Source organism: Chitinophaga sp. 22308, from assembly GCF_052045305.1.
Classification (GTDB): domain Bacteria; phylum Bacteroidota; class Bacteroidia; order Chitinophagales; family Chitinophagaceae; genus Chitinophaga; species Chitinophaga varians_A.
The window spans coordinates 1-230,686 of sequence record NZ_JBQEOP010000006.1 but is presented as its reverse complement, the minus strand read 5'-3'; the positions used below and the strand labels follow the sequence as shown (position 1 = coordinate 230,686).

At 50.4% G+C, this 230,686-nt stretch carries 186 protein-coding genes and 1 tRNA gene (1 of these 187 cut by a window edge); 108 read left to right on the top strand and 79 right to left on the bottom strand.

Annotated features, from left to right (window positions below):
- The 3 genes from ACTJJS_RS24725 to ACTJJS_RS24715 all read left to right on the top strand — a co-directional run.
- Nucleotides 1-3,037: the 3' portion of a hybrid sensor histidine kinase/response regulator transcription factor gene (locus ACTJJS_RS24725; protein WP_440665824.1), read on the top strand. The gene continues 1,085 nt to the left of window position 1, outside the view; only the last 3,037 of its 4,122 coding nucleotides appear in the window; its start codon lies beyond the left edge, outside the window; it ends in the stop codon at nt 3,035-3,037.
- Between the two features lie 216 nt (nt 3,038-3,253).
- Nucleotides 3,254-5,095: a glycoside hydrolase family 97 catalytic domain-containing protein gene (locus ACTJJS_RS24720; protein WP_440665822.1), complete on the top strand. Its 1,842-nt coding sequence runs from the start codon at nt 3,254-3,256 to the stop codon at nt 5,093-5,095.
- 22 nt (nt 5,096-5,117) lie between these two features.
- Complete coding sequence (locus ACTJJS_RS24715; protein ID WP_440666255.1) at nt 5,118-7,094, top strand: alginate lyase family protein; 1,977 nt, start codon at nt 5,118-5,120, stop codon at nt 7,092-7,094.
- A 54-nt stretch (nt 7,095-7,148) separates the two neighbouring features.
- Here the strand turns inward: ACTJJS_RS24715 and ACTJJS_RS24710 are convergent, their stop codons facing one another.
- The 5 genes from ACTJJS_RS24710 to ACTJJS_RS24690 all read right to left on the bottom strand — a co-directional run bounded on the left by ACTJJS_RS24710 (nt 7,149) and on the right by ACTJJS_RS24690 (nt 17,285).
- A complete protein-coding gene (locus tag ACTJJS_RS24710) occupies nt 7,149-9,941 on the bottom strand; it encodes a T9SS type A sorting domain-containing protein (RefSeq protein ID WP_440665820.1) in 2,793 nt (930 codons plus the stop codon).
- Between the two features lie 378 nt (nt 9,942-10,319).
- Entirely contained in the window at nt 10,320-12,104 is a 1,785-nt protein-coding gene (locus tag ACTJJS_RS24705) for a RagB/SusD family nutrient uptake outer membrane protein (protein ID WP_440665818.1), read from the bottom strand.
- Between the two features lie 25 nt (nt 12,105-12,129).
- The gene (locus ACTJJS_RS24700) at nt 12,130-15,537 is read right to left on the bottom strand and encodes a TonB-dependent receptor (protein WP_440665816.1); all 3,408 of its coding nucleotides are present in this window, start codon (nt 15,535-15,537) and stop codon (nt 12,130-12,132) included.
- 94 nt (nt 15,538-15,631) lie between these two features.
- Nucleotides 15,632-16,618: a FecR family protein gene (locus ACTJJS_RS24695; RefSeq protein WP_440665814.1), complete on the bottom strand. Its 987-nt coding sequence runs from the start codon at nt 16,616-16,618 to the stop codon at nt 15,632-15,634.
- Between the two features lie 100 nt (nt 16,619-16,718).
- Entirely contained in the window at nt 16,719-17,285 is a 567-nt protein-coding gene (locus ACTJJS_RS24690; protein WP_440665812.1) for an RNA polymerase sigma-70 factor, read from the bottom strand.
- 339 nt (nt 17,286-17,624) lie between these two features.
- On the opposite strand from ACTJJS_RS24690, the gene ACTJJS_RS24685 reads away from it, so the two are divergent.
- Together ACTJJS_RS24685 and ACTJJS_RS24680 are read left to right on the top strand one after the other, a co-directional pair.
- Nucleotides 17,625-18,791 carry a hypothetical protein gene (locus ACTJJS_RS24685; protein ID WP_440665810.1) on the top strand — a complete coding sequence of 389 codons (1,167 nt, stop codon included), beginning with the start codon at nt 17,625-17,627 and terminating at the stop codon, nt 18,789-18,791.
- A gap of 176 nt (nt 18,792-18,967) precedes the next feature.
- The gene (locus tag ACTJJS_RS24680; RefSeq protein WP_440665808.1) at nt 18,968-20,476 is read left to right on the top strand and encodes a serine hydrolase domain-containing protein; all 1,509 of its coding nucleotides are present in this window, start codon (nt 18,968-18,970) and stop codon (nt 20,474-20,476) included.
- A 9-nt stretch (nt 20,477-20,485) separates the two neighbouring features.
- Here ACTJJS_RS24680 and ACTJJS_RS24675 read toward each other — a convergent pair whose 3' ends face one another.
- From ACTJJS_RS24675 to ACTJJS_RS24665, 3 genes are all read right to left on the bottom strand, one after another.
- Entirely contained in the window at nt 20,486-21,076 is a 591-nt protein-coding gene (locus ACTJJS_RS24675; RefSeq protein ID WP_440665806.1) for a TetR/AcrR family transcriptional regulator, read from the bottom strand.
- Between the two features lie 7 nt (nt 21,077-21,083).
- Entirely contained in the window at nt 21,084-22,652 is a 1,569-nt protein-coding gene (locus ACTJJS_RS24670) for an ABC-F family ATP-binding cassette domain-containing protein (RefSeq protein WP_440665804.1), read from the bottom strand.
- A 124-nt stretch (nt 22,653-22,776) separates the two neighbouring features.
- Complete coding sequence (locus tag ACTJJS_RS24665) at nt 22,777-23,670, bottom strand: AraC family transcriptional regulator (RefSeq protein WP_440665802.1); 894 nt, start codon at nt 23,668-23,670, stop codon at nt 22,777-22,779.
- 188 nt (nt 23,671-23,858) lie between these two features.
- Between ACTJJS_RS24665 and ACTJJS_RS24660 the strand changes: the two genes are divergently transcribed.
- Nucleotides 23,859-25,334, top strand: coding sequence for a xylulokinase (locus ACTJJS_RS24660; protein WP_440665800.1), 1,476 nt, complete (start codon nt 23,859-23,861; stop codon nt 25,332-25,334).
- A gap of 43 nt (nt 25,335-25,377) precedes the next feature.
- Nucleotides 25,378-26,709 (top strand): xylose isomerase, encoded by a 1,332-nt coding sequence (gene xylA / locus ACTJJS_RS24655; RefSeq protein ID WP_440665798.1) that lies wholly within the window; start codon nt 25,378-25,380, stop codon nt 26,707-26,709.
- An 81-nt stretch (nt 26,710-26,790) separates the two neighbouring features.
- On the opposite strand, the gene ACTJJS_RS24650 is transcribed toward xylA, so the two are convergent.
- Nucleotides 26,791-27,675, bottom strand: coding sequence for a helix-turn-helix domain-containing protein (locus ACTJJS_RS24650; protein ID WP_440665796.1), 885 nt, complete (start codon nt 27,673-27,675; stop codon nt 26,791-26,793).
- 212 nt (nt 27,676-27,887) lie between these two features.
- On the opposite strand from ACTJJS_RS24650, the gene ACTJJS_RS24645 reads away from it, so the two are divergent.
- From ACTJJS_RS24645 to ACTJJS_RS24595, 11 genes are all read left to right on the top strand, one after another.
- A complete protein-coding gene (locus ACTJJS_RS24645) occupies nt 27,888-28,898 on the top strand; it encodes a zinc-binding alcohol dehydrogenase family protein (RefSeq protein WP_440665794.1) in 1,011 nt (336 codons plus the stop codon).
- A gap of 10 nt (nt 28,899-28,908) precedes the next feature.
- Nucleotides 28,909-29,925: an aldo/keto reductase gene (locus tag ACTJJS_RS24640; protein WP_440665792.1), complete on the top strand. Its 1,017-nt coding sequence runs from the start codon at nt 28,909-28,911 to the stop codon at nt 29,923-29,925.
- A 132-nt stretch (nt 29,926-30,057) separates the two neighbouring features.
- Nucleotides 30,058-30,288, top strand: a complete 231-nt coding sequence (locus ACTJJS_RS24635) for a hypothetical protein (RefSeq protein ID WP_440665790.1) — start codon at nt 30,058-30,060, stop codon at nt 30,286-30,288.
- A 137-nt stretch (nt 30,289-30,425) separates the two neighbouring features.
- Nucleotides 30,426-33,551 carry a SusC/RagA family TonB-linked outer membrane protein gene (locus tag ACTJJS_RS24630; RefSeq protein ID WP_440665788.1) on the top strand — a complete coding sequence of 1,042 codons (3,126 nt, stop codon included), beginning with the start codon at nt 30,426-30,428 and terminating at the stop codon, nt 33,549-33,551.
- A 27-nt stretch (nt 33,552-33,578) separates the two neighbouring features.
- Nucleotides 33,579-35,150: a RagB/SusD family nutrient uptake outer membrane protein gene (locus ACTJJS_RS24625; protein WP_440665786.1), complete on the top strand. Its 1,572-nt coding sequence runs from the start codon at nt 33,579-33,581 to the stop codon at nt 35,148-35,150.
- Between the two features lie 18 nt (nt 35,151-35,168).
- Nucleotides 35,169-36,380 (top strand): glycan-binding surface protein, encoded by a 1,212-nt coding sequence (locus ACTJJS_RS24620; protein WP_440665784.1) that lies wholly within the window; start codon nt 35,169-35,171, stop codon nt 36,378-36,380.
- 24 nt (nt 36,381-36,404) lie between these two features.
- The gene (locus ACTJJS_RS24615) at nt 36,405-38,489 is read left to right on the top strand and encodes a beta-galactosidase (RefSeq protein ID WP_440665782.1); all 2,085 of its coding nucleotides are present in this window, start codon (nt 36,405-36,407) and stop codon (nt 38,487-38,489) included.
- A 22-nt stretch (nt 38,490-38,511) separates the two neighbouring features.
- Nucleotides 38,512-40,089 carry a GH39 family glycosyl hydrolase gene (locus ACTJJS_RS24610; RefSeq protein ID WP_440665780.1) on the top strand — a complete coding sequence of 526 codons (1,578 nt, stop codon included), beginning with the start codon at nt 38,512-38,514 and terminating at the stop codon, nt 40,087-40,089.
- Nucleotides 40,090-40,099: 10 nt separating this feature from the next.
- Nucleotides 40,100-41,947: a cellulase family glycosylhydrolase gene (locus ACTJJS_RS24605; RefSeq protein WP_440665778.1), complete on the top strand. Its 1,848-nt coding sequence runs from the start codon at nt 40,100-40,102 to the stop codon at nt 41,945-41,947.
- A gap of 33 nt (nt 41,948-41,980) precedes the next feature.
- Nucleotides 41,981-43,627: an alpha-L-fucosidase gene (locus tag ACTJJS_RS24600; RefSeq protein WP_440665776.1), complete on the top strand. Its 1,647-nt coding sequence runs from the start codon at nt 41,981-41,983 to the stop codon at nt 43,625-43,627.
- 194 nt (nt 43,628-43,821) lie between these two features.
- Nucleotides 43,822-44,349, top strand: coding sequence for a hypothetical protein (locus ACTJJS_RS24595; RefSeq protein ID WP_440665774.1), 528 nt, complete (start codon nt 43,822-43,824; stop codon nt 44,347-44,349).
- A gap of 77 nt (nt 44,350-44,426) precedes the next feature.
- Here the strand turns inward: ACTJJS_RS24595 and ACTJJS_RS24590 are convergent, their stop codons facing one another.
- Genes ACTJJS_RS24590 through ACTJJS_RS24580 form a run of 3 tightly spaced genes read right to left on the bottom strand, consistent with a single transcriptional unit; the run spans nt 44,427 to nt 46,662 of the window.
- On the bottom strand, nt 44,427-45,290 hold the full coding sequence (locus ACTJJS_RS24590; protein WP_440665772.1) for an NmrA/HSCARG family protein: 864 nt from the start codon (nt 45,288-45,290) through the stop codon (nt 44,427-44,429).
- 55 nt (nt 45,291-45,345) lie between these two features.
- Nucleotides 45,346-46,137, bottom strand: coding sequence for a helix-turn-helix domain-containing protein (locus ACTJJS_RS24585; protein WP_343746337.1), 792 nt, complete (start codon nt 46,135-46,137; stop codon nt 45,346-45,348).
- Between the two features lie 33 nt (nt 46,138-46,170).
- Nucleotides 46,171-46,662 carry a hypothetical protein gene (locus ACTJJS_RS24580; RefSeq protein ID WP_440665770.1) on the bottom strand — a complete coding sequence of 164 codons (492 nt, stop codon included), beginning with the start codon at nt 46,660-46,662 and terminating at the stop codon, nt 46,171-46,173.
- A gap of 221 nt (nt 46,663-46,883) precedes the next feature.
- Here ACTJJS_RS24580 and ACTJJS_RS24575 point away from each other — a divergent pair, with 221 nt between their 5' ends.
- The 8 genes from ACTJJS_RS24575 (at nt 46,884) to ACTJJS_RS24540 (ending at nt 52,271) form a co-directional block, all read left to right on the top strand.
- Nucleotides 46,884-47,516, top strand: a complete 633-nt coding sequence (locus ACTJJS_RS24575; RefSeq protein ID WP_343746339.1) for an SCO family protein — start codon at nt 46,884-46,886, stop codon at nt 47,514-47,516.
- The gene (locus tag ACTJJS_RS24570; protein WP_440665768.1) at nt 47,513-47,878 is read left to right on the top strand and encodes a hypothetical protein; all 366 of its coding nucleotides are present in this window, start codon (nt 47,513-47,515) and stop codon (nt 47,876-47,878) included. The genes ACTJJS_RS24575 and ACTJJS_RS24570 overlap by 4 nt, the downstream gene beginning before the upstream one ends.
- Before the next feature lie 48 nt (nt 47,879-47,926).
- Nucleotides 47,927-48,787, top strand: a complete 861-nt coding sequence (locus tag ACTJJS_RS24565) for a helix-turn-helix domain-containing protein (RefSeq protein ID WP_440665766.1) — start codon at nt 47,927-47,929, stop codon at nt 48,785-48,787.
- A gap of 16 nt (nt 48,788-48,803) precedes the next feature.
- Entirely contained in the window at nt 48,804-48,956 is a 153-nt protein-coding gene (locus ACTJJS_RS24560; protein ID WP_440665764.1) for a hypothetical protein, read from the top strand.
- Between the two features lie 14 nt (nt 48,957-48,970).
- Nucleotides 48,971-49,105 carry a hypothetical protein gene (locus ACTJJS_RS24555; RefSeq protein ID WP_262888829.1) on the top strand — a complete coding sequence of 45 codons (135 nt, stop codon included), beginning with the start codon at nt 48,971-48,973 and terminating at the stop codon, nt 49,103-49,105.
- A 187-nt stretch (nt 49,106-49,292) separates the two neighbouring features.
- Nucleotides 49,293-50,750 carry a c-type cytochrome gene (locus ACTJJS_RS24550; protein WP_440665762.1) on the top strand — a complete coding sequence of 486 codons (1,458 nt, stop codon included), beginning with the start codon at nt 49,293-49,295 and terminating at the stop codon, nt 50,748-50,750.
- A 27-nt stretch (nt 50,751-50,777) separates the two neighbouring features.
- On the top strand, nt 50,778-52,121 hold the full coding sequence (locus ACTJJS_RS24545) for a c-type cytochrome (protein ID WP_440665760.1): 1,344 nt from the start codon (nt 50,778-50,780) through the stop codon (nt 52,119-52,121).
- Between the two features lie 6 nt (nt 52,122-52,127).
- Nucleotides 52,128-52,271: a hypothetical protein gene (locus tag ACTJJS_RS24540; protein ID WP_168874806.1), complete on the top strand. Its 144-nt coding sequence runs from the start codon at nt 52,128-52,130 to the stop codon at nt 52,269-52,271.
- Nucleotides 52,272-52,335: 64 nt separating this feature from the next.
- Here ACTJJS_RS24540 and ACTJJS_RS24535 read toward each other — a convergent pair whose 3' ends face one another.
- The 3 genes from ACTJJS_RS24535 to ACTJJS_RS24525 form a co-directional block, all read right to left on the bottom strand.
- A complete protein-coding gene (locus ACTJJS_RS24535; protein WP_440665758.1) occupies nt 52,336-54,120 on the bottom strand; it encodes a DUF885 domain-containing protein in 1,785 nt (594 codons plus the stop codon).
- Complete coding sequence (locus ACTJJS_RS24530; RefSeq protein WP_440665756.1) at nt 54,117-54,611, bottom strand: GNAT family N-acetyltransferase; 495 nt, start codon at nt 54,609-54,611, stop codon at nt 54,117-54,119. Before ACTJJS_RS24530 ends, ACTJJS_RS24535 begins: the two co-directional genes overlap by 4 nt.
- Before the next feature lie 63 nt (nt 54,612-54,674).
- The gene (locus tag ACTJJS_RS24525; protein WP_440665754.1) at nt 54,675-55,481 is read right to left on the bottom strand and encodes a helix-turn-helix domain-containing protein; all 807 of its coding nucleotides are present in this window, start codon (nt 55,479-55,481) and stop codon (nt 54,675-54,677) included.
- A gap of 155 nt (nt 55,482-55,636) precedes the next feature.
- Between ACTJJS_RS24525 and ACTJJS_RS24520 the strand changes: the two genes are divergently transcribed.
- From ACTJJS_RS24520 to ACTJJS_RS24510, 3 genes are all read left to right on the top strand, one after another.
- The gene (locus ACTJJS_RS24520; RefSeq protein ID WP_440665752.1) at nt 55,637-56,860 is read left to right on the top strand and encodes a family 16 glycosylhydrolase; all 1,224 of its coding nucleotides are present in this window, start codon (nt 55,637-55,639) and stop codon (nt 56,858-56,860) included.
- A gap of 213 nt (nt 56,861-57,073) precedes the next feature.
- Complete coding sequence (locus tag ACTJJS_RS24515) at nt 57,074-57,475, top strand: nuclease A inhibitor family protein (RefSeq protein WP_440665750.1); 402 nt, start codon at nt 57,074-57,076, stop codon at nt 57,473-57,475.
- Between the two features lie 46 nt (nt 57,476-57,521).
- Nucleotides 57,522-58,877, top strand: a complete 1,356-nt coding sequence (locus ACTJJS_RS24510; RefSeq protein ID WP_440665749.1) for a DNA/RNA non-specific endonuclease — start codon at nt 57,522-57,524, stop codon at nt 58,875-58,877.
- A 71-nt stretch (nt 58,878-58,948) separates the two neighbouring features.
- Here ACTJJS_RS24510 and ACTJJS_RS24505 read toward each other — a convergent pair whose 3' ends face one another.
- The 10 genes from ACTJJS_RS24505 to ACTJJS_RS24460 all read right to left on the bottom strand — a co-directional run bounded on the left by ACTJJS_RS24505 (nt 58,949) and on the right by ACTJJS_RS24460 (nt 71,931).
- Nucleotides 58,949-59,818 (bottom strand): DMT family transporter, encoded by an 870-nt coding sequence (locus tag ACTJJS_RS24505; protein ID WP_440665747.1) that lies wholly within the window; start codon nt 59,816-59,818, stop codon nt 58,949-58,951.
- Nucleotides 59,819-59,934: 116 nt separating this feature from the next.
- A complete protein-coding gene (locus tag ACTJJS_RS24500; protein WP_440665745.1) occupies nt 59,935-60,495 on the bottom strand; it encodes a hypothetical protein in 561 nt (186 codons plus the stop codon).
- A gap of 187 nt (nt 60,496-60,682) precedes the next feature.
- On the bottom strand, nt 60,683-61,693 hold the full coding sequence (locus ACTJJS_RS24495; RefSeq protein WP_440665744.1) for a hypothetical protein: 1,011 nt from the start codon (nt 61,691-61,693) through the stop codon (nt 60,683-60,685).
- 177 nt (nt 61,694-61,870) lie between these two features.
- The gene (gene chrA / locus ACTJJS_RS24490; protein WP_440665742.1) at nt 61,871-63,010 is read right to left on the bottom strand and encodes a chromate efflux transporter; all 1,140 of its coding nucleotides are present in this window, start codon (nt 63,008-63,010) and stop codon (nt 61,871-61,873) included.
- A gap of 77 nt (nt 63,011-63,087) precedes the next feature.
- Entirely contained in the window at nt 63,088-64,197 is a 1,110-nt protein-coding gene (locus ACTJJS_RS24485) for an efflux RND transporter periplasmic adaptor subunit (protein WP_440665740.1), read from the bottom strand.
- The gene (locus tag ACTJJS_RS24480) at nt 64,178-67,327 is read right to left on the bottom strand and encodes an efflux RND transporter permease subunit (RefSeq protein ID WP_440665738.1); all 3,150 of its coding nucleotides are present in this window, start codon (nt 67,325-67,327) and stop codon (nt 64,178-64,180) included. Before ACTJJS_RS24480 ends, ACTJJS_RS24485 begins: the two co-directional genes overlap by 20 nt.
- A 17-nt stretch (nt 67,328-67,344) precedes the next feature.
- Nucleotides 67,345-68,724 carry a TolC family protein gene (locus ACTJJS_RS24475; protein ID WP_440665736.1) on the bottom strand — a complete coding sequence of 460 codons (1,380 nt, stop codon included), beginning with the start codon at nt 68,722-68,724 and terminating at the stop codon, nt 67,345-67,347.
- A gap of 36 nt (nt 68,725-68,760) precedes the next feature.
- Complete coding sequence (locus ACTJJS_RS24470) at nt 68,761-69,933, bottom strand: chromate transporter (RefSeq protein WP_440665734.1); 1,173 nt, start codon at nt 69,931-69,933, stop codon at nt 68,761-68,763.
- A gap of 100 nt (nt 69,934-70,033) precedes the next feature.
- A complete protein-coding gene (locus tag ACTJJS_RS24465) occupies nt 70,034-70,996 on the bottom strand; it encodes a DUF1259 domain-containing protein (RefSeq protein ID WP_440665732.1) in 963 nt (320 codons plus the stop codon).
- A 92-nt stretch (nt 70,997-71,088) separates the two neighbouring features.
- Nucleotides 71,089-71,931 (bottom strand): chromate resistance protein ChrB domain-containing protein, encoded by an 843-nt coding sequence (locus tag ACTJJS_RS24460; RefSeq protein WP_440665730.1) that lies wholly within the window; start codon nt 71,929-71,931, stop codon nt 71,089-71,091.
- 216 nt (nt 71,932-72,147) lie between these two features.
- Between ACTJJS_RS24460 and ACTJJS_RS24455 the strand changes: the two genes are divergently transcribed.
- The 5 genes from ACTJJS_RS24455 (at nt 72,148) to ACTJJS_RS24435 (ending at nt 76,723) form a co-directional block, all read left to right on the top strand.
- Nucleotides 72,148-72,870 carry an SDR family oxidoreductase gene (locus tag ACTJJS_RS24455; protein WP_440665728.1) on the top strand — a complete coding sequence of 241 codons (723 nt, stop codon included), beginning with the start codon at nt 72,148-72,150 and terminating at the stop codon, nt 72,868-72,870.
- 20 nt (nt 72,871-72,890) lie between these two features.
- A complete protein-coding gene (locus ACTJJS_RS24450) occupies nt 72,891-73,802 on the top strand; it encodes a helix-turn-helix domain-containing protein (RefSeq protein ID WP_168874823.1) in 912 nt (303 codons plus the stop codon).
- Nucleotides 73,803-73,890: 88 nt separating this feature from the next.
- A complete protein-coding gene (locus tag ACTJJS_RS24445) occupies nt 73,891-74,922 on the top strand; it encodes a S41 family peptidase (RefSeq protein WP_440665725.1) in 1,032 nt (343 codons plus the stop codon).
- A 9-nt stretch (nt 74,923-74,931) separates the two neighbouring features.
- A complete protein-coding gene (locus tag ACTJJS_RS24440) occupies nt 74,932-76,038 on the top strand; it encodes a sensor histidine kinase (RefSeq protein WP_440665723.1) in 1,107 nt (368 codons plus the stop codon).
- The gene (locus ACTJJS_RS24435; RefSeq protein WP_440665721.1) at nt 76,028-76,723 is read left to right on the top strand and encodes a LytR/AlgR family response regulator transcription factor; all 696 of its coding nucleotides are present in this window, start codon (nt 76,028-76,030) and stop codon (nt 76,721-76,723) included. The genes ACTJJS_RS24440 and ACTJJS_RS24435 overlap by 11 nt, the downstream gene beginning before the upstream one ends.
- 38 nt (nt 76,724-76,761) lie before the next feature.
- On the opposite strand, the gene ACTJJS_RS24430 is transcribed toward ACTJJS_RS24435, so the two are convergent.
- Nucleotides 76,762-77,796: a S66 family peptidase gene (locus ACTJJS_RS24430; protein WP_440665719.1), complete on the bottom strand. Its 1,035-nt coding sequence runs from the start codon at nt 77,794-77,796 to the stop codon at nt 76,762-76,764.
- Between the two features lie 119 nt (nt 77,797-77,915).
- Between ACTJJS_RS24430 and ACTJJS_RS24425 the strand changes: the two genes are divergently transcribed.
- From ACTJJS_RS24425 to ACTJJS_RS24410, 4 genes are all read left to right on the top strand, one after another.
- Nucleotides 77,916-78,713 carry an AraC family transcriptional regulator gene (locus tag ACTJJS_RS24425; protein ID WP_440665717.1) on the top strand — a complete coding sequence of 266 codons (798 nt, stop codon included), beginning with the start codon at nt 77,916-77,918 and terminating at the stop codon, nt 78,711-78,713.
- Between the two features lie 51 nt (nt 78,714-78,764).
- Nucleotides 78,765-80,738 (top strand): M1 family aminopeptidase, encoded by a 1,974-nt coding sequence (locus ACTJJS_RS24420; RefSeq protein ID WP_440665715.1) that lies wholly within the window; start codon nt 78,765-78,767, stop codon nt 80,736-80,738.
- A 120-nt stretch (nt 80,739-80,858) separates the two neighbouring features.
- The gene (locus ACTJJS_RS24415; protein WP_440665713.1) at nt 80,859-82,292 is read left to right on the top strand and encodes a S41 family peptidase; all 1,434 of its coding nucleotides are present in this window, start codon (nt 80,859-80,861) and stop codon (nt 82,290-82,292) included.
- A gap of 151 nt (nt 82,293-82,443) precedes the next feature.
- Complete coding sequence (locus ACTJJS_RS24410) at nt 82,444-84,894, top strand: ABC transporter permease (RefSeq protein WP_440665712.1); 2,451 nt, start codon at nt 82,444-82,446, stop codon at nt 84,892-84,894.
- Between the two features lie 2 nt (nt 84,895-84,896).
- Here the strand turns inward: ACTJJS_RS24410 and ACTJJS_RS24405 are convergent, their stop codons facing one another.
- Nucleotides 84,897-85,676, bottom strand: a complete 780-nt coding sequence (locus tag ACTJJS_RS24405; protein WP_440665710.1) for a class I SAM-dependent methyltransferase — start codon at nt 85,674-85,676, stop codon at nt 84,897-84,899.
- A 198-nt stretch (nt 85,677-85,874) separates the two neighbouring features.
- Between ACTJJS_RS24405 and ACTJJS_RS24400 the strand changes: the two genes are divergently transcribed.
- Entirely contained in the window at nt 85,875-86,852 is a 978-nt protein-coding gene (locus ACTJJS_RS24400) for a hypothetical protein (protein WP_440665708.1), read from the top strand.
- A 27-nt stretch (nt 86,853-86,879) separates the two neighbouring features.
- Here ACTJJS_RS24400 and ACTJJS_RS24395 read toward each other — a convergent pair whose 3' ends face one another.
- Nucleotides 86,880-87,425, bottom strand: a complete 546-nt coding sequence (locus ACTJJS_RS24395) for a DUF4269 domain-containing protein (RefSeq protein WP_440665706.1) — start codon at nt 87,423-87,425, stop codon at nt 86,880-86,882.
- Nucleotides 87,426-87,562: 137 nt separating this feature from the next.
- Between ACTJJS_RS24395 and ACTJJS_RS24390 the strand changes: the two genes are divergently transcribed.
- From ACTJJS_RS24390 to ACTJJS_RS24380, 3 genes are all read left to right on the top strand, one after another.
- Nucleotides 87,563-88,606, top strand: coding sequence for a bifunctional transcriptional activator/DNA repair enzyme AdaA (locus ACTJJS_RS24390; protein ID WP_440665704.1), 1,044 nt, complete (start codon nt 87,563-87,565; stop codon nt 88,604-88,606).
- Nucleotides 88,607-88,623: 17 nt separating this feature from the next.
- Entirely contained in the window at nt 88,624-90,024 is a 1,401-nt protein-coding gene (locus tag ACTJJS_RS24385; RefSeq protein WP_440665703.1) for an MFS transporter, read from the top strand.
- 280 nt (nt 90,025-90,304) lie between these two features.
- The gene (locus tag ACTJJS_RS24380) at nt 90,305-91,630 is read left to right on the top strand and encodes a DUF3472 domain-containing protein (RefSeq protein ID WP_440665701.1); all 1,326 of its coding nucleotides are present in this window, start codon (nt 90,305-90,307) and stop codon (nt 91,628-91,630) included.
- A 52-nt stretch (nt 91,631-91,682) separates the two neighbouring features.
- Here the strand turns inward: ACTJJS_RS24380 and ACTJJS_RS24375 are convergent, their stop codons facing one another.
- The 3 genes from ACTJJS_RS24375 to ACTJJS_RS24365 form a co-directional block, all read right to left on the bottom strand.
- On the bottom strand, nt 91,683-92,138 hold the full coding sequence (locus ACTJJS_RS24375) for a GNAT family N-acetyltransferase (protein ID WP_440665700.1): 456 nt from the start codon (nt 92,136-92,138) through the stop codon (nt 91,683-91,685).
- Between the two features lie 51 nt (nt 92,139-92,189).
- The gene (locus tag ACTJJS_RS24370) at nt 92,190-92,762 is read right to left on the bottom strand and encodes a methyltransferase family protein (RefSeq protein ID WP_440665698.1); all 573 of its coding nucleotides are present in this window, start codon (nt 92,760-92,762) and stop codon (nt 92,190-92,192) included.
- Between the two features lie 156 nt (nt 92,763-92,918).
- On the bottom strand, nt 92,919-94,811 hold the full coding sequence (locus ACTJJS_RS24365) for a hypothetical protein (RefSeq protein WP_440665696.1): 1,893 nt from the start codon (nt 94,809-94,811) through the stop codon (nt 92,919-92,921).
- A gap of 153 nt (nt 94,812-94,964) precedes the next feature.
- On the opposite strand from ACTJJS_RS24365, the gene ACTJJS_RS24360 reads away from it, so the two are divergent.
- The 4 genes from ACTJJS_RS24360 to ACTJJS_RS24345 all read left to right on the top strand — a co-directional run bounded on the left by ACTJJS_RS24360 (nt 94,965) and on the right by ACTJJS_RS24345 (nt 97,188).
- On the top strand, nt 94,965-95,618 hold the full coding sequence (locus tag ACTJJS_RS24360; protein ID WP_440665694.1) for a hypothetical protein: 654 nt from the start codon (nt 94,965-94,967) through the stop codon (nt 95,616-95,618).
- 17 nt (nt 95,619-95,635) lie between these two features.
- On the top strand, nt 95,636-96,016 hold the full coding sequence (locus tag ACTJJS_RS24355) for a VOC family protein (RefSeq protein WP_440665692.1): 381 nt from the start codon (nt 95,636-95,638) through the stop codon (nt 96,014-96,016).
- 25 nt (nt 96,017-96,041) lie between these two features.
- Nucleotides 96,042-96,428: a VOC family protein gene (locus ACTJJS_RS24350; RefSeq protein ID WP_440665690.1), complete on the top strand. Its 387-nt coding sequence runs from the start codon at nt 96,042-96,044 to the stop codon at nt 96,426-96,428.
- A gap of 214 nt (nt 96,429-96,642) precedes the next feature.
- Complete coding sequence (locus ACTJJS_RS24345) at nt 96,643-97,188, top strand: hypothetical protein (protein ID WP_168874843.1); 546 nt, start codon at nt 96,643-96,645, stop codon at nt 97,186-97,188.
- Here ACTJJS_RS24345 and ACTJJS_RS24340 read toward each other — a convergent pair.
- A complete protein-coding gene (locus ACTJJS_RS24340) occupies nt 97,185-97,649 on the bottom strand; it encodes a GNAT family N-acetyltransferase (protein ID WP_440665688.1) in 465 nt (154 codons plus the stop codon). The genes ACTJJS_RS24345 and ACTJJS_RS24340 overlap by 4 nt on opposite strands.
- Before the next feature lie 18 nt (nt 97,650-97,667).
- On the bottom strand, nt 97,668-98,186 hold the full coding sequence (locus ACTJJS_RS24335) for a hypothetical protein (protein ID WP_440665686.1): 519 nt from the start codon (nt 98,184-98,186) through the stop codon (nt 97,668-97,670).
- A 314-nt stretch (nt 98,187-98,500) separates the two neighbouring features.
- Between ACTJJS_RS24335 and ACTJJS_RS24330 the strand changes: the two genes are divergently transcribed.
- From ACTJJS_RS24330 to ACTJJS_RS24310, 5 genes are all read left to right on the top strand, one after another.
- A complete protein-coding gene (locus tag ACTJJS_RS24330) occupies nt 98,501-99,472 on the top strand; it encodes a helix-turn-helix transcriptional regulator (RefSeq protein ID WP_440665684.1) in 972 nt (323 codons plus the stop codon).
- 387 nt (nt 99,473-99,859) lie between these two features.
- A complete protein-coding gene (locus tag ACTJJS_RS24325) occupies nt 99,860-101,242 on the top strand; it encodes a serine/threonine protein kinase (RefSeq protein WP_440665682.1) in 1,383 nt (460 codons plus the stop codon).
- A gap of 13 nt (nt 101,243-101,255) precedes the next feature.
- Nucleotides 101,256-101,684 carry a MauE/DoxX family redox-associated membrane protein gene (locus ACTJJS_RS24320; protein ID WP_440665681.1) on the top strand — a complete coding sequence of 143 codons (429 nt, stop codon included), beginning with the start codon at nt 101,256-101,258 and terminating at the stop codon, nt 101,682-101,684.
- 82 nt (nt 101,685-101,766) lie between these two features.
- Nucleotides 101,767-102,042, top strand: a complete 276-nt coding sequence (locus ACTJJS_RS24315; RefSeq protein WP_440665680.1) for a hypothetical protein — start codon at nt 101,767-101,769, stop codon at nt 102,040-102,042.
- Nucleotides 102,043-102,141: 99 nt separating this feature from the next.
- Nucleotides 102,142-102,393: a hypothetical protein gene (locus tag ACTJJS_RS24310; protein WP_440665679.1), complete on the top strand. Its 252-nt coding sequence runs from the start codon at nt 102,142-102,144 to the stop codon at nt 102,391-102,393.
- Between the two features lie 461 nt (nt 102,394-102,854).
- Here the strand turns inward: ACTJJS_RS24310 and ACTJJS_RS24305 are convergent, their stop codons facing one another.
- Genes ACTJJS_RS24305 through ACTJJS_RS24295 form a run of 3 tightly spaced genes read right to left on the bottom strand, consistent with a single transcriptional unit; the run spans nt 102,855 to nt 108,990 of the window.
- On the bottom strand, nt 102,855-104,162 hold the full coding sequence (locus ACTJJS_RS24305) for a TlpA family protein disulfide reductase (protein ID WP_440665677.1): 1,308 nt from the start codon (nt 104,160-104,162) through the stop codon (nt 102,855-102,857).
- A 46-nt stretch (nt 104,163-104,208) separates the two neighbouring features.
- Complete coding sequence (locus ACTJJS_RS24300) at nt 104,209-105,660, bottom strand: RagB/SusD family nutrient uptake outer membrane protein (RefSeq protein WP_440665675.1); 1,452 nt, start codon at nt 105,658-105,660, stop codon at nt 104,209-104,211.
- 33 nt (nt 105,661-105,693) lie between these two features.
- Nucleotides 105,694-108,990, bottom strand: a complete 3,297-nt coding sequence (locus ACTJJS_RS24295; protein WP_440665673.1) for a SusC/RagA family TonB-linked outer membrane protein — start codon at nt 108,988-108,990, stop codon at nt 105,694-105,696.
- A 469-nt stretch (nt 108,991-109,459) separates the two neighbouring features.
- Between ACTJJS_RS24295 and ACTJJS_RS24290 the strand changes: the two genes are divergently transcribed.
- Nucleotides 109,460-110,011, top strand: a complete 552-nt coding sequence (locus ACTJJS_RS24290) for an RNA polymerase sigma factor (protein ID WP_440665671.1) — start codon at nt 109,460-109,462, stop codon at nt 110,009-110,011.
- A gap of 41 nt (nt 110,012-110,052) precedes the next feature.
- Nucleotides 110,053-111,276: a FecR family protein gene (locus tag ACTJJS_RS24285; protein WP_440665669.1), complete on the top strand. Its 1,224-nt coding sequence runs from the start codon at nt 110,053-110,055 to the stop codon at nt 111,274-111,276.
- A 3-nt stretch (nt 111,277-111,279) separates the two neighbouring features.
- Here ACTJJS_RS24285 and ACTJJS_RS24280 read toward each other — a convergent pair whose 3' ends face one another.
- The 6 genes from ACTJJS_RS24280 to ACTJJS_RS24255 all read right to left on the bottom strand — a co-directional run bounded on the left by ACTJJS_RS24280 (nt 111,280) and on the right by ACTJJS_RS24255 (nt 120,210).
- Nucleotides 111,280-112,038 (bottom strand): LytR/AlgR family response regulator transcription factor, encoded by a 759-nt coding sequence (locus ACTJJS_RS24280; protein ID WP_440665667.1) that lies wholly within the window; start codon nt 112,036-112,038, stop codon nt 111,280-111,282.
- Between the two features lie 10 nt (nt 112,039-112,048).
- Nucleotides 112,049-113,152, bottom strand: coding sequence for a sensor histidine kinase (locus ACTJJS_RS24275; protein ID WP_440665665.1), 1,104 nt, complete (start codon nt 113,150-113,152; stop codon nt 112,049-112,051).
- 53 nt (nt 113,153-113,205) lie between these two features.
- Nucleotides 113,206-114,624, bottom strand: a complete 1,419-nt coding sequence (locus ACTJJS_RS24270) for an efflux transporter outer membrane subunit (RefSeq protein ID WP_440665664.1) — start codon at nt 114,622-114,624, stop codon at nt 113,206-113,208.
- Between the two features lie 24 nt (nt 114,625-114,648).
- Nucleotides 114,649-117,819, bottom strand: coding sequence for an efflux RND transporter permease subunit (locus tag ACTJJS_RS24265; protein WP_440665662.1), 3,171 nt, complete (start codon nt 117,817-117,819; stop codon nt 114,649-114,651).
- 19 nt (nt 117,820-117,838) lie between these two features.
- Nucleotides 117,839-119,026, bottom strand: coding sequence for an efflux RND transporter periplasmic adaptor subunit (locus tag ACTJJS_RS24260; RefSeq protein WP_247655102.1), 1,188 nt, complete (start codon nt 119,024-119,026; stop codon nt 117,839-117,841).
- Nucleotides 119,027-119,235: 209 nt separating this feature from the next.
- Complete coding sequence (locus ACTJJS_RS24255; protein WP_440665660.1) at nt 119,236-120,210, bottom strand: helix-turn-helix transcriptional regulator; 975 nt, start codon at nt 120,208-120,210, stop codon at nt 119,236-119,238.
- 108 nt (nt 120,211-120,318) lie between these two features.
- On the opposite strand from ACTJJS_RS24255, the gene ACTJJS_RS24250 reads away from it, so the two are divergent.
- Entirely contained in the window at nt 120,319-120,789 is a 471-nt protein-coding gene (locus ACTJJS_RS24250; protein WP_440665659.1) for a hypothetical protein, read from the top strand.
- Here the strand turns inward: ACTJJS_RS24250 and ACTJJS_RS24245 are convergent.
- From ACTJJS_RS24245 to ACTJJS_RS24205, 9 genes are all read right to left on the bottom strand, one after another.
- Nucleotides 120,782-121,252, bottom strand: a complete 471-nt coding sequence (locus ACTJJS_RS24245; protein WP_440665657.1) for a heme-binding domain-containing protein — start codon at nt 121,250-121,252, stop codon at nt 120,782-120,784. The two genes, ACTJJS_RS24250 and ACTJJS_RS24245, sit on opposite strands and share 8 nt — an antisense overlap.
- Nucleotides 121,253-121,315: 63 nt before the next feature.
- Nucleotides 121,316-121,954: a DUF3347 domain-containing protein gene (locus ACTJJS_RS24240; RefSeq protein WP_440665656.1), complete on the bottom strand. Its 639-nt coding sequence runs from the start codon at nt 121,952-121,954 to the stop codon at nt 121,316-121,318.
- A 23-nt stretch (nt 121,955-121,977) separates the two neighbouring features.
- Entirely contained in the window at nt 121,978-122,526 is a 549-nt protein-coding gene (locus tag ACTJJS_RS24235; RefSeq protein ID WP_440665654.1) for a DUF3347 domain-containing protein, read from the bottom strand.
- 31 nt (nt 122,527-122,557) lie between these two features.
- Nucleotides 122,558-123,781 carry an efflux RND transporter periplasmic adaptor subunit gene (locus ACTJJS_RS24230; protein ID WP_440665652.1) on the bottom strand — a complete coding sequence of 408 codons (1,224 nt, stop codon included), beginning with the start codon at nt 123,779-123,781 and terminating at the stop codon, nt 122,558-122,560.
- 16 nt (nt 123,782-123,797) lie between these two features.
- A complete protein-coding gene (locus ACTJJS_RS24225; protein WP_440665651.1) occupies nt 123,798-124,997 on the bottom strand; it encodes an efflux RND transporter periplasmic adaptor subunit in 1,200 nt (399 codons plus the stop codon).
- Nucleotides 124,975-126,285 (bottom strand): TolC family protein, encoded by a 1,311-nt coding sequence (locus tag ACTJJS_RS24220; RefSeq protein WP_440665650.1) that lies wholly within the window; start codon nt 126,283-126,285, stop codon nt 124,975-124,977. The genes ACTJJS_RS24225 and ACTJJS_RS24220 overlap by 23 nt, the downstream gene beginning before the upstream one ends.
- On the bottom strand, nt 126,269-128,266 hold the full coding sequence (locus ACTJJS_RS24215; RefSeq protein ID WP_247655103.1) for an efflux RND transporter permease subunit: 1,998 nt from the start codon (nt 128,264-128,266) through the stop codon (nt 126,269-126,271). Before ACTJJS_RS24215 ends, ACTJJS_RS24220 begins: the two co-directional genes overlap by 17 nt.
- Nucleotides 128,205-129,494: an efflux RND transporter permease subunit gene (locus ACTJJS_RS24210; RefSeq protein ID WP_343746392.1), complete on the bottom strand. Its 1,290-nt coding sequence runs from the start codon at nt 129,492-129,494 to the stop codon at nt 128,205-128,207. Before ACTJJS_RS24210 ends, ACTJJS_RS24215 begins: the two co-directional genes overlap by 62 nt.
- A 200-nt stretch (nt 129,495-129,694) precedes the next feature.
- The gene (locus tag ACTJJS_RS24205; RefSeq protein ID WP_440665648.1) at nt 129,695-130,093 is read right to left on the bottom strand and encodes an HYC_CC_PP family protein; all 399 of its coding nucleotides are present in this window, start codon (nt 130,091-130,093) and stop codon (nt 129,695-129,697) included.
- 136 nt (nt 130,094-130,229) lie between these two features.
- On the opposite strand from ACTJJS_RS24205, the gene ACTJJS_RS24200 reads away from it, so the two are divergent.
- From ACTJJS_RS24200 to ACTJJS_RS24175, 6 genes are all read left to right on the top strand, one after another.
- Nucleotides 130,230-130,877 (top strand): Crp/Fnr family transcriptional regulator, encoded by a 648-nt coding sequence (locus ACTJJS_RS24200; protein ID WP_440665647.1) that lies wholly within the window; start codon nt 130,230-130,232, stop codon nt 130,875-130,877.
- A 68-nt stretch (nt 130,878-130,945) separates the two neighbouring features.
- A complete protein-coding gene (locus ACTJJS_RS24195) occupies nt 130,946-131,743 on the top strand; it encodes a sulfite exporter TauE/SafE family protein (protein ID WP_440665645.1) in 798 nt (265 codons plus the stop codon).
- A gap of 75 nt (nt 131,744-131,818) precedes the next feature.
- A complete protein-coding gene (locus ACTJJS_RS24190; RefSeq protein ID WP_211092804.1) occupies nt 131,819-132,388 on the top strand; it encodes a YeeE/YedE family protein in 570 nt (189 codons plus the stop codon).
- Nucleotides 132,389-132,401: 13 nt separating this feature from the next.
- Nucleotides 132,402-132,824: a DUF6691 family protein gene (locus ACTJJS_RS24185; RefSeq protein ID WP_168874873.1), complete on the top strand. Its 423-nt coding sequence runs from the start codon at nt 132,402-132,404 to the stop codon at nt 132,822-132,824.
- A gap of 12 nt (nt 132,825-132,836) precedes the next feature.
- Nucleotides 132,837-134,171 carry an MBL fold metallo-hydrolase gene (locus ACTJJS_RS24180; RefSeq protein WP_440665644.1) on the top strand — a complete coding sequence of 445 codons (1,335 nt, stop codon included), beginning with the start codon at nt 132,837-132,839 and terminating at the stop codon, nt 134,169-134,171.
- Nucleotides 134,172-134,316: 145 nt separating this feature from the next.
- On the top strand, nt 134,317-135,249 hold the full coding sequence (locus tag ACTJJS_RS24175; protein WP_440665642.1) for an NADP-dependent oxidoreductase: 933 nt from the start codon (nt 134,317-134,319) through the stop codon (nt 135,247-135,249).
- 1 nt (nt 135,250) lies between these two features.
- On the opposite strand, the gene ACTJJS_RS24170 is transcribed toward ACTJJS_RS24175, so the two are convergent.
- A complete protein-coding gene (locus tag ACTJJS_RS24170) occupies nt 135,251-135,967 on the bottom strand; it encodes an SDR family oxidoreductase (protein WP_440665640.1) in 717 nt (238 codons plus the stop codon).
- A 121-nt stretch (nt 135,968-136,088) separates the two neighbouring features.
- Here ACTJJS_RS24170 and ACTJJS_RS24165 point away from each other — a divergent pair, with 121 nt between their 5' ends.
- The gene (locus ACTJJS_RS24165; protein ID WP_211092805.1) at nt 136,089-136,442 is read left to right on the top strand and encodes an iron chaperone; all 354 of its coding nucleotides are present in this window, start codon (nt 136,089-136,091) and stop codon (nt 136,440-136,442) included.
- Nucleotides 136,443-136,532: 90 nt separating this feature from the next.
- On the opposite strand, the gene ACTJJS_RS24160 is transcribed toward ACTJJS_RS24165, so the two are convergent.
- Nucleotides 136,533-137,552 carry a LacI family DNA-binding transcriptional regulator gene (locus tag ACTJJS_RS24160; protein WP_440665638.1) on the bottom strand — a complete coding sequence of 340 codons (1,020 nt, stop codon included), beginning with the start codon at nt 137,550-137,552 and terminating at the stop codon, nt 136,533-136,535.
- A gap of 213 nt (nt 137,553-137,765) precedes the next feature.
- Between ACTJJS_RS24160 and ACTJJS_RS24155 the strand changes: the two genes are divergently transcribed.
- Genes ACTJJS_RS24155 through ACTJJS_RS24135 form a run of 5 tightly spaced genes read left to right on the top strand, consistent with a single transcriptional unit; the run spans nt 137,766 to nt 146,703 of the window.
- Nucleotides 137,766-140,795: a SusC/RagA family TonB-linked outer membrane protein gene (locus tag ACTJJS_RS24155; protein WP_440665636.1), complete on the top strand. Its 3,030-nt coding sequence runs from the start codon at nt 137,766-137,768 to the stop codon at nt 140,793-140,795.
- 18 nt (nt 140,796-140,813) lie between these two features.
- Nucleotides 140,814-142,364: a SusD/RagB family nutrient-binding outer membrane lipoprotein gene (locus ACTJJS_RS24150; RefSeq protein ID WP_440665635.1), complete on the top strand. Its 1,551-nt coding sequence runs from the start codon at nt 140,814-140,816 to the stop codon at nt 142,362-142,364.
- Nucleotides 142,365-142,388: 24 nt separating this feature from the next.
- A complete protein-coding gene (locus ACTJJS_RS24145; RefSeq protein WP_440665633.1) occupies nt 142,389-144,446 on the top strand; it encodes an alpha/beta hydrolase family protein in 2,058 nt (685 codons plus the stop codon).
- Nucleotides 144,447-144,453: 7 nt separating this feature from the next.
- The gene (locus ACTJJS_RS24140; RefSeq protein WP_440665632.1) at nt 144,454-145,914 is read left to right on the top strand and encodes a Gfo/Idh/MocA family oxidoreductase; all 1,461 of its coding nucleotides are present in this window, start codon (nt 144,454-144,456) and stop codon (nt 145,912-145,914) included.
- 57 nt (nt 145,915-145,971) lie between these two features.
- On the top strand, nt 145,972-146,703 hold the full coding sequence (locus ACTJJS_RS24135) for a glucosamine-6-phosphate deaminase (RefSeq protein WP_440665631.1): 732 nt from the start codon (nt 145,972-145,974) through the stop codon (nt 146,701-146,703).
- Nucleotides 146,704-146,741: 38 nt separating this feature from the next.
- On the opposite strand, the gene ACTJJS_RS24130 is transcribed toward ACTJJS_RS24135, so the two are convergent.
- A complete protein-coding gene (locus ACTJJS_RS24130) occupies nt 146,742-147,764 on the bottom strand; it encodes a serine hydrolase domain-containing protein (protein WP_440665629.1) in 1,023 nt (340 codons plus the stop codon).
- 97 nt (nt 147,765-147,861) lie between these two features.
- Between ACTJJS_RS24130 and ACTJJS_RS24125 the strand changes: the two genes are divergently transcribed.
- A complete protein-coding gene (locus ACTJJS_RS24125) occupies nt 147,862-148,239 on the top strand; it encodes a VOC family protein (protein WP_440665628.1) in 378 nt (125 codons plus the stop codon).
- Nucleotides 148,240-148,328: 89 nt separating this feature from the next.
- Here ACTJJS_RS24125 and ACTJJS_RS24120 read toward each other — a convergent pair whose 3' ends face one another.
- The 3 genes from ACTJJS_RS24120 to ACTJJS_RS24110 form a co-directional block, all read right to left on the bottom strand.
- Nucleotides 148,329-148,898, bottom strand: coding sequence for a hypothetical protein (locus tag ACTJJS_RS24120; RefSeq protein ID WP_440665626.1), 570 nt, complete (start codon nt 148,896-148,898; stop codon nt 148,329-148,331).
- Nucleotides 148,899-149,025: 127 nt separating this feature from the next.
- Nucleotides 149,026-150,147, bottom strand: a complete 1,122-nt coding sequence (locus tag ACTJJS_RS24115; RefSeq protein WP_440665624.1) for a metallophosphoesterase — start codon at nt 150,145-150,147, stop codon at nt 149,026-149,028.
- Nucleotides 150,148-150,401: 254 nt separating this feature from the next.
- The gene (locus tag ACTJJS_RS24110; protein ID WP_440665622.1) at nt 150,402-151,310 is read right to left on the bottom strand and encodes an alpha/beta fold hydrolase; all 909 of its coding nucleotides are present in this window, start codon (nt 151,308-151,310) and stop codon (nt 150,402-150,404) included.
- 90 nt (nt 151,311-151,400) lie between these two features.
- On the opposite strand from ACTJJS_RS24110, the gene ACTJJS_RS24105 reads away from it, so the two are divergent.
- Nucleotides 151,401-152,396, top strand: a complete 996-nt coding sequence (locus ACTJJS_RS24105; RefSeq protein ID WP_440665620.1) for a sterol desaturase family protein — start codon at nt 151,401-151,403, stop codon at nt 152,394-152,396.
- 72 nt (nt 152,397-152,468) lie between these two features.
- Here the strand turns inward: ACTJJS_RS24105 and ACTJJS_RS24100 are convergent, their stop codons facing one another.
- Nucleotides 152,469-152,828 carry a SnoaL-like domain-containing protein gene (locus ACTJJS_RS24100; protein ID WP_440665619.1) on the bottom strand — a complete coding sequence of 120 codons (360 nt, stop codon included), beginning with the start codon at nt 152,826-152,828 and terminating at the stop codon, nt 152,469-152,471.
- A 286-nt stretch (nt 152,829-153,114) separates the two neighbouring features.
- On the opposite strand from ACTJJS_RS24100, the gene ACTJJS_RS24095 reads away from it, so the two are divergent.
- The 3 genes from ACTJJS_RS24095 to ACTJJS_RS24085 all read left to right on the top strand — a co-directional run bounded on the left by ACTJJS_RS24095 (nt 153,115) and on the right by ACTJJS_RS24085 (nt 155,862).
- Nucleotides 153,115-154,194: a 3-oxoacyl-ACP synthase III family protein gene (locus tag ACTJJS_RS24095; protein ID WP_440665617.1), complete on the top strand. Its 1,080-nt coding sequence runs from the start codon at nt 153,115-153,117 to the stop codon at nt 154,192-154,194.
- Nucleotides 154,195-154,287: 93 nt separating this feature from the next.
- Nucleotides 154,288-155,085 carry a PhzF family phenazine biosynthesis protein gene (locus ACTJJS_RS24090; RefSeq protein ID WP_440665615.1) on the top strand — a complete coding sequence of 266 codons (798 nt, stop codon included), beginning with the start codon at nt 154,288-154,290 and terminating at the stop codon, nt 155,083-155,085.
- A 9-nt stretch (nt 155,086-155,094) separates the two neighbouring features.
- A complete protein-coding gene (locus tag ACTJJS_RS24085; protein ID WP_440665614.1) occupies nt 155,095-155,862 on the top strand; it encodes an isocitrate lyase/PEP mutase family protein in 768 nt (255 codons plus the stop codon).
- Nucleotides 155,863-155,960: 98 nt separating this feature from the next.
- Here the strand turns inward: ACTJJS_RS24085 and ACTJJS_RS24080 are convergent, their stop codons facing one another.
- Nucleotides 155,961-158,333, bottom strand: a complete 2,373-nt coding sequence (locus ACTJJS_RS24080; protein WP_440665612.1) for an alpha-L-rhamnosidase-related protein — start codon at nt 158,331-158,333, stop codon at nt 155,961-155,963.
- 156 nt (nt 158,334-158,489) lie between these two features.
- On the opposite strand from ACTJJS_RS24080, the gene ACTJJS_RS24075 reads away from it, so the two are divergent.
- Both ACTJJS_RS24075 and ACTJJS_RS24070 read left to right on the top strand, forming a co-directional pair.
- Nucleotides 158,490-160,376, top strand: coding sequence for a TonB-dependent receptor plug domain-containing protein (locus ACTJJS_RS24075; RefSeq protein ID WP_440665611.1), 1,887 nt, complete (start codon nt 158,490-158,492; stop codon nt 160,374-160,376).
- Nucleotides 160,377-160,455: 79 nt separating this feature from the next.
- Nucleotides 160,456-161,028 (top strand): ester cyclase, encoded by a 573-nt coding sequence (locus ACTJJS_RS24070; RefSeq protein ID WP_440665610.1) that lies wholly within the window; start codon nt 160,456-160,458, stop codon nt 161,026-161,028.
- Nucleotides 161,029-161,034: 6 nt separating this feature from the next.
- Here the strand turns inward: ACTJJS_RS24070 and ACTJJS_RS24065 are convergent, their stop codons facing one another.
- The 5 genes from ACTJJS_RS24065 to ACTJJS_RS24045 all read right to left on the bottom strand — a co-directional run bounded on the left by ACTJJS_RS24065 (nt 161,035) and on the right by ACTJJS_RS24045 (nt 167,574).
- On the bottom strand, nt 161,035-161,802 hold the full coding sequence (locus tag ACTJJS_RS24065) for a DUF4397 domain-containing protein (RefSeq protein WP_440665608.1): 768 nt from the start codon (nt 161,800-161,802) through the stop codon (nt 161,035-161,037).
- A gap of 23 nt (nt 161,803-161,825) precedes the next feature.
- Nucleotides 161,826-164,375 carry a TonB-dependent receptor plug domain-containing protein gene (locus tag ACTJJS_RS24060; protein ID WP_440665607.1) on the bottom strand — a complete coding sequence of 850 codons (2,550 nt, stop codon included), beginning with the start codon at nt 164,373-164,375 and terminating at the stop codon, nt 161,826-161,828.
- A 17-nt stretch (nt 164,376-164,392) separates the two neighbouring features.
- The gene (locus ACTJJS_RS24055) at nt 164,393-165,340 is read right to left on the bottom strand and encodes a cytochrome-c peroxidase (protein WP_440665605.1); all 948 of its coding nucleotides are present in this window, start codon (nt 165,338-165,340) and stop codon (nt 164,393-164,395) included.
- Nucleotides 165,341-165,597: 257 nt separating this feature from the next.
- Nucleotides 165,598-166,242, bottom strand: coding sequence for a YceI family protein (locus tag ACTJJS_RS24050; RefSeq protein WP_343746413.1), 645 nt, complete (start codon nt 166,240-166,242; stop codon nt 165,598-165,600).
- A 78-nt stretch (nt 166,243-166,320) separates the two neighbouring features.
- Entirely contained in the window at nt 166,321-167,574 is a 1,254-nt protein-coding gene (locus tag ACTJJS_RS24045; RefSeq protein WP_168874897.1) for a peroxiredoxin family protein, read from the bottom strand.
- A gap of 608 nt (nt 167,575-168,182) precedes the next feature.
- Here ACTJJS_RS24045 and ACTJJS_RS24040 point away from each other — a divergent pair.
- From ACTJJS_RS24040 to ACTJJS_RS24030, 3 genes are all read left to right on the top strand, one after another.
- Nucleotides 168,183-170,384 carry a B12-binding domain-containing radical SAM protein gene (locus ACTJJS_RS24040; protein ID WP_168874898.1) on the top strand — a complete coding sequence of 734 codons (2,202 nt, stop codon included), beginning with the start codon at nt 168,183-168,185 and terminating at the stop codon, nt 170,382-170,384.
- Between the two features lie 70 nt (nt 170,385-170,454).
- Complete coding sequence (locus ACTJJS_RS24035) at nt 170,455-172,707, top strand: hypothetical protein (RefSeq protein WP_440665602.1); 2,253 nt, start codon at nt 170,455-170,457, stop codon at nt 172,705-172,707.
- A 102-nt stretch (nt 172,708-172,809) separates the two neighbouring features.
- Complete coding sequence (locus ACTJJS_RS24030; RefSeq protein WP_168874900.1) at nt 172,810-173,832, top strand: LLM class flavin-dependent oxidoreductase; 1,023 nt, start codon at nt 172,810-172,812, stop codon at nt 173,830-173,832.
- A gap of 4 nt (nt 173,833-173,836) precedes the next feature.
- Here the strand turns inward: ACTJJS_RS24030 and ACTJJS_RS24025 are convergent, their stop codons facing one another.
- The gene (locus ACTJJS_RS24025) at nt 173,837-174,451 is read right to left on the bottom strand and encodes a DUF1801 domain-containing protein (RefSeq protein ID WP_440665600.1); all 615 of its coding nucleotides are present in this window, start codon (nt 174,449-174,451) and stop codon (nt 173,837-173,839) included.
- Nucleotides 174,452-174,622: 171 nt separating this feature from the next.
- Here ACTJJS_RS24025 and ACTJJS_RS24020 point away from each other — a divergent pair, with 171 nt between their 5' ends.
- From ACTJJS_RS24020 to ACTJJS_RS23995, 6 genes are all read left to right on the top strand, one after another.
- Nucleotides 174,623-175,171: a hypothetical protein gene (locus ACTJJS_RS24020; RefSeq protein ID WP_440665599.1), complete on the top strand. Its 549-nt coding sequence runs from the start codon at nt 174,623-174,625 to the stop codon at nt 175,169-175,171.
- An 18-nt stretch (nt 175,172-175,189) separates the two neighbouring features.
- Nucleotides 175,190-175,828 carry a hypothetical protein gene (locus tag ACTJJS_RS24015; protein ID WP_168874903.1) on the top strand — a complete coding sequence of 213 codons (639 nt, stop codon included), beginning with the start codon at nt 175,190-175,192 and terminating at the stop codon, nt 175,826-175,828.
- Nucleotides 175,798-176,589, top strand: a complete 792-nt coding sequence (locus ACTJJS_RS24010; protein WP_168874904.1) for a sensor histidine kinase — start codon at nt 175,798-175,800, stop codon at nt 176,587-176,589. The genes ACTJJS_RS24015 and ACTJJS_RS24010 overlap by 31 nt, the downstream gene beginning before the upstream one ends.
- Entirely contained in the window at nt 176,586-177,221 is a 636-nt protein-coding gene (locus tag ACTJJS_RS24005) for a response regulator transcription factor (RefSeq protein WP_168874905.1), read from the top strand. The genes ACTJJS_RS24010 and ACTJJS_RS24005 overlap by 4 nt, the downstream gene beginning before the upstream one ends.
- Nucleotides 177,222-177,350: 129 nt before the next feature.
- Nucleotides 177,351-178,130 carry an ABC transporter ATP-binding protein gene (locus tag ACTJJS_RS24000; protein ID WP_343746417.1) on the top strand — a complete coding sequence of 260 codons (780 nt, stop codon included), beginning with the start codon at nt 177,351-177,353 and terminating at the stop codon, nt 178,128-178,130.
- 15 nt (nt 178,131-178,145) lie between these two features.
- Nucleotides 178,146-178,889, top strand: coding sequence for an ABC transporter permease (locus ACTJJS_RS23995; protein WP_343746418.1), 744 nt, complete (start codon nt 178,146-178,148; stop codon nt 178,887-178,889).
- On the opposite strand, the gene ACTJJS_RS23990 is transcribed toward ACTJJS_RS23995, so the two are convergent.
- Entirely contained in the window at nt 178,876-180,147 is a 1,272-nt protein-coding gene (locus ACTJJS_RS23990; RefSeq protein ID WP_440665595.1) for a hemolysin family protein, read from the bottom strand. The two genes, ACTJJS_RS23995 and ACTJJS_RS23990, sit on opposite strands and share 14 nt — an antisense overlap.
- A 160-nt stretch (nt 180,148-180,307) precedes the next feature.
- Between ACTJJS_RS23990 and ACTJJS_RS23985 the strand changes: the two genes are divergently transcribed.
- A tRNA-Leu gene (locus tag ACTJJS_RS23985) sits at nt 180,308-180,391 on the top strand.
- A 355-nt stretch (nt 180,392-180,746) separates the two neighbouring features.
- On the opposite strand, the gene ACTJJS_RS23980 is transcribed toward ACTJJS_RS23985, so the two are convergent.
- Entirely contained in the window at nt 180,747-181,094 is a 348-nt protein-coding gene (locus ACTJJS_RS23980) for a 4Fe-4S binding protein (RefSeq protein ID WP_440665594.1), read from the bottom strand.
- 273 nt (nt 181,095-181,367) lie between these two features.
- Here ACTJJS_RS23980 and ACTJJS_RS23975 point away from each other — a divergent pair, with 273 nt between their 5' ends.
- The 4 genes from ACTJJS_RS23975 to ACTJJS_RS23960 all read left to right on the top strand — a co-directional run bounded on the left by ACTJJS_RS23975 (nt 181,368) and on the right by ACTJJS_RS23960 (nt 184,402).
- On the top strand, nt 181,368-181,955 hold the full coding sequence (locus tag ACTJJS_RS23975) for a Crp/Fnr family transcriptional regulator (protein ID WP_440665593.1): 588 nt from the start codon (nt 181,368-181,370) through the stop codon (nt 181,953-181,955).
- Between the two features lie 70 nt (nt 181,956-182,025).
- Entirely contained in the window at nt 182,026-182,568 is a 543-nt protein-coding gene (locus ACTJJS_RS23970; protein ID WP_440665591.1) for a YceI family protein, read from the top strand.
- Nucleotides 182,569-182,572: 4 nt separating this feature from the next.
- Nucleotides 182,573-183,310: a nuclear transport factor 2 family protein gene (locus ACTJJS_RS23965; RefSeq protein ID WP_440665589.1), complete on the top strand. Its 738-nt coding sequence runs from the start codon at nt 182,573-182,575 to the stop codon at nt 183,308-183,310.
- Between the two features lie 18 nt (nt 183,311-183,328).
- Nucleotides 183,329-184,402, top strand: a complete 1,074-nt coding sequence (locus tag ACTJJS_RS23960) for an NAD(P)H-dependent flavin oxidoreductase (RefSeq protein ID WP_440665587.1) — start codon at nt 183,329-183,331, stop codon at nt 184,400-184,402.
- A 136-nt stretch (nt 184,403-184,538) separates the two neighbouring features.
- Here ACTJJS_RS23960 and ACTJJS_RS23955 read toward each other — a convergent pair whose 3' ends face one another.
- The gene (locus ACTJJS_RS23955) at nt 184,539-185,522 is read right to left on the bottom strand and encodes an aldo/keto reductase (protein ID WP_440665585.1); all 984 of its coding nucleotides are present in this window, start codon (nt 185,520-185,522) and stop codon (nt 184,539-184,541) included.
- A 155-nt stretch (nt 185,523-185,677) separates the two neighbouring features.
- Between ACTJJS_RS23955 and ACTJJS_RS23950 the strand changes: the two genes are divergently transcribed.
- Complete coding sequence (locus tag ACTJJS_RS23950) at nt 185,678-186,574, top strand: helix-turn-helix domain-containing protein (protein WP_440665583.1); 897 nt, start codon at nt 185,678-185,680, stop codon at nt 186,572-186,574.
- Here ACTJJS_RS23950 and ACTJJS_RS23945 read toward each other — a convergent pair.
- A complete protein-coding gene (locus tag ACTJJS_RS23945; RefSeq protein WP_440665582.1) occupies nt 186,543-187,832 on the bottom strand; it encodes an FAD-dependent oxidoreductase in 1,290 nt (429 codons plus the stop codon). The two genes, ACTJJS_RS23950 and ACTJJS_RS23945, sit on opposite strands and share 32 nt — an antisense overlap.
- A 439-nt stretch (nt 187,833-188,271) precedes the next feature.
- Between ACTJJS_RS23945 and ACTJJS_RS23940 the strand changes: the two genes are divergently transcribed.
- The gene (locus ACTJJS_RS23940; protein ID WP_168874916.1) at nt 188,272-188,589 is read left to right on the top strand and encodes a hypothetical protein; all 318 of its coding nucleotides are present in this window, start codon (nt 188,272-188,274) and stop codon (nt 188,587-188,589) included.
- 47 nt (nt 188,590-188,636) lie between these two features.
- On the opposite strand, the gene ACTJJS_RS23935 is transcribed toward ACTJJS_RS23940, so the two are convergent.
- Nucleotides 188,637-189,056 carry a hypothetical protein gene (locus tag ACTJJS_RS23935; RefSeq protein WP_343746433.1) on the bottom strand — a complete coding sequence of 140 codons (420 nt, stop codon included), beginning with the start codon at nt 189,054-189,056 and terminating at the stop codon, nt 188,637-188,639.
- A gap of 248 nt (nt 189,057-189,304) precedes the next feature.
- Between ACTJJS_RS23935 and ACTJJS_RS23930 the strand changes: the two genes are divergently transcribed.
- From ACTJJS_RS23930 to ACTJJS_RS23895, 8 genes are all read left to right on the top strand, one after another.
- Nucleotides 189,305-190,261: a hypothetical protein gene (locus ACTJJS_RS23930; protein ID WP_343746434.1), complete on the top strand. Its 957-nt coding sequence runs from the start codon at nt 189,305-189,307 to the stop codon at nt 190,259-190,261.
- A 174-nt stretch (nt 190,262-190,435) separates the two neighbouring features.
- A complete protein-coding gene (locus ACTJJS_RS23925; protein ID WP_440665579.1) occupies nt 190,436-191,047 on the top strand; it encodes an RNA polymerase sigma factor in 612 nt (203 codons plus the stop codon).
- 101 nt (nt 191,048-191,148) lie between these two features.
- Nucleotides 191,149-192,333: a FecR family protein gene (locus ACTJJS_RS23920; RefSeq protein ID WP_440665577.1), complete on the top strand. Its 1,185-nt coding sequence runs from the start codon at nt 191,149-191,151 to the stop codon at nt 192,331-192,333.
- A gap of 250 nt (nt 192,334-192,583) precedes the next feature.
- Nucleotides 192,584-195,922, top strand: a complete 3,339-nt coding sequence (locus tag ACTJJS_RS23915) for a TonB-dependent receptor (RefSeq protein ID WP_440665575.1) — start codon at nt 192,584-192,586, stop codon at nt 195,920-195,922.
- A 25-nt stretch (nt 195,923-195,947) separates the two neighbouring features.
- On the top strand, nt 195,948-197,324 hold the full coding sequence (locus tag ACTJJS_RS23910) for a RagB/SusD family nutrient uptake outer membrane protein (RefSeq protein WP_440665574.1): 1,377 nt from the start codon (nt 195,948-195,950) through the stop codon (nt 197,322-197,324).
- 265 nt (nt 197,325-197,589) lie between these two features.
- Nucleotides 197,590-199,287, top strand: a complete 1,698-nt coding sequence (locus ACTJJS_RS23905; RefSeq protein ID WP_440665572.1) for an FAD-dependent oxidoreductase — start codon at nt 197,590-197,592, stop codon at nt 199,285-199,287.
- A gap of 2 nt (nt 199,288-199,289) precedes the next feature.
- Entirely contained in the window at nt 199,290-201,233 is a 1,944-nt protein-coding gene (locus tag ACTJJS_RS23900) for a hypothetical protein (protein WP_440665570.1), read from the top strand.
- Nucleotides 201,234-201,573: 340 nt separating this feature from the next.
- On the top strand, nt 201,574-203,619 hold the full coding sequence (locus ACTJJS_RS23895; protein ID WP_440665569.1) for a hypothetical protein: 2,046 nt from the start codon (nt 201,574-201,576) through the stop codon (nt 203,617-203,619).
- Between the two features lie 28 nt (nt 203,620-203,647).
- Here ACTJJS_RS23895 and ACTJJS_RS23890 read toward each other — a convergent pair whose 3' ends face one another.
- Complete coding sequence (locus ACTJJS_RS23890) at nt 203,648-204,724, bottom strand: heparin lyase I family protein (RefSeq protein ID WP_440665567.1); 1,077 nt, start codon at nt 204,722-204,724, stop codon at nt 203,648-203,650.
- 195 nt (nt 204,725-204,919) lie between these two features.
- A complete protein-coding gene (locus ACTJJS_RS23885) occupies nt 204,920-205,318 on the bottom strand; it encodes a Fur family transcriptional regulator (protein ID WP_440665565.1) in 399 nt (132 codons plus the stop codon).
- 66 nt (nt 205,319-205,384) lie between these two features.
- Here ACTJJS_RS23885 and ACTJJS_RS23880 point away from each other — a divergent pair, with 66 nt between their 5' ends.
- Complete coding sequence (locus tag ACTJJS_RS23880; RefSeq protein WP_440665563.1) at nt 205,385-205,891, top strand: RidA family protein; 507 nt, start codon at nt 205,385-205,387, stop codon at nt 205,889-205,891.
- A 6-nt stretch (nt 205,892-205,897) separates the two neighbouring features.
- Nucleotides 205,898-206,344: a DinB family protein gene (locus ACTJJS_RS23875; protein ID WP_440665562.1), complete on the top strand. Its 447-nt coding sequence runs from the start codon at nt 205,898-205,900 to the stop codon at nt 206,342-206,344.
- On the opposite strand, the gene ACTJJS_RS23870 is transcribed toward ACTJJS_RS23875, so the two are convergent.
- On the bottom strand, nt 206,345-207,250 hold the full coding sequence (locus ACTJJS_RS23870; protein ID WP_440665560.1) for an AraC family transcriptional regulator: 906 nt from the start codon (nt 207,248-207,250) through the stop codon (nt 206,345-206,347).
- 247 nt (nt 207,251-207,497) lie between these two features.
- Between ACTJJS_RS23870 and ACTJJS_RS23865 the strand changes: the two genes are divergently transcribed.
- From ACTJJS_RS23865 to ACTJJS_RS23830, 8 genes are all read left to right on the top strand, one after another.
- Nucleotides 207,498-208,382: a sugar phosphate isomerase/epimerase family protein gene (locus ACTJJS_RS23865; protein ID WP_440665558.1), complete on the top strand. Its 885-nt coding sequence runs from the start codon at nt 207,498-207,500 to the stop codon at nt 208,380-208,382.
- A 7-nt stretch (nt 208,383-208,389) separates the two neighbouring features.
- On the top strand, nt 208,390-209,556 hold the full coding sequence (locus ACTJJS_RS23860; RefSeq protein ID WP_440665556.1) for a mandelate racemase/muconate lactonizing enzyme family protein: 1,167 nt from the start codon (nt 208,390-208,392) through the stop codon (nt 209,554-209,556).
- A 15-nt stretch (nt 209,557-209,571) separates the two neighbouring features.
- The gene (locus tag ACTJJS_RS23855) at nt 209,572-210,060 is read left to right on the top strand and encodes a VOC family protein (RefSeq protein WP_168874934.1); all 489 of its coding nucleotides are present in this window, start codon (nt 209,572-209,574) and stop codon (nt 210,058-210,060) included.
- Nucleotides 210,057-211,007: a 2-hydroxyacid dehydrogenase gene (locus ACTJJS_RS23850; RefSeq protein ID WP_440665554.1), complete on the top strand. Its 951-nt coding sequence runs from the start codon at nt 210,057-210,059 to the stop codon at nt 211,005-211,007. The genes ACTJJS_RS23855 and ACTJJS_RS23850 overlap by 4 nt, the downstream gene beginning before the upstream one ends.
- Nucleotides 211,008-211,117: 110 nt before the next feature.
- Nucleotides 211,118-211,978 (top strand): ThuA domain-containing protein, encoded by an 861-nt coding sequence (locus tag ACTJJS_RS23845; protein ID WP_440665553.1) that lies wholly within the window; start codon nt 211,118-211,120, stop codon nt 211,976-211,978.
- 40 nt (nt 211,979-212,018) lie between these two features.
- Nucleotides 212,019-215,207, top strand: coding sequence for a PVC-type heme-binding CxxCH protein (locus ACTJJS_RS23840; protein ID WP_440665551.1), 3,189 nt, complete (start codon nt 212,019-212,021; stop codon nt 215,205-215,207).
- 308 nt (nt 215,208-215,515) lie between these two features.
- Nucleotides 215,516-218,629, top strand: a complete 3,114-nt coding sequence (locus ACTJJS_RS23835) for a SusC/RagA family TonB-linked outer membrane protein (RefSeq protein ID WP_440665549.1) — start codon at nt 215,516-215,518, stop codon at nt 218,627-218,629.
- A gap of 27 nt (nt 218,630-218,656) precedes the next feature.
- The gene (locus tag ACTJJS_RS23830; protein ID WP_440665548.1) at nt 218,657-220,159 is read left to right on the top strand and encodes a RagB/SusD family nutrient uptake outer membrane protein; all 1,503 of its coding nucleotides are present in this window, start codon (nt 218,657-218,659) and stop codon (nt 220,157-220,159) included.
- A gap of 94 nt (nt 220,160-220,253) precedes the next feature.
- On the opposite strand, the gene ACTJJS_RS23825 is transcribed toward ACTJJS_RS23830, so the two are convergent.
- The 4 genes from ACTJJS_RS23825 to ACTJJS_RS23810 are packed head-to-tail and all read right to left on the bottom strand — an operon-like array spanning nt 220,254 to nt 224,131.
- On the bottom strand, nt 220,254-221,138 hold the full coding sequence (locus ACTJJS_RS23825) for an MBL fold metallo-hydrolase (protein WP_440665546.1): 885 nt from the start codon (nt 221,136-221,138) through the stop codon (nt 220,254-220,256).
- A gap of 22 nt (nt 221,139-221,160) precedes the next feature.
- On the bottom strand, nt 221,161-222,141 hold the full coding sequence (locus ACTJJS_RS23820; RefSeq protein WP_440665545.1) for a beta-ketoacyl-ACP synthase 3: 981 nt from the start codon (nt 222,139-222,141) through the stop codon (nt 221,161-221,163).
- Between the two features lies 1 nt (nt 222,142).
- Nucleotides 222,143-223,654, bottom strand: coding sequence for an AMP-binding protein (locus tag ACTJJS_RS23815; RefSeq protein ID WP_440665543.1), 1,512 nt, complete (start codon nt 223,652-223,654; stop codon nt 222,143-222,145).
- A 39-nt stretch (nt 223,655-223,693) separates the two neighbouring features.
- Complete coding sequence (locus tag ACTJJS_RS23810) at nt 223,694-224,131, bottom strand: lipocalin-like domain-containing protein (protein WP_168874943.1); 438 nt, start codon at nt 224,129-224,131, stop codon at nt 223,694-223,696.
- 355 nt (nt 224,132-224,486) lie between these two features.
- Here ACTJJS_RS23810 and ACTJJS_RS23805 point away from each other — a divergent pair, with 355 nt between their 5' ends.
- Entirely contained in the window at nt 224,487-225,890 is a 1,404-nt protein-coding gene (locus tag ACTJJS_RS23805; protein ID WP_440665540.1) for a right-handed parallel beta-helix repeat-containing protein, read from the top strand.
- A 647-nt stretch (nt 225,891-226,537) separates the two neighbouring features.
- Here the strand turns inward: ACTJJS_RS23805 and ACTJJS_RS23800 are convergent.
- A protein-coding gene (locus ACTJJS_RS23800) for an IS3 family transposase (protein WP_440665539.1) occupies nt 226,538-227,727 on the bottom strand; the annotation gives its coding sequence in 2 pieces (ribosomal slippage) (nt 226,538-227,475 and nt 227,475-227,727; 1,191 coding nt in all).
- Between the two features lie 590 nt (nt 227,728-228,317).
- Nucleotides 228,318-230,686: RHS repeat-associated core domain-containing protein (locus tag ACTJJS_RS23795; RefSeq protein WP_440665537.1), on the bottom strand; the 2,369-nt coding region annotated here is incomplete at its 5' end.

Sequence of the window (230,686 nt, the reverse complement as noted above, 5' to 3'; positions counted from 1 at the left end):
TGAAGAAAACGATAGTACCATCTGGGTAGGAACAGATGGCGGCGGTCTAAGCCGGTGGCAAAGGAAAACCGGACAGTTTACCAATTTTAGTCACCGCCCGGGAGTGCCTGCATCTCTCAGCGATAACTTTGTAACGAACGTGCAATGCGATCATGAACAGAACATCTGGGTCTCCACGTTCTGGGGCGGTATCAACAGGTTCGACCGGAAAACAAATTCCTTCCGGCATTACAGGCTGGCTTACCCAAATAACCGGAACGAGAGTAAAACCGTGTACCTGCTTTATAAAGACAGCCACAATTCCTTATGGGCCGGAACATTCGGCAGAGGCGCGTTGTACAGGGGAGCACTGTACCAGTATGACCGGCAGCAGGATACGTTTAAGCTCACAGACGACAAGCTGACAGATCTCTTCACCATGAAAGAAGACCGCTCCGGACAGCTGTGGGCAGGTGATCTTCGCAGCCTGATAAAAATTGACCCGCAGCACCATAACAATATCAGCTACATGCTCGGTAATCCGGTAAGGGCCATTCACGAAGACCGCAAAGGCCGTTTCTGGGTGGGCACGGAAGGCGGTGGGTTGCTGCTGTTTGACCGCGCACAGGGAACATTGCTAAAGCGCTATACGGCGGCAGAGGGACTGTGTAACAATGCCGTGCTGAATATCCTGGAAGACGAAACAGGGGATCTCTGGATCAGTACTTTTTACGGAATCTCCAGGTTTAACCCCGACCGGGAAATTTTCACCAATTTTTACCAGGGAGACGGGCTGTCCAGTAATCAATTCAGCTACAATGCAGCCCTGAGGCTTCAATCCGGAGAACTGATGTTCGGTGGGATCAAAGGAGTGGACCTGTTCCGGCCTTCCAATATCCTGGCATCCGGTGAAAAACTTAAAATGTTGTTCACGGATATTCATGTCAACAATATGCCCATCGGAAAAAAAGCCGGTTATATTGAAGAACAACAGGGCGATAACATTCGTAAAATCAAAGTACCATTCCGCGAGGCCGTTTTTACCTTCGACTTCGCCGCGCTGGATTATTCCACCGCTGATAAAATATCCTATGCCTATTATATGGACGGCTGGGACAAAGACTGGAACCAGAGCGGCAACAGCAGAACAGCCACTTACACGCATCTCGCCGCCGGGCATTACACGTTCCGGGTAAAAAGCACCAATGCGGAAGGACAATGGATAAACAACGAAATCAGCCTGGAGATAACGGTGTTGCCTCCCTGGTATGCCTCTTGGTGGGCCTTCTTCTTATACCTGCTGATAGTCATAGCTCTGGCGATAGTGTACATCACCTATAAAACAAAACAACGAAGGCTCAGGTACCAGGTGGCCATGGCCAATATGAATGCCGAAAAGGAAAGAGAACTCAATGAAAAGAAAATCGCTTTCTTTACCAACGTATCGCATGAATTTCGTACACCTCTCACGCTGATCATCAACCCGGTGAAAGACCTGATGCAGGAACAAGGCCCTGATGGAAAACATCAGCGGGAGTTTACTACAATATATCGCAATGCACGGCGCTTGCTGCGTTTGCTGGACCAGTTGCTGCTGTTCAGAAGGGCAGACAGTGACATAGATAAAATGAAACCGGCCCGCGTTAACCTCACTGAACTCTGCAGGGATGTGTTTCAGTCGTTTGAACAACAGGCGCAATCGGCCAGCCAGGCATATTCCTTTGATGGTGGCGGGGAAGAATTGTGGATCATCGGAGACAGAGAGAAACTGGAAACAGCACTTTTTAATCTGTTATCGAATGCTTTTAAATATACACCTGCCGGTGGCAGTGTGGCAATGAAGCTGTATCATGCCGACGATCAGGTGGAGATAACCATCGCAGATACAGGATATGGCATTCCGGCGGAGAGCGGCCATCATGTATTTGAGAAATTCTACCGCTCGGAAGGGTGTGCATCAGCCGGAAAATCAGGATTCGGCATAGGGCTGTACCTGGTAAAAAAATTCGTTGAACTGCACCAGGGAACAGTGAGTTTTGAAAGTGAAGAAGGTAAGGGCACCCTCTTCACAGTTGTTTTACCTTGCAGCACCGATCAGCCGGACCATGAACAGGACAATGCCGCTCCTGCGGACAAAACCGGTTTCCTGGAAGCTATGGCGGAAGAGAAACTGGAAGTTGTTTCGCCGGAAGAGCCGGACAGAGAGGAAATCAGCACGCTGATCACATCTAAGCAGACGATGCTGATCGTAGATGACGATATACAGATAAGACAGTATATTTCCGGCATGTTCCGGTCAACTTTTCATATTGAGGAAGCCCGCGATGGAAAGGAAGGACTGGAAAAAGCCATGACCACGCTGCCTGATGTGGTCATCAGTGATATCCGGATGGAAACCATGTCGGGGCTGGAGCTTTGTAAAGAAATCAAACAGAATACGCTGCTGAACCATATCCCGGTCATCCTGCTCACGGGCTCTTCTGCGGAAGAAGGAAAGCTGGCAAGCGCTGAAGTAGGCAGCGACTATTATATCACGAAACCGTTTGAAAGGGAACTGTTGGCAGCAACAGTACACAGCATACTGCAAACGAGAGACAACCTGCGTAACTATTTTCTGAATGAAGTGACCCTCCGTAAAAATGATTTAAGGGTTTCAGGCGAGTACAAACAGTTCGTGGAAAAATGCATGGCTATTGTGGAAGCCAATCTTGATAACGAAGATTTTACGATTAAGGTGCTGGCCAGGGAAATAGGGATGAGTTATTCTTCGGTATATAAAAAGATACGGCAGGTGTCGGGAGAATCACTGCGGGGGTTTGTCCGCTTCATCCGCCTGAGAAAAGCGGCTGAACTGATGATCAATACAAGCCTCAACATTAATGAAATAGGTTTCCAGGTGGGCATCAATGATGTTAAATACTTCCGGGAGCAGTTCAACAAGCTGTTTGGTATGAACCCCTCCGAGTATATCCGGCGTTACCGGAAGGTATTTGAAGATAAATATAAACTGGAAAAAATAGAGGCGCGTAAAAAAGGGGCGCACCGGAAGAAGGTCTGATATCGGTTGCTGCGAATCCACTGGCAAAAGGGGCGTATACTTTCCGGAATTCATGTTTCACCCCCCTTTTTATGCGAGTACTCCCCTTATAATTGGAGGCTGCGGGTATTTATTTTGTACCCCGGCAGGCAGCCTTTGTCCAGGTGAAGGTCCGTTTGCCGCCGGAGCCGGGCTTCTCCCGGACAGACCGAAATTATTGACCGATAAAATTTGGAAATGAGTAAAATGTTTTTTGGGTTAAAGTCAGGTATTACGCCGGCGCTCATGTGCCTGTTGCTGTGCGGACAGCTTTCAGCACAAAGAAGTTATTCCATCGTATCTCCCGGCCGCACGACGGTTTTAACAACAGGTGTTCCTGATGGGAAGCCGGGTTATCAGCTATCTTTCAAAGGAAAAAAAATCACTGGCTGGTCAGCACTCGATATCGCTGTTGATGGTGTTTCACTGCGCAACGCTAAAATTACCCGCTACGATAAGCCGGTATTGCACCGGGAATCTTTTGCCAGTCCGCTGGGAGAGCAGGATTCCCTGCATAGTGTTTACCAGCAGGCGAGGTTATACCTTCAAACCACTGCCGGTCTTTCTGTGACCATTGATTTCCGCGTGATGGACAGCAGCGTGGCATTCCGTTACGCTGTCACTGCTGCGGATGCTGCGCCACATGCACTCCGTGAGTTCACCACGTTCGCCTTTCCTGCTTCCCCGCTCATCTACCAATACAACCAGGAGTCCGTTTTCACCCCAACAAGCGTGGACACCTTCAGTACTACAACGGACCTGCCGGTGACCATGGAATCGGATGGAACGTATTGCCAGGTAGGGGAAGCGGTGAACTTTAACTATACGAAAGCCGAATTGGCCCGTGGCGCAGATGGAAATACGCTGGCTGTAAAATTTCCGCAAGACACCGCCGTGCTGTTTCACCAGCATCTTGAAACACCCTGGAGGACCCTGAGCGTGGCCGGTTCAGCCATCGCGCTTGCGCACTGCCGCAACCTGGACCTAAAACTGGCGGGGGCGCCTGCGCCGGGAGACTGGTCATGGACCAGGCCCGGAAAACTTATCCGCGCCCAGCTAAATACACAGAGCGGCCTGGATTGCATCGATTTTGCCGTGAAGCATCATTTTCAGTATATCATGTTTGACGCAGGGTGGTATGGCGCGGAGTTCCGCTCTTCATCGGATCCCACGCAGGTAATCCCGGCAATTGATTTGCCGAAAGTGATTGCATATGGTAAGCAGCACAATATCGGCGTTATCCTGTACGTAAACTATATTGGGCTGAAAGCCAGGCTGGACGAAATTCTTCCGCTTTATAAGCAGTGGGGGGTGGCGGGTCTTAAATTTGGCTTTGTGGACGGGCTTACGCAATCAGGCCTTACCTGGCTGTTGCAGGCAGTGCAAAAGGTGCAGCAATACGGCTTTGTGCTGAACATCCACGATAATTATAAACCGACGGGCCTCAGCAGGACCTACCCCGTACTGTTGACACAGGAAGGCATCAGGGGCAATGAAAACAGTCCTGACGCATTTCATAACACCACGCTTCCCTTCACCCGTTATCTTGCAGGCGCCGCAGATTTTACCTATTGTTTTCCTAATCCGAAAAACAGCTTTTCAAAGCATATCAAAGTTTCAAAAGGACAGCAGCTGGCGCTGAGCGTAGTTTACTACAGCCCGCTGCAGGCGATATTCTGGTATGGTCAGCCCAATGATTACACCAATGAGGAGGAGATAGAATTCTATGATTATGTGCCAACCACCTGGAGTGAATCGCATTACCTGGCGGGAGATATCGGTAAGGGCATAGCGGTGGCCAGAAGGAAGGCAGATACCTGGTATGTGGGCTGTGCTGCTGGTTTACAGGACTGGCAATCCACGCTTGACCTGTCTTTTCTACGTCCCGGTATTTCCTACACGGTGACTGTTTATGAAGATGACGGTCTCCAATCCATCAGGAAGAGAACACTGCGGCTCACCAACGTTGATAAGCTGCCGGTAAAAATTGCTGCCAAAGGCGGACAGGCATTCATTTTCAGACCGGCAGGCCATGAGTAAGGCGTATATTTTATGGCTGTTGATGATAATTTTTTCCGGTGTGACCACGAGTGCATTGGCGCAGGCGCCTGGATTTGCGCACCCCGGCTTGCTGCACAGCAATGCTGACCTGCAACGAATGAAGACAGCCGTTGCGGGGAAACGGTCACCCATATACGAAGGTTACACGGTTTTTGAGAAAAGCCCTTTTTCTCACGCTGATTATCAAATGAAAGGACCGCTGGCCTCAGTAGGAAGAAATCCTACGGCAGGCCAGGCTGATTACGACAGCGATGCCAATGCCGCCTATCAGAACGCGATCATGTGGGCCGTCACAGGAGATAAGCGATATGCGCAAACAGCCATTCGCATTATTGATGCCTGGAGTAATACACTACTGTCGGTAACCGGGAGGGATGCCGTGCTGATGGCGGGCCTTGGTCCCTTTAAAATGGTGAATGCCGCAGAGATCATCCGGTACAGCGATGCGGGATGGCCTGATGTGGCCGTAAAGCGTGCGGAACAACATTTTCTCCGGGTGATCTATCCCGTTCTTGCGGAGTTTGCACCTTTTGCAAATGGCAACTGGGACGATGCAGCACTTAAAACAGTGATGGCCATCGGTATTTTCTGTAATGACCGGGAAATTTTTGAGAGCGCTGTTCGCTACTACGTAAATGGCTGGGGCAATGGCAGCCTTACCCATTATATTATCAATGATACCGGCCAGGTGCAGGAAACAGGGCGTGACCAGGCGCATACGCAGCTCGGTATCGGCATGCTGGCAGAATGCTGTGAAATGGCCTGGCACCAGGGATTAAATCTCTATGCCTACGCCAACAACCGCCTGCTGAAAGGATTTGAATATACCGCGAAATATAACCTGGGCCATAACGATATCCCCTATACGCCGATGCTTGACCGTACCGGTAAATACCACCATACACATCCTTCGGAAATAGCGCGTGGCAATCTGCGCGCGGTGTACGAGCAGGTATATAACCACTATGTGCATAGGGTAGGCCTTCCGGCACCATTTACAAAAGCGGCCGCAGACAGGCTGCGGCCGGAAGGACCGGGGATGCCTGGCGCGGACCACCCCGGCTATGGCACCCTGTTTTATACAGTCAGCCCGGCAACTGACAGGGCGGATACCCTTCCTCTCTCCGTGGAAATGCCTGCCGGACTGGTTTTGACAGCAAATCGTGATACGGGCATACTGACATGGGCAACACTTCGTGGTGTTTCGTCCTATCTCATCAAACGCGCCAAAAACAAAGAAGGCCCATATAGGAAAATCGGCATTGCTGCCGGAAATTCTTTCCGTGACAGCAGTATGAAAAGAGGCGTTATATCTTACTATACAGTCACCGGGGTACGGGATGGAAGAGAATCGGAAGCGTCTTTGCCGGTATCGCTGGCTGGTGGCGGACTGCCTGCAGGGTGGCGCAACAGCGATATTGGAAATACCGGGACGCCCGGCTATGCGCTGTACGATGGAGACCTGATGAGGATAGAAGCTGGTGGCGTGTTCGCGGATACGTTGCCGGAGGCTGTAAATTACACCTATAGGGAACTGATGAGGGATACAGCGATGACGATCCAGGTATGCCCGCAACCCAGTTCCCAGTTTACGGCAGTTGGCCTGATGATCAGGTCTGGTCTGCAGCCAGGCAGTCCGTTCGTTGCACTGATGCTTTACCCGGCTAAAACAAAGGAAATAGAAGCTCCCCGATGGGCGATGCAGCTGATACAACGGGGAAATCAGGGAGCAACCGTATCTGTTTTAGCACAGCAACCATTGGAGCAGCCTGCGGTAACATACGGCCGTTTAACAGGGCCTTGCTGGTTGAAAGTGGCCCGGTCGGGCGATACCATAACAGGTTTCGGGTCTTACGACGGGATTATATGGGAACCGCTGGGGACGGTCCGCTGGCCTGCCGGAAAAAGGGCGCTGACAGGTATCGCTGCCGCTTCAAATATTGCTGCTACCACCACCGTCCGGGTGCGGTTGCAGTAAAGAAAATCGGGAATGCTTCCTGCGAAGCATTCCCGATAACTGATGAAGTGTTTATCAATGAATGATCACCTTTTTGGTGACACTGAATGTTTTTGAATTGATCCTCACCAGGTAGAATCCTGCCTTCAGCCCTGAGTCGACCTCTATCTTTTTCCCGCCGTAAGCTTTCTTTTCGTAGAGTATTCTACCCTGGTCATCGGAAATGTTTACGATCACATTGTCCGGAATTTCAGGAAGGGTAATGGTAAACCTGCCTGCATTGGCCGGATTGGGATACACGCTGATGGCATCTTCAGTGATATTGGCCGTGGATGATATTTTGGCAGAACTGTTCACGGTGATAGTAAAGGTCTGTGTGCTTGGGCATCCTCCGCTATTGGTATAGGTGGCCACATAATTTCCCGCCTGGCTGGCCTGGATGTTTGAAATGTATATTTCGCGTATGCCTGCACTGAAATTATTCGGTCCGCTCCAGCTCCATGATCCTCCCTGTACAGGCTGAGGGCCAAACTGCACGGTGCCGCCTGCGGATAAAGATGCAGTGGCTGTCTGCTGCCAGGTGCCGCCATTTACTTGTGTGTATGGTGTGATGGCAGTAGGCGTGCAGGTCGTGGAGGGATCTCCATAAACAATACCTCTGCCTGCTGTGCTCATGTATACTCTTCCGAAGACATTCATGTCGCCCTGCACAAATTGCCCGTTGCCCGGACCACCATATTCATGCGCATCATCATTTACACGGACCCATGACGCGCCCTGGTCTGTTGAGCGATATACCCCTCTGACATTGTTGATGGTGCCCCAAATGTAGATCGCCGGATAGTTTGTTCCGGGAGCAGCCACTCCAAAACCAACGGCCCCGCAGTTGCTGACGCCGCTGATGGTTGAAAACGATTGGGCTGAGTTGGTTGAACGGACCAGCCCTCCATTATTCAAGGCTATCCAGACATGCCCTTCCATGCCTGGTGCCAGCCGGATGATTTTGGAGCCGCCGCCCGCAACGGAACCGGCCTGAGAAAAGGAAGATCCGCCGTTGGTACTTACCATGACGGCTCCGTTTCCTGGGTTATATGCATAGAATTTATTGGAGTTGACAGGATCGCCTACCGGCCGTGCTTCATTAAAACTTAAACCACTTACCGCTGCCCAGGAAGCGCCGTTATTGGTGGACCGGTAAGTAGCAGACGACTCCTTCGGGGAATGCAAAACAGTATTGCCATTGGCTGATAGTGCCACCTGCCCATGGGAGCCATTCATGCTGTTTTGGGTCCAGGTCACTCCCATATCATTGGAGTAATACATTGCATTGCCTACCCGCACGATTTTGTTTGTATTTTGGGCAGCTACTGCCAATCCGCTGGTGGTGCCCATTTGCGGATTGTGAATAGGGGCGTACTGACTTAGATTAGTAGAGTGCCTGAACCCATCATAGTCACCGATAACAGATAAAACGGGGCCGTTGGGAATACTTTCCAGGCCGAGCGGCACTGTTTCTTCCAGCCCTTTTACGGCGAACCGCCAGGTACCGCTGCTGCTGATGTTATCGTTTCTGAAAATACCATTGCCCGAAGTGACCCACACTCTTTCTGTGTTGAAAGGATCAAACTCTATTGAACCCGCCCAATGGATGGCATGCCCGCTCACCCAGGTGATACCGTCGGGGTCCAGGGTGAATCCGCGGTCTACCACGTCCACCCAACTTGCACCTCCGTTGGTGCTCAGGAACATCCTGTCGCCCCAGGCGCCGTTTTGGTTCATATAGGTGTTGATCGTGGAAGCCACGATCCTGTTAGGATTACCAGGATCAACGCTGATGCCGCCGAACGCCTTGTTGAATCCGGAAGGTGTGATGTTTGTCCATGTGCCTGTGGAAATATTATACTTCCAGATCTGTCCGTTGTCCATAGGCTCCGGTAGCGACCAGTGCCCGCTCGGTCCTGCACCGTTGCCATAAGTGAGATAGAGGTTTCCGTTACCGGACAGAACTGCCCGATGCGGCATAAAGCTGGTGGTAGCGCCGGAAATGGCAGCAAAAGACTGTCCGCCATTATCACTCCGGTACAGGTTTGTACTGCCGCTGCGTGAAACGCCGACAATGATCCTTTGGGTGGCGCCGCTTGCGGCGCTGCTGCCGTCCAGGACCACAAAGCTTATCCCGTTTTCATTGGGAGTGGTGGTTACGTCCAGTGAGCTTAGCCTGCTCCAGGTGGCGCCGGCGTCGGTACTTCTGAATAATCCGTTCCACCGGGTGCCGCAATACAGGATGTTGCTGTTGTTGGGATCTACTACCAGCTTTTCACCTGCTTGCCGTCCCATACCGTTGCCATGTGCCTTGAATTGTGAGGAGACATCGGTCTGGGTAAAAGTGTTGCCATAATCGTCAGACCGGAGAATGGCCGTTCTGCCGTTGTTGAAATAGGAAATGCCTACCAGCATGTAGACCCTGTTGGGTTTTTGCGGGTCTATCGCCAACGACTCTACGCCGAGGAAACCGACTTCATTGTCCGATACCCAGTCCAACAAGGGGACCCAGCTCGAAGTGGAGGCGTTCCAGCGGTAGGCGCCTCCGACGTCTGTACGGGCATACACCAGGTTTTGTTCGGTCTTACTGGGAATGATGGCGGAAACAAAGCCGCCGCCACCGATAGCTACGCTCTTCCAGGTGTAGCCGGCCGCGTTTTGCGCTTTTGTTTCATAGTGCTGTAATGCAATACATAAGGACAGTAAACAGAAGAAGGCAGACGTCTTTTGCCTGAGCCGGGAAAGGGCTTTAAAGGACATACATTGTCTGAAAACAAAAAGCATTGTAAACTTTTGTTCAAATGGTGTGGGTAAATTGGTTTTCATAAAGGTTAAGTGGTTTAGGTAAATCCGGCCTGGTATCAACGGTCCATTGATCTTGCGCCGTATAATTACGCCTGTACCGGCGCCGCCTCATCGGCTGCTACAACAGTATTCATATTTTGATGGTAGTGACAAGGCTCCTGAAGCCGGGACCAGCAGACGTTTTTTCATAACGGGAATTCTTTCTCTTGACAAGATGTGGTAAAACTAATGAGATGTTCCTGAAAACAGGGTACTCAAATGTTGCAGATTACGACAGGAAATGTTGCAGGTGCTGGTTTTCAGAAAGTTTTGACGGGGCCGGGCGTTGTATCTTGTCTCTATGGGTTACAAAAAAGTTGCAGGGCATCCCTGCAACTTTTTTGTGGCTGTAATGCTTTCTCAGTAGCCCGGGTTTTGAACCATCTTCGGATTTCGGTCTATTACATCCTGTGGCACTGGGTTCAGGTACATTTTCCGGGTGAACACATGCGGGTGGTTCAGCGGCACAATTTCGTATTTCCACACACCGGAGTTGTTATCAGGTAAGGTATTGCTGATTTTCATCGCGTGTTTGTCCACGTTCATCACGGTATTGGCTGTTTTCCAGCGAATGATATCATAAAAACGTTTGTTTTCAAAGCAGAGCTCCACTCTTCTTTCCTGATAGATGGCCGCCCGCATGTCCGCCTGTGACAGTCCCGGGGAAAGGTCGGGCAGGCCGGCTCTTTTACGGATTTGATTAATAGCGGCATATACAGAGGCGTCGGGGCCTGTGGCTTCGTTTTGTGCTTCTGCGTATCCCAGCAGCACTTCCGCATAGCGGTAGTAGATGAAGTTGGCGCCGCTTACTGCGCCGCCGCCGGGCCGTACCAGTGGGTTAAGCCGCTTTTTGAAGTAGTAGCCGGTATTGGTCACATCGTCTGTTCCAAAATCGATCTGGTTTTTGGAGGGATGTACTTTGTCGATGCGGGTGTATATAGTGTCGCCTTTGTCCATCCAGGTCATTTTATAGGGGGCGCCATCGTAAACGATCCAGTCGTAAAAGCGCTTCTCCCGGCCAACGTAGGGGTGTTGCGGATCATAGCCGGAAGCGGGATCGGTGATGGGTTTTCCGTTGGCCATAAAAAACTGGTCCACCAGCTCCTGGGTGGGGCAGTAGTTGCCCCAGGTGTAGTAGGCGCCATTGATCCATACGGGGCCGCCGTATTGTTCAAAAGACGATCCCATTGTGTTGGCCACTACCTGCCGGTCCCATACCACTTCTGAATGATATTCGTTGGCTTCGTACCAGATGGCGGAGGGGTCGGGAAACAGTTCGTAAGCCTTGCCATTGCCATAGTCGTCGATGAACTGTTTAAAGGTGGCGGCGGCTTTTGCCCAGCGCTGGAGGTCATAGTTATTGTAGCCGGCTACTTTATATGGGTCGTTGCCTGCGGCGGGTTGCGCGTCATTGAAGGCGGGGCTGGCAGCATACAGCTCCACCCATCCTTTCAGTGCAAGCGCGGCGCCCAGCGTTGCCCTGCCGGCGTTTGCATCGCCCTTGTTGTATTTGGGCGGGAGGTGACCGTCTTTAACGACGGAATCCAGTTGCGATGTGATAAAATCCACTGTCTCCGCAAAGCTGCTCCTCGGCGTATAGATAGCGGCGCTGTCCATCGTTCGTCTTTCTGCGGGCGCCGTAATGATGGGCAGCCCGCCAATATGCATCCACAATTCACTGTAGAAAAAAGCGCGGATAAACCGGGCTTCATCGAGCCGTTTGTTCAGCCACTCCGGGGAGAAGTTTTTGGCGTTTTTACGCACAGCGGCAATGAACGTGTTGCATTTACGGATATTGGTAAAGATGGCCGGCCAGTTGGTAAGATCGCCGGAGCCGGTGATACCGCCCCATATCGTATAGTCGTTGGAGGAGGCTTCTACGATGCCCTGCTTCCAGTTATAGGAAGTATAGTAGAAGCCGGCGTCGTTGTCGTCGGTAAAATTGTCCAGGTTTTCCGGCTGGTTCCAATAGTTGGGCAATGCGCTGTAGATATCGTTAAGGAAAAGGTCCGCATTGCCTTCGTTGCTCCACTGGATGTCGTCCGTGAGCTTGGTCTTATCTGTATTTTCCAGGAAATCCTTTTTGCACGACAGGACACTGAGCAACAATAGCACTATGGGCAAAAGAATGATATATCGCTTCATAATCGTTTTGTTTGACAGGATGAATCTAAAAAGTGGCGTTGAGCCCAAATACAAATACCTTCTGGTTAGGATAGGCTGTTTCCAGGTCGGTGTAACCTACTTCCGGGTCCATGAATTTCATCTTGCTGATGGTGAGAAGGTTTTGCCCGGAGAAATAACAGCGGAGGCGCTGCATCTTCATCGCTTTGGAAATGCCGGCCGGAAGCGTATATCCGAGTACGGCTGTTTTTAAACGGAGATATCCTGTTTTCATCATCCAGAAATCAGAGTTCTGGGTGTTGTTGGCGTAGGGCGACTGGTTGGCGCGAGGGTATTTACCATCGGGTGTTTGAGGTGTCCAGTGGTTGTTATAATATTCATACGCGGAATTACTGTTGTTGTTGTTGAAGGGGACCGTCTGAAACCCCCGGATATTCAGGCTGGCCAGTGCAGATCCCTGGAAGAACAGGCTAAGGTCAAACCCTTTCCAGGAGGCGCTGGGTGTAAAACCGTAGGTGATGAAAGGATATACCGGATTACCGGTCACTACTTCATCGTAGGAATCTATTTTCCCGTCAGGTTTGCCATTGGGGCCGCTGATATCAGCATAGCGGATGTCGCCGGGATGAAGCACGCCAAACTGGGTAACGTTGTAGCCGTCTTCGGCGTTGATAATGCCATCGTTGTTTTTATCATCTGCAGCGGTGAACAGTCCCAGCGCGTGATAGCCGAACTGTGTGCCGGTAGGCCTGCCTGTTCTGCTGCGATTGGGATTGTCGCGCGTAGCGGCGGTTTCAAACACCTGGACCATTTTATTTTTGGCGTAGCTGAAATTACCGTTCAGGTTTACCTGCAGGCCGTTGGAAAAGCGGCGGCTGGTGCCAACGGAAACTTCGATGCCCCTGTTTTCCATAATGCCTGCGTTTTCATCAGAGAGGTTCAGGCCATATTCCACGGGTACGGTCACGGCCGGAGGCAGCAGCATGCCCGTTCTTCGTTCGTGAAAATAATCAGCTTCTATGGTGAGCAGCCCATGCCAGAAGGTGGCGTCCAGGCCGATATCAGTTTTGGTGGATATCTCCCAGGTGATATTGGGATTAGGTTCCCGGGTGATGTTGGAGCCTTGTACCATACTGCCGTTGCCGAAAGCATAGGCGTTGCCGTACAGGTTATAGCCGTTCAGGTACTGATATGCAGCGCCGGCGAGATTACCTGATTTGCCCCAGGAGGCCCTGAGTTTGAGGTAGCTCAGGGTAGAGCCAAGGCCTGCCATGAAGTTTTCTTCCGAGATGATCCACCCGGCGGAGAAGGCCGGGAAATAGCCCCAGCGTTTACCGGGGGCGAAATAGTAATGTCCGTCGTACCGGCCGGCTGCTTCAAAAAGATATTTATGGTCGTAGACATAACCGAGGCGGTACACAAATCCAAGCTGACTGCCGGTGACCGTAGAGCCATTGTTGTCGAAATCATTTTTGTTGGAGCTGCCCATGCCCAGCTCGTCGATGTTTACCGCAAAATTATTCCGCCGTGCGGAGAAGCCGGTAGAATCGTTCCTGCGGGCTTCTGCCACCACAAGGCCGGTGATGTCGTGTTTCCCGAAGTTATTGTGATAGTTGAGATATCCCTGGTAGGTGAAGTACCGGTTTTTGGAATACTCCTGGTTTAGCCAGGTATATGGTGCGGCGCTTCCTTCGGAGGTGGATATCTGTTTCGTATAGCTGTAAGGGGTAGTGGCGGTATTCTGCGAGTAAAAATAAAACGGCGTATGCCATCCTTTAACGGTAAAGTCATTCGGGTCATAGCTGAAAGTTCCTTTAATGCTCAGCCCTTTGATGAACGGCAGTTGTTGTTCCACGGCAAGCGTGGTGAGGAGGGACGTTGCATCGCGGCGGGAGTATCCCGCATTGAGAATACCTACCGGCGAGTTGCCGGCAAACTCGCCCCAGAGGCCGTTGCTATAGTAAAGGTTGGTGATGGGTATCAGCTTGTAGGCGCTGCGGAACAACTGCCCCGGTGTAGTGGCCGCGTCCACGCTGTTGGTCTGCTGGATGGCCCCTATCAGTGACAGTGATACGGTGATGGTAGGAGTGGCGCTGACTTCCATGTTGACGTTATAATCATAACGCCTGTAATTTATCGGGTCAAACATCCCGTCCTGTTTAAGGAAGCCGATGCCCGCATAGTACCGTACTACTTTGGTGCCGCCGCTTAACTGCAGGTTGTAGTTTTGAATGGGCGCATGCATCCGTACCAGGTCTTTGGTGTTGCTGATAGGATATTTGTCCGGGTCTTTGGCGTTCAGGTCTGCATATGAGTTGATGAAATCGTCGGCAAAAGGTTGCTGTGTGCCGCCGGGGTTTTCATTCCGGTAGGCTTCATTACGCAGGCGCATATAGTCCTGTGCGTTCAGCATTTTAGGGTAGTAAGTGGGTGTTTGCCAGCCGTAATAAGCGTTGAGTGACAATGACGGCATACCTGTCTGCCCGCGTTTAGTGGTGATCAGTATTACGCCATTGGCGCCGCCTAACCCATATGGCGCTACTGCGGCGGCATCTTTTAACACGGTAACAGAAGCGATGGAGCTGGGAGAAATTTCGTTGATGTTGTTACGGATGATACCGTCCACTACGATCAGCGGCGAGTTGTTGCCGGTGGTGGCAATACCCCTGATATGTATATCGGGGTTGTCTCTTCCCGGCTGGCCTCCGTTGGGGCGCATGCTGATGCCGGAAACATTTCCGGCCAGTGAATTGGAGATATTGGTGACGGGCGCCTTGGCCAGTTCTTTTCCCTGCACTGCTGCCACGGAGGCGGTAGAGGAGGTTTTTTTCTGTGTGCCGTAGCCTACTACCACAACTTCGTTCAGGCCGCTGGCGCTTTCTTTCAGGATGACAGTGATCGGATCGGCGGTACTGATGATTTCTGTTTGTTCGTAGCCAACGTAACTGAATACCAGCGTGACGCCGGTGCCGGCCTGTAGTTCAAAGTGGCCGTTTTCGTTGGTCATGGTACCGGTAGTGGTGCCTTTTACTTTTACGGACACGCCGATGAGCGGTTCACCGCGTTCGTTTTTAACGGTGCCGCTTATTTTGGCAGCGGTGGTCCCGGATGCTATCACGATAGCATCGTTGTCCATCACGGTGTAGTGCAGTGTGGTGCCTGCGAAAGTCTGGGACAGCAGTTGTTCCACGGAGGCATTTTCCGCATGGATAGATACCGGAGGTTTTTCCGGCAGAATGTCGTCGTTGTAGATAAGCCGGTACCGGCTTTTTTGTTGAATGGTTTTCAGTACTGTTTTAATGCTGACTTTCTCCAGGGATATGCTGATCTTTTCCTGGCTGGCAGAGGTGGCAGATACGGGTATGCTGGCGATGAACAGCAAAGTCACAGCAAATATGGCCCGCAGCCCGCCATGGAGGCTTTTATTGAAAGCCCATAGGAACATTAGTTTCATAACATGGAATGTAAAGGGTGAAGGAAAGTAAAGCGGGTGAATGTGTAACGTTTTTTAGGTCATAAAAAATTATTTTTTGAAGATGAAGAATGGATTAATTACTGATATGCACCGCTTTCCCGTCAATCCGGTAGTGAAAGGGGCGTGACAACTGAAGCATTTTCAGCGCTTCGTCCGCCGATTCTGTATCGATGATGCCGGAAAACCGCAGCTGTTGGAGGCCGGGCGAGTCAAAATAAAAAGTGATGCCGTACCACCGGCTCATTTTATCGGTCAGTTCAGCAAATGTGTTGTTGTCGAATGTCAGTTTATGGTTTAACCAGGATATTTCAGCAGGTAGGCCGCTGCTGTCTTTTTCCAGGTGTTTGGGCTGGAGAGTGGCAGGCCGACGGAATACTGGTACTGTCAGCTTTTCATCGGGGCGCAGTACTACGGTTTTATCCTGGAACGATACGGCAATTTTACCGCGTACCAATGTAGCAGACACGGCGCTGTCGCTGCTATAGGCTTTTACGTTAAAGGCGGTGCCGAGCACACGGATATTTACTTTGCCGGCGTGAATAATAAAAGGAATGCCCTCGTTTTGGGCAATATCAAAGAAGGCTTCTCCGGTAAGGGTGATTTCGCGGTGTTGTTTGCCGAAGCCGTTTTTTTCATAGTGAAGTTGTGTGTTGCTGTTGAGCCATACGATGGAGCCATCGGGAAGCGGCACCCTGGATTTGCCGCCGGGAGAGGAACTGATTTGTTGTAATGCGGGGCCGGGTGGACGTAAAAAATGCCAGGTGGCCCAGGTGGCTGTCAACACCGCTGCTGCTGCGGCTGTGGCCAGCAGCTTGCGTACGGGACGATGCTGGCGGGGCTGTTGTAGTTGTGGCGCTACTGCGCCCCAGATGCGTTTGTAGCTGTCATGGCGGTCTGCCACTTCCTGAATAGGTGTTTGCCAGACAGCCGCGGAAACATCCCGGAAAGCAGTTCCCTCCGGATGGTCGGCCACCAGCGCGTCCAGCTCTGTCAGTTCAGAAGGGGAGATGTCGCCGCTCAGCTGTTTGCCGAGTAATGTCCATATGCGATCGTTGTCCATAACCGAATGAAAATGATGGAATGATGAGTGTCTGGTGTTATAAGACACCATAAAACAGGAAATGCCCCCAAAGGGTACCGGAATTTTTTTTAGGGCAGGACTACTGATGATTGATGGTGGGAGGAGATACAAGAAGAAATGCTCTCACTTTCGCGAGTTTTTTAAGGGCGATGCCCACCTGGTTTTCCACTGTTTTTATGGAGATATTGAGCAGGTCGGCCACCTCCCTGTATTTAAGGCCGTCTTCTTTTACCAGTTTAAAAATGAGGCGGCACTGCGGCGGCAGCGCATTGATGGCCACGTTGATGTGCTGCATCATTTCATTGCTAATGAGCTGGGCTTCCGGGTTTATTTCATATTCCGGCAAACTGGCCTCATCGAGATGCCAGGTTTTGTGATGGGCATATTTGCGGAGATGGTTGAGCGCGATATTACGGGTGGCCGCATAGAGGTACCATTTCAAATTAGTGATCTCACGGAGATCTTTCCTATGCCGCCATACGGCAATAAATACATCGGCTACTATTTCCTCGGCCATTTCCCTGTGGCGGGCTATGGCCAGGGCCACCTGCAGCAATGGCGCACAGTAGCAATCGTATAATTCTTTAAATGCCTTTGTATCACCGTTGTATATTCTGTTTTGCAATTCGGGGATATCGTCGCGCATGAAAATAAGAATAGCAGATTATGCAAAAATCCAATGGCGTAAATATAAATTGTCTTTTTGACAAATATACTATTTATATGCACGTGTGCGCCGCCCGCCAATACTGCTTATCTTGAACATTAATTCTGCATGCAGGTTAGAAAAATACGAGTTTTAATATTATTTTTATCTGTAATGGTTTAATGTCCCTTAATTGTTTTAATCTTTGGCCCGCTTCAAAACTGTTTGCACCAATAAAAATATTATCATGTTGTTGACTTAGTACTGTTGGCGTTTAGTCGCACTGAAATAACTGTCTGTAGCGTTTTTCCCGGTAAACTTTTAAAATAACACTTATCTATGAAATCAGTTTTTCGTCTATGCAGAAAAATTACGACCTGCCTGTTGCTTGTTACCATGGCCCACGTCGCCTATGTCAAAGGGGCCGTCCCTGTAGATACAGGCTGGGTGACAATGGGGCCTACCCAGACAGGAGCCAGTCCCTACGACCAGTATTATTACAAGCTGGTGCAGGTGAATGGCAGTACGGCACGTTATGGAACTACTATTGAGCTGGCAGTAAATGCTGATGAGAATTATTTTGATCAGCAGGCGACTTACCAGGTCCGGGTAGATAAGTATGAGGGAACGGCAAACAGGTTTGATGGACTGGAGGTCCGCTGTATATCAGGAAATCCGGCTGCCGCCACTTTTTATGTTTTTAATGATGCATTGTGGCTGAGGTCTAACTACAAATGGGGGCTTATCAGTTACCGCACTGTTGCGCAGTTTCACGGATCGCCTCTTGTGGCTGCCCCTTTTGCTCAAACCACTACTGCGCCGGTCGGGTTCCTGGCCACTACCGATACCTATGGTTTAAAATGTGATTTTGACAATAATAAATTCTATCAGCTTCCGTACCAGGATACAAAAGGCAACCTGGCTGTTGCCGGTAATATAGGCGCAGGAGTGGTACCCAACTATGCGCTTCATACTGTATCGCCTGGTAATACCAACAGGGCGGCAGCCTATCTCTGGGGCGAAAATTATGGCACCGCCATCGGAACCCTTAACGCCACGGCCGCTAATTATGCATTTGCTGTCCTGAATAATGCGAATCCTGATGGTTCCAGCGCACCCGGCGGCGGTAAGCCCCTGCTGTTTGTAAGGGGAGACGGCAATGTCGGAATTGGCACCTCGGTGCCTCAGGCTAAACTGGCTGTAAAAGGGGACGTCTTTGCCTTAAAGATAAAAGTCACCCCGACCGGATGGGCGGATTTTGTATTTCATCCGGACTATAAACTGCCGGCATTGCAGGAGGTAGAGCAATTCGTTAAGGAGCACAGGCATTTGCCCGAGATCCCATCGCAAAAGGACGTCGAAAGAGATGGACTGGACATTGGAGAGATAAATAAAAAATTGTTGCAGAAAGTAGAAGAACTGACGCTGTATCTGATTGAAATGAAAAAAGAGAACGACGACCTGAAAAAGAGAATGGAAGCGGTGGAAAAAAAACAGGAAAGATAAATTGCGATGCGGCCATTCAGATGTTGGCATATCACTATCATTAAACAGCGGGCCGCCTCATCATAGTGAGGCGGCTTTTTCTTCCTGAACAGAACACAACAGTCACCTCCCGACATCTGAAATAAAATCTACTGTCCGGGAAAATTCTTTATCTTGGTTCCTATACAAATTCCACTATGTACGGCTTCCATTTTAAAAGGATTATTTTATTGCTGCTGTTACTGGTTAAAACAGTGCTTGTTTTTTCCCAGACAACCAGGCACCCCGACGAAGTATTTGCGTCCGTAGCACCGGAAGACGAAGGGTTTTCCTCCAAAGGCCTCAGTGATATATTTACTTATGTAAAAGAAAACAACATCAATACTCACAGCCTTTTAATTGTACGTAATAAGAAGATCATATTTGACGCATCTTTTTATCCTTTTCGGCCGGGCTTACGACATGACATCGCTTCCTGCACCAAATCGGTAACATCCCTGCTGATTGGCATCGCTATCGACAAAGGTTTTATAAAGAATGAAGACCAGCTGGTGGCCTCCTTCTTCCCGGAAATCAGACCCACAGGGAAAGCCTTTGAGACATTATCCATCAAAGACCTGCTCACTATGAAATCGGGTTTTGCGTGTGGATTTTCCAATGAAGACAGCCTGTTTCATGCATTATTCCCTTCAAACAACTGGGCTAAGTTCATTTTTGAAATTCCTTTTGAGGCACCTCCCGGTCAGCAGTTCTCTTATTGCAGCTGTAATTATTACCTGCTGGGTGAAATTATTTACCGCGCCACTAAACTGTCTCCTGAAGACTTTGCTAAAAAGTATCTCTTTCATGATTTAGGTATAACGTCCGTTTATTGGTCTAAAAATAATCATGGTATTAATTACGGTTGGGGTGATCTGGCCCTGCAACCACGCGATCTCGCTAAAATCGGCCAGCTGTTGTTAGATGGTGGCCAATGGGACCATCGGTCCGTTATCTCCGCAGAATGGGTCAGGAAAGCCAAATCAATGTATACGGTATTTTCAAACGGAAACGGCTACGGTTACGGCTTTTGGATTGACAAGGACGGTAGCTGGAATATGGAAGGCAGGGGCAGGCAAAGGGTGCATATCGATTCCATACACCAGGCTATTGTTGTCGAAACAGGAGGAGGACTGACTGAAGAGCAGAAAGAGCGGATAGGCAGTATGATTGGTAAATCACTGCTTTCTGATAAAAAAATAAAAAGTGATCCGGTAGCTTATAACAATCTGAAAAGGATGACGCTTCAGACGGCAAAGCCGGTAACCGGTCCTCCGGGCCGCATTCCCATTACTGCCGGTAGCGGAAAGCTGTTTAACAGGACGCTCGTTTTCCCGGAAAATAGTTTAGCTATTGAGAATGCCAAAATTATCCGGAAAGAAGGGCGTTTGTCTCTTTGGTTAAAACAGGCCGGCCAACAAACGGTTATTTATCCGTTGGGATTTGGCAATGCCTATCAGTTCTATCAGGATGCCGGTTCGGGGCATCTGTATGCGCTAAGAGCGTATTGGAAGAGCGTCGATGAATTTGAAATCGAATTTAACTGGTTATCAAAGATTAATAAATTCCTGATCGATTTTAAAATAATGGACAACAGGCCTGAAGTGTCGATTAAAGAAGGGACACATGGTATCAATGAAACGTTCCCGGTGTCAATAAAAGATTAAAAAAGGCTCTTATTTTTTAAATAACAAACTGATAATGATTTTTCCGCGTTCGTTGATCAACTCCTTAAAACCTTTGTCAGACACCTGGAACAGCTTTTTATAGAGAGGGGCCATGATTAAGGGATAGGACAACAATGAAAATAAGTTCATCAGAAAATGGGCCGGCTGCATTTTGTCAATGTTGCCTTTCTTCATTTCAATAGCGGCTTCGTCCAGGTAGTGTTTGACCGGTCCGGACTGGATATCGGAGATAAGCTGCTTGCCTAATGTGTTGATCTCTGTAACCAGGAATGTTTCCTGGTAAGGAAAGGCGATCATGTCCCGCAGGAAAACAGCAATGATATTTTCTGTCTTGGCTTTAAACGGCTGGTCAGCCGTCATGCACTCGTTGAGCCGCTGGCTGAGGTCCTGCATGGCATCCTGGAATATGGCGGCAATCAGCAGGTCCCTGGAGCGGAAGTAATAATGTAGCGCAGTTCTGTTGACGCCGGCGGCATCTGCTATTTCCTGCGTGGTGGCATGGAGTTTCCCTTCTGCAAAAAGCAACCGTTTGGCCGTGTCTTTGATAAGCTGTTCCGTTCCTGTATTTTTTAAAGGCATATGTTTTTTAAATTAAACTGATACGATAGTCAATGCCGATTTCATTGATAAAATGGTCGTCATGCGAAATCACCAACAGCGTGCCCCCGAAGTTTTTTACTGCCAATGTCAGCACTTCCAGGCTCAGTATGTCGAGGTTGTTGGTCGGTTCGTCCAGGATCAGTACATCCGGCGCCTGATGATTGACCAACAGACAACTCAGTGATAGCTTCATTCGTTCACCACCGCTTAATGCTGCACATTTTTTGTCAAAAGCCGCAGGATTGAACTGCGCGTAAACTAATAATTCTTTTAATTCATCTTCTTCCAGCCTGCGGTTATTATACTCCTGTATCTGATCGTAAACGCTTAACTTCGGATTGAGCATGGAGTAGTTTTGATCAAGATAAAAGAAAGAGAAGGCTGAACTCTTATAGCTGCCTTCGACAGGTTGCAGTTCCCTGGTAATAATTTTCAGCAGGGTGGTTTTACCGCTTCCGTTCTCGCCTTCGATTTGTACCCGTTCGCCGGATTTGATCTGAAAGCTAAGATTATTCCACAACAACCGTTCGCCGTACTTAAAGTTAATAGCCGCCATATCGATCAGTGGCTCTCCCGGATTGATTTCCGGCGACCCGATATCGATTTTAAGCGTTTCGTACTCCTGGATTTGGGCTTTGGTTGCTTCTATGTCCAGCAGCAGGTTGCTTATCTTTTCTTCATGGGCATTTAGCATTCTCGCGGTGCTGCGCTCTGCTTTGTTTTTTAAGCCACCGGCAATAATGCGGGGTATGGAATTGCTCAATCCTGCCGAGCGGCCTTTGAGCTCCAGTTGCGCCCTTTGGCCGGCCATGTCGGTGGCTTTTTTTCCGTATTCTTTCAGCGCTTTGGACTGCTCGTTCAGCCGCGCACGTAGGGCGCTTACTTTTTCCTGTTTCTTCTGCTGGTAAAAATCAAAATTTCCGCCAAATACTTCTATGCCTTTTTCGCTGAGTTCCAGGGTTTTGTTCATGAGGTTCAACAGCGTCCTGTCGTGGCTCACGATCAGCATGGTAGCTTTGCTCTGCAGCACCATGGCGTAGAGCTTTGCCCTGGTTTTGACGTCCAGATGGTTGGAGGGCTCGTCCAGCAGAACGAGATGGGGGCTGTTCATATCCATGGCTGCCAGGAAAAGCCGGGTCTTCTGGCCACCGCTCAGGCTTCCCAGCAACCGGTTTTCATGGATATTGCCGAGGTCCCATTTTTCAAGGGCCCGTGCCACTTTATTTTCGATGTCCCAGTCGTCCTCCAGCGCTGCGAAGTGCCGGGTGTCAGTGTCTCCCTGTAAGATAGCGTGCAGTGCGTCCAGTTTTTTGTCCGCCCCTAGTGCCTGGGCAACGGTCCAGGTGTCAAATTCTCCCAGGTGTTGTGGTACGTACCAGGGTTTTTCCGAATGGATAATTTCTCCCGATGTTACGTCCAGTTTGCCCGAAACAATGCGTAGCAGTGTTGATTTGCCGGCGCCGTTTATTCCCACCAGTGCTGCCTTTTCTCCATCGTTTAAAATGAGGTCCAGGTCGTGGAACAGTTCCTCATTGTCCGGGTGGACATATTGCAATGATCTTATAATTAAGCCCACGGTATTTTTTATTTTAAATAATAATACTTCCTGCCAGGAGACAAAGATGGCATTAAATATTCATTTTTGTTAGACAAAAATGTTAAAATAAAAAACAAAATCGCTACTTTTCAGACAATATTCTGTAATCGTAGTCTACCGCAAAATGGGTAGACGGGTGTTTTACCTTCTTTCTGAATGCGGAGGGGGTGATCGACTTATATTTCAGGAACTGTTTATTAAAATTGGCCAGTGTATTGAAGCCGCTTTCGAAGCATATTTCAATCACGCTGCTGTTGGTATCTTTCAATAGTTTACAGGCATAGCCAATTCTCATTTCGTTGAGATAATCGACGTAGGTCTTTTTAGTGCTTCTCCGGAAGTATTTACAGAAGGCGGCCACGCTCATATTGACTACTGCTGATACTTCCCTGAGACTGATTTTATTCCGGAAGTTCCGGTTGGTATATTGAAGGATTAAATCAATCTCCGCTTGTTTTATGCGGTAGTTGGCATCCGGTGTTTGTGAAGAGAGGATGATGTAATCTCCTGACTCCGCCATCATGTTCAGGCACTGAAAGAGGCTGATGATACGGCCAAAACGCTGCTGGTTTTCCAGTTCCCGGATAATGTCCGCCATTTTCTCCCGGTAGCTTTCTGGTATTTTTAAGCCCTGTGCTGCCGCCAGCAGGAGGTTTTTCATATACACCCCTTCCGGTAAATTAAGCAGCTCGTTTCCCCAAAGGCTGTCGAGGAACTGAACGACTACCGCGCTGGTGATCATGTCTCCGGACTTCTGAAAGGTATGGGGCAGGTTGGAGCCAAGGAAAAAGATGTCTCCCGGTTTGAAATCCCCGATATAGTCACCGACAAAAGCGGTCCCTCCGCCTTCCAGGATCAGAATAAGCTCATATTCATGGTGTTGATGCCAGGGCACCTCAAAGTGCGGGGTACGGTAGGTCCTCGCTACAAAGGATGTGTTCTCTGATAAAGTAAGTTTCTCTATGAGCGGCTTCATGGCAAAACAGATTTTCGGCGGTTGCTAAGATATGAATTCTCAGCAAGTTGCGGCCATTTGCTTCGGGGCGAATTCATAATCGCGTGTAAAATAGTTTAGGTTTTTAAGATAATAGGAGTGGTGGCGGGAAATGCCGCGTCTTACCTTTATTGCGTCGGGTTTCTGCCGGATAAATATAATTGACAGGTATGTATTTTATTGGTTACGATATTGGTTCCTCTTCTATAAAAGCTGCTTTACTGGACGCAGACAGCGGCAGATGCGTGGCATCTGCTATCAGTCCGTCCCGGGAGATGCCCATGCAGGTTCCCAACAAAGGATGGGCAGAGCAGGACCCGGAGCGCTGGTGGCAGGAAGTCGTCACCGCTACAGGCCTGTTAAGGCAGCAGGTGCAAATAGACCCTTCCACTATCGGCGGTATCGGCATCGCTTATCAGATGCATGGCCTGGTATGTGTGGACAGGCAGCAGGAGGTGTTGCGCCCGGCTATTATCTGGTGCGACAGCCGTGCGGTGCACGTCGGTAACAAGGCTTTCAATGCGCTGGGAAAGGAATATTGCCTGGACCATTTGCTGAATTCCCCCGGAAACTTTACCGCTTCTAAATTGCGATGGGTATATGAAAACGAACCGGCCATTTACGAACGTATTGACAAGATTTTGTTGCCCGGGGATTTTATTGCCATGAAGCTGACAGGGGAGGCGCGTACCACTGTTTCCGGTCTTTCGGAAGGCGTCTTCTGGGATTTCAAGGCCAATGCGGTCAGCAGCAAACTATTGGATTACTATAATATTGATGAAAGCCTGTTACCTGCCATAGTGCCCACTTTCGGCCAGCAGGGAATGCTTACTGCCGCAGCTGCGGAAACATTACAGCTGCGCCCCGGCATCCCGGTCACTTACCGGGCGGGAGATCAACCCAATAATGCCTTGTCGCTCAACGTGCTGCGGCCGGGAGAAGCGGCAACTACCGCCGGCACGTCCGGCGTAGTGTATGCGGTGCATGACCAGCATGCGTCTGACCAGCAAAGCCGTGTCAACACGTTCGTACATGTCAGCAACAGCCCGGAACAGCCGCGTAACGGCGTACTGATGTGCCTTAACGGTACCGGTATCGCCAACAGCTGGCTGAAAAATATGCTGGGCGATATCGACTATACCGCCATGAACAGCGAAGCTGCGTTATGCGCTCCCGGCGCAGACGGACTGATGGTATTTCCTTTTGGCAACGGTGCGGAAAGGATACTGGGCAACAGGCATACAGGTGCTTCCATCAGGTACCTCGATTTTAACCGGCATGGCCGCAGGCATATGCTGCGGGCAGTGCAGGAGGGAATCGTGTTTGGTCTCAACTATGGTATGGACATCATGTCCGGCATGGGACTCAAAATTAACAAGGTAAGGGCTGGCAATGCCAATATGTTTCTCAGCCCGCTCTTCCGTGAAATATTCGCGGACACTGCGGATGCTGTCATTGAATTATACAATACCGATGGCGCACAGGGTGCGGCGCGCGGCGCCGCTATCGGGGCCGGATATGTGAATATGGAAGAGGCATTCCGCGGAATGGAGCGCCTGATGGTGATTGAACCGGAGCCAGTCCGCCAGGCACAGTACCGGGATGCCTACAGCAAATGGCTCACGGAGTTACGTTCGAAACTATAGTACGCATATATAGACAATATTTTCATTTTAAAATTCCACTTTTATGAGCATTACACTAGGAGACCACGAGTATTTTAAAGGCATAGGGAAGATCAGCTACGAAGGCCCGCAGTCTGATAATCCCCTTGCCTACAAGTGGTATGACGAGAACCGGATCATTGCAGGTAAATCCATGAAAGAGCTTTTCCGCTTTGCTGTCAGCTACTGGCATACCTTCTGTGGCACCGGCGGCGATCCTTTCGGGCCAGGCACGAAAAGCTTTCCCTGGCTTGCCTCCACGGATGCGGAGCAAAGCGCTAAAGACAAGATGGACGCGGCGTTTGAGTTCATCACCAAACTGGGGTTGCCTTACTACTGTTTCCATGACGTGGACCTGATAGATGAAGGAACGGACCTGGCCACGTATGAAAAACGGATGCAGCTGATCGTGGACTATGCGCGTCAGAAACAAGCCGCCAGCGGCGTAAAACTGCTGTGGGGCACTGCCAACGTGTTCAGTCACCCCAGATATATGAACGGGGCGGCCACCAATCCTGATTTTACCGTGGTGACCTATGCCGGCACACAGGTGAAAAATTCACTGGACGCCACCCTGGCGCTGGGAGGGGAGAATTACGTTTTCTGGGGAGGCCGTGAAGGCTACATGACCCTGCTGAACACAGATATGAAGCGGGAACAGGAACACCTGGCGCGTTTCCTGGGCATGGCCCGCGATTATGCGAGGAAGCAGGGCTTTAAAGGCACGTTCTTTATTGAGCCCAAACCCTGTGAGCCTACCAAACACCAGTACGATTTCGACAGCGCCACGGTGATTGGCTTCCTGCACCGCTACGGGCTGGAAAAAGACTTTAAGCTGAACATTGAGGTAAACCACGCCACCCTGGCGGGACATACCTTTCAGCATGAACTGCAGGTAGCTGCCGATGCCGGTATGCTGGGCAGCATCGATGCTAACCGCGGAGATGCGCAGAATGGCTGGGACACTGACCAGTTCCCTACCAACCTGAATGAGCTGGTGGAAAGTATGCTCATTATCCTCGAAGCGGGCGGGTTCTCCGGCGGCGGCGTGAATTTCGACGCCAAAACCCGGCGCAACTCCACCGACCTGGAAGATATATTCCATGCGCATATCGGCGGCATTGATACTTTTGCGCGGGCTGCCGTGATCGCGGAAAAAGTATTGACACAAACGCCGTATAAAAAATTCCGTCAGGACCGCTACAGCTCCTTCGATACTGGAAAAGGCCGGGAATTTGAAGAAGGGAAGTTGTCACTGGAAGACCTCCGCCAACTGGCCATAGCAGGCAATGCTCCTGCGCTGATCAGCGGAAAACAGGAATGGCTGGAGAACCTGATTAATAACAGTATCGCTTAAGTGCAATAAACACACACTTCATAATATAGGTCAATTAGTGAAACACAGCAGTTCTCTGCTGTGTTTTTCTTTGGTGCAGGGTCATTGCGGAATATTATCCGCTGCCAGCAGCCGGACCCTCTTTTTATAATTTCCGGGATTTTCCCCTGTCTGTTTTTTGAAGAAACGGTTGAAATACGCGTCGTTCTCGAATCCGAGGGTGTAAGCCAGGTCTTTGATGGCGATGTCTCGGCTCATCATGATCCGCTGCGCCTTTTCCAGTTTTTGCGCGTTGATATATTTGCCTGGTGTACAGCCCATATCTTTTTTGAACAGCCGGATAAAGTGGTCTTTGGTGAGGAAGCTGTTCTCTGCCAGCATGTCCACGCTGATGGGCTTGTGCAGGTGGGTGCGGATATAATGCAACGATTGCAGTATACGTTTGTCGATATGCAGGTTTTTATCGGTGGCATGTACCAGGAACCTGGATATGATCTGCCTGATGATGCCCTGCGCTTCCATTTCATAACCGAGGGGAGCCGCATGCTGGCGGGCAATGTTACGGGCCAGCGTAGGAAGGTTGTCATAAGACCAGGGATCGAAATGTGGCAGCTTTCGCTCAGGATGCACGCGGGCAAGGCGTTTGATCAGCTGGATGGTCAACGTGTCGGCTTTCATCTCCACCGGCACGTCCAGCAGATCGAAGAGGCTGCTGTGGTGGCCCTGCTCCTCATAAATGTGGAGGTAATACAAAGACAAATGTCCTTCGCATTTGTACCCGTGCGTGGTATAGGCTGGAGTGAGATACAGGTGGTTTTTTTTCAGGTCATATGTTTTGTCCTCGCGGATAAGCCTGGCAGTGCCGCTTTCCACAAAGTGTACCCTGATGAAAGGACTGCTTACTTTCTGCCAGTTCCAGTCGGCGTTATGTATGGCGTGGCCGATGTTCAGCAATATAAAATTGGGCTGTGTTTGTTCTCTGCTCATATCCGGTAAACCTGAAAGTTCAAAATATCGATAAAGTACAATTTTTTATCGATATAAGTAAAGTCCCGGAATAATAGGATAGGTATTTTTGGGAGAAGTATAAACGCTGTTTTCCGGTAAGGGACTGACCTGTAGGTCTTGGTCTGATGTCTTTAGTCATCTATGCCGACAACTACCGTCCCGGAACAATGTCGCTTTTTAAACAGAGGTCCATGCGGATAATTTCTTGTATTAAGCCGGGGAAGTTGGAATACCGTGAGGTTCCGGAGCCGGTATGTTTACCCGGTTATTCCATTATAAAAATCCGGCGTATCGGTGTGTGCGGCACCGATATCCATGCTTTTGGCGGCACGCAGCCCTATTTCAGCTATCCCCGTGTGCTGGGGCATGAGCTGGCTGCCGAGTTTGTGGAGGGCGATGCGCCACGGTTGCGCAATGGCGATATCGTCACTGTTATTCCCTACCAGCATTGCGGTAAATGTATTGCCTGCCGCAGCGGCCACACGAATTGTTGCCAGCATATGCAGGTGATAGGCGTGCATTGCGATGGTGGCATGGCGGAACGGCTCATGGTGCCTTCGCACCTGCTGCTGCCGGCCACAGGACTGGAGCCAGACCGCCTAGCGCTGGTGGAGCCTTTTGCCATTGCTGCGCATGGTGTGCGCCGTGCGGCCATATCGCATGGTGAAAACGTACTGGTGGTAGGAGCGGGGCCTATCGGCCTGGCCACCATGGAAATGGCCGCCATCGCCGGGGCCAATGTGCTGGCCATCGACGTAAGCGCCTACCGGCTTTCCTGGGCCAAAAAAATCACCGGCGTAAAAGCTGCCTTCCATGCAACGGAAGAATACCTGGCAGAGCAGCTGAAAGAGGCCACACAGGGCGATATGCCCACGGTGGTCATCGATGCGACGGGCAACCTGAACGCTATCAACAACGCGTTCCGCTATATGTCGCATGCCGGAAGATATGTGCTGATAGGACTGCAGAAAGGCGACATCACTTTCAGTCACCCCGAGTTCCATAAACGGGAAGGCACGCTGATGAGCAGCCGTAATGCAACAAAGCAGGATTTTGACTGGGTACTGGAAAATATCCGTATCGGAAAAATCACACCGGAAAAATACATCACCCACCACAGTCACTTTAATGATATAGTGGAAGAATTTCCTTCGCTGATTAGCGACGGAAATATTGTAAAGGCTGTTATCAGCCTCGATTAAAAGATAATTCATGCGCTCACCACTGCTAATAAACGGGCGGCAGTTACCGGAACTGGTTTTCGGTACCAGCGGCCTGGGGAATCTTTTTGTCAGTATCAGCCGACAGGAGAAAATCAATATTGTAAACGAATGCATCCGCCATTCCCGGGACATCACGGTATTCGACTCCGCCGGAAAATACGGCGCAGGACTGGCTTTGGAGATGCTGGGCGTTGCGTTGAAAGAGACAGCGGCAGACCTGTCTGCGGTAGTCATCAGTAACAAACTGGGATGGTACCGCACTGAACTGAAAACACCGGAGCCCACCTTCGAACCGGGCGTGTGGAAAGACCTGCAACATGATGCGGTGCAACGCATCAGTTACAACGGCATCATCGAATGTTTTGAACAGGGCAACGAGTTATTGGGAGGTATTATACCGCAAATGGTTTCGGTGCATGATCCGGATGAATACCTCGCCAAAGCAAAAGACGGCCGGCATCGTGTACGGCTATACGATGATGTCCTGCAGGCTTACCAGGCGCTTTTCGACCTGAAGGAAAAGGGACTGGTGGCCGCGGTGGGCGTGGGCGCCAAAGACTGGCGCGTGCTGCAACAAATAGCGCAGGACATCCCGCTGGACTGGATGATGGTGGCCAACAGCCTGACGGTGTTCACGCATCCGCCGGAGCTGATATCCTTTATAGCAGAACAGGACAGCAAAGGAGTACACGTTATCAATTCAGCGGTGTATCATTCCGGGTTTCTGCTCGGCAGTGATTACTTTGACTACCGGAAGCTGGACAGCAGTGACCCGGAAGATGCGTCCTACTTTGAATGGCGCGATTGTTTTAACCGGATATGTGCAGAACATCAAATTACGCCGGCGGAGGCCTGTCTAAATTTTGGCCTGCATGTACCGGGGGTAAGGAGCGTGGCGGTCAATACAACGAAGGCTGCCCGGGTCAGTGAAAATTTCAAGATGACAGACAAAATTATCCCGCCTGCGTTCTGGCAACAAATGCAGGCCGCCGGATTAACGATATAATGAAGACATGGAAACGGACGCAGCAAGGCCATAAAAACAGGTGTTTGTAACAAATCAGCCCTCTGATTGAAACAATAGGGTACCATCAATACGGACACAGCATCCTATTTTTACAACACTTAATCCACGTATATGAAATTTCAACTGTTACAGGGCCGCAACGGCCTGCGAAAACTTATTGCTCTATGGAAAGCATTTACTGTCCCTTTGCCTGTACCGGATATTCTATTTATCCCGTTCTTGTTTTCTAAAGATATCGCCGGATGGTGTTTCGTTCCTGGTGAAGATGCGGTTCACCGGGAACAATCGACACGCCGCCGGCGATGCTCATTTAATGACCCTCACATGCTGCACAATCAGTAATACCCCTTTATGTATTCAACACTATGCAATCGGATTTCCATCCGATTGCTTTGGGGCCCCTGCAGGTGAATAACAGGAATTTTCGCCATCTAAAAGAAAACATTATGTACTCAACCAAAATAAATCGCTTTCGGGCAATGCTGTCTGCATGGCTGCTATGGGGCATACTCTTCAGCTTCCATGGCTTCGCCCAAACTTCCAGAATAAACGGGATTGTCACTAATCCAAAAAACGCGACCCCGGTGCCGGGTGCGTCTGTCATTGTGAAAAATACCAGCCGTCATGCTGTCACCGATGCTGCCGGAAGGTTTGTCATCGAAGCATCGGCAGGCAATGTATTGGTCGTCTCCATGATGGGCTTCCAAAAGAAAGAAATAACGCTCACCAACGCTGCCACCGTCAAAGTGGAACTGGCGGAAAATATTTCCCAGCTGGAAGATGTGGTGGTGATCGGATATGGTAAAACAAAACGAAAGGATGTTACCGGCGCCATCTCCTCTATTACGGGAGATGAAATCCGGAAAACGCAGCCGGTCACTTTCGACCAGGCTTTGCAGGGAAAGGTGCCGGGACTGGTGGCACAACAGATCTCCGGTCAGCCTGGTGGTGCCGTATCTGTGCAGATCCGCGGTATCTCTTCGTTCGGGGCTTCTGCTCCCATGTACGTCATCGATGGGGTGATCATCGGTGGCACGGCCTCACCGGGCGCCGGCACCAACCCGCTCGCCGGCATCAATCCTTCCGAAATTGAATCCATCGATGTCCTGAAAGACGCCTCGGCCACTGCCATCTACGGCTCTCAGGCCACCAATGGCGTGATCGTCATCACTACCAGGAGAGGGCTGATCGCTCCGCCTGCTATCATGTATGATATGTACACCGGCTTTCAGCAGCTGCCTAAAAGGCTGCCGCTGATGGACCTGCGGGAATATGCCACTTTCATCAACGAGCGCAACAAAGGCCTGGGATGGGGATTTGATACCCGTGAGGAGTTCGCCAATCCGCAATACCTTGGCAAAGGTACCGACTGGCAGAAGGAGCTTTTCAGAAACGCCCCCATGTACAACCATTCGCTGACGGTGAACGGCGGCGATGCCAGAACACAATATCTCTTGTCCGGCTCCTATTTTAAACAGGAAGGTATCGCCCTCGGGTCCGACTTCAAACGGCTGTCGGTAAGACTGAACCTCGACAATAAAACGACCGACTGGCTGAAAATAGGCACCAGCCTGCAATTGATCAATATCAAGGAAAAGGTGAACTCCACCAGCTCCAATGTGATCAATACGGCGTTGAGCCAAACGCCGGACATCGCCGTGAAAAATACAGATGGCAGCTGGGGAGGCGCCTATAATCCCAACGGCTGGGTCAACAGTACCGTGAATCCCTATGCCATCGCGCTGATCAATAAAGACGAGGTAAACAGGAACCAGGTCTTCGGGAACCTGTACGCGGAGATCTCTTTCCTGAAAGACTTTGTGCTCAGGAACGAAGCCACCATGAACTTCTCCATGGCCACGGAAGACCGCTTTAATCCGACCTATGTCTTTGGACTGGTAAAAAATACGAATAACAGCGGCGCCTATATCTACAATCAGAACCAGTTCACTACGGTCAGGAATTTTCTCACCTATTCACACCTGTTTGAAAAGAAATACAATGTGAATTTGTTGCTGGGCCATGAGGCGCAGTTAAGTACCAACGAAGCGACCAGCGCTACCCGCTCCAATTTTCCCTCTAATAACGTACAGGTCATCAGCAGCGGCGACCCTACCACGGCGGCCAACACCGGCATTAAAGGGCAGAACGCGCAGGAGTCCTATTTCGGCCGGCTCAATGTGGGGGTCAATGACAAATACCTGTTCACCGCCAACGTCCGTGCTGACGGGTCTTCCAAGTTCGCGCCGGAGAACCGTTGGGTAACTACCTGGTCAGGCGCGTTTGCATGGAAACTGAAAAACGAGGCGTTTTTACAGTCTGCCAAACAGCTCAACGACCTGAAATTGAGACTGGGATATGGCCTGACCAACAACCAGAACATCAGGGACTATGCCTACACTTCCACACTCACTACCGTGGCAACGGGCCTCACCGGGGTGGCGCAGCTCACTGTCAACGTAGGCAATCCTTACGTACAGTGGGAGAAAACCAAGTACACGAACATAGGGCTGGATGGAACATTGTTTAACTGGCGGCTGAATTTCGCGGTTGATTTTTACAACCGCAGAACAGACGGCCTGGTGATGCAGATCCCACTGCCGCTGTATTCCGGAACGGCCATCGGCTGGGCCCCCGGCTCCCTGGACGCTCCCTTTGTGAACATCGGAACAGTCAATAACAAAGGTTTCGATTTCAGGATCAGCTCCACCAACATCCAGCGTAAAAACTTCACCTGGAAAACGGACGTCACGGTGTCGCGCAATATCAATGAGGTGATCAAACTGAATACCGACGGTGCGTCCCTGGACAGGCCATACAGCAAAACGGTGGTAGGCCGCTCCATTGGAGAGTTCTACGGATACGTCATTGATGGCGGTGTATTTGCCAGCCCGAAAGATTTTGAAACCCATGCGTTGCCGGTGAAGAACGGCGTGCGCCTGCCGGTGGGCGCGGCCGGCGGCAGCATCTGGTACGGCGATTTGAAGTTCAAAGATATTAATGGCGATGGCATCATCAATGAGTATGACCAGACCTTTCTGGGGTCGCCCATTCCCAAATATCAGATCGGACTCAATAACACCTTCTCCTATAAAAATTTCGATCTCAATATTTTCTTCAATGCCAACATCGGCAGCAAGGTGTTTAACCAGCTACGGATAAACGGTGATTACCCCGGCACCAGCTTCGGTTATCTCCGTTCGCTCATGGACTATGCGCAGCTGGGACTGATAGATCCGGCCGGTTCTTCAACGGATATTAAGAACGTGTATGTTAAAAATCCGGACACCAGGACCGTTGGCCTCAGAAATGATAACACCAACGATAACAACCGCAACTCCGACAAGTTTGTGGAAAGCGGCACGTTCCTGCGGTGCAAGAACATCTCGCTGGGTTATGCTGTGCCGGAGAAGCTGCTCAGTAAAATCCGTGTTCACTACCTGCGGCTCTATGTCAATGTTTCCAATGCGTTTATCATAACCAATTACTCTGGTATGGACCCTGAAATCGGCTCCTGGGACCCGTTGAGCGCTGGTATTGACAATGGGTTTTACCCGCAGCCAAGGGTATTTACCATAGGCGCCAATGTAAAGCTGACCAAATAATGTAATTCACTTTAACAGGAGATTATCATGAAGTCTATCATAAAAATATTGTTCTGCCAGATAATGGTGACAGTGCTGGCAGGATGTTCAAAAGGTTTTCTGGACCGTCCGCCATTGTCACAGATCAGCGCGGACAATTTCTACCAGTCCACGAACGACCTGCGGCTGGCCACGGCCGCATTGTATGCCGGTTCACCCTGGGGCGACTGGAACTACACCTGTTACCTGCCGGTAGGCGATGTGCTGAGCGGCAACCTGGCCGTTGGTTACTGGGGAGATGCAGTGCAGCTGAATACGTTTTCCGTTACCGGGTTGAACGGCATAATGGTGTCCAACTGGAAGGCAATGTATAACATCATTGCGCACTGCAATATTACCATCAATGCCATCAAACAGAAAGCGCCGGACAGTATTGCAGCTGCGAACAAAAATGCGGCGATAGCAGAGGCCCGCTTCATACGCGGTTTCGCGTACTACAACCTGGCGGTGCACTGGGGCGCAGTGCCGGTGATCGAAGACAACAGTAAACTGGTCATCTCTCCGCTGGTCAACCGGATCAAGACGGAGGATGTATTCCGTTTTGTGATCAACGACCTGACCTTTGCGGCGCAAAACCTGCCATCAGCCGATGTGGCGGGGCGGCTCACCACCTGGTCGGCGCAGGGCATGTTAGGCAAGGTATACCTGACGGCGGCAGGCCTTAACCACTCAGGTAACCGCGACCAGGCGCTGCTGGACAGTGCGAAAAAATATGCGGGCAATGTGTGTAAAAACAGCGGTTTATCACTGTTGCGCAACTATGCGGACCTTTTTAAAACGCAGTTCAATGACAACCCCGAATCTTTGTTCGCCCTGCAATGGGCGCCCGGCGGCGCATGGCTGGAAGGGAATATGCTGCAGATCTATTCTCCGGGAGGAGCAGAAATATCGGCCAACGGACAGCCGGGATGGTTTAGTATCCGTCCTACGGTAGACCTGTTTAAAAGTTATGTCACGCAGGATTCCGTGAGGCGTAAGGCTACTTTCATGCTGAAAGGGGACTATTATGCAGAGCTAAATGCAGCTGGTGGCGGTTATCATTTTACCGGTGACTGCGGGCTGAAGAAGCATATCATCGGGACCAACAAGGACAACAATGCCCCCACGATGACACTGTCGTCTTCTACGGAACATAACGCCTTACTAAGGCTGGCAGACGTGTACCTCATCTATGCAGAGGCCGTGCTGGGCAACAATGCGTCCACCAGCGATGCGGATGCGCTCTTGTATTTTAATAAGGTACGCGAAAGGGCAGGCGTGAGCCCTGCTCCCTCCATAGATGCCGACAGCGTGCTGATAGAACGCAGGATCGAACTGGCGGCAGAAGGGCAGTACTGGACGGACCTGGTGCGGTTGTCGTATTACAATCCCACAAAAGCCATCAGCAAATTAAACGGAGAGGCGCGCGTGACTTTCACCTACACCGACAATGTGGTGACGCCTGCCAGCCCTTACGGAGTGATCACTCCAGCGACCATTCACAGCTTTTCGTTCCCGGTACCTTCTTCCGAAGTGACTGCCAATCCGAAACTGCTGGAGCCTCCGGTATCCTATTACTAAGCATTAAAACGTATTCCAGTGAATAAATTCATCTCACATACATGCAGCAGGTTACTGTTATGGTTGCTCCCGGGAATAATGGCGATGGTGCAAACCGGCTGTAAAAAAGACAGGGACGGAAGCGGACCTGTTATCACACACGTTAGAAATTATGCGGCTTCGCCGGATGATACCTTGCTAACCGCAGCACTGCCCGGCCAATGGGTGGTGCTGTCCGGCCGCGGCCTGCAGGATGCCCTGCAGGTAACGTTTAACGGGGTGCCCGCCAGCATCAAGAGCGTGATGTTTTCCGATACCAGCGCCGTGATGCAGATACCGGCGGTGATACCTTTCCCGGATGTTACGGCAGACAATTTGAACGTTATCCGTTGCATCACGCCGCACGGCACGGCCACTTTTACCTTCAACATCGTAGCGCCGCCGCCGGCCATCACCGGTATCTCCAATGAAAACGCCCTCGCCGGCGATTCTGTGTACCTGTACGGCACCAATTTCTTTTTTACCCAACACGTAACGTTTGCCGGCACAGAGATCAAAGACTTCACTGCGGCCAGTGACGGAACGTCCATCGGCTTTGTGCTGCCGCAGCTGGGCCATAGCGGTAAAGCAGCAGTGGTGACAAAGTCCGGCGCAGATTCCACAAAATACAATGTCAATGACCTGACCACCGGCATGCTCTGCAACTTTGATGACATCAACCCGTTCAGCTGGGGCACCAACCTGGAAAGTACAGGAACTGACTTCCCGGGCAACAGAGGCACCTACGCCGTGCTGAAGAACGGCGTGCTCACCGGCGGCGATGGCGTCTGGTGGGGCAGCCAGCGCAGTATTAATACCAACGAAGTTCAGTGGGTGCCTAAGGACAGCTTACAGGCTTCGCCGGACACGTATGCCTTTAAATTTGAAATCAACGTGCCCACCGCCTGGAATGGCACCACCATCTATGTGATCCGGGATTCCCGGGATTTCATGGCGCGTTACGAACCGTGGCTGACCGCCACCGGCACTACTGCCAGCTATGTGACCAAAGGCTGGCGCACAGTGACCATTCCATTCAGCAGCTTCCGGTCCAATGACGGCAAAGGCACCAGTGCCACCGATCTGACGGCGCTGTTGACTAACACCGGCGCCGGCCCGGTAAATATCCAAACGGCCAATTTCTCCGCTGGTCCTACGGCCACCGGGCTGTACGCGGCCATCGACAATATCAGGGTCGTCAAAATAAAATGATCGTTTAATTATAAAATCTGGTAAATGAAGCAATGCATTTTGTTGTGGCTATTGGTGGTACTCACGGTGTCACAGGCTTTCTCCCAACAGGACCATCCCTTTTTTCCTGCTAAGCGCCTGATCACGACAGGTATTTATTATTATCCCGAACACTGGGACCCGAATCTCTGGGAACGGGATATCAAAAGAATTTCGGAGATGGGTTTTGAATTTGTACACCTCGCGGAATTCGCATGGAGCAGAATGGAACCGGAAGAGGGGAAGTTTGACTTCGTTTGGTTGGATAAAGTGATGGGCCTTTGTGCAAAGTATCACCTGAAAGTGGTGATGTGTACGCCTTCAGCCACACCGCCGGCATGGCTTCGTTACCAGTACCCTGAAACGTTCCAGATGAACAGCCGCTATATCCGCGGTGAGCATGGCACCCGCGGCCTTGGCTCTGTGGTGAGCCCCGTGTACCATCGCCTGGTGGAAACCATCGTCACTAAAATGGCGCAACGTTACGGCAACAATGAAAACGTGATCGGCTGGCAGCTGGACAATGAACCTGATGCAAAGCCCGATTTCAGTCCCGCTTCGCAGGATGCTTTCCGGCAATGGCTGAAAAATAAATATCATTCCATCGATACGCTGAATGCCGTGTGGGGTACTGCTTTCTGGAGCCAGTGGTACAACAGTTTTGACCAGGTCATTATTCCCAATGTGGACCTGGTGGGCTGGTGGGGCAGTAACCCGCATGCCGTGCTCGATTTTAAACGTTATATGGCAGATGCGCAGGCGGAATACCTCGATTTCCAGGCGCGCACGTTACGCAACAATATTTCGCAACATCAGTTTATTACTACCAACTATACCGCCGTATCGCCTGGTGCAGATCCGCGGCGTACAAAGCTGCTGGACTTCGCCACGTATACTGCTTATCCCAACGGTGGTACGCACAATATCGGGAAGCAGGGTTTCCGGTTGGGCAACAGCAATGTGATCCTTTTTGCTGCGGAGTACTATAAATCTGTGGGCGGTGTTACCGGCGCCATGGAGATACAACCCGGAACGGTTAACTGGGGCAACTTCACGCCGCTGCCGTTGCCCGGTACGGTGCGTATGTGGCTGTACCACATTTTTGCTGCCGGTGGAAAGCTCGCCTGTTCCTATCGTTTCCGCCAGATCAACTATGGCGCGGAACAATATCATTCCGGAATTATGGAAACGGACGGTGTGACGCCATCACCCGGTGGCCACGACTATATGCAGTTCATGAAGGAGATGGATATCCTGCGGAAGGAAGCCGATACCAAAGCGGCGTTGCCGGAGAAACTGGCGAAGCGTTCCACTGCCGTGCTCTGGAACCTGGAAAACTACTGGTCTTTCGATCAGCAGCGCCAAACCAGGCAATGGGACACCTGGAATTACCCGGTCAAATTTTTACAGATAGCGAAATCCTTCGGCGCACAGGCAGATGTGGTGCCGGAAACAGCTGATTTATCTAAATACAAGGTGGTGATCGTACCGGCCTATGAACTGGTAGACAGTGGCCTGATCAAAAAATGGCAGGCCTATGCGGCCAATGGCGGGCAGCTGATCATTACCTGCCGTACGGCGACCAAAACCCGCGCAGGCAATCTCTGGGAAGCCGGTTGGGCCGCGCCGCTGTCGGGCCTGATAGGCGCCCGCATCAGTTCCTTCGATATGCTGCCCGACCAGTATTACGGGGACATACAAACGAAGTCCGGCCATTACAACTGGAACAACTGGGGCGACCTGCTTCAGCCGGATAAAAACACTGAGGCGCTGGCTATCTACAACGATCAGTTTTACAAAGGCGCAGCCGCTGTGGTAAAACGCAGACTGGGCAAAGGCACTGTTACCTACATCGGGGTAGACACCGACGATGCAAAGCTGGAAAAAGACGTGCTGCGGGATATTTATACCGCTACCGGAGCCACCACAGAGGATTACCCGCCCGGGGTGTTTGTTTATTGGAGAGATGGTTTTTATGTGGCGGTGAACTATTCTTCTGATGATTATAACATGAATACGGGCGCATCTGCCAAAATACTGATCGGCGAAAAAAACATAAAGCCAGGCGGGGTGCTTGTCTGGAAAGAATAAACTGTTGAACAAAAATAAAAACATGAAGAAACACTGGTATGTGATGATGGCAGCGTTTCTGCTAATTGCGGAAACGGCTACTGCACAAAAAGACCATAATCAGGATCGAGCAATAAATGTTGACCTCAGAAAAACAGCCGGACCGCTGCCCGCCATGCTCAATGCATGTGTGGGCGCAGGCCGCGCTGCAGAAGGGCTTCGTGCCGACTGGCAGCAGCAGCTGGCTTATGTCAGGAAAGAATGCGGCTTCCGCTATATCCGGATGCATGGCCTGTTGGGCGATGAAATGGCCGTTTACACCCAGGACGAAAAAGGCAACCCGCAATACAACTATATGTACATAGACGTGCTGTTTGATTTTCTGCACAGCATCGGTATGAAACCTTTTGTGGAGCTGGGCTTTATGCCTTCCGCACTGGCCAGCGGGCCTAAGACCATTTTCTGGTGGCGCGGCAACGTAACGCCGCCCCGTGACTATGAGAAATGGGAGAAGCTGATTCAAAACCTGGTGGCGCATTTTACAGAGCGGTATGGAGCAGAGGAAGTGAAGAGCTGGTACTTTGAAGTGTGGAATGAACCTAACCTGGATGGTTTCTGGGCGGGCAGCCAGGCGGATTATTTTAAACTGTACACACATGCCGCAAGAGGCATAAAAAATGTGAACCCCGCTTATCGTGTAGGCGGTCCCGGTACGGCAGGAGCAGCCTGGGAGCCTGAGATGATCGACTATTGTTATCAACATAAAGTGCCGCTGGATTTTATCAGCACGCATGCCTACGGCGTAAAACAGGGATACCTTGATGAATTTGGCCGTTCCGGTACGGTGCTCGATAAAAATCCCGCAAGCGTCAGTGGCGATGTGTTGCAATCGCGCGCGGAAATTGCTGCGTCGAAAATGCCGGGACTGGAACTGCACTACACCGAATGGAGCGCTTCCTATACACCTGCAGATCCTATCCATGACAGTTACCATGAAGCGGCGTATGTGCTGCAAAAACTGAAGCAGGTGGGCAATGCCGCCAACTCCATGTCCTATTGGGTGTTCACGGATATTTTCGAAGAACCCGGACCACGGTTTACGCCCTTCCATGGCGGTTTTGGAATGCTTACCATTCAGGGTATCAACAAACCGGTGTTTTATGCCTACCAGTTTTTGCACCGGCTGGGCAGCACGGAACTGGCCAACAAGGATGCTTCGTCCTGGGTATGCCGCGACAGTTCGGGCAACGTACAGGCGTTGGTGTGGGATTTTACCAATACCCATCCGGGTGACTCCGTACATAACCAGCGATACTATATCCGTGATCTTCCTTCAAAAGCAAAAGGAAAACTACAGCTGAATATTGCCGGCATGGCGGCCGGGCAATATGCGGTGGAACTGTATAAAGTGGGATACAACAGCAACGACGCTTATACCACCTACCTGTCGATGGGCAGCCCTGCGCAGCTCAACAGGCAGCAGGTGGAGCTGATAAAGCAGCAGAATAACGGCGCGCCGGTATCGCGCGCCATTATATCGGTGAAGGAAAATGAGGCATTTACAAAAACAATTGACATCCGTGAAAACGATGTCTTTCTAATCAATATCCTCAAACTATAACCGTTTTATTATGCCACGTTCAAATGTTAAACACTACATTAAGAGTTGCATGCGCATAGCGATGCAACTGCTGCTACTTCTTTTTGCGGGCCTGCAACTGTCGGCCCAATTGCCCACGGCACAGTCTATTGCCAGTAAAATGAAAATGGGCTGGAACCTGGGGAACACGCTGGAAGCCATTTGTGGGGAAAACGCATGGGGCGGCGCTGTCACACAAGCCACTATCGATGCCGTGAAAGCGTCCGGGTTTAATACCGTCCGGCTGCCCGTTTCCTGGGACTGCCACAGCACCAACGGTGTGATAGATCCGGCCTGGATGGCCCGCGTAAAAGAGGTGGTGGACTACTGCATGCGCGACAGCCTGTATGTCATCGTCAACATCCATTGGGACAACGGCTGGCTGGAAAATAACGTCACCCCGGCGGCACAGCAACAGGTAAATGCCAAACAGCAGAACTATTGGACGCAGATCGCCAACGCTTTTAAAAACTATAATGAACATCTGTTGTTTGCCAGTGCCAATGAGCCGGCTGTCAACGATGCCACAGGCATGTCTGTATTGTTGTCTTACCATCAGACATTTGTCAACGCCGTACGGGCCACCGGCGGCAACAACAGTTCCCGTACACTGATCGTTCAGGGGCCCAGCACCAACATCGACAAGACGAACACGCTGATGAACACCCTGCCTACTGACCCCATCGCCAACCGGCTGATGATGGAGATACACTACTACGATCCTTCCCAATTTGCGATCATCACACAGGATGAATCCTGGGGCAAAATGTTCTACTACTGGGGTGCCAACTACCATTCCTCTACGGACACCTACCGGAACGCCACCTGGGGAGAGGAGAGTTATATGGACTCGGAGCTGAGCCTCATGAAAACGAAATTCATTGATAAAGGGATACCCGTGATCATCGGGGAGTTTGCCGCCGTGAAAAGAACGCTCAGCCCACCGTCCGACCAGTTGCTGCACGAGGCTTCCCGGCAGCATTTCTACGATTACCTCGTACGTTCCGCAAGAGCCAAAGGGCTTATTCCTATCTACTGGGACATCAACAAACAGTTGTACGACCGGGCCACCGGTGTGATACTGGACCAGGAAACCATTTCCACGCTCATGCAGGCCGCCGGCAATACGCCCGGTTATGTGAGGCTGGCAAACCGCGCTACCGGCCTGCTGGCAGACGGCATCTACAGAAACACCAACGGCGCCAATGCAGGGCAATGGGCCAACAGCGGCAGCGATGCGCAGCAGTGGACCGTAGAGGCGGCCGATGGCTACGTACGCCTGAAAAACCGTGCTACCGGCCTGTACCTCGATGGGATGGGCAGAACGGCTGACGGATCTGTGGCGGGGCAGTGGGCCTTCAGCAGCAGTTACAACCAGCAGTGGAAGCTGGAATCGACAGGCAGTTACATCAAACTGAAAAACCGCGCTACAGGGCTGTACCTTGACGGCCTGGGACAAACGGCCAACGGGGCTGACCTGGCGCAGTGGTCCGGCAGTAGCAGCAACAACCAGCAATGGACCATGACGGCAGTCGCATTGCCCGCAGCAGCGATGGCCGCAACAACTACATCCGCCGGTATTGCGCCTTCACAGGCAAATGACCTGAACGTATATCCGAACCCGTTTACCGCCACTTTCAGCGTGAAGGCGGACAAACAGGATAAAATAGAGAGTATCACTATTATCGATGCTTCCGGAAAAATAGTGGAAGCAAAAGCCCATCCGTCGGCTTCGGACCTTTTGTCTATGGGCGCCACGCTAAAAACAGGCAGCTACATTGTAGTGGCAAAAGGACGGGGATGGACCAAAAAAAGTAAGGTGGTCAAAATCATCAAATAACGGAAACTTTTTAACAGAGAAAACTTTGTCATCATGAATAGGAGAGATCTTATCAAATACCTGGGAATGACTGTCCCGGCTTATTTGTTATCTAAACAGGCAGGCGCATCAATGATCGGACAGCCGGCCCCGTATGCAGCCCCCGGGCCTTTTACCGCCAGCTGGGATTCGCTGCAGCAGTACACTGTGCCGGAATGGTACCGCAATGCCAAGTTCGGCATATGGGCCCACTGGGGCCCGCAATGCGAGCCGGAGTATGGCGACTGGTACGCACGTAACATGTATATGGAAGGAAGCGACCAGTACAAATACCACCTCCAAAAGTATGGGCATCCTTCCAAATTTGGTTTTAAGGATGTGATCCATCAGTGGAAAGCCGAACAGTGGGACCCGGAACATTTGGTGTCATTATACAAAAGGGCAGGGGCAAAATACTTTTTTGCCATGGCCAACCACCACGATAACCTCGATCTCTGGAACTCCCGTCACCATGCATGGAACGCGGTGAACGTAGGACCTAAAAAAGATCTTATCGGCGGCTGGGCGAAAGCCGCGCGCAATAACGGCCTGCCTTTCGGTGTGAGCATACATGCGGCCCATGCCTGGACATGGCTCGAAGTGTCGCGGAGGGCAGATAAAAACGGTCCGCTTGCCGGAGTGCCATATGATGGCAAACTAACGAAGGCGGACGGCAAAGGCGCCTGGTGGGAAGGACTGGACCCGCAGTTACTCTATGCACAGGACCATCCGCTGGGCAAAGACAGCGAAGATAATAACGCCATCTTCCGCCAGTGGGACTGGAGCAATGGAGCCGCAGCGCCTTCAAAGGCATACTGCGACCAGTTCCTGAAAAGGACCATCGACCTGATAGACCGCTACGAACCGGAGCTGGTTTATTTTGATGATACCATACTGCCGCTGTACCCGGTCAGCGACGTAGGACTGCAAATAGCCGCCTATCATTACAACAAAAGCATCAAACGTAATAAAGGTAAACTGCATGCGGTACTCAACGGGAAAGTATTGAACGAAATGCAGCGTAAATGCATGGTATGGGACATCGAGCGAGGACAGAGCAATGTCATTGAACCTTTCACCTGGCAAACAGATACGTGTATCGGCGGATGGCATTATGACAAGCGGTTTTATGAAGGCAAATGGTATAAGTCCGGCAAAACCGTTATCCAGACGCTGGCAGACATAGTAAGCAAAAACGGGAACCTCCTGCTCAATATCCCGGTGAAAGGCAACGGCACCATCGATGACCAGGAGAAAGCCATCCTGGAAGAAATAGCTGCCTGGATGGCCGTCAATGCGGAATGTATATTTGATACCAGGCCGTGGAAGGTACTGGGAGAAGGCCCTGCACTGGAAAATGTAGCACCTATTGCGGCCCAGGGTTTCAACGAAGGCAAAGGTAAACCGTATGCCGCCGGGGACATTCGCTTCACCGCCAAAGGCGATGTGCTGTACGCCATTTTGCTGGGCTGGCCTGACGATGGTAAGATGAAAATAAAAAGCCTCGCGGCCGGAAGCTCATTAAGGCCTGAAAAAATCAACCGCATTGATTTGCTGGGCGGCGGTGAGTTGAGTTTTCAGCAACAGGCAGATGCTTTGGAGGTCGTATTGCCGGAAAACAAGTCTGCTTTTCCTTATGCAGCAGTTTTGAAGATCAGGTAATAGCTGTTGAAATAAAAAACAAAAACCGCGCCTCCACAGAGCGCGGTTTTTGTTTTTTCAGTTATAGCCAGGCCCTGGCTGTAAATAACCGTATGAACTAATACGACATTTGTAGATAAAGAGAAGAGGTTTGTAACGAAGTAGGTTCTATGGCCTATCTTTGGCATCCGAATGCTAAAACCATCAGTAGAAACATGAAATTATTCGTTCTTTGCACCACCATGCTGGTCGCCTTGTTTGCTTTCCATCCTTTGTCCGCGCAGCAAAGCGGCCCTTCTTTAACCGTAAAAAAACTGTTTACCTTGCTGGACAACCCCAAAAGCCTGATCAATAAGGAAGACGAATGTTTCAAGGAGGTGGACGGCATGGATATCCTGAAGTTGAATAAACCGTATATCAGGGTGTATTTAAACAATCTTAAAAATACCGGGCTGTTTTCATCCGCTTATCTGTCGGAAAAGGAAAAATACTACCAGCAAATGGAAAAGGACATTGCAAAGGATGGATATGCCACTGGAAGGGATTGTGACGAATATACCGCCAGCCAGGACCCGCCGGAGTATAAGGAAATACTGGCCGCCTTGCAAAAAACAGCACCGGTGGTGACCGGCAATACAGCCACTATTACGCTGCGTTTTAAAAGCATTCCTGGTTACAAGCTGGTCTACAAACTGGTCAAAGTCAATAACGACTGGCTCATTGATAGTTTCAATTCAAAATAAGCCTGCCTGAAAGGAATATAAATAAAGCACAGCGCCCGGTACTATACCGGGCGCTGTGCTTTATAGTTTAATGCTGTTTACTGGCTGATTTTTCTCGCGCCGGTCTTTTTCAGCCATGCTTCAAACGTGAGCAGGGCGGGATGTATGCGCCGCAGGCTTTCCTCGTCCGCTCTGGTGGCCTTGCCGGAGTTGAGGAACTCATAGCCCCGGGCAAACCGTGGATTGAGTTGCCGCAGCGTTTCCATGGGAAGCAGTTGGTATGTGATGTTCAGGCCGGTGGCCGAGCTCATGGCGGCTGCTATTTGTACGGGCGTTAAGGTGTCACCGGACAATTCAAGGATGTTGTGATTGAAGGTTTCGGGTTGCCTGAAGGCCATGGCCGCCAATTGGCCGATATCTTCCAGCGCAATCAGCTGCATTTGTGTGGTAGGCAGCGCTGCGGTGGTAAAGGTCGTGCCTTGCAGCCCGAATCGTGGGTCCAGGAAATTTTCCATGAAGGAGGCGGGCCGCAGTATGGTATAAGACAAGCCGAGCTCCCGGATATACTTTTCCACGATGGCCTTTTCCGTTTGCATGCCGGTTAGCGCCGCCTGGTCTGTCCCGATGGCGGAGCTATAGACCAGGTGCGCCACCTGGTGCGCTTTTGCTGCATCGGCGATATTTTTTCCGGCCTGTACTTCGTCCTGGTCCATGGCTAACGGCCCCGGATGTACGTTAAATACGCCGTAAACATCTTCCATGGCCTGGTCCACAGATACCCGGTCGGCCAGATCGCCTTTTTTCATTTCCACGCCCAGCGCCGTCAGTTCCTGTGCGGCGGCGCTGGCGGTATCGCGGGTAAAGCCACGTACCAGCCATCCTTCGGCCAGTAGTACACGGGCTACGGCGCCGCCCTGCTGGCCTGTGGCGCCGACTACCAAAATACGTTTCCTGTTTTGCATACAAACAATCTAGTTTATTGGCAAAACTATCGCGGGCGCAGGGTTTGGAATTGTATCATACCGACATCTTCTGCTGCGGGGAACAGCACAGCCGGAAGTTTTTGGGACTGACGCCGGTAAGCCGTTTAAAGTCGGAAATAAAATGGGACTGGTCAAAATAACCCGCGAGAAGCGCGATGTCTGTCAGCCGCCGGGAGGGATGGGCGGCAATAAGTGTTTTGGCCCTTTCAAAACGGGACACGCGCAGAAAACGGCTGATGCTGATGCCGATGTACCGCTTGAAATTCCGTTCTATCTGCCGTTCGCTCAGCGGAAGAGCTTTCAGCTGTCGGAACGGAGACCCGTCCACCTCATTTCTGATACTGTCGGCCAGATCAAAAATAAGCTGATGCGATGCATGTGGGGCGGTGAACCGCTGCAGTAAAAACGTTTCAAACATATTCACCCGCGCGGCAAAAGGCAAAGGCTGTAACTGTTCATATAAGTGGTGTAGGCTGCTTCCGAAAATATCTTCCCCTGCCACGGGGCCGCTGCTCAGCTCCTGCATGGACTGCCGGGTAAACACACTTAAGCCGTATGGGGTGAAGCTGACGAAAAATTTATCTGCGGAAGCGGAGTGACTGGCAACAGGACTGAAGCGGACCATCTTGTCTTTTACGCCCAGCAATCCCGTTTTCAAAGGCTGCCCGTCGTAAAAGGTGGCCTGATCAAAATCCATCAGGAAAGAAGTGCTTAACCGGGAATAGATGGATTTAAACAATACGCCGGTACCATCCAGTTGAGCGAAGTACTCAACATAAGGCGCTAACAGCGGATGATGCGGTTTTGCAAACTGGTAGTTATACATGGCCGGCTTGTTTTATGGATGACGCTCTACAGCTTATCGCATGGGGGCATACATCGGCGAATAAAAGGGTGAATAGCCGGGATAGCTGCCTCTGCCTACGCCAATGCTGCCTGAGATAGAAAACGTCCTGTCATTGTTGATATACATGACGCCTATTTTCGCATCTGAATATGCACCAAAGTGATTCGTCTGCATGAAGCCACTGTTCTTGTTGATGGCTGGTTGATACGGAACATTGTTATACCGGAAAACAGCAGGCGTCACCGATACGCCGCCAAAGGCAAACAGGTTATTGGTCAGCTGACGGTTGAGCTGTAAGCCCAGCGGCACCGACATAAAAGAACTGCTGCCGCCGTTAAAGGCGATAAAGCCGGTAGAGATGCTGGCATATTTTGTGGTGAACCATTTCTTATGGATGTTGCTGGTGTCGGTTGCGCGTTGAGGATACCCGAAAGCCGGAGCTGTCTGCGCTTTGGCAGCCATGCCCGACATTAAAACAGCCGCTAATAAGATTGTCCGTAACATATCGATAAAGGTAAGCATCCTTTTTTAATTAAAATGCTAACAACATCTTAATATGCGGGGTGTTAACCGGGTTGTTATATTATACTTTATCTGTAATTGTTTAACAGTCACCTTATTCTAAATTATTGTCCGCTCTATTTGCAATACTTTTATGGCTTAGCATATAACTTTGCAGCACCGGTGATATATCACCGGGCAAAGCGTAAAAATATGTTGAGCGTATGAGAGTTGTTATGTCGTTGCTGTTGTGCATGCTGCTGATCAGCGCCTGCCGGCAGACAGAAAAAAGACTGCCTTACCTGGGCACGCCCATCGTGACCGAACATTTCGTGAACGGCCATACCGTTTACGACTCCGCCTATCCGGTCATACCGGCTTTTTCGCTGACAGACCAGGACAGCCTGACCGTAACACAGCAGACATTCAACGGGAAAATATATGTGGCGGACTTTATCTTCCTGTCATGCCCTACTATCTGCCCCACCATGAACGACAACATGCTGCAGGTGTATCATCATTTTAAAAACGAAGACCGGGTAAATTTCCTCTCGCATAGCATTGATCCGAAGAACGATACCATCCCCCGGCTGAAAGCCTATGCGAAAAGCCTGCATATCACAGACAACAAATGGCGGTTCGTGACCGGCAACCAGGACACTGTTTTCCGGCTGGCGGAAAAAGGCTATTATGCCGCCGCGGCCAAAGACAGTACCGCGCCGGGCAACTACATCCATAGCGGAGGTTTCTTCCTGATCGATAAACAACGGCATATCCGGGGCATGTACAACGGCACTGACAAGGAAGCGATGCAACACTTGGTCCGTGACATTGAAACCCTGTTAAAAGAAGGTTGAAGAAGATACTGACCATATGGCTGCTGGGGATCATACTGGTCCAAAGTACAGGCAACTGCTGGATCATCGCGGCATTTTACCTGAACAGGAACCGCATTGCCCGGGACCTGTGCATCAACAGGTTTGAACAGATACCGGTTTGCCGCGGCATTTGTTACCTGCAACAGAAACTAACGGAAAATGAACATCAGCCGGAACAGGCGCCTGAATTTAAACACAAGGAAGTACTGCTGTTTTTTGAACCGGTGGCCACGCCGGTCATCGGGATGTCAGCTGACCACCAGCGGCCATCCTGTAGGTATATATCTCCCTATTTCCCCACCGTCCACCTGCACGAGGTCTTTAAACCCCCCGTCTGTTAACGTCACGACTAAACGCCCGATTAACATTATCCATCTTTTTATGTGCTTATGAAAACAGAAGAAATAGCTGTTTTGTCCGTGAGCATGTTTCAGGGAGGTAGTGAATATTGCTGGGTGGGCGATCTCGAACATCTGCTGGAAAAATTTCCCCTGCTGGAATTTCCCAACAAACGACGTTTTTATGTATTGATGATCATAGAAAGCGCCCAGGGCACTGCTGTTATTGATGGCAACAGCCTGCGGCTCGACCACCCAAAGATTATCTGTATCAACCCCGGAAGCATATTCAGCCTGGAAATAAACCGTAAGGCAAAAGGGACGATGCTGTGTTTTACAGAAGACTTTTTCTCCATCAGGTATAACAATAACGCCCTGTCCAATTTCACCTTCCTGGAAAGGGAATATGGCAGTTACGTGAGACTGACGGAAGAAAAAGCCCGGGAGTGGGAACAGCTGTCCGCCTTTATGAAAGGCGAATATACCGGGCAGCAGAAAGGGGCAGACAGTGTGCTCAGGTCTTTTCTGAATATTATGTTGTGTAAGCTGGACCGTGAGTTTTCACACGTAGTGCCGCTGATGAAGAAAAACACTTACGAAGAAAAGATCAAACAGTTCAGATCATTGCTGGACGAACATTTTGTAGCACACAAAACACCTGCTTTTTACGCTTCCAGGTTAAATATCACGACCAACTACCTGAACAAGCTATGCGGAAAATACCATGGCGTGTCCACTGGTGAACTGATAAGAAAACGGATCACGATTGAAGCCCAGCGGCTCTTGCATTATACGGTACTGCCTATTGCAGATATCGCCAAGCAGCTGGAATTTGAAAGTGTGTCTTACTTTATTACTTTTTTTAAAAGAAGCGTGGGCACCACGCCGGAAAATTTTCGAAAGAACCATTAACTAAAAAACTTCATGTATGCTGAAAGATACCAATGAGGTGCTGAAAAGTAACGAACGGAAATTCAACCTCAGCAGAAGGATGCTGAAGGCGGTGTTATTATTGTTGATTTTGCTGATCGTCATATTGCAGTTTGACCATCTCGCTGCTTTGCTGAAAAATATTTTTTAAATGCTTTTTGTGCTATGAAACTTACACATTTTTTATCGAGATATATTGACCCTGAGAACAGGAATGTGATCGATGCGGTGATATGGACCAACAGGATAGCGCTGGTGCTGCTGTTTTGTTGCCTGGTACTGCTGCTGGTCCGCATATAGCCGTTCCCGATAGTGCCGGAAATTGATATTGTTGTCATTAAAATCCGTATCGGCACTATCTTTTTTCTAATCTTTTATTTATTAAATCAGCAAAAGCCGGCTTGTTTCCTGAAACTTCCGGCTTTTCTGTTTCTTTGCTTTTATCCGCCACCAGTCTAGCTTTGCAGTGTATTAAAAGTATTGCTGCATGGATTTTCCAATGTTTCATCTGGACTGGCTCAATGACCGGTTTCTGATAGCGATGATCGCTATTGTGCACGTATTTATCAATCATGGATTGGCTGTCGGGTTTATTCCGTATATCACCTGGCTGGAGCAGAAAGGGGTGAAGATGGCGGGCCCGTCTGCCATTACCGATGCGGAATGGGACCACCTGGTGTACCGTAAAATGAAAGTCGCCTTTATTATCACCACCACTTTAGGGGCTATGACAGGCGTAGGCATCTGGTTCTCCGCCGGTTTGATCAGTCCTTCGTCCATCGGCAGTCTTATCCGGGTGTTTTATTTTGCCTGGTTTGTGGAGTGGCTGACGTTTGTGACGGAGGTGGTATTGATCATGATATATTTTCTTACCTGGAAACAGAGCAATCAATCGTTGAAAGCCAAAATCAGGCATATCCGTTTCGGTTGGTTCCTGTCCATTTTCTCCTGGATCACGATGTGTATCATCGTTTCCATACTTGGGTTTATGATGGACCCGGGCAACTGGAATACCGACCATTCGCTGATCAGCGGTTTCACCAATCCTATTTACCTGCCGCAGCTGTTTTTCCGTACGCCCACGGCCATGGTGCTGGGCGGTGTGTTCGGTATGTTGCTCACCACCATTTTTGCAAACCGGAATGCCACCTGGCGAAGCACGGCGTTGAAGTATGGCGCACGGTGGGTATTGTGCTGGGCGCCGGTTTCACTGGTGGCCGCCATTATCTATTACAAAGCAATGCCTGCTGCCATGCGCGAGAATATGAGTACGGCCGTAGGCACTATGGAGTTCGCGCAATATTATGACCTGCTGCGGTACATCATTCCGGGAGCGGTGTCGCTGGTGGTGATACTGGGCATATGGACGTTGTTCCGTCCGCGTTCTGTCCGCATGTGGATGGTACTGGTGCCCTGCGTGGCAGCTTTTGGTTTTCTGGGGATTTTTGAGCGGGTACGGGAGTTTATTCGTAAGCCTTATGTCATCGGGGGGTACATGTATTCCAATCTGTTAAGGGAAGAGGATTATCCCCTGTTTAAACGCGACGGGCTGCTGAAATACGCCACCTACGCCGCAGCAGGCAGGGTGACGCCGGAAAACAGGCTGAGTGCCGGGAGGGACGTATTTATGCTGTCCTGCAGCCGCTGCCATACCACCAACGGCATCAATTCCATCGTGTATGTTTTTGAAAGGCTTTATGGCGCCGGTAAACCGCTGGATGAAAACTCTATGGCGGCATATATTCCCAATATGCATAACGGCCGGACCTATATGCCTCCCTTTCCGGGGAATAAAGAAGAACTCGGCGCGCTGGTAGCCTATATTAAACATCTTCAGCTGACAGGCGAAGCCCTGGAAGGCGCCCAGGCAGCGGGAGTCAGCATTAACCCTGAAAACACTACCGACCGCATTGAGCAAACAGCTGATTCGGCACAATCGAAATAATAATCACTGATGTCTTACAATTATTCCATGAATCGCATGTTAACGTTATTGCAGTCCGCAACCCCTGTTCCAAGGGATATTCCATTGCCGCTTCCATTGCCGGAATGGCTGCTGGTGATATTGCTGGTTGTTTCATTTCTGGCCCATATCCTTTTTGTGAACCTGATGCTGGGAGGTTCTTTACTCACTTTATGGGCCCAGGTGAAGGGATTGAAAGAGAAAGAGTATGATACGCTGGCCTATGAAATCGCCAAAACCATTACCGTCAATAAAAGTTTGGCGGTAGTGCTGGGCGTGGCCCCGCTGCTGAGCATCAACGTGCTTTACACCGTTTATTTTTATTCCGCCAATGCTTTGACCGGCCTGATGTGGATCGCGATCATACCGTTGGTAACTGCCGCTTTTCTGCTCACGTACCTGCATAAATACGCCTGGCACAAGCTGGAGAACAGTAAAGGGCTGCATATTTCTATTCTTGCTTTGGCGGTGGTGATCTTCCTTTTTATTCCGCTGATTTTCCTGACGAATATCAACCTCATGTTGTTCCCGGAGAAATGGGGCACCGTCAAGGGGTTTATGAGCGCGCTGACGCTGCCGAACGTATTTCCGCGGTACTTACATTTTTTGGGCGCCTCGCTGGCCATCACGGGCTTGTTCCTGTTCTGGTACCTGGGGAGAAAACGCTATGCTTTTGAAACACGTTTCAGTGCCATTACCCGGTATGATATCCTGAAACGCATGTACAGCCTGACGTTGGGTGTTTCCGTGTTCCAGTTTGTGCTGGGGCCACTGGTGTTAATGACATTGCCGGCCAAGGGAGTGCAATGGAACCTGATCATTGTTATTTTGTGCGGGGCCACGGCCGCTTTGCCTGCCATGTACTGGATGTGGAAAGGGATCACCGGCAAACCGGAAGAGATAAGCGCCAATTTTGGAAAGGTGGTGACAGCTATGACGCTGACCGTATTGCTGATGGCCAGTGGTAGGCATGTGTACCGGTCTAACGCGCTGGCGCCCCATAAAAAACTGATGGCCGAAAAGACGAAAGCGTTTGAGCGGTTGTCTGCGGAGGCGAGGGCACATCCGGAGGAGGAGGGCGCATCCGCAGCTGCAACAGCAGGTGGGCCCATACCTCCCGGTGCGGCCGTTTTCCAGGCTAATTGCGCTTCCTGCCATAAAAAAGAAGGACGGCTGGTAGGTCCGCCGGTAACGGAAATGGTCAGCATTTACCAGGGCGACCAGCCGGGGCTGAAAAAATGGATACGCCAACCGGGAAAGAAGCGGGAAGGATATCCGCAGATGCCGGGCTTTCCACAACTCTCTGAACAGGAACTGACGATATTGACCGACTATATTTTATCTGTTAAATAATCACCCATGTTATCTGCGTTCTTTATTATATCGATTGTATTGTTGCTGTTCTGGATACTAAGGCAACTGATACTGGTTTCTACCAATATTCTGTATTTATCAAAAGATGATGAACTGGCGAAAGCGGGTGATGCAAGGGACACAGCATAAAAACAGGAAAGGCGGGAAGATAGCTTCCCACCTTGTTATCAACTTTGCTTGATTATTGCTAAAACTATCTTTGGTAATGCGCCGCCCAGTTGTCCATATATTTTTCCAGCACCTGCAGTGGCATATCGCCATAGGCCAACAGGGCGTCGTGGAAGTCGCGCAGATTGAATCTTGCGCCCAGTCGCGCTGCCAGTTTATCCCGTAATGCTTTTAACCTTATTTCGCCCGTTTTATAAGACAATGCCTGTCCGGGCATGGCCATATAACGTTCTACTTCTGCGGTGGCGATGGCCTTGCTGACGGATTCATTGGCCATCATATAGTCGATGGCTTCTTCGCGGGTCATTTTACCGGTATGGATGGCCACGTCCAGCACCAGCCGGATAGCGCGATGGACCTCGTTGTTGAGCGCCCCCATTTTCTGATAGGCGTCAGTGTAGCAGCCCAGTTGCTCTCCCAATGATTCCACGTACAACGCCCAGCCTTCAAAGTAGGCGCTGAAAGTTGGCTGTCGCCGGAAGGCCGGTATAGCTTTATTTTCCTGTTGCAGGGCTATCTGAAAGTGATGTCCTGGTATGCCTTCATGGATAAAGGTTGCTTCCATGCCATAAAAGGTCACGTTCACCTTACGGGCGTCTGGCACCGGCACATACAGGATGGCCGCCCGTTTTTCAGCGATATTTCCCTTGATATAGAATGGGCCCCCGCTGGCGGCTTCGCGGTATGCTTCCACTCTGCGTACGTCCATGGGCGTTTGTGGCTGGTGGCCAAATAACTGCGGTATGTGTGGCAGTACTTTCTGGTAGATGGCCCGGTAGGCTTCCAGCACTTCTTCCGGCGTTTTGAAAGGCATCAGGCGGGGATTGGTTTTCAGATAGTCAAAGAACCCGGACAAGCTGCCGGTAAAGCCCGTCTGCGTCTTTATTTTTTCCATCTCTGCCCGTATCCTGGCCACTTCAGATAGCCCTGTCCGGTATACTTTCTCCGGTGTGAGGTCCGGCGTGGTGGTAAACGTGTGTACGTAATAGTTATAGATGCGGTCGCCGCCTTTGATGGCGAATAACCCTGCCTTGTCCTGCGCTACGGGCAGGTATTTTTCTTTCAGGTAGCTAGCCAGTTTGGCATAGGCAGGGCGCATTTTTTCTGCGATGACATGGTGGTATAACGTTGTTATCCGTTGTTTGTCGGCGGAAGTAAAGGACGCCGGGAATTTTGACAACGGTTTGTAGAAGATATTTTTAGCGGTGTCTTTTTCCGCCAGGGCTTCCATCTGGGGAATCATCAGTGTCACCAGCGCTTTGGGCAACACTACGCCTGCCTGTATGCCTTTGTTGAAATTGGCGATGCAGGTGTCTGCCCAGTCCATAAAGGCGGTCATGCGTTTGGCCCAGTTCTCATAGTCTTTCACGGTGTTAAACGGCTGGTCGCCGTCGCCGGAGCCAAAAGAGGCCAGTTCCAGCGGCGTGGAGACAAACTGGTTCATCGGCAGGTATTCCAAATGGAGGGACATGCCTTCCAGGGCGGATTGCAACGTGTATGAGAGAATGTCGCAGGAGATCCGGTCACCGGTGTTCAATGCGGCGTTGTCATATTTTTTCAGTTCCCGAAGGTATTTCCGGTAAAATGTTTCTGTGGCGGCGAGGTAAGGCGCAGCGCCTTCGATGGCCAGCCGGTCATCGTACTGGTGAAAACCGGCGGCGGTGGCTTCGGAAGGAAACAGTTGCATCCGTTCTGCGTAGTAGTCATCAAATAACTGCTGCAGCTGTTGGTTGTTTTGTTGTGCCCGGATAGTGGTCGTACATAACAGGGCGGCGATTACCAGCAGGCTGGTCGTTAGTTTCTTCTTCATAATGCGAGTGCTTTTATCATCCATATGCTGCAGCCAAAATGAACGGCGTTGCCCAGAGGCGCAGGCAGATAGGTAAATCCCATTTTTTCATAGAGGGGGATGGCCTGTTCCAGTTCGGGCAGTGTTTCCAGGTATACGTGGGTATATCCGAAAGACCTGGCGGATTGCAGGCATTGCGCGATCAGCTGTTTGCCCAGGCCGAGGCCCCTGGCTTCGGGCAACAGGTACAGTTTCACCAGCTCGCAATGTGCGGGCGGTAGTCCGGGTACGGGGAAGATACCGGCGCCGCCAGCCACGCTGCCGTCTACTTCTACAATCCAGTAAGCGGCATTGGGGATGGCGAAAGCGCTGTATAGTTCATAAAGGTTATTGTCGAAATAGGCGGTGCCGGGTTTGTTGGCATGGAATTCCTCCAGCACCTGTCGTATAATAGTGCCCAGCTGCTGGTTGTCGTCCGGCTGCAGTGGCCTGATTTTACTGATCGCTGTCATGCCGCAAAGCTACCCAGCTGGTGGCAGCTAAAATTGTACGGGATTAACCTTTTGATGTTGTCGTCAGATTTTTCTGTACTGGTTGGGCAGCATGCCGGTGATGCGCCGGAAGGTCTTTGTGAAGTGGGCCTGATCGGTAAACCCGCATTCATAGGCTATATCAGTGAGGGTTACCTGTTCTTTTTTGATGAGGGAGATAGCGCGCTCCACTTTTATTTTCCGGAGATATTCACCTGCGGAGCATCCGAAATAACGGGAGAAATAGCGGGAGATGGTCACCGGGTGAAGGTCCAGCTGTGCTGCCAGAAATGGCAATGACAGCGGGGTGTCCCAGTGGTCGTACATGATATCCCTGATTTTCTCAGTCCATTCCGGATAACAGCGGAAATCTTCCTGGCAGGGCGCGATAAGGTCTACGCACAGCTGGTCCATCGCCATGGCAGACGCTGCATCGTTGAGGTAATGTTCCTTCATGATCCTGACAAGGCCGCTGGTGTTGAGCTGGCACTTGTCGCCGAACATCAGCGACGGTGGAGGATGAGACAGCCCGAAGGTCTCAAAGAAATTACCAGTCAGCTCTATATTAAAAATACGGGTGCCGGGGAGATAGTCAATATTCTGGTGCGCCACGCCGGGATAGTAATAGAGACCGGTGCCGGCATATTGCCTGTCACTTCCGCCTTTTCTTACTTCCTTGCTTCCACCTTCCAGGATATGGGAGAAGTGGGGGTTGGAATGAAAGTGCCAATCGGACGCCATATTGGGCACAAAGGAGGTTTCGCTGGTGATGACAGCGCCAAAAAAACGCTCTTTCACCTTCGTGCCAACGTAAGTGCCTGTTGCAAGCTGAACCGGAATAGAACCTGACATATCCTCTGATTGATCGTTAAAAGTAAAAAAATTATGAGAGCGCACAAAATAGGGGAATGCATTAGCAGCGCATTTGAAATAGTTAAATTGTTATAGCAAGCAACCCGGTCCCGGAAGATTTTGAGCAAATATGTAACCCACAGCATCACCCTGTATTGTTCATCATAATTGTAAATTCCATGAAAACAAAACGTTTATTATTCCACGTTAGCGCGCTCTTGCTGGCCGCTTTAACCTCCTGTAAAAAAGACATGAAAGACAATGGCGCCCAGCCGCCATCGAACAGCAAAACAGCTGTTACAGAGGCTTACCAGCTGGTGTGGTCCGATGAATTCAACGGCAGCAGTGTAGACGGCAATAAATGGCAGTTTGAAACAGGACCCAATACCAGCAACAACGAAAAACAATATTACCAGGCCGCCAACGCAACGGTCAGCAACGGCAACCTGGTGATCACAGCGCGGAAGCAGTCTGTCAACGGATGGCCTTATACGTCTGCCAGGCTCAATACCGCCGGCCGCTTTACCACCAAATACGGGCGCATAGAAGCACGTATCAAGCTGGCTTCCGGGCAGGGACTGTGGCCTGCCTTCTGGATGCTGGGCAATAACATTGGTTCCGTAGGCTGGCCCCAATGCGGTGAAATTGATATTATGGAACAGGTCAATACCAGCAACACCATCTACGGAACCATGCACTGGTTCTCCGGTGGTCATGCCTCTTATGGCGGCACTACCACCACCTCCTTTACGGACTATCACGTATATGCGGTAGAGTGGGATGCAGGCGCCATCCGCTGGTACGTGGACGGTGTCAAGTACCACGAGGGCAATATCCTCAATAACATCAACAATACCGGTGCGTTCCACAATCCTTTCTTTATCATCCTTAATCTGGCGGTGGGCGGCGATTTCCCCGGACAGACCATCGACGAAAGCAAGTTGCCCGCCAGCATGTACGTTGACTATGTGCGGGTATACGCTATGACCAATAACAGCGGCAGTGCGCCTATTGGCTCCACCATTTCCATGAAAGGGTTTAACAACGCTTATGTCAGCGGTGAAAACGGTACACAGGCCATGACCTGCAACCGTCCTGACGCACAGGCATGGGAACAGTTCACCGTGGAAGATGCCGGCGGCGGAAAGATAGCCCTGAAAAGCATGGGAAAGTATGTGTCCTCTGAAAACGGGACACAACCTATTACGTGTAACCGTACCAGTGCCAGCGACTGGGAGAAGTTTGACTGGATAGCAAACGCTGATGGCACTTTCTCGCTACGCGGCAATAATGGGCTGTATGTTTCCAGTGAAAACGGAACGCAGCCGATGACCTGTAACAGGGCCACCATATCGGGATGGGAAGCATTCCGTCTTTAATTCAAAAACAGGGGTGATGATATGCCTGTTGAACGGATAATTATCTCTTCGCGGCATGTAAGGAAAAGACCGGATTTTTCCGGCCTTTTCCTTATTTTTATACTTGTTAAATCCTGTTGCCACACCGCAGTGTTTGTCGCAGCCGCACATTAAAGTATTGTTACCATTCTTATCCAGTTGAAAAAGTTTACCCGGAATCGCTAATTTCATCTTATGAGCCAAAATACTTTATTAGAGAACCTAACCACCAAGACCACCGGCATTTTATATTACAGTGAATCGGAGAACCCATTGACCATCGAGTCATGGGGGCATGTTCCGGCAGCTGAAATAACCGGTAAGGTCGCCACCCGGCATCAGGTTGCGCCCAACGTAGTAAAAACCATCAGTTCAGCAGATTTTTTCAACGAAGTAGAGAGAGCACCAGACCCGAACGACGCCCCCATCGTAGAAAACGCACAAAGATTCAAAGCCCTGCATCAATTCCTGAAAGAACATTTTACCGGCATACAGGTAGTCCGGGTGGAAGACGGCACCAGTATTCCGGTGTACATCGTTTGCCATCAGCCGGATGACACCTGCGTAGCGCTGGTGACCACAGCGATAGAGTCGTAAGCCTAATCTCCACATATTACAGAAACCCTTAAAAAAAACCTGAATTATGAGACAATTCATCAGGCATTGTATGATCATTTGCCTGGGCGGTTTATTGTTTTCTGCCTGTAAAAAAGAGGCGGACATCCAGCCCCGGGAAATGGAACAATCACGTTCCACCATTACAGAATCGGTAGTGGTCCTTAATGAAGACTTTGAATCGGGCAGTAAAACAGCTTATGCCATCGGCAATGTAACCCTGAGCAGCGGCTCCTGGACCCTGGACGACGCTTTGATCGGCAATCTGGCTGCCGACCTGAAAAACGGAACTAAATCCGTTCGTATCAGGAACACCGGTAGCATCACCACCAATTTCAGCAGCAGCAGTGCAGCCGGCACCGTTACCGTAACCGTTAAACACGGCACCTACGGCACCGATGCCAACAGCAGCTGGCAACTCTGGACATCCGCCGATAACGGCGCCACCTGGACGCAGCAAGGCAATACCATCACCACTTCCAACAGCCTGCAAACAGCTACTTTCAGCTTCCAGTCAACTGGCAACCTGCGCATCTCTATCCGTAAAACATCCGGCAGCACCAACAGGATCAACATCGACGATGTGAACATCACAGCCGGCAGCACCGGCGGTGGCGGCGGTGGCACCAATCCCGGCGATGACAACAACCTGTTGCTGGGCAACCCCAGCAATGCGCTGGCCGACGTGGCTTCGGAGAACAACTACCTGATGGTGAAACCTTACTATACTTTATCATATAGCCGTGGCCGTGCTACCCCTAACTGGGTGAGCTGGCATATCCAGTCATCTGATCTCGGCAGCATCTCCAGGACCAACGACTTCCGCGCCGACACCGATCTGCCCGCAGGCTGGTACCAGGTGCAGAACAGCAGCTATTCCGGTTCCGGGTTTGACCGCGGCCACAACTGCCCGTCAGCCGACAGAACAGCTACTGCAGATGCCAACTCCGCCACCTTCCTGATGACCAACATGATGCCACAGGCGCCTAACAATAACCAGAAAACCTGGGCCAACCTGGAAAACTATACCCGCGACCTCGTGAAGGCCGGAAACGAAGTATTCGTTATCTGCGGTTCCTACGGCCAGGGCGGTACCGGCTCACTGGGCGGTGTCACCACCACCATCGACAACGGCCATGTGACCGTTCCTTCCAATATATGGAAAGTAGTGGTAGTAATACCTGATGGCAGCAATGACCTAAACAGGATCAATGGTAACACCCGCGTAATTGCCATCAATACGCCCAACAGTAATGATATCAATACCGACTGGACCCAGTATAAAACAACTGTTCGCGACATCGAAAGCGCAACGGGTTATAATTTGCTGTCCAACCTGCGCCCGTCGCTGCAGGACAGCCTGGAAACAAGGATTGATCCGTGAGGACATCTCCAATAGACAAACGAAAAGGCTTGTAAGTAACACTTACAAGCCTTTTCGTTATAGCGTTATCTTTACTTTGCAAACTTCCTTGTTCCCGCCACGCAAAGGATCACGCCCACTGTAACACCCAACATGCCGATGCTCACTTTTTCATGCAGGAAGGACGCGGCCAGCGCCAGTCCGAAAAACGGCTGTAACAATTGCAGCTGTCCTACTGTAGCAGTACCGCCTTGCGCCAGTCCACGGTACCAGAAAATAAAGCCGACGAACATACTGATGAAGGACACATAGGCGAGGCTTATCCAGGTATCAGCATGAATACCTTCGAAAGACGGCGGCATATAGATAAACGCCAGCGGCAGCATGACCGGCAAAGCCAGTACAAGCGCCCAGGAAATCACCTGCCAGCCGCCCAGCACCTTGGTCAGTTTGGCTCCTTCCGCATAACCCAGTCCACAGACGATGATCGCTGCTATCATGAGCAAATCACCTATAGGCGAGGCCGTTAGTCCCTGGGCTACCGCGTAACCTGTTACCAGCAGGCTGCCGGCAACAGAGAATACCCAGAATACAGGCCGGGGCCTTTCTCCGCCACGAATGATGCCGAAGATGGCTGTCGAAAGAGGCAGCAGCCCTAAAAAAACGATAGAATGCGCCGAGGTAATGTATTGTAGTGCCATGGCCGTTAACAACGGAAATCCCACCACCACGCCAAGCGCAACCATCACCAATGGAAAAAGCTGTTCCCGGGCCGGCCTTTTTTGCCTGAAAACCAGCAATGCAACAGCGGCCAGTATGCCCGCATTGGAGGCGCGGGCCGCCGTCAGGAAAACAGGATTCAACTCCAGGACGGCCACCCTGGTAGCAGGCAACGACCCGCTGAACAATACCACGCCGATAAAACCATTGAGCCAGCCTCCACTATTACTTCCTTTTGACATACTGATATTCATTTAAATTCAGATCACAAAATTAGTGACCCTGTACAGATGATCACGGTATCAGTTTTGCGTTTTTGTATGAACACAGTTGGAGCCGCTATTTAGGTGATTATTGGCTACTCCTGTTTGGCGCTTCCTGTGACGATACCCAACAACAAAGGAATGAGCATCAGCCCCTGGAAAACATTAAACATCATGAGCCGGGGATGAATGCCAAACGGCAAATCCGTGGCATCCTTGTATTGATTGAACAGGAAATAAGCCAGCAGTAGTGCCACAAAGGTCAAACCGATAGTGAAATACCGGAACCGCACACCGTAACATTTGTCAAATACAAGTGTCATCGTAACAGCCACAAAACATGAATTCAGCACGGCATACAGGATGGTTGCGTTTGAGATGAGGGCTGTCAGTGGGAAGATAATAAAAGACGCCACCACGAATATAACAATCGTTGCAATCAGGCTCGTTATCAATGCCTGTAGTTTTTTTCTGCCGATGCCTGCATAAACGGACACCGGAAAAAGCACCAGGAATCCGAGGCCGGTCAGAAAGATCGGGCCGGAGCCGAAAGGATCGCTTATGAAATGGCAGATGACCGTCCAGAGAACGGTCAGTATCAAAAAGAAGATAATGGCTTTTAAAAAAGCGGCTGTGTGGAAGGTTATCTTGTTCATAGGTGCAGGTGGAAAAATATGTCCGAAGATATATATCTTTCTTATCAATTCTCGTTGAAAAATATGCCGGTAAATTGTTTAGACTCAGAATAAATACGTCCGCTGTCTTCCTCCTGGTAAGGAAAGTGACAACGGACGTTGGTTTTCAGTCTGTTTATGCAAATAAATCCGGGTGAAGTGTTTTGGGTTATAGGTCTTTCTTGCGTACCGCGTTAAATATCCATTCGGGATATCGGATTTCCCCTGCGTCTATTACCACTGCTTTCCCGTCAGGGGCTAAATGCGCCGTAATATCAACAAAATATTTTTTGGTCATTTTACCATAAATAGAGGATTTAAACATAATCCCGGTTGCATGCCAGGTATTACCTGATTTAGGTACCTTCACTTCGTCAACACCACCATCATTTTTTGTGGCCTGAACGTATAACTCCGGTTGGCCTTGTTCGTTAAGTTTAGGATATACTAAAATGCTTTTTGCAAGACCGGATTCGAAAAATTCATTTGATGACTTGGGAGTTATTCTGTTGGATGGTACATTCATCGCTATGGTAGTGCTTTTTAACTGATTGGGGATGTCCAGGAACGCATTGCCGGCATATACCACTTTAATGTTTCCAACGATCATTGCATAGTAAACCGAAGGATTTCTGACAACAATGTTAATAGTCTTGTTCCTTTCATAGTTGGCGCTGTCAAGAAGCGTAACGGCATTCACTGCGCTGGTCTCTGTAACAGGAACATACTTTTTGATCTTGTCCAGGAGCTCCCGCATTGACAACTTGTAGGTGCTTTTTTTGGTCATCGTAACAGTTACGGAATCAGCCTTAAACCCGTTCATTACCATTTTGGTGCCTAACGGAAGTGAATCAACGGAGTTCATCACGCTGGTGATCCTGACGTTGGTTGCATCAACTGTGATCTCATTTACATTTGAGGCATTGAGTATTGTCGACAATCCCAGTGCGAAGTTTTCTTTAAATACTTTTACATCCTCTGAAGAGGATGGTTCATCTGCAACAACGACGTTGGGGATTTTTGTGCCAAACAATGCCTGCCCATTGCTGAAGGTGGAAAGGGACTTGCCCACAATGCCACCTTGTACATTTTCAAAACCGATGATGATGTCTTTTCTCTTTTGTGCTAACAGAGACAGTGAACTACAGAGAAGGAAAAACAGGGGTGTAAATTTGTTCATTTTAGTGCTTTTAGTAGATGTTTTTGAAAATCCAGATTTTGAATTTGACTAAACAGACGTAGACCTGAAATAGACCTATAATGGATATTTTGTTGTTAATACGATTAAAACGGGGCAAATAAGCTTCGACAGGCTATTTACGATAAGGGATTGCTGGGATGCCCATGCCGGCTGCTTTTATAAATGTAACAATAAAAATCCACCCAGGCTGCCGATCAATATCACATACACCGTGCTCAGTTTTTTCCATACCAGCGTGATTCCCAGGCAGACGGCCAGTATCACGGCGCTGCGCCACTCCGCGGCAGAGGCGAGCAGCAGGTGCAGACCCACTACTGCTATAACAGACACTGAAGCAGCGCTAAGCCCGTCCAGGAATACCCGGAGCCGGTCGCTTTTGCGGGCGGACGACAGCAACCTATGCAGAAAGAAAGAGATAAAAAAGGAAGGCAGGAATATGCCAATGGTAGCCAGCACTCCACCGGAAAGGCCATGGATCAGATAACCGGCAAAGGTGGCACTGGAGAGGATAGGGCCGGGCGTTATCTGTCCAACGGCAATGGCGTCCATCAGCTGTTGCCGGGTAAGCCAGTGGTTTTTCCTGACCAGCGATTCATCCATGTAAGCAAACAGTACGTACCCGCTGCCGTATAATACCGCTCCGATTTTCAGGAAGATGGAAAACAGTTTTAAGCTGGAGAAAGCGCCGGCACTGCCCTGTGTTGCCGGTACCAGCAACCACCCGCTCCAGGACGCCATTTTATTTTTCATCCTGTGAGCGAAATAGTTCAATGCCCCTGCGCCTAATATCAGTAATACTTCATTGAGCCCAAACCAGGAGCCTGCAAAGACCAGTACACACAAAACTATCAGCGTGGTGTTCCGTTTGAGGGTGGTAGCAGACAAGCGGAACACAGTGGCGATGACCAGTGCCGTGGTGGCCGGGCGCAGGCCGTAAATAAAGCCCTGCACGTCCGGCAGCGCACTGTATTTTTGATAGAAGTATCCAAACAACAGGCAGATCACCATAGCGGGAAAGATGTAACATACACCGGCCACGATGAGCCCCAGCCGACCGGCCCGCTCTTTGCCGCAATGCATGATCACCTCTACGGCGTTAGGGCCGGGTATGATGTAAGAGGTGCTGAGCACATCCATAAAATGCTGATGGTCTATCCACTTTCGCTTCACCACCATTTCATTTTCGATGGTGGCCACCATCCCGGCGATACCGCCAAAACCAATACAGCCCAGCTTGAACGTGGAAAAAGCCACTTCTTTCAGTCGTTGGGTTGTTGAGTCTTCATGGTGTTCCATACACAATCAGTTTGACCGGAGGTAGCTGTAAATATAACTATTGAACGCCTGTCATCAAACTGGTATAGGCAACGAAGTTATCTTTTTATCGTCCACAGGCCGGTGCTGCCTGGCTTCCTTTCGTCAGTGGCCTTACTCAGCAAAGTGTCCCCTGCGGCGATATTGCCAAATATCTCCACACCTGCATCTACCGTCATGCCCGGGCGGACGTCCACCCATTCGGCTTTTCCTTCTTTCACACGGATGACGAATTTCTTTTCCTGCGTGGTGGCCACTGCTGCAAAGGGCACCACGAAGGATGGCGCGTTTCTTTCCAGCGGAACTTTTACATAACAAAAAGCGCCTGCTTTCAGCCGGTGATCGCTGTTGTCTACTTTAAACTCCCATAATTCGGTACGGGTATTGGGGTCGATGGTTTCTGACTTGCGGGTGAGGACTGCCTTAAAACGTTCAGTCGGATAGGCATCTACACGGAAGTCGATATGTTGAAGCTTGTCCGCAGTGGCCACATATATCTCAGGTACGGCGGCGCGTAAACGCAGCACGTTGTTGTTCTGTACGGTGAGCAGCATGGCGTTGGTGCCAACCAGCGAACCCGGATCGGCTTTACGGGCGGTAACAACGCCGTCAAAGGGCGCTATGATATATAAATACCCTGATACCGCTTTGTAGGATTGTGCCTGTCTGCCGGCGGCTACGAAGGTGGCGCTGTCGGCCTGCATCTGGTTGCGGCTGCGCTCCAGGTCCACCGGCGCCACGATGCCGGGCGTATTGGCCTGTGATGCACGGTATAACCGCTCGTACTGGTCTTTGCTGGATGTCCATTTAGCTTTGGCTGCCTGCACAGCGGCTTCTGATTCTGCCAGCCGGCTGTTCACCTCCGGCGCTTCAATCACGGCTAATACCTGTCCTTTCTTAACACGGTCGCCCATATCCACTTTCATCTCCTTTACAAAGCCCTGTACTTTGGCAAAGAGTTCCGCATTTTCATAAGGCACCAGTTCTGCGGGAAATTCTGCTGTTTTCTTCAGGGTGTCCTGTTTCAGGATAAATACGGGCACGGTGTCCGAAGCCGGCGTATCGGCACCGGCGGCCGGTGCCGGTGAATGATGGCCACAGGCTGAGAGAATGAGCAGTGAAGAGATGGAGGCGATTATCCGCATATTGTTATTGCATGTTTTTGTCATAGTAAATACTTTTTTCATCGTCAGGGTCAAGGGATACGTGTTTGTACGGGGTTCTTCCCACCGTCCACTGATAGAGGGAAGGGAGGAAAAACAGTACGCTGATGGAGGAAAACAACAGGCCGCCGATCACGGCGATGCCCAGCGGCGCCGTCTGATCGCCGCCTTCAGACAACCCCAGCGCCATAGGGAGCATCCCGGCGATCATGGCAGCGCTGGTCATCAGGATGGGACGGAGGCGGTGCTCAGCTGCCAGCAACTGCGGATGGTCAATATTGTTTTTCCGGTAATGTTCTGCGTTGGTGATAAACAACACTGCGTTGGCAATGGCTACGCCCACCGCCATAATAGTGCCCATATATGATTGTATGTTCAGGGTGTTGCCTGTCAGGTATAAAAACAACAGGGAACCTGCTACCACAGCTGGTATGACCGCTAACGTGGTGATGGCCACCCGGAATGATTGAAAGTATACGGCCATCACCAGGAAGATCACCAGTATGGCGATCAATAAGCCAAACTGAAGACTGGACAAGGTGTCCTGCAGCAGGGAAGGCTGGCCACGCAGAATGATTTTAGCACCGTTGGGCAACTGGCCCATGCTGCTGATGGCATGTTTGACTTGTTTGAAAACCGTTCCCGGGTCCTGCTGGTGGATATTTGCGGTGATGGTGATGTAACGCTGCTGATTGAGCCGGTCGTATTCGCCGGGCATGGAAGTACGTTTCCACGAGGCTGCTTCACTGAGATAATGGGTGGTGCCATTACCGCCGGAAACGGGTATGGCTTCCAGTTGGCTGGTGCTGTTCATCCTGAACTCGGGATACTGTACCTGCACCTGGTAAGCCGTACCGGTGGCTTTGTCCAGCCAATAGTTGGGCGTGGTGAAACGACTCGAGGAAGTGGCGGCAACAACAGAACGGGTGATCTGTTCGCTGGTAAGCCCCAGCTGACCCGCTTTTACACGGTCCAGCTCCAGCCGGATAACGGGATAGTCGAGCGGTGTGGCTATCTGAAGATCGCGGAGAGCGGAGATGGATGACAGCTTTTTGATTAGCTGCGTGGCTGTCTTTTTACCTTCCGCCAGGTTTTTGTTGACAACGGCAATCTCTATCGGGTTGCTGCTGCCGAGGTTCAATACCTGTTCCACGATGTCTCCCGGCTCAAAAGACAATTTAGCGCCGGGAATGGCGGTAGCAGCTGCTGCCCGCAACTTTTCCCGGAAGGAGGCAATCGGTATCACGCCCCGTTTAAGTTTTATTTTCACCACGGCTTCCTGTGGACCGCTGGTCCACAGATGGATATAGTTCACCGGGTAACTCGAAGGTTGTGTGCCGATAAAAGCAGAGGTGATTTCCACGTTTTGTTTTCCGGCGATGCTGTCTGTCAGCGACAATAATTTCCTGGTGGCATCTTCCGTCCGCTCAAAGCGGGTGCCTACGGGCAACCGTAACCGTACCTGGGCCTGACCGCTGTCTGTTTGCGGGAAAAGTTCGGTGCCGGTAAAGATAAAGAGCAGTACCACCAGGGCTGAGGAAACAAGGAGAAACAACAAGGAGCTGCCCCTGAAGGCCGTTTTCCGGCGTTCTCCGGCGGCAACATAACGGTGCTTCAACGTTTCAAAGAATCCACGTTCCTTTTTTTCCTTTTCCTGCAGCGTTGTTTTGAACAACCAGTTAGCTGCTACCGGAACAAATGTCTGCGACAGGATAAAGGAGGCGATCATAGCAAAGCCCACTGCCAGCGACAGTGGCATGAACATCGCTCTGGGCACGCCGTTCATAAACATCGACGGAACAAATACGGCCAGAATGCTCAGCAGGATCAGCAGCTTGGGGCCGGCAATTTCCATACTGGCGTCTGCAATGGCGCGGGCTTTGGTTTTCCCGGTTTCCATATGCCGGTGGATGTTCTCTATCGTAACAGTGGCTTCGTCCACCAATATGCCAACAGACAACGCTAAACCGCCCAATGTCATAATATTGATCGTTTGTCCTGTCAGGTATAAGAGGATGGCAGACGACAGTAAGGCCAGCGGAATAGTCATGATCACAATCAGCGCGCTGCGCCTGTCACCGAGGAAAAGCAGTACCATCAGACCAGTAAGGACCGCGCCCAGTCCACCTTCAAACAACAGGCTCTTTAATGAATTAATGACATAGCCGGACTGGTCAAACGCGTAGGTGACTTTTATATCGGAAGGTATGGCGGCCTGCATGTCGGGCAGGGCTGCTTTCACGCGCTGCACCACGTCCCACGTGGAGGCGTCCGCCCTTTTGGTGACGGGGATATATACGGAACGTTTGCCGTTGACCAGCGCATAGCTGGTAGTAACGTCAGCGCCTAAACTGACATTGGCGATGTCCCTGATGTATACCGTTGCACCTGCGCCGGGCTGCAGTGGCGTGTTCTGAAGGTCCTGCAAAGATTCGATCACACTGTTCTGCGGGGTGATGTAAGTCGAATCCCCGATGCGCACGTTACCGGCAGGGGAGATGGTGTTGGATTTTGCGATGGCCTGTACTACCTGGTCGGGTGAGAGGTTATAGCTGCGCAGTTTGTCCGGGTCCACCGTGATCAGCACTGTTTTCTGGTTACCGCCGAACGGCGGGGGCGCAGACACGCCGGGCAATGTCGAGAACATAGGGCGCACGCGGAACAGGGCAAGGTCGGATATCTCGCTCAGGGACCGGCTGTCTGAACTGAACACCAGCTGTCCTACTGGCACACTGCCGGCGTCAAAACGGGTAATGAAAGGAGGAACGGTGCCAGGCGGCATAAATGCCCGGGCGCGGTTCACGTATCCCACCACTTCCGCCATGGCCTGGCTCATATCGGTGCCCTCATTAAATTCGATTTTAATAATGGCCGCCCCCTGGATATTCCTGGAGTCGACTGATTTTACACCCGTGATGTATAGGAAGTGATATTCGTAGTAAGAGGTGACGAAACCTTCCATTTGTTCCGGTGACAAGCCCCCATAGGGCTGCGCCACGTAAACCACCGGTAGGCCGAGACGGGGGAAAATATCCACCTTGGTTTGCCGGATGGAGAGGTACGCGAAAAACACAATAGCCAGAACTGCCACCACGATGGTAACAGGATGCCGCAATGCCGAACGGATTAGCTTCATAGTACTTGCTTATAGCTTTATTTCAGATTGTCTGTAAAGGTTGTCAGCTGGCCGTTTGCTACGGCGATGTCCAACAGGGAACGCCATGCCTGCAGGAAGGCGGCGGCTTCTCCGGTTTCCGCCTTCAGCAGGTCGTACTGACCTTGTATCAGCCGCGTGAAGTCGATCAGACCGCTGTTGTAACTGAGTTGCAGGCCGTCAAAAGCAAAACGGGCCGCCTGCGACTGCACTACTGCCTGTTTCGTGATCAGCATGTTCTGACTATAGTTGTACCGGGCCGTTTCTTTCTGCTTTTGCAGGTTTAACGCCACCTGGTCCAGCTGCGCCTCGTCGGCTTTAACCATAGCCTGGTATTGTTTCTTTTTCAGGTGGACTTCAGAAAACTGAAGGATAGGGAAACTGAGCTGAATGCCTGCGCCGTAGTTCTTATGGGAAAGCGACCAGCCGTCCGCTTTATCGATGGTGCCGTCGGCTTTTACGCCGGAGCCTCTTGCATAGGCATTGGCCCACAGGTCCAGCTTAGGCCGCCATATACGTTCCACTTCTTTCAGAGCGGATGTTGTTACTTCCTTTCTCATCTGGTAATACTGGTAAACAGGATTTCCTGCCGGACCAGCAGTGGGGTCGGCTATCAGCGGCAGTTGGTTGAGCAGGGAGGTGTCTGCCAGCAATATGTTTGTTGGCGCGTCGGGCAGTCCCGTCAGCCGGGTGAGTTCTGTGATCTGCGCATAGTATTGGCGCTGCACGATCAGCAGGTCCGTGGTGGCCTGCGCCAGGGCTGCCTGGAACTGTGTGGTGTCTATTCCCGGGCGTAGTCCCTGCCGCGTAAACACCAGTGATTGTTCCAGTCCGGCTTTGGTCCTGTCGATATTAGCCTGGTAGGTTTGTATGAGTTTTTGCAGGTACACGGCGTCCAGGTAGGTGGCTACCGCTGCATACTGCTGACGGAACAGCGCATCGTTATAGGTACTGTTGGCCAGCTTGTACTGGGCGCTGGCTTTTTCGATGGCCGCACTGCGTTGACCGAAAGTGAGCGGGTTCCACTTCAGTATCGCGCCCGCGGCGGTACCTGGCACAGGATCATAGATATTGCCGGCAACAGGAGGCCCGCTGATAGGGAGTATCAATCCCGGATAACTCATCCCGGTGACATTGTTGTAGGTGGCATATCCTGCCTGATAGCCGATGTTGATGTCCGGCAGCAGGGTGTTCTTCGCAAGACCAACGCCATACTGACTGCTCTGCGCCTGTGCCGCATATGCCTTCATCTGCGGCTGTGCGGACTGTAGCAGGGAAAGCATGTCCTTTATATGCAGCGGTTTGGGTTGCGCATAGGCATGAAGGGTGAATAACACGATACTGCTCAGGGAGACGATCTTTCTATAGGAAGCATTCATTCATCAAATATATTTATATAACGATCTGTATTTATATTAAGAAATCGTTTTCACCAGCAAACCGATACCGGCAGCCGCAAGGATGATGACTGGTTCCGGTATTTTTTTGGACCGCCACAGGATAAATGCTGTTAGTACAGCAATGGCTATCGTATAGCCGTCTATGAGCGATCGTTTCGCCAACACAATGACGGCGCCCGCAATAGCGCCGATAGCGGCAGCCGTCACACCGTCCACAAAAGCCCTGATCCCTGGGTGTTTGCCATACTTCCTGAAATAGGGGGCTGGCAGCACGGTGAAAAGGTAACAAGGGAAAAAAGTCCCGAAGGCGGCCACGCCCGCACCCGAAAGGCCGGCGGTAAGATACCCGATAAACCCTACGGTGATCACCACCGGGCCGGGCGTAATCATCGCCACTGCTACGGCATCTACGAACTGCTGCTCATTCAGCCAGCCATATTCCTTTACAACGCCGCCATAGAGGAAAGGCACAATAGCGAGCCCGCTGCCAAACACAAAAGCCCCCGCCTTGGTAAAATACAAAAGTATTTGCCAAAGTGTTTTCCCGGAAGTGCTATTAGTGATATTCAGTAAGGCGGCGGGGGCCAGTAATTTAGTCATCACTGTTCCTTTCCGGGGGAAGGTTAACCGGGTGGGAGGCGCTTTTAACAGCCAGTAGAGCACTCCGGAACCGAGGAACAACCAGATGTTTTCGTTTTCCTGCCATACCGTGTAAGCTGCTGCCGTGATGTAGATAACAATCAATAACTTGTTACCTCCCACAGATTTACGGGTCAGTTTCCATGCGCTCATACCAATGATGCCGATAACGGCAGCGCCTACACCATAAAAAACGGCCTGCATCCAGGGGATGCCCTGCCAGTGGACATAGATGAACCCAAGGACCACTACCATCAGGAAGGAAGGGAGCACAAATGCCAGGCCGGCCAGCGTGGCGCCCAGCAACCGGTAATGAACATATCCCATGTATATACCCAGCTGGGCGGCCAACGGGCCGGGAGCCAATTGGGCCAGTGTCAGTCCTTCTTTGTAGTCCTCTTCACTGATCCATTGTTTGTTTTCAACGAGGTCACGGTGCATGTACCCCGCCAGCGCTACCGGGCCGCCGAAGCCCCAGGTGCCCAGTTTTAAAAAATAAATGACGAGGTCCCGCAGGCTGTATGGTATGGTTGATTTGCTATTGTCCATTTTTTGGAGATGTTGGTTTACACCTGCAAGTTCATACTATGGATATCCAAAAAATAGAACGAATAAGAAGGTTTGGCCTGTTTTTTACTTTTGGGAGGAATTATCGATGCTTTCTCCCTGTCTGGTCCAGTGCGGCTTTGAAGCCTTGGGCCAGTTTTGCTGCCGGTCCCACGCCCCAATAGTGCAGGAAAAAGATGCGGGGTTGCTCATGCACCATGTGGTTATGTACGGCCACCACTTCAATGCCGTTTTCAATCAGTGCTTTGATGACCGGTTCCACTTCATTTTCAAGCATGGTGAAATCGCCTGCTACGGCTGCTTTTTCATTGGTGCCTTGCCAGGCGGCCCAGGTGTTGAATCCCATGAAGGTGCTTACAGGAATGCCGTGCTCTTGCAGGGCGACATCAGGGCGGCCAATGGTATATTTATAAACACCTCTGCTCATTTCCCCGTGTTGTCCGATGATACGATCGAGGAGCGCTGTATCAATGGTGTTCTGAACGCTGTCTGCGCTGCCTGCCTTAGGGTCTTTGCCTCTTACTGCTGCCACTTTGTCGAAGATGGCTTTGACGGCGGAAGCGACCTTCTCTGTTGGGCCTTTGCCGTCAATATGCATGTACATCACATTGGGATGGTTCCGGACAAAGTGGTTATGAATAGCCGTGATGGTAAAGCCCTGGCGTATCACTTCCTGTTGCACCGGTGCGAGATCTGTTTCGGTAACAATAATGTCACCCATGACCATAACGTTGCCGGCGCAGGGCGTAAAGGCCGCCCAGCTGCCCAGTCCCATAGGTGGAATGATCCTGAACCCGTCTACTACTATGCTCAGGTCGTTTTGGGGAACGGTGATCTTATATTCCCCGTTTTTTGACACTCCTTTCATGCCCGTAACAGCTTCAATCTTTTGCACGTCCAGCTTGCTGCTGCCGGGAGGGCACAAGATATTATTGCGTTTGGTGGTGTCTGCATGCGCTGCCGGAAAAGTAGGGTTGTTGCACGCAGCCGTGTATAACAACATAAAAGCTGCTGAAGATAACAGCGGTAAGATAGTGCGTTTCATAAGAGATGTATTACAGGGTAAGATGTTATAACTGCAATTTCCAGCTCCCGGATATCAAAAAATAGAACGAATAATAAGCTTTGGCCTGTTTTTTACTTTTTTGTCAGCCCCTTTTTATAGACAGATGGGCTTTTACCGGTAAATTTCCTGAAGACCCGGGTAAAATGGCTCTGGTCTGAAAACCCGGTGAGATAGGCTATTTCAGTCAGGGAATGGCTGGTAGTGCTCAACAATTGGACTGCCTTATCGATCCGCAGTTTACGGATATAGTCACCAAATGACAGATCATCAAAATACTTGGAAAACTCCCGCGATAAGTATGCCGGATGTACCTGGAGTGTTTCTGACAAGCCTTTCAGGCTGAGGTTCAGGTTGGTGTCTATCTGGTCCTGGATGATGTCTTTTAGTTCTTTGGCCCACCCTGGCACCTTCCTGCTGTCTTTTTCCTGCTGGAGATATTTGTTGAAAATATCCATCAGTTGTTGCTCAAACGGCTGCTGGGTGTGCTTAACGTGTTGGAGGTATTTGGCCCAGCTGTAAAGGGCGTCATACAGCATCATCCCTTTTTCGAGCAAAGCCTGATCATCAGATTCGTTGTAGGCCAGCCCGGCAGATATGGCCCACAGGCCGGAAGCCTGGGCGGCAAAATCGTGACGGTCGGTGTCCGCGCCACGGACAATAGGCGCCATGATCAGCACTGCAGGATCATCGATGCCATGTTTTTTGATAATGTAATCAAATGTACACTGGTCTTCGTAATGCGTATACTCAACACCCACTACGTCAAAAGGGATGGCGCCTTCCGCTTCCGCCAAAGGAATTACCTGGTCAAAGGGCACATACATAAACTCCGCCGTAGCGTCCACAAATCGCTTTATGAGCCATGGACTGGCAATCCGGTCAATCTTAGGGCGCTCACGGGTAATCCACTTCATACATGCTGATGATTTACACAGGCCTGTAATTTAATGCGGTTTCGGTAAATCCTGCCGAAAATATCGGGGAATACGTAACATCCAGGCGGACAGTAGTTAAACTGTCCCGGTATTTGACTACAAACTAACAGGATTAGGCTACATGCCTGCCTACAGGCCTTCGGATATTTGCAAAAGGAAATAGTTCCATCGGATTTTTTAATTTTATAGTGTAATATGAAGACCGTTTTGATTACCGGCGCCAACAAGGGCATCGGACTGGAAACAGCCAGGCAGCTGGCACAACAGGGGTGTTTTGTATATATCGGCAGCAGGGACCTGGAAAATGGACAAAAAGCTGTTGAAGCACTGACAGCCGCCGGCTTGTCCAATGTGGCAGCTGTTCAGCTGGACGTGACGGACGCGGATTCCATCAGCCAGGCAAAGGATGCCATCAGCCGGCAGACCGGCTCATTGGACGTGCTGATCAACAACGCCGGCATCGCAGGAGCGCAGCCCCAGCAGCTGGCCGGCGACAGTATGCAGAACCTGCGGGACCTGTTTGAGACGAATTTCTTTGGCATGGTACAGACCACCCAGATCATGTTACCCTTGTTGAAGCAGTCTGCTGCACCATCCATCATCAATGTATCCAGCGAGGTTGGGTCTTTGACGATGAATACCACTTCCGACAGACGCGCTAACTGGACGCTCTATTCCGCATACGGCGCTACCAAAACAGCCGTAAACGCTTTTACGGTGATGCTGGCCAACGAACTGCGGGACGAGCGCTTTACGGTCAACAGCGTTACGCCCGGCTACACCGCTACCGACCTGAACGGATTCCAGGGCTTTAAAACGGCGGCAGAAGGGGCGAAGCCCATCGTGGAGCTGGCAATGTCCGCAGACAGAACAGCGACCGGCAAATTCTTTAACGACGGCGGAGAAGTGTCCTGGTGACCGCCGCTAAAATTTGGTTCATGACAAACAACAATATTCAACGGTTAAGGTCTGTCAGCGATTATCATCGCACCCGTGGCTTACCGCCCCCGGAACATCCGCTGGTAAGCCTGGTGGATTATAATGATGTCAAACTTCCCCCGGGGATCAACGATATCAGCTGGGTATACGACTTCTACTTTATAGCGCTGAAAAGAGGGTTTGACGCCAAATTTAACTACGGGCAACTGCAATATGATTTTGATGAGGGCACCATGTTTTTCATAGCGCCGGGACAGGTGTTCAGGATAGAAATAAAACAGGACGCGCCAGGGAAATCCGGATGGATGCTGCTCATCCACCCGGATTTTTTCAGAAACCTGCCACTGGCACAAAACATTAAAAAATACAAATACTTTAGTTATTCTGTCCGGGAGGCACTGTTTCTTTCCGAGAAGGAAGAAGCCGTGATGACCGGCATTGTACAGAATATCCAGCGGGAGTATCAGACCAGCATCGATAAATTCAGCCAGCAGATCATTACCTCCCAGATAGAGGTGCTGCTCAGTTATGCGGAACGTTTCTATCAACGGCAGTTCATTACGCGGGAGGTGGCCAACCACCAGGTGCTGGAAAAGCTGGAAACCCTGCTGGAGGACTATTTTGAAAATACGCACAAAGAAGGCCTGCCTACCGTCAACTACCTGGCCGCGCAGCTGAACCTGTCTGCCGACTATCTCAGTTCGCTGTTAAAAGTCACCACCGGATTAAACACCCAACAACATATCCATGAAAAACTCATTGAAAAAGCAAAAGAGAAGCTGATCGGAACAACGTTGACCGTCAGTGAAATTGCCTATGAACTTGGCTTTGAGCACTCTCAGTCTTTCAGTAAACTTTTTAAGGCGAAGACCAACCTTTCTCCACTGGCATTCAGGCAATCGCTGGGGTAAGCTTTTGGTACCGCGAATCCTTCATTTGGTGTAAATAAATTGCCGGAAGGCACGGTGCTGAATAGTTTAGCGCCTAAAAAAACACCGGATGAGAAAATTGTTTTTTTGTGTACTGTTATTCATGAGCGCTACCTCCCTGTACGCGCAGAAAACCTTGTTTGATACTGTTTTTACCCTGGTGAAAACGAAGTCCGTCTATGCGCAGCAGGTTAACTGGGATTCTTTAACGCCTCTTGTCTATCAAAAAATGGACATCACAAAAGCAGACAGCGTGGCGGCGGTGCTGGAGGCTTTCGGTCCGCTGATGCAGGCCCTGAAAGATATGCACAGCAGCATGTCCTGGAAAGACAAGGTAAATGGCAACCCCGATGCCTGGGCGTTCGTGGACAGTAAAATCACCCCTGAAATGCGGGATGCCGCCAACAAAGGATATAGCCGTTTACGTACGGTCATGCTGCCTGGCGGGTATGGTTACATCGCCATCCCGGCTGCCGGTATAAAACCAACGGAGGACATGCAGGAGGCGATTGAAAAAATGTCGGCCATTGCGCAAGACATATCAGATTCCCTGTGTGTGCTGCAACCAAACCACCTTAAAGGTCTCATCATAGACCTGCGGCTGAATGGCGGCGGCAGTTCACCGGCGCTCATTGGCGGTTTGTCTGCTGTATTGGATAACGGCCTTTGTTTCGCCTTTGCCAAAAAAAATAACGACCGGGAAGAGATGCGTTTAAAAGATGGCAACCTGTTTTATGACACCCTGGAGATCATAAAACTGAAAAAGACCTGCCCGTTGAAAAAAGCTGTGAAAGTAGCGGTGCTGATCAGCGGTTATACCACCAGCGCCGGTGAGCATGCGGCCATTGCACTGAAGGGCAGCAACCGTGCCCGCTTCTTTGGAAGCCCCACCAGGGGACAGATTTCCGGAAATGAAACCATTTTTATAAGAAAAGATGTTACTTTAAGCCTGTCAACCGCCTGGGCCGAAGACAAGGCCGGCCGGAAGTACATGGTGGACGTGGCTCCTGATGTAGTGGTTGCTGACGGGGCCGATTTTGAGCATCTGGACAACGATAAAAGTGTGCAGGCCGCCATCAGGTGGTTCACGACAGGTAAATAGAAAACGAGTATGCCAGGGATAGCCGTTGCCCGACTTTTAAAAGAGATCATCAAACACCCCAGAATTCCGTACTGGAAAATTGCCGGCTGGCTGGCGGTAGTGCTGATCGTGATTAATGCCAAAACCTATTATGTCAATAGTCATCTGAAAGACCCGGTGTTAAGAGCCGGGTTTCTCAGTTGGATATCCAGCTGGACATACCTGTTGCAGCAATTGCTTTCCTGTGTGCTGGTGTCATCGCTCTGTTTTTTGGTCTTCAACCTGTTTTATGACCTGTCGGCCCGCAAAGCCCGGCTGCCCGTGTTCCTGGTTGCCGGTGGGTTGTTGTTTGCACTGTACCTGATGATAGACCAGGGGATCAATTATTTTTTTTACCCGGATACCTTCAAGGTTTTTATCACTGACCCGCTGGCGCTTACATCGGACGTGTTGCTGGGAGTGACGATCATTACTGTGTTAACGGTGGTCATCGTCAAAGTGGCCATTTCCAACGATATCAACAAAAGAAATAAACAACTGGAACTGGACAAGCGGGAAGCGGAATACGAACTGTTGAAGGCGCAGGTGAATCCCCACTTCCTGTTTAATTCGCTGAACTATTTGTATGCCCGGTCGCTCCCTTATTCAAAAGAGCTCTCCGAAGGTATTCTGACGCTGTCTGAAATTATGCGGTATGCCTTTGATACGCACGATCTGGCGAAGGACGGGATGGTGTTGCTGAAAGATGAAGTGGAATATATCGGGAAGTTTTTAAAGATGAATGAGCTGCGCTTTGGGGTGGGGTTTTATGCCACCTTCGGCAAAACCGGCGTGATAGGAAGCAGGCGGATTATTCCCTTTGTGTTAATTACGATGGTGGAAAACGCCGTCAAACATGCGGATGCCAGTGATGCCAGGCAGCCTATCCGCGTCCTGCTGGAGGTGACAGAAGAGCAGCTGGTATTCAGCTGTGAGAATCAGAAAAAGGCCCATAACATGGCCGTCCCTTCAACCAAAGTAGGTATCCATAATATGAAAGAACGGCTCCGGATGGCCTATGGCCATCACCACGAGCTGCTGATACACGATACGGCAGACACCTATTTTATTAAACTAACACTGCGTAATGGCCATTAAAGTTGTTGTGATCGACGATGAACCTGCTGCGATAGACGTGCTGAAATATTATATCAACATGACGCCGTCGCTGGATTTACTGGCTGCTTTTTCAGACAGCGGGGAGGCGGTGCGCTACTGTATGCAGCAGCAGGTTGACCTCATTTTTTGTGATATAGAAATGCCGCTGCTGAACGGACTGGAAGTTGCCGGTCAGCAGAAAGGGAAGACGGCCATCGTTTTTGTTACAGCGTATACCCACTACGCGGTAGAAGCCTTTAACCTGAACGTGGTTGACTACCTGGTGAAGCCCGTCCGGTACGAACGTTTTTTACAGGCGGTCAATAAGTACAGGGAACAAAACGTCCACGCGGAAGAAGATCATTTTTTTGTGAAAACCGGCGTGAAAGGGTGTCTGGAGAAAATCAACATCGCAGATATCATCCAGATAGAAGGCGCAAAAAATTACGTCACTATCTGGCATGGGCATACGAAAACGATGACACTGCTGAACCTGAAAGACCTGGAAGCCCGCCTGCCCGCCCGGGATTTCTGCCGGGTACAGAAGTCCAGCATTGTGGCGGTAAAACATATTACAGGCCTGAAAGGCGGCGCCATCGTGTTGTCCAACGGGCAACTGGTCCCTGTCGGCCCTACGTACAAGGAGGAAGTGGTACGGCTGATCAGCAGCCGGCTGATTAACTAGCGGTTACTCGTCCTTCATACGTTTGTTATTTATTGCTATTACTGAACACCGGCTTCCAGCAGTGTAAACGTTTTCTCCGTGCAGTTGACTTCCGCCAGCACGCCATAGGGAAGTGTGAACGTAGGGCAGGTATGGCCAAAGTCCATTTGGGTAACTACCACCATGTCCGTCAGGCCTTCTTCCTTCAACACTTTCAGTATCTCTGTTTCATATTCCGCGGCGTATTGATTATCATACGGCCGTCCCCACAGGATAGCTTTTGCTTTGCGGAGAATGCCCAGCAGGGCGTAGTTCCTCATCCAGTAGCGTATCAGTTCCGGCCGGACCGTCTCTTCTGAGGTCTCGAAGAACAGGATGCTGTCTTGCCAATAACTATCTTCCGGCCAGTAAGGCGTGCCTTTGAGAAACTCCAGTACGTCTATGCATCCGCCAATGAGCCTGCCCTGCACTGTTCCGCTGCCTTGCAGGAACTTCCATCCGGTATTGGGTTCCAGCTTTCTTTTGATATCCTGTAAGGAGGGGTCGAACCATTCGAGCCTTTCAGATGTCCATCCTTCGGTATTGGGCATGATCCGGCGCACCGGCGGTGCTGTAAAGAAAGTATTGTTGATGTCTTCTATCTGGTAGCGGTGCATGCCGCCGTTTTCCGCGAAGCCTGTCAGCAGGGAGGTGCCATAGAAGGAGGTGAGACCCGCTTTCAGGCAGAGCAGGTGTGTGGTGGTGGTATCAGAGAAGCCCAGGAATATTTTAGGATTGTTCCGGATAATATTTATGTCCACATACTTCAATATCCGCGCACTCTCTTCGCCGCCTATATTGGAAATGATCGCTTTCACCGATTTGTCGGCGAATGCCTCCATCAGGTCTTCCGCCCTTGCCTGCGGATTTTCGTAGAGCCATTGCGCAGGCTTCAGGGCGTTTTCTGTTTCGGTGACTTCAAGGCCAAACTGTTGTTGTAACTGTTCTTTGCCTTTCCGGTAGCGGTGTGGCAATTCTCCCGCTCCGCCCCAGGAGAGGGAAATAGTGGCGACTTTATCGCCCGCGGCCAGCCGGGAAGGTTTAATTAAGTTCATATTTTGTCATTGGGTTATTAAATCATTGCTCCCTGCAAGGTATACCTTTTTTGCTCATCGGGCCGAAGGCCTGATAGTTGATCTTCCTGTGATAAATCGTATATTTACTGACGGTTTTTATGAGTATCATTCTTTCACCCGGGCATTATTTTGGCAAGGAGCAGCAGTTCAACGAAAATGCTTTCTTCAGGCTGAACATCACGGCTTACCAGCCGGATACGCATATTGGTGCGCACTACCACGAAAATGCGTATCTGAGCCTGCTCGTCAACGGTGGTTATCATGAAATGAACCGCCGTACAGACGATGAGGTGAGCCCCGGGCAATTGCTGTTCCGTCCGGCCGGCTACACGCATGCCAACCGTTTCCTGGAGCTGCCCGGACGCTGCCTGAACATAGAATTCAAACAATCAGGGATAGAAGCGCTGACGTTGAAGGGTTCCCTTCCGCAGCAGCTGATCATTTACAAACCCGGTGCTTTCAGTGACTTGTACCAACTGCTGTACGCCTTTTTGAAAGAGCCCGCCAACTGCCTGCCGGAGGAGCATATCGTCAACTGGCTGTCGGAGGTGACGGACGTGAAAATAGCCAGCCGCCTGCCCTGGTTCATACAGGCGAAGGAAATCCTGCAAAACGAATTCGATACGCATCATACCATTCAGTCCATCGCCGGCAGGGTGTTCGTACATCCCATTTACCTGGCGCGGGCTTTTAAGGAAAAAGAAGGCATGACCGTGGGTGGCTACCAGCTGAAGATGCGGGCGCAAAGGGCGATGGAACTGCTTTTTACCACCCGCCTGCCGGTAACGGATATTGCCTTTTCCGCCGGATTCTCCGATACTTCCCATCTGATAAGAGTGTTCCGGGCATTGTACCGCTGCACGCCACATCAATTCCGGCGTCAGCTGAATAGTTAATCTGATACTATTTTTTGTGTGTATGCCGGCGTTACTTTGTGAAAAAAAAGTATGCGCCGACTTATCGCCCTTTTATATTTACTTTCACCGGTATGGCTGGTCGCCCAGCAGAAGCCGGATTACCAGTTGCAGGTACAGGCCGACCTGGTGAAAAAGACCTTTGCCGTACAGGGAGATCTCTCTTTTGAAACTACCGCCGCTACCACTGATTCCGTTAAAATAATGATCAGCAAGGGGAGAGGCCCTGCCAAACTGCAACTGCAGGGTGGCATCGCCGCCACGGTAGACACCAGTCTTAGCAGTTCCGGTGACGTGCTTTACCACTGGCGTTTTCAACGTCCGCAACCGGTGGGTTCCCGCTTACATTTTACCTATGCCTACGAACGGGGAGACGCCCCCGCTTTTCAGTACTACCTGGACAGCAGTTTTTGTATGGCCGGCGGATACGGTTCCGCGTGGTACCCCCAAGTGATGGCCCGGGCAGCCGACGGAACGGATGACTACCTCCGCGGTACCGGCACCCTGTGGGTGACCCTTCCCGAGCCGCTGATGGCCGTTATGGCCGCATGCACTATTAAAGCCACAAAAGGCGCCGGCACCAACACCTACGAGTTCCACTATGACCAGCCTGACATCTTCTCCCTGTATATCGGAAATTATACCCGGCAGGACTATCAGGGCAAGATGCCGTTTTACACCTACTGCCTCAGTAAAGCGATCAACGGGAATGACATCTCCCGGAAAGCCGCGTCGGTACTTGATTTTCTGAGTTCCGAATTCGGGCCGCTGCTTATCCCTAATTTCTCTATCATCGAATTTCCGGAAGCCGTGGCCGAAAAAACCGGCATCGGCGGCGCCAGCATCTTCGGCGGCGTAGTGATGCCTACCGGCGCATTGCGGGAATTTAACTACGCGCTTTTTGGTCATGAGATAGGGCACCAGTGGTGGGGCAACAAAATACTCACCAGGGGAAGCACCGGTGCTGAAATGCTCTCCGAAGCCATGGCACAATACGGCTCGCTGCAGGTGGTGGAGCATTTTGACAGCGCAAGGGCCATCAACTACCGGAAGACAGGATATCCCGGCTATTTGTCCGATCAGAGCGGAGTGGGATACCTTAAAAACGCCGCTGCCGGCAATGATGAACCCCTGGCAACGCTCAGCAGTAACAACGGCCATATCCTTGGCGACAGTAAAGGCTTTCTGGCGCTGGAACTGCTGGCGACAGTAGTAGGGAAACCAACATTTCACCAGGCACTGCAAACCATCGGCGAAAAATACAGCCACGACGGCCTTACCTGGAACGACTTCTTACAGGAAGTGTCCAAAGCGCACGGCAGCAGCCTCGACTGGTTTTATCAGCAATGGTTTGACCGCACCGGCGCACCTGCATGGCAAAGCTCCTGGCAGCAGCAGGGAAATATCCTTCGGCTTAGCATCACCCAGCAGGACAGTATTTACCGGTTACCCCTGGAAGTGCTGGTTACCTATCGCAATGGCGCCACTTCCCTGCAGCATATCACCATAAAGGACAAGGCCAGTCAGCTGCAATTGCCCGTGAACGGCCCGGTGGCGACAGTGCAGGTAGATCCCTACTTTAAGGTATTGCACTGGGACGAAGCGCTGACGCCCATTGCACAGGCACAGTCGAAAGTGGTGAAAGTGCTGAACCTGCGGATACAACAAAAGCCTGATGAAGCGCTGGCGCTGGCGAAATCCTATATACAGGCAGGTATCCCTGATGATCAGTATGGCGTGGAGTTTTCGTTGTACTACCAGATGGGCCGTATTGCCGCCGCGCAGAACAAAACAGATGAGGCGATAGGCTGGTACCAGCACGCGTTGCAAAGTGTTAGCCGTAACAGGGAACTGTTAGCGTATACCTATTATCGTATGGCGCAACTGGCGGCAGCCAAACAGGATACCGCCCTGCTGGAATGGGCCTGCAATAACGCTGTCACCGCAGATGCCGCCAATCAGAAGGCTGATGGCATGGACTCAAAAGTGAAACTGCTCAGAAAATAAAATGACGGCAGGCATCCGGCGTACATGGATGCCTGCCGTTTCACCAGTCATAGAATTATTAACGGTTATTCCTCCGAAAAATATACATTTGGAGATACCAAAATCAAACCGTTGTTACCTATGATTGTCAACAAACTTTCATCGTTTATCCTGCTTTTACTGCTTAGCCCGATCTTCCTCCTGGCCCAAAAAGACTGTCATTGCGAAGCTAATTTCAAATGGGTAAAAGAAACCTTCGAAAAAAATGACGCCGGCTTTGAGTACGCCCTTCAGCAAAAGGGAATGGCCGCCTACCAACAGCACAACAAAGACATCCTGGCAAAAATAAAAAAGGCGACAGACAAGGAGCAGTGTGCCGCCGCTATGCGGGAATGGTTGCTGTTCTTCCGCAAAGGGCATCATGCCATTATTCCGGTAAACGACGCAGCCCCGGCCGCGAAGGCCGCCACCGGCGCTCCTGAAATGCTGGCGCTTTCAGAAGACCAGGTGAAACAGGGAATCCCCAACGCTTCAACCCCTTTACTGGAAGGCATCTGGACAACCTCTTCCTATAAAATAGGCATCATCAAAAAAGACAAGGGTTACAAAGGCGTTATACTAGCCTCCGGCAACCCGGCATGGAAGCCCGGTTATGTAAAGCTGAACATCGCTGCCGACAGCGCCGGCGCTTTTTATATGGGTGATTTCTCGGCCAATAAATTTGATAAGGCGATAATGATCGGAAAAAATACGCTGCAACTGGGAACCGTGTTCTTAAAGCGCGAGTACCCAGTGTTTCCCGGAGATGATAATGCTGCCGTTCTGTTTGCGAAGGAAATGGCTACCAGCGTGCCTTTTATGCAACAGCTGTCTGATAAGACCATCCTGTTCCGCATACCCACTTTCGAAGACTACGCCAAACATGATATTGACAGTTTGCTGAAACTCAACGACGCATTGCTGAAACGTACCGAAAACCTGGTCATCGATATCAGGAACAACGGCGGCGGATCAGATGTCAGCTATTACGAGATCATCCCGTTGCTCTATACCAATCCTATTCGTTCCATTAATACCACGTTTTTGTCCACCCCGCTGAACAACAGCAGAATGGAAGGGTTCCTGGCTACGCCCGGTATCTCCGATGCTGAAAGGAAGGAGTTAACGGAAGCCATACAAACACTGAAGGACAATCCGGGCAAGTTCGTCAACCTGCATAAGGGAAAAACCGTCAACATAGAAAAACTGGACACCATTTTCCCTTACCCGAAAAATGTAGCGATCATCATCAATGATAAAAACGGCAGCACGTCTGAAGAGTTCCTGCTGGCGGCCCGGCAAAGCAAAAAGGTAAAACTCTTTGGTATCACAACGTTCGGCGTGCTCGATATCTCCAATACCTACGTGGTGGAATCGCCTGATAAACAGTTCAGGCTGGGGTATTCTCTTTCCAAAAGCCTGCGTATACCTGACCTGGCTATTGACGGAAAAGGCATTATGCCGGATTATTATATCGATAAAAGCATCCCTGATGCGGAATGGCTCAACTATGTATTGAGTGTGCTCGAACAGTAACGCCTGTACGAATACGGACACTGTCCGTACACATCCGGACATTTGATAGATGTTTTACATAAATAATGTATTGAATTTTATTGTATTATAAACACGGCATGAAAATGTTGTGCAACATTGTCACACCGGTCCGGTGTGACAATACTTTTTTATGAACCTATCTGTCAAATCCATGTTCCGCCGGCTGTGGCGTCAACGGCTTTTTTCTTTTCTGAATATCGCTGGTATAGCCATCAGCGTGAGTGCCTGCTGGGTGATATACCGTATTGTGAGTTACGAGTACAGCTTTGACAGCCAGTTGCCCGACAGGGCCAATACCTACCGGCTGGTAACAGGATTGGTGTTTGATGAAAAAGGAAACTACAACGGCGGTGTCTCCAAGCCTATGTACCAGGCGCTGCGGGAGCAGGTGCCGGGACTGAAGCGCGTAGTACCTGTTTTCGGACAATGGGTGAACACCGTGGAAACCAAGGACGTGCAACAGCGGCCCGTGTTGGTGGAAGATGCCCAGGGCATTGTGGCTACGGATTCATCGTATTTTATGATGGTGCCTTATGCCTGGCTGGCCGGTAATCCGGCCACGGCGTTGCAAACGCCGGAGAGCGTGGTGCTCACGGAAAGCCGTGCCAGGAGCTATTTTGGTGCGGTGTCACCGGAAGCGGTGCTGGGAAGGGTGATCACCTATAACAAGGAAAAAACACGCACGGTGACCGGTGTGGTGAAAGACCTCGGGTATCCGTCTGAGTTTACAGCAAAGGAATTTTTCAGGTTGCAGCAGGTGGAATACCCGCTGGCGGAATGGACCAACACCAATGGCTCTGACAAGGTATATCTGCAGGTGGCGGCGGGTGCAGACACCGGTAGGATCATGACGCAGATCAGCAGGATTGGGGCAGATAAATGGGCGGAACAAACGAAGCACTGGAGTTTACCATCAACCGTTAAACGCTGGTTTAAGCTGATGCCTTTTGAAGACTCTCACTTCTCTACGTATATTTTTGAAGGAAACGGGCACAAAGCCAACCGGTCTGTCATGCGGGGATTGATAGGATTGGGAGTGCTGCTGGTCATCGTGGCCTGCATCAATTTTGTGAACCTGACCACTGCGCAGCTGCCCCAACGGTCGCTGAGCATCGGCGTCAGAAAAGTACTGGGCAGCAGTAACCGCCAGCTGATGCGTATCATTATGGGTGAAACATTTTTGATTGTGCTGCTGGCCATAGTAGTGGCTTTCCCGCTTACTACCGTCGCTTATCGTTTTCTGGGAGATATCATCCCGGAGGGTATGTTGAATTATAAGACAGGATGGGATTTTGTGCTGTTCCTGGCCGTCTTGCTGACTGCTATCACCCTGCTGGCAGGCAGTTATCCGGCTTGGCTGATGACCCGCGTACAACCTGCCGGTATCATCCAGGGGCAGGGGGTGCTGAATACCGGTAGCAACCGCAGGCTGGCCCTTCGCAAGGTGCTGATCGTATTTCAGTTTGTCATTGCGCAGGTGTTTATCGCCGGTACGCTGATCATGGGCGCACAAATGAATTATACGCTGAAGAAGGAACTGGGTTTCAGCAAAGATGCGGTCATACTTGTGGATATACCCTGGAAGCTGGCGCAGAGCCCTGTTTATGGCAATAAACAATATGTGCTGGCCGACGCGTTGAGAAACGAAACCGGCATCGCGGCGGTATCAGTAGCGCGGGCGCCGCTGTCGGACGGTTACAATTCAAGCATGTACGAATATTTTAACGGTAAAAAACAGGACCCGGTACGTCGGCAGATCTTTAAAAAGTTCATCGACACGGCGTATATACGTACTTACAACATGCAACTGTTGGCTGGCCGTAATATCAGTCCGTCCGACACCACCAATGAATTTGTGATCAATGAAACGGCTGTGAAAGCCCTCGGTTTTGCTTCTCCGCAGGAAGCCGTCGGGAAAATGATCGGGCAGGTGTCCCAGAAGCAGTTTCCCATTGTGGGTGTGGTGAAGGATTTTCACGTGCGTGATTTCCATGCCTCCATAGACCCGGTGGTGCTGATGGCCCTGAAGGACGTCTCCAACGGCCTCAATATACGCCTGGCCGGCAATGACCCGGCGCAGTGGCAGGCCACGCTGAAAATGATTGAAAAGAAATGGCATGCTATGTACCCCGACGAAGAATGGAAAGGACAGTTTTATGATCAAACCCTCGAGGCACTGTATAAACAGGACCGTACCGATTCCAGGCTGGTGAACCTCGCCACGGGAGTGGCCATTGTGATCAGCTGCCTTGGTTTGTTCGGACTGGCCGTACTGGTAGCTTTCCAGCGCACCAAGGAAATAGGCATCCGGAAAGTGCTGGGCGCCACCGTGACCGGCATTGTGCAATTGCTGATGTCAGATTTCGTGAAACTGGTAACGATCGCCTTCGTCATTGCCACACCTATTGCCTGGTGGGGGATGGACCGCTGGTTGCGCGGCTTTGCCTACAGCATAAAAATTGAATGGTGGATGTTTGCCCTGTCCGGCGTGATAGCCGTGCTGATAGCCGTATTCACGGTCAGCTTCCAGGCAGTGAAAGCGGCTTTGTCCAATCCCGTAAAATCGTTGCGGACGGTGTAACGTTATACCGTCCGGAAGCTCAGCTGGTACATCCTGCCATGTTCCAACAGTTTCACTTCGAGTTCCCGCATATTGCCCGGCACCAGTTCTACCGGTGCCAATGCACGCATTTCATCTGCTGCGCCGTTGTTGAAATAACCTTTCACAAAAGGGATTTTGCGGTACCGTTTCTGAATATGGGCGGCTGTTTCATCGATGATGACGATGCGGCTGCCGGGCCTGGCTACACGGATCATCTCCCGGATGGCCCGCACACGGTTGTCGAAAAAATTGATGCCGCCTACATGAAATACGGTGTCGAAGGTATGGTCTCTGAAGGGGAGATATTCGGCATTGCCTCTGAAAAGCTGTATGTGCCGGCGCCACTTTTCCATATTGCGGACTGCCTGCCGTAACATACCGCCGGAAATATCCAGTCCGTAGTATTCCGCGAAATCCGGTAACACCCTGATGTTCCAGCCGGTGCCCACAGAAGTCTCCAGTACCTTATAACCCGGTTTCACTTCCACATCGGCCATCCATTCACGGCGAAGTTTGTCCAGGTCCATAAAGTAAGACATCACCGTCTCTGCGATATCATTGAAAGGGCTGATGCTGTCGTACAGGCGCTGGTACTTTTTGTTCATGCCACCAATCTTTTCAAGCGCCAGAAAATCCGGGACACCCTTGACAACAGGAATCCGGTTGCCGGACACATCTTCCAGGTATTGATCTTCAACTGCGTGCAACGACTGATGGTTATATGGATTAATAAGCATAGGTGCCAGTTCGCGGATGTTCATGCTGTTTATTTTGTCTGCAAAGCAACACCATAAAGGCTTTGCAGGAAAGGGCATATACGCAGGACGCAGCGCAGGGTCGGTGAACGGTGGGTTTTTACCGGTGATTCAGGAAGACTTATTACGCAAGTCGCCAATCATTTTTGCACGGCCCTGTGTTTGGTATATCTTTGCGAAGGCCAGAAAATTAAAAGCCTTTTTATGACAGTCCATGACCTTATCAGTCTGATGGGAACAAAAAGCACAGACCCCGCCATCAGCCAGTTGTTTGAAACCTACGGATTAGGCAAGCCACCTAAGACCGTGAATGCCAACCAGGGCAGCAAAGGTTTTAAAGACAAGCAGCAAAACCTTTCCTTTACCTTTAAGTTCGATATTACCAACGACCGCTTCTATCCGCCGGTGAGCCCTAAAAAAGATGACTACAGTTTTGAAAGCCATCTGAGCTCAGTGGTATTGTACAGTGAAGACCGCAAGAAAACGCCGGACCCAAAACCGGCCGTCTTCTGGGAAGGGTTTATCCATCCCCTTGCCACTTACGAAGATTGTCTCGCTTTTTTTTCTCTGGAGAAAAACGAGAAGAATATTTTGAGAAAGCCCGTGAGTGATGTGGCGGAAGTAGTGTTGTGGCTGTCGCAGGACAAGTCCCGGATTACCGATATGGAACTGCGTTTGAAAGAAGACCGTGAAATCTTTTCCCGGTACGATTTTAGCCAGACCAGTCAGCTGAACACGATCAAACAGGCTTACCCGTTGCTGGTGAAATGGTTGTTTGACAACCGTTACCTGGTATTACCGGAAGATGCCTGTCGTGAGCCCCTGAGCGTAGATCATGCTGCACTGGTCGATTTTACCGGGAGATATTTAAAAAACCACATCTGGGACACGCAGGTGATCGATGATCCGGAGCTGGTCTCTTTTCTGTTTAAGATCGCACGCAGCAGTACCATCACGCTGCCCGGCGATAAGAAAATAAACATCTATATTAAAACCCTGTATATTAAAGTGGCCGGTAAAGCGGAGCAACGACAGGAGCTGTATGACAACGGCACGATGGATGACGTAGATGCGCTGGAACGGAGCCTCTGGCTGGATGAAACACAGTGTGAGGCTTTTCTGCAAACACTCACGGATACTTTTACGCTTTTTAAGCAGCGCGTCCCCGAAGAAAGATTTTAAAGGAAAGGCTCCCGGCAGGGGCCTTTTTTAGTTTTCCAGGTTCAACAGTTCCAAAAAAGGGTCGCCATCTATGCCTAGTAGTTCACAAAAAGCAGCTTCGGTATGGTATCCTTTTTCTTTTAAAGCCACCACCTGCTGCCGGAAGTTGTCTCCCTTCTGTTCGAGAATGGCCGCTTCTATCAGCAGATGCCGGTAAGCCATCTGTTGCCGGGTAGGCGTGGCCTGGCCAAATATCTCTACTGGTTGTTCGTCTATCCTGAAATTAGCCACCACGGAAGGTACGTCCCTGATCAATATTTCCCGGGCTATAAATCCGGGACAATGTCCGAACAACTGTTTTACAGTTGACATAAACATCTCCCGATGATCAAAACAACAGATGATATCGATATCACTGTCAGCGGTATGTACCAGTATGGGGATGCTGCCCACGAACACAGGAGAGTAGGCGTGCAGCTGCGAAAGTAGCTGGTGGCGGGTCAGCAGATCATATACTTTACGGTGGATGGCAGGCCCGTGCTGAAGGTAACTGATATCGGTAAAATCATGCATATGCTGCAAAGATAATGGCATTGCACGGTTTTGGGCTCATCCGCTGGCAGGTCCTGCATTATTCCGTAAAATTGTACCTGAAAAAATAGTTGTCAATTTTTCGGTTGTCCGGCGGGCATCGTAGACTTACTTTTGTAGGGAAATCAATCAGACAGACCATGCAATTGAGCTTTGACAGGATGTACCAGGCTTCGCTGGAGAAAGACGTGGCATTTGAAGGGGTGTTTTTCACAGCGGTAAAAACGACCGGCATTTTCTGCCGGCCTTCCTGCCGCGCCCGGAAACCGAAGCCGGAGAACATCGAATTCTTCTCCACCACCAAAGAATGTATCCTGAAAGGATACCGCCCCTGTAAAGTATGTCATCCGCTGGAACAGCTGGACCAGACGCCGGACGATATCCGGCAGCTGCTGCAGGACCTTACAAACGACCCGGGACTAAAGATAAAAGATACCGACCTGCTACGCCGTGGGATAGAACCACATCAGGTACGGCGCTGGTTCCTGAAGAACCATGGCATCACTTTCCATGCCTACCAGCGTATGTTCCGTATCAATTCCGCCTTTAAGAAAATACAGCAGGGAGAGTCGGTCAGCGGCGCCGCCTTTGACGCCGGCTTCGAATCCCTGAGCGGCTTCGGGGACTCTTTCAAAAACATCTTCGGGGTGTCACCCAAAAAAAGCAGGCAACAGCGGATCATTGACCTGAAACGGCTGGAAACCCCGTTGGGCACTATGTACACCTGTGCGGTGGAAGAAGGCGTATGCCTGCTCGAGTTCACCGACCGCAAGATGCTGGAAACAGAATTCCGGTATTTGTCGCGCGTGCTGAACGCCACCATCATACAAGGCGACAATCCCCACTTCGCGACGCTGGAAACCCAGCTGAAAGCGTATTTCAACGGGCAACGAACAACATTCACCGTGCCGCTGTATATGCCCGGGTCCGCGTTCCAGCAGTCGGTATGGCAGGTGTTGCAGCAGGTGCCCTATGGCGCTACCCGTTCCTATAAAGACCAGGCGGTGGCGCTTGGAAAGCCGGAAGCTGTCCGCGCAGTGGCCAATGCCAACGGCATGAATAAAATCTCCATCCTCGTTCCCTGTCACCGCATCATTGGTGCTGACGGTTCTCTGACCGGCTATGGTGGCGGCATCTGGCGCAAACAATGGCTGCTGGATTTTGAAAAGAACAACCTCCGCTAACAACATTTTCTTTTTTTATGATTGTAACTACTTCCACCGTCAACAGGTGGTATGCGCTGCTTATTGTCCTCACCGCGCCACTGTTGTACGTTATAGACATCTTTATCATCAACATCGCTATTCCGACTATTAAAAGCAGTCTGCATGCCACAGACGGTGAAGTACAGCTGGTTATTGCCGCTTACCTGCTGGGCAGCGCCTGTTTTCTGATCACCGGTGGCAGGGCAGGCGATTACCTCGGCAGGAAAAAAGTATTTTTTCAGGGGATGGGCTGGTTTACGCTTACTTCCTGCATCTGCGGACTATGTCAGACTCCTTTGCAGCTGAATATCGCACGTTTCTTTCAGGGGGTTAGTTCCGCTTTTATGGTAACGCAGTCCATTGCGCTGATACAGGTGCTGTTCCCGGTGGCGGAAGAGCGGGCCAAAGCCATTGGCTGGTATGGTATCACGCTGAGCGTGGCCGCCATCATCGGACAGATGCTGGGTGGTTATCTCGCGGAAACGCACGGTACTGTTGAAGGCTGGCGGTTGATATTCTTCATCAACCTGCCGGTAGGCGCTGCGGCGATGTGGGCTATTTATCGTTATTTGCCGGAAACGGCTGCCACTACCGGCGTGAAGTTTGACTACTCCGGCGCAACGGTGCTTACGTTGGCATTGGGTTGCCTGATATACGCCATCACAGAAGGGAGGGAGCAACACTGGCCGCTGTGGAGCTTTGGACTGCTGGCGTTGTTCGTGGTACTGGCGGCGGTGTTTGTACGTATACAGCAGGTAAAGCAAGGTGGCAATAAAGGTGCGCTCATTAATCTGGCGTTGTTCAGGCAGCCTGCGTTCAACATCGGATTGTTGGCGGTGCTCTTTCATTTCATGTTGCATACGGCCTACCTGCTGATGATGGCCGTTTACCTGCAGAGCGGCCTTGGCATGTCGGCGCTGGCCTGTGGCGCCAGTTTCATCCCACATGCCCTGTTGTTTATGTTGTCGTCTGTGGTGGCGTCCCGTTTGTTGGTGAAGCATGGCAAGAAGGTATTACAGGCAGGGCTGCTGCTCATCTTTATTGCTTTTCTGGTGCAGTTGAGCGGTGTCAACGGGCCTGCAGGGACGGTGGCGCTGATTGCTTTATATGGGCTGGGCAACGGCATGGTGTTGCCTTTCCTGCTGAACATCGTGCTGGACAAAGTACCGGTGGAAGATGCCGGCGCGGCCTCCGGTATTTTCTCCACTTTTCAGCAGACGGCTTCAGGGCTGGGGATTAGTATTATCGGAGGTGTATTTTTTGCAGTGCTGCAATCGGACATACACGCCAACGACTATACGGAGGCGCTGCGTTACGGGCTGGGAGCGGCAATGGCTTGTTTGTTCGTGGTGGCGGCCACGTTATATTGTTTGCCGGATAAAACCGGTCCTGCATAGTACAAGAAAAATTATTTTATTTGGCGATCCTGTCTTAAATTAGATAATCATCAAAACAACCAAAATAGCTGGACCTTTACTACCAACAGTGAATCATATTCCCGTGCAAACATTACCGGCGTGAACAATGGAATGGGCAATAGTTGCTGTTAACCTTTATTGGGTTTTACCATCAGCATATATCCTGACTAGCCGCTATGCGGGCCTTCGAGATATTTTTTGTGCTGTAGAAAAATCGTATAAGCAAAGCTGTTAGTCTGCAACCATCAAATCGCATCCAATGAAAAAAGCACACCTTATCTTTATGTTAATGGCAGCCATTGCCATTGTGTCCTGCGGTAAAGGCATGCAGGACGCGCTTCCCGCCGATGACTCATCCGCCGGCAGGGTAAAGGCTTCCCTCGTTCCTCCCGCTTCCAGTTACGCGGTAGCGCTGGCCGGCAATGGTTTTGTGACCACGCTTCCTGCCGGTGGTGCAGAAGTGATCACCAACAATGGCCTGGGCAACTGGACCAACGCCAACAGCATCACCAGCACCTGGTTCCGGCTAGGGCAAACCGGTCAGCTCAATGTGGCCGTCCGCATGAAAGTGCCTTCCGGCAGCAGCGATATTAAAGTGACCGTCAATGGTACGGCCTTCACCAAAACGGTTACCGGTACCGCCTATACGGACTTTAATATCGGCACGGTGAACATCACCAGTGCGGGCTACGTTAAAGTGGAGCTGCAGGGCGTCAGCAAAACAGGCAGCTACTTCGGCGACGTGTCCCATATCGTTATCAGCGGCAGCGCCACCACCAGCAACGTGGTATACGCCAACGATTCCACGAACTACTATTGGTCCAGGCGTGGCCCCTCCGTACACCTCAACTACCCTGTTCCCTCCGGCATCAACGCTGAATGGTTCTACAATGAAGTCACCGTACCGGCAGGGGAAGACAAGATCGGATCTTATTTTATGAGCAATGGTTTTAACGGCGGCTATTTCGGTATACAGGTGAACAGCGCTACCGAAAGGAGAGTGCTGTTTTCCATCTGGGACCCCGCCACCGGCAAGACCACGCTGGTGCGGAAAGGCCCGGACGTGGTGGATAACGCTTTCGGGGGCGAAGGTACCGGCGGACAGAGCTACCTTGTATTCAACTGGCAGGCCGGCACCACGTATAAATTCCTGACACGTATTGTGCCCGATGGCGCAGGAGCTACTGATTTTTCTGCCTGGATATATACGCCGGAGACAGCGTCATGGCGCTTTATTGCCACCTGGAAACGGCCTAACACCACTACTTATCATGCAGGACTGTATTCTTTCCTGGAAAACTTCAATGACAAAAACGGCTATATGGGCCGGAGCGGACAATACAATAATCAATGGGTACGCTCCACTGCCGGCGTGTGGACAGAAATCACCAGCGCCAAATTCACCGCAGATGCCACTGCCACCAGTGATCAGCGCAGGGATTATGCCGGTGGCGTAGATAATAGCACCGGCCGGTTCTTCCTGAAAAACGGGGGCTTCTTCGCCAACTATGTAAACTACAATACTACTTTTACGCGCACCGCAACAGGAGTGGCGCCTACAGTGGACTTGAACACATTACCCTGATTGCAGCAGGGCTTTGCTTATCAAACGGGTGCTTCTGTGAAGCGCCCGTTTTTTATTGCGGCAGGTCCTTGCGCATGCATACGCTGTTCTCTACATCGATATACTGACCGTAATTTTCCGTGACGGCATAACCGGCTTTCTGATAGAGGGCAATCGCTTCGGGCTGCCGTTTGCCGGTTTCCAGTACGCAAGCCCGGGAGCCAAGTTCGCCGGCCCATTTTTCCAGTTCCTGCAATACCTCGCTGGCAAGGCCTTTGCCACGGTAGTCGGGATGCACATACATGCGTTTCACTTCCATTTGGCCTTCAGAAAAGGGTTTGATAGCGCCGCAGGCCACGGGACGCTGGTCGAGATAGCCTACCACTGCGTGTTTGATAAGATCAATTTTGTTGAACTGAGCATAAAAGGTATGGTCTGCGCCATCACGGATAGCAAGGTCCTGGTCCAGCAACTTTACCAACGATACAAAATCGGGGTTGCCGGAATCGGTTCTGATGAGTTGTAGCATAGATAAAAAATATTGAGCAGGCCCTGAAGGTACGAATTCCGGCTGTTAACGTCACAGGATGAACGGGATCAGTTTACGGGTCTGCCGCTGGTACGCGGCATAGGCGCCGGGAAAAAGTTCATTCAGCAATATTTCTTCCTGCCCTATTTTCAGGTAGAGCGACAGGGCACAGATAATCGTTACAAAGATGGCTGCGCCTCCGCCTACAACAAGACTGGTGCCTGCCAGTGCGGTAAGGAAGCCGGTATAGATGGGATGCCTCACCAGGCGGTAGGGTCCTTTGACGATGAGTTCATGGTTTCTTTTGGCGGCCACACCGCCACTCCAGTTGGTGCCCAGCAGCAGGCGTGACCAGACAGAAAGGCAAACGCCGGTCACACACAATAGTGCGCCAAGGCCCTGCAACAGCGGAGAGGCGGGGAGGAGGCGGCTGCCTGTAAGCAAGGGGTAGTATAAAGCTGAAAAGATAATCATATAGCCAATAGCGGCCATCCAGCGCTGGCGGGTGGTCCTGTGTTGAATGTTTTCTTTGGTGCGGTTTCGGAGCGTAAGCCAGCAGCAGCCAAACAGTATCCAGCTACAGAGGGTGATCCAGGTGAAGAGCGTCAGGTTTTCCTTGATCATAGGATGGGTTGTTTTGAAATTGAAGTTAAAGAGGATGAGGGAAAAGAAGGCTATTCATTTTATTCATTCCTGTAGGAGAACGGTTATTCTCGTGGTAAGAAAATCAATGGCCGGTCAACGTACTGGCCGGCCATTGATGGCGGGTTCCCGGAAAAATTATTTTTGTAACAGCACTGCGCTTTGGTATACTGTTCCGCTGCGCGAAATGATTTTAACATGATACCATCCGTTTGTACCTTCTATCCGGATGATATTGTTGTTCAGCCTGCTTCTCTTTATGGCCCTGCCTTGCAGGTCGTACAGGAAAAACATTGCCCCGCTAAGGTCTTCCTTTATATCGATTTTTACTTCGCCACTGGTCGGGTTGGGAAATAACCGCAGTGTGACCGGTTTCCCGGTCCGGGAGGCAGTCAGTGCGTTTTGTTGCTGTGCACACGTATTCACCGTGACTTTCACCGGATGCCGCTGCGGATAGTCGCACTCAAATCCGGCAGTAACATAATACATGGCACTGGCGGCCGGACGTACTGTGTAATCCTTCCCGGTAAAGAGCAGATTGCCTCCGGAAGGGGCGTCGTACCAGCGGATGGCGGAATAGGCGGAACGTGGGTCTGCCGCATGCAGCGTGACACTGTCCCCCTGGCAAACAGCGGCGCTGTCCCTGTCAACGGTTACCGGGCCGGCAAAGCCACCCTGCAGGAATACCTGGCGCACGGTATCTGAAATACAGCCATCGGCGATCGTCTGCACGTACAGCTCTACTTCCAGCTGTGAGTAAGCGATATGTGGAGGGACAACGATCCGGTTGTCGTTGACGAGGTACCAGGTGGTATCTGCTACTGGTCCCAGGAAGCTGGAATACAGTGCCCGGACTTTATAGCCGTTCCCTGGTTGATGGTTCTGTATGGATATTACCTGGGTGTCACAGACGGCTTCCTGCGGAACGGAAAATACCGGGGCTGGTATCCGGCGTACGATTACTTTTACTGGTTTGCGTTGCGGGTATTCACAGATGAAAGCGCCTGCGGCGTAGTAGGTCGTGGTGGTGTCGGGGAACACCAGGAAGTCGTTGCCTGCGCCGAGCCACTTGCCGCCAACAGGTGCGTCATACCAACGGACCACCATATCGGCAGACTGATTACTGAAGGCGTGTAAAAACACATAGGCTCCTTTGCAGATAGTGATGCTGTCGAAGCTCACGCTGGGCAGTCCTCCGCTGCCGCCGATATGATAAAGCTGTTTTACGCTGTCGGAGGTGCAGCCGGTGAAGGGGTTTACGGCTTGCACCGCTACGTTGACGGTAGCGCCCATAAAGGCCACAATGCCGGGCACGGTGATGGTGTTATTGTTTTTCACCGTCCAGGAAGTGTCTTTCATGAGCGTTCCACTGATGGAAGTATACTTTGCATTCACGCGGTAGTCATTGCCCGGCTGATGGTTTAACACTGGCAGTAGCTGTGTGCCGCATACCTGCCCCTGCGGCACTGTGTAAACAGGACGCGCCGGAGTGCCGTTGTGGTAGTAGGCGTAGTAGACCCGGAAGTCGTCCAGTAAGCCCAGCAAGCTGCTGCTCAGCGTAATCCTGACCCGGTCGAACGTTTGTTTGGGATGCAGCAGTACCTGTGCCCGGGTATCGCCCTGTAACAGCCGCAGGCTGCTGCTGTCTACGACCACAGCGTCGTTATTGGCCGTATTGCCGTTGAACGTCTGTACGGTCACAGCCTTCAGCAGATTGGCCGACAGCAGCGTGCTGCCGCTGCCGATGCTGATGACCAGGGAGTCGCAGCCGCTGGTGCTGGCGGCCGGAAATATCAGCGTTTGCTGTACTGTGACGCCCAGTAACCCGGCAGTGATGGCAAAGCTGGAATAGTCATCGTGGTTGGCATTGACGGCGTTGGCGGGGTTGAGAACGCCACAGAGTATACACAGCCCGGTCACACCGTTCGTTTGGGTGTTGGCGTAAGTTTGTGCCTGTGTTCCAAGGGGGCGTATACAGGCTGTCCAGATAATCAACAGGATGAATTGAAGTGTGTAAAATTTGATTTTCATGGGAAGGAGATTAAAGGTGAATTATGTGGGAAAACGCGCTTACAGTAAGGATTATCGTATTCAAAGCTAGGGTGAACAACTGTTTAAATATTGCAGGCAGGGGCCGGATTTTATGCAGCAGATACTTTATATTTGAACGTATAATCAGGATATATGACCCGGCTATTGCGTTTATTCGTTGTATGTTTTTTATGTTCACTTCAGGGGTATGGTCAGCATACGGAAGCGGTTTTTGGAGATATGGACATGTTCACCCTGGAAGGTATTAAGCCGCTGAAGCCTCCTTTCGTATATCCGTACGTGACCATAAAAACACGTAATAATGAAAAAGATATTTCCTGTCATACAGATAATAAGACGGTTAAAAATTATCACTATAAAAAAACAGGCAACTATTGGATGGCGGTATACAGTGAAACGGGCGATACCTCCCGGGAATACATATACGAATACGTTATGCCGGACAAAATTGTCAGACTGAACTATTGGAACAACGCTAAAACGAGGGTCGGTTACCTGAGGGAGATCACCGTTTTCAAAAAATGGGAAGAAGAAAATTTCCTGATGGGTAAAGGTCTTGCCATCAAGCCAGATGTTATGATCGTGGACAGGGTGAAAGCGCAGGCATCCGGGTCGGTCATCCAGAAAATGCTGATGAAGAACGGAGTGTTAAGACTGGAGAGAACGATTTATAACGAAAAAGGAAAAGAGAATCACCGGAGCGTGACCTGTTATAGGATGGGTAACCGTTCTTATTTCGCCTGGCGGTACCTGTATACAGACAAACAGGAGATAAAGTGTGAATAATCTCAAAACACATCCATATGAAACGCGTAACAGGAATAGGGGGTATCTTTTTCAAGTGTAATGACCCCGAAAAAGTAAGACAATGGTATAAAACCCATCTTGGATTTGATACCAACGAATACGGAGCGAAGTTTGACTGGGCGCAAAAAGAAGGCTCCGCACAGGAAGGATACACCTTGTGGACCCCTTTCGCGGAAAAGACCAAATATTTTGAGCCTTCCGCCAAAGACTTCATGATCAATTACCGGGTGGAGGACCTGGAAGCACTGGTCGTGGAACTGAAAAAAGAAGGGGTAACCGTGTTGGACAATATAGAAACGTACGACTACGGCAAGTTCGTTCATATCCTGGATGTGGAGGGCAATAAAATAGAACTGTGGGAGCCTGCTGATAAATAATATTCTCTTTTAAAAACTCCGGTAAATGAAGACAAAAAAGATCTGGGCTAATTTCGGGGTTCAGGATTTGACCCGTACCACTGCGTTCTACAAGCAACTTGGATTTAAACACAACGGAGCGTCTGACCAACTGACGAGTTTTTTCTTTGGCGAGGACAGCTTTATCATTCATTTCTTTTTGAAGGACGCGCTCGTACCGGGTATGAAAGGACCCATCATAGACACTAAAGAGGGGAACGAAATTATTTTTACGCTCTCGGCTGATAGCAGGGAAGAAGTGGATGCCTGGGCAAAGGAGATACAGGAAGCGGGAGGGACCATCGTTTCCAGGCCGGAAGAATTTGGAAAAGGGTATTATGGTTTTGTGTTTGCAGATCCTGATGGTCATCGGTTCAATGTATTTTATATGTAGTGTGGTCTTTATCTTCACTATGCAGGATATAAAGTATCCTTCAGGTTCTTTTTAAGTTTATAATTAATTGATATTTAGTGTTTTACATATTTGTGTTGCAGATTTTTTAGCCTTGTACGTATGTTTGTCAGCAAGGCTTTTTTGTATCTGTGCAGGTAGTATTACCTGATTGTACAGGAATTCCCTTATTTTTGACGCCTGACTAAAAGAATAAATGGAGAAGGAGCAATATTTTGACATTGAAGCACCGATCATTCCCGGCGTAAGTCTTGGTGGTATTCAGCAGGGGATGGAGGTAAAGGGACTGGAGAAGATGTTTCGGACAGACCAGTACTTTGCCCGTGATAAGAAGATCAGCCTCGTGACAACGCCTTCCTTGCGATATATAGAATACTGGTATATGGGCGGTATTATCCGTCTGAAAGTAGATATTTATGATGGAAGAATTGCCAATATCATTGCTACAAAAGGGTATCAGGGCACGGTTAACGGCGTGCTTCGTGTAGGCATGACCGTGCGTGAAGTGCTGCAGGTGGATGCAGGTTTTAGCTGTTATTCTCCTCCGGGCGGACTGATGAGCCCTAATTTCCTTGGCATCTGCCTTTATTTTACACCTAATTTCGATGCTGAAACCGACAGCCTGTCGGATTACATGGACCATAAGATCCTGGGCATCGGCCTGATCAATGAGTTTAATGCAGAAGGTGACGATGTATATGTGATGTTGTATGGGTTGAACCATCCCCGGTTCAACGGTTAGTTTTTCAGTTCCATATCATAGCGGTCCAATCCCGGTCCGTAAAAGTCAGGCGTGACTTTGGTCACTGCAAATCCCATTTTCGTGAAGAAAGGAGCGGAGTGTTGTGTCGTGTCCAGCAGGATGGTACATGCCGGGCAATTTGTTTTGATGAGGTCTATCCTATACAGTAACAGCTTTTGTCCCCATCCCTGCTTGTGGTATTGCCGGTGCAGCATTCCCCAGGTCATCACCGCCGTGGTTTTATCCGCGCGGACGTAGTAGCCGCCGCAGCCTATTACCTGTCCATTTACTTCAATAACGAAGTAGCATTCCTCCTTGTTGTCCGGATTGTATTGCGCCTGCGCGTCCAGCCATGCGTCGAAGTCTTTGAGCTCTTCCGGCGCGAAGAACTGCGGCATGTTGCTGTGAAAGGCGTCGAGGCAGGCGTGTTTGTCGGCAGCGGCATACGGTCTGATGGTCATGTGCGTGAAGGTAGCGAATTATGCCGGGATATGCTCCGCCACTACGTGAAGGAGGATGTCCTGGCATCTGGCGCCGAAAACGGCTTCTTCTTCCGGAGTATTGGCCGGCGTGTTGATGATATCATTAAATAGTTGTTGTAGTGTGCCGTCGATTTTACCGCGGCCGTACAGCCAGGATTTTTCCTGTTCGAAGCCGTCGTGCCAGTGTTTGGTAGCATCGGATAGTTTCTCCTGCTTTAGGGCATCTGCGGTGAATTCCAGGCGTATGATTTCCTGTCTGCCTTTGTCCAGGATGATTGATGAATATTCATTGCTGCCGTGAGCGATGCCGTATTCGTCCGGTTCGAGGAGTACTTTGCCTTGTTCTATGAAGCGGGCATATAAAGTTTTGTTGAGAGAGGTTTCGAGGACCAGCTTGTTTTTTTCTTCGCTTATCAGTAAGGTCCTTCTTTTTTCTGTGAAACAGACCATCCAGCGTAAGGAAATTCCGTTGTATTGTTTATCCTGAAAGAGGATGCCTACATCTTTGAAGTGCAAAAAATATGAACTTGAGAATGGTTTGACGTATCCGCAGTAGTAAAAAGGAACAACCTTTTCACGGGTATATAAATCAGGTTCGGTTTCAGCAATACGTAGTATCATAGAGTAGATATTTTGAAATATGAACGAAAAATAACTATTAAGTTATGATCCCAAACTGTTGATAGGGCCGCAGTAATAAAAACTTAACATTGGATGTGTCTCTTTTCTGTAAAGGGTTTTAAGGGAATGTGATCTGTTGCGTATTAGCAGTGCGATTGTCTAAATTGTACGATACGAGTTTTGTTGAATGCTTTAAAACCGCTTTTGAAATGTCCTCTATTCACTCTGTTGAGTTTGTTATAGCCAACGCCCCTAATATCCGTGTTGTCCCGTCAAGTGTTATTCCAGAGGAATACAGGCAATACGTACATGATTTCGCCAGTCCGTATTTTTTGAAGTCTTCCAAAGTTGATATTCTTTTGCACAGGTATGAAACATCGATGATCAATGTGATTTTCTTTGTTAAGGAAAAAACTATTGTTGAAACACAGGTGAAGCGTGCATTTCACGTGTGTTCATGCATGTTGCAGGGGACTGCCGAAGTATTTGTTAAGGATATCGGGAAGGTGATTTTTTATCAGGGACAGTTCAGTCTTTTGGAAGTGAAGCCGGATAAGTTGTTGTTGTATTTTGAACCAGGGACTTATGAGTGGCACGGGATCAATTTTTCCGTAAAACAAATTAATGACCTGGCAGGGGTATCCCCCATGATGAATAAATGGATGGCTATTGCAGACGGAATTAAGTCGATGGTTGTTAGTAAACATGCTGGCGTGATCCAGGAAGGCCTCGGAGGGCGGTTTAGAGAGTTGAAGAAAATGGGCGTGCTGGACAAGCTAAAGTCCACCTGGGTCCAGAATAAGATATTCGAGGTGTTGATTTTGGTGGTTACTTATTTTGAAGGCGAGCAAAGTCCGGACACAGAGAATAACGATTTTATGCTGTTCGCCGGCATTAAGTCCTATATTGATCAAAATCTTGATATCCCTCATACTATTGGTGAATTGGCCCACATGTACAATATCAGTGAGTCCAGGATTAAGAAAGGGTTCTCGAGATACTATCAGATACCGATCAGCAAGTATCTTATCAAACAAAGAATGGAAACTGCAGAACGGCTTATCAGGGAGTCAGAGTTGAGCCTGAATAAGATAGCCTACATGCTGGGATATGGTTACCCGGCTAATTTTACAAGAGAGTACAAGAAATATCATGGCAAGCTTCCAGGAGCTACCCGCTAAGCTTCCAATGTTAACTTTTCCAAAATGACTAAAATGATAAGGTACCATTTCCAAAATGAATATTTTGTTATTTTTTTATTAAGGAACTTTATATCGTTAACGTTATCTCCGGAAAATGTAAGAAAGCCCGACAAGAAGAACCTGACAATATCATCAAAATAACCGTTAATGTTTTTCCGGAGAGTATACCATTAAAGACATGATCCAATAATCAGGATGAAAAATGCGGAGAATAAGTATCTGAAAAGATCTCCTGGTCTTTTACAGGTTTGCTATGCCAATGGATGCCGGAAGTAATCCCGATAAGCGATATTTAATAACTATGCCTGAATAAGACGTGCCATATGTATGCATGGCAGTGGCCTTGTATTGCATAAAAGACTCAATATGATAAACGAATTGAAGGAAACACACAACCAGAATGTTGATCAGCAAAATGGTTTCCACCACCTGCTTGATGAAATGGCTATTCCTTACCAGGAAGATGGGTACTATCTGAATATAGGTGGAATTCCTGATGTCGATGGATGGGCTTTATTCCTGACAGCTAGTGTAGATCAAATTAGCGATTTGGCAAGGCTGGTTTGTCCGGTATTGTATCAAGCAAAGGTGCCATTCATTCTCATTAAGAACGAGCAGCTGGCTCGAAAGAAGAACGATTTTTTGATGGGGCCGGATGAAGTAGGTAAAATATTAGCTGTATTTACTATTGAAGAACATATCACCAGGGAGATGATCAATCAATTATCTGAAATGACGAAGGGGTTTATGGGGCCATCTGTAAATAATGCCATACGGCTGGACGGTATAGTATACGTAACACGCATTAAATACATTGAGCAACAGGATACTGATGGAAATGTAATGAGGGTGGCAACTATAGATACGCCGGAGGGCCGGAAGTTACCCTTCTATATAAATCCAAAGTACCGGTATTGGAAGACAAAAAGATTGCTAAAGTGGCGTTATGTTCCCATGGTAATGCTGGGAAGATCACCTAAAGGAGACTTGTTGAAGTCTATAGACTTAAAGGGTCTCAAATTCAATTGGTGCTTTATAAAAGAAGGGAAATACCGAATGTTTCAGGATGAGCATGGTAGAACAATAAAAGAAAGGCTACAGTGGCAGGCAAAAGTGTTACAAGAGTTGTATGGGTACATACCACTCCCCAGGTTCATTGATTATTTCGAACAAGGAGAAGAAAGTTACCTGGTTATGGAGTTTCTGGAAGGGGTTGATTTATACACCACAATTGTAAAACTGCATCAAGGCAAGAATTGGAGAGATTTACCGACAGATTTGCAGCATTTGTTATTGGGGTATTATTTGAAAGTTCTGGAGATAATAGAGAAAATGCACATAGCCGGATATGTTCATAGGGACGCGACAGCAGCCAACTTTATGATTCTGAATTCCGGCGAGGTATATACAATTGACCTGGAACTATCATATAGTTTCAAAAAAGAAGAGCCCGAAATTCCTTTTGGATTAGGTGCTTTTGGCTACGTTTCACCTGAACAGATTTTACATAAACATCCATCAGTTAAAGAGGATATATATGCTATGGGAGCATTGTTGTTACATCTCATAACAGGAAAACATCCCATTGTTTATCTGGATAAAGACATCGTGCCGGATAAAAAAGAGATAGCAAATGATGTTGAGGTTCCTGTAATACTTGATGTAATATTGAGATGTATTGAAGAAGACCCGCAAAAGAGGCCTGAATTGAGTGAGTTGAAACAGATTGTGAAAAATATGTTTCTATAAAATGATAAGCAAAATGAAAAAGACGTTTTTAATTGAGCTGGCAGCTTTTGCCTATATCCTGCTTTTTTCATACGTAGGGGCGAGTAAGCTGTTTGGTATAGACAAGTTTGAAATACAGTTAAAGATGCAGCCAATTAGCCATACATGGGTTCCATTTTTAATGTGGGCAATTCCCATTTCTATGATATTAATACTATTGGTCTTGTTGTTTCCTAAGTATCGGGTGACGGGATTGAAGCTGGCAACAGGATTGATGATTGTGTTTACTGGCTATATCTCTTTGGCCAAGTTTGGTTACTACAAGGATCCCCCTTGTACGTGTGCGGGCGCTATTCCTAGCTTTACATGGGGTCAACATTTATGGTTCAATCTGTTTTTTTTGAGCCTGGGAGTGCTGGCTATCCTGATTCAGGCAAATAAAAGAAGCTTAAAGTTAAATTAAGATACTCTTGCGCATGGTACAGAATTGCCGATCTGTTAAAAATACGGCAAATAAATTTTAATAACCTTTTAAAATCAGATTTATGAACAAGATTAAAGTTGCTTTCGCAGCGTTGACAGCTGTAGTTGGTATTGGTGGCGCTTATGCAGCGACTCATCATCAGGTTTCTGCTAACAGAGCAGTTACTGTTTACAATTGGCGTACTGTGTTGCCTAATGGACCAATATTATTTAGTGCAACAATTGCTACTGCTAAATCACTGAGAAACTGTAACGGAGTTACCCTTTTCTGTCTCCAGGGAACAGCTTTCTCCTCCTCAACTCCAACTCCAGTAGTTACATTGTTGAAAAAACAATAATGTGATAATAGCGAGAGATGGCACATCCGCCATCTCTCGCTACCATTTTTTTTACATCTCTATTCCTGATAGTCATGTTTTAATACTAATAATTTGACCATGAGAAAAATCGAATTGTCTATCGCGGTAATCGGCGCTTTACTGGGGGTTACGGGGGCTTACGCGACTAAACGTCATGCCGGTTCAAAGTTTGATGTTGCGGTCTATAATTGGTATCTCAATGGGCAGATTGCGTTTACTGCAACCATTCAGGTGGCAAAAAGTGCTTGTCCTACTGGTCTTAGGACAATTTGCCTAAGAGGTACAGCAACAAAGTACATGGTTCCGCCGGTGACACTTTGGCGCCCTTAACCACTAAAAATATCCCGAAAATTTCACCTGTAATCCTACCCTATTGTAATGTTAGTTGGCAGAATTGTATGGATGGTAATGTAAGATAAAAATACCCTGGGTTTTTGGTTTCTGGTTAATGTCCAATCTATGTCTGATCAGTGCTATTTGATTTTTGTACATTATTGGTTTGGGGCGATGCTGTCCCTACGGGTCCAAAATATCTGGTTTTATTTAGACATTGTATGGTGTTCACCGTTCTCTATCTGCCGTTTTGATTTAAAGGGACTATAGGGCTTAAATTATCTTCGCTGTGCTGAAAGCTGACTGCGCTAACGTGTAGACGCTGAGAGAGTCGGCAAGCCTGTCGTCTCCCTCAGGTGCTATATTTTTTACATCTTGCAATGTTGGTTCGGAGCTTGATGGCATAGATAAATTTTATCAGCCATCATGCTGTATATATCTTGTTGATGAATAGTATATCATTGTTGGTCTACTGCATCTTGCAAAATAAGAATATTCTCTGTTCTTGTTTCTTGATTGATGTCAAGGCCATATTTATTTAGCGCTTGCTTAATTTTTTGTATATTACTCGTTTTGGGGATTACTATATCTACGGCCCCGAAATAGCCGGTTTCATTTATAACGTCATAAGGAAGAGAGTTGTATAGATGGTTTTGCGCAAGATATTGCATGTAAATGCTTTTAATTGAAATGCTGTCACCTTTTTTTTCGACATAACCATCCCTTAGTATTTCTTTGGCTGAAAATGTATTATAGTTAGAATGGTCTTTTAATCTGGATAGTACAAAGTACTTTATTCTTTGTTGCCTGATCTTGCTTTCTAATTGGAAGTAGTTGTCAAGGTCTCGCTGCATTATCTTCTTTATTCTAAATTCAGAAGAATCTCTTGAGAATACTTCATAACAGAAAATGTTTTTCCATGTCCTGTGATCTGATTCGAATCTTGCGGTATCCTTAAACTTTTTGAGCGCTTTAATCTGTTCTCCGTTTTCTACCTGCCATTTTGATCTGAATGGGCTGTAAGCGATTTTGTATAAAGTCATAAAGCTTGTGTTTTCATAAATCAGACGCCTGCCTTTTGTAGCAGTGTCTCTTTTCATGGCAGTCATGCCCGGTACCCTAGGGTCGGCAGTTCCCAGCCAGGAATAGATGAGCTTTCTTTTTCCTCCGCTTCGTTCGTCATCGCCTACGAGCATTGATGTTTCACCCATAGCATATTTCGAGTCAAGTGCTGTCGTTTTTTCTGGTAGGTTGAGCGTGTCCCCTTTCAAGAACTTCTCGATATTTTCAGCTGTAATTTCATATTGTGTGGTAATTGCCTGTACAACACCGTTTTTTCCTATCCAAACTTCATGTGGCTCTCCCGTGTGAGGGAACAGCTTTCTCAGATCTGAAGTCAAATTATCAGTATAAACGATGGGATGCTTTATGTTTTTAAATTTTTCATGATGTGTAAAGAACTTTTTTATATCTTCTTCTTTTTCGGTCGTAGCCAACAGGATATTAAATCTGTCTTTGTATGCTTTCTGAAGGGAGTCGAGTCGAAGTATTGTCTCGAGACAGGGAGCACATGTGATAAACCAAAAATCAATAATTAATGGTTTGTTGTTAAATGCCGTTAGTAGGTCGGCCTCTCCTGAGTGATAGTTCATTACTCCTTTTAACTTTATATCTGGGCATTTCTCACCGATGTTTATTTGTTGAGCGATCGCTGTTTGGCAGATTTGATGGAGAGTGAGAACTAAAATGATTAATCTTTTTTTCATCTTTTTGAATTTAATAGAAGTTGAAAGCCTAAAATCGGATGGACGTCTAGTTATATCCACTATTTTGGGTTAGATTTTTGTTGATAAGTATTTCCGAGAGAGGGATAGGGAATAATGTGTCTGTATCCTGCCAGTTAGGTTTGATTGGCTTTAGTATTGTATTGCACAGATGAAGCCTTTTTAGGTCTAGCCATCTGTTACCCCATTCAGCCATTAATTCAACTCTCCTTTCATTGAAAACATATGTCAATGCTTGTTGTTGAGTAGATCCCATGGGTAAATCAGGTAAGATCGTATTGTCATTTCCTCTCGCTCTTCTTCTGATAATATTCAGGTCTTTTACTCCCTCGTCTGTTTTGCCCTGCCTGATTTTTGCTTCCGACCGGATTAAGTACTGTTCCGCCAATCTGAACATGACATAGCTTTCAGTTGCGGCAGGAGCACCGTAGGATAACTTGTACTTGTAGGGAAAATAATATGTTTTGTTACCGATTGTTCTCGTTCCTACCCAGGCTGTTTTTCTCGGATCGTTTGTTTCAAAACTGTTCATGGACGCTTCGCTGATAAGATAGTTAGGTATTGCATTGGGATTGGTGTTTACAAGTACTGTTCCTTCTATCGTATTGACAATAGTTGCCCCTATTTGCCAGATCGCTTCGTTGCTGCCGGTAAGGAACACCTTTGTTAAATCGCTTTGAAGGTTGTATTGAGCCGAGTTGACAACATTGGTAGCCTCAGTTTCTGCTTTGTCCCAGTTTCCGGTATAGAGATACACTTTGGCCAGCAGGGCTTCTGCTGTTTGGAGATTGGGACGTAATCTTCCGGAAGTTGGATAAGCCTCAACTAATAATTGTTTAGCTTCATTGAGATCTGTGGTAATAAAGTTTAGTATTTCTGAAGCCGGATTTCTTCCCTGCGCATTGTTTGTATTGACGTCGGTCGTGGTGATGAGTGGTAGGTCTCCATATAATTGTACCATGTAAAAGTAAATCATGCTTCTGACCACCTTGCATTCCCCCAGCAGTTGTTTTTTCATCTTAGGTGATAGTCCCTTACTGGCATTGATACCTTCAATACATGCATTGGATTGGTAGATAAAGCCGTATGAAGTTGTCCAGAAGTTACCTGAATTCGTAGAATTATGAGAAGTGACGGAATTGGTTTGAAATTCATTATCGTCGGCTGAAGTGCCAACATAGTTTAGTTCATCGGAAGCTGCTCCTGTATAAACTGTCAATGCTCCATTAGCAACGTTCAACAGAAGGTTCGCCATTGATGTATATATACTTGTTACGGCAGAAGTAGCATTGGCGTCGTCCTTAAAGAGTTCTTGTGTCGTAATTTTATTCGTAGGTACCGGCACATCAACAAACTTGTTACAAGCCGTAAGGGGTAGTAACATGAGGAGGATAACTCCGGATGTGTTAAGCAAGCTGGTTAGCGAGTGATTAGCAGATGTTAAAATGCCTTTGTTGCTATAACAGAGTTTTTTTTGCATAATTCATTAGTTTTTTCTGATGTATTTATCAGTTTACAGTGTGATTTCAAATCCTCCGGCTATTGTTTTCAAAGGCGGGATGCCGTAGAAATTTTGTGTTTCGGGATCGCCTAGGTAGTTAGTAATAGTAAATAGGTTTTGTCCCTGAATAAAACACTTTCCACCTTTTAGTCCGATCTTTTTAAGCGTATTTTCAGAAATCATGTAACTCAGAGAAACGTTTTTTAATCTGATAAAGGATGCATCACCATAAGCACCGCTTGATCTTGTAAATAGCGTTCCTTGTGTATATGCAGGGCTGTTATAGGTTGTGGTGTATTTTTCAAATGAAGCGTTGTCTCCGGATTTTGTCCATCTATCGGATACAATAGCCGGTTGATTAAACATGAGGCCAGGAAAGTACCTGAATTGGTAGATGCTTAACTGGTTGTTAGGTCCCCATTGTTTTCTAAAGCTGAATAATACATTTAGCCTAAATCCTTTATAGCTGAGTTCACTTCCGAGCGAACCATAGTAATCGGGATCTGTTTTTCCAACATATTGATAATCCTTGTAGTCAGTAGAGTTGTCCTTGTTGATGTCTTCAAATGTAAATAAACCTGTTTTGGGATCTACGCCAGTATATTTAAGTAGTTTTACGAGATTGACTGATTTCCCAATTTGATAGGTGTTCGCATAACTAGACATCTCAAGGGATGGGAAGCTTACTAAGCTATTCGTTGGTATTGTCAGAATCGACTGTATGCTCCACCTGAGTATTTTTGAGTTAATAATTTTAACATTCAGTTCTAACTCCCATCCTTTGTTGATAATAACGGCCGGTAGATTTTTGGTGATACTTGAAAATCCGGTCTGAGTGGCAAGTGGATAGTTGACGAGTTGATTACTGCTGTTATTTCTGTAATATGTGGCCGTAAAGAGAATTTTGTCTCGCCAGAGTCCTAGATCCAGTGAACCCTCTAATTTTTTATTCGTTTCCCAGTTGAAATCGGGGTTAAATGGATTTTCTGGACGTACTGTTGTGCCTCCCTGATAAGAAAGGAAGGGCACCCAGGTGGAGAGGTATTTATAGTCTCCAATCTGGTCACTACCTGTGGTGCCGTAGCTCCCTCTTAGTTTTCCATAACTTAGGAAATTAACATTATGTGAGAAGAAGGGTTCATTGGTAAAGATCCAGGCCAGGCCAGCAGCTCCAAAGTTGGAGAACCGCCTATTAGGTCCAAACCTGGAAGAGCCGTCTCTTCGTCCGGTAAGATTTACAATGTATTTATTTGCATATGTATAGTTTACACGTGTGAATAGCGCTTCGTACCTGTATTTAGAGTCATCTGATAATTTGTTAAGCACATTTGGGGCAGCACCAATTGACCCTAACAGGGCGTCTGTAGTATATCCACTAAAGCTGAGAAAAACGTTATCTCTTTGTATGGTTTGCCATGTACTACCAAGTAATAAATTTATTTTCCCTCTCAGAAGAGATCTGGTATATTCTAACTGCGGCTCGATAATCCAGCTTTTGAAGTTGGTATTAGCAAAAGATGATGATCCTGTTGGGTTTGTAGCCGGATTCGCCGCTGAGATGGGAATGAGTTGTTGCTCTTTTACGGTCATGATGTTAAACCCTGCACTGGTACGAAAAGTAAGTCCGTCAATTATTTTATATCCGATAGTCAGGTTATTCAGAAAATTGTTCGTTGTGGCTGTGGATTGTGTCAGTAATGCGCTCATTGGGTTTTGGAAACTTGCTCCTCCTTTAGCCCAGTTGAGGTGTCCGGTTGAGTCATAAAGTTCAGGTATATTTGGAGGGAGTTGAGACCCAAGCTGACTGCTGGCTATTAATTTGTTATTGTCAAATGTCGATAACGAAGTGACTGAAATGGTTAATTTCCTATTGGAAGTTGTATGATTTAGATTCAGCTTAATAGACGATTGATTGTCTGCTGCATCGGAAGGTAGTATTGTGTTTTCTCGATGAAAGTTTCCTCCCAGTGAGAACTGGGTCTGTTCACTACCGCCGGAAACAGACAAGGTGGCATTCAGGAAGCGCGCCTGTCCGCCATAGAATAGTTTCTGAAGGTCGGTGTATCTGGTGGTATCCCAAACCATAAGGTCGGGTGCATATCCACGTGAGGTAGGGTTCGCGCTTGGTGTCAGGTCGTCGTTCTTGAAGGCTTCTCTGCGCATTTCCAGATATTCCCTGGTGTTCATCATTTTGATCGTCCGGGTTGCTGTACTAACACCTGTATTTACATTCGTATTGAGTGTTGTTTTTCCGGCTTTGGCTTTCTTGGTCGTAATAAGTATTACACCGCTTGCTCCACGGCTGCCATAGATGGCGGTAGCATCTGCATCTTTCAGCACTTCTATGCTTTCAATGTCTGATGGGCTGAGCATACTGAACGGACTTAATCCTGCGTCTTTTTGATTAAGTATGGAGTTGAGGGTATTGATATTTCCATTATTAGGTGCAAAAGGTATTCCATCGATAATGAACAACGGTTCAGAACCGTTAATCAGGGAGTTTTGTCCCCTTACCTGAACCTTCACGGAAGCGCCAGGCCCTCCACTGCTTTGTGTGATTAATACTCCAGGGATTTTCCCTTCCAATGCCGCCAACGGATTCGATACCGGCTGCATACGAATCTCCTCCCCGGTCACTTTCCCAATGTTCCCCGTATTCAACCTCCTCGATGTAGTACCATACGCCATCACCACCGTCTCATCAAGTCGATTGTCCGCCACCTCCAGCTTCACCTGCAGCGGCTCACTGGTAGCGGTTATTAGCTTAGAAGTATAACCAGTATAGCTGATCTGCAGCAATGCCCCGCGCGGCACGTTATTAATGGAGAACCTTCCCTTTTCGTTGCTGACAGCGCCTTTCTGTGTGGACTTTACAATGATAAAAGCGCCTGGCAGTGGCATGCCGTTCTGGTCTCTGACCACGCCGGAAATGACATGGCCTACAGAGTCAGCGGGAGCCATGCTCACCGGTGCAGCTGCTTTCTCCGGCTTTAATACAATTGTCTTTGTCCTGAATTCCCATGTAATGCCTTTGGCAGAAAGAATATCTTTCAATACATCATTGAGCAGCGCTTTTTTTACGTATATGCTTACCCGGTAGTTGTCCTGTATCTGGTTGGTGTTATACATGAACACCAGACCGGTCTGCTTCTCGATGCCCTTAAAGACTTTACTGACGGGAGCGTCTTTAAAGGAGAGTGTCACTTTCATTTCCCCCTGGCCGGAGGCGCTCACAGGAGGGGAGATGTACAGCATACCGGCAATAAGTACCAGTGTGATCAGTTGACGTACATAGTGTGTAAAGTTCATGACAATGTGTTGATGGTTTGATAATTTGTTGTTGCAATCAGGTACTTCTAATATGAAGACAACAAAAAAAAATCGCTGGCCTAACAACACCGGAATTTTTTCGCATTAACTTAATGTTACGTCACTATAGCCCATAACAGAAAATTAACATGCAAAATTGCTATTTGCAATCTTTCTTTGCATTTGAGTTTTCATAACAACTGCTTAACATTTTTTCTTTTCGTCCCATTCGCTGTAGCCTCCGGTTATGTGTTATTTTCATGTAAGACTATTATTGATATGCTTTAGTACGTTACTCGGTTTGCAAAAAGAAACTAGCGCGCTGTGCGGGCGCCAATCATCAACATAACATTATTCCCATGCTTAACACTATGTCAGTGCTTTATCGCAACTGGCCTGTTTATCCCTTTGACGGACATTTTTACGGCATACCTTGTCGCTGCTGCATATCAAGACCGAATACACAGCCATGAACAAGTACGAAAATGATATGATATTATGGCAAAAGCTAAAGGAAAAAGATCCGGATGCTTTTGGGCATGTATATACCACCTACCGTAAATGGCTGACGGTAGTAGCTTATGGAATCGTGCAACAGGATACGGAAGCACAGGACCTGGTACAGAAGTTTTTTGTGGACCTCTGGCAGATGGACTGGAGCAAAACCGGCGCCCTTGCAGGCCCGATCAGGAATTTCCTCTTTATCAGTATCCGCAACCGTAGCCTTAACTATATCCGGGCCAGCGAAATCATGCGTAAACGCGCAGCCCGCCTGCAACTGCCGCCCGATTACGAACCACCTGCCGATATCCTGGAGAATAAAGAACTTCAGCAACACCTGACCGACGCCATGGCCCAATTGCCTGCCGTCAGGGCCAGGGTATTTAAACTGGGATACCTGCACCAGTTTACCCGCCAACAAATAGCCAACTACCTGGGCGTTAGTGAAGCCACCGTGAAAACACACATGGCACTCGCCCTGAAAGATCTGCGGAACCTGCTGAAAAATAAAGTCTATTGACCGTTAGCCCGCCTTGCCAAAAAATGTGTCTTATTTAAGTGATGAGAGCCAATTTAAAAATACAGCAACTGATGATGGAGAAAATCGGTCGCGTAATTAACGCTGCTGATGAAGCCTATCTCGACCACCTGATCGAAACCGACAGCGTGGTGGCCAGCGTATGGCACCAGACAGTACAACTATATTCTTCCGAAGACATTGAAAACAGCTTTAGCCGGTTTGATCACCTCCAATGGCAGGAGATCACCATGCTACCTGTTGATACCAATATAACTACCCCTATGCCATGGGAACAGGACAGTCAGCCAGATGCCACTGTCCCGCTGGTATCACAAAACGAATCACCTGGCCCGATAACAATAACCCGACGCATACACCCGGCCGCCTGGGCCGCTGCCGCTGCATTGGTTGTTGCGGCCGTCTTTTCCTGGTGGCTGTTCCAATCCACACGGCCTGCCCTCCAGCGCCTGGAACTCGCCGATAAAAAACATGGCGTACAACTGCAACTGGCCAGTGGTAAAGTAGTGAACCTGTCCACCGACAGCGGCACCATCGCCCTGCCAAAAATGCAATTCACCAACAATAATAAAACGTTTTCACTGGCGACAGGTACCATCGACAAATCAGCAGAAAACGAAAAGTTAACATTGGCCGTACCTGTTGGCCTCGATTATAAGGTGAAACTGCCCGATGGCACGGACGTATGGCTCAACTCCGCCACTACCATGCGTTTCTCCGTACCTTTCCTCAACAAGGAAAGAGAAGTGTTTATCGATGGGGAAGCATTTATTCAGGTGGCTAAAGACGTGGACCGGCCCTTCCTGGTACACACTGCCACCAGCACGGTACAGGTGCTCGGCACCTCTTTTAATGTCAATTCCTATGATAACAATACTATCAAGGTATCACTGGTGGAAGGAGCGGTGAAAATGAGGGAAAACGGGGAAGAGGTAACGCTCAAACCCGGTCAACAGGCCGTCGCCAACGGTAAAGGCATCAGTATCCATCCCTTCGACGAATCAGAAGAACTCTCCTGGCGCCAGGGCGTCTTCTATTTCTCCAACACCTCCCTGGCGGAAATAGCCCGTGTGCTTCCCCGCTGGTTCGGTATCCCCGTGATCATGGACAACAATCACATCGCCGGCGAAACCTTCACTGGAAGCCTGGAGCGGAGCCAGTCCATCAACACATTCCTGGAAAACCTGAAATCAACAACAGCCGTAGATTATTATTTCGATAAAAACGGACGCCTGCATTTTAAATAAGCATCACTTGTCCAACCACTGTTTAAACAGCGGAACTTTCTCTTTGCTGACCAGCACTTCCCGCTCAGGGTCCCGCTTCAGCCGTATCTGCAGTTTGCCGTTAAAAGAGTGGAGTATACGGTCTATACTGTGTACACCGATGATATGCTGCCGGTTAGCACGGAAAAACTGAATAGGGTTTAACTGCTCTTCCAGCTCGTCCATCGTCTGGGTGACCACCACATGCGACTTGTCCTTCAATACCAGATGGGTGACATTGGCAGCGTAAAATACAAAATCAACATCCTCTACCAGCACAGTGCGGTACCCATCCCGGAACGGGAGCATGAAACGGGTACGATAGGAAACTTCTTTTTGTTTGAAAAATTCAAGCAGCTGTTGTACCATCTCGGTCGGACCGGCCTGCACCGGTTCTTTTCTGATCTTGTCCAGCGCCTGCCGCAGGTCTTCTTTCTCAATCGGTTTCAACAGGTAGTCAATACTATTCACCTTGAATGCCCGGATGGCGTATTCGTCATAAGCGGTAGTGAAGATAACAGGACATTGAAGCGGCACCTGCTGGAAGATGTCAAATGACAAGCCATCGGCCAGCCGGATGTCCATCAGGACCACGTCAGGGTGAGTGTGCTCCCGGAACCAGGCCACGCTGCCGGTCACGGTGTCCAGCAAGGCGTCCACCTCCGCATCGGGACAGATGTCCTGCACCAGGTTCTTTAAGCGGGTTGCATTGGGTTTTTCGTCTTCTACGATCACAACTCTCATACAGTTAATTTTAAAAGTCCAGTAAGGGCAGCATCACCATAAACATCCCGTTTTCTTCTCTGATGTGGGGTGTTTGGTCAGAAAGCAGGGCATAACGGTTCCGGATATTTTCCAGGCCCAGTTTGGTTGACGGTATCACATTGAGGATACGCTGTTTGTTATTGCTGACAGTTAATTTTCCTTCTTCGTTTTGATAAATATGAATGTGCAGCGGATGATCCCCCGTGGCCACATTGTGTTTGATGGCATTTTCTATCAGCAGCTGGAGCGTGATAGGGGGGATGCCCCGGCCGGTAATATCATCCGGCACATCAATCCGGATGTCCACATTGTCACCATGCCGTATCCGGATCAGGTAGATGTAGGCTTGTATGAAACGCAACTCTTCTTTTAAGGTGATAATATCATTGGGAAGGTTCACGATCATATACCGGTATACCCGCGAGAGATTTTCGAGGAAAGACAACGCAATGGTTTTATCTTCTTCAATCAATGCAGACAGTGTACTGAAATTGTTGAACATAAAATGCGGGTCGAGCTGCAGCTTGAGGGACTGCAGCTGCGACTGCATGGCTATTTGCCGTAAATCGGCGGCTTTAAGCTCCAGCTCGGAAGCCTCCAGCATGGAGGTTTTCCAGCGTTGCAGGAAATAGTTGCCGGTATGTACGGCGCTGATCAAAATTGATAACATCACACACACGAACACGAACTGCCACTCTTCCAGCTTTTCCGGTACGGTGACCGGCTCGTTCTCCCTCGGCCCGAATATAAGTGAGAGGATGACGTAAAAAATACTCAGCAATACACCAACGGAGATGATCTGGCCACAGAGCTGGGCAATGAAACGCCGGATAGGCCATCGTTCCCAGGGAATCCACCGGTCCATCCACCGGGCGGTGATCAGGCTCAGCTCCGTGATCAGCCAGCAGAAGATCATCATAATGGTGATCTCTGTCATCCAGTCCTTCCAGCTCTGTTTGAACATCCTGGTCCACGACTCGCTGTAAGGATTTACCAGGTAGGACAACAGGTAATACAAGAGAAATATCATCGGAATGATAAATATCCGGTAATACCTGTTGAACATTTTTTCTGCTCTGTTATTTTTGGTCATTGCTTGTTTTTAGTGCTTCAACTGGGCCTAAATATAAAGTAATCATATGATACCTATTTCCAGCCGCCGCCAAGCGAGCGGTAAAGCTCTACTACGGCGCTTTGTTGGGCACGTTGTACGGAAGCGAGGTCCAGCTCACTTTGCAGTACATTGCTCTGGGCGGTAATGACTTCCAGGTAGGTGGCCATGCCACTTTGAAACAGTAAGCCGGCGTTTTTGGTCGCGCTATGCAGCTTGTCCACCCTTAGTTGCGTCATCTCCTGTTGCGCTTTGAGTTTGTCGATCTTCACGAGGGCGTCTGATACTTCTCCAACGGCTGTCAATACCGATTTTCTGAAGTCGATGGCTGCTTTTTCCCATTCAATTTTAGCTATTTCCCAATCTGTCTTTAACTTCTTCCGTTGGAAGATCGGCTGCGTGATGCTGCCGGCTACTGTTTCAAAAAGGCTGCCTGGTATGCTGAACCAGTTACTGGCTTTAAACGTGTTAAGGCCGGCAGTGGCGGTAATGTTCAGGGCTGGGTACATGCTGGCCTGCGCGATGCCTGCTTTGGCATTGGCCACTTTTACGGCCATTTCGGCTGCCTGTACGTCGGGGCGTTGACTGAGCAGACTGGCAGGAACGCCTGCCTGCAGGGGGCTGCCGGTGACAACGGATGAAGGCCGGTTGCTGCGGCTTACGCTGGCGGGCAGCGTGCCGGTAAGGATGCTCAACGCATTTTCCTGGAGTATGATCTGCTGCTCCAGCTGGGGAAGCAGGGCGGCGGCCACCTGCCGCTGCGCGGCGGTTTGTTCGATGGCCAGGTTGTTGATCATGCCTGACTGGTACTGCAGCTGCATCATCGACAATGTGCTGTCGTTCAGCGCCAGGTTTCTGGCGGCGATGCCGCGTTGCTGGTCCAGCATCAGCAGGTTGTAATACCCCTGCGCTACTTCGCTCACGATGCGGGTCTGCACAGCGCGGGCAGCTTCATTGCTGGCGAGGTAACTAGCCAGGGCGGCTTCTTTCATCCGGCTGATTTTACCCCAGGCCACAACTTCCCAGCTAAGGCTGACGTTAGCGTTGTAATCGTCCATATAACGGGTACCCATAAACTGGTCGGCCATGGAGCCGTTCAGACTGTTCTTGGACGGGTAGCTGCGGTTGGCCTGTATCTGCAGGTTGATATCCGGCAGATTGCCCAGCCTGGCGGTTTTGAGCGTTTGCGCGGAGATCTCCGCATTTTTCAGGGCGGTCTGTATGTCGAAGTTGTGGGCGATGGCGCTGTCGATCAGCGTTTGCAGCGCCGGGTCAGTGAAGAAGGTCTTCCACGACAGCTGGCCGATATTGCTGCTGTCTGCCGGAGCGGCCATGTCCCGGTATTGGGCAGGTACCGCGGTAGCCGGTCTGGTGAACTCTTTGCCCACCCTGCAGGCCATCACCGTGCTGGAAAGCACGGCAATAGCGAACAACAGTGATTTATTGGTAGTCATTGTATACTGAATTTTTAAAAGTGTTTATACCGCTACGGCTTCTTTGACGGCTACCGGTTTTTTACCGGAGACTTTCTCCTGCAGGTACTGGAACACGATAAATAATACCGGGATGATGAACACACCGAGGATAACACCGGACAACATACCACCGGCGGTGCCGATACTGATGGAATGGTTACCCAGGGCTGACGGACCTTTTACGATCATCAGCGGTATCAGGCCGGCCACAAAGGCAAGCGATGTCATGATGATCGGCCGGAGACGCAGCTTGGCAGCCTCCAGGGCGGCCGACAGGAGCGTTTTGCCTGCACGGCGCCGCTGTACGGCAAATTCCACGATCAGGATGGCGTTCTTGGCCAACAGGCCGATCAACATCACCAGGCCTACCTGCACATAAATGTTGTTATCGATACCGGCCATGTTGATGGCGAGGAATACCCCCAAAATACCGGTAGGGATGGACAACAGTACGGCCAGCGGCAACAGGTAACTTTCGTATTGCGCTGCCAGCAGGAAGTATACGAACACCAGCGCCAGGATAAAGATGAACACCATCTGGTTGCCGGCGCTTTTTTCTTCCTTGCTCAAACCGGTCCATTCGTAGCTGAAGCCGGTAGGCAGTTTGGTAGCTGCCAGTCTTTCCACGGCCCTGATGGCGTCGCCGGTGCTGTAACCCGGTTTGGGTATGGCATTGATGGCGATGGAGTTGAACAGGTTGTAACGGTTCATCATCTCGGGGCCATATACTTTCTTCAGGGTAATGATACTGTTCACCGGCACCATCTGTCCCTGGTCGTTCTTCACGAATATGCCTTCGAGGCTGCCGGGATTGCTGCGGGACTTGGGCTCCGCCTGTACCATCACGCGGTAATATTTGCCAAACCGGTTGAAGTCATTGGCCTGGTTACTACCATAGTAAGTTTGCATGGTCATCATCAGGTCGCTCACGCTCACGCCCAGCTGTTTGGCTTTTACGGCGTCCACCATCAGTTCGTACTGTGGAAAATCCGCCTTGAACATGGTAAAGGCCACGCCTATCTCGGGTGTCTGCATCAGTTCACCGATGAACTTATTGGCTGTTTCGCTGAACTTCTCCACGGGGCCGCCGGTGCGGTCCTGCAGTACCAGTTCCAGGCCGCTGAAGGAGCCGAAGCCGGGCACCGTCGGGAAGGTGAACACACTGAAGGTGCCTTCCTTGATGGTCGCCAGTTGTTCGGTAAGTACGGCCACGATGTGGTTGATATCGCTGGTGTCGCCGCGTTCCTTGATAGGCTTCAGTTTCACAAAGCCCATCGCGTAAGCGGGACTGGCGCCGTTGCTCAGAATGTTATAACCAGAGATGCTGGTCTCGGACTCAACGAAAGGCATCTTTGTCAGGATGTCGTCTGCACGGTGCAGTACCTGTGTGGTCCTGTCCAGGCCTGCGCCCGGAGGGAGCGACAGGGAGTAGGCCACGAAGCTGCCGTCCTCGTTGGGGATGAAACCTTTCGGCGTGGTCTGCATCAGCCATACGGTGGCTGCAGTAATGATGCCGAGTAAACCAAGGCCCACCCATTTATAGGAGATCAGCCATTTTACCGCGCGGCCGTATTTATTGGTCAGTGCTGTAAAACCGGAGTTGAACGCGGTGAAGAAACGGCCTGCAAATCCTTTCGGAGCGGCGGCTTTGCCATCATCTGTGCCTTCGCCGGCGTGGGTGTTCTTCAGGAAGAGGGCACACAATGCGGGGCTCAGCGTCAGCGCGTTCAGCGCGGAGATCAGGATGGCGATGGCCAGCGTGAAGGCAAACTGCCGGTAAAATACACCTGTTGGTCCTTCCATAAAGCCTACCGGCAGGAACACGGCGGCCATGACCAGGGTGATGGACACGATAGCGCCGGTGATCTCGCCCATGGCGGACATGGTGGCGGCTTTGGCCGGCAGGTGCGATCGTTCCATCTTACTATGCACGGCCTCCACTACCACGATGGCGTCGTCCACCACGATACCGATGGCCAGCACCAATGCAAAGAGCGTCAGCATATTGATGGAAAAGCCCATCATCTGCAGGAAGAAGAAAGTGCCTACCAGCGATACCGGTACCGCGATGGCGGGGATCAGGGTGGAACGGAAATCCTGTAAGAACAGGAACACGATCACAAACACCAGTACGAATGCTTCTATCAGCGTGGATTTTACCTGTTTGATGGAGATGTCCAGCTGCTCTTTGGTGCTCATGGTTATATTGTAACGTATCCCTTTGGGGAACAATTTGGACGCATTTTCCATCACTTCGCCGATGCTGGTCTGGATGGCGTTGGCGTTGGACCCGTTGGTCTGGAAGATGGCCATGGTCACGGCATCTTTGCCGTTCACGCGGTTATCGGTGGAGTAGTTGGCGGACCCCAGCTCTATACGGGCGAGGTCTTTCAGGTACAACACTGAACCGTCGGGCGCTACGCGGATAACGATCTTTTCATATTGTTCAGGGAGATTAAATTTCCCTTTATAGTTGATAACGAAAGACAGTGGTTCGTCGGAGCCTTCTCCGAACTTACCGGGAGCGGCTTCCAGGCTCTGGTCACGGATAGCGTTCATTACCTCGGCAGGCGTAACGTTATAGGCCGACAGCTGTTCAGGCTTCAGCCATACGCGCATGGAGTAGTCCTTGGCGCCGAAGATCTGCGCCTGGCCTACGCCCGGAATACGTTTGATCTCCGGGATGACGTTGATCTTGGCATAGTTCTGCAGGAAAGCTTCGTCGTATTTTTTATTATCGTCGCTCACCAGGTCGAGGATCATGATCATCCCGTTCTGCTGTTTGGTGGTGGTAACGCCGGCCTGTATTACTTCAGCGGGCAGCTGGCTGGTAACCTGCGCCACACGGTTTTGTACGTTTACCGCGGCCTGGTCAGGATCGGTGCCCAGTTTGAAGAAAACGGTGACAGAGCCGGTACCGTCGTTGCTGGCGGTGGACTGGATATAGGTCATGTTTTCCACGCCGTTGATGGATTCTTCCAGCGGTGTTACTACCGAACGCAGTACGGTGGCTGCGTTACCGCCGGGGAAGCTGGCACTTACCATAACGCTGGGCGGCGCAATGTCGGGGAATTGGGTCACCGGCAGGCGGGTAAGGCCTACGATACCCAGGATCACCAGGATCACCGATATCACGGTGGCGAGTACTGGTCGTTGAATAATTTTATTGAGCATGACTTGTATTGCTTTGGATTTATTTCACTGCTGCTGTGGCAGCGGTATCTTTACTGCTGGCGGCGGGTTTCACCACGGCGCCCTCCATCAGGGTTTCTATACCGGCAGTCACGATCCTGTCGCCTTTTTTCACCCCTTCGTGCACGATGAAGTTTTCTCCGCTTCTGCCAGCCAGATCAAGGATGCGGCGTTCCACTTTATTGCTGTCTCCCACCTGGTAAACAAACACTTTGTTCTGTAATTCCAGGGTGGCGGCCTGCGGCACCTGTATCACGCCGCTGTACAATTGTTCTACCCGCACTTTGCCGGTATTGCCGGAACGCAGCAAAGAGGCCGGATTAGGGAAAGTGGCACGCAGACTGATAGCGGCGGTGGTTTTGTTGAACTGGCCATCTACCATCTCAATACGTCCTTTGTGTGCGAAGGCTTCTCCGTTGGAGAGGATTAACGTTACAGGGCGCAGCTGTTTCAACTGCTGCTGTAAAGTGGCGCCGGACGCACCTTTGCTGAAGTTCATGAAGTCGTTTTCACTCATGGAGAAATACGCATATACTTCGCTGATGTCAGACAGGGTGGTGAGCGGCGTTGCGTCGCTTTTACCCACAAGATTGCCGATCCTTTTGGGGATACGGCCGATGTAACCACTTACCGGCGCTTTCACCAAAGTAAAGCCCACATTGATACGGGAGGAGGCTACCGCTGCTTTGGCCTGTTCCACATTGGCTTTGGCCGTTTGTAGCGTGGCGAGGGCTGTTTTTAACTGCATCTCGGCCATCACTTTGTTGTCTACCAGCGGTTTAACCTTGTCCACTTCCAGTTGGGCCGCATTCAGCGCGGATTCCATGGCATGCAGACTGGCGATGTCCTTATTGAGCTGCTCACGGTAGGTCTGGTCATTGATCTGGAACAGCGGCTGGCCCGCTTTCACATAGCTGCCTTCATCGACAAATATTTTATCGAGATAACCATCCACCTGCGGACGGATGTCGACATTCACCTTTCCTTCCAGCAGTGCGGAGTAATCGTTGGTGGTCATCGCGGTGGTGGTGTCTAAAGTCATTACCGGCAGTTCGGGCACGGGAGCTTCCATTCCGGCAGCTTCTGCTCCGGCTTTGCTGCCGCAGCTGCTGAGGGCGGCCGGCAACAGGCAGGCTATCATCAGCCCCGGGATCAGATGTCTGCTTATGTTGCTTTTTGGGTGTGTCATTGCCATCATTTTTTCTTTATAGAGGGCAAATGTGTGCTATTACAGGCGCGTACAGACCGACAATCCGGATGAACCGGAAAAAAAGGAGGGTGAACCGGAAAATAGGAGGAATGAAAAAAGACCGCCTGTGGAGGCGGTCTTGATAATTATGTCAGGACTGCTGATAGGCCTTAACAGGTGGTGGTGCTATCTATCCCGAGCCAGCTATATCATCGTGCTTTATTAGGCGAGCAGCCAAACTTCTTTTTAAAAGCGGCACTAAAATGCTGAATAGACGAATACCCCAGCATGACCGCAATCTCGCCAACTGTTTTATGTTGGTCCAGCAGGTAGGTGCGGGCCAATTCCAGCCGTTGTTCGGCTACAAAGCCAAATGCGGTGGTATGGAACATCTCTTTAAAGCCGTGTTTTAATTTGTATTCGTTTAGCCCTGCCAGTTTGGCCAGTGCAGAAAGAGTGGGAGGGTTCTCCAGGTTTTGTGACAGGTGCTCACGGACAAAGTGCAGCCGGTCGCGGTCATAGGGAGTACGTACCACGGAGTTTTTGGCGTGATGGTGTTCCTGGTAGGCAGCAGCTTCCAATACCAGCATCTCAATGGCTTTGGAAAAAAGGAACATCTTTTTAATACCGCCCTGGTAGCCGCAATGCAGGATGGCGTTGATAGTCTGCTGCATGGGAAGCGTAATGGGCATGGAACGGGGAGAAAGCGTGCTGCGCTGGCCGTTCATTACTTTATCGGCAAAGCGTTGCAGCACTTCATCGGAATGTTCTGTCAGTTGAAGAAAGAGGTCTTTGGAAAACTGGAGTATAAAAGCGGAAGCTTCCAGCTCCTGGATGTTCAGTACGCCCGGCACCATTTTGTTATACAGCATGTTGTGCGTATTGGTGGTAAAGTGCAGTGGCGTCTTCCCGTCAATAGGCTCCATGAGCAGGTCCCCTTTCATGATGAAATGCAGGTGGACCATATCAGCTTCGGTTTGCCAGGTTAACTGGCTGCGGCTGCTGTACTCCCAGTTGCTCCGGATCATGCGGATACCGTCGAACTGCCAGGTGGAAATTTTTCCCTGGCCAAACGGCGCCGATACCTCTGATGAGTTTTCATGTAAGTGAGGTGTAAAGATGTCCGGTTCGTCGGTGTTGAGCTTTTGCCGTCCGTTTCCGGCGGCGTCCCATTCCATCGGCATGGTACTTTTTTTACAAATCTAATTCCTTTTTATATAAATAAGGCTCCTTTTAATATAAACGGAAAAGGCCGGTGGTACAGACCTTTGTCGGTATAAAATCAAGTTAAGATGAACACCTATTTATTGAGTTTATTGGTGCATATTACCGGGCTGGCGATGGTGTCCGGTATCGTACTGGCAGGATTTATGGCGAACCGGCGGTTTTGGAAGATTTATGCGTCCGACAGGGTAAGGGCAGTGGCCATTTTGGACCTGACGGCCCGCTTTCCGGTGGCGATGGGCATAGGGATGTTATTGTTGCTCCTCTCGGGCACTATGATGATGGCACTGGTACATGGTACCTATGGGGAACAGCTCTGGTTCAGGATCAAAATGATCATGTTTCTGTTGGTGATCCTAAATGGGATACTGGGTAGAAGGCTGGGCCAGAAGATGAAGCCGGTATTGCAGGCGGCCACATCGGGCGAGAACATCAGCGCGTCCATTGAACCGCTGAAAGGCCGTCTGAACCTCTTCTACATTATCCAGCTGTTGCTGCTGCTGGCTATTTTTGCTTGCGGCGTATTGAAATTTACCTGACCGGTGCCTGGACGCTCATCTTTGCCATGGCGCTGTCTATCCAGGTGATGACCGCCTGTTGCTGGGCAGGTGTCCATATGGCTTCCTTGTGGATCAGGGTATAGGAAGATAACGGCATTTCGCCTTCTGTGATTTGTTCTTTCATTTCTTTCAGCTTATGCAGCTGCCGCTTGGTGGTATATTTTCCATACTCATGGAAATTCAGTTCTCTCTTGCCTTCGTTGACATGATTTGCCAGCCACCAGCTCACCGGCTGTATCTCCGCGTACCAGGGATAGTGCGTATAGTTACTGTGACAGTCATAGCAGGCTGCCTGTAATAATGCATGGATGCTGTCCGGCGTGGTGATTACCCGGCTAATGTCTGCTGTCTGGTCATTTCCCTGGTTTTTAGCCGGCCGGAAAAGCTGTATGCCGGCGAAGATGAGCAGCAATATGCCCGCGATTAATTTTCCCTTTTTCATAAGTAAGTGTCCCGGGGCATTGGCCCCGGGCTGTTTCAAATATAAGAAATTAAGTGGACCTGTTTATTGTTTCGCGGGTGCTATCAGTTCTTTTACAGCACCACAGCCGGTCATTTTACCACCCATATAAGGATTTTTAATCGTGGCAGATTCGCTCAGCCAGTAAGCGCCTTTATTTTGATCATACATGGGGCAATGGGCACGGTACAGTGGTTGGCCCCCACCAAAGGCTTTGGCCAGTTCATACATATCGTCGCTCATCATCACGAAGTGTTCCCGTTGATGCGCGATGTTACCGGCGTTTTTGCTGATATGTTCGGCGTGTTCCTTCAGGTCTTCTTCGTTGTTGAGATAGATTTTTTTCTGGTCTGCCGTGAGGCGGGACACGTCTGCTTTTGCCAGGGCGGCGCTCATGGTTTCGCCGGCTTTGGCAGCGGCGGCATCGTCATCGGCGGCGAGACTGTTTTTCAGTTGCAGATAGCCGTCCACGATGCCTTTCATGGCGGTGGCCATAGCGGGGTCCACATCGGTGAACTGCGGCTGTATGGTGGTTACGTCCGCAGCGGTGGCAGGTGCGGCATCATGATGATGCGCGGTGGCGGTGCTGTCGGTGTGACTGCCCTCATGAGTGGCAGTTTGATTGTTGCAGGCTGCAAAGGCCAGTGTGGCTACTGCCAGTGTGCTGGTGATAATCGTTTTCATGCGTGTGTACGTCTACGTTAGTGTTAGTGAATAGTTTCTTTTATTTCTCCGCAGGTGAGCATCTGTTCACCGAAATACGGGTTCTGAATATTTTTCTCAGTGCTCAGCCAGTAGCCGCCTTTATCGTTGAGGGCCATCGGACAGAAATCCACATACAGGGCGCCGCTGCTGACGCCTGATTTTTTCACCAGCGCAATCAGCTCATTGCTGAGCGACGCGTAGGCGGTACGCTGTGCTTGGATGTCTGCTGCCGACACGATGGCGGCTGCGGTGCTGGCGGTCTGTGTACCGCCGGCGAGGTCTTTGGCGCCTGTTTCAATAGCATTGGCTGCAATGCGTGCTGCGCCGGCGTCGCCGTTGACAAGCGCCTGCGACAGCAGCTGGTATTGCTGGTACACGGCGTTCAGCTGATCATCTTTCAGCTGAAGGGCTGCCGGCTGCGCGGCAGAAGCCTGTTCCGGCTGCTGCTGACGGGACGTGTCTGTGCTGTTGCCGGTAGTGGCGCTGTTGCCGCAGGCGGCCAGCACCAGGGCCGAGAGTACGGGAATGCCCGCTTTAACGAATGATGTCATGTGTTGATTTTTATGATGAACAGTAGGTTTTTTAATGTTGATGACTGGCCGCTGCTGCCAACGGGTCTGCGCCTTTTTTGAGGATATACTCGCTGTACAGCAGGTAGGCGCCGGTCACCACTACTTTATCACCGGCGGTCAGCCCGTCTGCTATCTCTACGGCATCGTAGTTCTCTATGCCGGTAGTGACGATGCGCGGTTCAAACTTGCCCTTGCTTTTTTCTATCCACACATGCGTGCCTTTACCATCGCGGATGACGGCATCTACCGGTAACGTCAGTACGTCGTTTTTACTTTTAACAGGTAGGAGTATATTGGCTTGCTGGCCCGGCTGCCAGCGGTTGTCGGGATTGGGGATGGTGCCACGCAGCTGCATCAGCTGACTACCGCTTTGCAGGGCAGGGTTGATGAACTGGACAGTCATCTGCTGCGGTTCCTGCTCCCAGCCAGCCACCATTACTTTAACAGTCTGTCCGGGTTTTACAGCATTGGCTTCCGCAGGGTAGAGGTCCGCTTCCACCCACAACTGCTGATAGCCTTCGAGGCGCATCACCGGACCGCCCTCGGCCACATACTGCCCTTCGGTGACAGACAGTTCGGACACTACGCCGCTTTGTGTGGCAGGATACGTCACATAGGGATTGACTTTCTGAGACTGCAACAGCTGCTGAATAGCGGCGTCGGACTGGTCATACAGCGACAGCTTCTGCCGCGCGCCTCTTTCTATCTGCGCAAAGCGGGCATCGTCGGGAAACTGCCGCGCCTGCGCGGCCGCCAGCAGGTATTCCTGCTGCAGGGCTGCCAGCTGCTCGGAATAGATGCGGTACAGCGGTTGTCCTTTGGTGACTTTGACACCTGTTTCGCGTACGTACAGCACTTCCACACGGCCGGGCACGCGGCTGGAGATGATATTGGTCTTCTCCGGATCGGTGGCCAGGCGGCCGTTCAGCTGTTTAAAACCTGCCAGGTTGCCGGCGCCGATGGTGACGGTGGTGATGTTGGCCAGCGCTATCTGGCTGTTGTCCAGCGTGAGTGAATGGTCCTTGTTGTTTTTGTCGAACGGCACCAGGTCCATGCCGCAGATAGGGCAGGTGCCGGGTTTGTTCTGCACGATCTGCGGATGCATGGGACAGGTGAACGTGGGCTGTGGCCCTGCCTGCGCCGCAGGTTTGCCGGTTTCCTTGCAGGCGGCCAGCAATACTGCAGGAGCAAGTGAGACCAGGAATATATTGCGTAAGAAATTTTTTCTTTCCATGGTTTGATGTTTTACACTATGGATTGGTTTTGATAAAACTTTCGCTGTCTACCAGGTAGGCGGCGTTAGAAGCCACTTCCCAGCCGGCGATGTTGGAGGTTACCTGTACCATGCCGGCTACAGTGGCGCCGGTGGTTACAGCTACCGGCATAAAGGCGCCCCCTGTTTTCCGGAACACGAGCGATTGATTGCCGGAGCGGTACACGGCTTTGGCGGGCAGCCACCATCCTTCGTGGTATACCAGCGGTATGCTGGCGGTCAGCAGCTGACCCGCGCGGAAATGGTGCGCGCCCAGGTATACCCTTGCCAACATGAAGTTTTGGCCGTTGCGGTATACCGGCTCTATCAGCCCGATGGTGCCGGGTTGCATGGCGTTTTTGTCATGCACCGGGTACAGCAACAGGCGCTGCTGCGTTTTTATTTTCGATGCCAGCGTGGAAGGAAAAGAGAATTCCGCCACGAGGTTGTCTGCCTGGTAGATGGTGAACAGCGACTGCCCTGCGTTGACGTATTGCCCCTCCCGCAGCATCACGGGCGTATTGGCGGGTGCCGCCGGCGTAGCGGCTGTGGGAGCGCTGCCACCACCGCCCATGCTGCTCATGCCGTCACCGGCAGGTGCGGCGGCGACAGGCGCTGTAGCGGTGGCCGCTGCGGCACTGCTTTGCTCCAGGATATAGCCGTTGGCGTTACTATATACCGGTATACGGTAAAGGATACGCCCTGTTTTCAACACCTGGTCTATCTGCGCAGGCTGCATGCCCAGCAGCTGCAATCGCTCACGGGCGGCGGAAAGCAGCGGGCCATCCTGTTTGGCTACGAGCAACAGCTCCCGCTGTGCGGCAGCCAGGTCAGGGGAGTAGATCTCCATGATCAACTGTCCTTTGCTGACCGGCTGGTAGTTGTATTTGACCAGCAGCCTTTCGATACGGCCGCCTACACGGCTGGCGATGCTGGTCTGCCGGCGGGTATCATAGGTGATGACACCGCTCACTTCAGCCGTATGGATGCGCGTGCCGCTGGTGGCATTGATCACCGGAATAGTGGCAATCACACGGGCATTGACGGGCTGCGTCAGCGCGGTAATGCTGCTGTCCGGCGTTTGTGTGTGACCGGTAGCATGCGTCTGCGCCGGTTTACGCTGGCAGGCTGCGAGGCCCAGCAGCACCAGTGCGGCAACAGGCAGGATGTTTATATTAGCGATATAGTTGTTTCTCATAATCCACGATCATTTCATAGAGTTTCAGTTTCTCGTCCAGAATATTGGACTGCATCATTGTCAGCGCCTCCCACGAGTCGATGACAGCGGAAAGCGACAGCTTGTTTTCCTGGTAATTCAGGAAACCGGTGTCCAGCGTTTGCCGCAGCGCCGGCACGATCTTGTCTTCCATAGCGCAGATACGCTGTTGCATGGAACGTATTTCGTACTGCATGCCGTACAGCATGCCCTGCGTTTCTTGTAGCATGGCGGACTTCTCCTTTTCCATGGCGGCTACGCTGTATTCCATGGACTTAATGCCTGACTTGTACATTTTAGATGCCCATGGCACAATCGGTATGCTGACCATGCCCATGGCGCTGAAAGCCTTTGGCATCGCAGGGCCCAGCGGTTGCATATGATCGAACCGTATCCTGAAGTCAGGCTTTTTGTCCCGCTTCATGGCTTCTGCGTTGAGCTGCATGGACCGGATGCTTTCATTCATCTTCAGGATATCCTGCCGCACGGCTGCCAGCGACGCGGTGTCATAGGACGATGCCTGCTCAAATACCGGTTGATATGCAGTGTCTATATCGAATGACTGGTTGCCGGGGGCGTTCATCAGGCTGTTGAGCCAGGAGCGCGCTTTGGAAATGGTGCCTTCCTGCATGCGGACCATGTTGCGGTTGTCTTCCAGTTTGGCCGCGGTTTTATAGACACCGCTGAGCTGCGACTGGTTATAGGGAAACCGCACTTCTTCAATTTTCTGCATGGTCTGCATGATTTTTTCATTCTCCTGCAACACGCGGATTTTTTGTTGTGCTACTATCCAGGTGAAGTACAACCGCTTTGCCTGCGCTTTTAATTCGTTGAGCGTAATGCCGCGGGTGGCCATTTCCACATTGCCCTGTGAAGCGATGTAACGCTTTTTGGCGGCCAGTTTGGCCGGATTGGGAATGTCCTGTTCCAGTTGCAGCATGAGGTTGCCTTTGTCGCGGTCGTCCATGATCATCTGGCCGGGATAGGGCGTCATAAAGGTACCGGCGCCCACCATGGGGGCCATCCAGGCGGTGGCTGCCTCGGCGCTGTGGCGGTAACTTTCCGCCTTCAGGCCGTAGGATTGCAGTAACACGTTGTTGCTGTCTATTTTCTGCAGAATATTTTGCAGCGATAATACCGGCGCCTGCTGCGCGCTGGCAACATGCGCCATCAAGGCCATCACCGGCATCAGTAACCGGGTGAGCCGCTTTGAGCCCTTGCTGCTTTGCGTTTTTGCCTGCGCATATTTATATTTAGTGATGTACTTCATGGATCTCCAGTTTTCCGTGCTTACGCAATTCATATTCTTTTGTCATGAGGAAGATCAGCGGGGTGACCAGCAAAATATGCGTGGACGAGGTGAGTACGCCGCCGATCATGGGCAGTACGATGGGTTTCATGACATCGGTGCCTACACCGTTGGCCCATAGCACCGGTACCAGCCCAAAAAGGGACACGCAGACGGTCATCAGTTTGGGGCGGAGCCTTTTGGCGGCGCCGTAGATCACGTGTACCCGCAGGTCTTCCCGTGTGATAGTCGCCGAGCTGTTGCCTTTTTGTTTCACCAATTGCTGCATGGCATCGTTGAGGTAGATGACCATCACAATACCTGTTTCCACCGCAATACCAAAGAGGGCGATGAAGCCCACGGCCACGGCCACGGACAGGTTAACGCCCCAGAAATAAATCATATAGGCGCCACCGATAAGGGCGAAAGGAACGGTGATCAGGCTCAGGAAAGCTTCGCGGATGGAGTGGAAAGCGAAGTAGAGTGAAAAGAAAATGATGATCAGCACTACGGGCGCAATCCATAATAGTGTCTGCTGGCCGCGGATCAGGTTTTCGTACTGACCGCTCCACTCCAGGTAATAGCCCTGTGGCAGGATGTTTTGTGCCTGGCCCATTTTGTTGATGGCTTCCTGTACGGTGCTGCCAAGGTCACGGCCACGAACGTTGAACAGTACGGCGCCCCGTAGCATGGCATTGTCGGACGTGATCATGGGCGGCCCGTCGGTGAATTTCACATCGGCCACGGCAGACAAGGGAACTTCGCCTGTGGTGGCAGACATAATGGGAATACGGCGGATACGTTCCACACTGTTGCGGTAGTCCTGTGCCAGTCGCACGCTGATAGAGAAACGTTGCCGCCCTTCGATGGTATTGCCGATGGGGGCGCCGCCCAGCGCGGTTTCTACGGTCTGGTTCACATCGTCTACGTTGAGGCCGTAACGGGCCAGGTCGGCCCGCCGAACGGTGATGTCGAGGTATTTGCCGCCGGTAACGGGTTCTACGTACAGGTCGGTGATACCAGGGGTGCCTTCCAGCGCCTTTCTCACTTTTTCGGAAACAGCTGCAATAGTGTCCAGCTGCTGGCCATATACTTTCACGCCTACGTCTGTACGAATACCCGTGGCCAGCATGTTGATACGGTTGATGATGGGCTGTGTCCATCCGTTCACAACACCGGGTATCTGCAATTTGGCGTCCAGCTCATCGATGATGTCTTTCTTCGTTTTGCCTTCGCGCCATTGCGATTTGGGTTTCAGCATTATGATGGTTTCGATCATGCTGATAGGGGAGTTGTCGGTAGCGGTGCTGGCGCGGCCCGCTTTGCCCAGCACTTTCTCCACTTCCGGCACCGACTTGATGATTTTGTCCTGTACCTGCAGGATACGTTTGGCTTCTGCATTGGAGATATCCGGGAGGGTGACGGGCATAAACAGGATGCTTTGTTCGTCCAGCGGCGGCATAAACTCACTGCCCAGGCTTTTCAGCAGCGGTATCGTGATCACCAGGGCTATCACGTTGACTGCGATGGTGGTTTTACGCCATTTTAATACACCTTTGATGACCGGTTCGTACAGGCGTTCCAGGAACCTGTTGACCGGATTGGCATTGTCCGGCCGGAACTTGCCTTTCATAAAGAAAGAGATCAGGACAGGCGCCAGGGTGATGACCAGCAGGGCGTCCATGATCATGATAAATGTTTTCGTATAGGCCAGCGGGTGAAAGAGCTTGCCTTCCTGCCCGGTCAGCATAAACACCGGGAGGAAAGAGGTGATGATGATGATAGTGGCGAAGAATACGCCGCGGGACACCTGTTTGCTTGACTGCTCAATGACTTTCAGCCTTTCTTCTTCGCTGATCCACTGCGGTGGTTTTTTAAATATCTTTTTCAGCCAGTTCATGTTATTGGTTTTTTTGTTGTTCCTGCCAGCTGGCGTACCGCTCAGCCAGATGTTTGTAGGCATTTTCACTCATGATGATACCATTGTCCACGATGACGCCGATGGCCAGTGCGATACCGGTGAGCGACATGATATTGGAGGAGATGCCGAAGGCGTTCAGCAGCAGGAAGCTGGCGGCCAGCGTAATGGGTATCTGTATGATGATGCTAAGGGCACTGCGCCAGTGGAAAAGGAAGATGATCACCACTACAGACACGACGATCATTTCTTCTATCAGCGTATGTTTGATGGAGTCCACCGATTCTTTGATCAGCTGTCCGCGGTCGTACACGATATCAAATTTCACCTGGTCCGGGAGTCCTTTGGCCACTTCTTTCATTTTGGCTTTCACGCGGTCGATCACTTCTGCGGCGTTTTCTCCGTAGCGCATGACCACGATGCCGCCTACACGTTCTCCCTGTCCGTCCTGGTCGAAGATACCGAGGCGTGTTTCGCCGGTCATCTGCACGGTAGCCACATCGGCCACGCGTATGGGAATGCTGTTTTGTGTTTTGACAGGTATGTCGGCGATTTCCTCAGCGGATTTCAGGTAGCCGGAAGTTTTGATGATATAACCGATGTCGCTGATTTCAAATTTGCGGCCGCCGGACTCATTGTTGTTGGTGCGGATGGCGTTGATCACTTCGGGCACGGAGAGGCGGTAGTACAGCAGTTTGTTGGGATCTACCGTGATCTGGTATTGTTTCTGGAAGCCGCCGAAGGAAGCGATTTCGCTGACGCCCTCCACATTTTGCAGGGCGAATTTCACGTACCAGTCCTGTAGTGCGCGTTGTTCGCCGAGGTCCATCTGTGGCGCGTCGAGCGTGTACCAGAGGATGTGGCCCACACCGGTGCCGTCAGGCCCCAGTTGCGGTGAAACGCCCGCCGGCAGTGTGCGGGACACGGTGCTGAGCCTCTCCAGCACTCTTTCGCGTGCCCAGTAGATGTCTGCATCATCCTGAAAAATAACATAGATAAAACTCATGCCGAACATGGAAGAGCCGCGTACATATTTGATTTTAGGCAATCCCTGGAGGTTGGTCACCAGCGGATAGGTGATCTGGTCTTCTATCAGCTGGGGGCCGCGGCCCATCCATTCTGTAAAGACGATCACCTGGTTCTCCGACAGGTCCGGAATAGCGTCAATAGGGTTCTTTTTAACGGCATAGATGCCCCAGGCAAAGAGGGCGGCTGCCAGCACCAGCACAATGAAGCGGTTGCGCAGCGACCATTCGATAATTCGATGTACCATATATCTTAATTCAATGGATACCAGAAGATAACAGAAACCGCTGCGGGTACAAAGTCTGTCGTACACTGCGACGCATAGCAGTAAACCTAATAACGGTATCGGTTACACGTAGCGTGAAGAGGTGGGTTATCTCCCGGAAAAAAAGTAATAAAAGGGTGTAAATCAGTAACGGCAGGTTTACCGTTCTGCAGGAAGGGGTATCACACGCGGAAAATACAATGCAGGATATAGGGCTGTACTTTACTGCTGTAGGGCGGCGCATGGCTCACCGGGTGCGCTGTTGCCAGTGGCACTATTCTGGCAGTGGGCAGCTGCACGTAGCTGACAGGGACTTCCGCCACCGGCATCTGCAAAAAATGCAGGGCCTGAGCGGTCACTTTCTGGTCTTTCTCCAGTTTGACCGTTTTATGTTCGTCCTTACAGCATTTTTTAGGGCATCCCTTGCTCAGGTCTGTTTCGCAATGACTGCATTTTTTATTGTCCCCATGCCACAGCGTTACTTCTACCAGCTTGCCCATGCAGTAGTGCATGTGGAACGTGGCGCCCGTAGAGGTGCCAACGTACAGCAGTAGTAACAGGAGTGTGAGGACTTTCTTCATATGTGAGCAAAAGTAACCGGAAGGACCGGTATGGCTGTTATATAATTTTAGGTTTTTTTATATTTTTTTATGGCGATATCTGTACTGCTTCCTGTTCGCGGGCTTTTTTGTACCTTGTAACCATATCGCATGTACAATGGATGCTAAATCGGATATTCTGGACTATCTCAATGCTCATTTTCCTTCCCTGGACGATGCTTTGAAAGCTCACCTGTCGGAGATCGGAACGTTGCAGGAAGTGCCTGCGGGCACGGTGCTCATGCAGCAGGGCCAATATATCAAATACACGGTGCTGGTGCTGGAAGGCAGGATCAAATTATACCGGGAGGGAGAAGATATAGGCGAATTTTTTATGTATTACCTCGAACCGGGCGATGCCTGCGCCATTTCCATGGTATGCGTGGCTTCCGGTAAAGCCAGTGAGGTGATGGCCAAAGCCGTAGAGGATTCCGTGGTACTGATGATACCCGTGCGATATATGGAGGCGTTGATGAAAGACTACAAAAGCTGGTACCAGTTTGTGATCGAGTCTTACCGCCGCCGCTTCGAAGAGGTGCTGAACGTACTGGACAGCACGGTATTTAAAAACATGGACGAGCGTCTTTTATCCTATATCCGTTCCCAGGCCACCAAACTGGGCACACAGGAGCTCAAATTAACCCACCAGGAGATCGCTGCCGACCTCAACTCGTCCAGGGAAGTCGTTTCCCGCCTGCTTAAAAAAATGGAACAGAAAGGTTTTGTCAAACTCAACAGGAATTCTATAGAAGTACTGCCTGTGTAACCTAAGTCACAGAGTTTGCTTTGAAGCGTTCGTACTTTTGTATGAACAGTAAAGCAAATGTGTAACAAATGGAAATTATAGGTTATATCGCAGCGGCATTGATAGGTATATCACTGGGTCTCATCGGTGGTGGCGGGTCTGTGCTGACGCTGCCGGTACTGGTGTACCTTTTTGGTATCACGCCGGCGGCAGCCACGTCCTACTCACTCTTTATCGTGGGCTCTACCAGCCTGGTAGGCGCGGTGGGCAGCTACCGGAAGAACAAGGTGAATGTGCCGGTGGCGTTGTTATTTGGCGTGCCGTCTATTGCGGCGGTATGGCTCACAAGACATTTTGTAATACCGGCTATTCCGGCGACATTAATTAGTATCGGCGATTTGGTGGTCACCCGCGAGCTGGGCGTCATGTTATTGTTCGCCGGGCTCATGCTCCTGGCCTCTTTTTCCATGATACGGGGGAAAGCTGTGGTGACAGAGAACCCTGCACCGATGGACATCACCGGCAAAGTGCGGCTGGCGCTCTATGGCACGCTGATCGGCCTGGTGACAGGCCTGCTGGGCGCCGGTGGCGGTTTTCTGATTATTCCGGCGCTGATCATGATGGCAGGCCTGCCCATGAAAACGGCGGTAGGCACCTCCCTGATGATCATGGCCATGAGCACCCTGATCGGTTTTATGGGCGATACCGGCCATGCAGCCATCAACTGGACGCTGTTACTGACGCTGACGGGTATTGCGGTGGCCGGGGTGCTGGCAGGCGGACTGCTTTCCCGGAGGATACCGGGCGAGCGGCTGAAACAAGGCTTCGGCTGGTTTGTACTGGCCATGGGCGTTTACATCATCCTGCTGGAGACATTATTGAAATAAAGATGCTCTTCTGTAACAATTGTCACCGTAATCGTGACAGTATTGCTACAACTTTGTAAAATAAACACATACTAGATGACAATCCTTGAATTTTTACAACAACCCTGGCCCTGGTACATAGCAGGCCCGTTGATCGGTTTGACGGTGCCGGTACTACTGCTGGTGGGCAACAAATCTTTTGGTATCAGTTCATCCCTGCGGCATATCTGTGCTGCCTGTGTGCCGGCTAAAGTGCCTTTCTTTCATTACGACTGGAAGAAGGAGGCATGGAACCTCTTTTTCGTAGGGGGTATCCTGTTAGGTGGCATCATCGCGGGCGCGGTGTTGGCTAATCCGGCGCCGGTGGCGGTGAACCCTCAACTCGTGACAGACCTCGCGCCATATGGTATTACGGACTTTCATTCGCTGGTGCCCGGCCAACTGTTCAACTGGCCCGCGCTGTTGTCTGTCCGTGGCCTGGTGATGATGGTCGGTGGCGGTTTCCTGGTGGGCTTCGGCACCCGTTATGCCGGCGGCTGTACCAGCGGTCACGCTATCATGGGCCTCTCTACTTTGCAGTGGCCATCGCTGGTGGCGACTATCTGTTTTATGATCGGCGGTTTTGTGATGGCTAATCTGATACTGCCTTTTATTCTTTCATTGTAATGCTGACTTTTTTATGAATACATGGTTTAGTCAATTAAAATATTTGGTGATCGGTACGTTGTTCGGGATCATTTTTGTGAAGGCGGAAGTCATCAGCTGGTTCCGTATACAGGAGATGTTCCGGCTGCAATCTTTTCACATGTACGGCGTCATTGGCTCTGCCGTGATGGTGGGCATGTTGTCCGTATGGTTAATCAAAAAATTCAATATCAAAACACTGGACGGGGAAACGGTCGTGTTTCATCCGAAGAAGTTCAACAAGGGACAGATCTATGGCGGATTGTTGTTTGGTCTGGGATGGGCCATAACTGGCGCGTGTCCTGGCCCGCTGTTCGCCCAGATCGGTGTAGGCGCTACCGTAGTCGCTGTTACTTTACTGAGTGCCATCGCCGGCACATGGGTGTATGGCCGTTTTCGTGATCAATTACCTCATTAAAAATATTTAGTTATGGAGATCAGACAATTCGAAGATAAGGGGCTGTCACACTATGCTTATGCTGTGTATAGTGAACAGGCAGGAGAAGTAATACTGATAGACCCTGCCCGTGACATAACCCCCTATGTGGAATATGCAGCGTCGAAGAAGGCAAAAATCACCGGGGTGATAGAAACACATCCGCATGCGGATTTTGTCAGCAGCCACCTGGAATTGCACCAGGCCACCGGCGCCACTATCTATTGCTCGGCCTTGGTGGGTGCGGCTTATCCGCATACTGCTTTTGATGAAGGAAACATTCTGCAAATAGGTGAGCTGACTTTCAGGGTGCTGAATACGCCCGGTCATTCGCCGGACAGTATCAGCATTGTGCTGGAGGAAGAAGGTGCTGTAAAAGCTGTATTTACCGGCGATACATTGTTCATCGGAGACTGCGGCCGTCCGGACCTGCGTGAGAAAGCGGGCAACCTGACCGCCACCCGTGCCGACCTTGCCCGGCAAATGTACCATTCCCTGCGGGAGAAGCTGATGACACTGCCGGACGATACACACGTGTATCCTGCCCATGGCGCCGGTACGTTGTGCGGGAAATCGCTGAGCGCCGCCAACCGCAGTACCATCGGTGCAGAGAAACTGACCAACTGGAGCCTGCAGGATTATACGGAAGATGCTTTTGTGGTAGAGCTGTTGTCACAGCAGCCCTATATCCCGAAATATTTCCCGTATGATGTGGACATCAACCGGAAAGGGGCGCCAGCCCTCGTGCCATTATTGGAGAAAGTACCCACGCCGGCTTCCATTGAAGCATTGGAAAAAGGCGTGTTGCTCGTAGATACCCGTCCGGCTGCGGCTTTCAAACAAAGCCATCTGCCACATGCGATCAACCTGCAGCTGAACGGCAAGTTTGAAACGTGGCTGGGCAGCGTGGTGGTGCCAGGTGAACCATTTTACTTGCTGGCAGCAGATGCGCGGCAGTTGCAGGAAGCTGTTCGCAGGGCCGCCAGCATAGGCTATGAAAGCATGATACGCGGGGCTATAGTTTATACCGGCGGCAACGAAACAATGAAGCCGGTACCGCTGGACCAGCTGCGCGCGCATCCGGAGAATTTCACCATCGTGGATGTAAGGATGGATAACGAAGTGCAGGCAGGCGCCTTGTTGCCGGGGGCCATCGCCATTCCACTGGACCAGTTACGGGAACGGATAAACGAAATACCTGTCGGCAAACCTGTCGTGGTACATTGCGCCGGCGGTTACCGCAGCGCCGCGGGCAGCAGCATCGTGGCAGACGCCCTGGATGGGCAGGTGCCCGTCTATGACCTCGGAGAGGACATTAAAACGTTTTAAGTGAACGAATATAAATCCACCTGCGGCCCGGTTCTCCGGGCCGCTTTTTTTTTGGCGTCCGCTACTTTTACAGATTTATATCAGAATTATACAAGGAAAGCAAACCAACGGAGGCTTACTTTTGTAATCAATCAATTTTAACACCATGAAAGCGATCATAGTAAAAGAGGCCGGTGGTATCGATAAGCTGATACACACAGCATTACCGGTACCGGAGATAAAAGAAGGAGAAGTACTGGTAGCGGTAAAGGCCATCAGCATCAACCCGGTAGATGTGAAAACCCGCGCGGGGAAAGGTCAGTTCAATAAACTGGCGGCAGAAGGCCCCATTATCTTGGGCTGGGATATCTCCGGTATCGTCACGGCTTCCCGTTCTTCGTTATTCAAGGAAGGAGATGAAGTATTTGGAATGGTCAACTTCCCCGGTCATGGTAAAGCCTATGCGGAATATGTGGCCGCGCCCGCAGACCAGCTGGCGCATAAGCCTGCCGGCATCTCCCATGAAGAGGCTGCTGCGGCCACACTGGCTGCGCTGACAGCCCTGCAGGCACTAAACAGCACGCAGATCAATCCCGGCGATAAAGTATTGATACACGCCGCAGCCGGCGGTGTTGGCCATTATGCGGTACAACTGGCGAAAGAAGCCGGCGCGTATGTGATTGGCACTGCTTCTGCGGCCAACCGCGATTTTGTACTGGGCCTCGGCGCAGATGAACACTTCGACTACAAGTCCGGCGCGTTTGAAGACCACTATCATGATCTGGACCTCGTACTGGACGCCATGGGCGGCGAATACATTGACCGTTCGCTGAAAGTGCTGCGGCCACAAGGCACTATCATCAGCCTGCCCAGCGGCCTGCGGGAAACGGTGGAGGAAAAAGCCACTGCGCAGGGCAAAAAAGGGTATTTCATTACGGTCGCTTCCAGCGGAAAAGACATGCGCCGGCTGGCCGATCTATTGGAACGCGGAAGGCTTAAATCCCATGTGTCCGCAGTATTTAATTTTGAAGATATGGCAAAAGCACATCAGCAGATTGAAAGCAACAGCACCCGCGGTAAAGTGGTGGTGGCGCTGTAACTCAGATCTGATGGTGGCCCGGCAGGATCATCAGTTTCGGGATACGCACATGCTCAGGCTGTTGCAAAATAAACTTCACGGTGCCTACGATATCGTCTACCGTAAGTGGCTCGTGAATGCCCATGCTTTCTTTGGGATGCACGGCCCAGTCTTTGTGCAGTTCTGTCATCACCAGCCCCGGCTCTATGCACGATATCTTGAGCGGCGTGCCTGCCAGCTCCAGCCGCAGGGCTTCCGACAGCGCTTCCATGGCGAATTTGGTGGCAGCATAGGCGCCGGCCGTAGGCCGCACTTTCGTGCCCATCACGCTCGACAGGTTGATCACATGTCCGAAGCCCTGCGCTTTGAAACGTTTCAGCACAAGATAAGTCAGCCGGAAAGTGGCTTCTACGTTCAGCCTGATCATAGCAGACATCTTATCGATGTCGATGCCTTCAATAGGGCCGGTTTCAATGCTGCCGGCACAGTTAAAGAGATAATCACACCGGCCGTAAGTGTCAAAAACAGCATGCACTACCTGTTCCTGGAAACCACTGTCAGTGAGGTCTCCGGCCATCACCACTACGTTGTCGGCGTCCATCGCTGTTAATCGCTCCTGCCGGCGGGCGGTTATCACTACAATATGGCCCTCTGCCGCCAGGGCGCGGGCAATAGCCTGGCCTATGCCACTGCTGGCACCGGTAACAAGGCTGATTTTAGGCTGTTGGCTGTTTGTCATGTGTATCGAAATAGGTTTCCCAAAATAGTCATTTATGACGGTATCTCCCCTTGTAATTGTCGTATTGACACCGCCTTTGGTTGCACCGGTCTTTGTATGTTTGTAGTGACATAAATTATGTATGATGGCTACAAAATTCAAAACCACCGATGAATACCTGGCCACTGTGCCGGAAACAAGCCTGCAAAAGGCGCGTGAAATCCGTGAGATCATCCGCAAAGCAGTACCTAAAGCTACAGAGGTGATCAGCTACAATATCCCGGCATTTAAGCTCAATAAGGTGCTGGTATGGTTCGCCGCTTATAAAAGCCATGTGGGCTTTTATCCCGGAGGCACTGCTATCAACGTTTTCCAGGACGATCTTACCGGCTATAAGACCTCCAAAGGTGCTATTCAGTTTCCGTTGGACGAGCCGCTGCCGGTATCGCTGATCAACAAGATCATAAAGTACCGGATAAAAGACCTGGCGGAGTAATATTTTTTATCAGGCCTTCGGCCGATGACTGTGTTTTACGCTTTTCGTTTTTGCGTAAACGTTAGATGAGATAAAAAGGCTTCCTGCCTTTTAACGAACGCGTTGCGTCGATTCCCGTTCAATCAGCTTCCCCGGTAGCACCACTTCTTCCGCAATGAAATTTTTTTTCCGGATGTGGTTCAGCAGCAACTGGCAACTTACTTTGCCAATCTCAAAGGCCGGTTCTGCGATAGTGCTGAGAGAAGGGGAGATGATGGCCGATACCGGGTCATTGGTGAAGCCGATGACACCCACTTCTTTCCCGGGAACGATTTTTTTTTCTTTCATTGCCAGCATAGCGCCGACGGCCTTCCGGTCGTTGACCGCAAAAATAGCGTCCGGCTTTGAGCGTAGCTGCCATAGCTGCTGGAAGTCCTGGTACCCGCTGTCCTGCGAGAAGCCGGAGTGGATGATCCAGGAATCATGCACCGGCAGTTTATGTTTGCGCAACGCGTCCAGGTAGCCCCGTTGCCGGTTGCCGGTGAAGGTAAGTCCCTGCGGGCCGGCAATATGCGCAATGCGGCGGTACCCTTTGGCGATCAGGTGCTCCGTTGCTTCAAAGGCGCCGTTGTAATCGTCCTGCATCACCTTACTGGTACTAACATGCTCGGCTACACGATCAAAGAACACGACAGGCACACCGTCGTCGATGATTTCCTGGAAATGGCTGCAGGCGTCGGCCTGCGATGATACAGACACCAGCATACCGTCGAGGCTGCTGAAAGACAGGCTGCGGATAATATTCAGCTCGCGTTCCGCATCGTCGTTGGTGACATGCAGGATGAGATTATAACCGTGGCGATAGGCCACTTCCTGTATACCGGTAAATACCGTGGAGAAGTAGTAGTTGGTAATGCCTGGCAACAGCACCGCCAGGTTATGGGAACTGTTTTTTACGAGGCCGGTGGCATTGAAATTAGGCCGGTAATGCAGTTCTGCCGCCTTGTCCAGTACCAGCTGCCGGGTCTCGGCATTCACATCATAAGTGTCCCGCAAGGCCCTGGAAACCGTTGATACGGAGATGTTCAACGCCCGGGCAATATCTTTTATCGTAGCATAGTGTCGGCGCATATGCCCGAATATAAGAAATCACCGGTGTTTTCGGTAACGTTACCGGTGAATTTCCGTCAAAACGTTTTAATGCGGTGTATTTTAGACCCTGTTTCAGCCATGAAACCAACCAGGAATCACTCATTAAAATTCGCGCGTATGAAGAGCTGTAATTACCACCGACTGTTACTGTACCTATGCTTGTATTTTCTTCTTATACTGCCATGCCGGCTGATGGCGCAAACTTCTCCTGTTAAGGGCACTGTCAGGGACGCTGTGTCCAAAACACCGCTTCCCGGTGTTACCATCACGGTGAAAGGCACTACCCAGGGTGTCACCACCAACGCTACAGGCACCTATTCGCTTTCCGTGCCTGCCAATGCCACATTGATATTTTCTTTTGTGGGGTACGCCCGCCAGGAGATACCGGTAAACGGCAAAGCGGCTATCGATGTGGCGCTCAGCGAAAGTTCCTCCAGCCTCAGCGAGGTGGTGGTAACGGCCCTGGGCATCGAACGGAAAACACGCTCGCTGGGATATGCCACGCAGCAACTGGGCACTGAGAGCATCAATGCTGTCAAAGACCCGGGCGCCAATATCATGAACACGCTCAATGGCAAAGTGGCGGGCGCGGTGGTGACGCCTGCCGCCTCCGGTCCCGGCGGCGCGGTGAGAGTGGTGCTTCGCGGCAACCGCTCCATCAGCGGCAATAACAATGCGCTGATCGTGGTAGACGGCGTACCTATCGATAATACAATGAGCACTGAAACTGGTGGCAAAGGGTCTGCCAATGCGGTGTCTACCCAGGTGAAAAGTCCTGCCAGCGGTTATTCCGGCAGCGACGGTGCTGCAAGTATCAACCCGCAGGACGTGGAGTCGATCAACGTGCTCAAAGGCCCGGCAGCTGCTGCGCTCTATGGCAGCCGCGCTGCCAACGGGGCCCTTATCATCACCACTAAAAGCGGAAAAAGCGGCAAACTGGCCATGCATTATAACGGAGGCGTGTCTGTTGACCAGCCCAACCTGCTCATGAAATTCCAGAACACCTATGGCCGTGGCAATGGCGGCCAGTACGGCGCCCGCTCCGGCGGCAGCTGGGGCGCTCCGGCACAGACCTACGCGAACAATGTACGCGGGTTCTTTAACACCGGCACGGCTGTCAATAATGCCGTGGATGTTTCCGGGGGCACTGACAAAATACGCGGATATGCTTCCTATGCTAATAACGCCATCAGCGGTATCTATCCTAAAAATACGCTGCAACGTAATACGCTTAACCTCCGCGTGAATGCGGAAGTGCTGCCCCGCCTCACGACAGACGTGAAGCTGACCTACGTCAGCCAGGACATCAAAAATAAACCACGTGTGGGCGACCAGGGCGTGGCCAATGAAGCCTACATCATGCCGCGCGACCTCAGCCCCGATTCACTGAAACGCTACGAAGGCTTCGACGCTACCGGCAAACCATACCCTGTGTACTGGACCAACTCCTCCGCCTTCCAGAACCCTTACTGGGACGTATATCGCAACAGCCTTAACGAATCACGCAACCGTATCATGCTGATGGGACTTGTAAAGTACCAGCTACGGAACTGGCTCAGCGTACAGGGAAGATATAGCCTTGACCGTTATGACGACAAGATCACCGCTTCCTATTATGATGGCACGGTGGCCTTTCCCGTGCAACCGGGCGGCCGTTATCTCGAAGGATATGTGAACCACTGGGAACGTAACATGGACCTCCTGTTGTCCGGCAACAATACGATCTCCAACAGTTTTCATCTCAGCTACAACGTGGGCGGCAGCGTGCTTACCAGCCGGGGCTACAATACGCAATCGCTGGCCAATGGCCTGAGCATTCCTAACCAGTTCAACCTGAATTTTGCTTCGGCGCCGGCTTTCTCCAATACTACCGTCAGAAAAGAGATACAATCTGTTTATGGCAACGCCCAGCTGGATTTTAAACAGTACCTCTATCTCGACGTCAGCGCGCGTAACGACTGGTCGTCCACGCTGCCCAGCCCTTACAGCTACTTTTACCCTTCCGTGGGACTGTCCGCTGTGCTGTCTGATATGATCAAAATGCCTTCCTGGGTTTCTTTCGGGAAGGTACGTGCCTCCTATACGCAGGTGGGCAACGACGCAGATCCGTACCTGCTGCTGCAGACATATGACTACGCCATGGGCGCGGGCAACGGCTTTGTGTCCAGGAACGTTACCAAATCCATCAGGGACCTGAAACCGGAACAAACCAAGTCCTACGAAGCAGGCCTGGAAGCGCGTTTCTTTGACGGCCGCCTCGGTGTGGACGCAACAGTCTATAAGAACAATACCATCAACCAGCTGATTTATATCGGCCTGCCGCAGGCCAGCGGATTTACCAATCAGTACATCAATGCCGGTAATATCGAAAACAGAGGCATAGAAGTGATGTTGACGGCTACGCCTGTACGTAAAAGCAATTTCAGCTGGAATACCACGTTGAACTATGCGACCAATAAAAACAAAGTATTGTCACTGGCGCCGGGCATAGACCAGGCCAACCTGTCGCCCTCCATTATCTTCGGCAGCCTGCTGATTTCGCCGGGCGGTTCTTATGGCGATATCTACGGTTATACCTGGAGCCGCGACCCGAAAACCGGTCAGCGTATGGTGAACACCAACGGCTTGCCGGTGGTGACGGCCAACCAGAAACTGGGCAATTTCAATCCTGACTTCACCCTGGGCTGGAATAACCAGTTACAGTATAAAAACCTCTCCCTGTCTTTCCTGATAGACGGCAGGGTGGGAGGGGTGCTGGTTTCCGGTACAGACGCTATCCTGGCTGCTTACGGCGTGGCAGACTATACCACCCGTTTCCGCGACGGCGGGCTGATACTGCCCGGCGTCCTGCCTGATGGCTCCCAGAATAACATCGCCATTAAAGCAGAAGACCTATGGACGACGGTGTCGCAAGGTGGCCGCAACGCTTACGGCGAGTTCTTTACCTACAGCGCCACCAACTTCCGTTTGCGGGAACTGTCGGTCGCCTATGATTTTAAGCTGAACAACAAAGTGCTGAAGGCTGCGAAAGTATCGCTCACCGGCCGCAACCTCTTCTACCTGTACAGAGGGAAATCGTTGCTGGACATACCAGGCATCGGTAAACGAAAGCTGCCTGTTGACCCGGAAATGGCCAATGGCGCCAGCAACTTCCAGGGCATAGAGGCCGGTTTGCTGCCCGCTGTCCGCAGTTTTGGCCTGAATGTAAACCTGTCTTTTTAGCCGCTAAAACCAACTGCCATGAAAAAACAATTCCGATATATACTTCCGCTGGTAATGGCTGCTGTACTGAACGGCTGCACGAAAAATTTTGATGACCTGAACACCAATCCCGGTGCTATCACCGATGCCGGCCTGCGGGAAATACCATTTATGTTTTCCAAAGCCCAGTCTTCTGCCGCCATCAACCAGGGCTATTACCAGACAACGCAGAACCTGTACGCCGATCTGTACGCGCAATACTTTGCGCTGAATACCACCAGCTTTCAGACCGACCGTTACCAGATCAACGATGCGTGGCTGCCACGGCCGGGCATTGTCACCTATGTACAGACCGTACCACAGTTGTTTACCATTTTTGAGAAGACAGACAAGGCTTCCGGTGAATGTGCCCTGGCAGAAATTATGTGGGTGTACGCTTTTCATCATATGACGGATTACTTCGGCCCGGTACCGTATTTCGATGCCGGCAAAGCACAGGACGTGATCGCCTATGATGCGCAGGACAAGATTTATGACGATTTTTTCAAGCGACTGGACCATGCCGTAAAGAACCTTCAACAGGCCGGCGCCGCTAATGTGTTCGGCACCTATGATCTTTTTTATGGTGGCGATGTTCAGCAGTGGATACGTTTCGCCAATACGTTGCGCCTAAGGCTGGCGCTGCGTATTTCCGGCGTGTTGCCCGACCGTGCCAAACAGGAGGCGGAAGCAGCAGTGGCCGCCGGGGTGATGACGGACATCACGCACACGGCTAAACTGAAACGTTCCCTCAACGGCAGCGATGGCAACGGCCTGGCGAGGATAGCATCCTATAACGAGTTCAGTATGAGCTCCACCATGCTGTCTTATCTCAAAGGGTATAACGATCCCCGTTTGGGCAAAATGTACCAGCCTTCTATAGCAGGTGGCACATTCAGAGGGGTGCGCAACGGTTCACCAGCCGTAGCGCTGAACAATCCGCTGAACCAGGCGGCACAAACATCCAACGCGGGCACCTATTGGGTCACCTGGAACGGCAGCTCATGGCTGCCGGCGCTGGAGGCTTCGCAGACCATCCTGTACGCCGCAGAAGCTTACTTCCTGCGGGCGGAAGGCGCCATGAACGGCTGGAACATGGGTGGTACGGCTCAGGCTTTGTATGAAAAAGGGATCGAGACCAGCCTGCAGCAGTGGGGCGTTACCGACGGGGCTGTCATTAACGCCTATACGCAATCTGCCGCCGTACCGGTGGCGCCGGGAGATGTGGCTAATTCACCTGCCGTTGCAGATATACCGGTGAAATTCGGCACCGGCGCCGGCGTGCAACGCCAGCAGATAGGCACCCAGAAGTGGATCGCTGTCTATCCCGACGGCCTGGAAGGCTGGGCGGAATTCCGCCGCAGCGGTTATCCTAAAATGTACCCGGTATTACAGTCAGAGAATGCTGACCTGCCTGCCGGGACTTTCATCAAACGGTTGCCTTACCCTTCCGCAGAGGCCACTACCAATGCGGCTGAACTGAAAAAGGGCGTGCAACTGCTGGGTGGGCCTGACAATGCCGCCACGCGCTTGTGGTGGGACGTGGAATAGTTTATCTTATAGTAAAATCATTGGATGTTGAATACGATAGTGCAGTTTTTCATGGTAGTGACTTCGTTTTTTCCGGCCATAGGGCAGCCGTTGCCCAAAGTGCTTCCCGCTGAGCGGGAAGATATTGCCGGCAGGCAGCTGAAGCTGGCGGCTGCCGCTGCTTTCCAGCGGCATACCACACTGCCGCAGACAACTGACGAGTGGTCCGCCTGGCGGCAGCAGCTGCGCGAGAAAATTGTCCATGAAACGGGGATGCAGGAGGACCATGCGCTGCCGCTCGATGTAAAGGAGACAGGGCGCATACAACAACAGGGGTACAGCATCCGTAATATCTCATTTCAAACCCGGCCCGGTGTATACGCTACCGCCAATCTGTATATGCCAGACGGACCCGGGCCTTTTCCGGCCGTGATCAACATGCACGGCCACTGGCCCGGCGCCCGTACCGGCGATATGGTGCAGGCCACCGCCCACGAACTGGCCGGCCACGGCTATATCTGCCTGAATATGGACGCATGGGGCGCTGGAGAGAGGACCACCACGCCCGGCGTGGCAGAATACCACGGCGCCAGCCTCGGCGCTTCGCTGATGAACGCCGGTGCTACCCTGATGGGCATGCAGTTGACCGATAACATGCGGGGAGTAGACCTGCTGTGCAGCCTGCTCCAAGCTGACAAAAAACGTATAGGCGCCACCGGTGCCAGCGGCGGCGGGAATCAAACCATGTGGCTAACGGCCATGGATGAACGAATTAAAGCAGCTGTGCCGGTCGTCAGCGTAGGCACCTTTGAAGCGTATATCCTTAACAGTAACTGTGTATGTGAGTTGCTGCCGTCGGGGCTGACCTTTACCGAAGAAGCCGGTATCCTCGCCATGGCAGCGCCACGGGCGCTGAAAGTATGCAATGCGGAAAAAGACGCCAGCAAATCCTTTTATCCTTCGGAGATGCTGCGTAGCTATAAAGCGGCCATACCGTTGTTTCAGCTGCTGAAAGCCGGCGACAGGCTGCAATACCAGCTCTTTGATACCACCCACGGCTACTGGCCGGAAATACGCAGCACCATGCTGGGCTGGTTTGATCAGCACCTGAAAGGCACCGGCAATGGCGGGCCCGTGCCCCTGCCTGCCACGGTTTTATTACCCGCTGCGCAGCTGCTTACCTTCCCTTCGTTGCAGCGTGACAGTAACGTGATGAGCACCGCCGCATGGTGCCGTCAGGCTGGCAGCGAATGGCGCGCCAATATGCTGGGCCATGACCGCCTGGACGTAAAAGAAAAAAGGGCCGCGCTGAAAGCCGTATTGAAGGAGCAGCAACTGCAACTGAAGACAATACATCCGTTTTCTCCTGAACAGGGGTGGGACCGGCTGGCACTGGAAACAACGGACGGTGAACTGCTGCCGTTGCTGCACCGTAAGCCGCGCAAAAGAGAAAACGGCTACGTGATACTCACGCACAGCGGCGGAAAAGACAGCATCCCTTCAGACCGTATCGATGAGCTGCTGGCGCAAGGCTACGGTGTAGTGCTGGCAGACCTGTGGGGCACCGGCGAACAAAGCTCCGAAACAGCCAATAAGATTGACGGTAGCCTGCCCCGCTTTCATACGCTGGCACGCAGCGCGCTTTGGCTCGGACATACCCTGCAAGGCAAATGGGTCAGCGACCTGCGGCTGTTGACCGGCTTTCTCCGCAGCCATTACGGCGTAAAACGCATTACACTGGAAGGTTACCGGGAAACAGCCATGGCCGGCCTTTTCCTTGCTGCGCTGGAACCCGGCGCCAGCAAAGTGGTGCTGCATAGCAGCCCGATCAGTTACCAGTTTGCCAGCAGGCAGGGCGTCGATTACTTCAACATGGCCATTCACCTGCCAGGCTTCCTGCCCTGGGGAGACGTATCCCTGGCCGCCGCGCTCACCGGCCGCGAAATAGAACTGATAGCGCCGGTAGACATGTCTGGTAACCCGGTCAACGGGCTGCCGCTCAAATTTTACCGCGATGAGTTCCAGGAAATGCGTAAACGCTGCCGCCAGCGCGGACAGCTGATCGTCCGCACAGCAGCCGCCAATTTTAACATCGAAAAATAATATGCATATGAAAAATAACCGCAGGGATTTTCTCAAACTGGCCAGCCTCGCCGGTATCGGCCTCACTGGCAGCGCCGTGCTGCCGGGCATTGGAACAGCCCATGCCGCCGGTATGCCGGACAACCTGCTGCAACTGGCGCAACAAGTCCGTAAGCAACGCTTTAATATGAGCGGTTACGCCGCCCCAAAAATCGATACGGTCCGCATCGGCTACGTAGGTCTCGGCAACAGAGGCTCTGCCGCGGTAGAACGTATCACCTGGCTTCAGAATATTGAAGTGAAAGCCCTCTGTGATATCCGCCCGGAAAAAATAGCGGAAACAAAAAAAAGAATCGCCAACAGTGGCTATCACCCCCACGAATACACGGGATCTGCCGATGCCTGGAAAAAGATGTGCGAACGCAATGATATCGACCTCATATACATTGCCACGCCATGGGAACTGCATACGCCCATTGCGGTATACGCCATGGAACATGGCAAACACGTGGCCACGGAAATACCCGCCGCCACTACACTGGAAGAATGCTGGCGGCTGGTGGAAACATCGGAACGTACCCGCAAACACTGTGTGATGCTGGAAAACTGCTGTTACGATTTCTTTGAGCTGCTTACGCTCAACATGGCCCGCCAGGGCTTCTTCGGAGAAATCATCCACTGCGAAGGCGCCTATATCCACGATATCTTCGAAAGCATGTTTGATAAAACCAAACGGTATAACAACTGGCGCCTCCGCGAAAACGCCAAACATAACGGTAACCTGTATCCCACACATGGACTGGGACCGGTATGCCAGGTGCTGAACATCAATCGCGGCGATAGTATGGAATACCTCGTATCTGTTTCGTCCAACGATTTTATGATGCATCCCTATGCGGTATCACTGGCGGAAAAAGACGATTTCTATAAACAATTCGCCAATGCGCATTTCAGAGGTAACATGAACGTATCTACGATCCGCACCCGCAAAGGCAAAACCATTATGGTGCAGCACGATGTTACCTCTCCGCGGCCTTATTCCCGTATCCACCTGGTCAGCGGCACCAAAGCCACCGCGCAGAAATACCCGTTGCCCGCCCGCATCGCCACCAGCCACGAAGGATGGCTCAGTGATGCTGATTTCAAAAAACTGGAAGAGCAATATATGCCGGCCATCGTGCGGAAAGTAGGGGACATGGCCAAACAGGTGGGCGGCCATGGCGGGATGGACTTCATGATGGACTGGCGCCTGATCGATTGCCTGCGTAACGGCCTCCCCATGGACATGGACGTGTACGATGCCGCTACCTGGAGCGCCATATGGCCGCTCAGTGAATGGTCCATAGGACATCGCTCCAATTCCATTGATGTGCCTGACTTTACAGGCGGGTCATGGAAAAACAACCAGCCAGTGGACATCTCCCTGACACAGGGCGGCACCACCGGTGTGGTCAACAAAAGGCAGGCATCTCCCGAAAACAAACAATAAAAAGGCTTGCTGTCTCTTTACAGACATCCATTTGTCACGACTAAAAAAAGTATATACATGAAAATCATCCGATCCAACAACCCGCAGGAATTAGGAACAACAGCCGGTCAGGATGCGGCTGCGCTGATCAACCAGGCTATCCGTGAAAAAGGACAGGCTAATATTATCCTGGCTACCGGCACCAGCCAGTTTGAAACCCTCCAGGAGCTGATAGCCACTGATATTGACTGGAGCAAGGTGGTGATGTTCCACCTCGATGAATATATCGGGTTGCCAGTAACCCATCCGGCCAGTTTCCGCAAATACCTCAAAGAACGTTTTTTGCAGAAGGTAGGGCCACTTAAAGCGGCTTACCTGATTGACGGGGAAACAGACCCTAACGCAGAGATAGCCCGCTTGTCTGCCCTGATACAGGCACATCCCATTGATGTGGCGCTGGTAGGCGTAGGGGAGAATGGCCACCTTGCTTTCAACGATCCTCCGGCAGACTTTACCACGAAGGCGCCTTACCTGGTGGTGGACCTGGACCAGGCATGCCGGCAGCAACAGGCCAATGAAGGCTGGTTTGAAACAGCGGCGGATGTGCCCGCACAGGCCATCAGCATGTCGGTACATCAGATCATGTTGTCTAAACATATTATCTGTTCCGTGCCGGGCGAAAGAAAGGCCACTGCCATAAAAAACAGCCTGGAACAGCCGGTCAGCAACCTGTTCCCGGCCAGCATATTACAACAACATCCGCATTGTACTTTTTATCTCGATACTGCTGCGGCAGCATTATTGGCATAAGGCAGATGTGGTGGCTACAGGCAGCAGGTGTTGTATGGTTAATGGCCTGCTGCCATTTTATTTTTTGTTTGCAGATACTTCCATAAAAAGGGAAAAACCGATTGCTCAAAGTACAGGGCCTGTCGCACGGCAGTAGTATCGTTCACCCGCTCGTGTACAGCTATCACGGCTTTCAGGCCAGGAATAATGATCATGTACTGGCCGCCCCATCCCATACCATAAGTAACAGGCTGACTATCATAACGCACATGATACCAACATAAAGCATATTGTGAACCGGCAAATCCCCAGCCGGTAGCCCGCGTTAGCGGCGGTTGCATCAGCATGCGTGCCCATTTCCGGGATACGATGGTTTGCCCATTGTACTGCCCTTCCTGCAACAGCAGGTTTCCGATTTTATTAATGGCCGCGGTAGACAGGTATACGCTGCGCAACCCCGCGCCATCATGATATCCGTCATTCATCTTTTTCCAATCGGCGTGTTGAATGCCCAGTTTGCTGAAGAGAAACCTTTGCGCGAAAGTGGCCACAGGCATGCCGGTGGCCCTGGTCAGTATCACTGACAGCAGGTGAGTGGCGGCATTGTTGTAATGGAACACTGTTCCCGGCGCATCAAGCAGCGGCTGGGCCAGCACATATTGTGAAGGATTGGCTTGTGACAGGTATTCACCCAGTCCGCCTTCCAGGTTTTCATGCCACAGCCCCGAAGCCTGGTCCATGATCTGATGCAGTGTGATATGCTGTTTACGGACATCCGGGTCTTTGGCCAGCTCCGGAAACCATTGACCGATTTCCTGGTCCGGAGCGGCAATATAACCTTTGTCGATAGCGATGCCGATTAATACAGACATGATGCTTTTAGTGAGCGACTGGCTATTGTGAAGGGTGTCCGGCTGCTGGCCATTGTAGGTATGCTGGAAGATAACACGACCGTTTTGGGAGATGACCAGCTCGTATATGGCGGTGTTTTTCGCCAGTACCATGGCGGTGTCTGGCAGGGACTGCCCGGTGGCCTGAAGCGTGATTGTCAGGGAGAGCAGCAGGATTGATTTCCATCGCATATCAACGTGGTTAAGTAATATGAATGTAAGGCATTTTGTTTTTCTGGTAACAAAATTGAGGAACAGGTGATATTCCTCATCAAATAAACCTTAGTTTATGCTAAAACATTCAGGGGCCTTCAGCAGCTTTTCCGTCAATGATCTGCAGCAGGCTAAACAGTTCTATCAGGACAAGGTGGGACTGGAAGTATCCGAAACGCCGGAGGGGCTGGAATTACAGGTAAACGGTGGAAGCAAAATTTTTCTGTACCCTAAGCCGGACCATGAACCGGCCACTTTTACGGTGCTGAATTTTATTGTAGACAATGTGGACGATGCTGTGGAACAGCTTACTCAGAAAGGTATCCGGTTCCAGCATTACGAAGGGGAAATAGGCACCGATGAAAAAGGTATTTTCCGGGATAAAGAACGGGGGATGGCCATCGCATGGTTTACAGACCCGTCAGGTAATATTCTCTCGGTGCTGCATGGATAACATGTATCTATTTTGATATTTAGTCATTTTGTTTTAACACAAAACGTAATCAAAATGACTAAATATCAAAATAAAAAAATGACTAAATCTTATCTGATGTCCGAAAAGTAAGTCACCTCGCCTTCCGGTGTTACCCGTAGCACAATGAGCTTATTATTATCGTCTTTTAGTTCCACGAAATAATTGTCTTCGTCTTCAAACTCTTCTCCATAGATGATCATATTGGTTTGATTAAACTCATTGTCGTCAAAAAATATGACGGTGGCGTCTGCGTAGTTTTTATAGTGTTTTTCGATGTCGCGTTGCGCAGCTGGCGGCAGGTCGGAGAATTTAGCGGGGGTAGTAGTGCCCACCAGGTTGGATTGCTCGTCGTAGAAGGCTGTCATGGGCTTACCTTCCTTGCTGGTAAAGGATGCCTTGTCGAAGTAGGTGGTCCGTTCCCAGACCACATCTGAAATATTGCCAAAGTCCTGTCCGAAGTGCAATTTTGACTCGTAACTGACGTCCCTGCCTTTCAATGCGCGCAGGGATTTTTTTTCAGCATGTTTTTCTTTGCGGATTTCTTTTTTGTCGGCGCGGGCCATCAGGGGCTCCTGGGCATTTGCTGCACAGAGCGCGATGAACACAGGCAACGCCATGAGAACGAATAGTCTTTTCATATGCAGGATTTTAGGATCAACAATAGTTTTCATGACAGGTAATATGTCCTGTAGGAGGGCACATTGCCATATTGCTAACAATAGCATGATCACGATTGTTCTTGCCTGCCTGCTAAAGAAAGTATAATTAACGGACCGTTTGGATATTCCCTGGCAACCGATCAAAAAGATAGTACAGCGGAGCTTCCTCCAATACTTTACGATATGCCACAGGACTGTTTTTGCCACTCCATTTAATGAGGCGGATGAAGCCGTCAGCGATCTCTATTCCGGTGATGTCTCCATCGCTGAAGCAGCAGCAGCCGGTATTAAAATAGGTAGGGTGTACCATGGTTTTCACCAGTTGTTTGCCGGCGTATTCTTCCTGTCGCTGCTGCAGTTCGGTTTGGAGCGCAGCGACGGCGATCAGGTCGTTGTCGGTAGTAGCGCGCTGCAGCTGTTTGGTGAGCCGGTCGATATGGTCCAGCGAGGCAAAGACCGGTTTGTGGGTGTGGCCGGAGATAAACAGGGTGTTGGCTGTCTGCAGGCTCCATTCGTACATCATTATGTTATGAGCGTCCACGAGGTCAAACGATTCAGAGAGCGTATCGGGGTGGATATCCAGAAAGCGTTGCACCGGTGTCCAGACGGCCGCCACGAACCATTTGCTGAAAGCGTTGCCGTCACTACGTTTGTCGCCCTGATGGCCATGGGCCAGAAATACCCTATAGGCGTGGCCGTTATATTGTGTTTGCAATACCAGTCCTTCGTATACCCGCAGCTTTTTGCCGAACAACGGCCGCAGGAACTGGCGGCGAGGCACTGCATAGTGCCATTCCAGGTCGTGGTTGCCGAAGATGCGGTAGTAGCGTTTCTTTTGCAGGAAACGCGCTTCCATCCGCAAGGGAGGCTCATTGTACTGCATCACGGCGGAAGGGGTGTTTTCCCACAACTCCTCGCAATCGCCCAGGTTGATCAACGTATAACCATGATCGTAGTAGTGCTCCAGCGCATGGGTATAGGCACCGGCAGCATCTTTGAAATCATCTGCAGCATCGCGGCAGCCCTTATGCTGGTCGGAAAAAATAATGAAACGGCCCTGCTGAAGATCGAACGGCACCAGCAGGCCGCTGTCCTTTTTCCCTTGGAGGATACGGTCGTGCAGCCGGGTCAGGGACTTGAATACAGCACCTTTGTCCGGACGGGACGACAAGCGGTCAGACATCCGGATGATCAGCCGGGCCAGCGCTTTTTTGATTGGATTTGGCAACGGGTTTAGATTAACTCAGGGAACAAGATAATGGAAATTTTTTATTCTGTTCCCAGGGCTTCAGCCCTGGGCCACAATCAGGATATAGGTGCAGCATCGCTATTGAAAAGACGGTGATGGCGCGTTAAAAATCATTACAAATCCTGATCGCAAAAATCGGCCCCCGGCACTTGAAACATCTGCCAACAAAAAACATCCTGAAAACAAAACGTAGCCCAGGGCTTCAGCCCTGGGACGCCGTGGACGAGCAAACATTACAACGTTTTATGCAACGTTTCAAAAAAAGCTTTCTGTTGTTCAAACATGGGAAAGTGGCCGGAACCCTGCACCCAATACAGCACCGCTGAAGGATGTATCTGTTTCAGCTCATATGTATAGAACGACAGGGCGTCCTGTGCGCCACCGATCAGGTACATGGGGCCTTTATAGCGGGACAGTGTTTTGCTGAGGTCGTAGTGGGTGCGGCTGAGGTCCTGGATCATGAGCATCTGCATGGTGGTGTTGGAGGGCGCCACGTCTATTTTTTTCAGGATGCTGTCGATCATCGTTTTGTCGTAGATGTACGACATGCGGATGATGCGGTTGTATTCTGCGGAATCGGCTTTGGTGGCCTGATGTGCAGCTATTTTTTTGTCCAGGGAATCATAGCGGCCTATGTCATGCAGTCCCATTCTTACCCGCAGGTTGTTGATATGTGTGGTAAAGAAGCCGGCGTCAAATTTATAGTAGCCCGGACAGGCCAGCACCAGTTTTTTTACCCGCTGCGGGTAGGCGACGGCGAAGTTCATGGCCAGCATGGCGCCCCAGGAGTGGCCGTAGATGGTCACTTTGGAGAGATGGAGATGGTCCATTAGCAGACGCAGGTCGTCTACAGCTGATTTGAGGTTGATGGTGGTAGAGTCCATGGGCGTGGGAACGGACAGGCCGGTGCCCCGCTGTTCCAGGAGAATAGCCTGGTGTGTTTTGCCCAGTTCAGCGGCCACTTCCGCCTGTTGCAGGCAGGAATTGCCCGGTCCGCCGGATAATACAATGACGGGCTCACCTTTGCCGTAAAGATGATAGTACAGGTGGCCCCAGGCAGTACGGATGGAGTCGGTGGACTGGCCGGAGCTCAACAGGGTAGCAGACAATAGTAAAGTCAGCAGGATAGAAAATTTTCTCATAAGAACAATTTCGGGTAAAATCTTCCCGAATTTATATTATTTTCCGGGAGAACTTTTTCCGCGTTACTGATCTTTTTTAATTATCCTGTTATGGCCATTTTCCACACCTTGTACCAGGAGGTGATTTCTTTCCTGGGTATCGGAAACCTTCTGGAACTGTACCGTACCGGCAATTATTCCTCGTTGCTGACTTTTAATGGTATCCTTTCTGTTATTTCACCGGTGATTCCTTTTCTGCTGCTGATAGAAGTTGCCCGTGCACTGATTTACAAACGTTTTAAGATAGAAGACTACAAAATTCCTTTTTTGATTTTTGTGCTTAATCGATTTATCTCCCGGTTTATTTCTATTGCGGCTATTGCTTTCTGTATCGGTGTATTTGAAAAGATAGCGCCTTTTCAGACTACGTTTACCTGGTACTGGTTTATTTACGGATATGTGGTATGGGAATTCGCTCATTTCATCTATCATTACCTGGGGCACAAGGTGCGTATTTTCTGGTGCCTGCATTCCACCCATCATGCGCCGCAGGCCATGAACCTGTCGGTCACCTATGCGCACTTTTTCCTGGAAGCGCCGTATGCAGACGTGATCCGTACTTCCATCTGTATACTGGCCGGCGTAAATCCGCCTATGTTGTTTCTGATCATGTTCATCGATGGTACATGGGGCGCTTTTATCCATGTGGGGGAGAACATCCTGCCGGATGGCAGGATGGGTTTTCTGAACCGTATCATCCTGACCCCGTCCTGTCACCGGGTGCATCACGCGAAGAACCCGGAGTACATGGACACCAATTTCTGCAACCTGCTCAACATATGGGATAAGGTGTTCGGTACTTTTCAACCGGAAAAAAGAGAGGTGAAAATAGTATATGGCATTACCCGGGAGATGAATCCTGGCAATCTGCTGGACGTGTATTTCGGCGAGTTGTACTGCCTGTGGAAAGATATCCGCAGGGCGCCGGGAATTGTCAACAAGTTGCTGTACATCGTGATGCCGCCTGGATGGAGCCATACGGGCGACCATAAAACTGCCAAAGTGGTAAAGAAGGCGTACCAGGACGAAGTGACAGCAGCACTTTAAAGATATGGCCGACACAATATAGCCCGGAGCAAAACCCCGGGCTATATTGTGCTGCAATTGGCCATACTCTTGTCAGAAAAAGAATTGCTCTGAAATGACTTTGCCATCCTTGACAACATACACACAAAGTTCTTCAAACGTACTGCGGTCCCTGCCTTTGAATTTGGTGTCCATGGTGAGCACAAAAGCAATGGAATTACCGGCTATCAGGGGTTCGGATACTTTCACGCCGTAGGATGCTTCTATGAGGTCCGTAAACAGCTCTCCCTTGCGGATGATATTTTGCAGGCCTTTGGTTTCCTTTTCAAAACCGCCGGTGGCTTCCGGTTCAATGCTGATGGCATCTTCTGCATACAGTTCCTGGTGTGCGCCCATGTAGTCCTCTTTTTCGCAGTAGGTAGCGAGGCGCCTGGCAATTTCCTGGATTGTCATAGTGCTATGGTTTATAAGTGTTTGTTTTTAAACACAATAAAAACCGGGCCGCATTTTACTCCTGGCAGGCAGATATTGTTGGGCCCGTATTAGTTTTTGTCCTTCAAAAAAAGTACCTTCAGGGGGATGAAAATGCTTTCTAAGTCAAAAATGCCGCTAAACCGGCAAGATTTTTTCTGCACACTATCTGTTATACGAAGATACACGCCATCCGTCCTACAACCGGATGAAGCGCATGTCGGGGTATGGACCTATTTGCCTTTTATCAAAAAAATCAGATTCTACATTGAACAAGACCAACACTATCATCAAAGGATCAGGTAGCTTTATTCCTGCGGTCGCAAAACTGAACCGGGATTTTATTCCCAACCATTTTTATGATGCTCAGCATGCCTCTATTAATACGCCGGGCGAAGAAATTGTCGACAAATTCCGGCAGATCACCGGTATCTGTGAGCGTCGTTATGTAACTGATGATCAGCATACCTCTGAAATAGCCGCATGGTCGGCCAAAAAAGCACTCGAAGATGCCGGCGTGGACCCGGAAACGATTGACCAGCTGATAGTAGCGCACAATTTCGGAGATGTGGAGCAGGGCTCTATACAGTCTGGCGCTGTGCCTTCACTGGCGGCCCGCGTAAAAAATATACTGGGCATCCGCAATCCCAACTGTGTGGCATATGATATCCTCTTCGGCTGCCCTGGCTGGCTGCAGGGAGTTATACAGGCAGACGCGTTTATCCGTGCCGGTGTAGCGAAACGTTGCCTCGTCATCGGCGCAGAAGTGCTGAGCCGCGTGCTCGACAGCCATGATCGTGACAGCATGATCTTCAGTGACGGTGCCGGCGCCATGGTGCTGGAAGCTGCCGAAGGAACGGCAGATGGTCCGGGTATCCTTGCTGCCGCCGCACAGACTTATGCAATGCAGGAACTGAACTATATCAGCACCGGCGTTTCCAACTCCCCGGACGAAAATACCGGTATCAAATACGTGAAGATGCAGGGACGCCGCGTGTACGAGTTTGCCCTCAAACATGTGCCGGAGGCTATCAAATCCTGTATCGACGCTACAGGGATACCTATCTCACAGATAAAAAAGATATTCATTCACCAGGCCAACGAAAAACTGGACGAAGCCATTATCAAAGCGCTGTACAAACTGTACGACCTGACACCGGACCTGGCCAGCGTAATGCCAATGAACATTCATGAACTGGGCAATAGCTCGGTGGCCACCATTCCCACGCTGTTTGACATGGTGCGCAAAGGCGATCTGCCGGAACATACCCTGCATCCGGGCGATGTGATCGTATTTGCTTCTGTAGGCGCCGGTATGAATATCAATGCGGTTTGTTACCGGATGTAACAGCCTCATCTGATATGGCCAAAAAAGGGGAAACTGTATCTGTTTTAGGCGGAGGAATTGTTGCATTTTTGCTGTTCAATAATCCTCCACGATATGGATATCCGTTTCTTCCAGGTAGACGCTTTTACGAATAAACCTTTCTCCGGCAACCCGGCTGGCGTATGCCTGTCGGAAGCTCCATTGGCCGATGAAACGATGCTGGCCGTTGCGGCGGAAAACAACCTCTCCGAAACAGCTTTCCTGTTGAAGCAGGCAGACGGTTACAGTCTTCGCTGGTTTACGCCCAGAGTAGAGATAGCCCTCTGCGGGCATGCCACGCTGGCCAGCGCGCATGTGCTGTGGAGCAACGGACTGGAGCCCCGTGATACGCCCCTGCGCTTTCATACGGTGCGCAGCGGCCTGTTGACCGCCACCGCCAGAGCGGAACTGATTGAACTCGATTTTCCCGCACGTACTTATGAACCGGTAGTGCTGCCAACTGCTTTGCGCCAGTTGTTCCAGGACAACTACTGCAATACCGTGTTTAGCCATGACCGTTATATCGTGGAGCTGCCGTCAGCCGGCGCGGTGGCGGCATTTGAACCCGACTTCCAGTTGCTGGCGTCTTATCCGGTGGTGATCACCGCGCCGGGAGACAGTGACAGTCCCTATGATTTTGTTTCCCGCTATTTTGCCGCACCACTGGGCGTCAACGAAGACCCGGTGACCGGTTCTGCGCATTGTTGCCTGGCGCCTTACTGGGCGGACAAGTTGGGCAAGACCAGCTTTAGCGCTTATCAGGCTTCCGCCAGGGGAGGAGAACTGAAGGTGGAGCTTCATGGCGAGCGCGTTTTACTCCGTGGGGAAGCCGTGACCGTTATCTCCGGTACATTTCATGTAAACCAACAATAAAAGGAACCCATGTCTGTTTACGAACAATTCAAACAATTACATCACCAGGAAACACCACTGCTGCTGAGTAATGCCTGGGATGTGGCCAGCGCCCGCGTGATGCAGGAAAAAGGCATTAAAGCCATCGCTACGTCCAGCTCGGCCATTGCGGACACGCTCGGATATGCCGACGGTCAAAACATCTCTTTCGGGGAACTGCTGCATATTATCCGCCGCATTGTGGCCTGCGTGGAAGTGCCTGTATCTGCTGATATTGAAGCGGGATACGCTGATTCCACAGAAGACCTGCTGGCTAATATAGACCTGCTGGTAGCAGCCGGCGTGGCAGGTATTAACCTGGAAGATTCAGCACCTTCCGGCACGAGAACGCTGCTGCCCGCAGATGATCTGGTAAAAAAAATCTCCGCTATCAAAAGCCACCTCGCGGCAAAAGGACAAAACCTGTTCATCAATGCACGCACCGACACGTTCCTGTTAGACATTCCCGGAAAACTGGAAGAAACGTTTATACGGGCACGGTTATACGCACAAGCCGGCGCAGACGGACTTTTTGTTCCCTTCATCAAAGAACCTGCGGATATTAAGGCCGTAATATCTGCCACCACACTGCCGGTGAACGTTCTGGCGATGAAAGGCCTGGCGGGAATAGCGGAACTGAACACGCTCGGCGTAAAACGTATCAGTATGGGCGGCAGTATGTACTGGGCCCAGAAAAGAGCGTTGGGGCAACGCCTGGAGCAGGTAATCGCAGATGGCGGTTTTGAATCAGTTTTTTAATTGACAGATTTTCTAATTGACGGATGTTGGGATGCTGATAGGGACTATCGGTCCCAACATCTGTCAATCATATAACTGAATATCAAAATAACCGAATATCAAAATGTAATAGTTTGTTGACCGCTGTGTAAGGCCTTCTCTTTTCCTTCCCACACAAAGACCCCGTCCAGTCCGGCCGGCAGGCTAACGCTGGCGGTAATGCCATGTGTCCCTTTTCGTATAATCGATACTGTTATATTGCCCAGCGGATGTGGCATACTGCCTTTAATTTGTTGCAGTTCACCGAGCGCGGGCGCGATCTTCACGCGCGCAAACCCTGGTTGGGCAGGCACGATGCCACAGATGGTGGCCAGGAAATCGTAGTTGGGGCTGGCGCTCCAGGCATGGCAGTCGGAGCGGGTAGGCTCCGGGTTTTCCGCGAAAGTGGTAAGGCCCATCGCCAGCATATCACGCCATGGTTGTAGCTGGCCGTAGTACTGATTGGCCATGCCGGCTTTCTTCAACGCCTGGTTGAGATAAAAACGATAATAGAATGTAGCCTGGCTAAGGGTGGTGTCGGTCATCAGCCTGCGAAGGACGGACTGCTCCTGGCCGGCAGGGATGGCGCCCGCCAGCACGGCCATAATGCCGGCATGCTGACTGAAAGCCTTTTTCTCCGGGGTATTGGCCATCGCGTTGCGGGCAGGGTCAAAACACTGGCGGTACACGCTCCGGGTAAGCTGTTGTGCTACCTCTTTGTAATGCTGCGCCAGCGACGCTTTACCAAAACCGGCAAACAAAGCGGCCGCCTGGTGCAGCGTATACGCATATTGTAAAGTGATCACGGCAGAATGGCCGTTGGTGGCGCCATCAGGCACACCACCGGGGAAGGAGGTGTTCCAGTCGGTGAAGCCCCACCACTGCATAGGCCCCAGCATCATCCGGCTGCTGTCGATATGCCGCTCGTACCAGTCCAGCACGCCCTGCGCGGCCATGAGGTACTGTTGCAGGAATGCATCGTCTTTGCGGTGCATCCAGTAATCGTGCAACATAGACACCCAGAAAAGCGAGAAAGGAGGGATCACCTGCATACGGTTGCTCGGATAACGGCCCTGGGTAAGGCCTTCGAGCACACGCGAACAGTAGAAGTCATGGATAGCTTTGCGCATCAGCCGGTCGTCACCGGCCACATAGAGGGAAATGAGCGATTGTATACGGGTATCGCCTTCATATTGCAGCTGTTCGTAGTAAGGGCAGTCGAAATACGTTTCGCCGGCGCAGAGCCGTGCGGTGCGCCAGCCGGTTTTCCATATGTCCGTCAGCGTAGTATCGTTGCAACTGAAAGATGCTTTTTCTTCAAAGGGGTAGCCGGTGCGCATGCCATAGAGATCGTCTATACGCAGTGGCTCGTCACCGGTGGTGATGTCCAGCTGGAGATAACGATAGGTGCGGAACCATAACGGCCGGAAAGTGCGGCGGTTGCCGCCATCCGGCTCAAAGATGTCATAGTTGCCGATGATCTCCATGCCTTCCACCTGGTTACGGTTAGCTTTCTGGTGGTCGCGGAACAGTGCTTCTGCATACGTCATTTTGATGCTGGAAGCCTTACCGCCGGAAACGGTCAGTTGCGGATAGGCGGAGGTGTTGTAGGTCTGGTCCACCAGTATGCTCACCGTCTGGTGTGCCGGTATTTCCAGCGTGCCGGGTTTGTTGGGCCAGCCGGCCACCGGGGTGATACCGCCGGAGCGCCGCACGGTGCCCATTCGCTCCGGCACTTCTTCCATCAGCGGAATGCTGCGGGGCACCAGTGTCCATAGGTTATCGGTGCCATAACCGGCGGAAGCGGGGTGCGTGACGCCGGCAGCGGCGCTCCAGCCGCTGTCGTCAAAGCCAGGCTGCTCCCAGCCCCAGGGAAAGGCTGTTCCTTTTACATGATCGCCGGGGCCAACTACCATATAGCTGCGCATGCGCGCGCCATTGTCGAGTGAGCAGGGCGTATAGGCGGTATCGTGATACACTTTCCAGCTTTTGTCTGTATTGACGATCTTCTCCGCATCGGTATCGCCCTGAAGCAGCCAGCCGGTTTGGTTAGATACCTGTGCTACCGGCGCATGTTCTCCCATGTTCCAGACCAAAGCCGCCAGGGTATTGTTACCTGCCTGCAGGTAAGGGGCGATGTCTACGCTCTCGTAGTTCCAGTTATAGAGGTCGCCGCGTGCAGGACCGCTGCATACGGCCTGACCGTTCACAAAGAAGCGGTAGCGGTTATCAGCGCTCAGGTGGACGATAAATTTTGAAGGTTTGGCGGCCAGCGTGACGGTCTTCCGGAAATGATAGATGCCATAGGCCCGCTGGGCGATGCCCGGACAGCTGATCCAGGTGGCCGTCCAGTGGTTTTGCAGCAGTGCCGGATTGGGAGGCAGCTGGCTGTGCGCCATAAACGGACTGACGCAGCAAAGCAAGGCCAGTAGCGGATATACGTGGAACTTCATATAGTGGCTTTTATTGGTAAGCAGTGCCGGTAAGATAGTGCCTAATGTTTATACACAAAAGAAAATATGACCGGCGGACAGGACAGTACAGGACGCGCGGCGGGGTGGTTGTAAATAATTCTGTACTTTTGCGCCGCTTTGACCAATTTTAACAGCATGCGTTTTTATACGAATAACCGTACACTCCTGGTATTTCTGCTGACAGGCCTGTGTGGCCGCGCAGCGGCACAGCAGCGTCCCGATACGGCCATGGCCACCCATAGCCTCGAAGAAGTGATTGTACAGGAAAACAGGCTGGCAGCGCCTTTGAAGGCGGCCAACCGCAATATTACCATCATCAGCCGCAAACAGATAGATGCTTTGGCTGTTACCTCCATCAACGAGGTATTGGCCTTTGTTCCCGGCCTGGACGTACGCCAGCGCGGCCCGGGAGGTATTCAGGCGGATATCGGCATCGATGGCGGCACTTTCGACCAGACACTTGTGCTGCTGAACGGCATTAAAATCACCGATCCGCAGACAGGACACAATATCATGAACCTGCCCGTTTCCCTGGAAGATGTGGACCATATCGAGGTGCTCCGCGGCGCGGCAGCCAGGGTTTACGGTATCAACGCCCTCAACGGCGCTATCAATATTATCACCCGGCAGCCGAAGGAAACAGGGGCCATTGTCCGCGCCAATGTGGGCAGCAGCTTCAAAAAAGACGAAAAAAACAAGTTGTACAGTGGTTATGGCGTAGGTGCTACCGGCACCCTGATGACTGGCAACACCGGACAGTCGCTGTCCCTCAACGCCAACAGCGGCAATGGTTACCGCTACAATACGGCTTACGATAACTACCGGGCCTTTTACCAGGGCGTTTTTCAGCCGGCAGCCAACCACGACGTCCGCGCACTGGCAGGCTTCGTGAAAAACAGCTATGGCGCCAACGGCTTCTACGCCGCCCCCGGTGACAAAGAATCAGAAGAATCAGTGAAAACTTTCCTGGCCGCTGTGAGCGATAAAATACAGATCAACAAAAGCTGGGAGATGACACCCCGGGTAAGCTACCGTTACACGGAAGACAATTATCTCTATGTAAAACAAAACAAGGCAGGTGCCAACCTGCACGACAATAACATTGTGGACGCAGAGCTCAATAACCGTTTTGAAACTGCCATCGGTTCATTCGGCGCGGGCGCGGAAGCACGTTATGAAGCCATCAACAGCAACAACCTGGGCAAGCATGAACGTACCAACATTGGTATCTATGGTGAGTATAAAAGTAAAGCCGACAAGCGGTTCAGCTTCTCGGTAGGAGGTTACCTGAACTACAACTCCGCCTATGGATGGCAGTTCTTTCCCGGAGCAGACGCGGGTTTCAACATCACCTCCGATCTGAAACTGTATGCTAACATCGGTACGGCACAACGCCTGCCAACGTATACAGATTTGTATTACAAGAGTCCGGCCATCCTGGGAAATGCCAACCTGGGCGTGGAGAAGGCCACTTATATGGAAGCCGGCCTCCGGAAATACAGCGGTAAATTCTCCTATTCCGGCAGCGTCTTCTACCGTCAGATATCCGATTTTATTGATTATGTGAAAGACAGCCTGCCACAGCCCTGGCAGCCGCAGAATTTCCAGCGTGCGGACACCAAAGGGTTCTCGCTGCAAACGGGCTATGCTACCACTTTTGCTTCCGGCGTGTTCAATAGTTTTGCCGCCAATGCAGGTTATAACTACCTGTCGCCTTCTTTTAAGGGAGATGACAACAGCAAAAAAATATCCCGCTACGTGATCGAAAGCCTGCGGCATCAGCTCACCGCCGGTGTAAGAGCTTCCTTACTGCAACACTGGATGGTGTCTGCAACTGCCCGTTACAATATGCGCATTAACTATAAGGACTATACCGTGGTGGATGCGCGTATCGCTTATCAGCAGCGGCGTTTCCAGGTATATGCAGACGCGAACAACCTGCTGGACGTGACTTATGTGGAAGCCGGCGCCGTGCCGATGCCCGGCAGATGGGTGACCCTGGGAGGTAGCGTGAAATTCTAACAGCAAGGTTTAACAATAACAAGGTGAACTTTTTTCTTGTCAGGAATGTATTTTAAGTCACACTTAAAGCCTTCCGTACATGAAAAAGTTCACCTTCTTTTTAAGTATCGGGGCGTCAGCCCTGCTGTTATGGATTTCCTGTGCCAGCCCCAATTCCGGTGGCGGCGACTGGAAAGCCAAAGCTGATTCCCTCCAGGCAAAGCTGGACCAGTATGAGAAAGACCAGCAACAGCTGAACACCTACCTGGCCCGTTTTGATTCGCTGGACTTCAACTTTTACAGCCACCAGCTGTGGGACAGTCTGCAGATCAGTCACGCCAATAACATTGTAGTCACCTATCCCGACGGGCACCAGACAACGGGCATCCCCACCCACATTGATGAACTGAAACCCATGTTTGTATTTGCTCCTGACACAAAGATCACCGCTCATCCTGTTAAATTCGGCTCCGGAAAATATACCTGCGTGATAGGCGAAATGCAGGGCACTTTCTCTCAGCCGATGCCTATTGGCGGCGGCAAGACCATGCCACCTACCGGCAAAAAATTCAAACTTCAGATGTGTACCGTAGGAGAGTGGAAAGACGGTAAGATGGTGGCGGAAACGCTTTTCTGGGACAATGCGGCATTGATGAAACAGATTTCGCAATAGTAGCTGTTACAAATGTGTGATAAGGCGCGCGCCTGGTATGTCTTTTTCATTGACCCCACTGTAAAACAGCACCGTATAAGCCTTTCCCGCTTCCAGTTGCAGACCGGAGAGTGTCGGGATATTTAATGCCTGACCGTTTACGCTGACAGTCAGCGAAACCGTACCTGCGTCTACGTTAGTGAACGGTCCCAGATCATAGGCAGCGCCCGACAGGTTAGCCCCGCCGGCGCTGCCATAACCCACCTTTTCAAACCAGACTTTTTCATTGCTCTGCTGTTGCAGCTTCACCTGTACATCGCCGGTACCGGCAGCGAAGTGCAGGAAGCGTAGTTTTGCTTTGCCGGCAGGCGCCTGGCTTAGGTCATCATAAAATAATACCAGCGTGTCCTTGCTACGGTCGTTCTTTTTGGCTGCGGCCACAACGGTGTGATAGTAACCGGCAATAGGGCCGTTAGGGCCGCCTGTTTCCGTATAGGCGGCACTGTTGCCAAACTGGCGCGAAGCCTTGTAGCTGGCGCCGTTGCCTTCGGTGAAGTTGATCTGCACATTACCGTAGGTAGTAGGCACATAAGGAGAGGCTTGGTTTATGCCCACGGCCGTCGTGGTGACCTGTTGGGTGAACGTCCAGAACTGGATGCCGGTGGCCACCGGGCGGGCATTGACGAAGCTGATGTAAGCATTGAGCGGTGGCCGTTCTGCGGCATTCACATCGAGGTAATCGTTTTTGGTGCACGCGCTCAATGTTAACAGTATAAGCGGAAAATATCTTTTCATATGACGTTGTTTTAGGGCGATGATCAGAATTTGCCAAAGAGCCTTACAAATGGCTGTATGCCTGCGCTGCCGTTTTGTATGCCCACTACCGTGGGATTGCGCAGGCCTGAAATAGCGGGGTCGGTGTAATCTCCCAGTACATTGAAGACATTATTAACGCCTACCGTTACCTGGATGGCCGGGCTGATATGATAGCCTGCGGACAGGTCTGTGACCCAGATGGGTTTCAGTTCCTGGAAGTAATAGTCCGGTTTCGGGAAGGTGGCATTTTGTGCCGTAGCGGTGGTCACAGACCCGAAGTATACCGTGCGTAGCAGCAGCGACCAGCGGGGTGTGTTCCAGGTGCCCTGCAGCGTTATTTTCTGACCGGGAATATTGGTCGTTACCCTTGCCCGTTCAGCTTCGCTGAAGATCACGTATTGATATTCTTCCAGTCCTTTGGGCGTATTGATATGCGTTACTTCATTGTGTACGAAGTTGCCGCCGGCGAGTAGCTGGACCTGGCTGCGGTCCAGCGGAATGCGGTAGCTGGCGGTTATCTCCACGCCTTTGGTGCGGGTGCTGAAGGCATTGTAAAAGAATTTGGCCTGTGTAGTGCCTGTTTGCAGCAGCAGGGTGCGTACGTCTGCCGGCAGGTGGGTATCGCTGGCGGAGAAGTTACCGGTATTGCCTACACGGTTTCTGATGTCCACGTAATACGCGTCGGCGGTGATTTCTGCATTAGGCGCGGGCTGCGACGTAATACCGGCGGTATATCCGGTGGAACGTTCGGGCGTAAGCGAAGGGATGCCGAGAGCGCGGGTGGCCGCGCTTTTGTTGGAGGCTGTCACCAGATCTATGGCGCGGCCTTGTTGAAAGGTGGTAGAGGTTTCAGTGTAATAAAACTGCGCCAGGTCGGGCGCGCGGAAACCGGTATTAGCAGAGGCGCGCAGACTTAGCCATGGCGCAAAGCTGTAACGCGAAGCTATTTTACCGGTGGTCACATTACCAAAATCAGAGAAGTTCTCTGCCCGCACGGCGGCAGACACCAGCCACTGTGAGGTGATTTTCGCTTCTACATCGGCATAGGCGGCTACTATGGAGCGGCTTACATTCACTTCATTGACCGGCCGGAAGCCGGCATGTATCTGCGATCCTGGGGAGAGGCCGTTAAGCGCCAGCCAGCCTGCATCGGAGAGATAGGGCACGCCGGCGGCGCTGGTATCTACACGGTAAACGGCGCGCAGGTCGCCTTTGACATAGGACGCTTCTTCACCGGCAATGATCTGGTAGGTTTCGGTGCGGTATTGCGCCCCAAAAGCAACGTTAATGCCGTGCAGCGCCTGTTTGAAATAACGGCTGATATCCAGGCTGGCGGTATTCTGTGCGCCGTTGTATTTGCCGGCATCGAAGGTAGTGGGGCTTTTGGCGCCCAGGCTTGCATTCAATGAGTTGCTGATCACATTGCTGAAATCATTTCTGCCGTACACATCGGACAGGTCGATTTTCCATTGGTTGATCGTTGTTTTTATGCCGATGGCGATGGATTTGTCGGTGATACCATTGTCCATGGCGGGAAGAAAACCGTCGGGGTACAAAGTGGTATTGTTGCGCTCTGTCCAGCCCGGGAGGCGGTACACGGCAGTGAACTGTGAGTTTCGGCGGCTGATGCCACCGAAAGCGTACAACTCTGTCTGTTCCCTAACGGGAATGGCTGTATTAAAAAACAGCAGCGCTTCTTTGGCTTTGTTGGAGCCGGGGCCACGCTGATCGAAGTAGTGCCGGTCTATGCCGCGGCTTTTCAGGATGGCGTCGTCTATCTCTTTGGTATAGATGGCGTCGTAGCCTCTGGTATTGGCACCGCCGCCATAGATGGGGCCGAGGTACAGGCCTGCGTCATCGCGGCCGGGCGGCAGGGCGATGGCCTGTGTGGCAAATTCGGCGGTGACATTCAGGAAGCCGCCTTGTTGCCCTACCCGTGTGCCGTAGTTGATACCGGTGCGGGTAATAACGCCATCGCCTCTACGTCGCGTGCTGGCCGAGGTATTGACAACGATATGGTCGGTTTGTTTTTTCAGTACGATGTTGATCACGCCGGCGATGGCATCTGAGCCATACTGGGCGGCGGCGCCGTCCCGCAGTATCTCGATGCGCTCAACGGCGCTGACGGGGAGAGCGTTGAGGTCATAACCGGTAGCGCCGTTGCCGAGGCCGCCCCAGTTGACATTGGCGCTTTTGTGACGACGCTTGCCGTTGACCAGCACCAACAGCTGGTCTACGCCCAGTCCCCGCAGCTGCGCCAGGTTGAGGGCGGACCCGGCGTCGCCGGCATTGCTGCCGTTGACAGAGTGAAAAGAAGGGGAGATGTACTGCAACAGCTGGGTGATACTGGTCTGAGGAGCGGTTTCCTGTAGTGATTTGATATCGATGATGTCTACCGGTACGGGAGAATTGAGTTTGGTACGGTCGGCGCTGCGTGAGCCGACGATCTGTATTTCTCCCAGTTGCCGGGTGGTGTCGGTCAGGTGTTTTTCCTGTGCCGACAGGCTGTGAAACAGCAGGGGGGCGGTGACAGTGAGTATAATTTTTTTCATGCGTTGGTTGATGATAGTTAAGGTCGATGTGTAAAGCGGTCGTCTGTCAGCGCTACCAGGAAGGCTTCCAGGTCTTGCATTTCCTGTTCGCTCAGGTTCAGTGGTTTGCTCAGTGACAGGTCTCTGCCGATGCCGTCGGGTACGATGGCATTGGGATTATTATAATAGGTGATCACTTCACGCAGGGTATGGAACATACCGTTATGCATATACGGAGCGGTGACCGCTACGTTGCGTAGGCCCGGCACCTTGAAAAAACCTTTGTAATGCTCATCTTTGGTAATCTCATAGCGGCCGGCATCGTTGAGCGTGGTACCGTTGTACAGACCGATGTTTTTGAAACGGTCGGCCGTAAAGTCTTCTCCGGAGTGGCAGTTGTTACAGTTGGCTTTACCGATGAACAATATCCTGCCGCGTTTAGCCGGTTCCGTGAGTGCGTTGTCATCTCCGGCGATGAAGCGGTCGTAGGGGCTGTTGGCCGTTTCGAGCGTTTTCTCGTAAGCTGCCAGCGCCTGCGTGATATTGGCGGCGGTGGCGGGGCTGCCGAACACCTGCCGGAACAGTTGCGAGTACCGCTGGCTGGCATTGAGCCGTTGAACAGCTTCTTCGATGGGCAGTCCCATTTCATCCGGGTTGATGATGGGCTGCAATGCCTGGGCTTCCAGCGTGGCAGCGCGGCCATCCCAGAAATAGTTGGGCCTTCCGGAGAGATTGGTGATACCGGGCGTATTCCTTTTGGTGGGCGTGCGGTGGATACCCAGGCTTAAAGCGGCGGTATCCGCAAAGCCATGCTGCGGCTGATGGCAGGAGGCGCAGCTGATCGATTTGTCTTTCGATAACAGCGTCTCAAAAAACAACTGTTCCCCCAGTTGTGCTTTCGTGGGGGGATCACCGGCAGCTGCGTCGTTGCGGAAACCCGCGAGGGTAACGCAAAGGCACAGCACACCCATTAAAATGAAAATCATTTTTCGAGGAGCCATTGAAACGTAAAAATTTGAAAAATTGGATGTTTACCTTTTAGCCAATAGGGTAAAGAGGTGTTTGCTGTTAACGTCCGTGCTGTAAATAGATAGGATGGCAGTGGTTTGGTGGGTGGTGGGCTGCCTGTGGTTGATTAGCTGTTGGTTAATCTGATTTTGGCATTCCCGGGAGAGCGGGCGATAGTGCCTGCTCTCCCCAGGAATTATAATGGGGGTAAGTAGTAATGGACGGAGGAGGGTAATTACTGAGCGTTCGCAACCAGTTCCACGGTGAGATCGAAATCATCGTAGATGGCTTTGTCGCCTATGCCTTCAAAGAAGTTTTTGGAACCGTAACGGATGTTGTATTTGGTACGGTCTACTTTAATGTCCGCTTTGGCAGTCAGTTTGTTGCCTGCAACAGCTACGGTGGCAGGGAAGGTGATCGGGTTGGTAATGCCTTTGATAGTCAGGTTACCGGTAATGTCATATTTACCGTTGCCTTTAGACGCTACTTTCGTGATCACGAAATTGGCAGCAGGGTATTTCTCTACGCCGAAGAAGTCTTCGCTTTTCAGGTGGCCTACCAGTTTAGCGTTACCGTCTGCATCTTTGATGTCGGTAACTGCGATGCTGCGGGTGTCGAGGGAGAAATTACCACCTTTCAGTACGTTGTTCTCTACGTCCAGTTTGCCGTCGGCCACATTGATAGTGCCGCTGTGCTGACCGGTTACTTTTTTGCCTACCCAGAACAGTTTACTCTGGGATTTGTCTACCTGGAAGGCAGTGGCTTTCTTAGTGCTGGTAACAGCTTTTGCAGGTTTGTTGTCGCCGGCAGTAGCAGGAGAGGTTAAAGACATCAGTATGATGGCGCTTCCCATGAATACCAAGGATACTAATCGTTGCATATGTGTGTGTTTAAATTTGCTGCAAAGTAGGTTGATTTACGGAGAAGCATTTGCGCAAAGCGGAAAAAAAACGTTAAATTATTTTTCAGCTATCAGCTCGTCCAGGTCTTTGTTCCATTTGGCTACATAATCCTGGTAATATTTCCCGGTGATTTCGCCGGTATAGCCGGTATGTATCTGTCTTACTTCTCCTTTACGGTCTATAAGGATGGTGGTGGGAAAGGCCATCATGCGGTTGAGCGCCGGTAATTTCTCTGACGCCACTTTCTTATCAGCAATGCCACCAAAAAGAATATCATATTGTATGTTGTATTTTTCTTTGAGTTTACCCAGCGTATAGCGGGCGTATTCCAGGTCGTCTTTCTGTTCAAAACCAATAGCGATCGCTTCTACGCCCCTGTCTTTATTTTTGTTGTACCACGGGGAGAGGAAGGATGTCTGGTCAGTACAGTTGGGACACCAGGTACCGATGATTTCCACGATCACCACTTTGCCTTTATATTTTTCATCGCTGAGGGAAACTGTTTTTCCGTCCAGATCGGGGAGGGTGAAGTCCAGTTTTTTGTAGCCTTCTTTCAGGAACGTGAGTTTGTATGGGTCTGGCAGTTCCGCGCCTGCGTTTTTGCTGCCATCGAATTTGATGTTATTATAGATGCCCAGGCTAAGCTCTCCTGTCAGGGACTTGTCATCATTTATTTTCCCTTTGATGTAGATGGGGCTGGGGCCGGTGAATCCGGACAACTCAAACTCGTCTCCATGCACAGTGCCTTCCAGTTCGCGGCTGTCGCCCACTACAGACATGATTACGCCGGTCAGTTTGTTGCCCTGTTGTTTTAGCAGGCCAACGCGGTTGGGCGTAGGTTCTTTACTGTAGATGGTCAGGTCCCATTTGCCGCTGATATCATGTTGCGGGGCTGCCTCCGTGCCGGGCGGCGCAAAGCGGTAGTTTTGGCCGTATTCAGCGGAGAAGGGAAGGGCGTTGCCCCTGAAATTGGGCACCAGGCTGCGGTATTCGCCGGTGATTTTACCGTCGTCTTCTATTTTGGCCACCAGTGCGGCGTCGTAGGTGTTCATTTTGATGAAGAGCGAGTCGGCGCCGATGCGTTGTACATGGAAGTCGTCACGGCGGGAGCCGTTGAGCAGCGTAAACACTGCGTGTTCCGGATCTTTGCCTTTCAGTTCGAAGTTAAAAGGCACCTGTGATTCGTTGAGGGTGAAAACGCCGCGCCAGATGCCTTCCCGGACAAATGGTTTGTCGGGCGTAGCGGCAGCGGCGCCCAGAAGTGTGACAGACAACAAGCCTGTGAGCAAGAAAGACTTATGTGTTTTCATGGGTTTTATATTTGGTTGAGAAAAATCTGCTTGTACATACACAGGGAGGCGCTGTGCCCGGCCGGAGCCGGAGCGGAGATGCATGGAAATACCTGCCACTGACAGAAAGTCCCACAGCGGTCCCCTGCGCAGGACAATGACGCTGTACCACTGTAACGCCTATACGATACAGGAAACAGGCATTCATCGCCCGGAGGGCAAAAAATGAAAAAGAAAAACAATGAAAAAGAAAAACTAAAGGATATCGCTGACAGGTATATCAGCCAATATCAACATCCCAAAATCCCGGTATCAACAGCACCTTGCTGACAGGGAAACCTGTCCATACCGACATTTTAAAATGGCTACATGATGTAAGGACAACATCGAAAGAAGTAAACTGCTCGTTTCATGCTAATTATTTTATAGCTCCGCAAATTGATGGTGGTGGCATAAACTAATTAACGGTGGGCTTAATTAGGTGTGATAAAACAAAGATAGGAGGGGCTGTTTATATTTCCAAATAAAAGTCTATAATTTTTGTAGACTATTATTGTTTTTATACGCGCAGCCGCGACCCTGCTATCTTTCATTAATATGACCTACCTTTGCGGTTTAAATAACCGGTTTTGAGTCATTCTGTTTTTTTAATAACACCGCCATTTACACAGCTGAACACGCCCTATCCGGCCACAGCCTACCTGAAAGGGTTCCTGAACACAAAAGGGATCAGCGCTTTCCAGGCTGACCTGGGTATAGAAGTAACGCTGGCTTTATTTTCAAAACAGGGCTTACAGGAGTTGTTTGACAGTATCACCGCAGAACCGCCGGCAACGCTTTCTGAAAACGCTGCCCGTATTATAGCGCTGCAGGACGACTATGTCAATACTATCGACGCGGTTATTTTGTTTTTACAGGGCCGCAACCCCACACTGGCCCATCAGATCAGCAAAAGGGATTTTCTGCCGGAAGCCTCCCGCTTTGCGCAGCTGGACGACCTGCATTGGGCTTTCGGTTCCATGGGCACTCAGGACAGGGCTAAACACCTGGCCACCATGTACCTGGAAGACCTGTCGGACCTGATCATGGAATGTGTGGACCCGCATTTCGGCTTTAGCCGGTACGCAGAGCGCCTGAGCCGCTCTGCCAACAGCTTTGATGAGCTGTACGACGCCCTGCATGAAGGATATACCTATGTGGACCACATCCTGACAGACCTGCTGGCAGCCCGCATGGAAGCGGTGCAACCCTCGCTGGTAGCTATTTCTGTGCCTTTTCCGGGCAACCTGTACGCCGCTTTCCGCTGCGGACAATGGATAAAAGAACATTATCCGCAGGTGAAAATAGCGATGGGCGGCGGTTTTCCCAATACAGAGCTGCGCTCCCTCAGTGATCCGCGGGTGTTTGAATTCATCGACTTCATCACCCTCGATGACGGCGAAGCGCCTATGGAGAACCTGTTTCAGTACCTCCAGGGCCAAAAAGCCCTCGAAGAGCTGAAACGTACCTTCCTGCTGCAGGACGGAAAAGTGACATATATTAATAATGCGTCCTGCCATGATTACAAACAAAGCCAGGTAGGTACGCCCGACTACAGCGATCTGCTGCTGGACCAGTACATATCGGCCATAGAAGTGGTGAACCCGATGCACAGCCTCTGGAGCGACGGGCGCTGGAACAAACTCACCATGGCCCATGGCTGCTACTGGGGCAAATGTACTTTCTGTGATATTTCACTGGACTATATACGCGTGTACGAGCCGATAGCGGCCGCCATGCTGTGCGACCGTATGGAGACCATCATCGCGCAGACAGGCCAGAACGGTTTCCACTTCGTGGACGAAGCCGCACCGCCTGCGCTGATGCGCGCTTTGGCGCTGGAAATCATCCGGCGCAAGCTCACCGTCACCTGGTGGACCAACATCCGTTTTGAGAAAAGTTTTACGCGCGATCTATGCCTGTTGCTTAAGGCATCCGGTTGTATTGCCGTATCAGGCGGACTGGAAGTCGCCTCTGACCGGTTGCTGGGCCTTATCCAGAAAGGGATCACCGTGGCGCAGGTAGCACGGGTGAACCGCCACTTCACGGAAGCAGGCATCATGGTGCATGCCTACCTGATGTACGGCTTCCCCACACAGACAGCACAGGAGACCATCGATTCCCTGGAAATGGTACGGCAGATGTTTGCCGCCGGCATCCTGCAATCCGCCTTCTGGCATCAGTTCACCATGACCGCCCACAGCCCGGTAGGGCTGGACCCCGCCAAATACAACGTGCAGAAAGAAACCGAGGCCGTCGGCACTTTTGCCAACAACGATATCATGCATGTTGATCCCACCGGGGCAGACCATGAAAGCTTTAGCTTCGGCCTGAAAAAATCATTGCTCAATTTTATGCATGGCACCTGCCTGGATTACCCGTTGCAGAAATGGTTTGAGTTCAAAGTACCCAAAACCAGCGTAGCACCGGATTTCATCACCAAAGCACTGATGGAGGAAGAAGCAGGCGCCATCAAACCCACCAGCAAAGTGGTGTTCCTCGGTAAACAGCCGTCCATGGAGGTGATCACCAAATCCAAGAAAGGCAGCACCTGGGAAGTGGCGTCTTTCACTTTCCAGAACAAAAAAGAGAAGATGAATATCAGCGTGCCACCACCGCAAGGCGAATGGCTGGCCGGCGTGCTGGCGCAGGTGGCCGTAGCTAACCCTAAGACCTATACGTTGCAGGAGCTGAAAGACAGTTACGAAGCCGCAGGCCTGGAGGACTTTGAACTTTTCTGGGACAACAAACCGGTGAATACCCTCTACCGGTCAGGTTTGTTGAAGTTGTAGCAACAGATAAATGGCCATCTTCTGAAAAAAAATATAATATCTTGCGGAGGAAAATTCACACCTCAAAGCAATGAAAAGACCTGTTTCTGTCCCCGAAGGCGCCGTCTACAACGAAGCCGACAAAGAATGGCTCCTTGGCGAAACCAATGAAAACAACCAACGTGTTGGCCCCTGGAAAAAATGGCATACAGATGGCTATCTCTGGGAAACGATCGATTACCGGGAAGGTATCCCTCCTTATCCTACCCAACGCTTTCACCCTGATGGCACCCTATCACAGGCTGGTGAATGGTATGGCGGCGATAAATATATAGGCCCGCTGCGCCTGATAAAAAGTGACAATCCCACGCCTGAATATTTTCCTCCCGATAATGCTGCCAATGTATGGGCTGCGGAATTTGATTATGAGGATGAATTCATTTACAATGCCCAGCGTTATTTCGATAAAGACAATAATGAGGTAAGCTCCGATGGAGACCTGCTGCCTGCGCGGCCTGCGAATGTGCCCGCACGCGCGCATTTTATCAGGGCTGCCTATTCATCCACCAACTGGGTGATGGGCACTGTGGATACCCGTATCGCTGATTATATCGGGGAATATTATGAATGGGACCTGGACGGCAAGCCCGTGGTAAAAAGATTGTACAGCGCTTCCGGCAAAGTATTGGAAGAGTATAAGTATACCGATGGCGTATTGAGAACATCCAATGTGTACGATAAAGACGTACCAAAGGACTCCGAGACATGCTACTACTACAGTGGTACAGCCGCACCGGTGGTGAAAACCCGGATAGTTTATCGTCATCAGGGCAAAGATGTGACTAACACCTATTTTGATAAAACGGGGAGGCAGCTTTATTCCGTACGAAGAGAAGAGTTGTCTCCCGTCCATAAACGAAGATATTTTAACGGTGAACTGGTTTGTGAAGGACATCTCTCCGAAGAAGGTTTCTGCTTTCCGGAAAGTGCCGTCTACTATGCATCCGGCGGCGGCAAACTCATTGACTTTACCAATAACGGCGATGGCACCGGCACCTGGCGCCTGTATGATGCCACCGGAGAAGTAGTACGGCAGCTTACCGTAACAGAAAAGGAGGGCGATCATTTCCGTTTGATTGGCTGGGCAGCCTTTATGCCGTCATGGGGCGGCTATGATGCTGACACTGCCGACACCGACTGGGAAAGCGTGGAGTACTTCTTCAACCGCTACTACGATGAACTCAATGCCAAACTGAAGCTACATGCGCTGGAAGTGCCGGCTTACCTGCAAAAAGAGCTGGAGACCGTCAACTGGGAAACTATCGGCGCCTACCATAGTGACGGCGGCACTGAACTGCCCGTTGCCATCAATGGTCTGCTGTCGGACGATGAAAAGGTAGTTGAAGTAGCTGAAAAAATGCTCTGGCCGGAGATTGAACAGCAGGGCGTGGTATATGAAGCTACCTACAAAGTAGCAGCCATCCTCGCACGCATGGTGCCTCACTATCCGCACCTGCCGGCCGTGCAGCTGCGACTGGTGAAATTCCTGTACGATATCCTTGACTTGCGTTACATCACCGAGCAGACTGATTTGTATAAAGAACTATTGGGAGCTATTGCGCCGTTGGAGCCTATACTACTGCAATGGGCCGTAGGCAGTGATACTGACATGGCGCCTATCGCGCAATATATCCTGATGTATGCCGGCCAAGAGGCCACAGAGCAGTTCCTGCTGGAAGAATCGCGAAACACAAGCTACAGCAGTACCAGGAGAGGATACGCCGTCTATTCCCTGTCAGGCTTCTACCTCAACAAAGACCAGCGAGATAAACTGCTGACATACTTTTCTGCCGCATTGGGCGCAGAAGGAGATGCATTTGTGCGTTTTGTGCTGGCCGCACAGCTGGTGCTGCTCACCGGTGCGGAAGCAGAAGATGCCTGGTTGACGGAGTTACTGCATGCACTGGCCAACCACGAAGCGCTCGATCATGACTTCGGCAACATGATGCCTTTCATTGGGAATATCGATAACGCACATGAATATATTTTAGCAGTACTGCGCCAATCCAGGCCCGATGTACTGGAGAAGAATATCCTGCCCATTATAGAGGCACTGCCCGCTGCTGACTCATTCAAACAGATCAGTTATCTGCAAACAATATTCGCTGTGTTGTTCAGCGATGAAGCCGCGCTGGAGGACATGACGCCGGTCAGGAAGAAGGCTTTGCTTGCAGCGGCGGACGTGGCGGCGAAGTCGCCGGGGTTTGTCAATTTACTGGAAGTGTTCAGGGAGTATGGATTGCCGCATGATGCGTATGCGTTGAGGCAATTGGCGGAAGCGTAAGATGGATATCCATTTATTCTATTTACTTTTATCAATAGAAGGCTGGGAAGGCGTTGGCCTGCCTCGTTACAATATTGTTAAATCCATATTGCGGTAAACAAGATGAAGAAAATAGGATTTTTATCATTTGGGCACTGGGCCGATCATCCTGCTTATATGGCCCGTACCGCCGGCGACACCTTGCGTCAGTCAATTGATCTGGCTGTAGCTGCGGAAGAAATAGGGCTGGACGGCGCGTATTTCAGGGTGCATCACTTCGCTGCTCAATTAGCCTCTCCATTTCCTTTGCTTTCGGCCATTGGCGCCAGGACCAGCAGGATAGAAATTGGCACCGGCGTGATTGATATGCGTTATGAAAACCCACTGTATATGGTGGAAGATGCTGGCGCTGCTGATTTGATTTCGGAGGGGCGGTTGCAATTAGGTATTAGCAGAGGTTCACCGGAGCAGGTCATAGATGGATGGCGTTATTTTGGCTATGAGCCAAAGGAAGGAGAAAATGATCAGGACATGGGGCGTCGTAAGGCGCTGGAGTTTCTGGACAAACTGAGAGGGGTAGGCTTTGCAGCGCCCAATCCGAATCCTATGTTTCCGAACCCGCCCGGACTGCTGCGTTTGGAGCCATACTCAGCAGGATTAAGGGAACGTATCTGGTGGGGTGCTGCCTCTAACGCAACTGCTGTCTGGGCAGCTGAAAATGGCATGCATCTTCAGAGCTCTACCCTGAAGTTTGACGAAAGCGGTAAGCCCTTCCATGTGCAGCAGGCCGAACAGATCCGGTTGTACAAAGAAGCCTGGAAGAAAGCCGGCCACCAGCGCGAAGCCAGAGTCTCTGTGAGCCGGTCTGTTTTTGCATTGGTGACCGATGAAGACCGCCAGATCTTTGGGCGGGATGGAAAGAGCCGTGATCAGATCGGTATGATTGAGCCGGGCAAGCGCGCCATTTTCGGAAGAAGCTACGCTGCAGAACCAGATCAACTGATAAAAGAACTGGCTGAGGATGAAGCTATCCGCGAAGCAGACACGATACTGCTAACTATACCCAATACCCTGGGAGTGGAATACAATGTACACTTGCTGAATTCTATTCTGAAATATGTTGCACCTGGGTTAGGGTGGCGTTGATGCATCATTTCACATACTTCCAGTTCCGGATTTTGCCTTCTGCCATCCATGTCAGCGCATCAGCGAGGCGGCTGTCGCGTGTGGCGTCCGTTTTAGCGCTGACAATCCAGTCTACATATTCTTTTTTGTTGCTGTAGCTGAATGCATCAAAAGTGGCCCATGCTTTTTTATTCTTCTTGATGGCAGACAGGAGCCAGTCCGGCACTTCCAGTGCTTTTTTCACCGGTGCTGCCTTTTTAGCGGCGGGAGGGAGGTCGCTGGTGCTTAGTGTAGCCGCGGCCTTCAGGTATTTGATAAAGGTCCTGTCGGATGGAAGGTCTTTAAGACTGGTGATCTTCCCCAGTTGGCCCATGCCATTTTCGCCCCGTTGCTGAAAGATATTGTCAGGGTCGTCCATCAGGGCGCCTTTCCAGAAGATAAAGGAGCAATGGGCCTTAAAAGCGGCAAAGCAGCAAAACAGTTGTCCTTTGTAGGTGAAGTAAGGCATGCCCCATTTGATGGTTTCTTCCACTTCGGGACAGGCTTTATGGACCAGGGCCCGCATATGTTCCAGGACAGGCTGGGCGAAGCTGGCCGATTTGCGGATATAGGCGTCGATACGGGCATCCTGCTGACTCATGACAATTATTTTAGCGTAATTTATACAAATAGATCATTTCGGTTGCTGTATGATTATACCTAAGTTATATATTTTAGCAGAAGAGGAATTATCCCGGGTAACTACCCGGGGAAAACCCCGGTGTAAGCATAAAAAAAATGTTGAATATTTGCTTCCACTAAACACAACAACATGAGCGACAAAATGATGGTTAGCGGTTATACCGCCAATAACCAGGGGTATCTTGATAATACCACCATCCCTATTGACTCACACATGCCTTTCACTGGTGATCCCACTACCTACGGGATGCCCGTTACCGTGAGTGCTTACTTCGGAATGCTGTTTCATTTTTACAATTACCTTTCCAAACATCCGGAGGTAAAAGAATTTTTCCAGGGCCGGTACTCCGTCGAGTTCAGCAAGGCTTCCCTTTTCCGGTTGCTGGGCCAGCCCGGATGTGAATTTGTACGCTTTCATTTTGTTATTCCGGAAAATAACGAAAAAATCAGCCTGATGGCCGAAGGCCTGGATGCGAACCATGTCAACATCGGGTTCCCTGTGCTGCTGGAAAAAGCCAAAGCCGGCGTGCTGGACCCTACTCCGGCTGATCCGGGCATTGAAGAAAGAGGCAATGGCGGCGAAGACGAGCCACTGATGACCAGGCTGTTTGCCGCCCTGAAGGCCAGCGGTCATCCGTTTGGAGCTGTGACGCCCATTGACCTGGAGAACAACTGTTAAAAAAAATTGCTGCGCTGAATGAACGGATGGATCTATGGATACTATGTGATGCTGGTGACATGTTTTGCCATTAGCCTGTTTAACCTGCGGTACACGCAGGTAAAGCAGCTGGCGGTGTTATTGGGTTTTTCCATATTATCGGAGGTGATAGTGGAACTGATCGGGAAGCGTGGTTCCCATTTCTTTATTGTATACCACTTTTTTGTGGTGCTGGAATATAGTCTGATAACAATTATTTTACGATCAGGAATCAAGGATGAACGCTGGCGGTTGCTGATGTGGATTTCGATATTTGTGTTTGGCGTGGTGTCACTCGGGTACAGCTTTGTTTATGGCGGTTGGCGTTACTTCCCCGGCATTAATATTACCATTGAGAGCTTCCTGGTCATTTGCTGGTGCCTTTTGTCCTTTTTTACGATTACCCCCAATAGTGAAGCGTCTATATTCCGGCACCCCGACTTCTGGCTGACCCTCGCGTTTTTCTTTTATTTCGCGGGATCGATGTGTGTCAACGGCTTTTATAACCTGTTATTGGCCGGCGATGCGCAGTCTGCCAGGCATCTTTTTACGATTTTGAACTCATTATCCAATTACCTGTTGTATATTATGCTGATAAAAAGCATCATATGCTTCCGGTCAAACAGGATTTCTTCGTAGCAGTCATATTACTCACCTTGTTGTTTACCATCATGGGGTTGATAGTGATTGTGGCGATCATTAATTACAAGAAAAAACAACAGGCTTACCTGCATCAGCTAAAATTAATGAAAGAAGAGTATGATAAACAATTGATGTGGTCTCAGATCGAAATACAGGAAGAAACCTTTGCCCACCTGGGGCAGGAGCTTCACGACGATATCGGCCAATTGTTAACCAGCACCAAACTATTGATCAATGTTACCCAGCGTAACCTGACCGATGCACCGGAGACGTTAAAGACCGCCGAAGAAACCCTCAGTACGGCCATTCATCATTTGCGCGCGCTGTCCAAATCGTTTAGCCGCCAGTGGCTGGACCAGTTCAGCCTGGTCGATAACCTGAAGAGCGAAGTGGCCCGTATTAATGCCAGTCGTACCATTAAGGTGAAGTTTACCCACGAACTGGCCGAGTTGCCGCTACAGGCAGAACCGCAGATCATTCTGTTCCGTATCATACAGGAAGCCATGCAAAACTGCCTGAAACATGCCCGTCCGCAAGTGATCGACATCAGCATGCGTATAGCAGAAAAGGCACTACTGTTGATCATTGCAGATGACGGCGCCGGCTTCGACAAAGCCGGCATGTCTGCCACCGGACTGGGTATCCGGAATATGCAGCACCGCACCAGGCTGCTGGGTGGAACGATCAACTGGGAAGTGACGGATGCAGGAGGTACTGCTGTGTTGATAAAATTACCCGTTGAACCAAATCAGTTATGAACATCAAAATTGCCATCGCAGACGACCATCAGTTATTCCTCAAGTCACTGAGCCTGCTCATAGCGGGCTTTAACGGTTTTAGCATTGTAGCGGAAGCAGTCAACGGAAAAGAGCTGCTGGACAAGATCTCCGCATTGCCGGCCCCGCCGGACATCGTGCTGCTGGACGTGAACATGCCTGTCATGGACGGCCCCAAAGCAACGGCCCTGTTGCAGAAACAGCATCCGGGCATTCGCATAGCGGCACTGTCCATGAAGGAAAATGACACCACCATCATCACCATGCTCAAAGCCGGATGCTGCGCTTATCTGCTGAAAGATATCCACCCGGTGGAACTGGAAAAAGCCCTGCGTGAAATACATGAATCGGGCTACTATCACAACGATGCGTCCAATGTGAACTATCGCCGGCTGATCCTGCAATCGGAACAGCAGGAGACCATCACCGAAAGAGAGAAAGAGTTTCTGAGCCTCGCCTGCAGCGATCTTACGTATAAAGCCATCGCGCAGAAGATGAATGTTTCCGAACGTACCGTAGACGGTTACCGCGAAATCCTTTTCCACAAGCTCAACGTACAAAGCCGTACCGGCATGGTGCTCGAAGCCCTGCGCCGGCAACTGGTTTCCCTCTAGTAGCCTGATTTACCGGTAAAAAGCCGCACTTTACCGACCTGTACTGGTCGTTGACCTTATTTCCTGTGTGCCCTTTGTTGGTTTTTGTATCATTGCAGCCTGTTCATTCATCCAAAATCGAATCAGCACATGAGTAATCAACAAAGGGCTATCCTGGAGGTAGACCAGCTGAGTGTTTCCTATGGTCACTTTCAGGCGGTGCGACAGGTATCCTTTACCGTGGCATCCGGCGAGATTTTCGGTCTGCTCGGACCTAACGGCGCCGGCAAAACGAGCACCCTGAGCGCTATTGAAGGTCTGCTACGGCCACAGGGCGGACAAATCAACGTCGCCGGCTTCAGCATCCTCGATCAACCCCTTTACGCCAAAGCCAACATGGGCGTACAATTACAATCCACCAGTTTTCAGGCGGAACTAAACGTGGCCGAAATCATCCGGCTGTTCGCCGGTATCTATGGCAAAGAAATGACGCCTGCTGAAGTAGAAGAGAAGCTGGTGGAAATCAACCTGCAGGATTCCGGTACCAAACGTTTCGGACAGTTGTCCGGCGGACAGCAACAGCGGGTATCGCTGGTCATCTCCACTATTCATGATCCGCAGCTGGTGCTGCTGGACGAGCCCACCACCGGACTGGACCCACAGTCCAGAAGGCAGTTGTGGGACCGTATAGAGGCCATCAAAGCAAAAGGACATGCCGTACTGCTCACCACCCATTCCATGGAAGAGGCCGAAGCGGTCTGCGATCGTATCGCCATCATCGACCATGGACGGGTGATCGCTATCGATACCCCCGAAGCGTTGATAGCCGCACATCGCAACGACCCCGACGTCATTGCCGTGTCCCGCAAAGGAAAGATCACCCTCGAAGATGTATTTATCGGCCTTACCGGCCGGGCTGTCCGTTCATAACTCAATACCTACTTTATGCAAACCAAAATACCTCAGACTTCTGCCGTGATGACCGCCTTATTGCGGGCCGATTTTACCACCCTGTGGCGCAACCGCCGTTCGCTGCGGCTTGTGCTGCTGGTGCCCCTGGTGATCGTTATCTCCTGGAAAGGAATGGTGAAAATGATGGGCGGCCCTTATGTGATCTCCGGTGGTATCACCATTGGCCTGATCAGCATCGGCCTGCTGGGTTACACCAATTCCATTGCGCGTGACCGTGACAAAGGCGTGTTCCAGCGCCTGCGCGTAGGGCCTGTTGCCGCATGGACCATCATGTGCAGCCGTGTCATGGTACAGATAGTCACTATCATGGCCATGACCATTGCCATCTTCGCCGTTGGCAATCTGGTAGACAAAATTGTACTGTCGCCGCTGGGTTATCTGACAGGTTTCTTCGCCGCTGTATTGGGCGGCGCGCTGTACCTCAGCCTGGGACAACTGATCGTGGGACTGATTAAAAATCCGGAGACGGTGAACTCCACCACGCGACTGGTATATTTTATCTTCATTATGGTGGGCATGCTGGGCAACTTCGGCGTGTTAGGCGATGTCGTGAAAGATATGGTGCAGTGGTCGCCTTATGGCGTGGTCAATCGCATGATCGGTACAGCGTTGCAGCCCGACACCTGGAACCTGCAGGCCACCTACGCGTTGCTGGCCACACTGGGATATTCAACTGTATTCGGTATACTGGGCATTCGTTTCTTTAAGTGGAACTAGTTTGCCTGATGACCACTTCCTCAATCCGGTGCCTGTCCATCCGTTTGATTTCAAAAGTGAGCTGGTTGATCGTCACTTTTTCACCGGATTGGGGAATGTGTTTCAGTTTACTGATCAGCAGGCCGGCCACTGTAATATCTTCCTCTTCATATGGCCGGAGCCATTCCATGTTCAGCGTTTCCCGGATAAACGATAACCGGGTGATACCGTTGGTCAGCCAGCTTTTGTCCGGCTGCTGTTCTAAAAATCGCTCTTTGGTATTATATCCCGGCAGATTGCCCAACAGACCAGACACGATATCGTGGAAGGTGACGATGCCTTCAAACTCCCCATATTCATTCAATACCACCCCCATGATGGTGCTTTCGCGGCGCAACAGCTGGAACATGTCGAAGACGCCCTGGTTGAGCGACAGATAGGAGACAGGGCTGATCAGTGCGTGCAAAGGTTTGTCCGGCTCCAGGAAGAAGTCCTTGATCATAAGGGCGCCGATGATCTCGCCGCCGCTGTTCATCACCGGAAAGGTGCGGTGTGTACTTCGTTTAATCGTTTCAGTTATCTCTTCACGGGCCATGTCTTCTTTGAGGACCATCACGATGCTAGCCGGCGTCATAATGTTCTCCGCCGGCAGGTCGTAGGCTGCAGATATATTTTTATGCAGCATAAATTCCCCTTTTTCTATCAGTCCCTGTTTATAGGCCATGACAAGCATGCCGCGCAGGTCGTTGTCTGTCAGCTTCTGTTCCTGGATAGTATTGATATGGAACAGTCCGAGGATATACTTGGTACTGCTGGTCAGTAGTTTGATAAAAGGGTAGGCGACCTTTGAAAAGATGATCATGGACGGCGTGATGAGGAAGGAAATTTTTTCCGGGTCCAGCAGCGCGAGGGTTTTAGGGATGAGTTCACCGAAGATAATAGTGAGATAGGTGATAGACCCTACGCCGATCAGCAGTGCCAGCAGATGTGCGCCGTAGTTGCCCATATGCCACGAGCGGAATACGGGTTCCAACAGTGCCGCCATCATATCTCCGCCGTATAGCCCTTCCAGTATGCCTACCAGGGTGATGCCTACCTGTACCGCGCTAAGGAATTCGTCGGGGTCGCTCACGAGCCGGAGGGTGCTGGCGGCGCGGTTATTACCGCCGTCAGCCTGAATTTTCAGTGTTGCTTTATCTACTGATATCAGTCCTATTTCTGCCAGGGAGAAGTAAAAGTTAAAAGCGATGAGAACGATGATAATGATAATAGAGAGCATAAGTCATGTTGCTTTACAGGATAACAACTGTCCGCTGCAATTGTTTATAGCGCTGGTTTTCAGCTCGTTTGTCAGCGCTGGTTGAAAAAATATTTCAGCAAAAAATTTGGAGAATTAAAACGAGTGCTTATCTTTGCGCTCCCTGATCACAATATCAGTTGCCCAGATGGCGAAATTGGTAGACGCACTGTGTTCAGGTCGCAGCGCCTGCAAGGGTGTGCTGGTTCGAATCCAGTTCTGGGCACGTAATAGGTTGTAGGTATTTGACTTACAACCTATTTTTTTGTGTCAATATCGTTTTGGTACGCTTTTATCCGCTTCTGCCCACTATTTGCGACACATAATTGACACACGACATGACACAGAAAATTATTTCCTCGTTCTTGAGCTGCCACCTATTTTCCTTATTACTGTCTATGTCATATTCCTGATTGGGAGATGAATTCCCTGGATATTCTATTAAATTATGGTTTAAAATTAAATTTCAAAAATAGCAACGGGGAAAAAGGCAATTAGCCATTCTCCCCGTTTAGGTTCAGTATACGTGCCAGCGATTTGCGTCTGACGACCACTTACTGATAATTCTTTATGCTTTCTAATTAAGGATGTAATCTATCTTTTTTTGCCAACAGTTCTTCCGTAGACTCCTTGCACGTTTCGTCGGGTACACAACAGTCTACCGGACATGCGACTGCACATTGGGGTTCCTCATGAAATCCTTGACATTCTGTACATTTATCTGAAACGATATAATACAGATCGGTGGCCAGGGGCGCATTGCGCTGGCTGACATCAATAATTGATCCGTCCATCAACACAAAATCACCTTTAACCATTGTGCCATCAGCTATTGCCCATTCTACGCCGCCCTCATAGATGGCGTTATTCGGACATTCTGATTCACAAGCTCCACAGAAAATACATTCATTTGTAATTTTAATAGCCATAGTAATTTTAATTTGGAAGCTTTCTATGCTTCATTATAAAATATATATCCAGATAAAATTAGGAGAAAAATAGTTTCATATCCAAAAAGAACAAATACCTCACAACTAATTCTTTCTTAGCTAGATAAGAATTCAGTTCCGGGCACTTAGATAAAGAAGCTTGTAAGTTGATGCTTAGCTAAGTATCGTTTTTACCGCTTTCTCCTGCCATTCCGATACAATGTTATATATTTGATTGTTACGCCAGGGGCCATCAAATACTTTATTTTTATTATGAATGCGAGTGAATTATTGAAAGAACATATTACCAAACTTGCATCGTTTACGCCAGCGGAGTTTGATTATTTCTTTAGTTATTTCAAACCGCTTTCGTTTAAAAAAGGACAGGTAGTCATTCGGGAAGGCGATAAAGTCGACCATGAATATTTTGTTGTTTCCGGTTGCCTGAAAACATTTTTTATCAATGACGATGTAAAGATGCATATCCTGCAGTTTGCAATGCCTACGTGGTGGGCATCAGACTATAATGCATTGTATACGCAGACAAAAGCCTCTGTCAACGTGGATTGTATTACGGACGTGGAGCTGCTGGGTTTATCCAATGCCGATCGTGAAAAGCTCTGTAGGAAGATCCATCAGGTAGAATATTTTTTCCGCTGGCGTACGAACTGGGGGTATGTGGCTGCACATAAGCGGCTACTGTCATTTATGAATAATGACGCCAAAACCCGCTATGAAGAACTAATGAAATTATACCCCCAGTTGTATAACCTAGTCCCCAAACATTTAATTGCCGCTTACCTTGGAGTGTCCAGGGAAACTTTAAGCCGGCTTTACAACTCGCATAAGAATGTGATGTAAGTCACCTAATCAGCCGGAAATCCCGCCGTTACTTTGTATCATAAATTTTGAAACACTTAAATACAAAGCAATGAGAACGCAACAATTTAACATTGAAATTGCTCAGAGCACCATTGATTGGATAGGTAAAAAAGTAACAGGGGCCCATAACGGAACTATCCGGCTTAAAGCAGGTGAACTTTTCCTGACGGATGGACAAATAACAGCCGGCAGGTTTGTGGTGGATACCACATCCATTAAAATACTGGACATTGCAGACCCTGCCACCAACGCCCAATTTGCGGGGCACCTGGCTTCCGATGATTTTTTCGGTATTGAGCAGTACCCGGAAGCCTGTTTCGAAATCACTTCTGTACAGGACAATCACGTAAAAGGTGATCTGACCATTAAAGGCATTACCAATCCCGTGGCATTTGATGTAACGACCAGGCTGAATGATGATACATTGACCGTAACCGGAGCCATCGTCATTGACCGCACAAAATTCGGCATTAAATTCCGTTCTGGAAATTTCTTCAGGGACCTCGGAGATACGCTTATTTACAACGACTTTGAGCTGAATATCCTGTTAACCGCAAAAGCGGTGGAAGTACCTGCTCAGGCACAAATCTGAAGATATGCCAATCGTTGAAACTGAAACTAATAAACAAGACTCATTAGCGATATCCGGTGTGCTGGAAAATCGCTACTTTAAAGGTATATATGAGGGAGACGTTGCCCTGCTAAGCACAGTGTATCACCCGGGGACTTTGTTTTTGGGAGATGTAAAAGGGCAGCCCTACGCCAAAGATTTACCGCAGTACCTGGATGGTGTTAAAAATCGACAGAGCCCAAAAGCTTCCGGCAAGCCATTCAAAGGTGAGATACTTTCTATCAAAGTGGTTAATTCGATAGCCATTGCCGAAGTGAAAGTGACGATGTATGATTTTGTTTACCAGGAATTTTTGTCTTTTCATAAAATTGATGGAAAATGGCTCCTGGTCAATAAAATGATTAGTGACACGGCCGGACGGCAGACTTCTGAAAAGTCATCTGATATTCCGGGACCGGAACATAAAGCTAACGTGGTGGCCTATATGGAAATACTTCCTGCCTTTCGGAAAGAGATGAAGGAAGCACTTGCTGCCATGGCAGCGGAGAGCAACAGGGAGCCCGGCTGTGTGCAGTTTGTGGTGAATACACGGAATGATTCGCCTCTTTCGGTCGTTATTTACGAAGAATATAAGAATGACGCGGCTTTTGAAGTGCATAAGACATCTGCACACGCCAGGAAATTTTTTGAGTTTGTGAAAGGGAAAATTGTGAATGATAAGATAGATGTTGTTCTCCTGACTACAGTAAACAGTTCAAACTAGATTTTTTATATTAACACAATGTGGTATCAAACGAAAGCAACGGAGTTATTGGGTATTGATTACCCTATTATGCAGGGGCCTTTCGGGGGTAATCTCTCGTCAGCGCAGTTGGTATCTGCGGTTTCAAACGCCGGCGGATTGGGTGGTTATGGCGCATATACCAATAGCCCGCAGGAGATCGCGGAGATAGACAGGCAAATAAAAGCAGCTACCAATAAGCCGTATAATCTCAACTTATGGGTGTCGGATACGGATGTTACCGGAGCGGTTACCGATGAACAATATCAACAGGCGGTCCGGGTGTTTAAGCCTTACTTTGATGAATTAGATCTGCCGGTGCCTGTTAAGCCAGCACCTTTTCAATCCAGGTTTGAAAATCAGTTGCAGGTAGTCATGGACATCCGGCCCAAAGTATTCAGTTATATGTTTGGTACACTGACGGAAGATGTACTGGAGCAATGCCGCAGAAGAGGGATCATCACGGTGGGAGCGGCCACCACGTTGGATGAAGCCATTGCATTGGAAGCAACCGGTACAGATATGATCATCGCCTCAGGGTTTGAAGCCGGCGGGCATCGCCCATCGTTTCTTCGCTCAGCTGAAGCTTCTGTAACAGGGACTTTTGTGCTGGTGCAACTGATACGGGAGAAAGTGAAAGTTCCGGTTGTAGCGGCCGGAGGAATCGCAACCGGTGCCGGTATCAAAGCTGCCCTGACGTTAGGAGCAGACGCAGTACAGATAGGAACAGCTTTCCTGGCCTGTGAAGAATCCAATATACTGCCTGTTCACAGGGAGGGGTTGTTCTCTGAAAAGGCAAAATACACAGCGCTGACGCGTGCATTTACCGGCAGGCTCGGACGTGGACTGTCCAGCAGGCTTGGGGAAGAGACGAAAGGAAAGGAAGCCGGATTCCTGCCTTTCCCGTTGCAGGGCCACTTTATGTCGTCCCTGCGAAACGCCGCTTTAGGCAAAGAACAATGGGATATGGTCCAGTTTTGGGGTGGGCAGATCGCTCCCATATTGAAACACCGGAAGGCGGACGCGTTAATGCATGCGCTGGTAACGGAGACCACCGCTTTATTCGCAAAATGATCCAACGGGAAAGGTCCTGGCTATTGCCCCTGTGGGCTCACTTAGCCAGCCTGAGAAGAAAGAGGCTTGTAAACATTCATTTACAAGCCTCTTTTAATGTTGTCAGTTGTCAATTTTTACCGGGAATATGACTTGCTTACCTGCCTTGCAGGTTTGCCATGTTTGCGGGATAGCGTTCCCCCTGAAGGCTGATATTGTCCAAAGCCTTATTGATATTGACCAAATCAGCATCGCTTAAGGTGATGTTTGCTCCGCCTGTATTTTCTTCGAGGCGAGTCATTTTTGTAGTTCCCGGAATCGGCACGATCCATGGTTTTTGTGCCAGCAGCCATGCCAATGCAATCTGCGCTGGCGTAGCGTTATGTGCGCTGGCAATTTTGGTTACAAGATCGATAATGGTTTGATTGGCTTCGCGATTTTCTTTGCTGAAACGAGGCAGGATATTTCTGAAATCGGTCTTGTCAAATTTGGTGTCCGCATTCATCTTACCCGTTAAAAATCCCTTTCCCAAAGGGCTAAACGGAACAAAGCCAATGCCCAATTCTTCAAGCAAGGGAATGATTTCTTTTTCGGGTTCGCGCCAGAACATGGAATATTCGCTTTGCAGCGCTGCCACGGGTTGTACGGCATGTGCCTTTCGTATACTTTGCACGCCGGCTTCACTCATGCCGAAGTGTCTTACTTTGCCTTCGGCAATCAAATCCTTTACGGTCCCGGCGACGTCTTCAATAGGTACGTTCGGGTCTACACGGTGTTGATAAAACAAGTCGATATAATCTGTTTGCAGATAACGGAGCGAGTTTTCCGCCACTTGCCTGATGCGTTCGGGGCGACTGTCCAAACCGTCTGTATTTCTGCCGTTTGCAAAGCCAAACTTGGTGGCGATGACCACTTTGTCGCGTACCTTGTGTAATCCCTTCCCGACCAACTGCTCGTTGGCGCCTTGTCCATACGCTTCTGCGGTGTCAAAGAACGTAATGCCCGATTCATAGGCTTTTTGAATGAGTGCAATGGCATCTTTTTCATTTGTTGCCGGACCATAACCATGGCTTAATCCCATGCAGCCGAAACCAAGTTCAGAGACTGCCAACCCTGATGTTCCCAATTGTCGTGTTTTCATTTTTGTATGTTTATTTTCGCTCCAAAATTATGGAGATGGGAAAGCTGTTGTTGTATACACATTACTGGTTTTCTTACCAGTTTTACTGATTGGCAAGGCAGCTGTCAAAAAAGCTTGTCGGAACCTGTAAATTTGTAGCGATAAAAGAGCAGCATATGGATGAGATTGTAAAAATTCGCAGCGTCGCACAATACAATGCCATGAGGGGCGTAGCGACCAGACATCCGCTGGTTACGGTGATTGACCTCGCGAAAGCGCAACCGGTGCCCGCGAAATCATTCAACTTTGGTTTGTATGCGGTGGGCCTGAAGGAATTGAACTGTGGCCAATTGCGCTATGGAAGAAAGCACTATGACTACCAGGAAGGAAGTCTGATATTTATAGCGCCCGGACAGGTGGTGGGTGTGCAACCCGGACTTGAACTATTTGCCCTGAAGGGCTGGGTGTTGCTCTTTCATCCTGACCTGATAAATGGTACTCCGCTGGGCAAACATATGCAGGATTATTCTTTCTTTTCGTATGATGTAAACGAAGCGCTTCACCTGTCGGATAAAGAGAAGAGTATTGTGATAGACTGCTTCTCAAAAATCGGGTATGAACTCGATCAAAATATAGACAAACACAGCAAAAGATTGATTTCATCCAACATTGAGTTGCTGCTCAATTACTGTATCCGTTTTTACGACCGCCAGTTCATTACGCGTGACAATGCAAATAAAGGAGTCCTGGAACGCTTTGAACACCTGTTGAATGACTATTTTTTATCTGGTAAACCACAGAGCGAGGGCTTACCTTCCGTGGCTTATTGCGCCGAAGCCCTGCATTTGTCCCCCAACTATTTTGGTGACCTGATAAAGAAAGAAACCGGGAAAACCGCTCTGGAATACATTCAGTCAAAAGTGATAGATGTGGCGAAAGAGAGACTGTTTGACAGGAATAAGTCTGCAAGCGAAATTGCCTACGAATTGGGCTTTAAATACCCGCAGCATTTCACCCGCCTGTTCAAACAAAAAGCAGGCGTTACGCCGAATGATTACCGGATGATGAATTAAATACTTCCTGCGCATGTGGCCTTCCCAGGATTTTTCGAATACCCGGAATGACGCTGACCTCTATAATATACCTGATAAAGAACAGCCCCTGTTGAAACTTGTTTTTCCCAAACATCGCCAGCATATCCTTCAACGCATTGGGCTGATGCATCCACTTAGTATTAAACAACGTCGCCTGGCCCATTTTGCCAAACCGGGCAAACATCTGCTTTTCATAGTGGGCAATAGCTTGTCTGGTATCGCTGAATGCAGGGTTAGTCAGTGCTTCACTCAGCTGCAGCGCGTCCAGCATGGCCATGTTCACGCCTTCGCCGGCAAAAGGCGGCATCCAGTGGGCGGCATCGCCCAGCAGGGTGATATCGGCATTGGCTTCCCATTGCTGGTCTGGCGGAATGCAATATTGCGGGCGCGGAATGAAAGTCGTGTCCGGGCTTTCAAAGAGTTCCCACCAGGCAGGGCTCCAGGCTGAAAATTCCTTTTTAAACCAGGCAAGGACCTGACGATGGTCTGTAAAATCAATACCACTTTCTTTCGCCCAATGTTCATTGGATTTAAAACTGGCCATAAATCCGAAGCTGCCGTTATCTTTGGAGCTAACAATCAGCGTTTGTTCTTTCCCGTAACCGAATAACTTTCCGCCCTTTAGTAATTCATGAATGAGCGGTGCGGTCCTGGCGCCGTCTTTCAGCGATCCTTCCAGCATGGTGATGCCTGTCCAGTAAGGCTTGACAGCGGTGACAAACGGCCTGATCTTCGAGTTGGCCCCGTCTGCGCCGATAATGATATCCGCAGTAGCGGTATGACCGTTTTGGAAAACCAGTTTCCAGGTGCCCTGTATTTTTTCAATTGATAAAATGTGGCTGTCCCAAACAACGGTGTCCGGCGCCAGCGAATCCAGGAGGATTTGCCGCAGGGGGCCACGGTCAATTTCCGGGCGATGGTGAGTATCGCCGAAGGTTTCTTTTTTACCCGTCTGATGTTCATCAAAATGAACAGTCAGCTGATCGTCTACCACGCGTATCAGTCCCGCTTCCGGGCGGTAGTGCTTTTTAAATTCTTCCATTAGCCCTGCTTTGGCGAGTGCGGCGAGGCCGGAATCAGTATGCAGGTCCAGTGCGCCGCCCTGTATCCTCACATCTTTATTGATGTCCCGTTCATATACTTTTACCTGGGCGCCTTTTAGTTGTAAGAGCCTTGCCAGGGTGAGGCCGCCGGGGCCGCCACCAACGATAGCGATCTTTTTATTCTTGATATTCATGATCACAAAATTAGGATGGCGGTACCCTGTAGAATAGTAAAAATCGGCCGTTTTGATTTTTAGTGAAGGCAGTGAATCTGTCTTGCAGAAGAAGCGATTCGCAAAGGAAATACAAGCAACCTTATTTCGAATGGTAAATGATATAAATATGATTAGTGTTTAATGTTTTAGCGGCCGGGAGGCTTGGCCAGACCCGGTTTACAGGCTTCCGGATGTGTTTACGACTGATCAAAGCCAGCAAAAGACCTATATGATTACATTTAATTAATACTCTTTTTTACTGCCATCATTTTGCAGTTATCTTTTTTGATCTTAACTTTGCGCCCTCATAAACAACTTTAGAACAGAATTTTGAACAGAAATGTGGGATAGATTTTACTTTAGAGTCATTGGCCTTTTTATTTTACTGAACGGCGCGTTATTTTTATCTAAGGACTGGATGTTAGACAATGGTGTTCACCATAATGTGCTACTCTTCGGAAACCTCGCGCTGGCTTTACTTTCAGCATTCACCTATAACATGAGCCGCAAAGGCGTACAGGCAGAAAGCAACGCTGTTTTTATGCTCCGTGTATACGGCGCTATGATAAGCAGAATGATGCTTTGCCTGGCAGGTATCACTATCTACGCTGTGGTGAACAGAGCTAATACCAGCAAATACACCATATTCACGCTGATGTTCTTCTATGCAGTGTATGCTGTTTGCGAGAATGTGAGTCTGCAGAAAGTTGCCCGCCCGCAGAAAGCGGAAAAATAAAAAGACCGGCCATGGGCCAGTCTTTTCATTTGCTTTTGGCAGGTAAGTTATTCTACCCAATAGGTTAATGTTACCACAATGTAGCCATCAGGGCCTACATTGCCGCTGCTGAGCGTCACTGTTTTGGAAACAGCGCCGTCCCAGTTACCGGGGTATGCACCAAAGGTATACGTACCAGCCGGCAGATTTTCAAACTTGTCTTCATCTTCCTGCCCGCCGGGGTAATAATACTCACCGGTGGCTACGTTCTGTGCCCAGTAGCCGCGCAGGCCTGAACCACCTGTTACCGGCGCCCCATGGATGTCCACCAGGGTTATCCGGACATTAAATGTTGTTGAGATCTTGTCGTTGTCGGCAGGCTTCTCTGCTACAGACAATAGGTTTACTGTTTTTTCCGGAGCGGAAGCGGCATGGCTTTGGACAAAAAATAAAGTTGACAGGAAACTTAAAACAATTGTTTTTCTCATCGGTTAAAATTTAAAATTCAGGTTTTCAAATACCTATTTAAGATAGATTTTTTTTCCGTAATCTGATGTTATTTTATGATGAAACAAGCCGGATATGACCCCGACACCGGCTGTTGATGTAATAACCCGCTGATACTGCCATCATGGCGTGATATACTGCCTGTTCGCAGTGGTTTGCCTTACTTTAGTAGTAGCCCGAACTATCCGTTTCTCCTTTTCTCATATTTTCTTAACCCAAACCCCTATTTATGAGCAAATACATCCTCTCCCTCATGCTGTTGAGTGTTGTGGTATTTTCTGCCTGTAAGAAAGAGCAGAACGGCACATCAGCGGATAATAACGCAGTAACAGCTGCTGCCGACAAGGCACAAATAAACGACCACCAGGACCAGGTGCTTACTCCTGCAGGCTGGGTGGCCAAATCGAAAGTACATCATATTGAAACAGGTGAATACCTGAGCGGCGAAGGCAACCGGCTGCGCAGGTACGACCGCAATGGCAAGGTGTTGGCGGATTACGGCGCCATAGAACAGGACGACGCCAGAATTCCGTTCAACCCCGAAAAGTCCAAAAAGCCCGGCAACGGCGTGTTCCCGCTGGGCTCCGGCTGGATCACCTACACTTACTGGACCAATAACACGGCTTCTGCTATTTCCTACTTCGCTACCAGCTGGACGGTACCACCCGCGCCGGCAGTGAATTCCGGACAGACCATCTTCCTGTTCAACGGCTTGCAGAATTCCAGCAACATCCTGCAGCCGGTGTTGCAGTGGGGACCTTCTGCGGCCGGCGGCGGCAGCTACTGGGCCATCGCCAACTGGTACGTCGGTAACAACACTGTATACAGCAATCTGATACGCGTCAATCCGGGCACCAACCTCCAGGGTATTATGAGCCTGATAGGCGGCAGTGGCAGCACACGCAGCTATACGTCCGTGTTTACCGGTTATCCTTCCATTAACCTGACGGTCAACAATATCCCCACATTGTATTGGGCGGCAGAGTCGCTGGAAGCGTATGGCGTGGTCACCTGCTCCAACTATCCCAATACGGCCAAAACAAGGCTCAGTGGTATCGACCTGAGAGTGGGCGGCGCACAGGCGCCCCTGTCATGGTCAATAGACAACCCTGTTACAGACTGCGGCCAGCACTCCACAGTGGTGACCCAGGGTACGCCTAACGGCATCGTAGATATCTATTATTGACAATACCGAAACGGTAACGGGCGATGAAAGCCTCGCAGGCAGGCCCTGTGAGGCTTTCGTTTTGTTGTTTCCGGAACGCTTTGTAAATTGATGCTAATGCTTTCGGCTTATTAGCTATTTTTACAGTTCCGTTTTCGAGAGATGCTATTTTTAGAAATAATTGAGTGACCAACCATGAATATTGCAGGAGAGGTGGATGAAAAAGCCCTGCTGGCGCTGGCTGCCGCAGGCGATGAAACAGCTTTTGAGGCGCTCTTTATGAAGTACCGGCAGAAGTTATACAGCTTTATGCTGCAATTGAACGGCTCCGGCCCGGCAGCAGAAGATGTGGTGCAGGAAGTGTTCTTCAGGCTCTGGAAAGAACGTGATAAACTGGCCGCTATCGTACATTTTAACAGCTATCTCTTTCGTATGGCACAGAACCAGGCCATCAACGATTTCAGGAAAATGGCCCGGGCCACGCTGCTGCCTATAGAAGAGGCAAGCCGGCCAGACACTACCCACAACTCCGTTTCCGGTGAAGAGGTGGAATTTAAGGCATTACGGGAACGGGTGCACGAAATCATTGAATCCCTGCCTCCTCAGCAACGCAAGGTATACCTCCTGAACAGGGAACAGGGACTGAAGCATAAAGAAATCGCCAGCCTGCTGAATATTTCCCCTTCTACGGTCAACAAACACCTGGTGCAGGCGCTTCAGGCGCTACGCACAGGCCTGGGCAATCATACAGACCTGCTGCCGGTGTTCTTCCTGCTGCTGACCGCCTCAGAAAATTCCCCCTTCTGAAAAAAAATTTCAATTTCCACTAGACATACCCCGCCGTTTTCTTGTCTCTATAGTATTACAGGGCATTTTCAGCCCTTGTATGAGTGATTAAACCTGTTTCCATGTCCGAAGGGAGAATAGATTACCTGGCGGCTAAGTTTTTTCAGCAGGCCTGTACGCCTGCAGAGAAGGAAGAACTTGCACGCTGGATAGAACAATCTGACGGCGATGTTGCGCTGCAGCAGGTGCTGGAGCGTGTATGGGCCGATTACGAGCCGGTAGCACAGCTCACGGAGGAAGCCTCTTCCCGGATCATTGGAGATATTTTAGACAGACAACACACCGTCTCCATTGGTGCAGCCGTACGCCCGCTACGTAAACTGCTGCGCTACGCTGCTGCGGCGGTCATCTTTGTCGCCGCCCTGGTAGGTGGCTATGCCCTCTGGAAGTCAGGACCGGCGGCGCCTTCTGCACCGGCAGTGGTAAAGGCCGCAAAGCCGGAGATACTGCCGCCGGGAGGCAACAAAGCTACGCTGACCATGGCAGACGGCTCCGTGATCACGCTGGACAGTACCCTGAACAGCACCGTCATAACGGGGAACCAGGTACGCATCGTGAAAACGGACAGCGGACTGGTGACCTACCAACAGCTGGGCATACAGGATGCGAAGCCGGCTTATAATACGCTGACAGTGCCCAGGGGAGGACAGTTCCGCGTGGTATTGGCCGATGGCACCAAAGTATGGCTCAACGCGATGAGCAGCCTGCGTTATCCGGTAGCATTCAGTAACGGGCCCCGCAAGGTGGAGCTCTCCGGTGAAGCCTATTTTGAAGTAGCCGCCAGCAGCGCCCGGCCGTTTCTTGTAACGGTAAACGATATGGAGCTGACAGTACTGGGCACCGCTTTTAATGTGTCGGCCTATCCGGACGAGGCGTTTGTGCATGCCACGCTGCTCACAGGCAAAGTAGTGGTGAAACACCATGAGGTGAGCCTGCCGCTGGCTAAAGGCTGTCAGGCCGCGCTGAACAGGCGCACAGGACAACTGACAAACACACCGATCAACACGGATGAAGCAGTGGCGTGGAAAAACGGGCGCTTCATTTTTAATGCCGCCCCCATGAAGGAAATCATGCGGCAATTGAGCCGCTGGTATAATATAGATGTAGCCTATGCAGGAGAGGTAAACGAACAGTTTTATGCAGAGATCCCGCGTTTCGCCAACGCTGCGGAAGCGTTAAAAATCCTGGAGCTGACAGGGAAAGTACATTTCCGGCTCGAAGGACAACGGGTGACCGTATATCCCTGATACCACGGGCAAAATGCCCTTCCATAAACAGACGGACCAACCATTCGTATAGTGATCCCGTAAAAAATCCTGTTCACTGCTAATGAACAGGACCTGCACCTGGCGCGGCTAACACCGGGTGCTGCGGGTAATTTTAAACATCACGCTGATGATCATTTATTAATCACCCAAAATCAAAAGTATGATTTTACCCGCTTGGAACCAAGCCGGAAACAATTTCCGTTTCTTATCAACCAAACCGTGGAGGATTATGAAGTTATCCGCCGTTCTTATGCTGGGAGCCTGTATGCAGCTTAGTGCCACCGGCTATTCGCAGCGACTGCAACTCTCCCTGAACAATGCACCGGTCAGCAAGGTATTCAGTGAACTACACCGGCAATCCGGGTATACCTTTGTATATACCGCATCACAGCTGCGACAGGCAGAGAAGGTGACCCTTAACCTGAAAGATGTTACGCTGGTACAGGCGCTGGACAGCTGTCTGCGCAACCTGCCGCTTGCCTATATTATCCGGGACAATATGGTGATCATCCGGGAAAATCCTGTCCCTCCGCCGCCACCCATCAGGGTTTCGGGCTTCATCTATGATGAGAACGGTCAGCCAGTGCCAGGCGTGTCTGTAGGTGTAAAAGGCACTACCAAAGGAGCTATCACCAATGCCAACGGAGAATTCACACTGCCCGAAGTGGCACCGGACGCTGTACTGGTGGTTTCTTCCATCGGTTATCAGGCACAGGAAGTAGCTGTTGGTAGCAGGCCCGTTCTCAAAGTAGTATTAAAAATCGCGCCGCAGGCGCTGGATGAAAGAGTAGTAATTGGTTATGGCTCCGCCAGAAGGAGAGACCTGACCGGCTCCATCGCCAAAGTAGCGACCGTGCAGCCGGAACAAAACATGTCGTCCAATACGGTCAACGGCCTGCAGGGCAGGGTGGCCGGCTTGTTTGTAAAACAGGGAGACTCAAGGCCCGGCGCTGTTCCGCAATTCACCATCAGAGGCGTGCAAACATTACAGACCAACGAGGCCGGCAGCGGCACCAACCCGCTGATCGTGATAGACGGACTGGTGATAGACGCGGCGTCCAACGGTGCCAACGCCAATTACAGCCTGGCCAACCTCAATCCGCAGGACATAGAATCTATTGAGGTATTAAAAGATGCTGCTTCTTCGGCTATATACGGTGCGAGGGGAGCGCAGGGAGTTGTGCTGATCACCACTAAGAAAGGCAACTTCAACAGCAAAACACGTGTTAACGTGAACGCCTATTGGGGCACTACAAAATCGGTCTTCAACTATAACCCGCTGAACAGCGAGCAATATAGCATGATCTTCAAAGAAGCCAGGAACAATAGGATCAGCGATATCGACAAACAAATAGCCGGCGGCGGGCTCACTCCTGAACAAATCGCCGGTCTGAATAATGAAAAAGACCTCCTCCAGGCGCAGATCGACAACCTGGACATGGGAACGGCCGATAACAACTGGCTGAAGAAAGTGACACCCTCGCAGGCTATCACCAAAAACGTGCAGACCAGCCTGGCCGGTGGTACCGATAAAACTACCTACTACCTTTCCTTCGGACAGTATTCCGAAGACAATGCAGTGGGCAAAGGCCGCTTTACCCGCTACTCCGGTAAGCTGGCCGTTACACAGAAAATATTCAACTGGTTCAAGGCCGGCGCAGATATCAGCATTTCCAATGTGCTGGACAAAGATATAGACGCGCCGCTTTATTACGCTATGCTGGCCAGACCTGACATGCCTGAGGAAATCAAATACAACGACGATGGCACCTATGGGTACTGGTACGGTTTGCAGGAACATCCCTATGCCACCAGGGATGGCTACGCCAAAACTACCCGCACCTGGAATTATGTCGGTAACTTTTTCGGGGAAATCACTTTACCAAAGAACTTCTCCTTCCGCACCATGCTGGCAGCATCTAAGAACAATAATGTCAGCGAGACTTTCGACAACCCGATCAGTTACTACGGACAGGCCATGCGCGGCGTATATAAAAATGAAGGCGTTAACGGGCTGCGTTATACGTGGAACAACGTGCTGAGCTATCGTTTCGATGTCAGCAAATGGAGAGGCGATGCGTTGCTGGGGCAGGAGTATACTGATAACAACTATAACGTTACCGGTTTTTCCATGACAGGTTTCCCTTCCACGCCGAGCCTCTGGAAACCAGGAAACGCCTCCAGCTTCGACAATAATTTTGTGTCCAAAAACCGCGAGTTCAGGGAGAATTCACAGTCGTTTTTCCTGCGAGCCAACATGAGCTGGGACCATAAGTACCTGTTCAGCGCTTCTGTGAGAAGAGACGGCTCTTCCAAGCTGAAAGATTTCCGTTATGCCTGGTTCCCCGCGGTTTCTGCCGGTTGGGTGGTGTCCAGCGAACCTTTTATGAAAGGACAGAAATGGATCAGCTACCTGAAAATACGCACCAGCTACGGCATCACTGGTAATATCCGTCCGCTTGGGTTAAACGACGTAAGCAACCTGGTGGCCACACAAACCTATCTGAACGCTCCGGCCCTGCAACTCTACAACAGACTGGGAAACCCGGCGCTTAAATGGGAACGTACCCGGCAACAGGACATCGGGGTGGAAGCACGTTTCCTCAACGACAGGCTGAGCGCCACCGTGGAATATTATACCAAGAAAACAGACGCGCTGCTGTCTTCGGTCTTCATTCCTGCATCTGCCGGCGGATTCTCCAGCCAGCGCGTGAACCTGGGCGCTATGGACAACCGGGGCGTGGACATAGCGGTCAACTATAGCAGCGCCGCCGCCGGAGCCAACAGCTTCAAATGGAATGTAGGAGCAGTCGGCAATATTAACCGCAACCGCATCACGGAATTGCGCGACAACATCATGAACTACGCCGGTTATTATCCGGGAGGCCCCATGGGGTTTGTGGTAGTAGGACAGCCCGTAGGTATGCTTCAGCTGTATAACGCGCTGGGAATTGATCCGCAGACAGGCGACGTGATATACGAAGATGTCAACAAAGACGGGGTGATCAACCAGGCGGACATGATCTATGTTCCTACCTCACAACCCAAATTCAGCGGCGGTTTTAATTTCGATGCTTCCTGGAAAGGTTTCAGCGCTTCCGCGCAGTTCGTATATACCGTCGGTAATAAAATATATAACCTCAGCGATCAGGGTGCGCGCTTTTATGGTTTGAGCGATGAATCCGGTGTGATGGACAATATGCCTGACTGGGTACTGGACAGATGGACCAAACCCGGTGACAACAGCCACTATCCCCGCGCAGTGACAGGCCCTCACGGGGCCGGAAAAACGTCGGACTGGAACAGCAGGCCATCTACTTTGTTTCTCTTCAACGGCTCTTTCCTCCGGTTTAAAAACTTTACACTGGGTTACGATTTTGCAGGAAGAATTGTCAAAAGCAAGGCATTCGAACAGTTACGCCTATACGGAGCTGTACAGAACATATTCGTCATCAAAGACAGAGGCCTGAAATCGGGAGATCCCGAACAGGCGTTGGAGAATGGCGTGCAGCTGGCTATTGTGCCCATGCCGCGTACTATTTCTATCGGTATCAATGCCCGGTTCTAATTTGAATTACTAAAAAGATTATTACATGCTGACATATAAAAAAACGCTGTTGTTATTTGTTACCGCACTGTCGCTGGCTGGTTGCAGCGGTAAACTGGATGAACCACAACCGGACACTTCCATCGATCTGGACCACGTACAGCCGCAGCAGCTACCGCTATTGTTACAGGGCGCTTATAAGCCTGATGGCGTATACTATCAGTCTTACCCGGTATGGGACATCTATAGTGATGACATTGTATCTATCCAGGGAGGCACGCCTACGCAGTTTAACCCGATTGGATATGATGCATGCAATCCTACTGTGGAAGATGGTTTCGGCAATGGCCGCACTATTAACAGCGCCTACAAGTCCATCGGCAACGCTAATTTTATCATCAATTATATCCGGAGCAAAAAGTTGTCAGACATGCAGCCCTTGCTGGGAGAAGCGCTGACGATACGGGCGTACCAGTACACACGGCTGGTGGAAACCTACGGTGGCGTTATTTTGACGTTGGAAACAGAAACGGATATCAACAAAATCCGTCGTGATAAAAATACAGAAGCAGAAGTGTATGCGTCCATCGTCGCCGATCTTACCGAAGCCATTCCCCTGTTGAAGGATTTTACTACCCCCAATGCGGCCTGTAAACAAACAGCGCAACTGCTGCTGGCAAGGGTTTACCTGCAACTGGGCAAACATCAGGAGGCGGGCGATCTCGCGCAACAGGTGATCAGCTCCGGCAAGTTCTCGCTGGTAAACAGTAACTATGGACAAGTGTTCCAGTTTGGCAGCACCTCACGGGAAATGATGTGGAGAGGGGTAGACGGGCCATTGAGCAACAATTTCAACCGTTACGGCATGTACTCCTTTTACAGCCCTGCCGCGCCGTTTAAGGGAAACAGCCCCGGACTTACCTGGATGAGCGACGAGCTGGTAAAATTGTACGAACCAACAGATATCCGGAACCAGTTGCTGCGCCGTCAACGTAATGCGGTCACCGGGCAGGAAGTGACCTACCTGCTGAAGTTCTCCACAGATACGTTGCAATCCACTTCTTCCACCTATGCCATTTATCCGTATATCCGTTACAGTGAGGCCCTGCTGATAGCCGCAGAAGCCAGCGCCAGAAAAGGCGTGGTGGACGTGACCTACTACAACCAGCTGAGAACTGCCCGTAAGGCCGGCACCAAAAGCAACGGCGACTTTGCCGATGCGGCTGCCTTCCTGAAAGAACTGGAGAATGAAAGAAGACGGGAATTTGTGGGAGAAGGCCGCCGCTGGCAGGACATGCGCCGCTTTGATACCGCTATTCCTTTCCTGGCCGCCAAAGGTAAAGACGCAACCCGCCTGTACCTGCCTTTTAATTCAACGGAGCTTGCCAGGAACCCTAACCTGACACAGAACAAAGGATATTGATATTAACCGTTTAACCCCGTCCGGGCCGGTCTGCAAAAGACCGGCCCTTTTTTCTGCCCTGAACTTCCGCCGTGGGAACAGTCCCACGAAAATGGGAGCGTTCCCATGAAAAATATCTTCCGAAATATTTTGTCCCATCAAATTCTTTATGAAAATTACCATTTCCCGGCATCAGGGCGTTGACCCAGCGATGACGGGGGCCCACAGTTATGAAAAAACATCTTGCAACATCCCGGGAGTTTCCCGCAGCGCAACAGCTAAACAGATGGACCAGTTAGACAGACGCAACTTTATCCGGAATACTGGTATACTCGCGCTGGGCGCAGTTATCCCGTATACAGCCACCCTTCAGGGCCTGTCTGCTCAGGCCCTGAAGGACGTATTTGATATAGTCGTTTACGGTGGAACGAGCGGCGGCGTAATGGCCGCCATCCAGGCAGCACGCATGGGTAAGGCCGTGGCGTTGATAGAGCCGGGCAAACACCTGGGCGGCCTCACCAGCGGGGGGCTTGGCTGGGTGGACGTAGGAGACCCTCACACCATCGGCGGACTGGCAAGGGAGTATTTCCACCGCGTCTGGAAACACTACCGCAACGATAACGCCTGGAAATGGGAGAAAAAGCATGCCATGGCCGAACAACATGCTGCGCTGGCACCCGATGACCAGACCATGTGGATATTGGAACCCTCTGTGGCAGAACGGCTGTTCGATCAGATGGTAAGCGAAGCAAAGGTGACCGTGGTAAAGAACGAACGGCTGGACCGCGGCAGCGGCGTGAAAATGGAGCGAAACAAAATTACCAGCATACGGATGGAATCGGGCCGTGTTTTCACGGCCGGCATGTTCATCGACGCCACGTATGAAGGCGATCTGATGGCAGCGTGCGGCGTATCTTACATAGTTGGGCGGGAACCCAACAACCGTTACAGGGAAACAAACAACGGTATCCGTCCCTTGCCGCTTCCGGGGCGCTTCCCCGAAGGCATCGATCCATACCGGGTTAAGGGAAATCCGCAAAGTGGCCTGCTTGACCGCGTGTATCCCGACCGGGGAGGAAATGTGGGAGATGGGGACAAGGGGGTACAGGCTTACAACTACCGGCTGTGTCTTACCAATATCCCAGAAAACCGGGTATCTATAGAAAAGCCGGCAGGCTACAAAGACGAACAGTATGAGCTGCTGTTCCGCTTCATCGAAGCAGGAGGGATGGAAAGTGATTTTTTCAAAACGTCGTTGCAGGGCAGTTTTCTAAAGCTCGACCGGTTGCCCAATGGCAAAACCGATACTAACAACAACGGCTATATTTCCACTGACTTTGTTGGCATGAGCTGGAATTACCCGGAGGCGGACTACATTACCCGCGAGCATATAGCCCAAATGCATGAGCAATGGCAACGGGGACTGATCTGGACATTGCAGCACCATCCGCGTATCCCGGCGGCTGTGCGTCAGCGTTATATTCCATGGGGGCTGGCAAAAGACGAGTTTACCGATACCGGCAACTGGCCGTTCCAGCTTTATATCCGTGAAGCCCGCCGCATGGTCGGCGATGTGGTGATCACGGAACACACGGCACTGGCCAAAGAGGTGGCGCCAGACCCGGTGGGCCTTGGCTCTTACCATATGGACTCCCACGCAATAAAACTTTTTGTATCGCCCACCGGCTTCGTTACGAGCGAAGGCGGCATGTTCGTACACATACCGGCGCCCTTTGGCATCAGTTATCGGGCCATTATACCCAGGCGTGGCGAATGCGGGAATCTGCTGGTGCCGCTTTGTGCGTCCGTCACCCATGCAGCATACGGCTCTATCCGGATGGAACCGGTTTTTATGGTGCTGGGACAGTCTGCCGCTACAGCAGCGAGCCTTGCGATAGACCATAACACCGCCGTTCAGGATGTGCCGTATGACAGGCTGCGCGCCCGTTTATTAAAAGACAGACAGATCATTTTTAATCGGTAAGTATGATGCAAAAAATCAGGTCGGCATGGCTGGCCGTTTCCACTTTATTGTTCGCCGTATCAATGGCTGTTGCCCAGGATTCCACTTTTCATCCTGCTGCGCACTGGGTGTGTGTTAATCAGACCGGTTATAACACCCGGGCGCCCAAACGCTTTACCGTTCCCACCGCGCCGGAGGGCAGCGTCGATTTTTACATAACTACCGGTAACGCCTCTACGCCGTTATACAAGGGGAAGACCCATCAGGGAGTGGGTGACTTTACCGGCTTCAGGCCGGCAGACCCGCAGCAGTCCTATGTGATCCATGTAAAGGGAGGACATTTGCCGGAAGGGGTGTCGTATCCTTTCCGTATCGCGCCCTTCCTCATTGAAAAAGCGGCGCTGGAGCCTTCCGTGTGGTTTATGAATGATAGCCGCAGTATAACGGGCACGCACCATTCTGCCTACGGCGGCTGCCCCTGGCGGGACGGTACCTATTACTCCTATGAGGTGCCTTCCCTGATATGGATGTATCTTTCTAACCCTGCAGCGTATAATGCCATGCCGGCTACCATTTCCTACGATAGCCTGAAGGCGATGGTGATGAAACCGGACTTCAAACTGGTGCAAAGCCCCGGAGATGAAACGGCGCTGGCAGCTGCCCGGAAATATTTTACCACGTTGGATAAACCGTTGGGCAACCAGGTACCCGACGTGCTGATGAATGTGCATTGGGGTATCGGGTATTACCTGGTGAACCCCGAAACCAAAGATCCCAGCGGCGATTCACTGCCCCGGCAGCTGCATCCGCAAACACTCGCGCAATTTGCTTTTTTCCTATATGCGTACCCGTATGTTGATAAGTGGTTCTCCCGGAAGTTTTACCAGCAGGCCTTGAATTTCGCCCGCAGCAATTGGGAAAAAGCCGGTTTACTGGACGTACAACGCGAAGTAGGCACCTCCAAAGGTCGCCATGCGCCGGGATTTTCCGTACTGCCCAATCTGCTGATGTATGAAGTGGCCAAACGGGAGAAGCTTCCCGGCGCGGCGGCGTATCTGCAGGCAGCTAACAAGCAGGTCGCGTGGATCATTGACTCTTTGAATTTCGAAGATCCGCTGGCAACGAAAGGGCAGCGCATGAGTGAACACATGCTGATGTCCGGCCTCGCTGTTTACCTGTTGCGCTACAAAGACCAGGCGCCTACGGGCCTCCAGGGCAAAATAGAGCAGTGGGCAGATATCATGGTGCGCCGGTCCGACAATGCGTGGGACTTCCGGAAATATGACAATGACACCGCCTGGGCCGTACCGGTATACAATGAAGTGGGCAACGTGGCCGGTTTCCCAGCCTCCGCACTGCTGGCCGCAGCCATCGTGAAAGACCCTGCAAAAAAACAACGCCTGGAACAAATCGCGTATGCGCATTTCGATAATCTGTATGGCCGTAATCCGCTGAATGCACATGCCGCCCATCATCCGGAAAAAGGATTCAAAGGCATTTCCAAAGGTTATCCCAGAGGATTTCTTGTTGATGTGACCGCCCGGCTGGAACTATGCCGCGGCTCATTGAGCTGTTTGCCCGGAACGGAGATGTATCCTTTTAACCCGCTGGGGAAAGACCGGCACCTCGAAGGATGGATCAACCATAACACCGCCTGGAATATGAGCCTGGCGGTGCTCAACTGGTACGATAACCTTCCCGTATCATTGACCCGTAAAAAAGACGGCTTGTATATTTTATGGCAGGCGCCGGTAAGCCGGTCGTTGCCGCTTACCGTGCTGGTCAATGGAGAGAAAAAGGGAACGATCTTACTGTCAGAAAGCGGCAATGAATTTAAAGGAATACTAAAAACGGATAAATCATCCCTGCTGCTGGAGCGGGAAAAGATAGCGGTCAAAAAGGGAGACCATATCGCTGTGGCATATGGAGACGGGTTCCTGGAGAAGAGAATGGAGCTGGTGTATTAAGAATAAGCCGGTACCCGTCGGGGATCTTACATGAAAAGGCTTGCGGGCATTAGCTTACAAGCCTTTTTCTATGAGGTCGTTTTAGCGGAGATGTGGCCGCTACAGATGGCTGTTTGGTAAAGTAATAAAAGCCGAAATGACCACCAGAATAATTAAAATAAACATCAGTACGGATTCAAGGGGTGTTTGGAGTAGCATATGATACTTTTTAAATTTAAATGGTTATTTTTATAATAGAACAGATCAAACTGAAATAGGTTGACCTAAAACCCGATTTTTCTGTTCTCCACGTTATCGCAGTAATTCCCTCATTGTTAACTATTGTTTTAATTTTTAACCTATGTACAACCCAACACAATTGTATTGCAGGGCCATAGCTATGTTTTTGTCCATACAGCTGTTATGGAACACTTCCCTGACCGCCCAGATTTCATGGCCGGCCAGTCAGATTTTACCTTCTTTTCCCGCGCCTGCGCAAACGCAGGATTTAATTATGTTGCGGGAGTCCATCTCCCGCTGGGAGGCAGAAGGCCCGGCGCTCAGCCACAAAACGGGCCGGCTGGAAACCGATGGATGGTTGTGCCAGACAGGCATTGACGCGCCCAATGAGCATATGGTCTATGGCCCGTATGACAACAGTTTGCCGGCAGGGCCTAACGTTGCAGAGTTCCGGATGAAGATCGATAACAATACCGCCAACAATGACCCGGTGGTAGATATCGATGTAAGAAACGCTACCACGGGGCAGGTGCTTGCTTCGCAGACCATCACCCGGCAGCAGTTTCCCATCGCGTCGAACTATACGAGTTTTACGCTGCCCTTTACGATTCCTGCCAATAATCAATCGATAGAGCTGCGCATCTACTGGCGGGGGGCGGCCTACATAAAAGTGGACTGGGTGGGAGTTCAGCAGAACAGCACTGCTGCGGAAATGTATTTGTTTGCATCCCTGAAAGGTGTGGTCAACAGAACGCAGCCCCGTATTTTCTCTTATGAAGGCGACGCTTTTGCAGAAGGGCCCTACACCTGGCTGCAGTCCCTGGGTTTGAACTGGTCGGAGGTTGCCGACAAATGGAGTCTGATCACCAAATACCGCAGCGAGATATCCGGCCTGATCGTGTATGACCCTGCGCAGATACATACCGTTAACCTGGCCACGATGCTGGCCAGAGACAAGCGGGCATTGGTGGTATCACCGTTGTTGCTGTCCCGGTTGACGGCCGCGCCTTATAATATTCCCATCGTCATGGATTTACGCGGACAGTTCACCAGCAAGCTGCAAGTGTACCAAACGCTGTATAATACCTATTGGCCTAGCCTGGACCATCGTGTGCTGATAGGCCTGAACCCCGACGTGCATAAAGCCGCGCTGCGTGAATATGCCGCCGCGCTCGGTGCCGCAGTGATATGGCTGGACCCTGCCGTGCCTGCGGAAAGCACGCTGCTGAACAGTTTCCTCAGCACGATGCCGGCAGGCGCCAATTTTATGGGATGGTGGCCGGAAGAGGGCCCTGGCGTGGAACGGTCTTCCACCTACGGCATTCCTACTATTGCGAGCGACTGGAGCACTAATCTCACCTTACACAGCGGCACCCCGAGAACGATCAACATCAAACCGATGCCGCCTAAACCGCCGCTGCAAAATAAACTCTACGTCGCCTTTATATTGAGTGATGGTGATAACCTGCAGTATATAGAACACCTGATGCGTAAACTCTGGAACAATCCGGACCGCGGGTCAGTGCCTATCGGGTGGACGTTGTCACCAGCCATGGTAGATGCTATGCCCGGTGCGCTCAACTACCTGTGGCAAACTTCCACCAATAATGACAACCTGATTTCGGGGCCTTCCGGTTACGGCTATACGTACCCCAACAGCTGGACTGACCAGCAGCTGCTAAACCAATTTGTAACAAAAACAGAATCGTATAACCAGCGTGCAGGCTTCCGCGTGGTGACCATATGGAACACCATCACCGGCGGTATCAGTCAGAATACAGGGCAGACCTTCGCCCAGAAAGCTCCGTCGCTGTTGGGCATGACAGGACAGAATACCGGCGGCGGACTAACGATTTATAACAACAGTCTGCCCGGGATGGCACTTTCCTGTAATTATTGTACCAATGAACAGGCGATGAAAGATCATATCGCTGCGGCCGCCGCCGGTTGGAACGGGAACAGTCCCCGCTTTATCATTATACAGGCGCAACCCTGGCAGAACGTAACGCCTACCAGTTTTAAGAACGTTGCCAACTCGTTGAATGCGGACTATGTGCTGGTGCGGCCAGACCATATATTCCAGCTGATCAGGGAGGCAAACAGCCTGCCCGTCGGAGCGTCGGGCAATACTACCCCAACGACGCCGGTCCAGCATTTCAGGCATTAGTCACCCCAACGGCTACACGTATAATGAATCAGTTGGACGTCACCTTTAATGAAGACACTTTATCATTAAAGTTGTTGTTCTTCAGGCAGCTGCCGTCAGCGGTCAATACCAGTGAGTCGCCGGTGAAATTGTCGCCGTCAAACAAGGTGGCTTTCAGTCCAGCCGGCACTTTGAGCGAGGATGCATCATTATTGACACCGCCTTTGGCCGTGATGTCTGCTGTCGTATAAGCGCCGATGCCGAAGGCGGCAGACCATCCGGCATAACTGCAATTCTGGTACAGCGTTGCAGACAACGTACTGCCGTTGCCGTCAGGAGCTGCCTCCGCATAGGACGACGCTATTTTGATAGCATGCACATAGTTGGTGATGTCGGCCGGATCGCCGCCGTACACGCCGAATTTCGGATCGCAGAAATCTGCGTCGAGGGTACGGGCAGGATAACGTTGTGTACCGTTGACCAGCGTTTGTTTGACGCCGTTATACCAGAATTCTATGAACCCGATGCTGGCATCCCTGGACACTTTGATACGCAGCACCATTGAGTTCCATGTGTTGCGGGAGAGGGGCGTTACCCATACTTCGGTGCCTATCTTACCGGGCGCGTAATGCATCAGGTGAAGATTACCGGAGCTGTTGGTGCTGACAACGATAGGGAAATTTTGCGTCATAGGAAGGGTGGAGCCATAGGCCTTCCACTGGAATACCGCGTTGGTATTCTGGTTGGCCGGTATGTCCAGCTTCGACCGCCATCCGATGTAGATGTCATCGCCTTCCGCGGCCTGATAGTTTTTAGCGCCATGTCCTTCCGTACGGTGGCTGCCTGCCGGTTTGTAGAATTTCCATACCTGTCCGTAGGCGGGGTCGGTGTCTACCGTGATGGCGCCATCGCCTTCAACATTGAGCACTTTCCATACGTTGGACGCGCCTAATGCAGCGTCGCCGTCAAACAGAAGGGATTGTATGCCTACAGTGGCGACAGTGCTGTTGTTGGCGGTAACAGTAGTGGGGCCGTCAGGGCCGTTCATGTTTTTGGTACAATGTGTCAGGGTAAGCAAGGCGCTGCTGGCTAACAGGAGGGTGGCAATTGCCGGGGGTGTTTTCATAACAGTAGTTTATAAGGGTTATTGAGAGATAACCAATATAATACGCCGGCGATGATAAAACAGATAGCATCTTCGCAAAAACAGGTATTGAATTAGTAGGCAGAGAATTTCCCTGACAACAAAATTTTATGTGCTTTCTTTTGCCCGGGGAAATCTGGCCGCCGGATATGACCTTAAAAGTCTTGCAGACGCTGCTTACAAGCCTTCTTCATGGACAGCGCACTCCTTGCAATACCCCAATATCATCCCGTTAAAATCCGTGATCACATACCCTTCCGGCAACGGGATATGTACCTTGTTTTGCAGGCACTCCACTGTTCCGCATTTCCGGCACTTAAAATGAAAATGATTGTGGTTGTGTTTATTGTTCGGTTTGTCACAACCGGCACAATAGGCAAAGTGCTGCTTGCCGTCATCGTCCATAACTTTATGTACCAGCCCATCCTCACAGAAGCGGTTTAACACCCGGTAGATCGTGGCACGGTCAACTTTAGCTTCCAGCGCTGCCTGTAACTGCTCATGGCTTAACGCTCTGTCCGTGCTTTTCAGCACATGTAAGATCTCCGTCTGGGCCTGTGTGTTCCTTCTTTTCATTTTTTATTATTGCGACTTAGTTGCAATAATAAGATTTTTGGCTATTATTGCAAAAAAATTACCACCATGGCCAAAAAGATTCATGCATACGGAAAAGCGTTGTCAGCGGTTATTATAGCGGCTACCCTGTACAGTTGCAACCAGGAAATACCGAAGAAAGAAGCCCCAAAAGCAGAGGCCAGGCCGGAATATTTCCTGCTCCGCCCGGAACTGGAAAAAATGTACGGCTATACGCAGGCTGTAAAAGTGGGAAACATTGTGAAAGTGGGCGGCGTTATCAGCATAGACGATAAAGGAAACCTGACAGGGAAGGGCGATTACGGGCAACAAATGACGAACGTTTATGCCAGCCTGGAAAAAGTGCTGAAGCACTACGGTTGTACTTTCGATGACGTCATCCTGGAAAACATCTACACTACCAGCATGGTTGAACTTCAAAAGAACGCGGCCTACCGGCAAAAAATATATACGCATCATTTCCCGACAGGCAGCTGGATCGGCGTAAAAGAACTGGGATTGCCCGATGCCATGATCGAAATAGAAATAGAAGCGCTGATTTCAAAAGAACAATAACAGTTTATGAAAACTTTCTTCAAAGAATTATTTGAATACAATCATGGTGTCAATCAACAAATTTGGAATGTACTGCAAGCCAATGCTGACAAGGTATCTGAGAAAGCGTTGAAATTATATTGCCATGTTCTCAATGGCCATCAGGTCTGGAATAACCGGATAGCGGCGAAAGATGTGGTTCCCGGCATCTGGGAGGTACATACTTTGCAACAGTGCCTGGATATCGATAAAACAAACTATGAACACTCATTATCTATTATCGATCAGTATGAAATGAATGACATCATCCAACACCCTAAGATCAAAGGAAAACCTTTCAGCAAAAAAGTTTCTGAGATATTGTTTCATATCATCAACCATTCTACCTATCACCGGGCGCAGATAGCCACGGAATTCCGGCAGGGGGGACTGGAACCGGTCATGACGGATTTTATTTTCTATGAGAAAGGCTGATCAGTCTACCGTAGGCCGGTAACTGGGCGCTCCTGCATTACTTTCTACCAACTCCTTCCGGTATTCCCGGGGAGATTTGCCCTGGTAGATTTTAAACTGCCTGTTAAAATAGGATATGTTGTCAAACCCGCAGGCATAGCATATTTCAGCGATGCCATGGTCTGTGCCGATCAATAATTTGGTGGCATGGCTGATCCGTGTTTCGTTAACGAACTGCGAGAATGTTTTGCTGGTCCTTCTTTTGAAGTAGCGGCAAAACGCGGCTTCGTTCATGCATGCCAGTGAGGCGGCCGATTTACTGTCCACATGTGTATGATAATTCTCCAGGACATACTTAAATATAGATTCCAGCTTCTTTGAATCCACATCCTTATAATGTATCTTTCTGGGGTCGTCTGTCAATAGCATTACATGTTCACTGTTTTGTTGAGACAGCCCGTCCAGCAGCTGTAGCAATATGATCAGGTTTTTCATTTGCTGGTTGGCCTGGAACTGAAAAAACATCGTACTGAGCACGGGCGGTATTTTTCTGAATTGAATGCCGCGCTCAGACAATTGCATCAGCTCTTTTATCTTCCTTAATTCCAGTTTGTCAAAAAAATCCTTGCCCAGGAAGTCTTCGGTAAACTGTACGATGATGGCATGGGCCATTTCTTCGTCGGCGCCGGCAGGCATGTTGTCGTTACAAAAACAGTGGACCAGGCCAGGGCCGAACATGTAGATCTCTCCCGCGCTGAAGTTGATCACCTTGTTGCCCGCATATACTTTACCGGAACTTTTTACCATCAGGATCAACTCATGCCCGTGATGAAAATGAAAAGTGTTCGTAAAGCGCGGCTGACAAAATTCCTTGATCACAAAGCTGGCATCTTCCGGGGTAGAGATGTGTCGGTAGGCTACTTTCATAATTGGTGTTTTTAGTACACTATTTATTTTATAACGGACGAAATCGGAATTAAGGTAAATATAGTATCAATATTTTGCAAATGCAGTACTTTTATTTCAACAGTAGTCTGAATATGTTTGTGAGACAATGATTCTTTTCCCGTTATGGACCCAACCAATTGATGCACGACCAATGCCTTGCTATTGGCTGTTTTTAGAGGATAAGCAGTGACCAGCATTTTTTTATCATTTATATACCACACGCGTTATGGAACTTGGAATACACAACTGGATGCGCTCCGAAACGATAGAGACTACCATCAGAAGAGTAGCCGCGCTCGGATATACCCGGCTGGAAATTGCCGGCAATCCTGAACAATATGATACAAAACACATCAATCAGCTCATGAAGGACCATGGCTTGTCCTGCTGGGGCTCCGTAACGCTGATGCTGGGAGAACGCAACCTGCTGGCCAGAGATGAAGCACAACGGGCACGCTCGGTACAATACGTGAAAGATGTGGTGAAAATGGTGAAGGAACTGAACGGCCATATAGTGTCGGTAGTGCCAGGCACCGTTGGAAAAATCGTCCCCGACGGCAGGCCGGAAGAAGAGTGGAAATGGGCCGTGGACGCATTGAAGGAGATCTACGATTACAGCGAGGCGGCCGGCGTATTGCTGGGCATAGAGCCCATCAACCGGTTTGAAACGTACTTCATCAACAGAGCTGAACAGGCGCTCGCACTGGCGGCAGCCGTTGGGCCCAACTGCGGCGTTTGCCTGGACACTTTCCACATGAATATCGAAGAAGATGACATGTATGCGTCCATCAGAAAAGCGAAAGGAAAACTGGCCGGTTTCCATGTGGCGGACAACAACCGCATGGCGCCAGGCATGGGGCATCTCAACTGGGAGAAGATCGTGGCCACTTTAAAAGAGACCGGCTATGATGGCGTGCTGTCCGTGGAATTCTGTTCACCGCTGGACCGTACGCCGGCCAATCCATATCCGGATTCCATCGACGAGCACCCGGAAAACCTTTCGCCTGAGCAGGCGAAGTTCCTCGCAGACCACGGCAGTTCGTCCGTTACTGAAGCATTTTACACCATGCTGACCAGCCGGTCATTTAATACTTTATCAAAACTTATTTAGAGAACTGATGAAAATAGCTAATGTAGAGGCATTTTGGTTGCGCTGTCCCGTTCCAAAAGAAAAACAACATACTTCAGATTATGGGTTACTGGCCAATTTCGACATGACGCTGGTGGTGATCACAACAGAAGACGGCCTTCAGGGATTTGGCGAAGCCAAAGCTGCTGTGGGATCTTCAGGAGTATGCGCCTCGATTGTAAACTGTATCGAAAATGAACTGAAACCTGCTTTAATTGGAAAACAGGTGAAAGATATCACCCGTCTCTGGGAGGAAATGTATAACGGCACCCGTGACCATTACGCGTTGTCAAGAGGCCGGAAGTTCCCGGTGCTCGGCAGGAGAGGGCTTACGGTATCTGCTATGAGCGGCATTGACACGGCCTTGTGGGACCTGAAAGGAAAAATGCTGAACGTACCGGTGATGGACCTGCTCGGCGGCGCCTGCAGGGATAAAATGCCGGCCTATGCCAGCGGTGGCTGGGCAGACGCAGACAATATCGGCACGCAACTGAAAGGCTACGTGGATAAAGGCTTCGGTGGCGTCAAAATGCGTGTAGGCGTAATGGATAGGACCGTTCAGACCAGCATTGAGAGAGTGAAAGCCGCCAGGGCGGCCCTAGGACCGGACATCAAACTAATGACCGATGCCCACGGCACTTTCAGCGTGCCGGAAGCAAAACAATTCTGCCGCGGCGTGCGGGACTGCAACCTGTACTGGTTTGAAGAACCGATCAGCCCCGATAACAGAAAAGGAACAGCGGAAGTAAGGGCGTCCACTCATATTCCCATCGCGGCCGGCGAAAGTGAATACACCAGTTTCGATATCAATGAACTGCTGGACATACGCGCCATTGATGTGATACAACCGGATGCGGCCATCATTGGCGGTATTTCCGAAGCCGTGCGGGTAGCGCACCTGGCGACGGTACACCAGCTGGAGCTGGCGCCGCACTGCTGGGGATCTGCTTTCTCCTTTATGGCCGGACTGAATGTGGCCTTCGCATCGCCTTCGGCCACCATCATCGAGTTCTCCCTCGGCGGAAACCCTATGATGTATGAGCTGGTGAAAGAACAGATCATGGTGACAGACGGCCATCTGCCGGCACCCACGGCACCAGGGCTGGGAGTAAGCCCCGACTGGGATTTTGTACGGGATTTTAAACAAAAAGTATAGTGTAAATAAAGAGATATGGCTAAAGCACTTAAAATTAACCACGTTACGCTGATCGTTGACAATCTGGAGAAAGCCGGCGCCTTCTATCAGCATGAATTGGGCTTAACGCCACTTGCGGCCTTCAGGTTTGATTACCCGGTGATGTTCTTCAAATTTAATGATGAACAACAATTGCATATTTCTGAATGGGAAGACAAAACATCGTTCCGCGGGCATATCTGTGTGCAGGTGGATGATTTTAACAGCCTCTTTTTTCGCATGAAAGAACTGAACGTGATCGACATCAACCCGTGGGGAAAGGTGCGGAAACTGCCGGACGGCGCCATGCAAATGTTTGTCCGTGATCCTGCAGGCAACCTGGTGGAAATCTCTTCCTCGCCTGATGCTGACATTGATCCGCGCATTTTTACGGACGAACTTTATGAAGAAGGGCTGTACGTGTCCAACAGAAACGATTTCAGGGGATACCGGTCAGATGATGCTACTTTATATCACGACAGATGAGAAAAAACGTACTACTGCTGGAAACTATTACAGATGAGGCATTGGCTGTCCTCCGGGAACACGTGAACGTATTCACGGGATACAACGACACCGCTTTAAAGGAAACACTCTATAAGGAGGATATCCATGCCATCATCACAAGAGGGAAGGGGCAGATCAATAAACCGCTGATGGACGCCTGCCCGCATTTGGAGGTAGCCGCCCGGTGCGGCGTAGGACTGGACAATGTGGACGTTGCTGAAGCCTCCGCCAGGAAAGTGATGGTCATCAATGCTCCGGGCAGCAACGCGGCCACCATTGCGGAACATACGCTGGCGCTGATGTTGATGCTGATGCGTAATATGTACGAATCGGTGGCGCAGGTAAAACAGGATAACTGGGGTTGGCGCAATCAATATGCCGGCGATGAGCTGAACGGCAAAACCCTCGGCATACTAGGCATGGGGAATATCGGAAAACGGGTAGCCCGCCTGGGCGAAGCATTCGGGATGGAAGTCTGCTACTGGAGCAAGTCGGCCAGCGATCTGCCCTATCAGTTCCTGTCTATGGAAGCGGTGCTGCAAACTTCCGATGTGGTAAGTCTTCATCTTCCTTTCAATAACGAAACAAACGGCATTATCGGCGCTGCACAGCTCGGACAAATGAAAGCCGGCGCACTGCTGGTCAATACCGCCAGGGGGGCGCTGGTAGATCACCCCGCACTGCTAAAGGCCTTAAAAGAAAAGCGCATTGCAGGTTATGCAGCAGACGTACTACCGGACGAGCCGCCGGTACAATCGCTGGAACTGGTGCATCATCCGAAGGTAATTGTCACGCCACATTCCGGCAGTCTTACCGCTACCACGTACAAGCATATATGCATGGTCACCATCAACAACGTAGTGGCCGCCCTCACGGGCAAAGGCCCTGATCCGAAAAGCATTTACAACCGGCACGCGATTCAATAAAAACAATAAAAGATCAAAAGGCACTATAGCAAAAGATGATCTGCGCTCCTTTGCGTATTTAATTAAAACAAAAATATTTGCGCACTTCGCGCGAAAAAATCCGCCGCACAATGAAAAAAATTCTCCTTTGTTTATTGTTTATCGCCGGTACTGCCGGTGTACTCTTTGCCCAATCCTCCGGAAAGGTGAAAAAGCCACTGGTAGTGTTTGTGACCGGAGACCATGAGTATAGCAGCGAAGAAACGATGCCGCTTATCGCTGCCGCGCTGGAGAAGGATTACGGCATGAAGACAATTGTGCTTAAAGCATCGCCTGATTATAACAGCGAAGAAAATATTCCGGGCCTGGAAGTCCTTCAGCAGGCGGACCTGGCTGTTTTTTACCTGCGCTGGCGCAGGCTGCCCGCCGATCAGCTGGCCTATATCGAAGCTTACCTGAAAAGCGGGAAACCGGTAATGGGCTTCCGTACCACCACACATGCCTTCCATTTCCCAGAAGGTCATGCCAGCGAAAAATGGAACGCCTTCGGCGAATTTGCATTAAACGCGCCTCCGGGCTGGGGCGGTGTTGCCAAACATACGCACTACGGACATGAAAGCAGCACGGATGTCAGCATCATCCCTGCGCAGGCCAACAACCCGATACTGACAGGCGTGGCAAGGAATTTCCACGTCCGCTCCTGGCTGTACCGCGTATTACCGGACTATCCGCTGAAAGGCTCTACCTGGCTGCTGATGGGCAAGGCGGTCAATCCTGACAAGGAAGCCATCGAAAATCCCGTGGCATGGACCGGCACCAACTCCTTCGGCGGTAAAATTTTTATGACGACGATGGGCCACCCGGAAGACTTCCGGCAGGAACCTTTCCAGCGTCTCGTGATCAATGCTGTCCATGATGAACTGGGACTGAAAGTGCCCCGCAAATGGAAAGGCAAAATAGACATCCGCGTGCCTTACCGTGTGGCGAAATAAGCACACAACGTTTATTGATTCCCGTTAAAATTTATGTACGATGTCCAGACTGTCTAAAATCGGTACGTATGTACCGCTTGTGCCCCTGGTATTGGCGATCATGATACTGGATGCCTGTAAGTCCGGCAGCCATGCCCCGCTCACAGTTTCCGAAGGCTCACACATCTCCCTGATTGGTAATAACCTGGGATCAAGAATGATCAACTACGATAATTTCGAGACGGAACTCTATGTCCGTTACCCGGAATACAACCTGTTCATCCGCAATATGTGCGACGGTGGCGAAACTCCCGGCTTCCGTCCTCATTCCGGCCGTAATTCCCCCTGGGCTTTTCCCGGTGCGGAGAAGTTCCGTCCGGAACTGGCCAAACAGGTGGAGGAGATGGACAACCACAGCCAGGGCCGCTTTGAAACACCGGACCAATGGCTGACGAGGCTCAAAACAGATGTGATCATCGCCTTTTTCGGTTACAACGAATCCTTTGAAGGGAAAGCCGGCCTGGCCGCCTACAAGGCAGAACTGGACGCTTTCATCAAATGGACGCTGCAACAGAAATACAATGGCACCTCAGCGCCGCAGCTGGCGCTCGTTTCACCGATCGCCTTCGAAGACCTTTCTGATAAATATGATCTGCCCAACGGGCAGAAGGAAAATGAAAACCTGGCTTTATACACGCAGGCCATGGAGGAAGTGGCAAAGGAGAACCATGTATTGTTTGTAGATGCCTTTACGCCTTCTAAAAAATGGTACGGGGAGACAAAGGAGCCATTGACCATCGACGGCTCCCAACTGAATGAAGAAGGGTATAAAAAGCTGGGAAGCCTGCTGGTAGACCAGATTTTCGGGAAAGCTTCCCCTAAGGCGGAAGCCAACAGGCAGCTGGTACACGCCGCCGTAAAGGAAAAAAACTGGATGTGGCTCAACGACTATAAAATCCCCAATGGGGTGCATGTATATGGCCGCCGCTACGATCCTTACGGGCCGGACAACTATCCCGCTGAAATTGAAAAAATCCGTGAAATGACGGCTGTCAGGGACTCCGCGGTCTGGCTGGCAGCTTCCGAAGGACAGAAAAAAGACATCGCGCTTGCGGACAAACATACCAAGGTACTGCCACCTGTCAAGACCAACTACAACCCTGCGAAGAATGGCAGTCTCCGGTACCTCAGCGGAGAAGAAGCGGTCCGTCAGCTGAAAGTGCCGCCAGGATACAAAGTGGAGCTGTTTGCCTCCGAAGAGCAGTTCCCCGATCTGGCCAAACCCATGCAGATGTCGTTTGACAATAAAGGCCGTTTATGGGTGGCCGTTATGCCCAGCTATCCCCACTATAAACCAGGGGACGCCAAGCCGAATGATAAAATTATTATCCTGGAAGATACCAATAACGACGGTAAGGCAGACAAACAGATAACGTTCGCCGATAGCCTGCATCTGCCCATTGGCTTTGAGATAGCGCCGGAAGGCGTGTATGTGGCACAGGGCACCAATCTTAAATTGTATGTCGATACCAATGGCGATGATAAAGCGGATAAAGAGGAAATCCTGCTCAGCGGCTTCGATGACCATGATACGCATCATAGCAGCCACGCCTTTACCGTAGACCCTTCCGGGGCCATTTATTCCGGAGAAGGTGTTTTCCTGCATACCCATGTGGAAACGTCGTACGGCACGGTACGCGCCACCAACGGCGGCTTTTACCGGTATGATCCCAGGCGCCGTCAGCTGGAACGTACGGCTCAACTCGAAATACCCAATCCGTGGGGGATCGCCTTCGACGACTGGGGCCAGCCTTTTTTTGCGGAAACATCCAGCCCGGACGTACGCTGGATGCTGCCCGGCACAGTATTGCCCAGATACGGCCAGCATACACATAAGTCGGTACAGCTGGTGGAAGAGAAGCATAAGGTGCGGCCCACATCAGGCCTCGAGTTCGTGTCCAGCCGCCATTTTCCGGACGAAGTGCAGGGCGATTTCCTGATCAACAATACCATCGGCTTCCTCGGTACGAAAGAGCACACTTTAGAGGACGATGGAACAGGCTATAAAAGCCATCACCGCATGGACCTGCTCGTAAGCGGCGATCCCAATTTCCGGCCGGTAGACCTGGAATTTGCACCCGATGGTTCATTGTATGTCATCGATTGGCACAATATCCTGATAGGGCATATGCAACACAATGCGCGCGACCCGCTGCGCGACCACTCCCATGGAAGGATATACCGCATCACGTACCCGTCGCGCCCACTGGTGAAACCGGCCCACATAGCCGGGGCCGGCATTGAAGAGCTGCTGGATAATCTCAAGCTGCCGGAGTACCGCACCCGCTACAGAACACGCCGTGAACTGAGAGGACGCGATGTCTCCGAAGTACTCGCCAAATTAAAGATATGGGTGTCCCATCTCGATAAAAACGATCCCAGGTATGACCATCATCTGCTGGAAGGGCTGTGGGTGAGCTGGGGAATGAATAAAGTAGACCAGGACCTGTTAAAGCAGGTGCTGAAAGCGAAAGACTATCACGCAAGAGCGGCAGCGGTAGAGGTGGTGCGTTATACCGGCCATCAGTTGCCCGACCAGGCGGAATTGCTGATGCAGGCCGTCAGGGATGAAAACAGCCGTGTACGCCTGATGGCCATCGTGGCCGCTTCCTGGATAGGAAAAGAAAAAGGCCTGCCTATTCTGGCGGAAGCAAAGAAAATGCCCCTCGACGAATGGATGATACATGCCTATGACGCGGCAGTGGCCCACTTAAAAGGAGAGAACGTAAAGGATGAAAACGAGGAGGGGAACAGCGTAAAACTGAAAGGCGCTGAACTGGCGCTGTTTAACCAGGGCAAACAGATTTATTCGATAGAAGGGTATTGCAGAACATGCCACCAGCCTGATGGGAAAGGGCTTCCTGACTCCGGTTTCCCGCCGCTCGCTCATTCCCAGTGGGTGACAGGCAGCGAGGAGCGGCTCATTAAACTGGTGATGAAAGGCATGCTGGGCCCGATAGAAGTAAACAATAAAAAGTACCCGGGCCAGGTGCCGATGACCCCATTCGGCAACCTCCTGAAAGACGAAGAAATTGCTGCAGTGCTGACGTATGTCCGTAACAGTTTTGGTAACAGCGGCACGGCCGTTTCCCCGGAGAAGGTAAAACAGGTCAGGAAGAAAATAGAAGGCAGAAAGGACTTCTATTCCCCCGAACAATTGCTGGCAGAGCATCCGATGGAAAAGAAATAATGTATGAGCGTACAGACGGGCGCAATCAGGCGCCCGTCAACTTGTTAAATTACTATTTCACTTAGCGAAAATATTACAAGGAAGTATCAGCCTGGATATTTAATATTGTTAGGATATCTAATTATAATAGTCGGGTATATATTTATCAACCAGAAAAAACCACTATAAGCCAATCATTTCCCTTTGTTTTCTAATTGCTGGTTCCGGTGTTATCCGCCGGTCTGGGCGGCTATTGCCATTGCCCGGCTGTCTGTGTCCACGTGCCGGAAACCAGGAACGATCAAATTTAACCTGATAACTTTTTAACTATGAAACAGTTTTCCACGTTGAATCTTAAACTGATGGCGCTACGCCAGAAAATTATTTATGCCGCTTTAGTCCTGCTGACAACGATGATCACGCAGGCCCATGCTACTACGTCTGTTCTGCTCCTGGACGTACGCGGTAAGGTGTTGGAGGAAAACGGTGTGGGAGTGCCCGGCGTAAGCATTAAAGTGAAAGGTGCAGAAAAGGCGACAACAACAGACGGTGACGGGAACTTTGTGCTCAAAGGGCTGTCCAACGATGCTGTGCTGATTGTTTCCTATATTGGCTATGTAACCCAGGAAGTGCCCGTCACGGCAGACATGGTGATCAGGCTTGTTCCGCAGGTGAAAAAGATAGACGAAGTGGTGGTAGTGGGTTATGGAACGACCAAAAAATCCGACCTGACCGGTGCTGTGGGCACCGTTAAAGCGGAGACACTTCAGGAACGGCCTGCGTCTTCATTGAACCAGAGCTTGTCCGGCCGCGTATCCGGGGTGAACGTCTCCTCCAATTCCGGCAGGCCCGGCGGCAGGACCAACATCCGCATCCGCGGCTCCAGCTCTTTAAGCGTGTCCAATAACCCACTGTATGTTATTGACGGGGTGATACTGAACCCGGTAGACTTACGCAACGGCAGTACCCCCATCGATTACATCAACCCCAATGACATCGCTTCCATCGAAGTGCTTAAGGACGCGTCATCCACGGCTATCTATGGTGCGCGTGGGGCCAACGGCGTTATCCTCGTTACCACGAAAAGAGGTAACGCCGGCGGCGGTAGGGTAACCTATGATCCTGATTTCAGCATCGGCGTATTGCCCAGAAAACTCGAACTGCTGAATGCAAAAGAATTTTTAGCGGTAGAAGACCTGGCTTATGCCAACGCTCAGAAATATGATCCTGTAGGCTGGGCCACCGGCACCAAATACACCGATCCCAAAACGAAACGCACCAATCCCAAATTGTTCGATTCACAGGGAAACCCGCTGTACGACACAGACTGGCAGGATGAGAGCTTCCAGAAAGCGTTTACGCAAAACCATCAGCTGGGCTTTACCGATGGGGATGAAAAGAGAAGCATCGGCGCGTTTTTGAACTACCGCAGCCAGGAAGGGTTGGCACGCGGCTCCTGGCAGGACAGGTATGCCGGCCGCCTGGTGTTCGACAGCAAAATAAAAGACTGGCTGAAAGTCGGTGGCACGCTGAGTTATACCGATCAGCGGGAGAAACAGGTAGACCAGCTGGACGGCGGCGGCATCACCATGATGCGCCAGGTATTGGAAGCGCTGCCTATTATCCCGGTGAAATATGCGGACGGCACCTGGGCCAGCAACAGGGACTATCCGGGCATGGAAGGCGGTGACAACCCGCTGCGTGTAGCCGCTGACAGGATATCCATTCTGCATACGCAAACCTTCCTGGGTAATATGTACGCCAATATTCAGCTGGCGCCCGGACTGGAACTGAAATCAACCCTCGGCACCAACATCATCAACCAGCGGGAAGACTATTTTGCAGCGAAAGGCATGCAGTATATCTCTGATAACGGTAATGCGTCTGTTAACAATAACCGCTACAACTCCTGGCAGTTTGAAAACTATCTGACCTATAGCCGCGAATTTGCCAAAGTGCATTCCCTGAATGCTATGGCTGGCGTGTCCTGGCAACATATCGACCGTTTCGAGAACCAGGCCAATACAGAAGGGTTCAACGATTCTTATTATAAATACAATAATCTCGGCGCAGGCTCCAGTCCGCAGCCGCCTTCTTCCGTGGCTACGGCAAACGGGCTGAATTCCTATTTCGGTCGCGTGAACTATGGCTATCGTAACAGGTATTTAGTCACTTTCACGGGCCGTATGGACGGTTCTTCCAAATTCGGCAGGGACAACCAGTTTGCTTTCTTCCCCTCCGCAGCACTGGCCTGGAGAGTAACAGAAGAGAACTTCATGAAGAGCGTTCCGGTTATTTCGAACCTGAAGCTGCGTGCCAGCTACGGCGCCACCGGCAACTCTGAAATTCCGGCCTACAGGGCATTGGCGGGATTGGGCAACTATACCGTGATTTTTGGCGGCGCCCGTAATTCCGGTGTGGGTATTGACCGTATCGCCAATCCGGGTTTGCAATGGGAGAAAACAAAGCAGATTGACTTTGGTATGGAACTGGGATTGTTTGCCAACAGGCTGAACCTGGAACTGGACCTGTATCGCAGAAGGGTAGACGGTATGCTGCTGGATGCGCCTTTGCCGTATACTACCGGTCGTGATAAGATTTTCTCCAACGTGGGAAGCATGGAAAACAAAGGCGTGGAATTTGCCATTAATTCCACCAATATCAAAACAGATAATTTCTCCTGGAGCACCACTTTCAATATTTCCGTCAATAAAAACAAAGTGCTGGCGCTGGCCAATGGTGACATCTATTCCGGCAATGGTATAATCCGTGTAGGCGAGCCCGTGGGGTCTTTCTTCGGGAGACTGAGCCTGGGAACATGGGGCACCAAAGAGGCCGACGAGGCAAAGAAGTACAACATGCTGCCGGGTGACATCAAATACAAAGACATCAACAACGACGGCATCATCAATGACCTCGACAGGGTGATCATCGGCAAAGGTATTCCTGACGGATATGGCACATTCCTGAACACCTTCCAGTACAAAGCCTGGTCGCTGACCATTGACCTGCAGTTTATGTACGGCAACGATGTCCTTGACAGGAGCATCCACTCTGCGGAAGACCGGCAGGGCATTGCCAACAGCTACAAAACCGTTCTGAACGCATGGACGGAAACCAACCAGAATACGCCCATCGCACAGATACGCCCCATCAACGCGTACTACACCACCAATAACGACAGCCATAAGGTAACAGACGGCTCGTTTATCCGTGGCCGTAACCTGCTGCTGGCATATGCATTCCCGTCAAAAACCGTGTCAGCGCTGAAACTCAGCCGCCTGCGCGTATACGCTTCCGTGCAGAACTTTTTCCTGGTCACCAAATTTAAAGGATATGACCCTGAAGTGTCCAACTCCAGTTCTCCTTTCGACCAGGGGCTGACTTTGTACGATTATCCGAAACCCAGGGTGTTTATGCTGGGATTGAACGTGGGATTATAGTATTGTGTAATTTTTTAATTAGAAATCATGAAAGCAACAATAATAAAATATGGACTGCTGGTATTAACAACAGGCACATTATGGTTGACCGGTTGCCGGAAATTTCTGGATGAATCAGATCCCAGCAATTATACAGAAGACAGTTATTTCACCAAGCCTGAACATGCCCGCGCGTCTGTGAATGCTATCTATGCAGCCCTGCGGGACCCTATGAGCGGCGATTTTGGCGGCGCTGCCTGGACCATGACAGAATTTGCCACCGGACAGGCTGCCACGGACCTGGGGCAGGCGGTGAACAGCTACTACATTAAAGACCTGCACAACACCGCTGATAACGGCTATGGAGAAAACTACTGGAGAAATTATTACAAAGGCATCACCAATGCCAATCTCTCCATTGCCAAGATCCCTAAGATCAATATGGACCAGACAGAGCTTAAAAGGCTGCTGGGGGAAGCGCATTTTATGCGCGCATGGTACTATTTTAATTTGGTGCAGATGTTCGTCAACATTCCGTTGGTGACGGAACCTGTAGATTTGAAATCTGACCAGATACGTCCCAAACAGGCATCTACAGAAGATGTCTATAAGCTGATCGTAGATGATCTGATAACAGCTGAGAATGCGGGCCTTCCCTGGGTGGACGCCAGCGGCAAAGCCTCCCTGGGCGCCGTGAAATCCTTGCTGGCAAAGGTTTATCTCACCATGGCCGGATACCCGTTGCAAAAGGGCGCTCCATATTATGACCTGGCGGCAAAGAAAGCGGAAGAGGTGCTGGATTCCAAACAATACAAGTTGTTCGATACCTATTATGATTTGCACAACCCGGCGAAGAAAAACGTGGAAGAGAATATTTTTATGATCCAGTACAAAACACAGGTCATCCCCGGCAGCTGGCAATCGCTGATCATTCCGTACAACAAAAATATCTCCGCCTATTCTGCGGAAACCGGCGGTATTTATGCAACAGAGGCTTTTGTGAAATCATATGATCCGGCAGATTTAAGAGCGAAGGAAGGACAGTTCTTTTTTACCGAATTCACCAACCAGGACGACAGGAACAAGAAAGTGGCGCTGGGCGGCTATTTCCTCTATAAACTGTTTGATGTGGCCGCACAAACCTCCACGGCCAACAGTGATCTTAACTGGTCGCTGATCCGTTACGCTGATATATTGTTAGTGTATGCGGAAGCGTCCAACGAAGTAGCCGGGCCGGGCGCTAAAGCTTATGATGCCGTGAACCAGATCAGGACGAGGGCGACGCTGCCGGCATTGTCGGGGCTGACGAAAGAACAGTTCCGCGAGGCGGTATGGCGCGAACGCTGGTATGAGCTGTGCTTCGAAAATGTTACCTGGTTTGATATGGTACGTTTGCGTAAAGCGTTTAACCTGACAACGAAAGGATTTGATAACTACGTTGGGCATAAGTTTTCCTATGGCCCGGTGCTGACCGAAAGAGAGCTGATGTTCCCGATACCCAGCACAGAGCTGAGGAATAATCCCAACCTCGTGCCCACAAAGGGATACTAAGATTTTTATGTTTGTAACCCCATTGCCTTCCGGGGGAGATGCGACTTCCGGAAGTAACAGGCTTATAAGTTCAGTACTTATAAGCCTGTTTGTTTTATTGCGTTATATATCCTGTTTCCTGTAAAATGACCATTACCTTTTGTACGCTTGTCTGGTGCATGCGTGCAGTGAAGAAAGGACTGCTGTTGTACCCGTATTTTTCTGTGATTAGTCTCGATCCCTCTTCCATTCCATGTTGATGTAGCATGTCGCCGAAATATTGTATGTATTGGTGTGTGGTGCGCAGGCTATGGCCGGCAATTTGTGCGGCATGTTCACCGGTGAGCAGGCCGTGATGGCCTACCGCCACCAGGGAGACTGACAGCTGCCGCAGCCGCTCGATGCTCTGAAGGTATTGCGGCGGGCTTTGAAAGGGAAGCGGGAACCAGTCGTCCGGCCCTATCATCTCCCCGAACGCATCCGCGGCGAACAGATACTGATGATCACTGTAGAGGGAAAGAGAACAATCGCTGTGGCCGGGAGTGGCCAGCACCGTAAACGTATGTTCGCCGATTGTCAGGATGTCGCCATCTCCCACAGGCACAAACTTTTTTGTAGCCAGGGCGTCGTAGGGATTACTTGTATGCCCTCCTGTATCTCCGGGCACAAAGCTCCGTTGAAGTTTGTAAATAAATGCCCTGTATTTATCTGTCAATAAATTTTTGATGGCAGTTGAAGAGGCATACAGGGTGGCATCGGGCAGCAGGTTCGCCAGCAGTCCGCAGTGATCGAAATGCGAATGCGTAACAAACCAGTGCCTGACGTGGGAGACGTCGGGGACGACTGCCTTCAGCTGTGCCTGTACCAATGAGGCATCGCGCAGCATGCCGCCATCTATCAGCAACCATTCCTGCCCGGTTTTCAACAAATACAGCGGGTTTGCTTTGGTGCCTAACATGTAAAGGTCATTGTTGACCTTTGAGGGTTCGTATATCCACATAAGTGATCGCTGTTTTTTAGGTTTAGAATTGGTATAACATAGCGCCCCAGGTGGCGCCGGAGCCATAGGTAAGCACCAGCGCCAGCGTACCCGGGGCTGGACGGGCCTCACGGATATATTCGCTGACCGTCACAGCCACGGAAGCGGAAGCCATATTACCGTAGCGTTCAACGTTGGTGACAAATTTGTGCGATGGCACGGCAAGGCGTTCTCTCACGGCATCGAGTATACGAAGATTGGGTTGATGCGGCAGTACAATGTCGATGTCGTCGATCGTAAGATGGTGCCGGGTTAGTATTTCCAGCGCTATCTCGCACAGGCGCTGCGTGGCGTCTTTAAACATCGGCTGGCCGTTCATTCTGAAATGTGGCGTGGCGGTTTGGTCGGTATAGCGCTGCTGCGCGGTACCGGGCGCCGCGGTCCACAGCAGGTCGTAGCGGCTGCCGTCTGCCCGGATGATCAGGTCTATGATACCGCCGGAGTCGTCTGAACTGTTGCTGAGTACCAGGGCGCCCGCCCCATCACCTAACAGGATGGAAAGGTTCCTGCCGGCATCGGAGGTGTCCATTCTTTTAGACAGCACCTCTCCGCAGGCCACCAGGATATGTTTGTATGACCCCGACAGAAGGAGGTGGCGCGCCAGTTCCATGCCATACAACAATCCTGAACATTGTGCCCGGATATCGAAAACGGGAACATGCTCCAGTCCCAGCTGTGGCTGAATGAAGCAGGCCTCTGAGGGATCATGATGATCGGGGCTGAGCGTATTCACGATCAGCATATCAATGTCTGAAACTCTGATGCCTGCATGTGTTATCGCTTGCTCGCAGGCTGGCACAAGTAACGCGCTCAGTCCTTTTTCGCCGGATATATGTCTGCGTGTAACCACCCCCGTGCGGGAGAGGATAAAATCTTCTGTGGTATTTATGCGGTCAACGATCGTTTTATTGTCGATGACCGGTACAGGCAGGCAATGGCCCGCACCCGAAATGATGATCGCCATGCTAATTATTTTTCGCTTGAAAGTATTGTTGATATTGAGAGCGGAGGTAGGAGCGGGACAGCTTGCCGTTGGCATTACGTGGCAGCTCCGGAAGATAAAGGATGTCCTTCGGCCGGTAGTGGCTTTCCGTTTGTTCACGGATAAACGCGAGGATGGCGTCCCGGGTGTCTTCACGGCCTACGAGCAGCAGTAACGTGCAGGTCAGGGACGAATCGTCGGGAAGGTCCAGCAGCACACATTCCTCTATATGTTCCACCGCACTGATGAGCGCCGCTTCAAATGACAATGGGTTTACCCATCTGCCGTTGGATTTAAACAACTCGTCCTTGCGCCCAACGTAGCTGTAGGTACCGTTGGCTTTCATCGTGAAAAGGTCGCCGGTATAATACCATCCGTCGCGGAATTTTTGGTTGGTGCGCTCCGGGTCTTCCCAGTAGCCGGCCAGTGAATAGGGAGTATGGACGCATAACTCACCTACCTGCTGTTGCCCTTCAATCGGCTCTGTGGCATATTCCAGCCGCAACTGATATCCGGGCACCGGTTGACCGGTACTGCCCGCAGTATGGGAAGCCGGTGAATTGCTGAGGAACACGTGGCCGATCTCCGTACTTCCGATACCATCCAGTATAGGTTTGCCGGTATAAGCCATCCAGGCTTCGTATATCCATGCGGGTAAGGTGGAGCCGGCAGAGAAGAACACACGAGCCTGTTGCAGCACTTCCTGCAATCCCGGCGGCCGGTGTTTCAGCAGCATCGCATATATTTTAGGCACGCCAAAAAACACGGTGGGCCTGTATTGCACGACATTGGCCGTGATGTGGTCAATAGCAGGCCAGGCATCGTCCAGTAAGACGCTGGCCCCTGTCAATAGTGGAAAGAAGAAGCTGTTGCCCAGGCCATATCCGAAAAACATTTTGGCAATGGAGTAGATCCTGTCCTGCGGGCCTATGCCTAGTGTCTCCATCGCAAAATGCCGGGTGGAGGCCAGCATGGCATCCTGGCTGTGTTGCACTGCCTTGGGTTTTCCGGTAGTGCCGGAAGTGTATTGCCAGAAAGCAACGCTGCCGGGCTTACGGTGATAGTAGGCAGGCGGGACCGGCACATCAGAGAAGGGTAGGGCATCGTCTGTAAATATCCGCTCCGGTGACAGGAAAGGGGACGCCGCCAACGCAGGACGGATACGTTCCCATTCTTCTTTGTCTGTTATCACTGCTGCTGCCCGGCTGTCGAGCAACATATGCTCCAGTGTGGGCAGGTCCGTTTTCGGGTTCACCGGTACCGGGACAATGCCCATGGCAGATAAGGCGAGGAAGCAGAAATGAAAAGAAGGTTTGTCTTTTAATAGTAACAACGCCCTTTGTTCTGGTGCAATGCCGCTGAACCCGGCGGCCAGCTGCTGTACCTGCTTTGCCAGCGACGCAGCGCTGATGGCCTCATCCCGATAGACAATCTGAGCGGGATTGGCATGCCCCTCCTGGGCGGAAAGCATGGCTTCCGCAAAATTATAAAACATGACAAATGGTTATTTTGAGAGAAAAATATTTTTAACTGATCAAAGCCGCTTCCAGACAAGCCGGAAGACAACCTGTTGCTCTCTGACAGGCAGCGGTGGCGTCACCAGCGTCAGTTCATCGTCTACCAGCTCCGCATGTCTGACGAAGCGAATACCAATAAAATTGGGAAAAAGACTTCCTTCTACCACGTGCAGGATTTCACCGGGAGTTTCTTCGTGGTAACGACCGTAGTAAGCATTGTAGCCGTGGAAGGCTTCATAGGTCTCTTCGGGTGTCCAGCTACCGATAGCTGCTGATGAAAACAGTTTCCTGTCAGGGACCATCATCTGAACACTCATGTTTCCTTTGTCGTCGTAAATAAGCATGCCTGTAGTAGCAGTGCCGAAAAAATTAACAGGATGTCCGTGCTGGTCCTGGTCTGTGCAGCCAATCAGGCGCCACGCACCAATAAGGTGTTTGCCAATGAAGGTTTTCATTCGGTTATGTTTGAGGGTCTGTAAATATGGTGGTAACGCAAAGGTTTTTCAATAGGAATCGTTGTGCACTACCGTTGTTATTTCTACTAAAGTAAAACTACTGATTTATATTTGCAAGTGATATTTTTTAAATTCCCGCGAACCGCCTGTCCGGCAGCTGGATAATTATTTCCCCTTTTTATAACAGTATACAATGTATTGATTATCAGTTTTTTTGCGGCCTGTATTCTAATCTAGCTGCGTTTTGTCCGCACCTCCGCTAACAGAAATATTATATTTAAAACCGTATATGTACCCCTAAGTCCCTAACTCTCTTAACCTTTTTCATGTCTCAAAATGTTCCAAATTACATTTTATGAAAACAAACAAACTGTTTAACCTCCCATCATGTGCAATGTTCATGGCGGTTGTATTATTTTACAGCATCACAGGCACCGGCTGCCGTAAAAACATGCAGGCGGAAGATGCCCTGCAGAAAGACAAAAGCAAAAACGGCCTGCTGTTGGGCCGGGAATTTAACCTTGTTCCGGATGCCCAGGGCTATTTGGTCATAGATAATTCGAACAACTATTATCAGCCGGGCGATGTGCTGAACCTGGTCGGCAATTTCGCCAGTATTAATTTCACTAATCTCAGTGGTTCATCTGCGGCGCCGATCACCATCAGAAATGGCTCCGCCGGTGCGACCACCATTGGTAACCCTTCCTGGAACGGTGGTTCCTGGGCAGAAGGGATGATATTTCATAACTGTCATTATATCAAATTAGGCGGCCGCAACAGCAAGTCTGATTTTGTGATCAATGGTTCCACACAACCGTTAAGGGAGGCTTATTTCGACCTGGTGCTGCGGAATCATACGGACAACTTTGAAATAGCAAACCTGACGATCAACAATGGCGGCACCGGCATCTGGGCAAAAACAGATCCGGTATTAACGGACACGGCCAGCTGGTATCCCAATTCTTACATGAACAACCTGCGCATCCATGATATTACTATCAGTGGTACGCAGAACGAGTCCATGTACATTGGCCATACCGCTACCTACTGGAACCTTACCACCAATCAGCCTAAGTACGATACGCTGTTTACGCCTGGTCAGTTCTACGTACAGCCGATCAAGTGGTACAACGTTAAAATCTACAACAACTATGTGACCGGCTCCGGCGCCGATGGCATCCAGACATCCGCCATCGACCTGCTGGAAGTGTATAACAATGAAGTCACCAACTGGGCGCTGCAGCACAATTATGCCCACAACGGCGGTATCCTGATCGGTGGCCGCACCACCAATACCAATACGCATGACAACTACGTGCATGACGGTTGGGGCGAGATGTGCCAGTTCTACGGCGCTGGTGGCGGCTACCATATTATCCATAACAACCTGTTCCGGGACAACCAGGCGCAAAACAGCGGCGTCGGCATGAGAGGTGACAACAACGCTATTGTACAAATTACCAATAACACTATTGCCAGGTCCGGCGGCCCCCTGCTGCGTATCAATGGGTATACCGGTCAAACAGGCGCACAGATCGTGAATGCAAACGCCTTTATCCAACCGTTGACAGGTGGCGGCGTCATTTATCCTTCTGCCTATATTTACCTGGAAAATGGCGGTGCTGTTACGGAAGGCACAGGAGCTAATGCCAACACGCGTTTCACAACAGTGGCCGCTGCTAATGTGGATGTCAACAATTATTATCTCCCGAATCCGGGATCTCCGATGGGTGCCTCCGGCTACAGGAAAATACCCTGATCAACTGCTGCATAATTAATGGGAAAGGGAATAACTAAAAGGGGATGCTGTTAACCGATGTCACACCATGAAACTGCTGTATAAAAAAGAGATAGACGGGTAAGTGGGAATGGAATGAAGTAAGACCTATCATCTTGTTAAAACTTAGATGTAAAAAAGCCACGGGCAGTTCCTGTAGCTTTTTAAAAACAGCCAGAGACATTGTTTCTGGCTGTTTTTAAGGGCTATCTATTTATGACGTTGTACGGTTTTTGACCATCATCAACTATATTACTCCCATATTACATCTTCTTCATTGTCAATAATAATAACTACCTTAAAATTGTAGTTTATATCAATATTAATTACATTCTGGCTGGAATATCTAACATCAATTATATTACTAACATTCTCTTTGCTACTTTTATAGCCAACTATTTTTAATTTAAAACTTTGCCCTGATTCTAACTTATAATCTGTGCAAGGCGGATCTACTACGATAAATAAAGGGCTCTCTGTTGTATTATCAAATTTCAATATTAAATCGTGACCTCCCCCCGAAAAAATGTAGCGTGGTAAGTTGGAAATTTCGGGGCATTGAGGTCCTCCCCAAATCTGTAGCAATCAAAAGTAGAATTCCGGGGCATTTTTGGGCAAAAAAACGCTGTTCATCGGGATGATTTTTTTGACACTGCTGAGGCATGTTTTGACCTTGCAAAAATCATCCGGTTAACAGCGGAAGCCGCCGGCACGGCTTCATTTTCTTTTCTGCCTTCTTTGCATAAATTTACAAATTGAGCAGGTGTAAGATCGTTTAATGAACTATGTGGACGGTATTCGTTATAGTCCCTTCTCCATGTCTCAATCTTTTCAGCTGCGTCCTCCAAAGATAAGAACCAATGGGCATTTAAACACTCATCTCTTAGACTTCCGTTAAAAGATTCCACAAAAGGATTATCCGTTGGCGTACCTGGTCTCGAATAGGCCATTACCACTTTGTGCTCATAGGCCCATCTATCCATTTCCTTTGAGATAAACTCACTGCCATTGTCAGTTTGGATACGTTTAGGGATGATCCCGCTACCCACACGGAGCTGCTCTAACACACTGACAACATCGCTTCCTTTTAGTGATTTTCCTATGTGAATTGCAAGGCACTCCCGACTATAATTATCCACTACAGTTAAGGCCCGGAATTTTCGTCCGTCAAACAGCGCATCGGAGACAAAATCCATGGAAATACACTGGTATAGTTCACTCGCTTTAATGTTCTCCTGCCTGTTGGCCGCTGCTCTGTTACGCCGTGGACGTCTACTTCTCAGATTAAGGCCTTCTTCTTTGTACACGCGGTAGGTTCTTTTATGATTGTCTTTAAAACCCTCTCGTCGAAGCAATATATGAATCCGTTGGTGTCCGTATCGGACCCGTACCTGCGCAATATCCCTGATGCGTTGTCGTAACAGACCATTCTCCCGCCTATGTGCCTTGTAGTAGAAGGATGACGAATATAGCATCATTACACGACAGCATTGACGCAGGGAGACCTTGTAATCCCTGTTTAAATCAATAGCCAGTGCACGTTTCTGCACTGGCTTTAAAGCTTTTTTTTAAGCACATCCTGGAGCATTTGCTTATCTAAACTCAGTTCCGCTACGATCTGTTTTAACTTACTATTCTCTTCCTTCAACTGGCGTAGTTCACGCAACTCTGCTGCATCCAAGCCACCGTAGCGCTTCTTCCAATTGTAAAAAGTAGCCTGGCTAATCCCTAATTTGCGGCAGACTTCTTCCACTGCCACTGTCTCTGACTGTTTAAGCGCAAATATGATCTGCGCCTCGGTGAATTTTGACCTTTTCATGGGCAATTTTTTCAGATTTAAGGTAAGAAAATTTGCCCCGAAATTTCCAACTTACCACGCTACATTTTTTCGGGGGGAGGTCACACTTAAACGCCTGGAGGATATCTCTCAGCTGCCGGAAGAAAATAAAAAATTTATCCTCAACCTCATTGATATGGCGCTCAGGGATTTTAAACTAAAAAAGGCGCATAATGCGTAAGAAAACCACTGAGAGTATCAGCAGCTTTCTTACGCAATTTATTTTTAATGATGCGGTATAGAAACAACACAATACATGCCTAATAAGACATTCGTTAATACCGCAAAAACAACTACTTTAATAAAGACCTTAGCATTTAAGCTTTCATTATTATCCGAGGCATGTCGATAGAATATAATATAAAACAAGGTATAAATTACATTAAGACATAACAAATAGAATAATCCAAACGGCAGCATAAAAAAATTCACAGAAGCACTATTAAAAAACTTCATAAGCACCATACAAAGCACACCTGTTGCGACTGTGTAAATGTTAAATTGTAATCTATGTGATTCCCACCATTTCTTTATGTCCTTATTCATATATCTACTCATAATAATAACTGATATTAAAACCTTCGACGTCTAATTTCACCCTTCAAAGGAAGCCCGTTAAAGGGGCCGCCATTTATTTTCGATGTGCCAACGGTATGATGAAAACCTTTCCTTATGGCTTGCTGATCTGCTTTAGCATCTCTAAATCCTTCGTTGCCTTCAGAGCCCACTTTAGCACTGGAATAATTAAAACCTAACCGTTGCATTGCATTGCCCCACAAAAATTGACCTGCGTCATTTAAATTATAGGCATTAGCAGGAGCACCAGAGAATAGCATAAAGCCGCCTTGGCCATCATAATCTGACATCTTGCTAGAGTTAGGGATTATTCCTTGACTTGGTAAAGTATACAACCAATTAAAATCCATTCTATTCTGACTTTCTTCCGCAGCAAAAATCCATCGCCCTATCACACCTTTACCTTTTATATCAGATTTATCCATTACATAATTAATATTCTCATCTGATACTATTGTCAATCCCTTTTGCCCAACTTCCATTTGGCTTAATTGAGCTCCATCTAATTCAGGGTCATTAAACCCAAAATATGCTAGGGCATCATACCTTGTCTGGTCATTCCCGTCTTGATCTTTATACGTTGTATTCGAACCAAATGCTCCTGTCATTCCCGCTTGATCAGTATCAAACATTCCTAAGTAGGTCCCTTTAGTATCAAATCTATATGTAGTATCTCCTAACGGATCATTAAATTTAATAGGATTATTAAGCATGGCGGCGTATGGGCTAATCATTTCATTCGGTTTAGTATCTAATCCATGCCATCTCCCAATTTGTGGATCATAAGTCCTATAAAAAAACTCATACGAATTCAGATCTAAATCGTTATTTAGTTCTGCACCATTATATTTCATTCTATTCTCCGGATAATTCGATCCTTTAAGTGCATTGGAACTTATCCCACTCATGGTGAGTCCAAACGGATAATAATGCGTCTCTTCCAGTACCGGCCCACTGGCTTGTGCTACGAGCAAGTTATCAAAGAACACTTCCTGCGCACTTTCGTTACTGGTATAAACATACAAAAATCCGCTCTTTTTCATCACCATTTTATCTTGTGAGAGCGTCTGCAACTGGTCTGGCTCTGCCTTCACCTGCTTCACCCCGCTGTTTTCTTCCACCATTTTAAACTGGTCATCAAATAGAACGTAGTTCAGATAAGCTTTAGGCTTACCAGGTTGCTGATCCGGATTTTTTTCTTTCAGTTGACGATAATCGTTATTATAAAAATTAGCGTTAAATGGCGTACTGTTTACAGGTGCTGCGCTGCCGTGCGTAGCATCAGCAGCAGCGGAGCCTCCAAAGGCAGCGATGAGGTCTGCTACCATGCTTTCCGCAGGTACAACAGGACTGTTTTTATTAACCGGGCCAGTGGATTTATAAAATGCCTTGCTGCTCAACTGGATCGTATCCCCTGCCATGACCCTTAACACCAGCGAAGGCCCTATCTTCTTGCCGTTGCCGGTAGCTGTCAGTTTGGCCACAGATTCATTCTTTCCGGCACTTTCATCTGCAGGATAGCCTACCGGTTTGTTGCTTCGGGTATTGTCTATATTACTGAACAGCTGGTTTTCTTTGGCCGCGTTGGGCGTCTCCATGGTAGCTGCATACATGGACAGGTTTGTCTGTTCTGTCAGCACCAGCCGGGTGTTGCCTAAATGGTCTTTTACGAAATAGTCGTATACAAAGTCAGGCGCCTGACCGGCCTGATAAACAGTCCGGACCCGGCCCTCTTCATGACCTGCAAAACGCAGGCTATCATTTTCATATACAAAGCCGCCCAGGTAGTCTGTCGTGGTGATTTTAGCAACTCCACTGGTGTTATCGGTGACAACCTTACGTACTTTCGCACCGGCAGCGTCGTAGATAAAACGGATATTCCCCTTACCTGTGATGGTTATCAATTCTGGCAGGTTGAGGTGATTGTAGCTGATAGCAGCAATCTGTTTATTCTCATCACGGGTGAGGTTACCCGCGCCGTCATAACTATAGTCTATACCATCTGCCTGGCTGTCGGTAAAATCTCCGAGGCCCGTTTTGGCCCTTACCGCATCGTATACGGACTGCAGCTGGTTGCTATTGGCATTGTAGCGATAGCTCAGCTGGTCCACATTATTGGGGGCATTGTTCACCTGGCCACGTTGGTCCATGCTCAACAGGTTACCATTGGCATCATAGCTGATGTTGCCCACTGTAAAGTCTACTGTACTGTTCAGCCAGTTGCCGCCATTGATCTGGGAGAAAGCCGCTCCTTTTAAACGGTTGACCTGATCATAGATAAATCCATAAGCCCGCTGGGTGGTATCGTTCCAGCCTTTCCAACGGATACCGGCAATGTTGCCGTTAAACGCCTGGCTGGTAAAGC

Excerpts from the sequence above, each read along its gene's own strand:
- ACTJJS_RS24130 (WP_440665629.1), bottom strand. The coding sequence starts at position 147,764 with ATGCGATGGAAATCAATCCTGCTGCTCTCCCTGACAATCACGCTTCAG.
- ACTJJS_RS23975 (WP_440665593.1), top strand. The coding sequence starts at position 181,368 with ATGAATGCGAGTGAATTATTGAAAGAACATATTACCAAACTTGCATCG.
- ACTJJS_RS24180 (WP_440665644.1), top strand. The coding sequence starts at position 132,837 with ATGGAGATCAGACAATTCGAAGATAAGGGGCTGTCACACTATGCTTAT.
- ACTJJS_RS23810 (WP_168874943.1), bottom strand. The coding sequence starts at position 224,131 with ATGAAAACCTTCATTGGCAAACACCTTATTGGTGCGTGGCGCCTGATT.
- ACTJJS_RS24345 (WP_168874843.1), top strand. The coding sequence starts at position 96,643 with ATGGAGAAGGAGCAATATTTTGACATTGAAGCACCGATCATTCCCGGC.
- ACTJJS_RS24205 (WP_440665648.1), bottom strand. The coding sequence starts at position 130,093 with ATGAAGAAAGTCCTCACACTCCTGTTACTACTGCTGTACGTTGGCACC.
- ACTJJS_RS24690 (WP_440665812.1), bottom strand. The coding sequence starts at position 17,285 with ATGCGCGACGATATCCCCGAATTGCAAAACAGAATATACAACGGTGAT.
- ACTJJS_RS24245 (WP_440665657.1), bottom strand. The coding sequence starts at position 121,252 with ATGAAAAAGGGAAAATTAATCGCGGGCATATTGCTGCTCATCTTCGCC.
- ACTJJS_RS24605 (WP_440665778.1), top strand. The coding sequence starts at position 40,100 with ATGCCACGTTCAAATGTTAAACACTACATTAAGAGTTGCATGCGCATA.
- ACTJJS_RS24320 (WP_440665681.1), top strand. The coding sequence starts at position 101,256 with ATGAAAAAGACGTTTTTAATTGAGCTGGCAGCTTTTGCCTATATCCTG.
- ACTJJS_RS24400 (WP_440665708.1), top strand. The coding sequence starts at position 85,875 with ATGACAGTCCATGACCTTATCAGTCTGATGGGAACAAAAAGCACAGAC.
- ACTJJS_RS24705 (WP_440665818.1), bottom strand. The coding sequence starts at position 12,104 with ATGAAGCGATATATCATTCTTTTGCCCATAGTGCTATTGTTGCTCAGT.
- ACTJJS_RS24435 (WP_440665721.1), top strand. The coding sequence starts at position 76,028 with ATGGCCATTAAAGTTGTTGTGATCGACGATGAACCTGCTGCGATAGAC.
- ACTJJS_RS24550 (WP_440665762.1), top strand. The coding sequence starts at position 49,293 with ATGGATTTTCCAATGTTTCATCTGGACTGGCTCAATGACCGGTTTCTG.
- ACTJJS_RS24010 (WP_168874904.1), top strand. The coding sequence starts at position 175,798 with ATGCTTCCGGTCAAACAGGATTTCTTCGTAGCAGTCATATTACTCACC.
- ACTJJS_RS23870 (WP_440665560.1), bottom strand. The coding sequence starts at position 207,250 with ATGAAAGTAGCCTACCGACACATCTCTACCCCGGAAGATGCCAGCTTT.
- ACTJJS_RS24175 (WP_440665642.1), top strand. The coding sequence starts at position 134,317 with ATGAAAGCGATCATAGTAAAAGAGGCCGGTGGTATCGATAAGCTGATA.
- ACTJJS_RS23940 (WP_168874916.1), top strand. The coding sequence starts at position 188,272 with ATGTTAGACAATGGTGTTCACCATAATGTGCTACTCTTCGGAAACCTC.
- ACTJJS_RS24310 (WP_440665679.1), top strand. The coding sequence starts at position 102,142 with ATGAGAAAAATCGAATTGTCTATCGCGGTAATCGGCGCTTTACTGGGG.
- ACTJJS_RS24425 (WP_440665717.1), top strand. The coding sequence starts at position 77,916 with ATGAGTATCATTCTTTCACCCGGGCATTATTTTGGCAAGGAGCAGCAG.
- ACTJJS_RS24220 (WP_440665650.1), bottom strand. The coding sequence starts at position 126,285 with ATGAAGTACATCACTAAATATAAATATGCGCAGGCAAAAACGCAAAGC.
- ACTJJS_RS24255 (WP_440665660.1), bottom strand. The coding sequence starts at position 120,210 with ATGCCGATGGAATGGGACGCCGCCGGAAACGGACGGCAAAAGCTCAAC.
- ACTJJS_RS24315 (WP_440665680.1), top strand. The coding sequence starts at position 101,767 with ATGAACAAGATTAAAGTTGCTTTCGCAGCGTTGACAGCTGTAGTTGGT.
- ACTJJS_RS23890 (WP_440665567.1), bottom strand. The coding sequence starts at position 204,724 with ATGAAAACACCCCCGGCAATTGCCACCCTCCTGTTAGCCAGCAGCGCC.
- ACTJJS_RS24365 (WP_440665696.1), bottom strand. The coding sequence starts at position 94,811 with ATGAAAATCAAATTTTACACACTTCAATTCATCCTGTTGATTATCTGG.
- ACTJJS_RS23885 (WP_440665565.1), bottom strand. The coding sequence starts at position 205,318 with ATGAAAAGAAGGAACACACAGGCCCAGACGGAGATCTTACATGTGCTG.
- ACTJJS_RS24650 (WP_440665796.1), bottom strand. The coding sequence starts at position 27,675 with ATGAGCAGAGAACAAACACAGCCCAATTTTATATTGCTGAACATCGGC.
- ACTJJS_RS23905 (WP_440665572.1), top strand. The coding sequence starts at position 197,590 with ATGGACCAGTTAGACAGACGCAACTTTATCCGGAATACTGGTATACTC.
- ACTJJS_RS24235 (WP_440665654.1), bottom strand. The coding sequence starts at position 122,526 with ATGACATCATTCGTTAAAGCGGGCATTCCCGTACTCTCGGCCCTGGTG.
- ACTJJS_RS24330 (WP_440665684.1), top strand. The coding sequence starts at position 98,501 with ATGTCCTCTATTCACTCTGTTGAGTTTGTTATAGCCAACGCCCCTAAT.
- ACTJJS_RS23895 (WP_440665569.1), top strand. The coding sequence starts at position 201,574 with ATGTACAACCCAACACAATTGTATTGCAGGGCCATAGCTATGTTTTTG.
- ACTJJS_RS24700 (WP_440665816.1), bottom strand. The coding sequence starts at position 15,537 with ATGAAACTAATGTTCCTATGGGCTTTCAATAAAAGCCTCCATGGCGGG.
- ACTJJS_RS24525 (WP_440665754.1), bottom strand. The coding sequence starts at position 55,481 with ATGTCAGGTTCTATTCCGGTTCAGCTTGCAACAGGCACTTACGTTGGC.
- ACTJJS_RS24590 (WP_440665772.1), bottom strand. The coding sequence starts at position 45,290 with ATGCAAAACAGGAAACGTATTTTGGTAGTCGGCGCCACAGGCCAGCAG.
- ACTJJS_RS23935 (WP_343746433.1), bottom strand. The coding sequence starts at position 189,056 with ATGAGAAAAACAATTGTTTTAAGTTTCCTGTCAACTTTATTTTTTGTC.
- ACTJJS_RS24135 (WP_440665631.1), top strand. The coding sequence starts at position 145,972 with ATGAAAATCATCCGATCCAACAACCCGCAGGAATTAGGAACAACAGCC.
- ACTJJS_RS24070 (WP_440665610.1), top strand. The coding sequence starts at position 160,456 with ATGAAAAAGTTCACCTTCTTTTTAAGTATCGGGGCGTCAGCCCTGCTG.
- ACTJJS_RS24680 (WP_440665808.1), top strand. The coding sequence starts at position 18,968 with ATGTACGGCTTCCATTTTAAAAGGATTATTTTATTGCTGCTGTTACTG.
- ACTJJS_RS23815 (WP_440665543.1), bottom strand. The coding sequence starts at position 223,654 with ATGTTTTATAATTTTGCGGAAGCCATGCTTTCCGCCCAGGAGGGGCAT.
- ACTJJS_RS24635 (WP_440665790.1), top strand. The coding sequence starts at position 30,058 with ATGAAATTTCAACTGTTACAGGGCCGCAACGGCCTGCGAAAACTTATT.
- ACTJJS_RS23855 (WP_168874934.1), top strand. The coding sequence starts at position 209,572 with ATGGCTAAAGCACTTAAAATTAACCACGTTACGCTGATCGTTGACAAT.
- ACTJJS_RS24685 (WP_440665810.1), top strand. The coding sequence starts at position 17,625 with ATGAAATCAGTTTTTCGTCTATGCAGAAAAATTACGACCTGCCTGTTG.
- ACTJJS_RS24110 (WP_440665622.1), bottom strand. The coding sequence starts at position 151,310 with ATGAGAAAATTTTCTATCCTGCTGACTTTACTATTGTCTGCTACCCTG.
- ACTJJS_RS24405 (WP_440665710.1), bottom strand. The coding sequence starts at position 85,676 with ATGAACATCCGCGAACTGGCACCTATGCTTATTAATCCATATAACCAT.
- ACTJJS_RS24240 (WP_440665656.1), bottom strand. The coding sequence starts at position 121,954 with ATGAAAACGATTATCACCAGCACACTGGCAGTAGCCACACTGGCCTTT.
- ACTJJS_RS24555 (WP_262888829.1), top strand. The coding sequence starts at position 48,971 with ATGAAACTTACACATTTTTTATCGAGATATATTGACCCTGAGAACAGG.
- ACTJJS_RS24250 (WP_440665659.1), top strand. The coding sequence starts at position 120,319 with ATGAACACCTATTTATTGAGTTTATTGGTGCATATTACCGGGCTGGCG.
- ACTJJS_RS24420 (WP_440665715.1), top strand. The coding sequence starts at position 78,765 with ATGCGCCGACTTATCGCCCTTTTATATTTACTTTCACCGGTATGGCTG.
- ACTJJS_RS24535 (WP_440665758.1), bottom strand. The coding sequence starts at position 54,120 with ATGAAGAAGAAACTAACGACCAGCCTGCTGGTAATCGCCGCCCTGTTA.
- ACTJJS_RS24720 (WP_440665822.1), top strand. The coding sequence starts at position 3,254 with ATGAGTAAAATGTTTTTTGGGTTAAAGTCAGGTATTACGCCGGCGCTC.
- ACTJJS_RS23820 (WP_440665545.1), bottom strand. The coding sequence starts at position 222,141 with ATGGCGATCATCATTTCGGGTGCGGGCCATTGCCTGCCTGTACCGGTC.
- ACTJJS_RS23900 (WP_440665570.1), top strand. The coding sequence starts at position 199,290 with ATGATGCAAAAAATCAGGTCGGCATGGCTGGCCGTTTCCACTTTATTG.
- ACTJJS_RS24100 (WP_440665619.1), bottom strand. The coding sequence starts at position 152,828 with ATGACAATCCAGGAAATTGCCAGGCGCCTCGCTACCTACTGCGAAAAA.
- ACTJJS_RS23825 (WP_440665546.1), bottom strand. The coding sequence starts at position 221,138 with ATGTGGATATACGAACCCTCAAAGGTCAACAATGACCTTTACATGTTA.
- ACTJJS_RS24325 (WP_440665682.1), top strand. The coding sequence starts at position 99,860 with ATGATAAACGAATTGAAGGAAACACACAACCAGAATGTTGATCAGCAA.
- ACTJJS_RS24125 (WP_440665628.1), top strand. The coding sequence starts at position 147,862 with ATGCTAAAACATTCAGGGGCCTTCAGCAGCTTTTCCGTCAATGATCTG.
- ACTJJS_RS24465 (WP_440665732.1), bottom strand. The coding sequence starts at position 70,996 with ATGAAACGCACTATCTTACCGCTGTTATCTTCAGCAGCTTTTATGTTG.
- ACTJJS_RS24495 (WP_440665744.1), bottom strand. The coding sequence starts at position 61,693 with ATGAACAAATTTACACCCCTGTTTTTCCTTCTCTGTAGTTCACTGTCT.
- ACTJJS_RS24475 (WP_440665736.1), bottom strand. The coding sequence starts at position 68,724 with ATGAATGCTTCCTATAGAAAGATCGTCTCCCTGAGCAGTATCGTGTTA.
- ACTJJS_RS24630 (WP_440665788.1), top strand. The coding sequence starts at position 30,426 with ATGCTGTCTGCATGGCTGCTATGGGGCATACTCTTCAGCTTCCATGGC.
- ACTJJS_RS23965 (WP_440665589.1), top strand. The coding sequence starts at position 182,573 with ATGCCAATCGTTGAAACTGAAACTAATAAACAAGACTCATTAGCGATA.
- ACTJJS_RS24055 (WP_440665605.1), bottom strand. The coding sequence starts at position 165,340 with ATGATTTTCATTTTAATGGGTGTGCTGTGCCTTTGCGTTACCCTCGCG.
- ACTJJS_RS24460 (WP_440665730.1), bottom strand. The coding sequence starts at position 71,931 with ATGAAGTGGATTACCCGTGAGCGCCCTAAGATTGACCGGATTGCCAGT.
- ACTJJS_RS23915 (WP_440665575.1), top strand. The coding sequence starts at position 192,584 with ATGAAGTTATCCGCCGTTCTTATGCTGGGAGCCTGTATGCAGCTTAGT.
- ACTJJS_RS24060 (WP_440665607.1), bottom strand. The coding sequence starts at position 164,375 with ATGAAAAAAATTATACTCACTGTCACCGCCCCCCTGCTGTTTCACAGC.
- ACTJJS_RS24020 (WP_440665599.1), top strand. The coding sequence starts at position 174,623 with ATGAGCGACAAAATGATGGTTAGCGGTTATACCGCCAATAACCAGGGG.
- ACTJJS_RS24165 (WP_211092805.1), top strand. The coding sequence starts at position 136,089 with ATGATGGCTACAAAATTCAAAACCACCGATGAATACCTGGCCACTGTG.
- ACTJJS_RS24085 (WP_440665614.1), top strand. The coding sequence starts at position 155,095 with ATGTCTGTTTACGAACAATTCAAACAATTACATCACCAGGAAACACCA.
- ACTJJS_RS24370 (WP_440665698.1), bottom strand. The coding sequence starts at position 92,762 with ATGATCAAGGAAAACCTGACGCTCTTCACCTGGATCACCCTCTGTAGC.
- ACTJJS_RS24395 (WP_440665706.1), bottom strand. The coding sequence starts at position 87,425 with ATGCCATTATCTTTGCAGCATATGCATGATTTTACCGATATCAGTTAC.
- ACTJJS_RS24025 (WP_440665600.1), bottom strand. The coding sequence starts at position 174,451 with ATGAGTCAGCAGGATGCCCGTATCGACGCCTATATCCGCAAATCGGCC.
- ACTJJS_RS23910 (WP_440665574.1), top strand. The coding sequence starts at position 195,948 with ATGCTGACATATAAAAAAACGCTGTTGTTATTTGTTACCGCACTGTCG.
- ACTJJS_RS24480 (WP_440665738.1), bottom strand. The coding sequence starts at position 67,327 with ATGAAGCTAATCCGTTCGGCATTGCGGCATCCTGTTACCATCGTGGTG.
- ACTJJS_RS23960 (WP_440665587.1), top strand. The coding sequence starts at position 183,329 with ATGTGGTATCAAACGAAAGCAACGGAGTTATTGGGTATTGATTACCCT.
- ACTJJS_RS23955 (WP_440665585.1), bottom strand. The coding sequence starts at position 185,522 with ATGAAAACACGACAATTGGGAACATCAGGGTTGGCAGTCTCTGAACTT.
- ACTJJS_RS24675 (WP_440665806.1), bottom strand. The coding sequence starts at position 21,076 with ATGCCTTTAAAAAATACAGGAACGGAACAGCTTATCAAAGACACGGCC.
- ACTJJS_RS24045 (WP_168874897.1), bottom strand. The coding sequence starts at position 167,574 with ATGAAAACACATAAGTCTTTCTTGCTCACAGGCTTGTTGTCTGTCACA.
- ACTJJS_RS24290 (WP_440665671.1), top strand. The coding sequence starts at position 109,460 with ATGAACAAGTACGAAAATGATATGATATTATGGCAAAAGCTAAAGGAA.
- ACTJJS_RS24195 (WP_440665645.1), top strand. The coding sequence starts at position 130,946 with ATGGAAATTATAGGTTATATCGCAGCGGCATTGATAGGTATATCACTG.
- ACTJJS_RS23945 (WP_440665582.1), bottom strand. The coding sequence starts at position 187,832 with ATGAATATCAAGAATAAAAAGATCGCTATCGTTGGTGGCGGCCCCGGC.
- ACTJJS_RS23995 (WP_343746418.1), top strand. The coding sequence starts at position 178,146 with ATGCAAACCAAAATACCTCAGACTTCTGCCGTGATGACCGCCTTATTG.
- ACTJJS_RS24585 (WP_343746337.1), bottom strand. The coding sequence starts at position 46,137 with ATGTATAACTACCAGTTTGCAAAACCGCATCATCCGCTGTTAGCGCCT.
- ACTJJS_RS24120 (WP_440665626.1), bottom strand. The coding sequence starts at position 148,898 with ATGAAAAGACTATTCGTTCTCATGGCGTTGCCTGTGTTCATCGCGCTC.
- ACTJJS_RS24270 (WP_440665664.1), bottom strand. The coding sequence starts at position 114,624 with ATGACTACCAATAAATCACTGTTGTTCGCTATTGCCGTGCTTTCCAGC.
- ACTJJS_RS24065 (WP_440665608.1), bottom strand. The coding sequence starts at position 161,802 with ATGAAAAGATATTTTCCGCTTATACTGTTAACATTGAGCGCGTGCACC.
- ACTJJS_RS24280 (WP_440665667.1), bottom strand. The coding sequence starts at position 112,038 with ATGAGAGTTGTGATCGTAGAAGACGAAAAACCCAATGCAACCCGCTTA.
- ACTJJS_RS24150 (WP_440665635.1), top strand. The coding sequence starts at position 140,814 with ATGAAAAAACAATTCCGATATATACTTCCGCTGGTAATGGCTGCTGTA.
- ACTJJS_RS24145 (WP_440665633.1), top strand. The coding sequence starts at position 142,389 with ATGTTGAATACGATAGTGCAGTTTTTCATGGTAGTGACTTCGTTTTTT.
- ACTJJS_RS24015 (WP_168874903.1), top strand. The coding sequence starts at position 175,190 with ATGAACGGATGGATCTATGGATACTATGTGATGCTGGTGACATGTTTT.
- ACTJJS_RS23830 (WP_440665548.1), top strand. The coding sequence starts at position 218,657 with ATGAAAGCAACAATAATAAAATATGGACTGCTGGTATTAACAACAGGC.
- ACTJJS_RS24005 (WP_168874905.1), top strand. The coding sequence starts at position 176,586 with ATGAACATCAAAATTGCCATCGCAGACGACCATCAGTTATTCCTCAAG.
- ACTJJS_RS24050 (WP_343746413.1), bottom strand. The coding sequence starts at position 166,242 with ATGCAACGATTAGTATCCTTGGTATTCATGGGAAGCGCCATCATACTG.
- ACTJJS_RS24710 (WP_440665820.1), bottom strand. The coding sequence starts at position 9,941 with ATGAAAACCAATTTACCCACACCATTTGAACAAAAGTTTACAATGCTT.
- ACTJJS_RS23950 (WP_440665583.1), top strand. The coding sequence starts at position 185,678 with ATGGATGAGATTGTAAAAATTCGCAGCGTCGCACAATACAATGCCATG.
- ACTJJS_RS24200 (WP_440665647.1), top strand. The coding sequence starts at position 130,230 with ATGGATGCTAAATCGGATATTCTGGACTATCTCAATGCTCATTTTCCT.
- ACTJJS_RS24610 (WP_440665780.1), top strand. The coding sequence starts at position 38,512 with ATGAAGAAACACTGGTATGTGATGATGGCAGCGTTTCTGCTAATTGCG.
- ACTJJS_RS24565 (WP_440665766.1), top strand. The coding sequence starts at position 47,927 with ATGAAAACAGAAGAAATAGCTGTTTTGTCCGTGAGCATGTTTCAGGGA.
- ACTJJS_RS24030 (WP_168874900.1), top strand. The coding sequence starts at position 172,810 with ATGAAGAAAATAGGATTTTTATCATTTGGGCACTGGGCCGATCATCCT.
- xylA (WP_440665798.1), top strand. The coding sequence starts at position 25,378 with ATGAGCATTACACTAGGAGACCACGAGTATTTTAAAGGCATAGGGAAG.
- ACTJJS_RS23980 (WP_440665594.1), bottom strand. The coding sequence starts at position 181,094 with ATGGCTATTAAAATTACAAATGAATGTATTTTCTGTGGAGCTTGTGAA.
- ACTJJS_RS23990 (WP_440665595.1), bottom strand. The coding sequence starts at position 180,147 with ATGCTCTCTATTATCATTATCATCGTTCTCATCGCTTTTAACTTTTAC.
- ACTJJS_RS24350 (WP_440665690.1), top strand. The coding sequence starts at position 96,042 with ATGAAGACAAAAAAGATCTGGGCTAATTTCGGGGTTCAGGATTTGACC.
- ACTJJS_RS24000 (WP_343746417.1), top strand. The coding sequence starts at position 177,351 with ATGAGTAATCAACAAAGGGCTATCCTGGAGGTAGACCAGCTGAGTGTT.
- ACTJJS_RS24485 (WP_440665740.1), bottom strand. The coding sequence starts at position 64,197 with ATGACAAAAACATGCAATAACAATATGCGGATAATCGCCTCCATCTCT.
- ACTJJS_RS23845 (WP_440665553.1), top strand. The coding sequence starts at position 211,118 with ATGAAAAAAATTCTCCTTTGTTTATTGTTTATCGCCGGTACTGCCGGT.
- ACTJJS_RS23875 (WP_440665562.1), top strand. The coding sequence starts at position 205,898 with ATGAAAACTTTCTTCAAAGAATTATTTGAATACAATCATGGTGTCAAT.
- ACTJJS_RS24385 (WP_440665703.1), top strand. The coding sequence starts at position 88,624 with ATGATTGTAACTACTTCCACCGTCAACAGGTGGTATGCGCTGCTTATT.
- ACTJJS_RS24300 (WP_440665675.1), bottom strand. The coding sequence starts at position 105,660 with ATGCAAAAAAAACTCTGTTATAGCAACAAAGGCATTTTAACATCTGCT.
- ACTJJS_RS24640 (WP_440665792.1), top strand. The coding sequence starts at position 28,909 with ATGCGCTCACCACTGCTAATAAACGGGCGGCAGTTACCGGAACTGGTT.
- ACTJJS_RS24075 (WP_440665611.1), top strand. The coding sequence starts at position 158,490 with ATGCGTTTTTATACGAATAACCGTACACTCCTGGTATTTCTGCTGACA.
- ACTJJS_RS23970 (WP_440665591.1), top strand. The coding sequence starts at position 182,026 with ATGAGAACGCAACAATTTAACATTGAAATTGCTCAGAGCACCATTGAT.
- ACTJJS_RS24185 (WP_168874873.1), top strand. The coding sequence starts at position 132,402 with ATGAATACATGGTTTAGTCAATTAAAATATTTGGTGATCGGTACGTTG.
- ACTJJS_RS24615 (WP_440665782.1), top strand. The coding sequence starts at position 36,405 with ATGAAGCAATGCATTTTGTTGTGGCTATTGGTGGTACTCACGGTGTCA.
- ACTJJS_RS24540 (WP_168874806.1), top strand. The coding sequence starts at position 52,128 with ATGTTATCTGCGTTCTTTATTATATCGATTGTATTGTTGCTGTTCTGG.
- ACTJJS_RS24380 (WP_440665701.1), top strand. The coding sequence starts at position 90,305 with ATGAAAAAAGCACACCTTATCTTTATGTTAATGGCAGCCATTGCCATT.
- ACTJJS_RS24210 (WP_343746392.1), bottom strand. The coding sequence starts at position 129,494 with ATGGTACATCGAATTATCGAATGGTCGCTGCGCAACCGCTTCATTGTG.
- ACTJJS_RS24545 (WP_440665760.1), top strand. The coding sequence starts at position 50,778 with ATGAATCGCATGTTAACGTTATTGCAGTCCGCAACCCCTGTTCCAAGG.
- ACTJJS_RS24275 (WP_440665665.1), bottom strand. The coding sequence starts at position 113,152 with ATGACCAAAAATAACAGAGCAGAAAAAATGTTCAACAGGTATTACCGG.
- ACTJJS_RS24455 (WP_440665728.1), top strand. The coding sequence starts at position 72,148 with ATGAAGACCGTTTTGATTACCGGCGCCAACAAGGGCATCGGACTGGAA.
- ACTJJS_RS24390 (WP_440665704.1), top strand. The coding sequence starts at position 87,563 with ATGCAATTGAGCTTTGACAGGATGTACCAGGCTTCGCTGGAGAAAGAC.
- ACTJJS_RS24285 (WP_440665669.1), top strand. The coding sequence starts at position 110,053 with ATGAGAGCCAATTTAAAAATACAGCAACTGATGATGGAGAAAATCGGT.
- ACTJJS_RS24645 (WP_440665794.1), top strand. The coding sequence starts at position 27,888 with ATGCGGATAATTTCTTGTATTAAGCCGGGGAAGTTGGAATACCGTGAG.
- ACTJJS_RS24080 (WP_440665612.1), bottom strand. The coding sequence starts at position 158,333 with ATGAAGTTCCACGTATATCCGCTACTGGCCTTGCTTTGCTGCGTCAGT.
- ACTJJS_RS24265 (WP_440665662.1), bottom strand. The coding sequence starts at position 117,819 with ATGCTCAATAAAATTATTCAACGACCAGTACTCGCCACCGTGATATCG.
- ACTJJS_RS24295 (WP_440665673.1), bottom strand. The coding sequence starts at position 108,990 with ATGAACTTTACACACTATGTACGTCAACTGATCACACTGGTACTTATT.
- ACTJJS_RS23920 (WP_440665577.1), top strand. The coding sequence starts at position 191,149 with ATGTCCGAAGGGAGAATAGATTACCTGGCGGCTAAGTTTTTTCAGCAG.
- ACTJJS_RS24660 (WP_440665800.1), top strand. The coding sequence starts at position 23,859 with ATGTATTTTATTGGTTACGATATTGGTTCCTCTTCTATAAAAGCTGCT.
- ACTJJS_RS24440 (WP_440665723.1), top strand. The coding sequence starts at position 74,932 with ATGCCAGGGATAGCCGTTGCCCGACTTTTAAAAGAGATCATCAAACAC.
- ACTJJS_RS24375 (WP_440665700.1), bottom strand. The coding sequence starts at position 92,138 with ATGCTACAACTCATCAGAACCGATTCCGGCAACCCCGATTTTGTATCG.
- ACTJJS_RS24090 (WP_440665615.1), top strand. The coding sequence starts at position 154,288 with ATGGATATCCGTTTCTTCCAGGTAGACGCTTTTACGAATAAACCTTTC.
- ACTJJS_RS24510 (WP_440665749.1), top strand. The coding sequence starts at position 57,522 with ATGAGACAATTCATCAGGCATTGTATGATCATTTGCCTGGGCGGTTTA.
- ACTJJS_RS24505 (WP_440665747.1), bottom strand. The coding sequence starts at position 59,818 with ATGTCAAAAGGAAGTAATAGTGGAGGCTGGCTCAATGGTTTTATCGGC.
- ACTJJS_RS23925 (WP_440665579.1), top strand. The coding sequence starts at position 190,436 with ATGAATATTGCAGGAGAGGTGGATGAAAAAGCCCTGCTGGCGCTGGCT.
- ACTJJS_RS24695 (WP_440665814.1), bottom strand. The coding sequence starts at position 16,618 with ATGGACAACGATCGCATATGGACATTACTCGGCAAACAGCTGAGCGGC.
- ACTJJS_RS24600 (WP_440665776.1), top strand. The coding sequence starts at position 41,981 with ATGAATAGGAGAGATCTTATCAAATACCTGGGAATGACTGTCCCGGCT.
- ACTJJS_RS24105 (WP_440665620.1), top strand. The coding sequence starts at position 151,401 with ATGGCCATTTTCCACACCTTGTACCAGGAGGTGATTTCTTTCCTGGGT.
- ACTJJS_RS24595 (WP_440665774.1), top strand. The coding sequence starts at position 43,822 with ATGAAATTATTCGTTCTTTGCACCACCATGCTGGTCGCCTTGTTTGCT.
- ACTJJS_RS24530 (WP_440665756.1), bottom strand. The coding sequence starts at position 54,611 with ATGACAGCGATCAGTAAAATCAGGCCACTGCAGCCGGACGACAACCAG.
- ACTJJS_RS24430 (WP_440665719.1), bottom strand. The coding sequence starts at position 77,796 with ATGAACTTAATTAAACCTTCCCGGCTGGCCGCGGGCGATAAAGTCGCC.
- ACTJJS_RS24355 (WP_440665692.1), top strand. The coding sequence starts at position 95,636 with ATGAAACGCGTAACAGGAATAGGGGGTATCTTTTTCAAGTGTAATGAC.
- ACTJJS_RS24225 (WP_440665651.1), bottom strand. The coding sequence starts at position 124,997 with ATGAGAAACAACTATATCGCTAATATAAACATCCTGCCTGTTGCCGCA.
- ACTJJS_RS24715 (WP_440666255.1), top strand. The coding sequence starts at position 5,118 with ATGATAATTTTTTCCGGTGTGACCACGAGTGCATTGGCGCAGGCGCCT.
- ACTJJS_RS24410 (WP_440665712.1), top strand. The coding sequence starts at position 82,444 with ATGAACCTATCTGTCAAATCCATGTTCCGCCGGCTGTGGCGTCAACGG.
- ACTJJS_RS24215 (WP_247655103.1), bottom strand. The coding sequence starts at position 128,266 with ATGCCTACAAACATCTGGCTGAGCGGTACGCCAGCTGGCAGGAACAAC.
- ACTJJS_RS23835 (WP_440665549.1), top strand. The coding sequence starts at position 215,516 with ATGAAACAGTTTTCCACGTTGAATCTTAAACTGATGGCGCTACGCCAG.
- ACTJJS_RS24625 (WP_440665786.1), top strand. The coding sequence starts at position 33,579 with ATGAAGTCTATCATAAAAATATTGTTCTGCCAGATAATGGTGACAGTG.
- ACTJJS_RS24575 (WP_343746339.1), top strand. The coding sequence starts at position 46,884 with ATGAGAGTTGTTATGTCGTTGCTGTTGTGCATGCTGCTGATCAGCGCC.
- ACTJJS_RS23865 (WP_440665558.1), top strand. The coding sequence starts at position 207,498 with ATGGAACTTGGAATACACAACTGGATGCGCTCCGAAACGATAGAGACT.
- ACTJJS_RS24665 (WP_440665802.1), bottom strand. The coding sequence starts at position 23,670 with ATGAAGCCGCTCATAGAGAAACTTACTTTATCAGAGAACACATCCTTT.
- ACTJJS_RS24170 (WP_440665640.1), bottom strand. The coding sequence starts at position 135,967 with ATGACAAACAGCCAACAGCCTAAAATCAGCCTTGTTACCGGTGCCAGC.
- ACTJJS_RS24515 (WP_440665750.1), top strand. The coding sequence starts at position 57,074 with ATGAGCCAAAATACTTTATTAGAGAACCTAACCACCAAGACCACCGGC.
- ACTJJS_RS24155 (WP_440665636.1), top strand. The coding sequence starts at position 137,766 with ATGGCGCAAACTTCTCCTGTTAAGGGCACTGTCAGGGACGCTGTGTCC.
- ACTJJS_RS24445 (WP_440665725.1), top strand. The coding sequence starts at position 73,891 with ATGAGAAAATTGTTTTTTTGTGTACTGTTATTCATGAGCGCTACCTCC.
- ACTJJS_RS24360 (WP_440665694.1), top strand. The coding sequence starts at position 94,965 with ATGACCCGGCTATTGCGTTTATTCGTTGTATGTTTTTTATGTTCACTT.
- ACTJJS_RS24415 (WP_440665713.1), top strand. The coding sequence starts at position 80,859 with ATGATTGTCAACAAACTTTCATCGTTTATCCTGCTTTTACTGCTTAGC.
- ACTJJS_RS24500 (WP_440665745.1), bottom strand. The coding sequence starts at position 60,495 with ATGAACAAGATAACCTTCCACACAGCCGCTTTTTTAAAAGCCATTATC.
- ACTJJS_RS23860 (WP_440665556.1), top strand. The coding sequence starts at position 208,390 with ATGAAAATAGCTAATGTAGAGGCATTTTGGTTGCGCTGTCCCGTTCCA.
- ACTJJS_RS24470 (WP_440665734.1), bottom strand. The coding sequence starts at position 69,933 with ATGGACAATAGCAAATCAACCATACCATACAGCCTGCGGGACCTCGTC.
- ACTJJS_RS24140 (WP_440665632.1), top strand. The coding sequence starts at position 144,454 with ATGAAAAATAACCGCAGGGATTTTCTCAAACTGGCCAGCCTCGCCGGT.
- ACTJJS_RS24305 (WP_440665677.1), bottom strand. The coding sequence starts at position 104,162 with ATGAAAAAAAGATTAATCATTTTAGTTCTCACTCTCCATCAAATCTGC.
- ACTJJS_RS23930 (WP_343746434.1), top strand. The coding sequence starts at position 189,305 with ATGAGCAAATACATCCTCTCCCTCATGCTGTTGAGTGTTGTGGTATTT.
- ACTJJS_RS23850 (WP_440665554.1), top strand. The coding sequence starts at position 210,057 with ATGAGAAAAAACGTACTACTGCTGGAAACTATTACAGATGAGGCATTG.
- ACTJJS_RS24160 (WP_440665638.1), bottom strand. The coding sequence starts at position 137,552 with ATGCGCCGACACTATGCTACGATAAAAGATATTGCCCGGGCGTTGAAC.
- ACTJJS_RS24190 (WP_211092804.1), top strand. The coding sequence starts at position 131,819 with ATGACAATCCTTGAATTTTTACAACAACCCTGGCCCTGGTACATAGCA.
- ACTJJS_RS24260 (WP_247655102.1), bottom strand. The coding sequence starts at position 119,026 with ATGACACACCCAAAAAGCAACATAAGCAGACATCTGATCCCGGGGCTG.
- ACTJJS_RS24035 (WP_440665602.1), top strand. The coding sequence starts at position 170,455 with ATGAAAAGACCTGTTTCTGTCCCCGAAGGCGCCGTCTACAACGAAGCC.
- ACTJJS_RS24450 (WP_168874823.1), top strand. The coding sequence starts at position 72,891 with ATGACAAACAACAATATTCAACGGTTAAGGTCTGTCAGCGATTATCAT.
- ACTJJS_RS24560 (WP_440665764.1), top strand. The coding sequence starts at position 48,804 with ATGCTGAAAGATACCAATGAGGTGCTGAAAAGTAACGAACGGAAATTC.
- ACTJJS_RS23805 (WP_440665540.1), top strand. The coding sequence starts at position 224,487 with ATGAAAACAAACAAACTGTTTAACCTCCCATCATGTGCAATGTTCATG.
- ACTJJS_RS23880 (WP_440665563.1), top strand. The coding sequence starts at position 205,385 with ATGGCCAAAAAGATTCATGCATACGGAAAAGCGTTGTCAGCGGTTATT.
- ACTJJS_RS24230 (WP_440665652.1), bottom strand. The coding sequence starts at position 123,781 with ATGGAAAGAAAAAATTTCTTACGCAATATATTCCTGGTCTCACTTGCT.
- ACTJJS_RS24580 (WP_440665770.1), bottom strand. The coding sequence starts at position 46,662 with ATGTTACGGACAATCTTATTAGCGGCTGTTTTAATGTCGGGCATGGCT.
- ACTJJS_RS24340 (WP_440665688.1), bottom strand. The coding sequence starts at position 97,649 with ATGACCATCAGACCGTATGCCGCTGCCGACAAACACGCCTGCCTCGAC.
- ACTJJS_RS23840 (WP_440665551.1), top strand. The coding sequence starts at position 212,019 with ATGTCCAGACTGTCTAAAATCGGTACGTATGTACCGCTTGTGCCCCTG.
- chrA (WP_440665742.1), bottom strand. The coding sequence starts at position 63,010 with ATGGAACACCATGAAGACTCAACAACCCAACGACTGAAAGAAGTGGCT.